Origin of the sequence: Streptosporangium sp. NPDC001559 (assembly GCF_042893955.1) — a bacterium.
Classification (GTDB): domain Bacteria; phylum Actinomycetota; class Actinomycetes; order Streptosporangiales; family Streptosporangiaceae; genus Streptosporangium.
In genome coordinates this window covers 229,248-459,933 of record NZ_JBIAVG010000001.1, presented here as the reverse complement: position 1 = coordinate 459,933, position 230,686 = coordinate 229,248, and the positions used below count along the sequence as shown (strand labels likewise).

Sequence of the window (230,686 nt, the reverse complement as noted above, 5' to 3'; positions counted from 1 at the left end):
AGCGGGTGGATCCGGGGAAGGTCCCCCTCCTTCTTGAAACGCCGCAGCAGCGCCTCGGAGGCGCAGCGGTACTGGGTCGGCTTGAGACCCATCTTGGAGAAGGTCCGCCGCCAGGCCTGGATCTCGGGGAACTCGGCCTCGGGGCCTGCCGCGAGCCGCCGCCCGGCGACGGCGGCGAACTCCGTGACCCGCTCCTCGACGGACGCCTCCGGGGTGATCCCGGTGGCGAGGACCACTCCGGCGGCGAGGCCGGGGTGCTCCGCCCAGATGTCGTCCGCGTGCTGGAAGTACATGAGGCCGCTCCCCGTGGGTTCATGTGTCTAGGAGGACACCGTAACCGGTGTCGATCACCGGTACGGCTCGCGCGAACGGGGCGGGGACGGGTCAGGAGAGACGGGCGGTGAGGGCGGCGGCGTCGGCGGGGCCGAGCCGGACGCCGAAGGTCTCCTCAAGGACCTTCGGCACCTCGCCGGGTTCGAGGTGCCGCTCCTCGGCCGAGCCGTCGGGGCGGTGGGCGGTCAGTGTGGTCCCCAGCAGGCCGTACAGGACCCCGGGGCCGGGCCGCCTGACCACGAGACGGTTGACGAACGGCGAGTTCGGATGAGTTGAGATGTAGTGATTTATCATGACGTAGTCGACAGGGTGGCGCGGGTCGAGAGTGAAGGAGTGCAGGTCGAGCCAGCCGTCCGCGGGGCCGCGCAGGGAGTTCAGCACCCACTCCTGCCCGGCCCGTTCCAGCCGGAAGCGCCGGCCGTCCTGCTCCGACTCGGCGCCCTCGACCAGCTCGATCGGCTCGGTCGGTCCCTCGCCGAAGCCGACGTCGCAGATCCACCTGCTTTCCGGGGACCCGGGCACCTCGACCAGCAGGAGCGCGTGCGTCGCGGCCCGCAGCCTGTCCGAGCCCATCCGCACCCGTGCGGCGAGCCCCGTCACGCCGAACCCCAGCCGTTCGAGCGCCGCGGCGAACAACCGGGTGTGCTCGTAGCAGTAGCCGCCGCGTGCCCCGCGCACCATCTTGTCCTGAAGGGTTTCGAGGTCGAGGAGGACCGGGCGGCCCAGCACGACCTCCAGGTTCTCGAAGGGGATCGCGGCCGCGTGCGCCCGCTGCAGGGCGCGCAGCGTCCGCGCGGTCGGCGCGAGGTCCCCCTCGAAGGAGATCCGCGCCAGATAGGCCGCCAGATCCAGCGCCTCGCCGTCCCAGCCGCGTCCCGCCTGGTTCATGTCCCGCCCCCGTCCGGCTCGACCACTCCACAGGCCCCCGAATCTAGAACCTCAACCCCCCTTGAGGTCAAGAAGGGTTCCCGGGTACGGCATTAGGCTTTCCCGGTGGACATCGACGCCTTCGTCAACGCGCACCGCCCCGTCTGGGACCGCCTTGAGGAGCTGGTACGGCGCCGCAGGTCGCTGGACGGCGCCGAGATCGACGAACTCGTCGAGCTCTACCAGAGGGTCGCGACGCACCTGTCCATCGTGCGCTCAGGCCGGGCGGACCCGTTCCTGGTCGGGCGGCTCTCCGCGCTGGTGGCCAGGGCCCGTTCCGCGGTGACCGGCGCGCACACCCCCGCCTGGCGGGAGTTCGTCCGCTTCTTCACGGTCTCCTTCCCCGTGGTCGCCTACCGCGCCCGCTGGTGGTGGATCGCGACGACCGGGGCGTTCCTGCTGGTCTCGGTGGTCATGGCCGTCTGGGTCGCGCGTGACCCCGCGGTCCAGGCCGCGGTCGGCACGCCGGAGGAGATCCGTCAGCTCGTCGAGCACGACTTCGCCGACTACTACTCGGAGCACCCCGGGGCCTCGTTCGCGGGTCAGGTCTGGGTCAACAACGCCTGGGTCTCGATGCAGGTCATCGTGATGGCCATCCTGCTCGGCCTGCCGATCCCGTACATCCTGTGGCAGAACGCGGCCAACGTGGCCGTCTCCGCCGGGCTGATGGCCTCCCACGACAGGCTGGACGTCTTCTTCGGGCTCATCACCCCGCACGGCCTGCTCGAACTGACCGCCGTCTTCCTGGCCGCCGCCGTCGGCATGCGCCTGGGCTGGACGGTCGTGAGCCCGGGACCGCGCGGGCGGGGCGAGGTCCTCGCGGAGCAGGGCAGAGCCGTGGTGAGCGTGGCGCTCGGCCTGGTCGTCGTCCTGCTGGTCTCCGGGCTCATCGAGGGCCTGGTCACCCCCTCCGGCCTGCCGACCTGGGCACGCGTCGGCATCGGGGTCGTCGCGGAGGCGGCCTTCCTGGCCTACGTGATCTTCTTCGGCCGCCGTGCCGTGGCCGCCGGGGAGACCGGAGACCTGGAACGGGCGCCCGACCTGGCCCCGAGCGCCGGATAGGAGCCCGGGGACCGGATCACAGGCGGCCCGCGGCCTTCAGGGCGAGGTAGGCGTCGGCGAGGGCGGGGGCGATCTGCTCGGGGGCGGCGTCGACGACCTCGACGCCGTGCCGCCTGAGCCGGGCGGTGATCCTGCGCCGCTCGGCGCTGTGCCGTTCGGCCGCCGCGGCGTTGTAGACCAGTTCGGCGGTGCCGCGCCCGGCCTCCATCGCCGTGACCTGGGGGTCGGAGACGGCGGCCAGCAGTACCAGGTGCCGGGAGGAGAGCTGGGGGAGCACGGGCAGCAGCCCCTCCTCGAGCGAGGCCGGGTTCAGGTCGGTGAGCACCACGACCAGGCAGCGCCGCTTCGCCCTGGACAGCACGGCCGAGACCATGTCCGCCGAGTCGGCCTCGATCAGCTCGGCCTCGATCGGGGCCATGGTGTTGACCAGGGTGGACAGCAGGTCGCCACGGCCCGTGCCGGAGACCCAGGCCCGCACCGCGCGGTCGTGGGCCATGAAGTCGACCCGGTCGCCCGCCCGCGAGGCCAGCGCGGCCAGCAGCAGGGCCGCGTCCATCGACCAGTCGAGGCGCGGCCAGCCGGGCGCGACCCCGGTTCCACCAGGGATGTCCCGGTTCCGGGGAAGCTCACCCGCGAGCGGGATCGGGGCGGTGCCGACCCGCCCCGCCGAGGTGCGCCCGGTGTCCAGGACGATCAGCACCCGGCGGTCGCGTTCGGGACGCCAGGTGCGGACCACCACGTCGTGGCGGCGGGCGGTCGCCCGCCAGTCGATCGAACGGACGTCGTCACCGACCACGTACTCGCGCAGCGAGTCGAACTCGGTGCCCTGCCCTCTGATCATCGAGGGGTGCCTGCCCTCAAGTTCCCTGAGCCTGGACAGCTTTGCGGGCAGGTGTTTACGGCTGAGGAACGGCGGCAGCACCCGGACCGACCACGGCACGCTGTGGGAGCCCTGGCGGCCCGCGATGCCCAGCGGGCCCAGCGTCCGCACGGTGACCGTGACCGCCTCCCGGTCCCCCCTGCGGGACGGGGTGAGCGTCGTGACCAGGCGGCGGCGCTCCCCGGGAGGGACGTCGAGGACGAAACGGCGCGGAGCCGCCCCTGCCGACGGGGGCCAGGCGTCCCTGAGCAGCCCCTTAGCCCTGCGGGGGCCGGGGTTCTCCACGATCAGCTCGACCGTCGCGGTCTCGCCGAGCCGTACCAGGCGGTCTCCCGCGCGGCTCAGGCGCAGCGGTCGCACGCCCGCGGCCAGCGCCAGGTCGATCGCGACCAGCGCGACCAGCAGCAGCGCGACGGCGGCGACCGCCAGGCCGGGCCTGGGCGCGAACAGCACGACCAGCGTCCCCAGCAGAGCCAGCAGCGCGGCCCGTCCTGTCAGTGCCATGCCCGCACCGCCTCGCCCTCTCCTTCGCGCGTCCTCGCCACGATGGGTGCCACGGTCAGCGGGGGACGGGGACGGAGGCGAGGATGGCGTCGATCAGGCCGTCCGCGGTCGCGCCCTCTAGCTCGGCCTCGGGGCGCAGCTGGATCCTGTGCCGCAGCGCGGGCCTGGCCAGGGCCTTGACGTCGTCCGGAGTCACGTAGGAACGGCCGGAGAGCCACGCCCAGGCGCGGGCGCCTGCGAGCAGCGCGGTGCCGCCACGTGGTGAGACGCCGAGCTGCAGCGACGGCGACTGGCGGGTCGCCCTGGCGATGTCCACGATGTAGCCGAGCACCTCGGGTCCGGCGTGCACCTGGCTGACGGCCGCCCGTCCGGCGTCCAGGTCCTCGACGGTGGCGACCGCCCTGACGTGGGACAGGTCACGCGGGTCGAAGCCGAGCGCGTGCCGTTCCAGCACCGCGATCTCCTGGTCGCGGGCGGGCAGCGGCACGGTCAGCTTGAGCAGGAACCGGTCGAGCTGTGCCTCGGGGAGCTGGTAGGTGCCCTCGTACTCGACCGGGTTCTGGGTCGCGGCCACGATGAACGGCTCGGGCAGCGCGCGCGCCCTGCCCTCGACGCTGACCTGGCGTTCCTCCATCGCCTCAAGAAGGGCCGCCTGCGTCTTCGGAGGCGTGCGGTTGATCTCGTCGGCGAGCAGCAGGTTGGTGAAGACCGGGCCCTGCCTGAACTCGAACTCCGAGGTCTTCGCGTCGTAGATCAGGGAGCCGGTGACGTCGCCGGGCATCAGGTCCGGGGTGAACTGCACCCGCTTGAAGTCCAGGGAGAGCGCGGCGGACAGCGTCTTGACGAGCAGGGTCTTGGCGACGCCCGGTACGCCTTCGAGCAGCACGTGCCCCCGGCAGAGCAGGGCGATGACCAGCCCGGTCACCACCGCGTCCTGCCCGACCACGGCCTTGGCGACCTCGGCGCGCAGCGCGCTGAGGGCCTCACGTGCCTCACGCGCCCTGTCGGTCCCCGCGACGGGGGGCGCAGGGGGCCCAGGGGGCACAGCGGGCCCGGCGGGCCCGGCGGGGAAGGAGGCGGGCGGTCCGGGAGGCGGGGCGGGGGGCGCCGCGAAGCCGCCCTGGCCGCCGGGGAAGGGCGCCTGGGGCCCCGGGGACGGCGTGCCGCCCTGACCGCCGTTGCCCGGCGGCGTGCCCGCGGGGTCGCCGCCGGTCCCGGGATCGGGGTATCCGGCGCCCGGCTCGCTGCGCTCGCTCACGACTCTCTGACCTGCCTTTCCAACATGTCAAGGTATGCGGCCACGGCTATCAGCCCGGCCTCGTCCGCCGGTGCCCGGCCGTACAGGGCGGAGCCCACGTAGGCGGCGGGCTGACCGGTCCTTTCGGCGATCGCGCCGACCACGGCTTCGGGGCCCGCGGTCGCGGGCAGTCCGAGCCTGGGGGTCACGCGGTCGACGAAGCCCGTCCTGAGGGCCGAGACGGCCCGGTCACGGGCCCGCCTCGCCCGGTAGAGCCTGGCCCGTCCCTCGACGGTCTCCGCCGCCCTGACCACGACCGGAAGGCGTTCGGTCACCACGGGACCGAGCCTGCGGCCCTGCCAGAGCGCGAGCAGGAGGACCACGACGGCCAGTTGCACGACGGCCCAGACAACCGCGGACGGGATGAGGTCGTACAGGGTCGGAGGCGTGGCGCTCACGGTGGGCGGCGTCTCCGGGGCGACGAGCCAGACCAGCGTGGGCCGCGTCCCGGCCAGGTTCATCGCCAGCGCGGCGTTGCCGTCCTCGGTCAGGCGCAGGTTGCTCATGAACTGGCCGTCGCCGACGACCGTGATCGTACGGCCCGCCTCCTCGTAGCTGACCAGGGAGGGGGAGCCGTCCGCCGGGTAGCAGCCGGTCGCCCACGAGGGGGCGGTGAAGGTCGGCCCGCCCAGGTAGGCGCTGCCCGCCCTGGCCGCGGCGGGCAGCGCGCAGCGCGGCTCGCGCGAGCGCGTCCGCGCCTCAGGGCCTGGGGTGACGCCGGGGGCCAGCCTGCCGAGGTACGGCTGGGCGCCGATCACCAGCCGGTCCGCGGGAGTCGCGGCCAGCTGGTCGGCCTCCTCCTCGGTGAGGAAGGAGGTGTCGCCGAGCAGCAGCATGCTGCCGCCGGGGGCCTTCGGGGTTCCGGCGGCCTCGACGGCCTCGGTCACGGAGGTGACCCTGACGACCTGGACGCCCTCGGCCCGCAGCAGCTGCGCCAGGCCCCTCGCCCCGGACAGCGAGGTGCTCTCCGGATCGAGCGGCCTGCCCTCGCCCCGGCCGCCGCCGAGCAGTACCCCGCCGACGGCCACCAGCACGACCAGGAGGGCGATCAGCAGCGCGCCTCTGCCGCCGCGCCACAGGCTCCTCGCGGTCGGCGAGGTCGGCGTCGGCTCCCCGGGGGCGTTCACGGGGGCCAGGCCCGTCTGGGAGCTCACGGGACGGCCACCTTGGAGGTTTGGGAGGTTTCGGGGGCGAACACGGGCCGGGTGGTGCGCAGGCGCTCGTCGAGGTCGCGCATGACCTCGTAGGCGGCGGCGGTCCCCGGCACCTCGCCGTAGGTCACGTCGTCGAAGATCCGCGCGGCGGCGGCCAGGTCGGCGGCCAGGCCGGGCAGCGCGCGCCCCGCCTCGACGGCCAGCTCGTCGGCGGTACGGCCGGGCGCCGGGTCGATGACGACGCGGTCCTCCAGGTCCCTGGCGACGGCCCTGAGCCGTTCGCGGATCGCCTCGGCCCACTGCTCCCGCGCGGCCAGGTGCTCCGCCGCCTGCCGGTGCTCGGCCGCGCTGCGGCGGCCGTCGCCGAAGACGCCCTCCCGCCTGGTGGAGCCACGCCCGGCCGTCCTGCGGGCGACCAGGACGACCGCGGTGAGCGCGGCCAGGACGATCACGCCCAGGACGATCCACGCGATCACGCTGCCCACGGTGCCTGCCGCCTCCTGGTCGAGCAGGTCGCCGAGGAACTGGTTGACGACCCGCATGACGCGGTCGACGACGTTCTCCTTGGCGTACTCGGCCTTGAGCAGCTCGCGGATCGCCTCACCCGCCGCCCGTCCGCGATCGATGTCGACGGGGACCGTGAGCGCCGACGCCGTCAGCGGCCCGGCCACGGGGCTCCCTGGCCCGGCTGCCCGGGGGTGGCGGAGGAGCTCCACAGGTCGTCGGCGGAGGCGTGCACCCACCCCTGGCGCTGCTGTTCGATGGCCGCGGTCTGCAGCACCAGGTCGAAGGCCTCGGCGCGCATCCTGCGGTCGGCGTAGAGCAGGCCGTACACCCCGGCCTGGAACGGGTAGGTGATCATCGCTCCGACGGTCCCGCCGATGGCGAAGAGGACCGCGACGAGGATCTGCACGCCCGCCCCGCTCGCTCCGCCCGTCCCGAGAAGGGCGACGAAGGCCGCGGCGAAGGAGAACGGGACGGAGATCACCAGGCCGACCAGGCCCGCGAGGATGCTCGTGAGCAGCAGGATGCCGAACAGCCGCCAGAAACTGCCCTGGGTCAGCCGCCACGACCTGCTCAGCGAGGCCATGACGCTCGTCTTCTCCAGCACCGCGGCGGGCGCCGCGAGCACGAGCCGGGTGGTGATGAAGGCGGCGTAGACCATGTAGAGGATCATCACCAGCACCATGACCAGCACGAACGCCCCGAGGTCGATGCCGGAGACGGCGGTCGCGTACAGCAGCGCCACGACCGCGGCCAGCGGCAGCAGCAGGATGCCCGCTTCGATGGCGACCAGCCCGAACAGGGTGGGCACCCGTCCCCTGGTCAACCGCCACGCCTCACCGGTGGTGATCTTCCCGCCGAAGACGGCGCGGCCGAGGATGCGGGTCAGCACGCCGCTGAGCAGGGTCACCGCGACGAACTGCACGGCGTAGGAGATGAGGGAACCGCCGTACTGGACGAGGAAGTCGCCCTGCCCCGGGGCCTCCAGCGCCGTGGGGTCGTTGTTCCTGAGGGCGTCGCCCATCCTGCCGAAGGTCAGGGCCTGGCCGATCGCGACCGGGATGGCGCCGAGCGCCGCGGCGATCGCGGACAGGCCGAGCACGGCCTTGGGGTTGGAGCGGATCAGTCTGATCGCGCCGTCGATGACGTCGCCCACGCCGAGGGGGCGCAGCGGGATGATCCCGGGCCGCAGCGCGGGAGGCGGCTGCTGGTAGCCGTACGGAGGCGGGGGGTGGCCCTGCCCCGGATGTGGTTGTCCCGGCGGGTACGGCTGCCCCTGGTACGGCTGCTGCCCGGGATGGTGTCCGGGGTGCTGCTGGTACGGCGGAGGCGGGGAGGAGGGCGGCTGCTGCTGCCCGTGCTGCTGCCCGTACTGTGGCGGGGGCTGGGACGGCGACGGTCCGCCGGGCCCCGATCCGGGCGCGGCCCACGGCGTTCCCTGGGCGTCGCCGTACGGCGGGGGCTGGTTGGACGCCCAGCCGGATGGGGTGTCGGGAGTGGAGCCGTGTCCGTCTGACATATCCCAATCCTGACATGTGGCCCCACTGCTTGGGCTGCTCGGGAGATCACGGCGCGGTTTCACCGCCCGGGGTGGCCGGGTCCGTCCCAGGGATGGCCGAGACGGTGTCGTTTACCTCAGACTGGGACCGTGACCGTCGCCGACCCGGTGCCCGAGGGCGCCGTGGCCGAAGGTGGCCACGTGGGGGGCTTACGCCGCGTGGGGGTGCTACTACGCGCTTTACGTCGTGTGCGCCTAAAATTCGGCATTCGGATGTCTGGTGGTCAGACTGTGTCATCCGGTGGTCCGGCGAGGGTAATCTTCGACAGCCGTGCCGTTTACCCCAAAAACTCCCAAACTGCGTAAAACGAATGAGGGGCCATGAAAGGACGCGTGCTGGTCGTCGACGACGACGCCGCTCTCGCCGAGATGCTCGGCATCGTGCTACGCGGGGAGGGCTTCGAGCCTTCCTTTGTCTCCGATGGGGACAAGGCGCTGGACGCGTTCCGTGACACCCGCCCGGATCTGGTGCTGCTGGATCTGATGCTTCCCGGGGCCGACGGCATCGACGTGTGCCGGCGCATCCGCGCCGAGTCCGGCGTGCCGATCGTCATGCTGACGGCCAAGAGCGACACCATCGATGTCGTCCTCGGTCTGGAGTCCGGCGCCGACGACTACATCGTCAAGCCCTTCAAGCCCAAGGAACTGGTCGCCAGGGTCCGCGCGCGGCTGCGCCGAACGGACGAGCCGACGCCGGAGATCCTGCAGATCGGCGACATCACCATCGACGTCGCCGGGCACTCGGTCAAGCGCGAAGAGGAGACCATCAACCTCACCCCGCTCGAGTTCGACCTGCTCGTCGCCCTGGCCCGCAAGCCGCGCCAGGTCTTCACCAGGGAGGTGCTGCTCGAACAGGTCTGGGGCTACCGTCACGCGGCCGACACCCGCCTGGTCAACGTGCACGTCCAGCGGCTCCGCGCCAAGATCGAGAAGGATCCCGAGCACCCCGAGATCGTGGTGACCGTGCGCGGCGTCGGCTACAAGGCCGGTCCGGCCTAGGCCTGCGGCCTCCCCGGGACTCCCGAGATGCCCACCCAGAAGAGGCGCCGCCGTACCCTCCCGCAGATCGTCAGGGGGGGACGGCGCAGGGCACGGCGCGCGGTGGGCGGCGTGCGCAGGGTCTGGCGGCGCTCGCTGCAACTGCACGTGGTCACCAGCACGATGGTCATCTCCATCGTGGTCGTCGCCGTGCTCGGCGTCTTCCTCATGCAGTCGATCAGCGCGACGATCCTGGGGGCGAGGGACCGCGCGGCGCGCAGCGAGGCGCAGGCCGACCGCAAGGCGGTACTCGTCTACCTGAACCAGCAGGACGGCGACACCTCGAAGCAGTCGACCGACCCCGGCCAGGGGGCGCAGCAGGGCGAGGACAGCCCGCTCGGCCGGGCGCTGGCGGCCCTGGCGGCACGGGCGGGACCCGCGGTGAGATATTCGGTGATCGTCCGCAACGAGAACCGGCCGGGCGAGTTCTACGGCACCACGAACATCGACCCGGCGAGCATCCCTCCCAAGCTGCGCGAGGAGGTGCTCAGGAAGCCCGCGGACGAGGACAGCACCCAGTACTGGAACCTGCGCTACATGGGCAGGCCCGAGCCGGTGCGCGGCCTGGTGATCGGCACCCGGCTCGACACCTACGGCACCGGCCTGGACGACGGCTACGAGATCTACCACCTGATCCCGCTCGAGGAGGAGGAGAAGAACCTCACCTCGGTCAGGCAGATGCTCATCCTGGTCGGCGCCGCCCTGGTCCTGCTGCTCGCGGCCATCGCCTCACTGGTGACCCGCCAGGTCGTCACCCCCGTACGGCTGGCCCGCCAGGCGGCCGAACGGCTGGCGAACGGGCACCTCGACGAGCGCCTGAAGGTCAGGGGAGAGGACGACCTGGCCCGCCTGGCCGCCTCCTTCAACGAGATGGCCACCACGCTGGCGCTGAAGATCCACCAGCTGGAGGAGCTCTCCCACGTCCAGCGGCAGTTCGTCTCCGACGTCTCACACGAGCTGCGCACCCCGCTGACCACCGTGCGGATGGCCGCCGACCTGCTCTACGACGCCCGCGAGGACTTCGACCCCATGGCCGCGCGCTCGGCCGAGCTGATGCAGAACCAGCTGAACCGGTTCGAGTCGATGCTCGCCGACCTGCTGGAGATCAGCCGCTACGACGCGGGCGCCGCCGAACTGGACATCGAGCCGGTGGACATCAGGGACGTGGTGCTGCGCGCGGTCGCCGACTCCGAGGCGCTGGCCGAACGCCACTCGACCCGCTTCGACCTGCGCCTGCCCGGCGATCCCTGCATGGCCGAGATGGACAGCCGCCGAGTCGAGCGCATCCTGCGCAACCTGCTGTTCAACGCGATCGAGCACGGCGAGGGCCGCGACATCGTCGTCTCCGTCGGAGCCGACCGGGACGCGGTCGCGGTGGCCGTACGGGACCACGGGGTCGGCCTGAAACCGGGAGAGGAGAACATGGTCTTCGACCGGTTCTGGCGGGCCGACCCCTCCCGGGCGCGGACCATCGGCGGCACCGGCCTCGGCCTGGCGATCTCCCGCGAGGACGCCATGCTGCACGGCGGCTGGCTGCAGGCGTGGGGAGCGCCGGGGGAGGGCTCGCAGTTCAGGCTCTCGCTGCCCAGAGCCGCCGGGGCGCCGCTGCGGGGCTCGCCGCTGCCGCTGGTGCCGCCGGAGGTGGAGATGCGGCGCACGTGGCGGGGACAGATGACGCCGGTGCTCTCTCCGGCGGTGGCCGACGGGGGACGCGATGCCGACTAGGACTCTCAGGGCCCGCGCGGGGGTGACGGCCCTGGTGGCCACGCTGGCCTGCGGGCTGGCCTCCTGCTCGGTCATCCCCGTCGGGATGCACTCGACCGTGGGGGAGAACGGCCACAAGGGCAACCCGCTCGGCGACCCCTACGCGCGGGTGATCGCGGTGGCGCCGAGCGCCGACTGGTCGGCGGCCGACGTCGTCAACGGGTTCAAGGCCGCCATGGCGAGCGTGGACGACCCCGGGCGTGAGGTGGCGCGCAAATACCTCACCGACTCCTTCGCCAGGACCTGGAACCCGCAGAGCGGGGTGACGGTCTACCGGCAGAGCGAGCCCCCGGTCGTGCAGGTCGGGGAGGGGGAGAAGGACACCCGGGTGACCCTCAAGGGGACCGTCACGGCGCTCATCGACCAGGACGGCCGCTACCGGCCGAGCGGCGGACCGCTGAACGAGCCCTTCGTCCTGGTCAAGGGGGCCAACGGCTGGCGGATCGACAGCGCGCCCCCGGGGCTGCTGCTGTCGGAGGCCGACGCCGAGCGCGCCTACCTCAAGGTCGACCTCTACTTCCTCGACGCCGAGGAGAAGGGCCTGGTGATCGACCAGGTCAGGGTGCCGATCGACCCCGCCTCCAACTTCGCGAAGACGACCGTCGAACGGCTGCTTCAGGGACCGAGCAGCTCCCTCAAGGGCGCGGTGCGCTCGGCGTTCGACGGCACCAGGCTCATCGACGTCACCACCGAGGACAACCGCGTCGTGGTCGACCTGACCAACCGGGTCGCCCCCGACCTCGTCGGGCCGATGACGGCCCAGCTCGCCGGGACGCTCGCCGGGCTGACCAAGGGCGGCTGGGGCTTCGAGGTCAGGGTCAGGGGTGAGCCGTACTACACCGACAACCCGCTCACCGTCGACGCCCAGGAGCAGACGAGGTTCGACCCCTGGATGGCGCCCGGCGAGATCTACCCGTACTACGTGGCCGACGACGCGCTGTGGCTGCTGGGCAAGGACAACACCGGCCAGCCCGTGCTCGGCAAGGCGGGGGAGAAGGACGGCACGAGAACCGACATGGCGATCAGCGCCCACGCCCAGGTGGCGGCCCTCTCCCAGAACGGCACGGCGCTTTCGGTCGCGCCGCTGGCCACCGGTGGCGAGTGGCGGCAGTGGGCGACGGGACGGTCGCTGGCCCCGCCGTGCTGGGACCGCTACCAGACGCTGTGGACGGTCGAGCGCCCCGACGACCACACCTCCAGGGTCATCCGCATCCGCGACGGGCAGCGGTACGCGGTCTCGGCCCCCGACCTGGACACCGTCCACGTCAGCCTGCTCAAGGTCGCGCGGGACGGCGTGCACGTCGCGGTCGTCGTGCGGGACGGCACCGGCGAGCAGGTCAAGGTCGGCACGGTGATCGGCAGGGGTGGCGCGACCCGCATCACGAACCTGCAGGTCGTGGTGCCGGTCGAGGACAAGCAGAAGATCAGGGACATCGCCTGGAAGGACGGCAAGACCCTCTACGTCCTGACCGACAAGTCCGACCTGCTTGAGGTCTCACTCACCGGCGAGTCGAAGTCGCTGCCCTCCAACACGGGGATCCAGAACATCACCGCACTGGACGGCTCCCTGCTGGCCGGAGCGGTCGACGACGACGGCAAGCGGCAGATCCTCTACTGGACCTCCTCCAAGTGGGAGCCCCGGGTCAAGAACGAGAACGGCAGGACGGACTTCGCCGAGCAGGGACCGGCCTTCCCCGCCTACCCGCTGGACTGAACGCCCGTCCCCGTGGTTTGTCGGTGGCTCCTGGCACGGTTGGTTCCGTGCCGACCGCTCTGCTCGACCTGGTCCTGCCCGCGCGCTGTGCCGGATGCGGCGCGGCGGACGCCCTCGTGTGTCCCCGCTGCGCCGCGCTGCTGCACGGCGAGCCCGAGCGCAGGACGCCCGACCCGTCCCCGCCCGGCCTGCCCGAGTGCTGGTCGGCCGCCGACTACTCCGGTGCCGTCCGGCGGGCCCTGCTCGCCTACAAGGAGCACGGCCGTACGGCGCTGGCCGCCCCGCTCGCGGGCGCCCTGGCGCTGGCGGTCGCCGCCGGGGCGGGCGGGCGGCCCGTCGTCCTCGTCCCGGTGCCCAGCGCGCGCTCGGCGGGCAGGCGGCGCGGGCACGATCCGGTGAACCGGCTCGCCACCCTGGCGGCGGCCTACCTCCGCTCGGCGGGGTGGCCCGCGACGGTGGAGAGACCGCTCCTGCAACGTCGCCGTGTCGCCGACCAGGCGGGGCTGAGTTCGCCGCAGAGGGCCGCGAACCTCTCCGGGGCATTCAGGGTTATGGCCGGCCGGAACGGCTCTGTGCCGGGATTCTGGGGTGGCCCAGGGGCGGTTGTGCTGGTCGACGACATCGTCACCACCGGGGCGACCCTGGCGGAGGCCGCCAGGGCGCTGGGCGCGGCCGGGGTCCCGGTGCGTCTGGCCGCGACGGTCGCCGCGACACGCCGATGGGAGCGGCCCCGCGATCGTCACCGAGGGTGAGAGGGCAGGGAGGCCGGCGCGTCACCATGACGTCGGATCTCCCCTGCTCCCGGTGGAAGTTCACCGCTGATGGATGGATATGGGGAGTGCCCATATATGGGGATATCGCCCGATCCTGGCGGCGCTCTCCGGCGGGAGACCTCCCCTGGAGATCACACAACGTGAGGTTCGGGCGGTCTCCCAGGCTGACATTCGGCCCCGATGCGGATAGCGTCTGTGCCATGGCACCCGCTCGGGTCCGTGGTTGCGCCGGACCGACTCCCTCAGGGGGGCCGGCCTGGCTAGCCGATGCCAGCCGCAGGCTAAACGGTCCACGTAAGACGACTTTTCGTCGGTCGATCACGGTGCGGCTTAGAGGTAAGTCCTGCCTTCCCGAGGAGCCAGATGTTCCTCGCCAGAAGAGAAGGGCATGTAGTGGCAAAGAGCTGCGAAACCCTCAGCAGGCGGATGTGGGGACGAAGACCAGGTCGGCCGAGCGGGTGCCGCTGTACCACCGTCGAGGTTCGAAGGGGGGCTGTGCATGGAAATCATCGTCAAGGGTCGGCACACCGGAGTGAGTGACCGATTCCGAGACCACGTGACAACCAAGCTGGCCAAGATCGAGCGTCTGGACCACAAGCTCATCAGCGTTGATGTGGAGGTGACCAGGGAGACCAACGAGCGGATCAACGGATCACGCGAGCGGGTCGAGCTGACCATCCACTCGCGGGGTCCGGCCGTCCGCGCCGAGGCCGCCGCAGACGACCGCTTCGCCGCCCTCGACATCGCCATCGGCAAGCTTGAGGGAAGGCTCAGGCGCCTGGCCGACCGGCGCAAGGTCCACCACGGCAACCACTGCCCTCCCTCCGTCGCCGAGCTGACCGCGACCGCCACCGCGCTCGCGGAGTCCGCCGAGGCCGACGCCGTGCGGGCGGACACCGGTTCCCTCAACGGGACCCGCAGGCGTGGGGACGACGCCGATCACTCCGAGGACAAGGCCATCGTCCCGATCGAGATGGACGGCGACGGCCCGCTGGTGGTGCGGGAGAAGCACCACCAGGCCGAGCCGATGACCGTCGACCAGGCCCTCCTGGAGATGGAGCTGGTCGGACACGACTTCTACCTGTTCCGTGACAAGGAGAGCGGGCAGCCGAGCGTCGTGTACCTCCGGCAAGGTTACAACTACGGCGTGCTGCGGCTCGTCGAATCCTGACGGTCGCGTTCGAAGATCCTCTCCGACCAACCCTAGGACCTGAAACCCGTGTAATCATGGCGGTCCAACGGCTCTGGCCCCCCGAGGAGGAGGCGTGACGGAACCCGACGAAGCGACCCGCCCTGCCAGGCGAGGCGACCCGATCCGCGTGCTGATCGTCGACGATCACGCGCTGATCCGCCGAAGCCTGGAGATGGCGCTGAGCGCGGAGACGGACATCGAGGTGGTGGGTGAGGCGAGCGACGGGCAGGAAGCGATCGAGCTCGCCGACCGTCTCACCCCGGACGTCATGCTCATGGACGTCCGTATGCCGCGCAGGAGCGGTATCGAGGCCGCCCGTGAGATCAAGGCCTCGGTGCCGAGCACGCGGATCATCATGCTCACGGTGAGCGACGAGGAGGAGGACCTCTTCGACGCGATCAAGGCGGGTGCCACCGGCTACCTGCTGAAGAACGTGCAGCTCGACGAGGTCCCCGAGGCCGTGCGCGGCGTTCACGAAGGGCAGTCGCTGATCAATCCGGCCATGGCCGCGAAGCTGATCACCGAGTTCGCCAACATGAGCCGCAAGGAGGCGGAGCGTCCCCCCCAGCTCCCGGTCCCGAGGCTGACGGAGCGGGAGATGGAGGTGCTCCGCCTGGTCGCGAAGGGCATGAACAACCGCGAGATCGCCAAGCAGTTGTTCATCTCGGAGAACACCGTGAAGAACCACGTCCGCAACATCCTGGACAAGCTGCAACTCCACTCCAGGATGGAGGCCGTGGTCTACGCGGTGCGAGAACGGATGCTGGAGATCACCTGACGGCCGGTTCCGGCCGGGTCCCACGGACCCGGCCGGAACCCCGGTCCGAGCGCTCAGCGCATCAGGGCCTCGAACAGCGGCACGGCGAGCCGGGGATCGACACGGTCGACACGCACGTCGTCGCAGCCGACCCAGCTCGCGGCCTCCCACAGGGCCTCGGCCATCCCCTGGGCGGCCTTGCGCGGGCTGACGCCCTCCTCGACGCCGACCTGCCGCGCGACCAGCGTCGTCCCCTGGCGGGCCGGGTCGATCCTGCCGATCAGACGGCCGCCGGAGAGCACCGGCATGGTGAAGTAACCGTGGACGCGCTTGTCCCTGGGGACGTAGGCCTCAAGCCGGTGGCTGAAGCCGAAGACCCTGGCGGTGCGGGCGCGGTCCCAGACGAGGGAGTCGAACGGCGAGAGCGGAGCCGTACGGTGGTGTCCTTTCGGCTCGGTCTCCAGGGCCACGGGGTCGGCCCACGCGTTCACCGAGCGCTCGGGCCAGCCGGGGACGCTCACGGGGGTGAGCCCCGCGGAGCCGTCAAGCAGCGCGGCGTCGAGCAGCGCCGCCTCCGGGGCACGAAGCCGGAGGAAGTCAACCAGGTCGGCGCGGGTCGCCACTCCCAGCGCGCGGCCCGCGACCGTGGCGAGACGGGTGACGCACTCGGCGTCGGAGAGGTCCTCGGCCAGCAGGTGGGCGGGCACCGCCCGCTCGGCCAGCTCATAGACACGCCGCCATCCGGTACGGCGGGTGCACACGACCTCGCCCACGTTGAGCAGCCACTCGATGGCGATCTTGGTGTCCGACCGGTCCCACCAGCCGCCGCCCTTCCTGCTGCCGCCGATGTCGGCGACGGTGACGGGGCCGGCCTCGCGGACCTGGTCGAGCACCTTGTCCATGGTCGCGGGGACGTCGTCCCTGCGGTGCTTCCAGGAGCGCATGTGCCTTCTGCGGAAGGCGTACAGCGGCCAGTCCTCGATCGGCAGGACGCAGGCGGCGTGGCACCAGTACTCGAAGGCGCGGGCGGGCTCGTCCCAGTAGGCCCGCTCGATCTCCGCCCTGCCGACGGCACCGAGACGGGCGTAGGCGATCAGCTCGTGGGAGCGGGCCAGGACGGAGATCGTGTCGAGCTGGACCGCCCCGAGGCGGCGCAGGGTGGCGCCGACGCCCGCGCGCCGGGCGCCGGCCCCCAGGAACCCCTGGGCGTGCAGGATGATCCGGCGGGCCTCGTCCGTGGAGAGGGTGAGCGTCATGGCCGGATGGCGGGGAGAGAACACGTCAGCATGGCCCAGAGGCTAGCGCGCCACACCGACGAAAATGCTACGCCGGTGTCATCGGGGGCGTCGGGGTCCGAGCGCGACGCGCCGTACGGCCTGACTCATCGTCATACATCTCTGCAAAGCGACATACCCTTTAAAGTGAGCACTAGCCTCTATGAATAGGGTGCTGGGAACTCCGTGGACACGAAGAGCGTCTTTCAGGTGGCTGTGTCGGGTGGTGGAACCGCCTACGATGGCAGCGGAGAACTATGACTCGTCCTCATCCGGAGCCGTCCGGCCACGGAAGACCTGCGAGGAGCCTTACCTAAAGTGCCAGCCTTTCTCGATAAGATTCTTCGCGCAGGCGAAGGCAAGCTTCTGCGTAAGCTCAAGCGGATCGCCGACCAGGTCAACTCCATTGAGGACGACTTCATCGGTCTGAGCGATGCGGAGCTGCGCGCCCTCACCGCCGAGTACAAGCAGCGTCACGCCGACGGCGAGTCCCTCGACGACCTGCTGCCCGAGGCCTTCGCCACCGTTCGCGAGGCCTCCAAGCGCGTCCTGGGCAAGCGCCACTTCGACGTGCAGATCATGGGCGGGGCCAACCTGCACATGGGCAACATCTCCGAGATGCGCACCGGTGAGGGCAAGACCCTGACCTGTACGCTCCCGGCGTACCTCAACGCCATCTCGGGCAAGGGCGTCCACGTCATCACGGTCAACGACTACCTGGCCAAGCGTGACGCCGACGAGATGGGGCGCATCCACCGCTTCCTCGGTCTTGAGGTCGGGGTGATCCTGGCGAACATGCCGCCGGATGAGCGCCGCAAGCAGTACAACTGCGACATCACCTACGGGACGAACAACGAGTTCGGCTTCGACTACCTGCGCGACAACATGGCCTGGTCGCTGGAGGAGTGCGTCCAGCGCGGCCACAACTTCGCCATCGTCGACGAGGTCGACTCGATCCTCATCGACGAGGCCAGGACGCCGCTGATCATCTCGGGTCCCGGCGAGCAGTCGGGCAAGTGGTACTCCGAGTTCGCCAAGATCGTGCCCAGGCTCCGCAGGGGCACCGAGGGCAAGGACGGCGAGGAGAACACCGGCGACTACTCCGTCGACGAGAAGAAGCGCACCGTCGGCATCTTCGAGTCCGGTGTGGAGAAGGTCGAGGACTGGCTCGGCATCGACAACCTCTACAAGCCCGAGCACACCCACCTGGTCGGCTTCCTCAACAACGCGTTGAAGGCCAAGGAGCTCTACAAGAAGGACAAGGACTACATCGTCGTCGACGGCGAGGTCCTGATCGTCGACGAGTTCACCGGTCGAGTCCTGCACGGCCGCCGCTACAACGAGGGCATGCACCAGGCCATCGAGGCCAAGGAGGGCGTGAAGATCAAGGACGAGAACCAGACTCTCGCCACGATCACGCTCCAGAACTACTTCCGCCTCTACGCCACGCTGTCCGGCATGACCGGAACGGCGACCACCGAGGCCAACGAGTTCCACCAGACCTACAAGCTCGGCGTCGTCCCGATCCCGACGAACCGGCCGATGATCCGCAAGGACCAGGCCGACGTGGTCTACAAGACCGAGGACGCCAAGTTCCTGGCCTGTGTCGAGGACATCAAGGAGCGCTACGAGCGGGGCCAGCCGGTCCTCGTCGGCACCACCAGCGTCGCCAAGTCCGAGCGCCTGTCCAGGGAGCTCAATCGCAAGGGCGTCAAGCACGAGGTCCTCAACGCCAAGAACCACGCGCGTGAGGCGTCGATCGTCGCGGAGGCGGGCCGCAAGCACGCCGTGACCGTCGCGACCAACATGGCCGGTCGAGGCACCGACATCATGCTCGGCGGCAACCCCGACTTCCGCGCCGACCTGGAGCTGCGCGGCCGGGGCCTGGACCCCGTCGAGACTCCGGAGGAGTACGACAAGGCCTGGGGCGAGGCGCTGGAGAAGGCCAAGGAGGCCGTCCAGGCCGAGCACGAGGAGGTCACCGGACTCGGCGGCCTCTACGTGCTGGGCACCGAGCGCCACGAGTCGCGGCGTATCGACAACCAGCTGCGCGGTCGTTCCGGCCGTCAGGGCGACCCGGGCGAGTCGCGCTTCTACCTCTCGCTTGAGGACGACCTCATGCGCCTGTTCAACTCGGCCAGGGTCGAGATGATCATGACGCGGCTGAACATCCCGGACGACGTCCCGATCGAGTCGGGCATCGTCTCCAAGGCCATCGCCTCCGCCCAGCACCAGGTCGAGCAGCAGAACTTCGAGATCCGCAAGAACGTTCTGAAGTACGACGAGGTCATGAACCGGCAGCGCAAGGTGATCTACGCCGAGCGTCGCCGCGTGCTTGAGGGCGCCGACCTACAGGAGCAGATCCGCACCTTCGTCAACGACGTGATCGAGGAGTACGTCGGCGGCGCGACTGCGGAGGGCTTCGCCGAGGAGTGGGACCTCGACAAGCTGTGGAAGGCGCTCGGCCAGCTCTACCCGATCACCCTCGGCCTGGACGACCTCCTTGAGGAGGTCGGCGGCCGTGAGGAGCTCACCGCCGAGATCCTCGCCGAGAAGGTCAAGGCCGACGCGACGGCGGCCTACGACCGCCGCGAGGAGGAACTCGGCGCCGAGACCATGCGGGAGCTGGAGCGCAGGGTCATCCTGTCGGTCCTCGACCGCAAGTGGCGTGAGCACCTCTACGAGATGGACTATCTCCAGGAGGGCATCGGCCTGCGCGCGATGGCTCAGCGCGACCCGCTGATCGAGTACCAGCGCGAGGGCTTCGAGATGTTCTCCCAGATGCTCGACGGCATCAAGGAGGAGTCGGTCGGCTACCTGTTCAACCTTGAGGTCGAGGTCCAGACCAACCCGATCGTCGAGGAGCAGGAGGAGCACGAGGACGAGGCGATCGCCGAGACCCGCTCCATCATCGCCCGGGGCCTGCGCGGTCCGCAGCGCCCGGCCGAGCTCGAATACTCCGCGCCCGGCGAGAGCGGCGACGTCGAGCACACCAGGGTCAGCACCAAGGCCGAGCGCGACGCCTACGGCAACGTCGAGCGCAACGCCCCCTGCCCCTGCGGCTCCGGCAAGAAGTACAAGCGCTGCCACGGCGACCCCAGGAACGCCGAGGTCTGATCCACCCGTTTCACAGGGCCCGTACGATCCCGTACGGGCCCTGTGGGCTTTTTCCCCTGGAGAAGGCCGTGAGGGCGGCAGAGGAATCTCAGGGGGCCGTCTCGACGTCCGTGCACAGCCATCGGGCGCCCACGCGCTCAAGTCGCAGTGCCAGCACCCGTGACCGGTCGCCGCAGTGCACCAGGACGCACATCTCCACCACCCCGTCACGTGGCTGGGACACGTGGGGGACACCGGTCCGCGGGGGCCGCGCGCACCTCATGACCCTTCCGCTGCGCGCCAGCTCGTCGCCGGCCCTGCCGGTGAGGTGGGAGGCGACGCTGGAGGGCGGCCGCAGGCCCGCCAGGACCTCGGCGACGGCCTGGCACAGGGCCCGCAGCCGCCTCCCCTCGGGGACCGCGGGCGGCGGCCCCGGCGGCCCGGCCGTCCCCGTCTCTTGGTCGAGGGCGAGGGCGAGCGCCCCCTGGACGTACGGCGGCGCGGCGGCGGCCTTCGGGGACGGCCGCTCGTCGTCGTAGAGCGGCTCCACGACGGAGGAGGACGCGACGCGGGGGAGGTGCGAGGGGCGCGGCATGGTGGCTCCGGTTTCTCCTGCGAGGGGCTGACACAGCTAGGAGTTTCCGGTCCTGCCGCCGAATACGCGGCACGCCAGCTTTCCGGCGTCCGGTGGTGTTTCCTCCGTGAAGGGCCAGGAAAGGGGGTGGCGGATCACCCGAAGCTGGAGCGGTGCCGTGCGGTTCCGGCGTGAGGGCCGTCCCTTCCACGGACGACCGGAACGGGTCACGGCGAGGCGGCGGAGGCCTCCTCGGGCTCACGGCCCGGGGTCGCCAGGTTCAGCCTTCTGATCAGCACGGTGAACAGCAGGTAGTAGACGACGAAGTAGAACAGGCCGAAGCCGATGATCAGGGCGAGTTCGTGGGTGTTGGACTTGCCCGCGTTGAGGAGCATGTCGATGGCGCCGCCGGAGAAGGTGAACCCCAGCCTGGCCCCGAACTCGGCCATCAGGGCCATCGAGATCCCGGTGAGCACCGCGTGCACCGCGAACAGCGTGGGCGCGACGAAGATGAAGGCGAATTCGAGCGGTTCGGTGATGCCGGTCACGAACGAGGTGAGGCCGGCCGAGAGCATGATGCCGCCCACGACGCCCCGCTTCTCCTTCGGGGCCGCGCGCCACATCGCGATGGCCGCGCCGAGCAGGCCGAACATCATGACCGGGAAGAAGCCGGTCATGAAGATCCCGGCGCCCTGCTCACCCGCGAAGTAGCAGTTCAGGTCGCCCGCGGCGTTCTTGGTCGCCCCCTGGACCCCGGCGTGGCACTCGGGCAGGGTGAACCAGACGATCGTGTTCAGGAAGTGGTGCAGGCCGATCGGGATGAGCAGCCGGTTGGCCACGCCGTACAGCCCGGCGCCCGCGGTGCCGTGGGCGGCCAGCCAGTCGCCCACGCCGGCGAGCCAGTCGCCCACCGGCCGCCAGAGCAGGCCGAAGACGACGCCGAGGACCAGCGCGGAGACGGCGGTGACGATGGGGACGAACCTGCGCCCGCCGAAGAAGGCGAGCCAGGCGGGCAGTTTGATCCGGTAGTACCGCTCCCAGAGCAGGGCGGCGATGATGCCGATGACGATGCCCCCCAGGACCCCGGTCGGGTTCTGGACGCCGAGGTTGAGCGCGGGCACGGGCCGTCCGTCAGGGCCTACGACGGTCAGCGCCACCTTCTTGTAGACCTGGGAGGCCGGGGCGGAGGTGAAGAACAGCGTCCTGCTGACCCGGTCGAAGACGAGGTAGCCGACGAGCGCGGCGAGCGCGGTCGAGCCGTCGGCCTTGCGGGCGAACCCGATCGCCACGCCGATCGCGAACAGCAGCGGCAGGTTGTCGAACAGTGCGCCACCGGCCGCCGCGAAGACGCCCGCGACCTGGTCGAGGAGGAGGTTGTCCGTCCGCCCGAGCATGTCGTCCTGGCCGAACCTGAACAGCAGTCCGGCGGCGGGCAGCACCGCGATGGGCATCATGAGCGAGCGCCCGACGCGCTGCAGGATCGCCAGAGCCGACGCCCACCCCGAAGGGCCGCGCTCCACGGCCGCCGTGCCCATTGCCGGTCCCCCTGCCTGTCGATGGCGGGGGATGTCTGGTATCTACCACCGGGCGCGGCGGATACACGGCCTCAGAGCCGCTCAGCCTTCCGTTCGGCGGGGTACGGCCTCGGCCGGGGTGCCGGGCCCGGCGGCCTCAGCGGAAGGCTCAGCGGGTTCGGGGAGCTGCTCGGGCGTCGCGGGGGAGTCGGACTCGGTGTCGGCCTCCGGCTCCCGGCCCGGCGTCATGATGTTCAGCTTCCTGATCAGGAAGCTGAACACGACGTAGTAGATCACCGCGTAGACCAGGCCCATCCCGATGATGATCGGGATGCCTTCCGCGTTGGGGGCGGTGCCGTACAGGATGAGGTCGATCAGGCCGGAGGAGAAGCTGAAGGCGAGCTTGGCGCCCAGGGCCGAGGCGACCGCCAGGGAGATGCCGGTCAGGACGATGTGGACCACGAACAGGACCGGGGCGACGAAGACGAAGGCGAACTCGATCGGCTCGGTGATCCCGGTCAGGAAGGCGGTGAGAGCCGCGGAGACCATGATCGAGCCGACCGCGTTGCGGCGGTGCGGCGGCGCGGCCCGCCAGATGGCCAGGGCCGCGGCGGGCAGGCCGAACATCAGCACCGGGTACAGGCCCGCCTCGAAGCCGCCGAAGCCCGGGGCGCCGTTGTTGAAGCAGATCAGGTCCCCGGCGAGCCGTTTACCGTTGACCACGCAGTCGGGGACCTGCGTCCAGACCACGTTGTTGACGATGTGGTGCAGCCCGAGTGGCAGCAGCGCCCGGTTGAACATGCCGTAGATCCCGGCGCCCGCGACGCTGTGGGCGGCGAGCCAGTTGCCGAAGACGCTCATCAGGTTGCCGAGGACCGGCCAGACGAAGCCGAACAGGACACCGATGATCAGTCCGGCGAAGGCGGTGATGATCGGCACCAGGCGGCGCCCGCTGAAGAAGGCCAGCCAGGTCGGCAGTTTGGTCCGGTAGAACCGCTGCCACAGCGTCGCCGAGACCAGGCCCATCACGATGCCGCCGAGAACCCGGGTCGGGTTCTCCGCGCCGAGGTTGAGCACCACGTCGGGGACGCCCGGATGGGCCGGGTTGAAGAGCTTCTTGGAGATCGTGTCCTTCAGGGCGGGGTCGAACAGGTCGAAGAAGATGGTCATGCTGACCGCGTGGAAGACGAGGTAGCCGACGAGCGCGGCGAGCGCGGTCGAGCCGTCGGCCTTGCGGGCGAACCCGATCGCCACGCCGACGGCGAACAGCAGTGCCAGGTTGTCGAAGAGGGTCTGGCCCGCGGTGCCGATCACGTGGGCGACCTCGTCGAGCAGGACGTTGTCCGTGCGGCCGATGAGGTCGTCGTAGCCGAGCCGCTGCAGCAGTCCCGCGGCGGGCAGGATCGCGATCGGCAGCATGAGGGAGCGTCCCAGGCGCTGGAGCACGCTCATCACGGCGGACCCGGCCGAGGTCGGGGCGGGAGGACGGCCCGCGTCCGCTGAGGGGGAACTCATCGGACTTTCCTCCAGGGGGGTGGGGATCGGGAGGAGGTCAGGTACGGCGTGCCGGGGTCTCCAGGACCGTGCGGAGCTGGTAGCGGTCGGCGCGGTAGGTGGAGACCCCGAGCTCGGCGCAGACGTTCCCGGCGAAGGAGCGCCGCTGGAGCAGCAGCACGGCGCCGCCACGTGGCAGTTTCAGCAGGTCGGCGTCTCCGGGATCGGCGATTCCGCCGTCGATGGTCAGCTCACCCGCGTCGAGGATCAGACCGTACCGGCTTTCGAGCAGGGCGTACAGGGACCGGCCCGTCAGGTCGTGGGCGTCGAGGTCGGGGGCGAGGGACACCGGGATGTGGGCCCGCTCGATGCACATGGGCTCGTCGGCCGCGGTGCGCAGCCGCTCGATGAAGTGGACCTCGTCTCCGGGGTGGATGCCGAGTTCCCTGGCCAGGTGCGCGCTGGCCCTGACGATCCTGCGGTCGAGGTCGCGTGATCCCGGTTCCATGCCGCGGGCGCGCATCTCGTCGCTGAAGGAGGTCAGTCTGAGGGCCATCTCGATCTTGGGGCGGGCGACGAAGGTGCCCTTGCCCGCGACGCGCTGCAGTCTGCCCTCGGAGACCAGGTGGTCGACCGCCTGGCGTACGGTCATGCGGGACAGCTCGAAGCGCTGGCAGAGCTCGCGTTCGGACGGGATCGCCGCGCCGATCGGCAGCTCGTTGTTCTCGATGAGGTCAAGCAGGATCTCGCGAAGCTGGAAGTACTTGGGGACGGGGCTGTCCGGATCGATCTGGGCCACGAGATCCTCCCCTCTCGATCTGAGAAGTACGGATGAGTTATGGTTCGTACTGGTCTAGTCCGGACTAGACCACAGGCCGGAAAAGGGTGTCAATGTGCGGACCGGCGACGGATCGATAACGGCCCGATCTCTGTCCGTCCGACCGAAGGATGAGCGCGAGATGACGACCAAGATGCGCAGCGAGATCGCTGAGCAGCCCGCCGCTTTGCGAGCCACGCTGGACGCCCTCCTCCCCAGGGTCGGGGAGGTGGAACGGCTCGCGGGACAGACTCGCCAGCTGCTGTTCATCGCCCGCGGTACCTCCGACAATGCCGCAGTCTACGGCCGTTACCTCGCCGAGGCGCACGCGGGCCGCCTGTCGACCCTCGCCGCGCCGTCGATCGCCACCACCTACCGGCGCAAGCTCGACCTCGACGGGGTGCTCGCGGTCGCCCTCTCCCAGTCCGGCAGGACCGAGGAGATCGTCGAGACCCTCGCCTGGGCCAAGGACTGCGGCGCCAGCACCGTGGCCATCACCAACGGCGGCGAGCAGAGCCCCCTCGCCCAGGCCGCCGACCTGGCCCTGTGCACGCTCGCCGGTGAGGAGAAGGCCGTCCCGGCGACGAAGACCTACACCACCCAGCTCGCCGCGCTGGCCGTGCTCGGCCTCGGTCTCGGCGCCGACGTCGACGCCGCCGACCTGCAGCGGGTCCCGGACGCCGTGGAGAAGCTGATCGCCGAGCCCGGCGACCTGGACGCGATCGTCGAGGGCCTGGCGGACAAGCCCGGCGTCGTGGTCTCCGGCCGGGGCCTGGCCTTCTCCACCGCCCTCGAACTGGCCCTGAAGCTCAAGGAGGCCTGCTACCTGCACGCCATGGGCCTGTCGTACGCCGACCTGCTGCACGGCCCGATCGCCGTGGTCGACGAGGACACCCCCGCCCTCCTGGTCGCCGCGGGCGAGGGCCCCACCCTGGCCGGGACCGTCGCGCTCGCCGAGCGGGTCACCGGGGCGGGCGCCTCCGCGTTCACCGTCGGCGGCGGCACCGCGCTCGCCGCGGCCGGCACCGCCGCGCTCAACGGCCCCGACCTTCCCGAGTGGGTCGCCCCGCTCGGCCTCATCGTCCCCGGCCAGCTGCTGACCGAGGCCCTGGCGCGCAGGCTCGGCATCGACCCCGACGCTCCCAGGGGTCTCAACAAGGTGACCCAGACGGACTGATCGTCTCGGGTCGTTTAGCCTGGTCAGAGACCGATGACGACTGGAGGACGACATGGCGGCTGACGCCCACGCGATCATCGCGGGACTGGGTGGCGCGGAGAACATCATCGAGATCGAGCCGTGCATCACCCGCCTGCGCACCGAGGTGCACGACGCCGCCAAGGTCGACCAGGCGGCTCTGCGGGCGGCGGGCGCGCACGGAGTGATGGCCGCGGGCAACATCGTCCAGGTGGTGGTCGGCCCGGAGGCCGACACCATCGCCAGCGACATCGAGGACATCATCGGCTAGGAGACGCCGGGCCGTCCTCTCACCCTCACCGGTGAGGGGACGGCGGGGGGCGCCAAGGGGGTGTGATGACCACCGTGCTTGCCCCGGTCGCGGGAGCGGCTCTCGCTCTGCGGGCCGTACCCGACCCGGTGTTCTCGCAGGGCCTCGTCGGGCCCGGGCTGGCGATCGAGCCGTTGAGGGAGCCGGGCAGGGCGGTCGCTCCCATCGCCGGTAAGATCGTGAAGCTCCACCCGCACGCCTTCGTCGTCGTCGGCGACGACGGCAGAGGGGTCCTGGTCCATCTGGGTATCGACACCGTCCAGCTCAGAGGTGAGGGGTTCGAGGTGCTCGCGTCGGAGGGTGACAGGGTGGAGGCGGGGCAGCCCGTGGTCGCCTGGAACCCCGCTGAGGTCGAGGCGGGCGGGCGCTGTCCCGTCTGCCCCGTCGTGGCGCTGGACGCCGTCACGGAGGCCGTCACCAGGATCGCCGACGGTCCGGTGCGCACAGGAGACGAGCTCTTCGTGTGGACGTGAGCCCTTCCCCGGGGTGTGAGCCCTTCGCGCGGCAGTGGGGCCCGCGAAGACCACGACGATCTCTAGCGGGGACGACCATGGATGCTGCGTTGTTCGACCTGGACGGCACGCTCATCAACTCCGAGCGGCGGAGCCAGGCCATGTGGGCCATGTTGTTCGACAGGCACGGGGTCGGCCACGACCGCGACGCGTTACGCGGGTTCATCGGGCGGCGGGGGCGTGACGTCCTGGCCGAGCGGACCGATCTCTTCCCCGGTGTGGCGATCGACGACCTGCTCGCCGAGGTCCGCTCCTTCCACGACCACCCGGGACTGCCCGAGGTCACCCAGGTGCCCGGTGCCGCCGACCTGGTGCGCAGGGCCGCCGAGTACGGCGCGCGGATCGCCGTCGTCACCTCGGCCCACCCGGACTGGGCGGACAAGAGGCTCGCCGAGGCCGGGGTGAGCGACCTCGTGCTGACCGTCGTCTCCTCCCGGGACGTGACCGTCGGCAAACCCGACCCCGAGGGGTTCCTGCTGGCCGCGGAGCGGCTGGCCGTCGAACCCGCGCGGTGCGTCGTCTTCGAGGATTCGATCGCGGGGATTGCGGCGGCCAAGGCGGCGGGTATGACATGCGTGGGGATAGCGACGACCCACGAGGGCTCCGAGCTGGCCGAGGCGGACCTTGTGGTCACCGACCTGACGACGGTCGACTGGCCTCCATCCACCATTCGATGATCCGGGCGGTCTAGACCGCCCGGTCGACCCTGCAGGAGGAGCACGTGGCCCAGCGCCAAGTCACCGTTGAGTCCGAGGTCGGCCTGCACGCCCGCCCCGCCGCGACGTTCGTGCAGACCGCGGCCAAGGCGTCCCTTGAGGTGACCGTCGCCAAGAAGGGCGGGGAGCCGGTGAACGCCAAGAGCATTCTCGCGGTCCTCTCCCTCGACGTCCGGCAGGGGGACACCGTGGTGATCGAGGCGGAGGGCGAGGGGGCCGACGAGCTGCTGGACGAGCTCGCACTCATCGCATCGGCTCCATGAACGCGCTCACGGGGGTCGGCGTGAGCCCGGGTGTCGGATCCGGACCCGGATACGTCCTGTCACGCGAGGTCCCCGTGCCGGACGCCGATGCCCGTCACGACGGTGACGCCGAGGCCGAACGAGCCAGGGCCGCCCGAGCCCTCGAACGGGTCGCCGCCGACCTGGAGGAGCGGGGGGCCAGGGCGGGGGGCCAGGCCCAGGAGATTCTCAAGGCCCAGGCGCTGATGGCGCGCGACCCGGGACTGGCCGTCGGGGTCGCCGGGCTGATCGACGCCGGGATGAGCGCGTCGAGGGCCGTCTACGAGGGGTTCGGCGGATACCGCGAGATGATCGTCGGCGCCGGGGGATACCTCGGCGAGCGCGCGGCCGACCTGGACGACGTGCGGGACAGGGTCGTCGCCCTCCTTGAGGGACTGCCCGCCCCGGGGCTGCCCGCGCCCGGTGCCCGGCCGTACGTGCTGCTCGCCCGTGACCTGGCGCCCGCGGACACGGCGGCGCTGTCCAAGGAGGTGGTCGCCGCGTTCGTCACCGAGCAGGGCGGGCCGACCAGCCACACCGCGATCCTCGCCAGGGCCATGGGCGTGCCGGCCGTGGTCGCCTGCCCGGGGGCGGCCTCCGTCGCCGCCGGGACCGAGGTGCTCGTTGACGGCTTCTCCGGCCTCGTACGGCTCGACCCCTCCCAGGAGGAGGTGGAGACCGTGGCGAGGGCCGCGGCGGCGAGGCAGGCCGTGCTCGCGGCGGCCACCGGCCCCGGGGCCACGGCGGACGGTCATCCGGTGCCGCTGCTGGCCAACGTCGGCGGGCCGCGTGACGTGGAGGGGGCGTTGCGGCACGGCGCCGAGGGGGTCGGGCTCTACCGCACCGAGTTCCTCTTCCTCGACAGGACGGCGCCTCCCTCGGAGGAGGAGCAGGTCGCCGCCTATCTCGGAGTGCTCGACGCCTTCCCCGGCGGGCGGGTCGTGGTGCGCACGCTCGACGCGGGGGCGGACAAGCCGCTGGCCTTCCTGCCGCCGCCCGGAAAGGAGCCCAACCCGGCGCTCGGCCAGCGCGGTCTGCGGCTCTTCCAGCGGTACCCGGAGATCATGGAGACCCAGCTCAGGGCGCTGGCCAGGGCGGCTCTGCGGTCTTCGGCCAAGCTCCAGGTGATGGCCCCGATGGTGGCGACCAGGCAGGAGGCCGCCTGGTACGTGGCGGCGTGCAAGGAGGCCGGGCTCGCCTCGGCCGGGGTGATGATCGAGATTCCCTCGGCCGCCCTGCGCTCCGGTGACCTGGCGGCCGAGGTGGACTTCTTCTCGATCGGCACCAACGACCTGGCCCAGTACACGCTGGCCGCGGACCGGGAGGTCGGGGGCCTCGGCATGCTGCACGACCCCTGGCAGCCCGCCCTGCTCGACCTGGTCCTCGCGGCCGTCAACGGCGCCGCCGAGCGCGGCAGGTCCTGCGGGGTCTGCGGGGAGGCCGCCGGGGATCCGGCCCTGGCCTGTGTGCTGGTCGGGATGGGCGTCACCTCGCTGTCGATGGCGCCGACCGCGCTGCCCGCCGTACGGGCGGCTCTGTCGCTGCACACGCGGGAGCGGTGCGTACTGGCCGCGCAGGCCGCGCTGGCGGCCTCCTGCCCGTCGGACGCCAGGGCGGCGGCCCGCGCCCACCTGCCGGAACTGGCCGGACTCGCCCTCTGAGGTCTTTTCCGTAACGGGGAGGCGCGGCGTGTCGGAGTCCGTGACGCGGATAGCGTGGAACCCATGGTTCGGTGTATTCGCACGACTGGTCTCGCAGTGATCGCGACGATGGTGGCCGGATGTGCCGCGACGGGGGCCTCGGCGCCTGTCAGGGCGGAGAGCCAGGCCGGGAGCGCCTCGGCCCAGGCGGCCTCACCCTCGGCGGCGTCACCCTCTGTGGCCTCTCCCTCCGCGGCTTCGCCCGAGCCGTCCACGGCCCCTCCGGCGGGTTCTCCCGCCCAGGTCGAGGCCGTGCTGCGGAAGATGAGCCTGGAGGAGAAGGTCGGCCAGCTCTTCATGCCGGTTCTGTACGGCCCGGCCGCCGACACCTCCTCGCCGGAGAACCGCGCCCGCTACGGGGTGGACACCCCGGCGAAGGTGATCGAGAAGTACCGCCCAGGAGGGGTGATCCTGTTCCCCTGGGCGAACAACGTCAAGGGCGTCCGGCAGGTCGTCGCGCTCACCAACGGGCTGCAGAAGGCATCCCCGAGGATCCCGCTGCTCGTCGGCGCCGACCAGGAGAACGGCCGGGTCTCCCGCCTGGCGCCGCTGGTCACCGACATGCCGGGGGCCTCGGTCATCGGCTCGACCGGTGACCCGTCGCTGGCGCGCAGGGCCGCGAAGGTGACCGGCGCCGAGCTGAAGGCGCTGGGCATCAACCTCGACTTCGCCCCGGTCGCCGACGTGAACATCAACCCGCGCAACCCGGTGATCGGTCCCCGCGCCTACGGCTCCGACCCGAAGAAGGTCTCGCCCATGGTCGCCGCGGCGGTCCAGGGCTTCCACGACGCGGGCGTCGCCTCGACGGCCAAGCACTTCCCCGGGCACGGCGACACCAACGTGGACAGCCACACCGGGCTGCCGGTCATCCAGCACTCCCGGGCCCAGTGGGAGAAGCTGGACGCCCCGCCGTTCGCCGCCGCGATCGGTGCGGACGTCGACGCGATCATGAGCGCCCACGTGGTCATGCCCAAGCTCGACCCGTCGGGCGACCCGGCCACCCTGTCCAAGCCGATCCTGACCGGCCTGCTGCGTGACAAGCTCGGCTTCGACGGTGTCGTCTCGACCGACGCGCTGGACATGGCCGGGGTGCGCAAGAAGTACGGCGACGCCCAGGTGGCGGTGCGGGCCGTACAGGCGGGGGCGGACCTGCTTCTGATGCCGCCCAACTACTCGGCGGCCTACGACGGGGTGCTGACCGCGGTGAAGTCGGGGAAGATCTCCAGGGCGCGGCTCGACCAGTCGGTACGGCGGCTGCTGAAGCTGAAGTTCAACCGGGGCCTGCTGGTGAAGGCGCCGGTCGCCGACCCGGACGAGGCGGAGCGGGTGTTGCGTTCACCCGAGCACCGCAAGGTCGCCCGGCTCATCAACAGCCGGGCCCGCTGAGCGTCCACCGAGGGCCCGGCGTCCACTGAGGGCCCGCTGAGGGCCCACCGTGGACCCGCTGAGAGGCTCACCGGCGGGTCCACTGAGAGGCCCGCCGGCGCCCACTGGCGGGCCCGCTGCCGGGCCCGTGAGGGTCGGGGTCAGGCGGGCAGGAGGCCGCCGCGACGGATCATCGCGAGGGTGAGTGACTGCACGATGCGCATGATGAGGGCTTCGAGCAGGAGAGCCACGGCCTTGGCGACGACCGAGCTCAAGAATCCGGACATGTCTACCTCAAATCACTGAAACGCTACTGCGGGGATAATTGCCGACAAAGCGTCACAAATCAATACTTTGAGGTTTCCTTTTAATGAACAGACGGTGACGGATCGCGGGTCCACCGCTCGAACGCCGTTCCGGCCAGCGTGGCTGTCAGGGCGCTGCCCAGGGCGATGCCCCACCCCACGGGTCCCAGCGGCCGGCAGCCGAAGAACAGGCAGACCACGGGGACGGAGACGCTGGCCGCCAGGACGCCCATCGAGGCGATCACGGCCAGCAGGACCACCCGGTCCCGGCCGCCGCTGGCCAGGGTCTGGAACAGCTGCGTGGAGATCAGGGCGACCAGCGCGATCGTGTTCGCCCGCCCCCTCGTGCCCGTCACCCGCCCGACCAGCCAGGCCACCGACGCCGCCCCGGCCGTCGTCGTGGCGCGCAGGTAGATGTCCCGGGTCAGCGAGGCGCCCAGGGACGCCTCGGGCCCCTCGGCCAGCAGCCGCTCCGGGCTGGTCGCCGCCGGAGGCCTGACCGCGACCGCCATCGCGGGCAGCATGTCGGTCAACAGGTTGACCAGCAGCAACTGGCGGGCGTTCAGCACGCTGCCGCCGGTGAGCAGGTTCGAGCCGACCGCGAAGACGATCTCCCCGACGTTGCCGCCGAGCAGGATGCTCAGGGCGTCGCGGACCGAGCTCCACATGGCCCTGCCCTCGACGAACGCGTCCACGATCGTCTCGATGCGGTCGTCGGTCACCACGACGTCGGCCGCGGCCCTGGCCGCCGGGGTGGCGCGGGAGCCCAGGGCGATCCCGACGTCGGCGGCACGGATGGCCGGGGCGTCGTTCGCCCCGTCTCCGGTCACCGCGACGACCTTTCCCGCCCGGCGCAGGCAGCTGACGATCCTGACCTTGTGCGCGGGGGTCGTCCTGGCGAAGACCGCCACCCCGGGCAGCCGCTCGACCAGGGTCGCGTCGTCCAGCTCGTCCAGCTCGGGGCCGGTCATCACCCGCCCGCCGTTCAGCAGGTCGAGCTCGGCGGCGATCGCCGCCGCGGTGCTCGGATGGTCACCGGTGATCATGACGATCCTGACGCCCGCCCTCGTCAGGCGGCCGACGCTCTCGGCCGCCGTCGGCCTGACCGGGTCGGCCAGGCACAGGAACCCCAGGAAGGTCAGCTCGTCGACCCGGGAGTCGTCCAGGTCGCGGCGGTCGGAGGCGGGCCGTTCGGCCACCGCGAGCACCCGGTAACCCTGCAGGGCGAGCCGGTCGACCTCCTCCTCAAGCCCCTTCCTCGCCGCGGCGGTCATGCGGACCGTACGGCCGTCGCGCAGCAGGTGCGCGCAGCCGGTGAGCACGATCTCGGGGGCGCCCTTGACGCTCAGCACGTGCCCGGAGGGACCGAGGCCGAGCACCGCGTGGTAGCCGCGTCCCGGCTCGAAGGGCAGCTCCTCGACCCGGCTCCAGACGCCCAGCCCCTCCTGCGGCGTCACGTCGAGCCGCCGCGCCCCCTCGACCACCGCGCGGTCCGTCGGGTGGGCGATGGGCCTGCCGTCCTCGTAGCGGGGGCTCGCGCGCAGCCCGGCGGCCACGATCCGCCGCAGTTCCTCGTTCAGCCGCTCCGTCGAGTGCTCGGAGCGCCCGTCGGAGACCACCCGCAGGCTGATGCGCCCCTCGGTCAGGGTCCCCGTCTTGTCGAAGCAGAGCACGTTCACCCGGCCGAGGGCCTCGATCGTCGAGGGGTTGGGCACCAGGGTCTCGCGGCTCGACAGCCGCCTGGCCGCGGCCAGTTCGGCGGCCGAGGCGATGAAGGGCAGCCCCTCGGGCACCGAGGCGACCGCGAGGCTCACCGCCAGGGCGAGCGCCTGCGGCATCGACCGTCCACGCAGCAGGTCCGCGAGCAGCACGACGACACCGGAGCCGATCGCGACCGGCAGGATCCTGCGGCTCAGCATCCGCAGCCGCAGGTGGACCCCGCTCTGCGGACGCTCGTCGGCCGAGAGCCGCGCGGTGCGCGCGGCCTCCGTCTCCTCACCCGCCGCCACGACCACGGCCAGCCCGTGCCCCGCAGCGACCGTCGTGCCCTGGTAGACCATCGAGCTGCGGTCGGCGACCGCGGAGGCGTCCACCGGGGCCGGCGCCTTCGGGACCAGCAAGGACTCGCCGGTCAGTCCCGCCTCGTCGATCTCCAGGCCGATCGACGACAGGATCCGGCAGTCGGCCGGTACGGCGTCGCCCGCCCGCAGTTCGATGACGTCTCCCGGCACGAGCGTGTCCGCCGTCGCCGCCTCGGTCGTGTGCGACGGGCCTCTCTCAGGCTCTTTGGCCTTTTTGCCCTTCTTGGGCTCTTTGGACTCCTTGATGCCTTTGGAGAAGGGGCGGCGCAGCCGTACGTGGTCGGCGACGGACTCGGTCAGGCGGTGCACGGCCCGGTTGGCCGACGTTCGCTGCCCGCCGCCGATGAGCGCGTCCACGATCATGACGCCGCCGATCAGCACGCCGTCCAGGACGGAGCCGACCATCGCGGACAGGCCCGCCCCCGCCGCCAGCACCGGGGTCAGCGGGTTGGCCAGCTCCTCAAGGGAGGCGCGCAGCAGCGAGTCGGTGCCGTCCGGCTCTCCCGGCGGCGGCGGAGGCCTGCGCCGTACGGCCTCGGACTTGGGCAGGCCGTCGAGGGAGGAACCGAGCCTGGACAGCACGGCGTCGACCGGCAGGGCGTGCCAGGGGGTCGGGTCGGCGCGTCCGGCGGGCGCCGCGCTGCCCAGCTCACGGGCCGTCCACTCGCCCACGACGATGGCGGCCAGCGCCGTACCGTCGCTGACCAGACGGGCCCTGTGCACGGAGGCGGTCCTGGGGCCGGTGCCCGCGAGCGCCGCGCCCGCCGCCGCCGTCGCCAGGCTGAGCCGTACGCACCGCTCACCGGCTCTCCTGGCCGGGGCCAGGCAGCTCAGCAGCAGGTGGGCCGTCTCCAGGTCGCCCAGCACGTCCGCCTCCCACGGCACGCCGTCGGGACCACCGAGCACGCCGACGCTCAGATCGGCCTGGGCCATCGCGGACGTCGACCGCCTGGAGACCACCGTGACCCCGTGGCCCTCCGCCTGGAGCGCGCGGATCCGCGTCGTCAGCCGGTGGCCTCCCGGGAGGGTCTTCGGCGGGGTGCCGTCCCCGCCCCCTCCTCCCGCGGTGAGCCGTCTGACCACCTCGCGGGCGCCCTCACCCGCCAGCAGCACCGAGCAGCCCTGGGGGGCGGTGACCAGCGCGTCCGCGATGGACACGAGCTCGGGCGCCAGACCGGCCAGGGCGACCGGCACGCCCCGCCTGGTCACCCGGACCGGCCGCAGCCCCAGGGAACGCCACTCGCGCGCCTCGGCGGCGGGAAGCCTGGCGGGTTCGGCCGCCCAGTGGCCGCGCTCACGGCGCGCGCCGGGATCGGCCGCGTCGAGCAGGCCGGGCAGCAGGGCGTTCAGCTCGGCGAGGTCGATGCCCTCGGCCAGGGGCACGACGCGCTCGACCGTCCACGAGCCGGTCAGGAACAGGGCGGCGTCGAGGACGACCGTGTCGAGGCCGTCCATCCGGCGCAGCGCGTGACTGTCGAGGACGACCGCGCCACGTTTGGCCAGAGTGCGCCCGACCGCGCTGGAGAACGCCTCCCGCCCGGCCTTCGCGGCACTGGGTGTCGCGGCGATCATCATGGCGAGGCCGCGGTCACGGCTGCCGCTGACGACGTGGGTCAGCACCGAGACACCGAGCGCCGCCGGGCTCGCCAGCCGTTCGAACCGCTCGACGGGGCTGTGCTCAAGCGGCGCGGTCCTGGTCCTCCTGCGCCTGCGGACGTGCCGGTAGGCGCCCTCGTCGGAGGCCAGTTCCTGCGCGCGCGAGTCCCAGGCCCGCCGCGCCTCACGGGCCTCCACGTAACGCTCGGCGGCGGACACCGCCTGCACCAGCAGCCCGACGGGCTGGAGCGCCAGTGTGCCCGCGACCACGTTCGCCGTCGTGAACAGGGCGGAGGTGGCCTGGTGACCGAGGTGATGGGTCAGTCTCGTCCGGATCGCCGGGGTGGACTCGGCCAGGTGCAGCAGGGCGGGGACGACCGGGGACAACGGCGGAAGGTGCGCCAGCCGCCCGGCGACCGCGAGCCCCGTTCCGAGGGCGCTCGCGCCCAGCCTGATGCCGGCCCGGGTGCGCTGCTCGACCACCCTGGCCAGGGCCGGTCCGGGGCCCCGGACCGCCGTGCCCTCCGCCTCCCGCGCCTCCTCGTCCTCGTCCTCCTGCTCCCACCCGTCCTCGTCGTCGAGTTCCGCGACGATCGACAGCAGCCTCTTCAGGTCGACCGCTCCGTCGTCGCCGCCCACGAAGACGGTGCCCAGCACCCCGTTGACCTCGGCACGCTCGACCCCGTCGAGCGCGAGCAACAGCGTTTCAAGCCGTCGGGCGAGCCGTTCCGTGCCGGGGCCGCCGATGGCGCGCAGGTCCACATGGAAGCCGCCTGGGGCCGCCCGCACCGCACGGGGACGAGGCAACGCCCTGCGCACGGCGTCGGGCACGGCCTCCCACAGTGTCTCCGCGGAAAGCGTGAACACACGTGACAGCAACATTCGGCTCTCCAGACGGATCACTCGGGCCTGACGGCCATGACGGAGCCGTACGGCCCGCGCGGGCGGGCCGGACGGCGGATTGCTTTCCTGGCGGTCAGGTCACGGGAACACGCCGGAGCAGCCGTGTCACCGCGCGGAGGCTCTGGCCCGCCTTGAGCGGCTCATCCCACGGGCGCGCTGGGCGATCACCGTGCCGACCCCGATGGCCGCGGCGACCGGCCACTCGATCAGGCCCGCGACGGCCAGCGCGCCGAGCCCGCCGTAGTAGACCATGCGCTCGGGCGGCGGCAGGAACGACTTGGCGGCGTCCACGGCCTGGCCCGCCTCCTGGCGGTTGACGTGCGGCAGGCCGACGTGCGGCATGTGGAGGTGCGGGGCGTGGAACTTCACGGTCATCATGGGCAGGTTCACCGTGAGCCCGTGCTTGCCGCCGCCACTGCCGTTCGACCGGTGCGTCGAGGTTCCCGCCGAGCCCTGCGTCGTGGCCTGCTGGGCGGTGTTCCTGCGCTGCGCGGTGGTCCCCGCGGTCGAGGCCCTGGCCGATGTCCTCGTTGAGGCCCTGGTAGAGGTCTTGGCCAGAGACCTGGCCCGGGGCTTGGCGGTCGAGGCCGTCGAGGACTTGGTCGCCGGAGACGTCGACGAAGACGTCGCCGGGGACTTGGTCGAGGCGCTGGCCGAGGTCCTGGTCGGAGCCTTGGCGCCGGCCGACGTCCTGGCCCGGGACTTGGCGGGGGACTTGGCCGGTTTCCTGGTCGCCGTGGTCCCGGCGGTCGGCGTCTTGGCGGTCGAAGCCCTGGTGGTCGAAGCCCTGGCGGTCGAGGGCTTGGTGGTCGAGGCCTTGGTCGCCGGGGACTTGGCCGGGGACTTGGCTGACGACCTGGTCGAGGCTCTGGCCGGTGTCCTGGCCGAGGTGCCGGCCGAGGACCGCTGCGCGGTGCTCGGCCGTGTGGTCGTCTTCGCCGCCGAGGACGTCGCGGTGCTCTTCCTCGCGGCCGGTTTCCGCGTGGCGGATGGGCTTGACTTCGAAGCCGTACGGCTCCGCGTCGTGCCACCTGTCTGACTTACGGTCATGGCCCCTCCCCAAAGGAGTCGAGGGATCGTTCCAACATCGTTCCAACGTGTTGCCCGCGAGCGGCGGCGACACCTCTCACGTGCGGTTATTCGGCGCTGGGGCGTTCTTTTAGCCTTCCTCACCCCAGGTCTCCGAAACGCGGTCGCGTTCCAAGAATCGGACATTAAGGAGGGAAGAGTGGTGATGTCAGGAAAGGTGAGGCTTGAGCTCCCGGCGGGCGACGGCGCGCAGATGCACCTCGTCGGGGCCGCCGAGAATGCGCATCGCGCGGGCGTGGACGTACATCGAGGCCAGCGGGACGTCGTCGGAGACCCCCAGCGCGCCGTGGACCTGGATGGCCCGGTCGATCACCTCACAGGCCACCCTGGGGGCGACGGCCTTGACGGCGGAGATCTCGGCGGAGGCGGCCCTCGCACCCACGGTGTCGATCATCCAGGCGGCCCGCAGTCCCAGCAGCCTGGCCTGGTCGACGGCCAGCCGCGACTCGGCGATCTGCTGCTGCACGACGCCCTGCTGGGCGAGGGTCACGCCGAAGGCCACCCGGTTCGCGGCGCGGGCGCACAGCAGCTCAAGGGCACGCTCGGCCATGCCGATCGCGCGCATGCAGTGGTGGACACGCCCGGGACCGAGACGGGTCCGTGCGATACGCAGGCCGTCGCCCTCCTCGCCGAGGAGGTTCGTCACGGGCACCCGCACGTCGGACAGGACGAGCTCGGAGTAGCCGCGCTGCTCCTGGTAGCCGAACACCGGCAGGTGGCGGACGACCTCGACGCCGGGGGTGTCCATCGGGACCAGCACCGTCGACTGCCTGCGGTGCGCGGGCGCCTCGGGGTCGGTGTTGCCGAGCACGATCACGACCCGGCAGCGCGGGTCGGCGGCGCCGCTGACGAACCACTTGCGGCCGTTGACCACGTAGTCGTCGCCGTCGCGGACGATGGAGGTCGTGAGGTTCGTCGCGTCGCTCGACGCCACGGCGGGCTCGCTCATCGCGAACGCCGAGCGGATGCCGCCCGCGAGCAGCGGGGTGAGCCAGCGGGCCCGCTGCTCGGGCGAACCGAAGGCGTGCAGCAACTCCATGTTGCCCGTGTCGGGGGCGGCGCAGTTCAGCGCCTCGGGGGCCAGGTCGGGGGAGCGGCCGGTGATCTCGGCGAGACTGGCGTGGTCGAGAACGGACATCCCCGACTCCATGGGTAGGAACAGGTTCCACAGGCCACGCGAGCGGGCCTCCGCCTTGAGGTCCTCGACGACCGGAGGCAGACGGTGGTCCCCGTGTCCGGCGGCCTGCCGCCAGGCGTGGTAGACCGGCTCGGCCGGGTAGACATACGACACCATGAAATCGGTCAGGTTGGCGAGGTACTCCTCCGCCTTCGTGCTGAGCGCGAAGTCCATGGCGGCCAGTTTGGCACCCCCCTTCGCCGGTGCTCCGCACAGGGCGGACCTAACCTGGAACGGGTTCCACGAAGGAGGCCGAATGCTCAGAGGCGTACTGATCGACTGGGGCGGCGTGCTCACCACGAACATGACCGAGGCGATCATGGAGTGGATCACCGTGGACCGCATCGACGCGGCCCACTACCACGAGGTGATGCGCGAGCTGGTCGCACGCGCCTACGACGGCGTCCGTGACGACGAGGAGAACCTCGTCCACGCCCTGGAACGCGGTGAGATCTCCGGAGCGGACTTCGAACGGCGCCTGGCCGCCCTGCTCGTCACACTCGACGGTGTCCCACCGGTCGCCGAGGGCCTGCTGACCAGGATGTTCGCCGGGTTCCGCCGGGTCGAGTCCATGTACGGCATGCTGCGTGAGGCCCGTGCCGCGGGAGTGCGCACCTGCCTGCTGTCCAACTCCTGGGCCAACGAGTATCCCCGCGAGGGCTGGGAGGAGACCTTCGACGCGGTGGTGATCTCGGGGGAGGTCGGCATGCGGAAGCCGGAGCCAGGGATCTTCGAGCACGCCCTGGGCACGCTGAACCTGACCGGTCCCGAGTGTGTGTTCGTCGACGACGCCGAGGTCAACGTCGCCGCCGCCCGGGCCCTCGGCATCGTCGGTCTCCACCACAGGGACCCGGAGCCGACCATCGCCGAGCTGGAAAGGCTTCTCGGGACGCCACTGCGCTGACCGGCGGTGCGCCGTACCTCGCGGGCCGGGCGGCGGAGCTGTCACACTCGATGGGTGATCGGCGCCGGACGGCGCCACGTCGGAAGAACAGATCGAGGCATCGATGCGCGTCTACCTGCCGTGCACGCTCCCGGCGCTGGCCCGTGTGGCCACGGTCGGGGAGCTCGGCCCGGCCCCGCTGACCGGTTACGCGGTGACCCCCGCGCTGGTCGAATGGTACGCCTCGGGTGACACCGAGGAACTGGAGTACGTCGCCCTGACCGAGGCGGCCAGGGCCTCCCTGCGGATGATCGCCGAGGACAGGGCCGACGGCGTCAAGGCGCCCGCCCGCCGGGTGGTGATCGCCGCCGAGGTCCCCGACGGTGAGGTCAACGGCGGCGCCGACCTGGAGGAACGTGCCCGGGTACGGCTGTCGACCGCGGTCCCCCTCAGCAGGATCGCCGCGGTCCACGTGGACGAGGAGGCCGCGACGTCCGACGTCGAGGCCGCCGTCTCCGCGCTGCCCGCCGCGGACCTCGGTGACGACGACGCCCGCTTCACCGTGGACGGCGCCGAGGCCAACGAACTGCTGTGGTACGCCACCCAGGAGATTCCCGACCTGATCGGCTGAGTTCTGGGCGGTTATCCTGGAGAACGATATGAGACACATCGTTTGGGACTGGAACGGCACTCTTTTTCACGACATCGACGCCGTTGTCGGCGCCACGAACATCGTGTTCGAGCCGTACGGGATAGCCGCCTACGACGCGGACGGTTTCCGGGCGGTCTACATGCGCCCGATCTGGACGGCCTACGAGCGCATGCTGGGCCGCCCCCTCGACGACGGCGAGTGGGAACGCCTCGACGCGGGCTTCCACGACCACTACCACCGGCTGATGCTGGAGTGCGGCCTGACGGCCGACGCCGTGGGCGCGCTTGAGGCGTGGAGCGCCACGGGCAACCGTCAGTCGCTGTTGTCCATGTGGACGCACGACCGGCTGGGGCCGAAGGTCGCCGAGTTCGGCATCGACCACCACTTCAGCCGGATCGACGGTCTGCGCACCGACTCGGGAGCGCCCCCGGCCATGGGAGGGCACAAGGCCGCCTCGATGGCGGCCCACATCGAGGCGCTCGGCGTCGACCCGGCGAACGTGCTCGTCATCGGTGACAGCGTGGACGACGCCCACGCGGCCCGGCACGTCGGGGCGCGCGCCGTCCTCTACACCGGCGGCATGACCAGCCGCGCCGACCTGCACGCCCTCGGCGTCCCCGTCGTGGACACCCTCACCGACGCCCTCGACCACGCTTGAGCGCCGTTTTCGTGCGTGAGGGCGCCCGGCAGGGTGGTTCGGTGATCGTGAGGCGGGCGACGGCCGTACTCTGGGGCCCGATGGGCGCCCACCCCCACCTCGGAGGCCACGATTAGCCGTCTCGTTCTCTGGAACGTCGACCTCACCCTGGTCGACGTGTCCATCCTCACCCGTGAGGCGTACGCCGACGCCTTCCGCCAGGTCACCGGACGGCCCCTGGTCAAGCTCACCCAGCACAACGGCCGCCCCGACTCCGAGATCATCTTCGAGACGCTGGCCATCAACGACATCGTCGCCGAGGACGCCCACCTGCCCAGGTTCCTCGACGCCCTGGCCGAGGCGTTCGCGGCCCGGCGGGGGCGGCTGGACAGGGAGGGGCGGATGATGCAGGGCGCGGCCGAGACGCTCAAGGCCGTGGGCGGGCTCGGCGGCACGGTCCAGTCGGTGCTCACCGGGACCATCAGGAGCAACGCCGTACACAAGCTGAAGGCCTTCAAGCTGGACAGGTACGTCGACTTCGAGATCGGCGGCTACGGCGAGGAGGTCTACCCCAAGGCCACCCTGCTCCAGGTCGCCCAGGGCAGGGCCAGGCAGAAGTACGGCGCGGCGTTCGACGGGACCAACACGGTGCTGATCGGCGACTCGGCCAGGGACGTCCAGGCCGCCAAGATCGCCGGAGCCTCCATGGTCGCCGTGGCCACCGGCCGATCCCTCCCGGCCGAACTCCGGGAGGCGGGCGCCGACGTCGTTCTTCCCGACCTGTCCGACCCCTCAGAGGTGGTGGCCGCGGTCGAGAGCCTGACGACCCCGGTCCGCAGCGCCTGACCGGAGTTTCGCTCTCATGAGCGGTGTGCCCGGCGGGAGCGGTTCAGGCTGGGAAGGCGAATGATTCCCGTGCTCTTTCCCGCACTCGGATTCCCGCGCCCGACGGCCGCCAGGAGTTTCACAGGTCCCGGTCCGTGTAGGTGTCCAGCAGGACGTAGGCGTTGAGCGAGCTGAGAACGCCTATCAGTCGTTCGGTGAATTGAAGACCGTCCTGGCCGACGCGGGGTGTCCAGGAGATCGACAGGTTGATCTCGTGCTCCCGGGAGAGTTCCGTGAGAGAGGTCAGATTCGCCTCCAGGAAGCCGGTGACGGTCTGAAGCCGCTCGTGGAGCGCCTGGTCGGAGGGGACGTCGAAATCGTGGAGCCAGAAGGGGCTCTCCCGTGACCCGGTGGACCTGATCCCGATCCTCTCCTCGACCGCCTCAAGCGTCGACGGGGATTTCGTCACCCTCAGCGTTGTTCTCGCCCATGAGTCGTCCATCGTTCTCTCCGGAAAGTTGAATTTCGCGGCCTTTCGGGGATTCCCGGTTTCCAGGTCGGTGGGCCGTGTCAGGGTACGGATTTCCGCGGGTGGTGGTCCACGGAATATGTCTCAGCCGTCAGGGCGGCCGGGAGGCGCCTGCCCGAAATCGTGACCGCGCCGTTTTCCACGGCGCGTGTGCCCGGCGGGAGAACGGCGGTTCGATTCATCCCGAGACCGGTCGGCGCCAGGTGGTGCGTTCGGGCCCTCGCCTGGTGGCCACGGACCGCTTTCGTCTCTGATCTGTCGAGGAGGGCCGGGGTTCCGCGGTGGGGTCACCGGTCATCCTTTGGAGATGCCTCAGAGTGACTGATGCGGCGTATGGGGTTATTTGAACAAATGGTGTAGTGGGAACCGCGGTGTTGGAACGTGCGTTGCCCCCTCCTGGAACACAGCACGCATGATCGGGAGCGACGATGAGCCATCCCCCACCCGCTAACCGGCCTCCCGCGGGGGGACAGGGGTCGGGGCCGTACCCGCCGGGCACACCGTGGCCGGCGTATCCCCCGCAGGCGCAGGCGCCGACACCCCAGCCCTACCCTCAGCAACAGCCCCAGCAGCCGTATCCCTACCAGCCGTACCCGCAGCGGGGGCAGGCGCCCCAGACGTATCCGCCCCAGGGGCGGCCGGAAACGCCGTACCAGGGCGTCCAGCCGCCGGGGCAACCGGTACCGCCACCTCAGAACGGGTGGGCACCGCACCAGCCGGGACCACAGGAGCCTCAGACGGCGCCGCGGCGGGGGATCGGGCGGATCGTCGCAGGGACCCTCGTCGCCGGAATCGGGCTGGTGGTGGCGCTGGGCGGCGGCACGATCGTTGCCCGTGCGGTCGCCAACAGCGAGCAGGAGATCATCAGCAAGGAGTACATGCGCAACCTGTGGCGCAACGTGCCCGTCGAGACGGTCTTTCCCGCCTCCATCGGGGTGCGCGACCCCGATGCCACCGTCAGCGTGGAGAAGGGCTGGACCAGGGCCGCGATCTCGCAGGACACCTCCTGCGAGGCGGCGCTCTCCGGGCGGTTCGCGGCGGCGGCGACCAAACACGGCTGTGTGGCGGCGCTGCGGGCCACCTACCTCGACCCCAGCGGCGGGACCGCGGCCACGGCCGTCGTCCTGGCCCTTCCCAACGAGAACGACCGCAGCGATCTCACCGACGTGCTCACCCGGACCCAGGACGACGAGGGCGGGGCCGAGCAGGCGGTGCACGCCCTCGGCGTCCCGGGCGTGCGGTGGAAGGACGGCGCCCGGGCGGGAAGCGGGGGAATCAGTGTCTTCGCCCCCTACGCCACGCTGTTCGTGGTGGTCACCTCGGGCCCGGTCGACGGCCGGGTGGCCGGGCACGTGCCCCAGCCCTGGGGGAAGGGGCGGTTCAAGCAACGGGAGGACCGCGAGCCGTGGCAGATGACGGCGTACGGCCTCGCCCAGACGCTGTCCACGCGTCTGAAGTCCGAGGCGGAGAAGGTGCAACCATGATCGGCAGGGCGTTTACCGCCACCCTGCTCGGCGCCGCCCTGCTCGCGGGTACGGCGGCGCCCGCGCTGGCCGAGGCGCCGCACGGCTGGGAACTCCAGGTCATGAAGGTACGGCAGGCGCAGACCCTGGCCCAGGGCAAGGGGGTCACGGTCGCCGTGCTGGACACCGGGGTGATGGCGAACCATCCGGCCTTCAGGGGACGCGTGACCTCCGGCCCCGACTTCGTCGGCGGCGGTGCCAAGCCCGGTCAGTCGTACTGGGGCGCGCACGGCACCGCCATGGCGTCGAGCGTCCTTGAGGTCGCCCCGCAGGCGCGCGTGCTGTCCGTACGGGTCATCTGGGACCGGGAGGACCCCGCGCGCAAGCGGGCGGAGGAGTCGGCGAGGAGGAGCAAGAAGGTCGGAGAGGAGGAGAGCCGTAAGTGGGCGGGCGCCGTGGCCAAGGGCATCCGCTACGCGGTGGACCACGACGCCAAGGTCATCTCGATGTCCCTCGGCACCGACGAGTGGTCGTGGGTGGGGTACGAGGAGGACACCGCCGCCGCCGTCGACTACGCCTCCAGCAAGGGCGTCGTGGTGGTGGCCAGTTCGGGCAACGGCGGATCGACCGACGCCATGGACCTCGACGCCAACAACAGGGTGTCCTACCCGGCGGCCTTCCCCAGCGTGATCGGGGTCGCCGCGGCGGGCCGCGACGGAGCACGGGCGGAGTTCTCCCAGGTGCACACCTACACCACGATCGCCGCGCCCGGCGTCGACATCCACGCCGCCCGCAACCTGGGCGGCTACGAGTCGGGCAGCGGCACCTCACCGGCGGCGGCGCTGACCTCGGGCACGGTCGCCCTGATGCTCTCGCGCAACCCCAAACTGACCGTCAGGCAGGTCCGCGAGATCCTGACCAGGACCGCGATGAAGCCGCCCGCGGGCTACACCCTGTACCTCGGCCACGGGATCGTCGACGCCGCGGCGGCGGTCCAGGCCGCGGACTCACCGCCCCCGGCGGTGAAGGCCGCCGCCTACACCGGCGAGAAGTATCTCGGCGGTGGCCCGATCGGCTCGCCCGTCGACCATCCGCCCGTCGACTCCGACTACCTCGTCATCGGCGGAACGGGACTCGGCGTCGGACTGCTCTGCCTCGTCGGCGCCTTCTTCCTGTTCCGCAGGCCCCGCCGTCGCCGCGCCGCCCGCTGAGCCGTCTCCGGTACGGCGGGCACGTGGGGACGGGCCACACCGTGTGCCGGGGGAGTGTGTGCCCAGGGGGGATGACATTCCGGTGGGCCGTCGGGAGGATGGGGGCATGGTTGAGGAAGGTACGCTCCTTTGGGACCCCACCCCCCAGACCGTGCGGGACGCCAAGGTCACCCGTTACATGGAGTGGCTCGGCAGATCCGGTGACTACCAGGATCTGTGGCAGTGGTCGGTCGACTCGCCGGCTGAGTTCTGGGCGTCGCTCTGGGACTACTTCGGCGTGGTCGGGGAGCGAGGCGAGGGGCCCGTCCTGTCCGGGACGATGCCCGGGGCCGAGTGGTTCGCCGGATCGACGCTGAACTACGCCGCGAACGCGCTGCGCGGGGCGCAGGCCGATCCCGGGCGGCTCGCGGTGGTCTTCCGCGACGAGTCGGGGTCGCGCCGTACGCTCACGCTGGGCGAGCTGGCCGAGGAGGTCGCGCGGGTCCGCGCCGGGCTGGCCGCGCTGGGCGTCGGGCGGGGGGACCGGGTCGCCGCCTACGCGCCGAACGTGCCCGAGACACTGGTCGCCTTCCTCGCCACCGCCTCCCTCGGGGCCGTGTGGTCCTCGTGCTCCCCGGACTTCGGCGCCTCAAGTGTGATCGACCGCTTCACCCAGATCGAGCCGAAGGTGCTGGTCGCGATCGACGGCTACGCCTACAACGGCAGGTGGTTCGACCGCTCCCAGGTGGTCGAGGACATCGCGGCCAAACTGCCGACCCTGGCCGCCCGGGTGCGGATGCCCCTGTACGGCGCGCCGCCCCGGGAAGCCGGGGAGAGCGGGGCGGCCGGGCACCGTACGGTCGAGTGGTCCGAGCTGCGGGCCGTGGAGGAGCCGCTCGGCTTCGAGCCGGTGCCCTTCGCCCATCCGCTGTGGATCGTCTACTCCTCGGGCACCACGGGGCTGCCGAAGCCGATCGTGCACGGGCACGGCGGCGTGGTGCTCGAACACCTCAAGGCGCTCTCCTTCCACCAGGACCTGGGGGAGGACGACGTCTTCTTCTGGTACACCACGACCGGCTGGATGATGTGGAACTACCTCGTCGGCGGCCTGCTGGCCGGTTCGACGATCGTGCTGTACGACGGCTCGGCCACCCACCCGGGGACGGACGCGCTGTGGCGGCTGGCCGCCGAGGAGGGCGTCACCTACTTCGGCACCGGCGCGCCGTACATCGTGGCGTCCATGAAGGCGAACCTGCGTCCCTCGGGGCTCGGGGCGCTGCGGGGGGTCGGCTCGACCGGCTCGCCGCTGCCGCCGGAGGGCTTCGCCTGGGTGCACGACACGATGCCGGAGGTGCAGCTCGGCTCGTTCTCCGGTGGCACCGACGTGTGCACCGGCTTCGTCGGGGCGGTCCCGCTGCTGCCGGTCAGGGCCGGGGTCATCCCGTGCCGGTGCCTGGGGGCCAGGGTCGAGTCCTTCGACCAGTCGGGTAGCCCGGTGATCGGCGAGGTCGGAGAGCTGGTGCTGACCGCGCCGATGCCGTCGATGCCCGTCATGTTCTGGAACGACCCCGACGGGACGAGATACCGGGAGAGCTACTTCGCCGATTATCCCGGGGTATGGCGGCACGGTGACTGGATCAAGATCCTGCCTGACGGTGGATGCGTGATCTACGGCCGCTCCGACTCCACCCTCAACCGGGGCGGAGTGCGGATGGGGACCAGCGAGTTCTACCGGGTGGTCGAGCGTTTCGAGGAGATCGCCGACAGCCTGGTGATCGACACCGGGCAGCTCGGTCAGGAGGGACGCCTGCTGCTCTACGTCACGGTGGCCGAGGGGGCGAGCCTGTCCGACTCGCTGATCATGCGGCTGCGCCGGGCGATCAAGGAGGAGCTGTCCCCCAGACACGTGCCCAACGAGATCGTCGAGGTCCCCGGCATCCCCCGTACGCTCAGCGGCAAGAAGCTGGAGGTCCCGATCCGCAAGATCCTTCTCGGTGTCCCCCCGGAGAAGGCGGCCAACCTCGACGCCATGGCCAACCCGGAGATCCTGTCCTATTTCGTCCCGGTCACCGATCCGGAGAAGTAGAGGCCGCGCCGAACAGCGGCAGGCAGGGTTCGAGGCCGTGGATCTTGACCCCGAGCCCGCCTGCCCAGTCTTCGCGGGCCAGGCGCAGGCGCAGGGTCGTCACGGGCTCGCCCTGCCTGTTGTGGATCTGGACACCGTCGTCGGCGTAGCCGAACTTGCGGGAGACCGCCAAAGAGGCGTGGTTGTCGGCGAACGCGCCGGAGGTGGCGCAACGGGCGCCGAGACCCTCGAAGGCCAGGTGCAGTACGGCCGCGCGCATCTCGGTGCCGATGCCCCTGCCGTGGAAGCGCCTGCCCAGCCAGGAGCCGCTCGTGACCTCGCGGGTGACGGCGAAATCGGTCGCCGCTATCGCCTGGGTGCCGACGACCTCCCCCTCGAAGACCACGGCGAACGCGCAGGTCCACTCCGCGGGGGTCCAGGCGCCCCACAGGGAGAAGTGGTACTGGATGGTCCTGCGGGCCCGCTCCTGGGGTTCGGCGTCGCTCCAGGGCACGATGAAGGGCATGGTGCCCTGGTCGTGAACCCCCTCGGCGGCGCGGTCGGCGAGCTGGTCGAGGTCGTTGAGGGAGGGCAGGCGGAGTTCGAGGCGTGGGGTGGTCACCCGTAGTCCGGTGAGGGGCCAGTTGCGCATCCCCCGATGCTGCCGCTCCGCCACACGCGGGTCCAGTCGTTTTGGAACCCGAAGCCCCTCCCGGTCTCCCGAGGGCCCGGGATTCCTCCCGGTCACCCGGGACAGAGAGCTCATGTGCCCCGGGACACCCCCCGGATTCGATGGGCAAATGCTGAAAAATCCGGATTCGTTCCGTCGGGTGGTCGCAGGAACCGCCCTCCTCGCCTGGCCCGTCTTCGAATTCCTCGCCTTCCTGACCTCGCCCCCCTCCGCGACCCACGACCCCGCCGTCTTCCGGGAGCATCCCGACCTCGTCCAGACCAGCGGCCTGCTGTTCCTCTGGGCGACGCTGGCCCTCGTCCCGGTCGTCCTCGGCCTGGCCCACCTGCTCCGCCGCCGGGCTCCGATGGCCGGGAACATCGGCGCCGCGCTGGGACTGCTCGGCGCCGGGCACGCGCTCACGCTCTTCACCACCGACTTCTACGACCTGGCCCTGGCCCAGAGCCTGCCGGACGCTCAGGCCGAGGCGGTCACGGCCCGGGTGGGCGAGCTGTGGGGCTTCCTGTACGGCATGCTGCTGCCCGGCTTCCTGGCGCACATCGGGTTGTTCGTCCTGCTCGTCGGTCTGCTCACCGCCAGGATCGTCCCCTGGTGGGTGCCGGTCGCCGCGCTCGTCGGAACCCTCACGCCGTTCCTGACCCAGGATCGGGCACCCGCCGTACAGGCGCTCGGCGCGCTGTTCCACCTGCTCGCCTACGGCTGGGTCGCGCTGCGGGTGCTGCGGGCCTCGGACAGCGCGTGGCGGGCGGGCCTCACAGCCCCGCCCGCCTCGCCCGTGTGATCGCCTCGGCCCGGTCGTTCACCTGGAGCTTGGTGAAGACGGCGGAGACGTGGTTGCGAACCGTCTTGTGGCTCAGCCCGAGCCTGGCCGCGATCTGCGGGTTCGTCAGGCGTTCGGCCATCAGGCCGAGCACCTCCCGTTCCCGCCGGGTCAGCTCGGGCAGCGCGGGTCCCTGCCCGGCGGGCACGCGTTCCCGCTCGGTGAAGTAGCCGACCAGCCTGGCCGCGATGGCGGGGCCGAAGATGGCCTCGCCGTCGGCCGCCGCCTGCACGGCCCTGACCAGTTCCGCCCTGCGCGCGCCCTTGAGCACGTAACCGCGGGCCCCGGCCCGTACGGCGGCGAACACCGAGTCGTCGTCGTCCGACATGCTGAGCACGACCACCCGGATGTGCGGGTGGTCACGGACGAGCCGCCCGGTCGCCGCGACCCCGCCCATGCCGGGCATCGTCAGGTCCATCAGCACCACGTCCGGCTGCAGCCGCCCGACCACCGCCAGCGCCTGCTCCCCGCTGGACACCTCGTCGGCGACCTCGATGCCCTCCGCGGTGGACAGCAGTGTGCGCAGCCCGGCGCGGAACCCGGCGTGGTCGTCAACGAGCAGGACCCGGATCATCGTGATCCCCTCCCTCACGTGCGGGAAGCGTGACCCTGACCAGGGTCCCGCCCCCTGGACGGTCCTCGGCCGCGAACGTGCCGCCGAGTTCGAGCGCCCGCTCACGCATCGACGCCAGCCCCACCCCGTCCGTTCCGGAGGATCCGGAAGGCCCGGAAGGCCCGGCCCGCAGCCCGTCGCCGTCGTCGGACACCTCAAGCATGAGCGTGCCCTCGGACACCTCGACCCGCAGCCACGCCTGGGACGCCCCGGCGTGCCTGCGCACGTTGGCCAGCGCCTCGGCCGCGACGCGGTAGGCGGCCACCTCGGTCGCTGCGGGCAGCGGCCCGAGCCCGTCCGGGGCCCGTACGGTCACCCGCAGGCCGGGCGGCTGCCGTACGGCGTGGGCGCGCAGGGCGCCGAGCAGCCCGAGGGTGTCGAGCGCGGGCGGGCGCAGCCCGTCGACCAGGGTCCGCACGTCGGCGACCGCGGCCTCGGCGTCGGCGACGATCTCGGTGAGCAGCCGCCGGGCGGGACCGTCCTCGACCAGGTCGCACGCGGCCTCGGCCCGCATGGTCAGCGCGGCCAGCGTGGGGCCGAGCCCGTCGTGCAGGTCGCGCCTGAGCCTGCGGCGCTCCTCCTCCCTGGCCATCACGAGCCTCTCCCGCGAGCGCCGCAGGTCGGCGGTCAGCCGGGCGGCGTGCGCCGCGATCGCGACCTGCCTGGCCAGGTCGGTCAGCACCCGCAGGTCACGGGGGCCGAAGCCGCTCTCCCCGGGCCTGGGCGACAGGACGAGGTCGCCCGCCCGCTCGCCGTTGTGGGTCAGCGGCAGCCGTACCCGGGTGCCGGAGGGGGTGCCGAAGGCGTGCCGGGTGCCCGCCGAGGTCTCCACCGCCGCGTACGGCAGCCGCAGCGCCTCGGCCACCGAGCGCGCCACCCCGGGCAGCACGCCGTCCGGCTCCCCGCTGTTCTCCAGGCGTCTGCCCAGGCGGGTGAGGGCCGCGTAGGGGTCGTCCCGCTCGCCGTACATCAGCAGGTTCACCCAGCCCTGCAGCCGTCCGCGCAGCGGCGCGAAGGCGAGGGCGACGAGCCCGGCGGCCAGCACGGAGACGGACAGGTCCCCGCTGGGGAAGATCGCGCCCAGATAACCCGCGACGGCCACGTACCCGGCGCTCACACAGCCGGACAGCAGCGTGTACACCAGGGTCCTGTTGACCACCAGGTCGATGTCGAAGAGCCGGTGACGCAGGATCGCGACGCAGACGGCGGCCGGGAGCAGCGCCGTGGTGGCCGAGCCGAGCTCCCAGAGGGTGTCGGTCGCGGGCCAGATGCGCCCGGGGATCGCGTCGGTCAGCCCGGCGGCCAGGCGGGCGGCGACGACCAGCATCTCGACGCCGACCGCGTAGGCCAGCCACATGATCTGGCGGCGTTCCACCCCGGAGCTGCGCAGCGCCCTGCGGACCAGGTCGACTCCACCGACGACGAAGACCACCGCCATGAGGGCCGTCATCGCGGTCTCCGCCACCGGCGCGGGACCGGCCAGCGCCGCGACCCCGAGCGGGTTGACCACCCCGGTGCCGGTGCCGACCTGGTTGTTCTCACCGGGTCTGAGCGCGCTGAGCAGCATGACCGGTACGGCGGCGGCGAGCGTCAGACGGACCAGGCGCCGCAGGCCGGGGGAGGAGAGCGTCCCGCCCGGGAAGATCATCGGGATCAGGGTGATCGACAGGTTCGCCGGGACCCACAGCCAGGTCTGCGGCCAGGCGGCGGTCCGGGCGAGCGGCGGTTCGGGGCCGGTGACCAGGCCGAGAACGGCGTACTGGCCGCAGGCCTCCATCAGCGCGAAGCACAGGCCGCCGAGCGCGAGCACCCGGCCGACCGGGTGCTCGGGGCGCCGCGAGCCGATCAGGCCGCCCGCGAGAGCGCAGGCGGCCACGAAGACCAGGTGGCCGAGCCCGAGCGGGCCGACCCCGTTACGCGTGGCCAGTACGGCGGCGGCCACGACCAGCAGCGACGTCAGGGCGCAGCAGGCCCACGCGACGCGCACGGTCATCGTGTCTCCCGAAAGCCTTCCGAGCCGGTCGCCACACCGTACCGGTGTTTTGTCCTGGTTCAGGAGGGTCGGTGTCCCGGGACACCCGGGTCAGAGCCCCTGGGGTATCCGGAAGAGACGGCCGGGGTCGTAGGCGGCCTTGACCCGGGCGAGCCTGGTGGCGTTCGCGCCGTAGTAGGCCGAGCGCCAGCCGGCCAGCCCGGGATCGACGTAGTTGACGTAGGCGTGGTCGCCGAAGTGGGGGCGCATGGCGTTTCTGGCGTTCGCGGTCCAGGAGGCCGCGCCCGCGCGGTGGGCGTAGTACTGGACGCTGTAGAGAGCCGCCCGGTGCGGGAAGGCCGTCGCGTCGGGCCGCACCCGCCCCACGGCTCCGCCGAGGGCGTCCAGCAGCACCGTGTGGCTGCCGGACCTGGAGACCTGGGCCACCAGAGTCCTGATCCCGGCCTCGGACAGCGGGGCGTAGGCCATGTGCGACCTGCCGCTGAAGGAGTCGCGCGGCAGCCTTCCGTCGCGGGTCTGCCCGGGAAGCGAGCCCTGCCGGTGGCACTGGGAGACCGTGAGCGTCGAGCAGCCCCCCATGATCATCATGGCGTGACCGTAGGACGTCTGCTTGACGAAGGAGGAGGAGACCGGGCCGATCGCGCTCGTCAGCCGGTCGAGCAGCCGCTCGCACTCCGCCCTGCCGCCCAGGTGGAGGCCGCCGATCTGCACGTCCATCCCGCCGTCGCTGCTCAGGTGCATCGTGGACCACAGCTCGTCGGGTACGGCCCGTGACCACGACTGCCAGGCCTTGAGCGCCTTGGCGGCCCTGGCCCACGGCCAGTGCAGGAAGAACACCGTCACCTCCCGGGTCGGGTGGGTCCTGAAGCCGAAGGAGACCGCGACCCCGAGGTTGCCGCCGCCCCCGCCCCGGCAGGCCCAGTAGAGGTCGGGCTCGTGATCGGCGTCGCACGTTAGCAGCCGCCCGTCGGCCGTGACGACCTGGACGGACTCCATGACGTCGCACGTCAGACCGTACTTCCTGGACACCACGCCGATCCCGCCGCCGAGCGTCAGACCGCTGACGCCGACCGTGGGGCAGCTTCCCGCCGGGATGCTCACCCCGTGCGCGGCGAGTTTGTCGTAGACGTCGACCAGTTTGGCGCCCGCGCCGACGACGGCCCGTCCGGTGGAGTAGGAGACCTTGCTCATCCGGGAGACGTCGAGGACCAGCCCGGGGCCGGTCGACCAGCCCGCGTAGGAGTGCCCGCCCGACCGTACGGCCAGCGGCACCCCCATCCTCCTGGCGAAGGTCACGCACTCGGCCACGTCGGAGGGGTTGGCGCAGTAGGCGACGCCCGCGGGCCGTACCGCGTCGAAGGCGGTGTTGAACAGGCGGCGGGCGGCGTCGTAGGAGGCGTCGCCGGGCCGTACGAGGGTGCCGTCGAGACCCCGGCCGAGGGCGGTCCACTCCGCCGGGGTCGGACGTGGCGAGGAGGAGGGGGAAGCGGCTCCGATGGTGAGCGCGGCCATACCACCGAGCCTAAGGAACGTCCGCCTGTCCGGAGCGGGCTGCATGGTTGTTCTCCCCGTTGGGTGCTAGTCGTCTGTCCGGTGAGACGGCCGCGCCTACGGTCTGGTTGGTTACATTCGCATCACGTCGCGGCTAATGGGGCCTTTGTCGGTGTGTGCGGTGATCGTGGTGGGGGGTCGCGTGGGATGTCGGCGTGGCGAGGGTGCCGGGGATCGCGGAAGCATAATCTTGGGGCGGAAGGCCGAGACGGGGACGCGGCGCGGTCGGCCGTGGGAGACTGGGGAACCAATCGGGTGTGGTCGGTCCGGGTTTGCGCCGCCGGTGAGGTGGCGGAGATCCCGGGCTTTCGAGGGCTTCCGAACCTTCGATCGACCCCGGATGGAGCGCTCCACTTCCCCTGATGTTGGTCGTCCGTCACATTGACGTTTCACGGCTTTTCGGGTGGTATCAGAGCGGCGGCATGCTCAGGTCAACGGAGACCGGGGCGGGTGGCCGCTGGAGGTGTTGTGCCACGGGCCGTGCCCGCTGGACGGGGAGTCGGAGGGGTGGGCGATGGGCGGTCAAGTCCTGTCGCGCACGTCCGGGAACCGGCGCGTCATGAGCCTGCCTCGCGGCGGGCCGTCCACGCGGTGGCCGGGTGACAGATCCACGTAGGACCGGGCAGAGGCGACCTAAAGCGACGCCTCTCTCGGTAGGCGGCATATGCCGCATTACTTCCCTCCTACTCGGGAACTACGACATTGATCGAAGATCCCTCTTCTAATACGAAAAATCCCTCACAAAGGAGTGAGAGCGACATGCCGCTCGACGAGGCGAAGGATGAGCTGCTGAGGAGTGCCGCCGAGACCTGCGGGCACACACCCGGCGGCGACCACGGGAGTGACGAGGAGGCACTCGACTTCCTCAGGCTCTACTACCGGCATGTCGCGCCAGAGGACCTGCTGGACCGCAACCCGGTCGACGTGTACGGCCCCGCGACGGCCCAGCGTCAGCTCGCCGACAAGCGTCCCCAGGGCCGGGCGCTGGTGCGCGCCTACACCCCCAGCCTGGAGGAGCACGGCTGGGACCCCGGCCGCTCGGTCATCGAGGTGGTGACCGACGACATGCCCTTCCTGGTCGACTCCGCGACCATGGAGCTCGACCGGCACGGCGTCACCACCCACCTGGTCGTCCACCCGCAGATGCGGGTGCGCAGGGACGTGACCGGCAAGCTGCTCGGCGGGGACCGCGACCAGGCCGCGGGGCAGGAGATCACCGAGTCCTGGATGCACTTCGAGATCGACCGGCAGAGCGACCCGGCCGTGCTCAAGCAGCTGGAGACCGACCTGCAGCGGGTCCTTGAGGACGTCCGCTACACCGTCGAGGACTTCGCCAAGATGCGGGCGCTGGCCCTGCAGACGGCCGAGGACGTCTCGGTCAACCCGCCCCCGCTCGACCTCGCGGGCGTCGAGGACAGCCTGGAGCTGATGCGCTGGCTGGCCGACGGCCACTTCACCTTCCTCGGCTACCGCGAGTACCGCCTTGAGGAGGGCGAGGAGGGCGACGCGCTGCGCCAGGTCCCGGGGACGGGCCTGGGCATCCTGCGCCACGACAAGGCGGGCTCGGAGAGCTTCGCCGCCCTCTCGCCCGAGCTGCGCGCCAAGGCCCGTGAGAAGCAGCAGATGCTGATCATCACCAAGGCCAACACCAGGGCGACCGTGCACCGCCCCGCCTACCTCGACTACGTGGGCGTCAAGCTGTTCGACGACGCGGGGGAGGTCGTCGGCGAGCGCCGCTTCCTCGGCCTGTTCACCCACGTGGCCTACAGCGAGTCGATCTCCCGCATCCCGGTGCTGCGCCGCAAGCTGGCCGAGGTCCTCGACCTGGCCGGGCTCGCCGCCGACAGCCATGACGGCAAGGACCTCATCGAGATCCTGGAGACCTTCCCCAGGGACGAGCTGTTCCAGACCTCGGTCGAGCAGCTGCTGCCGATCGCGCTCGGCGTGCTCAGGCTGCGCGAGCGCAAGCAGGTCAAGGTCTTCCTGCGTCCCGACGACTACGGCCGCTACATCTCCTTCCTGATCTACCTCCCGCGTGACCGCTACACCACCCAGATCCGCATCAAGATGCAGGACCTCCTGCTCAAGGCGGTCGGCGGCACCTCCTGCGACTACAGCGCGATGATCGGCGAGTCCGCCCTCGCCCGGCTGCACGTGGTCGCGCGCGGCGAGCGCGGCAGGCCGCTGAACGCGCAGGAACTGGACGTCGAGGAGCTTGAGGGCAGACTGGCCGCGGCCACCCGCTCCTGGGACGACGACCTGGCCACCGCCATCACCGAGCTGAGCTCGGAGGAGGAGGCGCCCCGCCTCGTCCGGCGCTACGCCACGGCCTTCCCCGAGGGCTACAAGGCCGACTTCCCGCCCAGGCTGGCCGTCGCCGACCTGCGCCGCCTTGAGGCGCTCGCCGACTCGCCGGACGAGATCGGGATGAACCTCTACGAGCCCTACGACGCCCCCGAGGGGGAGCGCCGCTTCAAGCTCTACCGGATCGGCGCGGCCATCTCCCTGTCGCACGTGCTGCCGCTGCTGCAGCGCCTGGGCGTCGAGGTCGTCGACGAGCGTCCCTACGAGATCGACCGCGACCGGGACCCGGCGACCAAGGACGCCTGGATCTACGACTTCGGGCTGCGCTACGACCTGTCGCCCGAGGTGGACAGGGACGAGTTCAAGCGGCTCTTCCAGGACGCCTTCGACGCCCTGTGGCGGGGCAGGGTCGAGAGCGACGGCTTCAACGCCCTGGTCCTGGCGGCCGGACTGACCTGGGAGCAGGCCGAGATCCTGCGGGTCTACGCCAAGTACCTGCGCCAGGCGGGCACCACCTTCAGCCAGGACTACATCGAGCGGGTCCTGCTGGACAACGTACGGCTCGCCCGCCTGCTGGTGCGGCTGTTCGAGGCCAGGCACGACCCCAGGCGCGAGGAGGAGGTCCGCTCCGACCTGTCCGAGGCGCTGCACGAGGAGATCCTCGGCGCCCTCGACGACGTGGCCTCCCTGGACGAGGACCGCATCCTGCGCGCCTACCTGGAGATGATCGACGCCACGCTGCGGACGAACTACTTCCAGACCGTGGACGGGGCGCGCAAGCCGTACGTCAGCCTGAAGCTCGACTCGCCGTCGATCGGCGTGCTGCCGCTGCCGAGGCCGAAGTTCGAGATCTTCGTCTACTCGCCGCGGGTCGAGGGCGTGCACCTGCGCTTCGGCAAGGTCGCGCGAGGCGGCCTGCGCTGGTCGGACCGCAGGGAGGACTTCCGCACCGAGGTCCTCGGCCTGGTGAAGGCGCAGATGGTGAAGAACACCGTCATCGTCCCCACCGGCTCCAAGGGCGGCTTCGTGGTGAAGAACCCGCCGAAGTCCGGCACGCGTGAGGACCTGCTGGCCGAGGGCGTCGCCTGCTACCGGATGTTCATCTCCGGCCTGCTCGACGTCACCGACAACCTCGTCGACGGCGTGGTCGTCCCGCCCGCCGAGGTGGTCAGGCACGACGGGGACGACACCTACCTCGTGGTCGCCGCGGACAAGGGCACCGCCACGTTCTCCGACATCGCCAACGCGGTGGCCAAGGAGTACGGCTTCTGGCTCGGGGACGCCTTCGCCTCCGGCGGCTCGATCGGCTACGACCACAAGGCCATGGGCATCACCGCCCGCGGCGCCTGGGAGTCCGTCAAGTACCACTTCCGCACCACCGGCGTCGACATCCAGACCACCGACTTCACGGTGGTCGGAATCGGCGACATGTCCGGCGACGTCTTCGGCAACGGCATGCTGCTGTCCCAGCACATCAGGCTGGTCGCGGCCTTCGACCACCGGCACATCTTCATCGACCCCGACCCCGACGCCGCCAGGAGCTACGCCGAGCGGGCCAGGCTCTTCGCGCTGCCGCGCAGCTCCTGGGCCGACTACGACCCCGCCCTCATCGGGCAGGGCGGCGGCGTCTGGCCGCGCACGGCCAAGTCGATCCCGGTCTCCCCGCAGGCGCGCGCCGCGCTCGGCATCGCCGACGGGGTGACCTCGCTGGCACCGAACGACCTGATCAGCGCCATCCTGCGGGCCCCGGTCGACCTGCTGTGGAACGGCGGCATCGGCACCTACGCCAAGGCGTCGAGCGAGTCCAACGCCGACGTGGGCGACAAGGCCAACGACGGCCTGCGGGTCAATGGCTCCGAGCTGCGCTGCAAGGTGGTCGGCGAGGGCGGCAACCTGGGCTTCACCCAGCTCGCCAGGATCGAGTTCGCCCGCGAGGGCGGCCTCGTCAACACCGACTTCATCGACAACTCCGCCGGGGTCGACACCTCCGACCACGAGGTGAACATCAAGATCCTGCTGGACCGCGCGGTCCGGGACGGCGAGCTGACCGACAGGCAGCGCAACGAGCTCTTCCTCGACATGACCGGCGAGGTCGGCGAGCTGGTCCTGCGGGACAACCACGACCAGAACGTGGTGCTGGCCGCCGCCCGCGCCCAGTCGTCGGACATGCTGCACATCCACGCCCGCCAGCTGCGCAGGCTCGAACGGGCCGGGCTGGTCAACCGGGAGCTGGAGTTCCTGCCCTCGGACAAGGCACTCGCCGAGCGGCGCCAGGCCGGGCTCGGGCTGACCGCGCCGGAGTTCTCGGTGCTGCTGGCCTACACCAAGCTGGTCACCGACGCCCAGATCCTCGCCTCCGACCTGCCGGACGACCCCTACCTGGCCTCCTGGCTGGTGTCCTACTTCCCCTCGGCGCTGCGTGAGCGCATGCGGGACCACATGGACACCCACCCGCTGCGCCGGGAGATCATCACGACCGGCGTGGTGAACGACCTGGTCAACTCGGGCGGCACCACCTTCATGTTCCGCCTGGGTGAGGAGAGCGGCGCCTCGGCGCCGGACATCGCCCGCGCCTACCTGGTCACCCGCGAGGTCTTCGACCTGCCGAGCTTCTGGCGTCAGGTCGAGGAGCTGGACAACAAGGTGGACACCTCCACCCAGATCGCCATGCTCCTGGAGTCCCGCAAGCTCGCCGAGCGTGGCACCCGCTGGCTGCTCGGCAACCGGCGCGCGCCGCTCGACCTGGCCTCGACGGTGACCTTCTTCGCCAAGGGGATGAACGGCCTGCTGCCCCACCTGCCCAAGCTGCTCACCGGCTCCGACCTGGCGGCCTTCGAGGAGCGGCGCGACTCCTTCGTCGCCAGGGGAGTGCCGAACGAGCTGGCGGAGCGGGTCGCCTCGATGGTCCCGGCCTACTCCACCTTCGACCTGGTCGAGGTGGCCGTGCAGGCGAACCGTCCGGTCAACGAGGTCGCCGAGGTCTACTTCGACCTGGCCGACCGGCTCCAGCTGGCCAGGCTGCGCGAGCGGGTGATCGGACTGCCGCGCGACAGCCGCTGGAACTCCATGGCGCGGGCCGCCCTCCGCGACGACCTCTACGCCGCCCACGCCTCGCTCACCCGGGACGTCCTGGCCCACAACACGCCCGGACTGACCCCGGAGGAGCGCCTGGCCCGCTGGACGGAGGCCAACTCGGCCGCCGTCTCCAGGGCCCGGCAGACCCTGTCGGAGATCTGGGAGAGCGACAACTTCGACCTGGCGACGCTGTCGGTCGCGCTGCGCGCCATCCGCACGCTGGTCGCCTCGACGAGCCTGCCGCTCGGCGAGGCCTGACGGCGCCGCCGCCCCGTACGGCCGGGCCCGGCCGTACGGGGCGGCGGGGCGGGTGTCAGTTGGCGGAGACCTTGGTGACCCCGCCCAGGTAGCCGATCACCCGGGCCAGGCCCTTGCCCGTCTTGGCGGGCACCGTGCTCACGTACTGCTGCGTCTCGACCGTGCGCAGCTCCTTGCGCGCGCCCGTCGCCGAGGCCAGCCGTTCGGCGTTCGGCGGCACCCTGATGTCGGCGCACGGCTCGATCTTGGCCGTCACGGTCGTGGTCCTGATCAGTGAGTACATGACCATGGAGCCCCCGTCCGCGGTGCGCAGGGCGTGGACCGGGTAGTTGCTCGCGCCGAAGATCGAGTCGTAACCGAGACAGTCGCTCTTGTACTTCGGCCGCTTGCCCGCGATCTCCTCGGCGTAGTCCGTGGTGTGCGGGCCCTTCTCGATCAGGCCCGCGGCGAAGCCCGCGCTGCCCTCCTCGGCCGAGGTCGCGTGCAGCGGCGCCATGAGACGGGGGCTGATCACCGTGGTCGGGTCGTCGTCGTCGAGCTCGGTCGCGTAGCCCCCGGCGTCCTTGGCGATCTCCGGGATCCGCTCCCCGGGGTCGAGCAGCGAGGTCGAACTGAGATACCACTCGCGCCCGCCGTACTTGGTCAGGACCAGGACGGCCGGGCGCCGCTCGCCCGCGCTGTCCTCGCGGTCGACGACCGCGGCGAACCAGAAGGGGGCCTGCTGGACCCTGGGCACCAGCAGCTCGGGCCTGCCCCAGGTGTAGTGCGGCAGCGGACCCGGCGTGCTGTTGAAGGCGGCCATGGTGAGCGCCTCCTGGGAGTCACGGGTCTGCTCCAGGAGGTTCCTGCGGTCGGCCTCCAGGTGCGGTGTCGCGCTTTCGAGCACCGCCTGGGCACCGAGCACGCTCGACAGCGCCCTGCCCGCCTCGGCCAGCGTGACGGGAGGCTCCCGCAACGCGGCCGGGACCGGGCTCGAGGCGGGACCCGCCGTCTGTGCCCCCTGCGCCCCCTGCTCGCGTACGCCGCCGCCCTGGTCCGCACAGGCCGCGGTCGCGGTCATCAGGGCCAGGGTGAACACGAACAGCCCCCGTCCCCCACGTCCCCGCACGTCCGCCTCCTCACGGTCTCCGGCGCCCCATGCTAGCCAGCGCGCGGGCCCGGCCGTACACAACGGGGTGCGTCGGTCGCGTACCCTTTACAGACGTGGCACTCATCGATCCGGTAGAAGAGATCAACGAGCTCATCGGCACGCTGAAGAACATCCAGGACGTGCTCGACCTCGGCGCGATACGTAAGCAGATCGAGGAGCTCGAAGAGCAGGCCGCGGCGCCCGACCTGTGGAACGACCAGGAGCGGGCCCAGAAGGTCACCAGCAAGCTCTCCTACCTGCAGGGTGAGGTCAACAGGATCGAGGGGCTCGAACGGCGCCTCGACGACCTGTCCGTCCTGTACGAGCTGGCCGCGGCCGAGGAGGACGAGGACACCCGCGAGGAGGCCGACCGCGAGCTGGCCGCCCTCAGGAGCGAGGTCGGCGCCCTTGAGGTGCGCACCCTGCTGTCGGGCGAGTACGACGCCCGTGAGGCGGTCGTCACGATCAACTCCCAGGCCGGCGGCGTCGACGCGGCCGACTGGGCGCAGATGCTCCTGCGGATGTACCTGCGCTGGGCCGAGCGCAAGGGCTACCCGACGGAGGTCTACGAGACCTCCTACGCCGAGGAGGCGGGCATCAAGTCGGCCACCTTCACGGTCAAGGCGCCCTACGCGTACGGCACGCTGCGCGGCGAGCACGGCACCCACCGCCTGGTGCGGATCAGCCCGTTCGACAACCAGGGCCGCCGCCAGACCTCCTTCGCCGGGGTCGACGTAGTGCCGGTGGTCGAGACGACCGACCACATCGACATCAACGAGGACGACCTGCGGGTCGACGTGTACCGCTCCTCGGGCCCCGGTGGCCAGGGCGTCAACACCACCGACTCGGCGGTCCGCCTGACCCACCTGCCGACCGGCATCGTGGTCTCCTGCCAGAACGAGCGTTCGCAGCTGCAGAACAAGGCGACCGCGATGGCGGTCCTGCAGTCCAAGCTGCTGGAGCGCAAGCGGCAGGAGGAGGCGGCGGCGCTCAACGAGATCAGGGGCGAGTCGACCACCTCGTGGGGCACGCAGATCCGCAACTACGTGCTGCACCCGTACCAGATCGTCAAGGACCTGCGGACGGGCACGGAGGCGGGCAACCCGAGCTCGGTGCTCGACGGAGACCTGGACGAGTTCATCGAGGCGGAGATCCGCTGGACCCGCCGCCAGGAGTCCGGCGCCGAATAGGGCCGGACTAGGGTCTGCGACCGCTGTGACGGCCCGGATGGCGGGCCGTCACAGGCCCGCCAGGTGCCGCAGGGCCACGGTGAGGAAGAACAGCACGATCAACAGCAGCGCGACCGTGGCGGGCGTCAGCCCGCCGAAGCCGTGGTGCATCCGGTCGCGGTACGCGCGGCACTGGGCGCAGCGGCCCTCCGCCACAGGGTGGGCGCATCGGGCGCAGACGAGGTCTTCACAGCTCATGAGAGCCTCCGTCTCCTAGGTCAGAACTACTTTATGCGGTCGTTACCGGGCGCCGAATCGTTTTGTTTCCGTTATGGACGTTCCATGCCAGTCTTCCCCCTAGACTGGGCTCCGGCCAACCGGAACGTCGATCGATAGTAAAGAGCGGCGCCCCCCGGCCGGCGAGAGGCGGAAGTGAACCTCTGCCACCACCGCGACTGTCCTAACCCCTAGACTGGCATGCCGTGATGCGCCCGTGATCCATTTTGATAATGTCACCAAGGTCTACGCGAACCAGAAGCGGCCCGCGTTGGACCACGTCAGCGTCGATGTCGACAAGGGCGAGTTCGTGTTCCTCGTCGGCCCCTCGGGGTCCGGGAAGTCGACCTTCCTCCGCCTGGTCCTGAAGGAGGAGCGTCCCGACTCCGGGGCGATCCACGTGGCCGGCAAGGACCTCGCCCGACTGTCCAACTTCAAGATCCCCCACCTGCGCCGCCGTATCGGCTGCGTCTTCCAGGACTTCCGGCTGCTGCCGAACAAGAACGTCTACGAGAACGTGGCGTTCGCCCTGGAGGTCATCGGCAAGCCACGCCGGTTCATCCGCAAGGTCGTGCCCGAGGTCGTCGAGCTGGTCGGCCTTGAGGGCAAGGCCCACCGGATGCCCGACGAGCTGTCCGGTGGCGAGCAGCAGCGGGTCGCCATGGCCCGTGCCTTCGTCAACCGTCCTATGATCCTGCTGGCCGACGAGCCGACGGGAAACATCGACCCGGCGACCAGCATCGGCATCATGAAGGTGCTTGACCGGATCAACAGGACCGGTACCACCGTCGTCATGGCCACGCACGACGCCGCCATCGTCGACTCCATGCGCAAGCGCGTAGTGGAACTGGAGGACGGCAAGATCGTCCGTGACCAGTCGCGTGGCGTGTACGGCCAGGCGTACTGACCCAGGACCTCAAGGAAGCGAAGCGACAGGAAGAGCATGCGGGCAAACTTCATCTTCTCCGAGGTCTGGATCGGCCTCCGCCGCAACCTCACGATGACGATCGCGGTCATCGTGACCGTGGCGATCGGCATGGCGTTGCTGGGCGTCGGCTTGATGATCAACTCCCAGATCTCCACCATGAGGGACTTCTGGGTGGGCAAGGTCGAGATCTCCGTCTTCCTGTGCAAGAAGAACGACGCCTTCCCGCAGTGCAAGGGCAGCGGCGGCGTCAATCCTCAGGAACAGGCCGCTCTCAAGGCGCAGATCGAGTCCATGCCCCAGGTCGAGCGGGTGGAGTTCGAGAACGCGGCCAAGGCCTACGCCAACTTCCGCGAGCAGTACAAGGACAACAACGTACTGCTCTCGGTGCTGCAGGTGTCTGACATGCCCGAGTCGTTCAGGGTGAAGCTCAAGAACCCTGCCGACTACCCGGCCGTCATCGAGCAGGTCAAGGGCGCCGGTGGCGTCTCCTACGTGGTCAACCAGCAGGAGATCCTGGACAAGTTCTTCGGGCTGCTGGAGAGGCTGCGCTGGGCCGCCCTGGTCGTGGCCATCGTCCTGGTCTTCGCGGCCACCCTGCTGATCGGCAACACGGTGCGCCTGTCCGCGTACAACCGCAGACGCGAGACCGGCATCATGCGGCTCGTCGGCGCCTCGAACCTCTACATCCAGCTTCCCTTCGTCATGGAGGGGGTCATCGCGGGCCTGATCGGAGGTGTGGTCGCCGCGGTGATGCTGATCGTCAGCAAGGTGTTCCTCTTCGACGGCGTGCAGATCTACCTGGCCAACACCAGCCCGCTCACGTGGGAGACCGTCGCCTCGACGATCAGCCTCACGATGGTCATCGGCGTGCTCATCTGTGTGCTCGCCTCGTTCGTCACGCTCCGCCGCTACCTGCGGGTGTGAGCGCCCGGGAGCGCGCCCGCCGGGCGCGCTCCCGCCTCGGGACGCGGTTGCCCGTCTCGGTCCCCGGTAGGCTCGGGGGCATGCCACGTGAGACCGGGCGGAAGGTCATCGCCCAGAACAAGCGTGCCTGGCACGACTACCACATCGAGGAAACCTACGAGGCTGGTCTCGTGCTCCAGGGCACCGAGGTCAAGTCACTCCGCCTGGGCAGGGCCTCTCTGCTCGACGGATACGCCCTCCTCAAGGACGGCGAGGCTTGGCTGATCAACGTCCACATCCCCGAGTACACCATGGGGACGTGGACCAACCACGCGGCGCGTCGCACCCGTAAGCTTCTGCTCCACCGCAAGGAGATCGACAAGCTGGTCGCGAAGACCAAGGAGAGCGGTCTGACGCTGATACCGCTCGCGATCTACTTCAAGGACGGCAAGGCCAAGATCGAGATCGGCCTGGCCAAGGGTAAGAAGGACTGGGACAAGCGGCAGACCCTCGCGGAGAACCAGGCCAAGCGTGAGATGGCTCGCGCTCTCAGGCACAGGAACAGGTAATTGTGACGGGGAAGGCTCGGCGGACCGTCGCCGCGGCACTGACGCTGGCGGTGACGGTCCCCATGCTGTCGGCCTGCTTCGAGGAGCCTTCGGCCCACGAGGCGGTGCGTGACTTCCTGGTCGGCTGGCAGACGGGCGACTACGTCGCGGCGGCCAGGCGTACCGACGGGGACGAGCGGACGGTCAGCAAGGCCCTGGAGAACGCCAAGGTCCAGCTCGACGCCGCGTCCTTCCGTTTCAAGGTCAAGGGCATGCGCCGTGCGGGGGACGAGACGGAGGCCGACTTCGACGCGGAGGTCGACCTGGGGGAGAACAACCCCCTGTGGCAGTACACCGGAAAGCTCCCTCTGCACCTGGTGGACGGCCGCTGGAAGGTGCGCTGGTCGCCCAGCGTCCTCCATCCCGACCTGCACGAGGGGCAGCGCTTCGCGGTCGACGTCATCCCCGAGGGGCGCAAGCCGATCCTCGACCGCAACGGCGACCCGCTCCAGCAGGAGGCCACGCTGTACGTGGCGAACGTCGTCCCGGCGTCGCTGAAGGACCCGGTCGCGGTCTGCGAGCAGCTGTCGAAGATCACCGGATTCCCCCAGGACCGGCTGCTGAGCCGCATCAGGTCGGCCAGACCCAACGTCCAGGTGCCGCTGGTGACCTTCGGACGCGCCAAGTACGCCCAGCTCAGCGACAAACTGGCGGCCATTCCCGGCATCGTCGTCTCGCCGCAGAAGCAGCCGGTCGCCCCCGACTCGCCGGCCCAGATCGTCGGCACCGTCACCGCGGTGACCCCGGAGACCGAACAGCAGCTCGGCGGTCCGCAGCGGGCGGGCGACACCGTCGGCAGGACCGGGCTGCAGAAGGCCTACCAGGAGCACCTGACCGGTTCGACGGAGACGCGGGTCATCACGGTCGACCTGAAGACGAACCAGCAGGTGGCCGAGCTGCGCAAGTGGCGGCCCAGCCGGTCGACCTCGCCGGTGCGCACCACGCTCGACGGCCCGGCCCAGAAGGCGGCCGACGCCGCGCTCTTCGGCGGCACCCCCGGCATGCTGGTGGCGGTCCAGGCCTCGACCGGTGAGATCCGCGCGGTCGGCAGCACCAAGGAGTACAACCAGGAGAAGGACGCCCTGGCGGGCAAGTTCCCCGCGGGCACCACGTTCTCGATCATGACGGTCGAGGGGCTGCTCAAGGCGGGGATCAGCACCAAGCAGCGGCTCGCCTGCCCCGTGGAGCGCAGTGTCGGCGGCGCCCGTTTCCACCAGGCGGACCCGCCGGGCGGTACGGCGCCGAGCATCCAGGGTGACTTCGCCAGCGGGTGCGTGACCGCGCTGACCGCGCTGGCCCGCAGGATCGACGGCGCCGAGCTGACGGCCAGCGCCGCCAGGTTCGGCATCGAGTCGCCGTGGACACTGCCGCTGAAGTCCTTCAGCGGCTCGGTCGGCCCCCTGCGCACGGACGCGGCCACCGCCAGGGCCATCGCCGGGCAGAACGTGCTGGTCAGCCCGCTGTCCATGGCCCTGGTCGCCGGGGCGGTCGCCTCGGGCACCTGGCGTCCGCCGGTCCTGGTCACCGACCCGCACAGCCCGGACCCCGCGGCGGAGGCGGAGCCGCCGAAACCGCCGAGTCCGATCAAGATCGACGACAAGGCCATCGCCACGCTCCGCACCCTCATGCGGTCGGGAGTGGTCGCGGGCTCCGCCAGGTCCGCCGCGGCGCCGGGTGACCCGGTCCACGGTGTCACGGCCGCCGCCACGCAGAGCCGCAAGCCGCTGGCCTGGTTCGTCGGCTGGCAGGGCGACATCGCGGTGGCCGTGCTGATGGAGAGCGCCGACTCGACCGCGGGGGCGACCGTCGCGGGCCGTTTCTTCCAGAAGTTGCGCACCGAGCCGTGACGGTCTGAGATTTTCTCCTCTCCCTGAGCAACCATCGGGTGCCCGGTCTGCGTCTTCCCAGATGACCGGGCACCGCTTGGGGGGTTGCGGACCCGGTCACCTCGATGGGACCGGGGCCTCGTCTCGGGGGAGACCTCGGTCCCGTCATGACCGGCCGGCCCGCCGGTCGCCGGGAAACGAGCCGTTCACCGGGAATCGAGTTGGCGTTACCGGTGTTGTACCGGGTATCTTCGGATCCTCGGTCCCAGACCGGGTTGACAATTCAACAGGGGGGTGACTGGTTTCGACTTTGGCTTTGCAAGCCAGGAGAAGCGGGTCGAGGACTGCGGACATAACCTCGTTAACACTGTGACCGCAACCAACAAGTGCCAATAAGACGCACTCCGAAGTCAGCCAGGCTCGCCTGGCGCTCGCCGCCTAAGCAGCGAGTGACTTCTGCCGGCCCGGGAGCGCCTCCGGCCCGGATCCGGCATCGCTAGGAGGCTCAACCGATCGACCCGGCCACGGGGAAGATCGGGAAACCAAACAGTGGCTGAGCCCGTCGGCGTCTTGCCTGTGTGATCGCCGGGGCTGAGAAAAGCAAAGCAGGCTGCACCCGGAGAAGCCCTGTCTTGGAGTTGAAGGACGCGGGTTCGATTCCCGCCACCTCCACCCCCGTTCCGTGCCCCGCGCACGGAGCAGATCGTCTGAGGGCGGTCGCACGGACCCGAGTCCGCGCGGCCGCCCTCGGCGTTTTTCCCGCGGCGGCGACTCGAACGGGCCTTCCCCTCCTGGGGGATGATCGAACTGGTTTACTGTTCGCCATGACGACCCTTCGTGAGAGAGCAGAGCTGTTCCACTCGTTGCACCGGGGCGGCGCGCCGCTGGTGCTCGCCAACGTCTGGGACGTCGCCGGCGCGCGTCTTGTGGAGGAGGCCGGGGTCAGGGCGGTCGCGACGACCAGCGCCGGGGTCGCCTGGAGTCTCGGCGCCCCCGACGGTGACCGGCTCGACCGTGACCGCGCGATCGACCTGATCGCCAGGATCGCCGCCGCCGTCGACCTGCCCGTCACCGCCGACATCGAGAGCGGCTTCGCGGACACCCCGGAGGGGGTCGCCGAGACGGTCGGGCGGGTGATCGCGGCCGGTGCCGTCGGCGTCAACATCGAGGACTCCCTGCACGGCGGGGACACGCCGCTGCGTCCCGTCGAGGAGCAGTGCGAGCGGCTCGCCGCCGCCAGGCGGGCGGCCGAGGAGGCGGGGATCCCCCTCTACGTCAACGCGCGGACCGACGTCTACCTGCGTCAGGTCGGCGAGACGCCGAAGGAGCGGTTCGCGGCGGCGGTCGAGCGCGCCGAGGCCTATCTCGCGGCCGGGGCCAGCGGCGTCTTCGTGCCCGGAGTCGTCGATCCGGAGACCGTCGCCGCACTCGCCGGGGCCGTGGCGGCTCCGTTGAACATCCTGGTGGGGTCCGGGGCCCCCACGGTCGCCGAGCTGGCCGCGCTCGGTGTCGCCCGGGTCAGCCTGGGTTCCTCGATCGTTGAAGCCGCCTACGCCGTGGTCTGGAAGGCCACCCGGGAGGTTCTCTCCTCGGGCACCTACACGCCCCTTGAGGGCGCCCTGGAGTACGGCAGGCTCAACGCGATCCTGGGCGGCTGAGGGACCCGGTCAGTCACTCGGCAGCTGGCCCAGCGTGACGGTGACCGTCGCCCTTGACGCGTCGGCGCGCAGGAGCTGAACCTGGGCGCGGTCGCCGGGGTTGAGGCCCGCCATGGCCTCGGCCAGGGCCTGGGTGTCCAGAGTGGGGGCGCCGTTGATCGACAGGATCACGTCGCCACGCCTGATGCCCGCCTTCGCGCCGCTGCCGCCGGGGGCGACCCGTACGACGCCGACACCCGCGGGCCTGCCGTCGGAGCCGATCACCGTCTGCACGGTGATCCCGAGGGCCGCCCGGTGGGTGTTGGTGACCTTGCCGTGCCTGATGATCTGGTTGGCGATGTCGGTCGCGGTGTTCGAGGGGATCGCGAACCCGATGCCGGGGGCCTGACCGCCGCCGAGCTCCGGGTTGACGGCCGTCAGGGTCGGGATGCCGATGACCTCGTTGGAGAGGTTCACCAGGGCGCCGCCGCTGTTGCCGGGGTTGATCGCGGCCGAGGTCTGGACGGCTCCGGTGATCGTCGCCCCGGGGCCGCCCTCCTCCTGCGGTTCGCTGACCGTACGGCCGAGCGCCGAGATGATGCCGTTGGTGACGCTGCCGGACAGGCCCAGGGGGTTGCCCATGGCGAGGACGAGCTGCCCGACCCGGAGCTTGCTCGAATCGCCGAACCTGGCGGGCTTCAGCCCCGTCGGGTCGTCAACCTTGATCACGGCCAGGTCGCCGAGCCCGTACGCCTTGACGAGCCGTGCGGCGCGGGGTTTGCCGCCGCTGGCCAGTGTCACCTCGAAGGTTGTGGAACGTCCGATGACGTGGGCGTTGGTGATGATGTGTCCTTGGGTGTCGTAGATGACACCGGAGCCGAGGCCGCTCTTCGTGGTGATCTGCACAATGGACGGCAGCACCGTGGCGATGACCTGCTCGTACTTGGACTCCAGGGCCTCGGGCCCGACAGGGGAGCCGCCCGGCGGCGGGCCGATGGGGGCACCGGGGGAGGCGCCGTCCGCCGAGGCCCGTGGTGGCGTGGCGACCGTCGTGCCCGGTTGTGAGGGCTCGGGGCCCGCGGCCGGTGGTCTCGCGCTCTGGCCGCATCCCGCGAGCGTCATGACGACGGCGACGGACAGCACGGCCCGTGAACTCCATCCCTGCATGCGGGAGTATCTTCCCAGCTCAGCGCGGAAGATGCTCTTGACGGGGAGCGGCGGGCCGGTCCCCTTCCCCGGTGTCTCGTGGCCGAAGCGTGATGGTACGCGTTTCGCCCATCAGGTGAGGTGGCATAGCCTGGCGCTCATGGCGGATGTTGGCGGCGACTCCTCCGGGCGCCCTCGCGACGGATACATCCCGTCCTACGACGCGCCCACGGCGCCCATCCCCGCCATCCGCGCCGAGGACGGCACGCTGATCAATCCTCGGGTGCCGCGCCGGTTCCCCATCGGCGACGGCGAGGAGACCGTGCTGGTCCCCAGACCCGAGCTGCCTCCTGAGCCGTCCTCTGAGCCGTCCCCGGCGCCGTCTCCGGTGCCGGAGAGCGAGGCGGCCGAGGAGCAGGAGTCCGTCTGGCTCTTCCCCATGGCGGGCTTCCCCGGGCTCGAAACGGATGAGAGGGAGCACGCCCCCGAGGAGCCGGAGACGGCAGAACCGGCCTCCGGCGGCCTGTCCGGGGTCTGGGCCTGGGAGGCCGCGGCCAGGAACACGGCCGCGGACTCTCCCTCGAAGCCCGTCTGGACGCCCGCTCCGGCCGAGGAGCCCGCGGTCAGGCCGGCCCCGTCCCTCGTGCCCGGCCCGCCTCCGGCGCTCTTCGCGCCCCCGGCGAAGCGGCGCAAGGAGGGCCTGCTGACCCGGATCGGGGACATCCCCGTCCGGTTCGTCTACAGCGTCGGCGCCGCGCTCGTCACGGCCCTGGCGGTCTTCCTGGTCTTCGTGCTGTTCTCCGGCGACAGGCCCGACAGGATCGACCAGTCGGGCAGCGGGGCCGGATCGGGGGCCGCCGTCGCCTCGCCCTCGTCGTCACCGTCCGCGGTCACCCTGCCCGACCTGCCCCCGACGACGAAGCTGCGGGCGCTGTCCGGCACGCCGAGTCCGGTGCTCGGCGCGGTCACCGACAGCAGGGCGGCGATCACCTACGCCAAGCTGGGCAAGCCGTGGCAGGTGTCCGACATCCCCTCCTTCTCCGCGGGCCAGCAGGTCGGTACGGCGCGGCAGCCGGGCACGATGGTCGTCTCAGGCCTGCTCCCCGGCGCCTCTCCCCAGGCCGACCTGAAGACCGACGCCGAGTTCCGCAAGGCGGCGGCGGGCGCGGTGAAGTGGACGATCGCCAACCACTATCCGGCGGGTGCCAAGGTGGCCTGGACGGCGTCGCAGAAACCGGCCACGGGCAAGGGATGGACGCTCGGCTACCGGGTGACCTACACGGTGAAGGGCAAGCGGCACACCTCGCAGGCGGCGCTCACGCTGCTGGACATCGGCCGCCGCAAACCGGCCATCCTCTTCGTCACCGTTCCGGACACCCGCAAGGAGCTCTGGGCTGATATCGCGCCATTGGTGGCAAGCGCCCGGGCGCTCTGACGGAAACACATTCTAGAATCTGCTTCTGTCACTGAACCCTGTCTGGAGGCTCTGTCATGGCGATCGGGTTGGGGGAGGAGCACCGGGAGCTTCGCGAGTCGGTGATCGGCTGGGCGGCACGGAACATCCCGCCCGAGGTTCTGCGGGCCGCCGTACAGGCCCCGCAGGAGATCCGTCCTGCGTTCTGGACGAGCCTCGCCGCCCAGGGACTCCTCGGCCTCCATCTTCCCGAGGAGTACGGCGGCAGCGGATACGGCCTGCTGGAGACGGCCGTGGCCGTCGAGGCGCTGGGGGAGCGGGTCGCCCCCGGCCCCCTCCTGCCGACCGTCCTGGCGAGCGCGGTGATCCTGGCCTCGGACGGCAAGGCGCGTGCCGAACTGCTCCCCGGGCTCGCCGACGGCACGCTGACCGGTGCGGTCGCGCTGACCCATCCTCCGGCCGGTTCCCTGACGGGAACCCGTGGCGAGGACGGCACACTGACCGTCGGCGGGGTCGTCGAACCGGTCCTGGGCGGCACCCTCGCCGACGTCCTGGTGCTCCCCGTCGTCACGCGGCGGGAGCGGGTGTGGGTCGTGGTGGACGCCTCAACGGTGACCGTGACACCGATCCAGGCGCTGGACCTCACCCGGGGCGTGGCCAGGATCGAGGCCGAGGCGGTCGAGGTGCCGCCGGGGCGGGTCCTCGACGGCCTGCGCTCGGAGCGTGTCCACGACCTGGCGGCGATCCTGCTCGGGGCCGAGGCCGCGGGCGTGGCCGCCTGGTGTGTGCGCGCAGCCTCCGAGTACGCCAGGGGACGCGTGCAGTTCGGCCGTCCCATCGGGCAGTTCCAGGGGGTCAAGCACAAGGCGGCCCGGATGCTCGTCGCGCTCGAACAGGCCCGTGCGACCGTGTGGGACGCCGTCCGGGCCGCGCGGACCGCCGAGGAGGACGGCGTCACACGGACGACCGGAGGAGACGACGCCGCGCGGGCGGCCGGGGAGGACGCGACCGTACGGACCCCCGGAGAGGACGGTGCCGCGCGGACGGCCGAGGACGGCGCGGCGCGGGCGGCAGGGGGGGACGCCCGGGAGGCGGCCTACGCCGCCGCGGTCGCCGGGGTGGTCGCGCCGGACGCCGCCGTCGGGTGCGCCAGGGACGCGATCCAGATCTTCGGCGGCATCGGCTACACCTACGAGCACGACGTCCACCTCTACTACCGCCGCGCGCTGAGCCTGCGCGCGCTGCTCGGTCCCTCCGCCGGATGGGCCGACAAGGTCGCCGGGCTGGCACTGGACGGTGTGCGCCCGGAGATGGAGATCGACCTGCCCGAGGAGGCCGCCGGGCTCCGTGAACGCGTCCGCGCCGAGGTCGCCGAGGTAGCCAGGCTCGAAGGCCGGCAGCAGCGGCGGGCGCTGGCCGAGGCCGGTTACGTCATGCCGCACCTGCCCAGGCCGTGGGGGCGTGAGGCCACCCCCCTCGAACAGGTGCTCATCCTCCAGGAACTGAGGGCCGCCCGGGTCAGGCCACCCCAGATGATCATCGGCGCGTGGGTCGTGCCGTCGATCGTCGCCTACGGCACCGCCGAGCAGCAGGAACGCTTCCTGCCCCGCACCCTCAGCGGGGAGATGGTCTGGTGCCAGCTGTTCTCGGAGCCGGGCGCGGGCTCCGACCTGGCCTCCCTCCAGACGAGGGCGGAACGGGTGGAGGGAGGCTGGCGGCTCAACGGCCAGAAGGTCTGGACCTCGATCGCGCACATCGCAGAATGGGCCATCTGCCTCGCCCGCACCTCCTCGACCGGCTCCAAGCACGAGGGCATCACCTACTTCCTGGTGGACATGAAGTCCCCGGGCGTCACGGTCAGGCCGCTGACCGAGATGACCGGGGAGAGCATGTTCAACCAGGTCTTCCTCGACGACGTGTTCGTCCCCGACGAGCTGGTCGTCGGTCAGGTCGGCGACGGCTGGCGGGTCGCCCGCAACACCCTGTCCAACGAGCGGGTCCTGCTTTCCTCGGGGACGGGCGGCACCGGTTCCTCGATCCGCGACCTGCTCGGGTTCGTGGGCAGGCTCGGCCGCGAGCTGACCGCCGTCGAACGCCAGGACCTGGCCGGGGTGCTCTGCGAGGGCCACTCCATCGACGCGCTCGGCCTGCGGGTGACGCTGCGGCAGCTGAGCGGCGCGGAGCCCGGCGGCGACGCCTCGGTCCGCAAGCTGCTGTCCACCTCACACGCCCAGCACGTCGCCGAGTGCGCGGTCGGTCTGCTGGGCGCCGCAGCGGTGACCGCCGCCGACCGTACGCTCGGCGACGCGGGCCACTGGAACCGCGCCATCCTGGCCACCCGGGCCATGACGATCTACGGTGGTACCACCGAGGTTCAGCTGAACATCATCGGTGAACGGCTGCTCGGCCTGCCCCGCGACCCGGAACCCGGCAGGTGATTCGCGCCGCCACTGTACGGTTTCGGCCTGGATGACTTTTCCCATCGTCAATGACCTTGTGGACGACGCCACAGGAAGGCAAGAATCAGATCACCATGCCCAAGGTGACAATTCCCCCCACGCCTCCTTCGGGCCCCGTCCCAGTCGTGAAGCGATGAGCGGTTCCAGCCGTGAGGCGATGAGCGAGGAGACGGTGCTCGGACCGTCGCAGGCCGAGCCTGAGCCACCCGTGGACGTCGAGCCCGCGCGGAGGTTCTCGCCGGTCGCCCTCCTGCGCGCCTGTCGGCCTCGCCAGTGGCTCAAGAACGGCCTGATCTTCGCGGCCCCGGCCGCGGCGGGCGTGCTGTTCACCGTGCAGGGGATGCTGGACGCGCTGATCGCCTTCGCCGCCTTCTGTGTCGCGGCCAGCGGGGCCTACCTGCTCAACGACGCCTCCGACGTCGAGGCGGACCGCCGCCACCCGCGCAAACGCCACCGCCCGATCGCCGCGGGCCTGGTCCCGATACGGCTCGCCTGGGCGGTCGGGATCGCGTTCGTGCTGCTGGCCCCCGCGATCGCCGCGCTGTCCGGCGGCTGGCGGCTGCCGCTCGTCGTGGCGGGCTACCTGTCGCTGACCTTCTCCTACACCTACTACCTCAAGCACCAGGAGGTGGTCGACCTCGTCGCGGTCGCGGGATGCCACGTCATCCGGGCCTTCGCCGGGGCGATCGCCGTGCAGGTGCCGGTGACGAGCTGGTTCCTGGTGGTCATCTCGCTCGGCTCGCTGCAGCTCGTCGCGGGCAAGCGCGAGACCGAGCTGCGCGCCGCGATGGGCAACGAGACCGGCAACGCGACCCGGGCCATCCTGGCCGCCTACACACCCGGCTATCTGGCCGGGGTCAGGATGATGGCCTCGGGAGCCATGATCGTGACCTACTGCCTGTGGGCGCTGAACGAGCACTCGGGGCCCTTCTACCCGATCAGCATCGTCCCCTTCGTGCTGATCGTCCTGCGGCACAACCTGCTGGTCGACCGGGGTGTCGGCGAGGAGCCCGAGGAACTCGCCCTGCGTGACCGGCCCACCCAGCTCTTCGTCGCCCTTCTCCTCCTTCCGCTCTTGATCGGGATCTACCTCACATGACCCTGCTGACCGGCTGGGGCCGTACCGCGCCGACCGTCGCGCGAGTGGCCAGGCCTCGTTCGCCGCAGGAGGTCGCCGACCTCGTACGGCGGGCCTCGGACCGGGGCGTCGCCCCCAGAGGGCTCGGCCGGGCCTACGGCGACGCCGCGCAGAACGCCGGAGGACTCGTCCTCGACTGCACCTCGCTGACCTCGTGGTCCCTCGACGAGTCCACCGGGCTGGTCACCGCGGGCGCCGGGCTCAGCCTGCACGACCTGATGACGGCCCTGGTGCCCAAGGGGTGGTTCGTCCCCGTCACACCGGGCACCAGGCACGTCACGGTCGGCGGGGCCGTCGCGGCGGACGTGCACGGCAAGAACCACCACGTGGACTCCTCCTTCGGCGCCCACGTGCGCTCCCTGACGCTGGTCACCGCGGACGGCGGCAGCCGTACGGTGACGCCGGCCGACGAGCTGTTCTGGGCGACGGTCGGCGGGATGGGGCTCACCGGGGTGATCGTCGAGGCGGTCTTCCAGTGTGTGCCGATCGAGACCTCGCGGGTCCGGGTGGACGTCGAACGCACCCGCGACCTGGACCACACCCTTGAGACGATGACCGCGACCGACGACCGCTACCGCTACACGGTCGCCTGGATCGACCTGCTCGCCTCGGGGGCCAGGATGGGCCGCAGCGTGCTCACCCGGGGCGACCACGCGAGCCGCGCCGAGCTGCCCAGGGGGACGGAGCCGCTGGCCTTCGCGCCGAGGACGCGGCTGAAGGCACCGCCGTGGGCGCCGAACGGCATGCTCAACCCGCTGACCGTGCGGGCCTTCAACGAGGCCTGGTACCGGAAGTCGCGTCCGGCGACGGGGCTGATCCAGGAGATCGGGCCGTTCTTCCACCCGCTGGACTTCGTCGAGGGCTGGAACCGGGTCTACGGGTCGAACGGTTTCGTCCAGTACCAGTTCGTGGTGCCCTTCGGTGAGGAGACGACGCTGCGGCGGATCGTCTCCAGGCTCTCGGCCGAGGGCGTGGTGTCCTTCCTGACCGTGCTCAAGCGGTTCGGCCCCGGCACGCCGGGGATGCTGTCGTTCCCCATGCCCGGATGGACCCTCGCCCTGGACATCCCGGCGGGCCGCGCGGGCCTCGCCCGGCTGCTGCGGGAGTTCGACGGGTGGGTCATGGAGGCGGGCGGCCGGCTCTACCTGGCCAAGGACTCCCGCATGTCGGCGCGGTCCCTGACCGCGATGTACCCCAGGCTCGACGAGTGGCGCAAGATCCGCGAGGAGGCCGACCCCGCCGGGGTCTTCCGCTCCGACCTGGCCAGGAGACTCGGGCTGTGAAGACGACAGGTTGTGGGAGGCTCGTCCGATGAAGAACGCCCTGGGCTCGGTGGACACCGTGCTGCTGCTCGGCGGGCGCAGTGAGATCGGCCTGGAGATCGTCCAACGGCTGGTCCGCGACGGCGCCCGCAAGGTCGTGCTGGCCTCACGGGACCCCGGTGAGACGCCTCCGGTGATCGGCACCGCCGAGGTGCACCTGCTTGAGTTCGACGCCTCGGCGCCGGAGACGCACGGGGAGGTGATCGAGGCCGCGGTGAAGCTGGTGGGCGACCTCGACGTGATCATCCCCGCCTTCGGGGTGCTGGGCAGCCAGGAGGTCTACGACGCCGACCCGGTGGCCGCCGCGCGGGCGGTCGCCGTCAACTACGGCGGGCACGTCTCCGCGGGGCTCTTCGCGGCCCGGCGGCTGCGCGAACAGGGCCACGGCACGCTGGTCGTCCTGTCGTCGGTCGCGGGAATCCGGGTGCGCAGGGCCAACTTCGTGTACGGCTCGGCCAAGGCGGGCCTGGACGGCTTCGCCCAGGGGCTGGGTGACGCGCTGCACGGCTCGGGTGCCCGGGTGATGGTCGTACGGCCGGGCTTCGTGGTCGGCAGGATGACCAAGGGCATGTCCCCGGCGCCGCTGTCCTCGACTCCGGGCCAGGTCGCCGACGCGGTGGTCGCCGGGCTGCGCTCCGGCGCCGAGGTGGTGTGGGTGCCCGGCGCGCTGCGCGCGATGTTCGCGGTGATGCGGATTCTGCCCCGCGCCGTGTGGCGGAGGATGCCCCGTTAGTCCTCCTTCAGGAGGGCGCGCATGCCGTCGAGGATGACCCGCAGGCCGTGCTCGAAGCTCGTGTCGCCGTCGCCGTCGAAGAGGTGGTCGAGGGCCCGCAGGGTGAGGGGGAAGCGCTCGGCATCGAGGGAGGCGGCCAGTCGTCCCTCCTGGTAGGGGTTGTCCGCCTCGCCGTACGCCTCGCCGGTGCGGGCCTGCTCCTCGATGGTGAAGCCGATCGTGTAGTGCAGGAGCGTGGGGAGGGAGCGGGCGGCCACGTCGAGGGGGAAGCCCGCGTCCCCCAGGGTCCGCAGGGCCAGCTCGGTGGTCCGGAAGATGACCGGGTCGGTGACATGGGTGCCCGCCATCATCCGCGCTCCGTCGCGGTAGCACAGCATCGTACGGCGTAGCAGCCGGAACCTGTCGGCGAGCCACTCGTCCCAGGATGTGCCGCGTCCGGGCAGCTCAAGCCCCAAGGCACTCTCGGCGAACACGATCCCGGTCATGACGTCGAGCAGTTCCTGCTTGTTCTTGACGTGCCAGTAGAGGGCGGGGGCCTGCACGCCGAGCTCCTTGGCCACCAGACGCATGGTGAGCCCGTCGAGGCCGACCTCGTTGAGGAGCCGCAGTGAGGTCCGTGCGATCTCCTCGGCAGTGATCTTCATCCCGTTTCTCCGTCCTGTGCTCTTGACAGTTTAACATCGTTCAATTAATCCTTAACGCAGTTAAATTTAACGGCGTTAAGGGGGGCGATCATGGAGAAGACGGACGTGGTGGTCGTGGGCGGCGGGCCGACCGGGCTGATGCTCGCGTGCGAGCTGAGGCTGGCGGGCGTCGAGGTCGTCGTGCTCGACCGGCTCGCCGAGCGCGGCCGGGAGTCACGGGCGGGAGGCATCCACGCGCGCACCATGGAGGTCCTCGACCAGCGGGGCCTTCTCGGCGGTTTCCTCGACGTCGGGCGGCGGCTGCAGGCGGGGCACTTCTCGGCGCTGCCACTGGACTTCAGCGGCCTCGCGACCAGGTATCCCTTCCTGCTCATGGTCCTGCAGACGACCATCGAACGGCTGCTTGAGGAGCGCGCCGCCCGGCTCGGCGTGCGGGTGCGCTGGTCGTCCGGGGTGACGAACCTGCGCCAGGACGAGACCGGCGTCGAGGTCGGGACCGAGGGCGGCGGCAGGCTGCGCGCGTCCTACCTGGTCGGCTGCGACGGCGGGCGCAGCACGGTCCGCAAACTCGCCGGGATCGGCTTCCCCGGAACCCCGGCGACGATGACCGCGCTGCTCGGCGACGTGTCGCTCGCCGACCCGCCCGAGGAGGCGATCTTCCAGGAGCGCAGGGAGCACGGCTCCTTCTCGGTGCTGTCCTTCAACCAGGACTGGTACCGGGTGATGACCAACGAGTACGACCACGTGGCCGACCGGGACGCCCCGGTGACCTTCGAGACGCTGCGGGAGACGCTGGTCAGGATCGCCGGGACCGACTACGGCATGTATGAGCCCCGCTGGGTCTCCCGCTACAGTGACGCCGCCCGGCAGGCCGAGCGCTACCGCGAGGGCCGGGTGCTGCTCGCCGGGGACGCGGCGCACATCCACTTCCCCGCGGGCGGCCAGGGGCTGAACACGGGCGTGCAGGACGCGTTCAACCTCGGCTGGAAGCTCGCCCTGGTGGTCAACGGCACCGCGCCGGAGGAACTGCTGGACAGCTACCACGCCGAACGGCACCCGGTCGCCGAGGAGGTGCTGCGCAACACGCGGGCGCAGACCGTGCTGGGGCACCCGGGAGAGCAGATGACCGCGCTGCGCGAGACGTTCGGCCGCCTCATCGAGGTGGACGAGGTGAACCGGCTGCTCAGCGGCGTGATCACCGCGCTGGACGTCCGGTACCCGCTGGGCGGGGACCACCCGCTGCTCGGCCGCCGGGTCCCCGACCTCGACCTGCTGACCCCGGACGGCCCGGTCAGGCTGTACGGCCTGCTGTACGCGGCCAGGCCGGTGCTGCTCGACCTCGGGCCGGCCGGGGAAGCCTGGGAGGCCGGGGAGGCCGGGGAGGCCGGGGAGGCCGGGGAGGCCGGGGAGGCCGGGGAGGCCGGGGAGGCCGGGGAGGCCGGGGAGGCCGGGGAGGCCCTCAAGGGGTGGGACGATCGGGTCGACCTGGTCGAGGCGAGCTGCGCGGACCGGGTGTGGACCGTGCCGGGCGCCGGTGAGGTGCCCGCGCCCCGGGCGCTGCTCGTGCGTCCGGACGGCCATGTCGCCTGGGTCGCCGGGGACTCCTCCGAAGGTGGCGAGACCGCTCTGCGTGCCGCCCTCGCCACCTGGTTCGGCCCGGCCCGCTGAGGCCGCCCTTTGAGCAGCCCGCTGAGCCGCCCGCCGGGGGCGGGGCCGCTTGGCCCGCGGGTCAGCGGGTACCAGCACCACATGCCTGATCTCCTGCCGGAGGAGATCCTCGGGGAGGCCGTCAACCTGCTCGTCCGCCTCGTCGAGGCGGCGGGCGCGATCGTCATCTTCGCCGGGGCGGTCACGGCCTTCGCGCGGTTCCTGCTGGCCGCCGTACGCGGGGACGGCGACGGGTTCGTCACCGTCCGGCTGTTCCTGGGCAGATTCCTCGCGCTGGGGCTGGAGTTCCAGCTGGCCGGTGACGTGCTGCGGACGGCCGTCTCGCCGAGCTTCGCCCAGATCGGGCAACTGGCGGCGATCGCGACGATCAGGACCGCGCTGAACTTCTTCCTGAGCCGGGAGATCGAGCGGGAGAGGAGCATGATCGGCGATGGCTGACCTCCTCGGGACAGCCGCCGTCCTGATCGTCGTCATGGGACTGGCCGCCTCGTTCGCCGTGCTGGCGCGTGGCGGCGGACCCGGGGGCGCGATGGCGGTGCTGCTCGACTTCCTCGTCGCGGCGGGACTGCTGCGCCTGTCGCGGGCCCAGACGTGGACGGCGATCGCCCTGGCGGCGTTCACGGTGGTGGTCCGCAAGGTCGTCGTGGCGGGCTTCCTGACCCGGCCGCGAACGCCTCGGCCGCGAACGCCCGCCGAGACCCGTTGAGGGACCCGCGCTCAGGCCCTGGCGGCCTGGGCGCTCTCGCCGGTGAACGCCGCGACGGCTCCCAGGCCGAGATAGACGACGCCGCTGGTGACGTTCAGGCGGCGCCGGGCACGGGCCGAGCCGCGCAGGCGCCCGGCGAGCGCGGAGGAGAGCAGGGCGAAGGCCCCGTCGCTCGTGAGGCCCAGCACGATCCAGATCAGGCCGAGCACCACGATCTGCGGCGCGATCGGGCCCCGGGCGGGGTCGGTGAAGTGCGGGAGGAAGGCCAGGAAGAAGATCGCGGTCTTCGGGTTCAGCACGTTGACCACGAAGCCCTCCCAGAACAGCCGCGACCTGGAGGCGGTCCCGAGCTCGGCGGGGGCGTCGCCCTCGGTACGGGCCGCCATCAGCTTGCGGACGCCGAGCCAGACCAGGTAGGCCGCGCCCAGGTACTTCACCACGGTGAACGCGGTCGCGGAGGCGGCCAGCAGCGCGCTGATGCCCAGGGCGGCGGCGGCCACGTGGACCACGGAGCCCAGGTGGATGCCCATCACCGACAACATGCCCGCGGTACGGCCCTGGGCGACGCTGCGGGTCACGATGTACAGGACCGCGGGGCCCGGTACGAGCAGCAGGGCGAGGGTCGCCACGGCGAAGAGAGCGAGCGTCGTCAGGTCTGGCATATCCGGATCGTAGAGGGGTGACCTGGCCGTTCGCCTCAGGTTTTTCCACCGTACGGCCCCGGCTCAGGGGACGTCGGTCGCGCGGGCCGCGACGGTCAGGGCGGCCAGCAGGGCGGCCGTCGCCGGGGGAGGGGGCGGCTCGCCGTACGTGGCGGCGTGGATGCGCCGGGTCGAGCCGGGCACCTCGACCGCGTTGACCCCCGGGTTGCGGTGCGCACGCAGGGCCAGACCCGGCAGGAGCGTCACCCCCATCCCGGCGGCCACGAGGGCCTGGGCGGCGACGACGTCGTCGGTGGTGAAGGAGATGTCCGGAGCGAAGCCCGCACGCGCGCACAACCGCAACAGGGGGCCGCGGCACCGGTCGCAACCTCCGATCCACGGGGAGTCCCGGTGCGCGGACAGGTCGCCGGGCACGCCCGAGGTGACCAGGTAGCCGGGGTCGTCCATCAGGTGGGTCAGCCGGACACCCTCGGCCTCGGGGCCGGTGTCGGCGTGGTGGAAGACGACCGCCACGTCCACGTAGCCGGCGCGGAGCATCCGCAGCGCCTCGTGCGGTTCGGTCTCGGTCAGGCGCAGTTCGAGCCCCGGGTGCTCCCTGGCGAGCAGCGAGACCGCCCCGGGCACGAACGTGCCGAGAGCCGAGGGGAAGGCGGCCAGCCTGACCCGGCCCGCGCGCAGGCCGACGTGCGCGGAGAGTTCGGCGGCGGCGGAGTCGATGCGGCCGACGATCTCGGCGGCCCGTTCGGCCAGCAGGCGCCCCGCCTCGGTGAGCCGGATGCCCCGGCCCGCCCGCTGGATCAGTTTGGCCCCGGTCTCGGCTTCGAGCCGGGCGAGATGGTGGCTGACGGAGGGCTGGGAGTAGTGCAGTTCCCTGGCGGCGGCGGTCACCGAGCCGTGCCGTGCGACGGCGGCCAGGACGCGAAGCCGTACGACGTCGAGCATGTATCAAAGTTATCGATGAATCAGCGGAAAGATAGGCACTGGACGTTATGCATTGGTACGGCCATGCCGTGTCCACGACGTCTACGATCCGCCGGTCCGCCGGTCCCCCGGCCCCTCCTCGCGGCCGAGGCCGAGACCACGCCTGATGTCCTCAAGGCGGGCGGCGCCCTCGACGTCGAGGGTGGCGCGCTCGACCTCCAGCATCCTGGCCTCGACGGAACCCGTGGTCAGCTCGGCCTCGCCGAGGGCACGGGCGTAACGTTTGTCGATCTTCTCCCTGACCTCCCCGAGGGTCGGGGTCTCCCCGGCGGGGCCGAGCCCGGACAGCTCGCCCATGGCCCTGTTGAGCTGCTCCTGCATCTCGGCCTGGTCGAGCTGCGACAGCAGGCGCATCCGTTCGGCGAGCGTGCGCTGCAGGGCGGCGGCGTTGGTGTCGACGGCCGCACGTGCCTGGTCGGAGGCCTGCCGCGCGCGTTCGTACATGAGCCGGGTGTCCCGCAGAGAGTCCTCCGCGGCGACGAGCCGGGAGGCGAAGGCGCGGGCCGACTCCTCGTAGGAGCGGGCCTTGACCTCGTCCCCCGCGGCCCTGGACCCCTCGGCCAGCAGGATCGCCTGGCGGGCGTTCTCCTGGAGCCGGTCCGTCTCCTCCGTCGCGCGGGTGAGCCGCAGTTCGAGCTCGTGCTCGTTGCCGATGACCGAGGCCGCCCGCTGGGTCAGCACCCGGTGCCGTTCCCTGGCCTCCTGCACGGCCTGCTCGATCTGGACCCGGGGGTCGGACAGCTCGGAGAGCCTGCCGGACAGGGCGAAGACGAGATAGCGCCAGGCCCGGCGGACGAGTGCGAACATGGGGACTCCTTACCGATTACCGCTCCGGAGGGGGCTGCCGGTCCAGCGCGTCGCGAGTGATCTGTTCGGTTTCACGCAGGCCCATGCGGACCCCTTCGAGCCCGGCGGCCAGTTCGTCGAGCACCCGCGCCGGGTCCAGGACCCCGGTGGCCGACGTCGCCGCCAGCTCGACCACCCGCGCCAGGAGCCCCTCGACGCTGATCGTGCTCGACTCCATCCGGGCGAGCGCCCGGTCCCTGGTCTCCGCGAGCCGGTCGACCACCTCAAGCTGGGCGGCCAGCGAGGCGAGCGCGCGGTCGATGTCCTCGACGACCTCCTTCCTGGCCTGCTCCCTGGCGCCGGTCAGCCGAAGGCGCTCCCGCATGAGCTGGTCGAGGTCGAACCTGTCCAGCGCGGCGCAGGCCAGCGACGCCTGCTGGGCCAGCCGCCGCAGGGCGGCCATCGCGTCGTCCACCTGGGGGCGCATCAGCGCGACCCGCCCGGCCAGCGGGCCGTCCCCCATCGAGGCGCCCAGCTCGCCGAAGCTCCGCGTCGCCGCTTCGGCCCGCCGCAGCCACCGCTCCTCCTGGCTGCCCGAGGTGACGGTCGCCGTACGGCCGCCGCCCCGGCCCTGAAGGACGGCGCTTCCCACCTTGGTCAGCCAGACGGCGGCCCCGACGAACACGGCGGCCGCCGGGGGCACGTTCACGGCCCAGGCGGCGCCCGCCGCGGTCGCGCCGAGCAGCAGCCCCCACGGGTCGCGTAGTTCCTCACCGAGCCGGGACATCAGAAGTTGGACACCACCGCGGTGAACACCTGGTCGATGCTCCCCGGCTCCCTGGAGTCGTAGGCGGCGGCGTTCGTCATCTGGGAGATCTGGCTGAGCACGCCGAGGTCGGCGTCCTGGCCGTAGGCGATCGTGAACATCCGCACCGACTCCCTGGACGGCTCGGTGCGCAGCCCGGCCAGCAGTTTGTCCAGGGAGAGACTGTTGTTGTCCTCGTTCCTGCCGTCGGTGAGGAAGACCACCGCGTTGATCGCGTCACCGCTGTGCCGCCCGCGCACGTGCTGGTAGGCGGCCAGCGCCGTGTCGTACAGGCCGGTCCCGCCGTCCGGGGTCAGCCCGTCGAGCCTGGCCCGCAGCCGCTTGCGCTGGGCGTCGTCGACGGTCGCCATCGGGGCCAGCTCCAGATAGTCCTTGGCGCCGTCCCGCGCGGTCGAGAACATCCACAGGCCGACCTGGTCGTGCGGCCCGAACTGGGGCAGCGCGTTGACGGCCGCCTGCTTGGCGAGTTCGAGCTTGCTCTTGCCGGTGCCGTTCACCTGGGCGCCCATCGAGCCGGAGACGTCGATCACCATGAGCACGTTGGCGGGCTTGCGCAGCTCGGCCCAGCTGGACAGCACCTTGTCGAGCACGTTGGGGGCGGGTGGGCTGAGCGTGTTCCCCGGTTCGGCGGGCAGCAGCCCGTTCGCCTGGGTGATGAGCCCGCCGGGCTTGCCGTCGTGCGACCTGAAGGCGTGGTCGGTGAACTGCTTCTGCTGCGGCGCAGCCTGGAGGTAGGCCAGGAAGTCGGCGGCCACGGCGCGCTTGGCGTCGTCCACCCACGGCGCGGTCAGCACCGCGTACGGGTTGTCCGAGTAGAGGGTGCCCTCCTTGGGGTAGATCGCGACCAGCGGAACCTTGGGCTTGCCGTGCTCGCCGAGCGTCGTGGGGTCGCCGGTCGGGTTGCCCTCGTTGTAGTCCCAGACGGACTTCTCCTCGACGGCCACGGCGGAGATGTAGCTCAGACCGGTCCCGGCGTCGTCGGCCCGCTGCAGGTTCGACAGGAACGTCAGCGTTGTGTCGCCGTAGTGCACGATCGAGTGCTCGACCCCCCGCACGAACTCCCGTGCGGCGGGGTCGGCCACGTTGCGCTCAGACAGGTCGCCCGACAGGCCGGTGGCCGCGAAGTAGGTGCCGATGGTGGCGTTCAGGCCACTGGTCGAGAAGTTGGGGTTGGTCTTGCCCAGCCGGAAGGCGCCCCACTCGGGGTGGCCGTACTTGGCCCACGAGCTCTTCGACAGTTCGAGCAGGTCGGACCAGCCGAGCTTCTTGCCCGGCCAGCCGAGCGCCTCGGCCATCGGCTTGGGCATCGCGACGACCAGCGGCGTCTTGGCGATCGACGGATTGTCGTCGGCGACGGGAGAGGCGGTGTCCGCCGCGGCGGCGCGCTGCCTGAGCAGGGCGATCCAGCTGCTGCTCGCCGGGGACCAGACGTCGGGGCGCGGGCCGTCGCGCCCCTCGTCCCAGCCTCTGGCGAGCGCCTGGATCAGGCCGCCGCTCGACCTGGTCACGGCGATCTCGGCGCACCGGCCGCCGACCTTCCTGCCGCTGTAGCCCGCCGCCATCTTCCGCAGCAACTCGGCCTTCTCAAGGGAGGCGGCCACGGTCAGCCGCACCCCCTCACCGTCGCAGGCCGCCGCGGTCGCGGTGCCCTTCCCGGGTTCGCCGCCTCCGCCGCCCTCGTCGTCCCGGCCTCCGATGAACAGCCGTAGGCCGACGATCAGACTGCCGGCGACGAGGATCGCGATGACGAACGGGGCGACGTTCCTGCGTCGTCGCTGCGGCTGCTGCACCCGGCCTCCCGAGAATGGTGGTGTCTGTCCGACGCGGAGTTCGCCACCGCCCCGGCGGGAACCGTGATCCGCGATCAAGGGCGAAGAGCCGGTGCATCGTCAGACGATCGTAGGAAGAACCGTTTTACTCGGACAAGAGGTGATCGGCTACCCGTCCGTGGACGAGGTCGACGAGGGTGGCGTGCAACTGCTCGACCGGACGGGTGGGATGCAGCGCCCTGCGCTCGATCGAGGTGGTCAGGACCATGCCGAACAGCGCGGTCGCCGCGGTCTCCACGTCCAGGTCAGCGCGGACCACACTCCGGGCGACCGCCTCGCGCAGCGTGTCCGCGTAGACGCCCAGCACCTCCCGCCTGAGCGTGGCGATCGTCTCCTGCCAGGCCGTACGCCACATCTCGGTCAGCAGCACCCGGGCGAAGGCCGCGTACTCCTCGAAGAAGCGCAGCTGCGCCATGATCACCGCGTCCAGCGCCTCCAGCGGGCCCTCCTGGGCCTGGGCCGCCCGGGTCATCGTCTCCGCCAGTTGCCGGATGCCGTGTTCGAGCAGGGCGGTGAAGAGCCCGTCCTTGCTGCCGAAGTTGTAGAAGACCGTGCCCTTGGCCACCCCGGCCCGTTCGGCGATCGCCTCGACGGTCGCCGCCGCGTAGCCGTCCTCGGCGATCACCTCGACCGCCGCGCCGAACAGCCGAAGCCGTGTCGCGGCCCTGCGACCGTCCTCCCCGCCCGAGGCCCGCTGTCTCGTCATGCGCCAACCGTAGTCACAGCGCCAGCTCCGGGTGCAGGCGGCGCATGGTCCAGGTACGGCCCCGGTGCACCGCGTAGACGCTCAGGGCCAGGCCCAGGAGGGTGAACAGGGCCAGCACCCCGCAGGCCTGCCAGGCGACGGTCAGGTCACCGCCGCTGATCAGCCTGCGCAGCGCGCTGACCACCCAGCTCATCGGCAGCCACGGCGAGATCGCCCTGAAGAAGCCCGGTGAGGTCTCGATGGGGTAGGTTCCCGCGGCCGAGGTGAGCTGGAGCATCAGCAGCGCCAGCACCGCGACCCGTCCCGGCGGCCCGAGCAGGGCGTTGACCGCCTGCACGATCGCCAGGAACGCCGCCGTGGTCAGCAGGAGGACGCCCACGACCCCGGCCCAGTGCGCGGCCTCCATGCCGAGCCCGAACCTGATCACGGCCAGCAGCACGCCGATCTGCGCCGCGCCCAGGGCGAGCCCGGGAAGCCAGCCGGCGAGGGCGATCCGCCAGGCGGGAGCCGTACCGGCGAGCAGGCGCGGGTTGAGCGGGCGCAGCACCATGTAGCTCACCATCGCGCCGACCCACAGCGCCAGCGGGACGAAGAAGGGCGCGAAGCCGGTGCCGTAGTTCGGCACCCGGTTGAGGACCTGGCTGGCCAGCCTGACCGGTTCGCTCATCATGTCGGTGCGCCGCGCGCGTTCGTCCCCGTCGTAGTCGGGGATGCGGGCCGCGCCCTCGCCGAGTTTGTCGCTCAGCTCCTTCGACCCGTCGGCCAGTTTGCCGAGGCCGTCGTTCAGTTCTCCGGCGCCCCGGCTCAGCCTGCCGACGCCGCTGTCCACCCTGGCCGCGCCGTCGCTCAGCCTGACGATGCCGCCGTCGAGCCGGGACAGGCCCTGGCTGAGCCGGTCGGCTCCGGTGCCGAGCCTCGTCAGGCCGGAGGTGAGCCGATCGCCGGCCGTACCCGCCTTGCCGAGTCCGGCGCTGACCTTGGCCGAGCCCGCAGCCAGTTCGCCGAGGCCCGCCTCCAGCTGTTTCACGGCCTTCCTGGCCCGTTCGAGGCGGGCACCCGCGGAGGGGGCGATCTCGGCGGCGCGGCCCGCGAGTTCGGAGACACGCCGCGCGTCCCGTCGCAGCCTGGCCGCGGCCTGTCCGTCGTGTGCGGGGCCCGAGGGTTCGCCCGCCTGGGTCGAGGCGGAGAGCCGGTCGGCGATGCCGCGCAGCGCGGAGTCGGCCTCCGGGTTGGCGGCGATCCAGTTCTGCAGCCGCCGTGCCTGCTGCGCGGCTTGACCGGAGACCTGCCTGCCCGATCCGCCCGAGCCGTCCGCGAGCAGAGCCGCGTCCCGCTCGACGGCCTGGGCCAGGGACCGCAGCCGCGCGCCGTTGGCGTTGAGCAGCCTGGTCAGCTCGCCGGCCGCCCTGTCGAGCGCCGCGATCTGGGCGCGGACCTGCCGGTGGACCTTGGCGTTGCCCGCCGCGACCCGTTTCGCGCCGTCGCCGAGCCTGTCCAGGCCCCGGCCGAGTTCGCGCGCGCCGTCTCGCGCCTTGCCCAGCCCGCCCGCCAGTTCGGCCGCCCCTGAGGAGAGCTTGCCGGTCGCCGCGTTCGCGCCGCTCAGGCCGTTGACGAGCTTGCCGGTGCCGTCCTTGGCCTTGTCGAGACCGGTGTCCAGGGCGGAGGCGCCCTCGCCCGCCTTGGCCGCGCCGTCACGCAGCTCGCCCGCGCCGTCGGCGGCCTTGGCCGTCGCCTCGTGCAGCTCACCGAAGGAGACGAAGACCCGGTCCCAGTAGTCCTTCAGCGCCGTACGGCCCGCGGACTCCCTGACCTCGGCGAACACCGCGTCGGAGATCGTGCGCATGACGTAGCTGCGGCCGGTGTCCACCCGCACGCCCAGCTCGGCCGGGGTCGGGGCGCCCTCCCCTGAGGGAGAGGCGAGCCTGGCGCTGAAGTCGGCGGGGATGGTCAGCGACAGGTAGAAACGGCCGTCGTTGACGCCGTCCAGGGCCTGCCGGGCGTCGGTCGTGTGCCAGTCGAAGATCTCACGCTCACGCAGCCTGTCGGCCAGCTCCCGGCCCGCGTCGACCGTCTTCCCGTCCACGGTCGCGGGCCGGTCCTCGACGACCAGCGCGACCGGGATGTCACCGAGGTTGCCCTGCGGGTCCCAGAACGACCACAGGTACAGCCCGGCGTACAGCAGCGGCAGCATCACGACCCCCGCCAGCGCCGCCCTGGTCAGCCGTGACCGGGTGAAGCGCCGCAGCTCCAGGTCGCCCAGCCGAAGTGATCTCATCGTTCCTCCTGGCCCGGCAGGCGCAGCGTCTCGACCGGGCGCGCCTTGGCGTCCCCGGGGGTCGTGGTGGTTTCGAGGGTTCCACCGGCCTGCGGGGGTTCGGGGACCTCGGGGGGTTCCGGGGCCGCCGGAAGCCCATGGGGCTCATGGGGCTCAGGGGGCTCGGTGCACGCGGCGAAGATGGTCAGTCCCAGCGCGGCCAGCTCGGTGAGCGTCGCCCAGAGCGCCGCGCGCCGTCCCGCGTCGAGCCCGGTGTCCACGTTGTCGAGGACGAGCAATCCCGGCTCGTCGAGCAGGGCGAGGGCGAGGCCGAGCCGTACGCGCTGTTCGCGGTCCAGGGCGCGCACCAGGGTCCTGTCGCCGGGGGAACGTTCGAGGCCGGCCAGTTCGAGCGCGGCGCCCGCCCGTGTCTCCTGCCGTCCGCCCCGCCGTGACCCCAGCGGTCCCCGTGCCCGCTCGCGCAGGTGCTCGGCGACCGACAGCGCGGGCTCCAGGTCGTTGACCCCGTCGACCAGGCCGAGCGCGGCCACCCGCCTGATGGTCCTGGGCGTGTGCCTTCCGGCGACCGTGAGCGTGCCCGAGGTGGGTTTCATCCGGCCCGCCAGGGTCAGCAGGAGGCTGGTGCGCCCGCTGCCCGCCTGCCCGGCGACGGCCGTGAGCACGCCGGGGGCGGCCTCGGCGGTGACCTCGCGGTAGACCCAGCCGTGCCCGCCCTTGAGGGAAAGACCGTCGGCGCGCACCGCCACCCCGGTGAACATCTCGCCTCCATTTTTCAAACTGACCAGTCAGTACAAAAAGTAACACAATGAAAAACCCCGCCCGTTCCCGGGCGGGGCCTTTCACATCACCGCAGGTCAGAAGGGTGCGGAGCCGTACTCCTCAAGGAAGAGCGCCTCCGTGGTGATCGTACGGCGCAGCTCCTCGATGACGACACGCTCGTTGGGCGCGTGGATCGAGGCGTCGTCGTCCTCCGCGCCGAAGAGCAGGATCGAGGCCGCGGGGAACTGCCTGACGAGCGTGGAGACCAGCGGGATCGAACCGCCCGCCCCGACGTCGCGCGGCGGCCTGCCGTAGGCGCGCTCCATGGCCCGGTTCAGCGCGGAACGGGCGACGCCGCCGGTGTCGGCGAGGAAGCCGGAGCCGAGCACGTGGTCGCTGAAGCTCACCCTGACCCCCCAGGGGGCGACCTGCCGCAGGAAGGCGAGCACGGCGTCGGTCGTGGCCTTCGGGTCGCCCGCCGGGGGCACCCGTACGGTCACCCGCGCCCTGGCGACGGGCTGGACGGCGTTGATGGCGCCGGAGACGGTCGGCACGTCCAGACCGGTGACCGTGATGGCGTAGGAGGCCCACAGCCGGTCGGCCAGCGAGCCCGAGCCGACCAGGGAGACGTCGTCGAGCACGCCCGCCGTCGCCCTGAAGTCCTCCTCGGAGGGGCCGGCGCCCAGGAAGGTGCCACGGGGCAGGCCGGGGACGCGGATGTCGCCGTGGTCGTCGTGCAGGGAGGCGAGCATCCGGATCAGCGCGGCCAGCGCGTCGGGGGCGGCACCGCCGAACGAGCCGCTGTGCAGCGACTCGCGCAGTGTGCGCACCTCGACGGTGAAGGCGGCCATGCCGCGCAGCGAGGTGGTCACCGCCGGGTCGCCGACGCGGGGGTTGCCGGTGTCGGCGACCACGATCGCGTCCGCGCGGACCAGCTCGGGGTTGTGCTCGATGAAGGACTCAAGGCGCTCCCCGGCGTACTCCTCCTGGCCCTCGACGATCACCTTGACGCCCACCGGGAAACGGCCCCTGAAGGCGCGCAGCGCGGCGACGTGCGTGATGACGCCGGACTTGTCGTCGGCGGCGCCGCGCCCGTGGATGGCGCCGTTGATCTCGGTCGGCTCGAAGGCCGGGGTGCGCCACAGCGCGGGGTCGCCCGCGGGCTGCACGTCGTAGTGCGCGTACAGCAGGACGGTCGGCGCGCCGGGCGGAGCAGGGGCCTCGGCGTAGACGGCGGGGAAGCTCCCTGGGACCGGTATCTGCTGGACGTGCGGCAGCCCCGTACTGCGCAGCAGTTCCTCGGTCACCGCGGCGGCGGCGAACACCGGCTCCTCCGGGTGGCCGGGAAAGGCCACGGAGGGGATGGCGACGAGGCGCTTGAGGTCCTCGACCGCCTGGGGCAGTCCCGCGGCGACGGCGCCCTCGATCTCGTCAGGAGTCACAACGTTCCCTCGCATCTCAACATCTGGTCCGTCCTATTGGATCACAACGAGTGGACGACCCTTCGTCATTGGTGTCCGTTTCCATCGTCCAATGGTTTCGCGTCTCATTCCGTGGGACGGAACCCGGAGGCCGGAGCGGCATGGGTCATGCTCGCGGATTTCGTTGATGTCACGGGAAGTCATTGCGGATTCCGATGTCATTGCAGTCCGTTGCCACGTTTTCACTTGGCAAGGTGATGTTCGGCGTGCAGACTGTGGGGAGCCCAGCTCATCAAGGGAAGATCGCCATGAACCACCCCGAAAACACCGACGTCGCCTCGATCATGAAGGCCGCGCAGGACAACCTGTGGCTGCACTTCACCCGGCACGGCTCCTATCGGGACGCGGAGATGCCGATGATCGTGCGAGGCGAGGGCAGCTACGTCTACGACATCCACGGCAAGCGTTACCTCGACGGCCTGGCCGGGCTGTTCGTGGTCCAGGCGGGCCACGGCCGCAGCGAACTGGCCGAGGCCGCGGCCAAGCAGGCGCAGGAGATGGCCTTCTTCCCGCTGTGGTCCTACGCCCACCCCAAGGCCGCGGAACTGGCGCAGCGGCTGGCCGAGCAGGCCCCGGGCGACCTCAACCGGGTCTTCTTCACCACCGGTGGCGGCGAGGCCGTGGAGACCGCATGGAAACTCGCCAAGCAGTATTTCAAGATCACCGGAAGGCCGCTCAAGCACAAGGTCATCAGCCGTCAGATCGCCTACCACGGCACCCCCCAGGGCGCCCTGTCGATCACCGGCATCCCGGCCTTCAAGCAGATGTTCGAGCCCCTGGTCCCCGGCTCGATCCGGGTGCCGAACACCAACCACTACCGCGCCGACGAGATCACCGGCGTGCCCGGCATGACCCCCGAGCAGTACGGCCACTGGGCCGCGGAACGCGTCGCCAGGGCCATCGAGATGGAGGGCCCCGACACCGTGGCCGCCGTCTTCGTCGAGCCGGTGCAGAACGCGGGCGGCTGCTTCCCGCCCCCGCCCGGATACTTCCAGCGCCTGCGCGAGATCTGCGACGAGTACGACGTCCTGCTCGTCTCCGACGAGGTCATCTGCGCCTTCGGCCGCCTCGGCACCATGTTCGGCGGGCAGAAGTTCGACTACGTCCCCGACATCATCACCTGCGCCAAGGGCATGACCAGCGGCTACTCGCCGATCGGCGCCATGATCGCCTCGGAGCGCCTCTTCGAGCCGTTCAAGGACGGCACCGAGATGTTCGCCCACGGCTACACCTTCGGCGGCCACCCGGTCTCCGCCGCCGTGGCCCTGGCCAACCTCGACCTGTTCGAGCGCGAGGACCTGCTCGGCCACGTGACCCGCAACGAGCCGGTCTTCCGCGCCACCCTGGAACGTCTGCGGGACCTGCCGATCGTCGGCGACGTGCGCGGATCCGGCTACTTCTGGGGCATCGAACTGGTCAAGGACAGGACGACCAAACAGACCTTCGACCTGGAGGAGTCCGAACGCCTCATCCGGGGCTACCTGTCCTCGGCCCTGTACGAGGCCGGGCTGTACTGCCGGGCCGACGACCGGGGCGACCCGGTCATCCAGCTCGCCCCGCCGCTCATCTGCGGACCCAAGGAGTTCGACGAGATCGAGTCGATTCTGCGGTCGGTCCTGACAGAAGCGTGGAATCGGCTCTGACTTCACCCTGGCAGCAGCACAATGGATCTCACCCAATCGTCACGGCATTCGCTGAAACGTCACCACGTTCAGCGGGCCATGCGGTGACATCCTTTGGAAGCTGAAAGGACCGATTATGAAGATCGGCGTGCCTGCCGAGGTCAAGAACCACGAGTACCGCGTCGCCGCTACTCCGGCGGGCGTCCACGAGCTGGTACGACACGGCCACGACGTCTACGTGCAGCGCGGCGCGGGTCTCGGCTCGCACCTGCCCGACGAGGAGTACCTGTTCGCCGGAGCCAAGATCCTCGACACCGCTGACGAGGTGTGGGGCGAGACGGACATGATCCTCAAGGTCAAGGAGCCGATCGCCGAGGAGTATCACCGCATGCGTCAGGGGCAGGTGCTCTTCACCTACCTGCACCTGGCCGCGGGCCCCGAGTGCACCGAGGCCCTGTTAAAGCAGCAGGTCACCGGCATCGCCTACGAGACCGTGCAGGTCGGCGGCACCCTGCCGCTGCTCGCCCCGATGTCGGAGGTCGCGGGCCGCCTGGCCCCGCAGGTCGGCGCCTACAATCTGATGCGCTTCAACGGCGGCAGGGGCGTGCTGCCCGGCGGCGTGCCCGGTGTGGCCCCGGCCAAGGTCGTCGTCATCGGCGGCGGCGTCTCCGGTCTCAACGCCGCGCAGATCGCGGTCGGCATGGGGGCGGACGTCACCGTCCTCGACCTCAACGTCGACCGGCTGCGCTTCATCGACGCGGTCTACCAGGGGCGGCTGAAGACCCTCGTCTCGACCTCCTACGCCATCGAGAAGGAGGTCCTCGAGGCCGACCTGGTCATCGGCGCCGTGCTGATCCCCGGGGCCAAGGCGCCGACCCTCGTCTCCAACGAGCTGGTCTCCAGGATGAAGCCGGGTTCGGTCCTGGTGGACATCGCCATCGACCAGGGTGGTTGCTTCGAGGACTCCAGGCCGACCACCCACGCCGACCCGACCTACCGGGTCCACAACTCGGTCTTCTACTGCGTGGCCAACATGCCCGGCTCGGTGGCCAACACCTCCACCTACGCCCTGACCAACGCGACGCTGCCCTACGCGGTCAAGCTCGCGGGCCTCGGGTGGAAGTCGGCTCTCCAGCAGGACGCGGGTCTGGCGCTGGGCCTCAACACCCACGCCGGCCTGCTCACCAACGACCAGGTCGCCCAGTCCCTCGGCCTGCCGTACACCCCGGTCTCGCAGGTCATCGCCGACTGACCGTTCCACACCGTGACCGTGCCCCGCGCTCCCGGCGCGCGGGACACGGCCCCCCTCTCCGGGTACGGCCCCGCGCTTCGGTTCCACGCAGGAAAGCCGTTTTCGGACGCCAATTCCCCGCATATCGTGCCGAGTTCGAACGGCGGAATGTCACGGCCGGGTTGTTCTCAGGTGCCAGCGCTTCTCAGAGAGCGCCGCTTCTGAGCACCGACATCCGCTCGAAATACTCCTCGGCGCCGAGCTCGCCCCTGGCGTACCGCTCGGCGAGAATCCGCTCGGCCGCCGCCGTCGTGCCCTCCTGGGGCGTCTGGACCTCAGGGCGCCGCCACGGCCCCAGGCCCCGGCGCCGGGCCCGCACCACCAGCGTCGCGACCCCGGCCCACACCAGCACCCAGAACACCGGGAAGACCGGCCACCAGGGCACGTGCCACCCCCACGGCGGAGCCGCCGCGACGACCTCGTGACCCACGGCGAGAACGTTCATCTCCTACCTCCTTCGACGCCTCCACCCTTCCGCGCGGGACGCGACGGGCAATCGCCCCCACGTCCCATCACGGCGTACGGCGCCGGGCGTACCCGGGGCCGGGGTGGATACGACCCGCTCAGGAGCGCACGAAGACCGAGGTGTCCAGCGTGAAGCCGACCGGTTCCGGCAGGTGCACGGGCGAGCCCATCGCGACCCGGGTGGAGGTCAGGTAGGCCCCCTCCTTGGGGTCGCTGAGGACCGTCACGGTCGCCGGGGTGGCCACGGGGTCGATGATGACCATCACCGGGATCTCACCGAGGGCGTAGATGCCGGGCTTCCTGTCACGGTCGTCGGCGACACTGCCGGGCGAGACGATCTCGGCCACCATGATCAGGCCGGACGACAGGAGCTCCCGCTCCCCCCAGCGGGGGCAGTCGGGCGGGGCGAGGACGAAGTCGGGCTCCACGGGGTCGCGAGGCCCGTCGATGCAGACGTCGACATTGCCCGTGTAGGCATGCCAGCCGCGCTCCCTGACCAGAGGATGCAGCTCGTAGGAAAGAAGCGTCGCAGTCCAGCCGTGTTCGGGGGTGCCCACCGGGCTCACTATGAGTCTCCCGTCGATGATCTCGGTGCGAAGCCCGGGAAGCTGGGGGAGGGCCTCGAACAGTTCGCGTGGCGTCCCGGGCAGGGGGTGGGACGCGGTTTCGGGAGTGGGCCTCAGAGTGGCGGGGCGCCGTCGTGACATCATGAGCACGATTGTTTCCCTTCGTGTCCTTGGGAACACGCAGGGTATCGCCGACATGCCGTGCGGGCATGGGTTTTCCCTGAAAACGATCACAGCCAGCCGGGGCGGACCAGGCCGGACTCGTAGGCGATGACGACGAGCTGGGCGCGGTCGCGGGCGTGTAGTTTCATCATGGTCCGGCTGACGTGCGTCTTGGCGGTCGCGGGGCTCATGAAGAGCCGCTGGGCGATCTCGTCGTTGGTCATGCCGGTGCCGACCAGGGTGAGGACCTCCCGTTCGCGGTCGGTGAGCAGGGAGAGGTCCTGGGAGGGGTGCGGCGCCTTGGCCCGGCTGGCGTACTCGGCGATCAGACGGCGGGTCACCCCGGGGGACAGCAGCGCGTCCCCGGCGGCGACGACGCGGACGGCCTGGATGAGCTCGGCCGGCTCGGTGTCCTTGACGAGGAACCCGCTGGCGCCGTTGCGCAGCGCCTCGAAGACGTACTCGTCGAGCTCGAAGGTGGTCAGGATGATGATCCTCGGCCCCGGGGGCATCTCCCTGGTCGCGGTCAGGCCGTCCATGCCCGGCATCCTGATGTCCATCAGCACCACGTCGGGCCGGTGCTCGGCGGCAAGGCGCAGCGCCTGGGCGCCGTCGGAGGCCTCGGCCACGACGGTCATCCCGGGCTGGGCGTCGAGCAGGGCGCGGAACCCGGCCCTGACCAGTGCCTGGTCGTCGGCGAGAACGATCTTGATCATGCGGGTTCCTCCGGGATCGGCAGCCGGGCCTCGACGCGGAAACCCCGTCCGTGCGGACCCGAGGACAGGGTGCCGCCAAGGGCCGTGGCGCGTTCGCGCATGCCGGGGATGCCGTTGCCGCCGCCCAGAGGCTCGGCCGCGCCGACGCCGCCGGTGTCGGTGACCCGGATCAGCAGCTCACGCGGGCCGTACCGCAGGAGCACGGTGACGGTCGAGCCTGGGGCGTGCCGGGCGGCGTTGGTCAGGGTCTCCTGGACGATGCGGTACCCGGCCCGGTCGGTCCCCGGGGGCAGTGCCCTGACCCGGCCCTCGATCTGCCGTTCGATCGTCAGGCCGCCGTGCTCGGCGCGTCCGGTGAGCTCGTCGAGGCGGTCGAGCCCGGCCGTGGGGGAGCGGGGGGCGCCCTCGCGGAGCACGCTGATCACCGAGCGCATCTCGGTCAGCACGTCCTTGGAGGCCTGTTTGATCGTGGTGAGCGCGGTACGGGCCTGCTCGGGGTGGTCGTCGATGAGGTGCAACGCGGTCGAGGCCTGCACGTGGATGAGGGAGATGTTGTGCGCCAGCACGTCGTGCAGCTCCTGGGCCATGGTCAGGCGCTCCTCGCTGGCCTGCCGCCGGGACTCCTCGGCCTCGACCCGCCTCCGTTCGGCGATCCGCTCGCGCCTGGCCCTGGTGTACTCACCGGCCGCCAGCACCACGCCGATGAAGGCCGCCACGGCCAGGTTGTGGTACCAGGAGGGGATCGGCAGGTTGGCGGCCCAGGCCGCGTAGGACAGGAGGAAGGCGTACATCAGCCCGCCGGTCAGCCAGGCGGCCCTGCGGTGCCCGGCGGAGACGGCGCAGTAGAGCGCGATGGCCGGGCTGGCGAAGACGGGACCGTAGGAGTATCCGAGGACGACGTACGCCCAGGTCGCGACCTGGGTCACGGCCAGGCTGACGACGGGGTTGCGGTGCCGTACGGCCAGGGCGAGGGGGCCCGCCAGCAGCAGCGCGTATCCCACGGCGTCCAGCGGGACCCGCATCAGCCCGGCGCTGTGCACCTGGTTCCACTGGGCCCCGGTGCTGCCCGCGACCTGGACGACGGCCACCAGGAACGGCAGCAGCGGGAGGGGAAGGCGGGTGACGCGCACGGTGAGCACTTTACGTCCCGGCCCTGACCTGCGCGTCCGCCCCCCGCGGCAGACGGCACTACACCGCCGGGCGTAGGAGGGGGCTGACATGGGCGGTCAACTGAGTCAAGCTGGGCTGCGGGAGGCCAACATGATCAGTCGAGGCTCAACCGTGCTCGCCGCCGCGATTCTGGCGGGAAGCTCCGTCCTGCTCGTACGGCCCGCCACCGCGGCCCCGCAGCAGGAGAAACAACCCGTCGCCGAGGGGTACGGCGGCGCGGTCGCGACCGTGGACCTGGACGCCAGCAGAGCCGCGCTCGGCGTGCTGCGCAGGGGCGGAAACGCGATCGACGCCGCGGTCGCGGGCGCGGCCACGCTCGGTGTCACCGAGCCCTACTCGGCCGGGCTCGCCGGGGGCGGCTACATCGTCTACTACGACGCCCGCCACGGCAGAGTGCACACCATCGACGGCAGGGAGACGGCGCCGAGGGCGATGCGGTCCTCCTCGCTGGAGGGCGTCCCGTTCGACGACGCGGTGACCAGCGGCCTGTCCGCCGGGGTCCCGGGCAGCGTCGCGCAGTGGGAGCTGGCCCTGAGAAGGTTCGGCACCCTCTCGCTCGGTCAGGCGCTCAGGCCCGCGATCGAGGTCGCCTCACGGGGGTTCACGGTCGACCAGACCTTCCACGATCAGACGGCGTCGAACGCCGCCCGGTTCAAGGACTTCACCTCGACCGCCAGGCTGTACCTCCCCGGGGGTGCGCCGCCCGCGGTCGGCTCGACCTTCCGCAACCCGGAGCTGGCCGAGACCTACCGGCAGCTCGGCAGGCGCGGCGGCTCCTGGCTGTACGGCGGGCGTCTCGGCGCCGAGATCGTGGCCACGGTCAAACGGCCGCCGGTCACCCCCGGCTCGACCAGGACCGTACGGCCCGGCCTGATGGAACTGTCCGACCTGGCCGCCTACCGGGCGGTGGAACGCCGGCCGACCAAGGTCACCTACAAGGACATGGACGTCTACGGCATGGCGCCCTCCTCCTCGGGCGGTTCGACGGTCGGGGAGGCGCTCAACATCCTGGGGGCGGTGCCCAGAGTGGGGGTGCACGAGTACCTGGAGGCCTCCAAGCTGGCCTTCGCCGACCGGGGGAAGTACGTCGGCGACATCCCCGGCGTGCCGCTTGAGCAGCTGCTGTCCGAGGGGTTCGCCAAGGAACGCGCCTGCCTGATCGGGGAGCGGGCGATCCCCGCCCCGGCCGCGCCCGGTGACCCGGACGGCTCCTACGGGGCGTGCCGGGCCGTACCGCAGGAGAGTGCGAAGCCGATTCCCGCAGAGGGGCCGGAGACCACCCACCTGGTGGTGGCCGACCGGTGGGGGAACGTCGTGGCCTACAACATCACCATCGAGTCCACCGGCGGCAACGGCATCGTCGTCCCGGGGCGGGGGTTCCTGCTCAACAACGAGCTGACCGACTTCACCTTCGGCCCGGCCCCCGGCGACCCCAACCTGCCGGGTCCCGGCAAGCGGCCCCGCTCCTCGATGGCCCCGACGATCGTGCTGAAGAACGGTGAGCCGTTGCTGGCGGTCGGTTCGCCCGGCGGTTCGACGATCATCACCACGGTGCTGCAGATCCTGGTCAACCGCTGGGACCTCGGCATGACGCTGCCCCAGGCGCTGGCCGCGCCGCGCGCCACCCAGCGCAACACCGCGCAGACCCAGGCGGAGCAGGGCTTCATCGACCGCTACGGCCCCGAACTGACGGCCAGGGGCCACAGTCTCGTGCTGAACCCGGAGATCGGCGCGGCGACCGGCCTTGAGTTCCTCGGCGGCGGCAGGGTCCAGGCCGTCGCGGAGCCGGTCAGGCGAGGGGGCGGCAGCGCGCTGGTGGTGAGCGGGCGCCGCTGACGACCTCTCGGCCCCGGAGAACGCGAAACGCGCCGATGGCGAATGCCGTCGGCGCTGCGTTCTGTCAGGGTGACTCCGGGGGAGTGGCCCTAGCGGAACAGGAGGAAGGCCAGGACCGCCACGATCAGAACTCCGACCACGATCAGGATCGGGGTGAGCAGCGACCGCCCGGCGGGCGCGGCCTCGGGCTCGTTACGCTGGGCGAACGCCTTGAACTGCTGGGTGTTGCCCGCAGGGTCCATCTGAGGTTCAGACATGGGGCTGACTCTAGCGACATCCATGACCGCGTCACTACCGGTTCGTGTCACTTTCGTAGGCATCCATGGTGCTTGGGTATTCGGTGGGTGATGCTGAAGACAGGACCACCGGGTCGGGCGGATAGCGTGGTGTCATGCTCCGGACCCTGTTCTCTCCTCGCGCGCTGGTGCTCCACCTGCTCGCGATCGGAGCGCTCGTCGTGTGCGGGCTGCTCGGCCGCTGGCAGCTGGGGGTGTTCGAGGACTCGGGCAGGCCCCAGGCGGCGCAGGACCCCGCACCGGTCGCCGTCACGACCCTCACCCAGCCCGGCAGGCACATGACAAGCGAGGCGGTCAGCCGCAGGGTCACCGCCTCGGGGACCTACGACGCCTCCAGGCAGTTGCTGGTCGCCGGACGGGACGGCGGGGCGTGGCTGCTCACCCCCCTCGACCTCGGCGACGGCACCTCCGTCCCGGTCGTGCGCGGCTGGGTGCCCGGGGCCACGGACCCGGCCGCGGGGGCGGGCGCCGTACCGTCGGGGACGGTGACCGTGACCGGGCGCCTGAAGCCCTCGGAGGCGACCGACAGCGTGCGACGCGGGGGTGAGCGGCTGCCCGAGGGACAGGTGCTCACCGTCTCGTCGGCGGAGCTGGTCAACCTGTGGCGCGGGGTGAGACTGCGGGACGGGTTCGTGATCGCCACCGCCCACAGCCCGGCCCCGGCCGTGGCGGTCAAGCCGGTCGCCGTCGCCCCGCCGACCGAGCCCGGCGGCTTCTCCTGGCGCAATCTCGCCTACGCCGCCCAGTGGTGGATCTTCGGTCTCTTCGCGGTCTTCATGTGGTGGCACTTCCTGCGTGACATGGTGCGAAGCCGTACGGCGGAGCGGGAGCAGGAACCCGAGCCCGCCACGGCCTGAGGCCCGTGGAAGCCGACATATCGTTTAGTGTCCCGAACTCCCAGACCGAGGTAGATGACGTGGAATCCGCCCTCAAGCCCTTTCGCATCCTGGCGTACGTCGTCGGCGTGATGCTGCTCGTCCTGGTCACGTGCATCGTGCTCAGGTACGGCTTCGACATCGCGGGGCCGTCGAGGGTCGTCTCCCCGATCCACGGGTTCCTCTACATGCTCTATCTCGTGGCCGCGATGAACCTGGGCATGAAGGCCCGCTGGTCGTGGCCGTACATCGTGGGCGTGATGCTCGCGGGCACCGTCCCGCTGCTGTCGTTCGTCTTCGAGCGCAAGGTCACCCGGCGGGTCGAGGCCGAGCTCGCGGCGGCCTGACCGGCCTCTCACGGCCGGTCCTCATGGCCGGTCTCTCATGGACGGGCGGGGCCGCGGGGGTGCCGCGGCCCGTCCGGTGGTCTACGTCGGTGTCAGCGGCCGAGGCCGCGCTTGCGGGCGCGCTTGAGCCTGGCGCGCTGCGACGGGTCGAGCATCAGGTAGCCCACGATCGGGGCGGCGATGACGCCCAGGACCACGAGCGTGAACAGCAGACCGGGCAGGAACAGCCACGACAGGAACACCACCGCGCCTGCGCCGAGCAGGTACTTCTGGACCGGCGACATCGTCAACATCCTCCGAACGCGGAGCGCGCGCCCCGCCTGTCGTTCATTGTGCGTCTCCTGTCCAACGCGTGGGCGCCCTCCCGGGTTCCATCCGAGATATATCGTGTTGGCCCATCTGAGATCAGTGGCCCCGGGTGAGCGACTCGACCCCCCACCTGGCCGCGGTGAGGGCGTTGCGCATGATCTCCTCATCGGCCGGACCGGCGGAGTTCTGGTACTGGACGAAGAGCAGCAGGTTGTTGACCCGGACGATCACGGTCACCGAGTAACTACCCCCGGAGACCTCGCCCACGACGGCCTCGTTGCCCAGTCCGCCGACGGGCCTCAGGGGAGTCTGCGGGCTTTCGTAGTCGTTCGTTCGCTTCTTGGCGGCCGTGGCCACGCGGTGAGCGAGGGCTTCGGAGGCCTTGGCCGCCGACGGATACAGCTTTCCCTCGGCGGAGAGCAGACGCTCGAGGTTCCCCGGGTCGTTGTCGTTCGCCGTACCCCAGATGGGATGGTCATCCGTGCCGGTCGGCTCGGTCTTCACGCCGAGCTGCCCGAGCTGCTCGGCGGTGAAGAGCCCCTTCGCGGCGGGTTTTCCGGTGAAGGGCCCGGGGTCCACGTACGGCGCCGTCTCGACCACGGGCGCGGAGGAACGGGTCAGGCCCCAGACGACCCCTCCGGCGACCGCGAGCACCACGGCCGCGACGGCCGCGACGACGAGCGGGGACCTGAGCGGCGACCTCGCGGGCTTGGGGGAGACCTGTTCGAGCGCGAGACGGACCGAGGTCGCGTCGGGACGCAGGGCGGGATCGGCCGCGAGCAGGCCCTCGACGATCGGCGCCAGCACGCCCGACCCCGTGGTCACCCCGCCGGTGAGGTCGGAGGGGGCGGCGAGCGGCGAGCCGTCCGCCATCCTGGGGACGGTCATCGACCCGGTGTTCGGCGCCCTGCCCTCCATGGCGGTGAACAGGGTGGTGCCCAGATCCCGCATCTCGTCGGCGCCGGAGGGGTTCAGGATGCCGGTCAGCACGACCCGGCCGTCCGCGGTGAGCACCACCGTGTCGGGGGTCGCGGCCAGGTTGACGCCCCGCTCGTGGGCGGCGTTCAGCGCGTCCAGCACGCGCAGGCCCACCTCGGCCGCCCGCTCGGGGGGAAGGGGGCCCTCGTGCCTGACGATCTGGACCAGGGAACGGCCCGTCACCGCCTCGGCGACCAGCCACATCCGGTCGGGGGCCGAGATCACGTCGTGCAGGGTGGTGACCCCGGGATGCCTGAGGTCGGCCGCCGCGCGGATCTGGGTGAGGAGCCGGTCACGGACGGGGCCGGGAGGCGGCAGCCGTACCTCGGCGATCGTGACCTCCCTGCCGAGCAGCTCGTCGCGGGCCCGCCACGAGGTGCCGGTGTGGTCACGGCGTTCGAGCAGCCGGTAACGCCCGGCCAGCAGACCGGGATCGGGGGACACGTCAGTCACGGCTGTTCAGCTCCTCGGCGGCGAACCTGGCGGCGCGCAGGCCCCGCGTGCGCAGTTCGGGACTCACCCGCTTGGCCTTCTCCGACAGGCTGACCTCGACCAGCAGGTTGCTGATCCGGAAGCGGATCACCATGCTCACCCGGTCGAGGGAGCCCACGTCGTAGGTGAAGGCCTCGGCGCCGACCCGGTTCACATCGCGCAGCGGGCCGACCCAGCCGACAGGGGAGGTCCCCTCGTCGGCCTTGGCCTTGACGCGTTCCGCGGCGAAGAACGCGTGGGCGACCTCCGGCGCCGTTTTCCCGGAGACCGGGGTCTTACGGGTGAACTGCACCCTGAGAGAGGGGCCGTCCGAGGGGTCGGACCAGCTGCAGTACGCCTCCTTGTCCCCCCTGGCCTTGTCGGAGAACGGGGCCGAGGTGGGGCCGAGGGTGCGGACCTGGGCGGCTTCGAGCATGGAGCACGGGTCGGGGTCCGCCGAGAACCGTCCCGCGCCCGCCTCCGCCGTCGTCCCGGACGGGGACGGCGAGGGGGAGGGCGTCGCCGTACCCCCGGTGGCGAGCAGCACGGCGGTCGTCACCCCGGCCGCCACGACCGCGGTCCCACCTCCGACGAGCCACCCGGTCCTGATCCGCCCCGCCCGTCGCGATGCTCCACCGGGTTCGGTGACCGGCTCGGCAGGGGTCAGCGGGCCCGCGGGCAGCCCCTGCGCCACCCGCTGCAACGCCGTACGGAGCATCGCCTCACCGGGCCGCAGCCGGGGATCCTTCTCCAGTACGGCCAGCAGCACCGGAGCCAGGTCCCCCGCGCGGGCGGGGAACGGGGTCGGCTCGGTCAGCACCGCGCCCAGGGTCGCCACCGGGACACCCCGCTGGAACGGCCCCCGCCCCTCGACGGCGGCGTAGAGCGCGGCGCCCAGGGACCACAGGTCGGCGGCGGGGCCGTCGTCGCCGCGCAGCCGTTCGGGGGCGATGTACCCGGGGGAACCGACCAGCGAGTCCGCCGAGGTCAGCTGGGCGTCCCCCTCGACCGTCGCGATGCCGAAGTCGGTCAGCAGCACCCCGCCGTCGTCGGCGAGCATGATGTTGGCCGGTTTCACGTCGCGGTGCATGATGCCCCTGCCGTGCGCCATGGTCAGCGCGTCGAGCACCGCCACCCCGATCGCGGCCACCCGCCGGGGCGGCAGCGGCCCCTCCGCGCGGATCACCCGGTCGAGGGAACGGCCCCGGACGAGGTCCATCACGATCCAGGGGCGCCCCTGCTGGGCGATGACGTCGTGCACCGCCACGATGGACGGGTGGCTCAGCCGGGCCGCCGCCCTGGCCTCGCGGAGGGTGCGTTCGTACGCCTCCACCCGCTCGGCCTCGGTCAGGTTCCGGTTGAGCAGCACCTCCTTGATCGCGACCTCGCGGTGCAGCAGCTCGTCCCTGGCCCGCCAGACCACTCCCATCCCGCCCGCGCCCAGCCGGTCGAGCGCACGGTAACGGCCCGCGAGGACGGGCGGCGTCTGGTCAGCCATTGGTCTTCAGGGAGGCGCTGAGCCAGCGGGCGACCTTCTCCGCGCCCGCCGCGATCTGGCCGTCCGAGTCGTTCTTGACGCCGTACCGGCTGTAGTCGATCTCCGCGACCAGGTTGCTGATCCGGAGGACCACGGTGACCCGGTACGCCCCGCCGTACAGGTTGTACTGGTTGAAGACCCCGGTGCTGAAGGCCTCCTCACCGACCCCCTGGAGGTCCTTCGGCGTCGTGGGCTTGGGGGTGAGCACCTTGATCTTCTCCAGGATGTCCTGCCGCTTGCCGGACAGGTACTGCTTGGCGCGCGCCACCCCGGAGGCGTCCTGCTTCTGGGCGACCAGCCGTACGCTGAGGTCGAACTTCTCGACGCCCGGTTTGTGTAGGTCGAGCGAGGCGAGCCAGTCGCAGGAGGAGAACTCGACCTCGGAGCTACGGAAGCCGGGCACGACCTCGGCGGCCTGCTTGTCGTCCAGCAGGCTGCACGCCCTGGGCGCGGAGGCGAACAGGGCGCCGCCGGGACCGGGGGTGCGGGCCTCGGCCTCGACGGGGGCGCCGATCCGCTGGGAGAGCAGGACACCGATGGTGACCGCCATGGCCAGGAGCAACCCGCCGGTCAGCCCGACGATCGGGCGGGGCACGAGCACCCCGGAGGAACGCCGCGCCGGCGTGGGCGGTCGCGTCGCGCTCTCCTGGATCGGCGCCACCGGAACCGGCTCACGCGGGGCGGGGGCCTGCTGGACCTGCTGGATCTGGGGCTGCTGGATCTGGGGCTGCTGGATCTGGGGCGCAGGGGGCTGTGGTGCCGGGGTCTGCGGCTGGGGGTGCGGGTTCTGGGGCTGGTTCGGGAAGGGCGAGGTGGGGATGGCCCCTTCGAACTCCGGCGGTGACTCCGGCGGTGGCCCGGCCAGCAGTTCGGCCAGCGGCTTCGACGGTGCTCCGGGTACCGCGTCGCGTACCGCTCGGGTCGGCGGTTCGGGCAGCGGCTCAGGCTGGGGCCCGGGTCGTGGTTCGGCCTGACGGCTGTTCTCAGGGCCGTTCTGGGGACCGTTATGGGGGTGTTCTTGGGGGCTGGGCGGTCCTGATTGTCCGGTTGGTTCCGGTGCTCCCTGGGCTCCTGACGTTCCTGGAGATCGCGGCGGTCCCGGCGGCCCTGACGGCCCCGACGGTCCTGACGAGAACGGGTCCGAGCTGAACGGGCCCGAGGTGAAGGGGCCTGAGGTGAACGCCTCGGAGGGCCCTGAGGTGAACGCCTCCGAAGGGCCCGAGGTGAAGGCCCCCGACGGTCCTGAGGTGAACGCCTCCGAAGGGCCCGAGGTGAAGGCCCCCGACGGTCCTGAGGTGAACGCCTCCGAAGGACCCGAGGTGAAGGCCCCCGACGGTCCCGAGGTGAACGCCCTCGAAGGGCCCGAGGTGAAGGATTCCGAGGGTCCTGAGATGAACGCCCCGGAGGAGAGGGGGTCGGAGGAGAACGGGTCCGAGGGATACGAGGAGGCCGGGGGGATCGTCGGGAGATCCACCGGGAAGGGCGTGGAGGCCGCCCAGGGGGACGGCGGCGGCACCGCGTCCGCGCGGACCGGCGGCAACGGGGTGTGGCCGCCGTTGCGGGACAGGTCGAGCAGGGTGTTGCGCAGCACCCCGGGCTCGGGCCGCTGGGCGGGGTCGCCGGAGAGCAGCGCGAACAGCACCGAGCCCAGCATCCCCGCGTTGTCCAGGGACCCGCCGGGCGAGGGAGCGCGTCCTTCGACGGCGGTGTAGAGGGTCGCGCCAAGCGACCACAGGTCGGCCGCGGGCCCCGTCACCCCTTCGGGGGCGGTGAACGCCGGGGAACGCAGGGTGGGCGCGGCGAGAGTGACCTGGTCACGGGGGCCGACCAGCACCGAACCCGGACGCACGTCACCGTGGAGCATCCCCCGGTTGTGCACGGCCACGAGCTGGTCCAGTACGGCCAGGCCGATGGTGGCGGCCTGCTGCGGGGTCAACGGTCCGGCCCGCTCGACCACCTGCTCCAGTGAGGACTGTTCGAGCACCGCGGAACCGGGCGCGTTCACCGCGTGCCTGCCCGAGCGCCTTCCCTGCGAGCCCGGGACGTCTGGACGGTTCATCCTCTCGCTTTCTGCTTGTTCAGTGCCTGCGCGACCCAGGTCGCTGCGGTGTGGGCGCCCGCCTGGATCGCGGGACCGTCCTTGGAACCGTCGACCACCGTGTAGGTGACGTCGAGGACCAGGTTGTCGACGCGGAGGATCACGTGACTCTGTTCGAGCCTGCCGGTCTTCCTGTTGTCGTACAGGTCGTAGCCGAACGCCTCGTCCCCCACGGGCTTGACCGTGAGAGGTCCCGTGGTCCTGGCCGAGTGCATGGCCGCCCCGATCTCGGACCAGCCCCACCCGATCTGTCCGCTGGGCAGTGTGCCGTTGCGCTGGTTGACGAAGAGCTCGTGGGCCTGGCGCGGGCTCTTGCCCCACTGTTTGCCGGGGGGAGCGGGCTGGACGTCAAGGCCGATTCCGCGGCTCATCCACTCGCAGCCTCCCTGGTTGGTCGGCTTACCCGGGGCCTTCACGGCGGGCAGGAGCCTCTTGACGTCGGCCGTGGAGATCAGCCCGCACAGGTCCACCGGGACGGTGAAGGCACCCGGCTTCTCGCTGAGCCTGGGCGGTCCCTGCTGGACCGTACGGCCGAAGGCGAAGTGGGCCACCCCCGTGGTCGCCGCGATGACCGCGACGACCGCCGTGACCTCGACGGCCGCCCACACGAGGGTGCGCCTGCGGTTGCCCGCGAGGACGGGCGCGGCCTCGGGTCCCGCCGCGGGAAGGGGCTCGGGGGCGGAGGAGACGACGGCCACCTCGGTGCCGGGGCGGCCGAGGGCGATCTCCTGCAGGATGCGGGCGGCCTCCTCGAAGGAGGGCCGCTCCTCGGCCTTGGGGGCGAGCATCCGCATGAGCAGCGGGCCGAGATGCCCCGCCCGCTCGGGGGGCCTGGCGGGGTCGGTCAGCACCCGGCCGATCGCCGCCACGGGGCTCTCCGCCGGGTGCGGGGGCGTTCCCTCGACGGCGAAGTAGAGCGTCGCGCCCAGCGACCACAGGTCGGAGGCGGGACCGCCGCGTTCGCCGCGCAGGCGTTCCGGGGCGATGTAGTTGGGGGAGCCGATGAACTGGCCGGTGCGTCCGGCCGTCTCCTCTCCCTCGACGGCCGCGAAGCCGAAGTCGGTCAGTACGGCCCGCCCGGTACGGGTGAGGAAGACGTTGCCCGGCTTGACGTCCCGGTGCACGACCCCGGCGGCGTGCGCGGCGGCCAGCGCGCTGAGGATTCCCACGCCGACCCTGGCGACCTGGTGCACAGGAAGCGGCTGCCGTCTGCTGACGGTCTCCTCAAGGGAGGCGCCGGACAACAGCTCCATGACGAGCCAGGGACGCTCGTGCTCGATCACCACGTCGTGGACGGTCACGATCGAGGGGTGCTTGAGGCGGGCGGCCAGGTTGGCCTCCCTGAGGGCGGAGGCGCACGCCTCCTGCCGCCGGACGGGGTCGAGGCCCGGCGGGAGCCGTACCTCCTTGACCGCCACGTCACGGCGGAGCATCTCGTCAGCGGCGAGCCAGACCGCCCCCGTGTCGCCCTCGGCGAGGGGATTGAGCAGCCGATAGCGGCCCGCTAGCACTTGAGTGTCGATCCCACCCACCCCGTTCGCCGTCCCATCGCGGACAGCAACATAGCCACTTAGCGCCATATGAACCAATGAATGAGGACTTGCTGAAACGAAAGGTGGCCGCGCACGGGGTGCGGAGTTATCCACAGAACGGGATTCGGTGCCGATGGCCGTTCCCGGATCGGGCCATCCTGTCGGTGTGACGTCCACGGTGACGGTTCCGGGGAGGCGGCTGTGCCCCGCTCGGAGGCCGGTTTATTCGGTTGAGCGCGGGTCGCCCGGCCGGTTAACGTCTGCCCGCCGGTCCTCAGGAGGCCGGCCCTCGAAAAGAAAGGAGTGAGGAACAGATGCCCACCGATCTGATCACGCGTCCCCGTCTTGGGTGGCAGACCGCCTGAGATCCGGGAGGCGCACATGCTTTCTGGAGTTCCACATGTCCGATCTGCTGTTCCGTCCGCTCCAGGCGGACGAGTTCCCCCTGTTCCACCACTACGGTCCGGTGCCCGCCTCGGGAGTCGGCCTGCGTCCCCGGCCGTTCGAGGAGCTCGGCTACCGGTCGGGGTGGGTCTGGATCGCGTCGCGTGGCGACAAGGTGGTCGCGCGTGCGGCCTTCTGGGCCCCGGAGGGCTCCGACCGTCCGGCCTTTCTCGACTGGTTCGACCCCGGCCACGGTGACGACCGGGTCGAGACGGGCGCCGCCCTGCTGGAGGCCGCCCTCGCGGTGCTGATGTCCGAAGGGGACACCCGGCCCGAATACCACCTGTTCCTGCCCGTCGGCTGGCAGGAGCAGCCGGACGCGCTGGCGGACGCGACCGACCGGATCGACGCCGCCGAGCGGTTGGGCTGGCGCAGGACCGTCGAACGGCTCAACCTGCGCTGGCTTCCCGAGTACGGCCTGCCACCCAGGTCGGCCCGTCTCACCTTCACCCCGGCCGACGACGACGAGACCGTGCTCGGCCTGCTCGCCAGGGTCGCCGGGGCCAGTCTCGACTCCTGGGACCGGCGCACCAGCGCCGAGAAGGGGGCCGAGGCGACGGCGAGAGAGATCCTCACGGCGCTCGCGGGGTATCCCGGCGGGCGCTCCCGCTGGCGCCTGGCCCACGACGCGTCCGGAGCGCTGGTCGGCGTCGTGATGCCGACCCGTAACGACAGTTCGGCGACGGTCGGCTACGTCGGGGTCGATCCCGCGCACCGTGGCCACGGCTACTCCGGCGATCTGGTCACCGAGGCGCTGCACATCTTCGCCGCGGAGGGTGAGCCCCAGGTCTACGACAACACCGACCTGGGCAACGTCCCCATGGCCGCCTCGTTCGCCCGGCTGGGTTACCGCGTCACCGGCCACCGTATGGTGCTCACGTAGTTCCGGCCACGCCCGCGCCCTCTGGCCGTGATGTCGGAGATGACAGAGATGTCCAAGACGCTCGCGACGCCGGGGGATCGGTCAGAGGCCGGGCGAGGTGCGCGAAACCTTCACAATTCATCACAGGTGATCTGCACGCGGCCCCTTTACGCTGCGAGGCATGACATCCCCCCAACAACGCCGTGTCCTCGTGGTGGAGGACGACGAGACGATCGCGCGGGCCGTGGGGCACCGGCTGACGGCCGAGGGCTTCGACGTCCAGGTCGTGGGTGACGGGGAGGGGGCGCTCACGGCCTACGCCAGGGCCGGGGCCGACGTGGTGGTGCTCGACCGGCTGCTGCCCGGCCTCGACGGTCTGGAGGTCTGCCGCAGGATGCAGGCCGCCAGGCCGGTGCCCGTGCTCATGCTGACCGCACTGGGTGAGGAGACCGACCTGCTCGTCGGTCTCGGGGTCGGCGCGGACGACTACATGGCCAAGCCGTTCAGCATGCGTGAGCTGGTCGCGCGAGTGCACGCGCTGCTGCGCCGGGTGGAGCGGGCCTCCCAGCTCGCCGTCGAGGACACGGTCATCCGGGTCGGTGACGTCGAGATCGACACCGCGGAGCGGCGGGTCTACGTGCGGGGAGCGGAGGCGCAGCTCACCAGGACCGAGTTCGACCTGCTGTGCCGTCTCGCCGAGCGGCCGGGCCAGGTGTACGAACGTGAACGGCTGCTCGCCGACATCTGGGGGTTCTCCGAGGCGGCGGCCACCCGGACGGTCGACAGCCACGTGCGCGCGCTGCGCCGCAAACTCGGCCCCGGTGTGGTCAGGACCGTCCACGGAGTGGGCTACGCCCTCGTCCGTAACTGACCTGTTCCTCTTTCCGTACCGGAAATCCTCCGAACCGCCACCACTCGACCAACGGACGGGCCCCATTGAGACCCCTCGACTTCCTCGGCAGGATCAAGGTCAAGATCGGCATGGTCATGCTGCTGGCCGTCGCCGCGGCGTTCGTCGCCAACGAGGTCGGCATCAACGCCGGATATCCGCGCAACGTTCGTGTCGCGGTCGCCGTCGCGTTCGCCCTGGTCATGATGCAGTTGCTCGCCCGGGGGATGACCAAACCGCTGCGTGAGATGGCCGCCGCCGCGCAGACCATCGCCAAGGGCCGCTACGGTCTGCGCGTCGCCGCCACCTCACGTGACGAGGTCGGCGAACTCGCCCGTGCCTTCAACGCGATGGCGGCCGACCTCGGCGAGGTCGACCGGCAGCGGCGCGAGCTGGTCGCCAACGTCAGCCACGAGCTGCGCACACCGATCACCGCGCTCAGAGCGGTCCTGGAGAACGTGGTCGACGGTGTCTCGACGCCCGATCCCGTCACGCTGGGAACCGCCCTGTCCCAGACGGAACGGCTCGGCAGACTGGTCGCCCAGCTTCTCGACCTGTCCCGTCTCGACTCCGGGGCCAGGCCGATCGAGCTTGAGGAGGTCGAGCTCCGGCCGCTGTGCGAACAGGCGTTGCGTGAAGCCGTACTCGCCAGGGAGGGCGTCACCGCCCGCTGTGAGGTACCCGCGGGCCTGAGCGCCCGCGCCGATCCCGACCTGCTGGCGCAGGTACTGGCCAACCTGCTGGACAACGCGGTACGGCACAGCCCCGCGGGCGGGGTCGTGGTGCTCGGAGCCGCCCCACGGGAGCACGGCGTACGGCTGCGCGTGACCGACCAGGGGCCGGGCATCCCGCAGGAGGACCGGGCCCGGGCGTTCGAGCGCTTCTCCCGGCTGGACGCCGGGCGGGCGGCGGACGTGGGCGGCGCAGGCCTCGGGCTGGCCATCGTCAAGGAGATCGTCGAGCTGCACGGCGGCTCCATCCACGTCGAGGACGGCGGGGGCTGCCGTGTCGTGGTCGACCTTCCGGAAAGGAGCACGATGGACGTTCCTTCGGCCTCGACCCTCACCCGGGCGTCGCGCGGCCCGGCTGACGCCCCCGGCCTTACCGGTGCCACGGGGGGCGCCCGGCTCCCTCAGGGCACGGCGTCCGTCGAGAGATCTGGTCTTCGGAAGATCGAGGAATCCGAAACGCCCGACAACCTCGCCGAGGCGGAAGGGGAGGGTCCACGGCGCTCGGAGACGGCGGAGCCCACCGGGGGCTCGGGGGTTGAGGTGCTCCGGAAACACGGCGAGGCGGGGCAACCGGAGGACGGGAAAGCCGTGCCTTCCGCCGAGGGGACGGGGGCGCCAGGGATCACGGGGTCCGAGAAGTCCGACGGGCCCGCCCACCGGGCCGGGAGAACCGGTGAGAACGCGAAGCTCTCCGATGTCGTCGGGGGTGGTCCGGCCGGACCCGGGGAGAGCGCCGACGCGACCGGTTCCGCGCCGTATGTCGAAGGGGACGGTGAACCTTCCCGGAAGAACGAGCCCGGGGCGGCGGAGTCGTCGGCCCCGGACGGACCGCACCCGCACTCGGCGAACGGGCCGGTGGCGAGTGAGTCCTCAGCGCGCGGGGGGCCGGTGGGCGGGTCGTACTCGTCCTCGGCGCTCAGGCCGGTGGTGAGTGAATCCTCAGCGCGTGAGCAGCCGATGGCAGGCGGGTCACATCTGTCCTCAGAGCGGAGACCCGCGGTGGGCGGGCCGTATCGGTCCGCCGCGTGGGAGCCGGTGCCGGGGATCCCCCGTCGGTCCCGGCCGCCTCGCAACTGGGCGGGGGCGTTCGCCGGACTCATCGGCGGAGGAATCGCCGGACTGGTCTGCGGGGTGATCGCGGGGTTGATCATCGCCTCGATGAGCCCGCTGCTGGGGGCGCTGGCCGGTTTCCTGATCACCCTGGGTGGCGGGTTCGTCGGCACGGTGCTCGGGATCACCGACTCCTACGCCCGGGCCGCGGGAAGCCCGCCGGAGCGTCCCGTCATACCCGGGCCGGCGGGACACGGCGGCAAGCCGTGGGGTGTGCGAGAGACCGGGCCCGCGGGGGCGATCGGCGCGACGCGGGAAACCCCCGGTGGTGAGCGGGGGACGGGCTCCTCGGGAGTCGTCTCCGGAGGTTCCCCGGACAGCGCGCCGAAAGGTCTTCCGGGAGGCATGTCACAAAGTTCTCCCGGAGTTTTCGCGGAGAACGTCTCGGGAAGTCCCTTCGGAGGTCCTTCGGGAAAGGGTTCGGGAGGCTCTCCAGGAGGGGGCTCGGGAGGACTGCCGGGAAGTGCCTCGGGCGGGCCGCCGGGGGGATATGTGGCCCCGCCGTTGTTCCCCAGGCCCGAGCTGCCCGCCACCCCCCGCTGGATGCTCGCCGCCGGCGCCTGCGTCGGTCTCGTCGCGGCGCTGGCCCTGCCGTATAGCCGGGCCGGGCTGGGGTTCGTGCTCGTCGCCGTCGCCATGGGTGTGGCGGTTCTGCCGGTCGCCCGGCACCGGATCACACCGTGGTCGGCCGGGCTGGGGGTGGTCGCGTACGGACTCGTCACGGTCGCGGTGTTCAGGGACTCGGACTGGCTGGTCGCCTCGCTCCTGCTGGCCGGGTTCCTGCTGGCCGCCCTCGCCCTGTCGGGCGCGGGACGCGGCTGGCTCGGGGTGGCCAGGGGTGCAGCCTCGGTGCTGATCGCGCTGCCGCCCGTGCCGTGGTTCCTCGCGGAGCCGGTCAAGGGGGCGTCCCTGCGCAGACGAGTGGTGCCCGCGCTGGTCGGGATCGGGCTGAGTCTGGTGCTGGTGCTGCTGTTCGGCGGGCTGTTCGTCTCGGCGGACGCGGTCTTCGCCGACGCCGTCGAACGCGTTCTGCTGGCGCAGGACTGGGCGGCGTCGATGCCGGTGCGGATCGTGCTGTTCGCGGTCTTCGGAGTACTGGTCGCCGCGGCGGTGCTGGTCGGTCTGCGTCCCGTGGCCGAGCCGGGGGTTCCCACGCTGCGGCTCACCGTCGGCCGGAGCCTGTGGGTGCCTCCGCTGGTCGCTCTCAACCTGCTGTTCGCCGTGTTCGTGGGGATGCAGCTGACCGTGCTGTTCGGCAGCACCCGGTGGGTGGTCTCCGCCGTGGGACTGACCTACGCCGAGTACGCCAGGTCAGGGTTCTTCCAGCTCGTCATCGTCAGCGTGTTCGTGCTGGCCATCGTGGCGGTGGCCTCGGTCCTGGTCGATCTCAGGGGGCGTGAGAGGTGGCTGATGGCCGGGCTGCTCGGCCTGCTCTGCGCGCTGACCATGGTGGTCCTGGTCTCCGCGCTGCACCGCCTCGACCTCTACGTCGACGCCTACGGCTTCTCCCGGCTGCGGGCCTCGGTCGAGGCGGCGATCTGGTGGCTGGGCGCCGTCTTCGTGCTGGTCCTGGCCGCGGGGGCGGTACGGCTCACCCGGCGTGGCCGCGCGGGGTGGCTGCCCAGGGCGATGGTGATGATGACCGGGGTCGCGCTGCTGGCGTTCGCCGTGTGGAACCCCGACCTGCGGGTCGCCGAGACCCAGGTCGCCATCCGGGGCGTCGAACGGCTCGACCAGGCCTATCTTGGCGACCTCGGGGCGGAGGCCGTACCCGCGCTCGACCGGTTGCCCGAGCCGATGCGCAGCTGTGTGCTGCGGGACGTGGTCGCCGCCAACGACCTCGCGACCCCCGACCCGTGGAACGGATGGAACCTCGCCCGCCAGCGGGCCAGGGACCTGCTGGCCGAGCGCCCGGTGCTCTCCGGCCCCGCGTGCGCGACCACCCCTTCCCGGGGGCCGTACGACTGATTTCGGCTGATCTCGGTGGGGGCTCGCCGATCGGCTCCGGGGCCTTGGCGGCTTCCGGCGTCACGGTGAGTCACCCCCGGACGGCTGGAACGCTCGAAGATGCACGGAATCCCTCTTCAATGATTGAATCCGAGCATGTCCTTTGATGTGCTGATCAGAGACGGCTGGGTGTTGGACGGAACCGGTGCCCCGGCCTTTCTGGCGGACGTCGGGATCACCGGGAGCGAGATCACCGCGGTCGGCAGACTGACGGGGGCGGAGGCCGCGACGGTGGTCGACGCCTCGGGGCGCCACGTCATGCCCGGCCTGATCGACTGCCACGTCCACGGTGACGCCCTCGTCTTCGACCCGGAGGTGCAGCTCGCCGCGCTGCGCCAGGGCGTGACGACCTTCGTCCTCGGTCAGGACGGCCTGTCCTTCGCCCCCACCTCGACCCCCGAGGCCTTCGCCTACGCCACCCGCTACTTCGCCGCGGTCAACGGCGCCCACCCTCACGCGGACGGCCCGCTGAGCGTGGCGGAGCTGCTGGCGGGCTACGACGGGGCGAGCGCGCTCAACACCGTCTACCTGCTGCCGCACGGCACGATCCGCTACGACGTGATGGGCGCCGCGGAACGGGCCGCGTCGGCCGACGAGCTCGCCGCCATGCTCGCCCGGGTCGAGCGCGGCCTGTCCGAGGGGGCGGCCGGGCTCTCCACGGGCCTGGAGTACGCCCCGGGACGCTACGCGGACGCCGCCGAGCTGGCCGCGCTCTGCGCGCCCCTCGGTGCCCTGCCGTACGTCACGCACATGCGCGGCTACGGCGCCAAGGCCACGACCGGGATGACCGAGGTGACCGACATCGCCAGGCGTTCGGGCGCCGCCGTGCACGTCTCGCACTACCACGGTCCGGCGGCGACCCTGCTGCCGATGGTCGACCGGGCGCGCGACGAAGGACTCGACGTCACCTTCGACACCTATCCCTACCTGCGGGGCAGCACGATCCTGGCGATGGTCGCGCTGCCGTCGTGGATTCCGGCCGCCGACACGGACAGGGCGCTCAGCCTGCTGGAGTCCGAGCGGATCGAGTGGGACGAGACGATCTGGCCGAGGATCACCCTCTCGCACGTCCCGGGGGCCGAGTGGGCGGAGGGGCTGACGCTGCCCGAGGCGGCGGAGCGGGCCGGTTCGGAACCGGGTGAGTTCTGCCGCGAGATCCTGGTCGCGACCCGCCTTGAGGCGGGGTGCGTGATGGCCCGCCCCGACGAGGGACCGGAAGGGGAGGAGTCGGTCCGCGCGATCCTGCGGCATCCCGCCCACACCGGTGGCTCCGACGGCATCTACGTCGGAGGACACCCGCACCCCAGGGGCTACGGGGCCTTCGCCCGCATGCTCGGCCACCACGTCCGCGACACCGGTGACCTGACCCTGGAGCAGGCCGCCGTCCATCTCGCCTCCCACCCCGCCCGTCGCTTCGGCCTGACCGGCAGGGGCCTGATCCGCGCGGGCCAGGTGGCCGACGTCGTCGTTCTCGACGCCGCCCGCGTCCAGGACCTGGCCACCTACGCCGACCCCCGCGTCCCCGCGGCCGGTGTCGACGACGTCCTCGTCTCCGGAGTCGCGGTGCTCGCCGGAGGAACGCTCACCGGGGCCACCCCCGGAAGGGCGATCAGACCCTGACGGATAGGGTCCAGCAAGGGAAGCGAAGGGGGTAACACGTGAAGGGGATCGTCGATCCCGGTCGGGCGGTCGGGTCCTCACTGTTCGGGGGGGCCTTCAGCTTCCCCGTGATGGTGGCCAACCGTGACGCGCTCGAACACAACATCGCCACACTCGCGGGTTTCGCCGCCGACCACGGGTTGCTCCTCGCCCCGCACGCCAAGACGACCATGTCGCCGGAGCTGGTCAGAGCCCAGCTCGAGGCGGGCGCGTGGGCGCTGACGGTCGCGACCCCGAGCCAGGCGCTGACCCTGCGCGAGTTCGGCGTGTCACGCGTCCTCATCGCCAACCAGGTCTTCGACCCCGCGGGCCTCGACGCGATCGCCGCCCAGCTGGACCAGGACCCGTCGTTCGAGTTCCTCTGCTTCGCCGACTCGGTCGCCGGCGTCGAGACACTCTCCCGGCACGCGGGCGGCAGGCCGTTCCAGGTGCTGGTCGAGCTGGGACACGAGGGCGGCAGGGCGGGCTGCCGTACACTCTCCGACTTCCTTGAGGTCGCCGCGGCGGCCCAGGAGGCGTCCGGCGTCGAACTGGTGGGCGTCGCGGGCTACGAGGGCGGACTGGGGAACGCGCAGGAGGTGCGCGCCTACCTCGGCAGGCTGGTCGAGGCGCTGGAGCACCTGCGGGTACGCGACCCGATCCTGTCGGTCGGCGGCAGCCAGTGGTTCGACGTGATCGGCAGGGAGCTGGCCACCTGCCAGGCCAGGGTCGTACTGCGCAGCGGCGCCTACGTCTCCCACGACGACGGCTACTACCGCGAGCGCACGCCGTACAACCGGATCGAGGGGGAACTGCGGGCGGCGCTTGAGGTGTGGGCGTACGTGCTGAGTGTGCCCGAACCCGGTCTGGCCGTGGTGGGCTTCGGCAAGCGGGACGCCCCCTTCGACGAGGGGCTGCCGGTGCCCAAGGGGGCCGTCGAGGGCGCGACCGTGCTCAAGGTCCAGGACCAGCACGCGATCCTGCGGCTCACGCCGGGCTTGACGGTGAGGCCCGGAGACCTGGTCTCCTTCGGCATCTCCCACCCGTGCACCGCCTTCGACAAGTGGCGGGTCATCCCGGTCGTGGACGACGACCACACGGTCGTCGATCTGATCACGACCTATTTCTGACGTTCTGTCGTTGTCGTAGAGATTCTCCTAAGGAGTTGTGACATGAGTGGCAAGCAGGAACTGCGGACGGACGAGGGCGCCGCGCCGGTCGGGGCGTACTCACAGGGCCTCGTGGTCGGTGACTTCGTCTACACCTCCGGCGCGGGCCCGCTCGACCCCAAGACCGGTGAGGTCGTCGGCACCGACGTGGCCGAGCAGACCCACCAGGTGATGCGCAACCTCGGCGCGATCCTGGCGGCCCACGGTCTCGGGTTCGACGACGTGGTCAAGTCGACCGTCCACCTGCAGCACCTGAAGCGGGACTTCGCCGCCTACAACGAGGTGTACAAGTCGTATTTCACCCAGCCGTACCCGGTCCGTACGACCGTCGGCTCCGACTTGATGGACATCCTCGTCGAGATCGACTTCGTCGCTTACAAGGCACGTTAGAGTCTGACCGACTGCGTGGGAAGGCGGCGGTTTGGACAGCTCGCTATACGTCTACATCGAGGACGTACGGGGTGAGGGCCTTGAGGCGGTCCTCGACCGGGTCACCGGGTACGGCGTGGCGGGCGTGACCGTCGCCGCCGCCTATCACCGCGCTCGCGACGTCACCCCGCACGGCCGCTCCCGGGTGACCGTGCGTGACGACGGCGTCCACTTCCTTCCGCCGGCCGACCTGTTCGACGAGCTCCGCCTCGTCCCGCCAGTGCAGGCGGGTGCCGAGGAGGAGCCCTTGGCCGCGTTGCGTCTGGCCACCGCGGAGCGGGGCCTGAAGCTGCACGGCTGGACCGTCTTCTTGGAGAACACCACACTCGGCCTGGCCAACCCCGACGTCACCGTGCGCAACTGCTTCGGTGACCGGGGTTCGCCCGCCGAGCTGTGCCCCTCCAACCCCGACGTGCGCCGCTACGCGGTGGCGCTCGGCAGGGCCGTGGCCAGGCAGGGGGTGGACAGCGTGGTCGCCGAGGCGCTGCACTTCGGCACCTTCGGCTGCGGTTACCACAACGACCGCTGCTTCGTGCCGCTCGGGCCGATGGACGTCTTCCTTCTGGGCCTGTGCTTCTGCGACTTCTGCATCCGCCGCGCCGCGGACCTCGGTGTCAACGCGGAGGTCGCCAGGGAGGAGTGCGCCAGGATCGTGGGCGGTGTCCTCGACGGAGACCCGCCCGCGCAGGGCGAGGTGACCAGGGCGGCGCTGACCGCCTACGCGGGGCCCGAGGTCGTCTCCTACGCGCGGGCCCGCTCCGAGGTGGTGACCTCGCTGGTCTCCGAGGTCTCCGCCGCGGTCACCGCGGAGGGCACCAGGTTCGTCTTCCTCGACGCGACCGGCGCGGCGAAGGGCTACATGGACGGTCTTCCCCCTTCGGGGCTGTCCGCGCACGACTCCTGGCAGCTCGGCGTGGACCTGGTCGCCCTGGGCGACCTGGTCCCCTCGCTCGGCGTGCTCGCCTACGCCCGTGACGCCGAACGCGTCGCCGACGACGTGGTCGCCTATCGTCGTTCCACGGGCAAGGAGCTGCGGGCGGTGCTCCGGCCCGGAATGCCGGACACCGACTCGGCGGAACGGCTGGCCGCCAAGGTCAGGGCCGCCAAGGTCGCCGGGGCGGACGCGGTCGACTTCTACGCCTACGGGCTCATGCCGTACCCCATTCTCGACCGCATCCCCGCGGCCCTGTCCGGCTGACCGTCAACGGCGCTGTCACGTCGGCCGGTGGCGGGGAATCATCAGGGCGGGCACCAGGGCCACGGCGGTGATCACCAGAGTCCAGGTGAAGCCACCGGAGAAGGCGGCGGTGCCGTACGAACGGGCCAGTGCCTGCAGGACGACCGCGGTCACGGCGGCACCGAGCGCGCTGCCCACCCTGATCACGATCTGCGAGGCGGTCGCGGCGCCCGGAACGGCCGCCCTGGGCAGGGTGCGGTAGGCCGAGGCCATGATCGACGGGGTGACGAGGCCGTGCCCGAGGCCGATCACGAAGAGCGCGACGACCGACGGGCCGATCACGGCGCAGGCGAGGGTCCCGGCGAGCACGATCACGATGCCCGCGACCCCGGGCAGCCGGGCGCCGAGCCGGTCGGTGAGCCGTCCGGCCAGCGGCATGGTGACGATCGCGCCCACGCCCATCGGGGCGATCAGGAGGCCCGCGTCCAGCACGCCCGTTCCCGGGACGCTCTGCGAGTACAGCGGCACCAGCAGCAGCACGCCGAAGACCCCGACGGAGTAGAAGAACAGGGACGCCGCGGAGGTGGTCAGCCCTCTGTCACGGAAGAGACCCACGTCGATCAGGGCGCCGGTGCCCCGGCGCAGTGAGTGGGTGACGAAGGCCGTGACGAGCGCGGCGCCGAGGCCGAGCCCCAGGACCGCCCGCGTGCCGCCCGCCGTCTCACCGAACTGTGACAGCCCGTAGACCAGCGCGGCCAGCCCGGGGGACAGCAGCACCAGGCCGAGCAGGTCCAGCCGCCCGGTGTCGCGCTCCCGGTCACCGGGCAGCAGCCGTACGGCCAGCAGTAGGGCGGCCACGCACACCGGGACGTTGACGTAGAACATCCACCGCCAGCTCAGGTGGTCGACGAGCACCCCGCCGAGCAACGGCCCGAGCACCGGGGCGAGCATCGACGGGATCGAGATCACGGCCATCACCCGGCCCAGCCGTTCGGGGCCCGCGGCCCGGGCGAGCAGGGTCTGCGCGATCGGCATGAGCAGCCCGCCGCCGATCCCCTGGAGTACGCGGAAGGCGATCAGGGCGCCCACGGACCAGGCGGCCCCGCACAGGACCGACCCGGCTCCGAAGATGACGAGCGAGGCGATCCAGGTCGTCTTGGCGCCGAAGCGCCCGATGGCCCATCCGGTCACCGGGATCGTCATGGACAGTGCGAGCACGTAACCGGTGACCGTCCACTGGACGGTGCTGAGCGGGACACGCAGGTCACGGCCGAGAACGTCGATCGCGACGTTGACGATGGTCGCGTCCAGCATGGTCATGATCGTGCCGAGCACCACGGTGATGGAGACGGCGCGCAGGGCGGGGTCGGGTCGGGCTTGGGTGACGGTCATTCGGATCACCATTCCGTACGGCGTATCGGTTTTCCGTACAGCGTATCGCTCGTGCGCTACGCCGTACACTCGTCGGATGGGATCCGAACAGGCGCAGGGACCGGTCTGGGCGCGTGAGACGGCCGGGCGCCGTCCGAAACTGACCCGCGAGGCGATCGTGAGGACCGCGATCGAGGTCGCCGACGCCGAGGGGCTCGACGCCGTCTCCATCCGCAGGATCGCCACCGAACTCGGGGCGCGGGCGATGAGCCTCTACACCCATATCGGGCGCAAGGAGGACCTGCTCGACCTCATGGCCGACGAGACCAACGCGGAGATCCTGGTCGAGGGGGAACTGCCCGCCGACTGGCGCGAGGCGATCTCGGCCGTCGTACGGCGCACGCGGGAGACGATCCGGCGCCATCCCTGGCTGGTCGATCTCGTCGCCAGCCGTCCCCAGGTCGGCCCGAACGGCCTGCGGCACGGGGAGCAGTCGCTGGCCGCTCTCTCCGGGCTGCCGATCCCGCCCGAGCGGAAGTGGCGGATCATCGCCGCGGTCGACGACTACGCGCTGGGGTTCGTGATCAGGGAGACGCTGCGGGGGGAGGGGCGTAGCGGATACACCTGGACACCGCAGGAGCGTGAGGCCCTCATGCGGCCATATCTACGTGAGCTTCTCGAAAGCGGAGAGTTCCCCAATCTCGCGCCCCTGGTGAACGAGATCGCCCCCGGCCCCGTCGACCCCTCCGCGGCGGACGAGGACTTCGAGCGGGGCCTGCGCTGGATGCTGGACGGCATCGCCGGGGAACTCGCCCTTTAGCGCGTTCCGGTGGCTCCGTCAAGGATGACCGACACCGCCTGGGCGGCGAAGTCGTCATCGAGGGGAAGGCCGCGGAAGATCGTCCGAATCCACACCGCGCCCCCGAGCAGGTCCACGATCAGCAGCGGATCGGCCGTCTCCGGCAGCTCGCCGCGTCGCCGGGCACGGTCGAAGACCGCCTCCTCCCTGGTGAACCGGTCGGTGAAGAACCGCCGGACCGCCGTGGCCAGCTCGGGATGGTGCACGGCCGCGCCCAGCGTCGCCACCGCAACGTCCGAGCTGGGGGAGGTGGTCAGGAGCGCGGCCATCCCTCGCACCAGCTCCTCCAGGTCTCCCCTGAGGGTGCCGGTGTCCGGAGGGTCGAACAGGAGCAGGTCCGCCTGGGTGAGCGCGGCGGCGAGCAGGGCCGCCTTGGAGGGCCACCAGCGGTAGATGGTGGTCTTGTTGACGCCGGACCGCTCGGCCACCCCCTCGATGGTCAGTCCCTCGTATCCCCTCACGGTGAGCAGTTCGAGCGTCGCCTGGAAGATCTGCTGCTCCTTGCGCGGTGCCATACGCCGACTATAGCAACGCAACGGTGCGTTGTGTTTCAATGGGGTTGTTCATTCGACATGTCTGGAGATCTCCATGCAGCCGATCGTCTTCCTGCACGGCATCCGGGTCAGCGCGACCATGTGGGACCCCGTCATCGACCACCTCGACCGCCCCGCGAAGGCCGTCGACCTGCCGGGTCACGGCACCCGCGCGGGAGAGCCGTTCTCCATGGACGACGCGGTCTCCACGGTGTCCGCCGCGATCGACGCACTCGGCGGCAGAGCCGTCGTGGCGGGCCTGTCCCTGGGCGGCTACGTCGGAATGGCGACCGCCGAGCGCTTCCCCGACAAGGTCGCGGGCCTGGTGGCCATGGGCTGCACGTCCCGCAGCCGGTCGATGCTCGGGGTCTACCGGTTCGCCGCCGGGCTCGCCGCGAGGAACCCCTCCCGGGCCAACCGGATCAGCGAGTACGGCTTCCGCCGTTTCCTGCCCGGCCCCTCCGCCGCCGCGATGGTCGCCGGGGGGTTGTCGTGCGAGGTGCTGCCCCAGGTGGTCGAGGCCGTCTCCGCGCACGACCAGCTCGCCGCGCTGGCCGCCTACCCCGGCCGTGTGTGGCTGGTGAACGGCTCCCGCGACCCGTTCAGGGCCGACGAGCGCGACTTCCTGCGTGCCTGCCGCAACGGCAGGCTCATCCTGATCCCCGGGCGTGGCCACCTGGGTGTGCTGGCGGCCCCCGGCTCCCTGGCCCGCCTCGTCGACGACCTGTGCTCCCAGATCGAGCCGTGCTCCCCGGTGGGTTCGGGCGGTTAGCCCGAGCCGGGTCGTGCCTCCGGGCCGGGCCTGGTTTCCCGGGCTGAGCCGATCTCTCAGGCCGAGCGTCCGGTTCCTCGGATCAGGCGTCGGGCCTCTCAGATCGAGGTCTGGTCTCTCGGATCGGGCGCCTTGGTTCTTAGACCGAGCGTCCGGCGAGCGCCGTCGCGACCCCAAGACCCAGGTAGACCACTCCGCTGAGGCGGCCGACCGTGTTCGAACGGCCACGCAGCCTGGCGCCGAGCATCCCCGCCCCCAGCGCGTAGACCATGTCCGAGACCATGCCGAGGAGCAGGAGGGTGACACCCAGGACCACGACCTGCAACGGGACCGACCCCGCCTCGGGGTGCACGAACTGCGGAAGGAAGGCCAGGAAGAACAGGATCACCTTGGGATTGAGCAGGTTGACCACCATGCCCTCCAGGAAGATCGCGCGAAGCGGCTGGGGCCGGGCCTCGTAGGAGGTCTCCTCGTGCCTGCGGACCAGCGCCCTGAGCCCGAGATAGGCCAGGTAGGCCACCCCGGCCCACTTGATCACGTTGAAGAGCGTGGCGGACCTGGCGATCACATAGGACAGTCCCGCGGCTGCGGCGGCGATGTGCACCAGTGTGCCCGTCCCGACGCCGAACACGCTCGCGATCCCGCCGGACCTGCCCTGGGCGATGCTCCGGGCGGCGATGTACAGGTGGTTCGGCCCCGGAATCAGGACGAGCGCCGAGGATGCGACCACGAAGACCAGGAACGTGGACATCGAGACCATGCCCCAACCATAAGAGCGTTTCGGTCCCAGGGAGCGGGCCATCAACTTTGTCGACATACGGTGGCATACTCACCAGGTGGGACAGAGAGCTTCGAACGGTGTTCTGGGCGGCGCCTCGGGCACTGCTTCGAGCGGAGTCCTGATCGGACGGTCGTCCGAGTTGGGCAGTCTCGCCGGGCTGCTCCGCGCGGCCTCCGAGGGCCTCGCGGGCGTCGCCCTGGTCGGCGGTGACGCGGGCATCGGCAAGACACGCCTCGTCACGGAGCTCGCCGAGCAGGCCAGACGGGACGGTTTCGCCGTACTGGTCGGGCAGTGCGCCGAACTGGGTGACGCGCTGCCGTACCTCCCGCTGGCCGACGCCCTGCGCGGTGCCCCAGCCGAGCTGCGTGCGGAGATCGACGCCCGTCCCGTCCTGGGGAGGCTGCTGCCGGGAGGGACCGACCCGGGCACCGAGAGCGCCTCCGGCCTCACCCAGCAGCGGTTGTTCGGGTCGATGCTCGGCTTCCTGGCCGTACGGCCCATGCTGCTGGTGCTCGAAGACCTGCACTGGGCCGACCGTTCGACCCGTGACCTGCTGGTCTTCCTCAGCCGGATGCTGCAGACCGAACGGGTGCTGCTCGTCGGCACCTACCGGACCGACGACCTGCATCGACGCCACCCACTGCGCCGGGTCCTCGCCGAGCTCAGACTCCTGCCCTCGGTGGCCTCCGTCGAACTGACCCCGCTCGACCGGGCCGAGATGGCCGACTATCTCGCGGCCCTCGGCGGCACCGACGCCCGGGTCATGGACGAGGTCGCCGAACGAGCCGAGGGCAACCCGTTCTACGGCGCCGAGCTGCTCGAAGCCGTGACCGAGGGCTCCTCGATGACCGACGACCTCGCGGGCCTGTTGCTGTCCAGGGCCGAAGTGCTCTCCGACGAGGCTCAGCGGGTGCTGCGCGGCGCCGCCGTCGCGGGAAGGCGGGTCGACCACGACCTTCTCCAGGAGGCCTCCGGCCTCCCCGACCTGGCCTTCGACGAGGCCATGCGGGAGATCGTCTCGCGTGGGCTGCTCCGCCCCGACGGCGAGTACGGCTACGCCTTCCGGCACGCCCTGCTCCAGGAGGCCGTCTACACCGACCTGCTGCCCGGCGAGCGGATCAGACTGCACTCCGAGTTCGCCCGCCTGCTCACGGCCCGTCAGGGAGCGGCGGCCGAACTCGCCTACCACTACCTCGCAGGCCACGACCTCGCCGAAGGCCTGTCCGCGTCGGTGGAGGCGGGACGCAGGGCCGAACGTCTGGGCGCCCCCGCGGAGGCCCACCGCCACTTCGAGCAGGCACTCGGCCTGTGGGACCGCGTCCCGGACGCCGAACAGCGCGCCGGGACCGATCGCGTACGGCTCACCCTGCGCACCGCCGCCGTCGCGGCCGACATGGGCGACAACCACCGGGCCATAGCCCAGTTGCGTTCTCTCACCCCCTCAGCGGAGATCTACGAGCGGCTCGCCTACTACCTCTACGACTCCGACGACGTCCAGGGCGCGGTCGCCGCCGCCAGGGCGGCCGTCGACACGGCACCCCCGGACAGTCCCGACCTGGCCAGGGCACTGGCCACGCTCTCCCGCACACTCACCTGGCCACCACGACCGGCCGAGGTCAAGGTGCTGGCCGAACGCGCGCTCAAGGTGGCCAGGGCCACCGGGACGAGCGACGCGGAGAAGGGAGCGATCCTCGTTCTCGCCATCTGCGCCGAATACGAGGGCGACATCGAAGGCGCCGAGAAACTGCTCGACTCCGTCGTCCTGCGAGACTCCGGCGACCTGGCCATGGACCTGCGCGCCCTGTTCCATCACGCTCGGACGCGATACGAGCGCGGACTCATGGCAAGCGCGGCCGAGACAGCCGAGCGCGGTGTACGGCTGGCCGAACGAACCGGGCTGTCGTGGAGCACCTACGGCACCGACCTGCGGTTCCTGTGGCTGCTCGTCCACTACTCCTCAGGAGAGTGGACCCGCGCCGCGGAGATGGCCGCCGGGTTCGGCGCCAGGGTCGGCAGGGTCGCCGAAGCCGTGCTGTCCTCCTTCGCGTTGTTCGTGGAGGTCGCCTCGGGGGCGCCTCAGATTGAGCGGCGTCTCGCCTGGCTCAGGCCGTTCTGGTCCGACCCCCTTGTCGCTTACATGTCACGCGGCCTGGCCGCCGAGCACGCCCTCTGGCAGGGCGACCCCGAACTCGCCCTGGAGCACGCCACCGCTGTACTGGACACGATCGACCCCGCCGACCTCGGGGCGATCCGTATCATCGCCGTCGCGCTGTGGGCACTGGCCGACCTTGGCCGCACCGAAGGGGCCGACGAACTGCTCGCCCGCGCCCGTGGCGTGGTCCGGGCAGGGATGGGCACCGAGGGACACGGATGGATGGCACGAGCCGAGGCCGAGTGGCACCGCGCGAACGGCCGTTTCGACGTCGAGGCCTGGCGTCGGGTCGTCGAGATCTTCGACCCCGCCTTCGTCTACGAGACCGCACGTGCGCGGTGGCGGCTGGCCGAGGCGTTGCTTGCCTCAGGAGATCGCGCCGCCGCGCTTGAGGAGTGGCGACTCGCTGTCGAGACCGCCGACTCCCTGGGCGCCAAACCACTGGCCAAGGCCCTGGCCGAACTGGGACAACGCGCCAGATTCGTCACCGCCCAGCAGGGTCTGCTCACCAGCCGCGAACAGGAGGTGCTCGCCCTGGTCGCCGAGGGCCTGCCCAACCGCGAGATCGGCGAACGGCTGTTCATCGCCCAGAAGACCGTGAGCGTGCACGTCTCCAACATTCTCGGCAAACTCGGTGTCTCCTCTCGAACGCATGCCGCCGCTCTCGCGCGTAAGCGGGGCCTTCTCTGAGGCCTGTCCTTGGCTTTCTTGTCGTTGGGTCGTTGGGATATCGCTTTGGTGGGAACAGGACTTCGAGGGTTTTGACGGGCTTCGATGGATGGGCCGGTCCTTGTCGTCAATCTGTCTTTTTGTAAAAACCTGTCTTTGTAAAAAGGGGGCAGGGCTCAGCAGCGACTCGCACTCAACAGGTAGACGGCCGGTGGGGCGGGCTGCCTCACCGCATGACAGGAGTAGGTCCCGGCGTAGGGGCCAGAGGTGATCGTGACCTGGGCCGGGCCGCCGTCTCCCCAGCCTGTGCAGTCGCCGGCCAGGATGCTCCAGCCCAGCGCCGGGGAGATCTCGTATCGGGTTCCGTCGGAGCAGGTGTAGTCGCCGTCCGCGTGCGCGGCGGGAATCGTCATCAATGGTCCTGCGAGAACGGCGATCGCGGTGACGAGAAGAGCACGCCCGAACCAGATGTCGCGGTGAATTCCGGACCTCATGCGCGACTCCTCCGTTTCACCGAGGGGAACGTTCTCGTCCGGGAGGCGTCCCGCCCGGAGAATACGCTCTGGATGGAGCGGGTCAAGAGGGCTCGTGGCGTCTTCGAGTCTTTTCCTGCGGTATTCGCCTGCCTGGAGTCGGCGCCGAGGTTCTGAGGCACGGAGGTTTCAGAGGAGCGGCATCGGGGGTTTATGCGTTCGACGTCGAGGCCGATTCTCGGTCAGAAGATCGGGGCTTCTGAGTGAGCGGCGGGTTCTTGAGGTGTTCTCGGGCAGGCATCGATCTGAAGTCCGGAGGCACGTGATCTTGGCCGACGCGCTGGACGACCACTGTCGGTCGTGCCAGCCGGCTGGGACGGCCGCGACAGGCGGGCTTGTGCGGTTCGGGGAGCGGGCTCAGCCGTCGTGGGCGGCCAGGGCCAGGTCGCGGACGACCTGAATGAGCTCGGACGGGTCGAACGGCTTGGTGAGGTAGGCGTCGACACCGATCCCCAGCCCACGCCGCTTGTCGTCCTCCTGGGCCCGTGCGGTGATCAACACCACCTTGATGTGGCTCGTCTCCTCGTCGCCGCGCAGCCTTGTCGCCGTCATCCAGCCGTCGAGCCTGGGCATCATGACGTCGAGCGTGATGACATCGGGCTGCACGTCCAGCACCCGATCGAGGCAGTCCTGCCCATCGGAGGCCGTCTCGACCTGGAATCCCTCCAGGGTCAGATTGACCGCGATGAGCTGTCGGATGACCTCGTCGTCATCCACCACCAACACTTTTCCCAGAGGCTCGCCCACGGCCGTGAGGCTAACTCCTCGAAGAGGTGTCCCGCGCGGTTTTCGATGGATGTGTACACAGAGCCGTTCATGGGCGACAGGTTCCCGCAGGCGGAGACCGGCCAGGAAGACGTTTTCCGTCAGGTTTCCCACCTCCAGGATGGCTGTCACTATCGCGCGCTCCACGGATGGCGTCGATCATCGGGGCTCTCCCTCGGGGTGGTCGTTCGGGACGCTGCGCCGTACGGGGCGTCGGAGAACATCTTCAACCCGGCGGCGTGCGGAAGCGGTTACCGAACGCGGTTCTGTGGATAACTCAAGTTATCCACAGAACCGCGTTCGGTCGCTTGGCGTCCCCGCTGTTCCTCCGATCCTGGGCTTCGACCGTTCACCGACCCCAGGAGGCCACACATGATCACGACCTTTGTCACCGTCACCGTTCTCGTGGCGGCACTCGTGGTCGCTCCCCGGATATCCGTGTCCCGCCCCTGTCGTGAGGCCGCCGACAGCTGGACGAGGTGGCTCATCATGGGCGGTCCGCCAGGCCTCCTTGAGGACCTGTTCAGGGGCGAGCAAGACGCCTGCCGTGCGGAGACGGCCGAAGCCATGCCTTCACCAGGGGCGGCCGCCTTGACACCGGAGCCCACTACGAGCCGTGACACCTCCCAGGAGGCTTCCGCAGGGCCGGACGGTGGCTCCGACGGCTCCGACGCGTCCATCCGCGGGCAGGCAGCTCACATGGCCCCCGTGAAAGCGAATCCTCTGTCTGTGGACCTCGGCCCTCACTCCTGGAGTCCGGTCGCTTCCCCGCCTGTTCTGCCTTCCTTGAAGGCTTCGGGCGGGCTCGCTGGAGCCGACGGGACGAACGATGCCGCAGAAAAGGGCGGTCAGGCCGGCGACGGAACAGGTCACCATGCCGGGGAGAACGGCATGGCCAGGGGAGACGGTGAGATCGGCGAGACGACGAACCCGGAGCCAGGCGGTCCTGAGCCGCGCGGATCCGGGACGACCACAGGTCGTGGTGAGGCGGCCGGCAGGATCGCCTTGCGATGGTCGAGCCGTTTATCCCCGGTGAGGATGGCTGTCGCGTTGTCCCCTGGCCGGATGGCCGTGACTACGGCCTTACGCCAGATCGGCAGGCCCTACGTCTGGGGCGGCGGGTCGAGCACAGGGCCGACCCGCGGCGGCTTCGACTGCTCGGGGCTCACCTTGCACGCCTGGGCGAGGGCGGGGGTCAGGCTCACCCACTACACCGGCAGTCAGTTCAGGCAGGGCCGTAGGGTGCCGTTCTCCCGCCTCCGCCCCGGTGACCTGGTCTTCTTCGGCGGAGGCGGCGGAGACCCCGCCCATGTGGGGCTCTATGTCGGTGGTGGCCGCATGGTTCATGCTCCGCGACGTGGTGACGTCGTCAAGACGACGAGCTTCGCCACCTCGCCCTACTACCGCGCCCGCTACCGGGGCGCCGTCCGCCCCGCGAGCTGACCCCACCCCAGGGGGATCTTCTCCCCGGCCTGTCCGATCTCCACCTTGACCCCAAGCCGCCCCCCGGGGCTTCTCGCCTGCCTGCCCCCTAGATCACCCGCTTCGGGTTTCGAGTGTCGGTTCCCTCCAGGATGCTGGTAGCCTATTCACTCGTTGGCCCCCTTAGCTCAGGGGATAGAGCACCGGCCTCCGGAGCCGGGAGCGCAAGTTCGAATCTTGCAGGGGGCACCAACTCCTAAGCAGCGGATCTACCCCCTGAACAGGGGAAACGGCACAGGAACGGGCGAGCCTCCAGTCTCATGGGGTCTCGCCCGTTCTCATTGGCGCCCACACTGGCTGTGGACCAGTTCTGGACCGGACCTCACGAGGCGAGTACGGGGTCACCGCTCCAGGAGGACCTTCCTCAAGGACGCGGTGGCCGCGCGACCCGAACTCCCTATGGAGATGAGATGAGATCGCAGTATCCGGTGCGTGCCGTCCTGCTCGACCTGGAAGGGACGCTGTACGCCAACGGGGAGACGATTCCCGGTGCCGTCGCCGCCCTGACCGAGCTACGGGACCAGGGGTTCGCGCTCCGGTTCCTGACCAACACCGACTCCGAGCCCGCCGGGCGGACCCTCGCCCGGTTGGCCGGTTACGGTCTCCCGATCGAGCGGGAGGAGTTGTTCACGCCGGTGGTGGCCGCCGAGTCCCTGGTGGCGGCCACTTCGGACGCCCGAGTGTACGCGGTGGTCTCGCGGGCCCTGCGGGAGTCCTTCCCCTGCCTCGTCGACGAGCCGCCCTTCACCCACGTACTGGTGGGCGACTGCCGGGACACGTTGAGTTACCCCCTGCTGGACGGGGCCTTCCGCGCTCTGCGCTCCGGTGCCGCGCTGCTGGCGCTGCAACGCGGACGCTATTTCAAGCGGGCGGACGGTGACCATCTGGACACCGGGGCGGTCGTGGCGGGGCTGGAGTACGCGGCGGGTGTCCAGGCCCGTGTGCTCGGTAAGCCGTCCACCGACTTCTTCGCCCTCGCCGCCGCGACGCTCGGCGTCGACGTCACCGAGTGTCTGGTCGTCGGTGACGACGCCACCACCGACGTCGCCGGAGGGAACGCCGCAGGGGCGAGGACCGTCCAGGTGCGCACGGGCAAGTACGCCGACCAGCGGGCGGACGGCCTCGTCGGGGGAGCCGACCACACGATCGATTCGATCACCGGGCTTCCCGGGCTCCTCCGGGAGTTCCCCGAGGGATGACCATGACCGTCTACCGGATGACCTGGGACGCCACGGCCCGGTGGGTCGTGGACCGGGAGGGCGCACCCGCCGGGCACGGTGGTTGCGTTCCGCGGCCAGGCTGCTGACCGGAGACCTTGGGCGACGAGGAGGGTGACGAGGAACGCGCAGCGCGCTCGCACACGACGGGTGTGGGGCCCTGAGGCGGAGGAGGACGCACAGCGTGCTCGTACATGACCAGCGTGGGAGCCCCTGGACAGGTGGAGACGCGTAGCGCGCTGGACGCCCAGCGCTTTCTTCGGTCCGACGAGGAGACCGCTGTGGGGAAAGCCGTCCCGGCCCCGAGGTTCGAGACGGCCCACATGGTCGGCGAGATCGGCGGCACATCGGACGCCTGATCCGTCCGTCCCGACCGGAGTGGTCACGAGCACGCTCGACGATCGGGGCGCGGCGGGTTCTCACCCGGAGGCGGGCAGGTGTTTCGCCAGGATGGGGGAGATCTCGGACAGGGCTTCGGGTTTGACGACGGAGGTGTGGTCGCAGGCCACGGTGTGGACGGTCAGGGCGGGCAGGAAGGGGCGCCAGGTGTCCGAGGCGCGGATGTCTTGGAGGGAGGCGTCGAAGCAGAGGGTGGGGCCGGTGAAGGGCGCAGGGGAGTGCGCGGTCATCGCGTGGGTGTTCTCCCCGGTGATCGACACCAGGTCGTCGATCACGGCCTCGTCCAGGGCGGCGAGCGGGCTTCCCGCCTGTCGCAGCGCCTCCCGGCGTGAGCCCGTGGGCGCGGCGACGCCGTCCAGGGCGGTACGGACGACCTCCTCCTCAAGGGTCTCTTCAACAGCCTCGTCAAGGGCCTCACCGGAGGCCTCCGCGAGGGACTCCTCCAGAGCTCCCGCGAGGGGCCCCTCGCGGGGAGCCTCAAAGGTCTGGTCCGGGGTTCCCGTCCCGAATTCGCGGGACGCGCGTCCTCTGACGTCGCCGGGATAGGCGTCCAGCAGGACGAGCAGCGCGACCTCCTCGCCCGTGGCGGTCAGATCGACGGCGATCTGCTGGGCGACCGTACCTCCGAAGGACCAGCCCGCCAGGACGTACGGCCCGGCGGGCTGGATCTCGCGCATCCGCTCCGCGTAGACGGCCGCCAGCTCGGGCACCGACATCGGGCGCACCGGTCCGGCGGTGAGGCGGGGGTCCTGAAGGGCGTGCACCGGATGCCCCCGGGGGATGTGCCTGGGCAGCGCCGAGTAGCACCACCCGAGTCCGTTCGCCGCGGGGATCAGGAAGATCGGGCACAGCTCACCGTGGGGACGGTAGGACAGGACGGCGGGTACGGTGCCGCCCTCCTCGCCGAGGCGTTCCGCGAGTCCCGCGACGGTCGGGTCGGCGAACAGCGCGGAGACGCCGACCTCTGCGCCGAGCACGGAACGGACGCGGCCGACGAGGCGGATGGCGAGCAGGGAGTGGCCGCCCAGGTCGAAGAAGTTGTCGCGCACGCCGACCTCGGGCACCCCGAGCACCTCGGCGAACAGTTCACACAGGACCGCCTCACGTGGGTTGCCCGCGGAGCCGCCCGCCGACGCCCGCCGTACGGGAGCCGGGAGGGCGTGCCGGTCCAGCTTCCCGTTCGCGGTCACCGGGAACGCCTCAAGCGCGACCACCGCGGACGGCACCATGTACTCCGGCAGCAACCCGGCCACGTGCTCACGACACCACTCGGCGTCCGCCATGCCCAGGCCTCCGGTGCGGGTCGTGGCCGCGTTCGGTCGGGGCGGTTGGCCTTCAGGTGCGGTGTCCGGTTGTTCCGGCGCCAGGCCGACGTCGATCGGGGCGGCGTCCGTCGAACCCGGCCGAGGGGTGTCGGGCGGTGCGGTGCCTGTCGAACTCCGGTGCCCGGACAGGGGTTCGGCCGGCACGCCGTCCGGTGCGGCCTCCTGCGGTTCGCAGCCTGGGGGCACAGGGGAGGTCACGACGTAGCCGACCAGGTGTTTCTCGCCGGGGACGTCCTCCCTGACGACCACCACGGCCTGTCTGACGCCGGGAGCGCTCGCCAGCGCGGCCTCGACCTCGCCGGGTTCGACGCGGAAACCACGGATCTTCACCTGGTCGTCGGCACGTCCGAGGAAGAACAGACGCCCCTGCTCGTCCCATCGGACGACGTCGCCGGTGCGGTACATCCGTTCTCCGGCCTCGCCGAACGGGCAGGCGACGAACCGCGCCGAGGTCAGGCCGGGACGCCCGACGTATCCACGGGCCAGCCCGGCCCCGGCGAGGTACAGCTCACCCGGCACGTGGGGCGGCACCGGGCGCAGGGCGTCATCCAGCACGTAGACACGGGTGTTGGCCATCGGGCGTCCGATGGGGACGGTCGTTCCCGGCCCGTCCCCGGCCCGCCAGCGCGACCAGGTGGCGCACAGGGTGATCTCGGTGGGGCCGTACAGCGTCCGCACGGTCGTCTCGGGGCAGGCGTCGAGCACCGAGGCCACGGCCTGGGGAGAGACGACGTCTCCGCCGGTGAGCACCTCGCGGACACCGGTGAGACAGCCGGCGAGGTCCTCGGCGACGACCCGGAACAGTCCCGCGGTGAGGTGCACGTGGGACACGTCGTGCTCACGGATCAGCCGTTCGAGCACCGGGGCGTCGAGGTCGCCGGGCGGCGCGACGACCACGGTGCCCCCGGTGAGCAGCGGCACCCAGATCTCGTAGGTGGAGGCGTCGAAGGCGTGCGGGGCGTGGAACAGCACCCGGTCCTGCGGGCCGACCTCCCACATCGGGTCGAGGGCGAGGTCCACGACGCCCTGGTGGGTGACGCCGATGCCCTTCGGCTCACCGGTAGAGCCGGAGGTGTACATGACGTAGGCGAGGTCCTCAGGCCGCGCCTCGTCAAGGCCGCCCTCCGAGCGCGCCACCGGCGTCCGCACCGAGAGCGGCTTCGAAGGGGAACCCTCCGAGAGGCTCGCGGGGAAAGGAGAGAAGCCGCCGTCCGGGTTCACCGTCAGGGTCCGCAGGCCCGTGGTGAGTTCATGCTCGCCGTACACCTGGTCGGTCAGCAGCACCGGGCTGCCGCTCTCCTCGACGACGGCCCGCATCCTGGCCACCGGATAGGCGGTGTGGACCGGCAGGTAGGCCGCTCCGGCTCTCAGTACGGCCAGCAGCGCGACGACCAGGCCCGCGGAACGCTCCATCAGCAACGGCACCGTCGTGCCGGTGCCGACCCCGGCCGCGATCAGCGCTGCGGCCAGGCGCCCCGCGCGTTCGTCCAGTTCGTCATAGGTGAGCCGGGTACGGCCGGCGACGACGGCGGGCGCGCCGGGGGTCGCGGCGGCGCGTTCGCCGAACACCTCGACGACCGAGGCGGTCCGGCGGGGCGCGGCGGTGTCGTTCCAGCCGGTCAGGATCAGTTCGCGTTCCCGGGAGGACAGCACCTCCAGGGCGCTCAGCCGGGTCTCGGGTTCGGCGACGATCTGACGCAGGACACGGACGAACCGTTCGGCCATCGTGGCGACCGTCGGCTCGTCGAACAGGGCACTCGCGTAGGTGATCGTGAGATCGACGTCCCGGCCCCGTCGCTCGAAGGCGAAGTCCAGGTCGAACTTGGCCCCCTGGGCGACCGCGGTGCCCGGCAGGCAGCGCGCTTCCGGCAGGTCGAGGGTGAGAACGCCGCTCTCGGCCCAGGACAGCGCCACCTGGAACAGCGGGTGACGGGCCGGGGAGCGGTTCGGGTTGAGGGCCTCGACGACGTGGTCGAACGGGACGTCCTGGTCGGCGTAGGCGGCCAGGTCCGCCTCCCTGACCCGGTCGAGCAGTTCGGTGAACGCCGGGTCGCCCGAGGTGCCGACGCGTAGCACCAGGGTGTTGACGAAGAATCCGATCAGATCGTCGAGCGCCTCGTCGCCGCGTCCGGCGACGACCGTGCCCAGCGGGATGTCGGTGCCCGCGCCGAGACGGGTCAGCAGGCCCGCCAGCGCGGCGTGAACCACCATGAAGACCGTGGCGTGACGGCGCCGGGCGAGTTCGTGCAGTCCTCGGTCGAGTTCGGCGTCGATCGGGACGAGCACGCGTCCGCACCGGTGGTCGGCCCGGGGAGGACGGGGCCGGTCGGTGGGCAGCGTCAGTTCCTCCGGCAGGCCGCGCAGCCTCTCCACCCAGGGATGCGCGCCGCCTTCCGCCTGGCGAGAGACGGCCCGGTCAGGTGTTCCGCCTTCCCGGGCCGCGGGGACGGCGGTTCCGGCGGGCGCTCCGCCTGCCGCCCGGTGCCGTGGGTCCTGCTCCACGAGGGAGGCCGCCTCGCCCTCCACCCCGCGACTCGGGCCTTGCCCGGCGAGCGCTTCGTGCTGCCAGAGGGCGTAGTCGGCGTACTGCACCGGTAGCGGTTCCCAGCCGGGCGCCTTCCCGGTCGACCGCGCCGCGTACGCGCGTGACAGGTCGGCCCCCAGCCGGTCGATCGACCAGCCGTCGCCCGCGATGTGGTGCAGTACCAGCACGAGCACGCATTCGCCGGGCTCCGACCTGATCACCTCGGTGTACAGCGGCGAGTCCGTCGTGAGGTCGAACACATGGGCACACGCCCTGGCCACCGCCGCCGCGCGTTCGGCGGGCGGGCACTCGGTGAGCACCACCTCGGTTCTGGGCTCGGGCAGGATCCGCTGTACGGGCTCGCCTCCCTCCTCGGCGAAGACCGTCCGCAGGCTCTCGTGCCTGAGCGCGACATCCCGCAGCGCGGCGGCCAGCGTCGCCGGGTCGAGCGTGCCGCGGACCACGGTGGCGACCGGCATGTTGTAGGTGGGGCTCGGTCCCGCGAACCGGTCGAGGAACCACAGACGCCGCTGTCCCGGTGAGGCGGGCACCGTCGCGGGACGGGGGGAGACCGCCGTGACGGAGGGCCGTTCCCGTCCGCCGAGACGGCCGAGCAACCCTCTCGGTGTCGGCGCCTGGAAGAGGGCGCGCACACCGACCGAGGCGCCGAGCGCCGTACGGACCCGTTTGACCAGACGGGTGGCCAGCAGCGACTGCCCGCCCAGGCTGAAGAAGTTGTCCTCGGGGCCGACGTCCGTCAGCCCCAGCACCTCGGCGAACAGCCCGCACATGATCTCCTCGCGGGGACCGCGGGGACCGCGGGGACCGTGGGAACCACCAGGGCCACGGAAACCCTGTGAATCGCGGGAACCGTCCAGATCATGAGAGTCCTGTGGGCCATGGGAGTCACGCGGGGCGCCGAGGTCGTGGGGCCGCGCCGTACCGGGGGTGTCGTGCATCGGTGCCCTTCTCGTCTCAGGTCGGTCAGCCGGGTACGGCGGCGCGCATCCGGTCGAGCATCTCGTCGAGTACCGCGGGTGAGGTGGCGAAGTTCAGCCGGGCGAACCCCCTGCCCTCCGGGCCGAAGTCCGGGCCTCTGAAGAGCATGACCCTGGCCCGTTCGAGGAAGAACGCCGACGGGTCGTCGCCGAGGTCCAGGGCGCGGCAGTCGAGCCAGGCGAGGTAGGTGGCCTCGGGAAGCCGGTAGACCACGCCCTCGGGCAGCCGCTCCGCGACCCGCTGCCGGTTGCGCGCCAGCAGGTCCCGCACGGTCTTCAACCAGGGGTCCCCGTCGGTCCACGCGGCCCTGAGCGCGTCCACCCCGAGGGCGCTCACCTGGCCGAACAGGATGCCGCGGTGCGCGTCCACGGCGTCGCGGACCTCCTTGGCGCCGATGTGCGCGACGGCGCAGCGGACCCCGGCCAGGTTGAAGGCCTTGCTGCCCGAGGTGATCGTCACCGTGCGCGCCGCGGCCTCCTCGGAGACCGCGGCGAACGGGATGTGCCGGTATCCGTCGTAGGTCAGCTCGGCGTGGGCCTCGTCGGAGATCACCAGCAGGTCGTGTTCGACGGCGAGCGCGGCCAGGGCCTCAAGCTCGTCGCGCCGGAAGACACGCCCGGTCGGGTTGTGCGGGTTCACCAGGAACAGCGCGCGGCACGGGGTCCCGTGACGGCCCCTGACCTCGTCGGAGATCCGGTCGAGGTCGAGGTCCCAGTCGCCGTCGCGCCGGCGGATCGGCACGGGCCTCGGCGGGCGGCCCAGTTTGGTCAGCATCTCGGTGAACGGGGGACAGACCGGGGAGTGCAACGCGACCGGGTCACCGGGTGAGGTGCCGAAGTGCAGCGCGACCTGCATCGCCTGGTTGATGTCGGTGAACAGCCTGACGTGCGCGGGGTCGGCGGCGAAACCGAACCGGCCGAGCATGCGCCCGGCGAACGCCTCTCCCAGTGGCCCGCCGCGCGACTCGTCGTACCACGCGGGGTAGCCGAGGTCGGTGTCGATCCGCTCGACCAGGGCGCGCCGTACGGCGGGCGAGATGGGGAAGTCCATGTCCGCGACCCATGCGGGCAGCACCCCGTCAGGGGCGGACGCCCATTTCTCCCCGTCACGTAGGGAGAGAGTGGCGAGGTCGAGGGCGTCCAGGGTCATCGATGTGTCACCTAGCCTGTCGGGGGTCCTGTTCGAGCGGCACCGGCGCGCTGTCGTTACGGATGGCTCCCCAGCGTCTTTCCGTCTCGTTGTGGATGTACCAGAGGTCGTCCTCCGTCAGTGTGACGGACACGACGCCGGGAAAGGCCTCCTCGAAGTAGATGTACGGCTTGCGGTTGTCGACCCACGGAGAGTGGTAGTCGAGCTTGTCGACCATGCCGTGGATGCGGGTGATCGGGGTGGCCGGGTGGTAGGTCAGGATGTTCGGGCTGGCGAGGTCGATGATCCTTTCGTCGATCAGCTCGCTCACCCCCGTGATCGTCTCGTCGATGCTGGCTCGGGTCTCCCCGTCGAGGCCGAACAGGACGGACGTGCCGACCCGCAGGCCGCGTGACTTCACCAGTGATGTCGCCTCGCGCACCTTCTGCGCCCAGTCGCGTCCCTCGACGCGGCGGAGGTTCTTGTGGATGCGGTCCATCACCTGCGTGGACATGCTCTCGATGCCGATGTAGACGTAGGTGCATCCCGCCTCGCGCATCAGGTCGAGGATCGTCGCGCTCTCCTCGGGCCTGTGCAGGCCGACCAGCACGTCCACGGTCAGCTGCGCGCCCCACTGCAGGCCGCGCAGGCGGGCCAGGCCGTCGGCGCCGCCGAGCAACCGCAGCAGGCCCTCGTCCAGCTCCCCGGCGGCGGCGCGGCGGACGCCGCCGAGCTCGGCGCAGAACTCGGCGATGTCCCGGAAGGTGCCGCTCCAGAAGACCGAGTCGTCGAAGAACAGAGCCTCGGCGCCGTATCCCACATATTCGCACACACGTTCGACTCCGGCGTGTGTCTGGCTGAACTTCTTCAGGCCGCCCGCGAGCTTGGCCGTCTCCGAGCAGAAGTTGCACTGGTAGGGGCAGGCGTTGGACACCATCACGTGCGCGGTCCGCTGGATCTCGCCGGTCGCACCGTCGGTGAAGATCGGGAACCGGGACCGGATCGCGAACGCCTCGTACGGCGAGGGCAGCGTGGTCAGGTCGAGCCTGGGCCCTTCCTGGGGGTAGGCGTGTACGGCGTCCTGGCCGGTCAGCGTGATCAGGGAGCGCCCCGGGGCCGGGCCGTCCCGTCGCAGCAGGTCCTCAAGGCGGGGGCGGACGGCCGAAGGCGCGACCCACCCGGTGTCCAGGTCGACGGAGAGCGCGACGGCGCGCATCAGCAGGTCGAGCGAGTGGTAGGCCTCGCCGGAGACGGTCGCGTCGACCACGTGCGGCGCCCTGCCGTCGTCCATGACCGCGAGCGTGCTGCTCGGTGCGATCATGAGCGTGTCGGCGCCGGGGACGCAGGTGGTCGTCTCGTCGACGTGCCGCCCGCCCAGGATCACGTAGGCGCCGGGTATCTCGGCCTTGGCCAGGCCCGCGATGTCCAGGGCGTAGCGGTGGGCCGGTGAGACGCTGCTGATCAGCACGACCCTCGGCCGGGTCTCGCGCAGCAGGCCTATCCAGCGTTCCCGTGCCGCCCGGTCCCAGACACGCGGGTCGAAGACGGTCTCGTCGGTGTTCGGCGAGTCGGTGTACGGCCGGTAGCCGTCCTCGCCGACCGACATGCGGTAGGAGGGGTCGGGAAACCGGGTCCACCCCGGAGCCAGGTCGTTGTAGTGTCCGGCGTCCCGTACGGCGTTGCGCACCGCGACCGAGAGCGCCGCGTACAGGCACATCGGGTCGCCGGGGTAGGTGATCTCGCCCTCCGCCTGCGTCATGACGGGAGCGAGCACGGCCAGCACCGGGAAGTTCCGGTGCGGAAGACGCCCGAGCGCGAGGTCCTCGGAGAGGCGCTTTCTGCGCGCGGAAAGAAGTTCCTCGAACCCGGAGGAAACGGTTCCCCCGGGGAATCGGTGAACGTGAATTTCATTCAGCAATGCAGTTCCTTTTCCCTTTGTGTTCGCGGCCGGTATGCGTACGCCGAGGGATGGATAAATCACTCCCCGTGTGATCCTGCATAGCTTTTGTATGAGTTATCTGCCACGTTACTTTCGACCGATTGAACCAGATCGCCGGTGGACGTCAAGCGAGTGCCTCCGGTGAGGGCCGATGTCCCGCCGGCGGGACATCACGGCGGCGCGCGGACCCGCTCCGGCGGCGCGTTGACATGGACGCGCGGCATCGTGTTTCAATGGCGGGCGTGTGAGAGAAGGGGGATTCTCCGGTGTCTGGCGAGTCGCGCACCATAGTCGGCGCTTTCGCCGAACAAGTCCAGGAGAACAGCGACAGGCCCGCTGTCAAGCAGGGTGGGACCGTTCTCTCATATCGCAGACTGGATGAGATCTCCGACATTTTCGTTGATTTTCTGGAACGCTGTGATATTCGTTCCGAGCAGCGGATCGGCATCCTCATGGAACGCGGGCCCGACGTGGTCGCGGCGATCGTCGGGACGGTGAAGTCGGGCGCCGCCTACGTCCCGCTCGACACCCGCTCACCGGCCGCCCGGCTTCGGATGATCCTCACCGAGTGCGGCATCCGCGTCGTGATCACCGACTCGGCGGAACGCGCGGCCTTCGTCCGGGGCTTCTGCGAGCCGGGCACCCGGGTGGCCGTCGTCGGTGAGGATCTCGACCTGTCGGGACCCGGCCCGCGAACGGCTCGGAAACAGGTCGTCCCCGGGCAGCTCGCCTACGTCATCTACACCTCGGGTTCGACGGGGACGCCGAAGGGCGTGGCGATCTGCCACCGCGACCTGGTCGCCTTCGCCGCCGACCCCTGCTGGACGGGCCTTGAGGGACGGGTCCTGCTGCACTCCCCGCTTGAGTTCGACGCCTCGGTGTTCCAGATGTGGGTCCCCCTCCTGCGCGGCGGCACGGTCGTGCTCGCCCCGCCCGGCCCCGTCGAGGCCCGCGCGCTGGCGCGGACGATCGCGGAGGAGGCCGTCACCTGCACCTTCATGACCACCTCCTTCTTCAACGTGCTCACCGAACAGCACCCCGACGCCTTCGCCGGGGGCTGCCAGGTGTGGATGGGCGGCGAGGCCGCCTCCCCGGTGGCGGTCGAGCGCACCCTGCGCGCCTCGGGGCCGGGCTCCGTCGTCAACGTCTACGGCCCGACCGAGGCGACGGTCTTCGCCACCTACCACCCCGTCGGGGAACCCGTGCCGAGCCCGGTGCCGATCGGCTCGGCCCTGCGGGACGTCACCGTCCACGTGCTCGACGAACATCTGCGCCCGGTCCCCGACGGAGTCGAGGGCGAGCTGTGCCTCGGCGGACGGGGCGTCGCCCGGGGCTACTGGGCGAGACCGGGTCTCACCGCCCAGAAGTTCGTCGCCGACCCCTTCGCGGGTGACGGCGCCCGGATGTACCGGACCGGCGACATCGTACGGCGCCGCCCCGACGGCCTGCTGGAGTTCGTCGGCAGGCACGACGGCCAGGTCAAGGTCCGTGGCTTCAGGATCGAGCTCGGCGAGATCGAGAACCAGCTCTCGCGCAGGGAGGACGTGTCCCGGGCGGCCGTCGTCGCCACCGCCGACCGGCACGGCGACACGACCCTGACCGCCTACGTCGTCCCCGCCGGAGACGCCGGGGAGGCCGGAGACGCCGGAGACGCCGGGGAGGCCGAGGACGCCTGGACGGACGTCCTGCTGGACCACCTGCGTGAGCGGCTGCCGCCGTACATGGTGCCGTCGGCGCTGGTCGTGCTCGGGGAACTGCCGCTGAACAACAACGGCAAGCTCGACATACGGGCGCTGCCCGCTCCGGCGCGTGCCGCTGGTGGCGCGGAGCCGGAGTCGGAGACGGAGAAGCTGCTGTGCCACCTGTTCGCCGACGTGCTCGGCGTCGAACGGGTCGGGGTGAACGACGGCTTCTTCGACCTGGGCGGACACTCGCTGGCGGCGACCCGGCTGGCGGCCAGGGCCGAGGCCGCCCTCGGCCTCCGGGTCGAGGCGGGGGAGGTCTTCGAAGCGCCGACGGTCGCCGAGCTGGCCGTACGCCTCCTCACCTCACCGGCCCGCGCCGCGGGCCTCTGCCTTCCGCCCGTTCCGAAGCCGCGCCCGGAGCGGATCGCGCTGTCCCACGCCCAGCGCAGGCTGTGGTTCGTCGACCAGCTCCAGGAGGAGGGCGACCCCGGCTACCACATCCCGCTGGTCTTCCGCCTGCCGTACGAGGTGGACGCCGACGCGCTGCGCCTGGCCATGGCCGACGTCGTCACCAGGCACGAGAGCCTGCGCACGGTCTTCCCCGACGACTACGACGACGACGAGGGCCCCTGGCAGCGCATCCTGGACCCCGGGGAGCGCGAACCCGAGCTGACGGTCACCGTCTGCGCCGAGGCGGAGGTGGAGGAGCTGCTCGCGGCCGAGGTCCGCAGGCCCTTCGACATCACCGAGGACCTGCCGCTGCGCGGCGCGCTGCTACGTCCGTCCCAGGGGCGGGGGACGACACTGCTGCTGGTGCTGCACCACATCGCGGCCGACGGCTGGTCGCTGACGTCGCTCTGCCGCGACCTGTCCCTGGCCTACCGGGCCAGGCTGGCGGGTACGGCCCCGGAGTTCGCCCCGCTGCCGCTGCAGTACGCCGACTACGCCGCCTGGCACCGTGAGCTGCTCGGCGACGCCAAGGACCCGGGCAGCACGCTGTCGACCCAGCTCCGCTACTGGGAACGGCGGCTCGCGGGCCTGCCCGACGAGGTCTCGCCGCCGCCGGACCGGCCCCGGCCGCCGATCTCGGGCAACCGGGGGGACGCCGTCGCCTTCACCGTCCCCGCCGAGCTGCGCCGGGGGCTTGAGGACCTCGCGCGCTCCTGCCGGGCCACGCTGTTCATGACGCTGCACGCCGCGCTGGCGGACCTGCTCACCGACCTGGGCTGCGGGCACGACATCGTGGTGGGCAGCCCGACCGCGGGCCGTACGGCAGAGGCGCTCGACGAGCTGGTCGGCTTCTTCGTCAACATGGTCGCGCTGCGGACCGACACCTCGGGCGAACCGACCTTCCGTGAGCTGCTCGGCCGGGTGCGCGACGGCTGGCTGCCCGCCTCGGCCAACCAGGACGTCCCCTTCGAGCTGGTGGTCGAACGGGTCAACCCGGCACGCGGGCTGTCCCGCCACCCGGTCTTCCAGGTCACGCTCGGCCTGCTCGACGCTCCGGACCTCGCCCTCGACCTCACGCCGGAGACCCCCGAAACTCCGGAGACCGCCGGACCGCCGGAACGCGGTGAGTGGACGCTGGCCAGGACCGGGGCGGCCAGGTTCGACCTGACCTTCGACCTGATCGCCCGGCGGGAGGCGGACGGCACGCCCGGCGCGCTCGACGGCTTCGCCGAGTTCGCCACCGACCTGTTCGACCGGGAGAGCGCGCTGCGGCTGGTCGAGGGGTTCGTCACGCGGCTGCGCCAGGCCGTCGCCGACCCGGACCGCCGGAGCGGCCCCCAGCGCCGGAGCGGCCTTCAGCGCGGGAACACGGACGGGAACGAAGACGGGAACACCGAGAGAAACACGGACGGAAGCACGGACGGGCTCCGCGCGCTCGGTGGCTCCGCGCGATGACCGCGACGACCACCTCGCTCACCCGGCGGATCATGGGCCTGCCCAGGGAGGCCTGGATCATCTGCGCGGGCATGTTCGTCAACAAGTTCGGCGCCTTCCTCAACGTCTTCCTGGTCCTGTACCTCACCCACCGGGGGTACTCCGCCTTCCTGGCCGGGCTCGCGCTCGGCGCGGTCGGCTTCGGCGGCTTCCTCGGCAACGCGGTCGGCGGAAGCATCGCGGACCTGATCGGCAGACGGTGGACGATCGTCGCCTCGATGTTCGGCACCGCGGTCTTCACCCTGCTCGTCCCGCTGGCCGACACCATCGGCGTCATCGTCGCGCTGTCGCTGGCCGTCGGATTCCTCGCGCAGCTCTACCGTCCGGCGGCGGGCGCGATCCTCGTCGACACCGTGCCCGCCCGCGACCTGATCGCCGCGGTCTCCCTGCTGCGCCTGGCCATGAACCTCGGGATGGCCATCGGCGGCGTGGTCGGCGGTCTGCTCAGCGTGCTGTCCTACACCTACCTGTTCGTCGGCAACGCGGTGACATGCCTGCTGTTCGGGCTGCTGGTGCTGACGCTGCTGCCGGAGACCAGGCCCGCCCCGCCCGAGCACGAGGGCGCCGGGGCAGGCGGCGGCTACCGGACCGTGTTCCGCGACCGGGCGATGGTGCTGTACCTGCTGTCGATGACCGCCGCCACCTACGTCTACACGCAGACGATCGCGACGCTCCCGCTGCACGTCAGGAACCAGGGGCTCGGCACCGAGTTCTACGGCCTGCTGCTCGGGGTGAACGCGCTGCTGATCGTGCTGTTCGAGCTGCCGCTCGTCCGGTTCACCGAACGCCGCCAACCCCGGTACGTGATCGCGGCCGGGGTGGTCCTGCTGGGCGCCGGGGTCGCGCTGACCGGGGTCGCGGACGAGCGGGCCGCGCTCGTGGCGACCGTGGCGCTGTGGACGCTCGGCGAGATGGTCTACACGCCGGTGGCGACGGCCTATCCGGGCCTGCTGGCGCCCGGCCACCTCAGGGGGCGCTACCAGGGCGCGGAGGGCGTCGCGGTGACCGTCGCCCAGACGGCGGGCCCCGCCGCGGGCGGCTTCCTGTACGGGCACACCGTCGCAGGCCACTGGGCGCTGTGCGGGGTGGTCGCCGTACTCGGCGCGGGGTTCATGCTCGCCGCGCGACCCACCGGTACGGCCACATGACGACGGACTCTCCGCGAAGGGCGGGGAGAGAAAGCGGAGGCTGAGATGCCCGGACCGTTCGACGAGGAGACGGGGCTGTTCAAGGTCCTGGTCAACGACGAGGGCCAGTACTCACTGTGGCCCGCGGGCACCGCCGTACCCGGCGGGTGGCTGGTGCGGCTCGACGACGCGCACCGGGACGACTGCGTCGCCTACGTGGAGGAGCACTGGACCGACATGCGGCCCCGCAGCCTGGCGGACTCCCATGACGCGTGACACCGGTCTCGCCGACACGGTCGCCCTGGACCTCCTCGGCCTGCACGGCTCGCTCGGCTCTCCCGTCATCGAGTCGATGAACTTCCTCAACGAGGTCTCCAGCCGCTTCCCCGACGCGGTCTCCTTCGCTGCGGGGCGGCCCTACGAGGGCTTCTTCGACATCGAGGAGGTCCACCGCTACCTGCGCGTCTACCGCGACCACCTGATGGAGCGCCTGGGGGACGAGGTCCTGGTCAGGCGCACCATGCTCCAGTACGGCCGCACCAAGGGGGTCATCCACGACCTCGTCGCCAGGAACCTCCTGCTGGACGAGGGCATCGACGTCGACCCCGAGTCGATCGTCGTCACGGTCGGCTGCCAGGAGGCCCTCTACCTCACGTTGCGGGCGCTGCGCCGCGACGGGCGGGACGCCCTGCTGAGCGTCTTCCCGTGCTACGTCGGGGTGGCGGGCGCCGCGGCGCTGGCCGACATGCCGTTGCTGCCCGTCGCCGACTCCCCGGAGGGGATCGACCTGGACGACCTCGTCGCGGCCGTCCGTCGGGCCAGGGCCGACGGGATGCGGCCGCGCGCGCTGTACGTGGTCGCCGACTTCGCCAACCCCTCCGGCGTCAGCCTCGGCCGCGCCACCCGTGAACGCCTGCTCGCCCTGGCCGGGGAGCTCGACCTGCTGATCCTTGAGGACAATCCGTACGGCCTCTTCCACGGGGACGAGGAGCGGGCGCCGACGCTCAAGGCCCTCGACCCCGGCGGGCGCGTCGTCTACCTCGGCTCGTTCGCCAAGACCGGCATCCCCGGCGCCAGGGTCGGCTACGTCGTGGCCGACCAGCGCGCCGGGACCGGGCTGCTCGCCGACCAGCTGGCGAAGATCAAGAGCATGCTGACGGTCAACACCTCGCCCATCGCCCAGGCCGTCATCGGCGGCAAACTGCTCGCCAACGGGTGCAGCCTGCGCGCGGCGAACGCCAGGGAGACCCGGGTCTACCAGGGCAATCTCCGGCACATGCTCGACGGGCTGCGCGAGCGCTTCCCACCGGAGAGCCGCGTCAGCTGGAACACCCCTGAGGGCGGCTTCTTCATCGTCCTCGACGTCCCGTTCCCCGCCGACGACGAACTGCTCGAACACTCGGCCCGCGAGCACCGCGTCCTGTGGACGCCCATGCACCACTTCTACGGCGACGGCCTGCCACGACCGCAGATCCGACTGTCGTTCAGCCATCTGACGCCCAACGAGATCACCATCGGCCTCGACCGGCTGGCGCGCTTCGTCGCCCGGCGTTGTGAGGCCCCATAGGGAGGTAAGAGATGACAGTTTTCGAGGAGCTGTCCGTCGACCACGTCGGATTCTCCGTCGCCGATCTGGCGGAGACGACCAGACTCTTCGTCGACCGCTACGGCTTCACCGTCTACGCACGATCCGAGGCGGCCCCCGAGACCGGGGAAGCCCTCACCGTCGCCCTCGGCTGCCAGGACATCAGGCTGGTGCTGACCCAGGCGGGCGACGCCGACCACCCGGCCGCCGCCTACGTGGAACGGCACGGCGACGGGGTCTCCGACATCGCGCTGCGCACCTACGACGCCGAGGCCGCCTACACCGAGGCCGTACGGCGCGGCGCCCGGCCCGTGACACCGCCGGCCGTACGGGACGGGGTGGTCACCGCCTCGATCGTCGGCTTCGCGGACGTCCTGCACACCTTCGTCCAGCGCCCGCCCACGACCGACCCGCGGGTCCTGCCCGGACTGTCCCCGGTCACCGGGGAACGGCACCCGGCGGGACACGCCGGGCTCGGCACGGTCGACCACTTCGCCGTCTGCCTGGAGGCCGGGCAGCTCGACCCCACGGTCGAGTTCTACGAGACGGCCCTCGACTTCGAGATGGTGTTCACCCAGCGCATCGTCGTCGGACGCCAGGCCATGGACTCGAAGGTGGTGCAGAGCCGTTCCGGCGCGGTGACGCTCACCCTGATCGAACCAGACGTGTCACGCGACCCCGGCCAGATCGACCAGTTCGTCAAGGACCACGGTGGGGCGGGCATCCAGCACATCGCCTTCACCACCGGCGACATCGTCAGGGCGGTGGGCACGCTGCGGGAGAACGGCATCGAGTTCCTGGGCACCCCCGGCGCCTACTACGACCTGGTGCCGGAGCGACTGCGGCTGGCCAGGCACTCCATCGGGGAACTGCGCGAGCTGAGCATCCTCGTCGACCAGGACCAGGACGGCCAGCTGCTGCAGATCTTCTCCAGGAGCGTCCACCCGCGCGGCACCCTCTTCTTCGAGGTGATCGAACGGGCCGGGGCGCGCACCTTCGGCAGCGGCAACATCAACGCCCTCTACACCGCGGTGGAGATCCAGCGGAACAGGCAGGGCCGGTGAACGCCGGGGACGCGGCGGTGTGCGTCGCGGACGTCGAACGGCTCGCCGGGGACCTCCTGCCGCCGGACATCCGGGACTTCGTCGCCGGGGGAGGCGGCGACGAGTCCGCCCAGGCGGCCAACCGCGCCTGCCTCGACCGGGTGCGCCTGGTGCCCAGGGTGCTGACCTCGGCGGACGGGGCCGACACGGCGGGACGGCTGCTGCACGGCACGGCGGCGATGCCGGTCGCCGTCGCCCCCATGGCCTACCAGCGGCTGTGCCACCCTGACGGCGAACTCGCCATGGCCCGCGCAGCCGGGAAGGCGGGCGTCCCGTTCACGGCCGCCACACTGAGCAGCGTCCCGATCGAGGAGATCGCGGCGGCCGCCGGACCACTGTGGTTCCAGCTCTACTGGCTGCGTGACCGGGGGCTCGTGCTCGACCTGCTGGCCAGGGCGGAACGGGCGGGCTGCACGGCGCTGATGCTGACCGTGGACGTGCCGGTGCCCGCGCGGCGACCGCGCGACATGCGCAACGGGTTCACGCTGCCCGCCTCGGTCGTCGCCGCCAACCTCCCCGAGGGGACGGGATCGGCCGCGCACCTCCCCATGCCGCACGAGTCGGCCGTCGCCTCCCACACCGGGATCATGTTCGAGAACACGCTCGGCTGGGACGACCTGGCCTGGCTGCGCGAGCACACCGGCCTGCCCGTCGTGCTCAAGGGGGTTCTCGACCCGGGCGACGCCGTACGGGCCGTGGAGGCCGGGGTGAGCGCCGTGGTCGTCTCCAACCACGGCGGTCGTCAGCTGGCCGGGGCCGTACCGTCCATCGTGGCGCTGCCGAGGGTCGTCGAGGCGGTCGCCGGGCGGTGCGAGGTGCTGTTCGACAGCGGGGTCAGGAGCGGCACCGACGTGCTGCGCGCGCTGGCGTACGGCGCGGCCGGCGTGCTGCTCGGCCGTCCCCTGCTGTGGGGGCTGGCGATGGACGGCGAGGCGGGGGCCGGGCTGGTGCTCGACCTGCTGCGCGCCGAGCTGCGCGAGGCCATGCTGCTGACGGGCTGCGCGGACCTCGCCGCCGCCCGCGCCCTGGGCACCGTCCTGCTCTGACCGCTCACACCCCGGGCGGGTCCCCGGCGAACGGCGCCATGAACGCGGGCAGCCTCGCCCAGACGTCCGGGGTGTAGAAGTGGCCGCCTGGCAGCCTGTCGTGCCGGAAGGCGCCCTCGGCCAGTTCCCGCCACCTCTCGGTCGCCTCGGGCTCGATGACGTCGTCGGCGGCGCCGGTGAGCACCTGCAGGGGCACCCGGGCGCGTGTCCCGGCCCGGTGACGGAAGGAGTCGCGGACCTTGATGTCGGCGCGCATCAGCTCGACCGCCATCTCGCTCAGGTCAGGGTCGTCGAGCACGTGCGCGGGCAGCAGGCCGTTGACGCTCATCCAGTGCAGCAACCGCTCGTCGGTCTCCTCCTGGGCGGGGAACATGTCCCTGGGGCGCAGGCCGCCGCTCGGCGCGTTCGTCGAGGAGATGACGAGCGCCTCGGGAGGCCTGCCGCCGTGCCGTTCGAGCCGGGAGGCGACGTCGAAGGCCATCCAGCCGCCCATGCTGTGCCCGAACAGGACGTACGGCCGGTCGGCGGCGGCGAGCACGGCGGCGGTCGCGTCCTCGGCCAGTTCGTCCCAGTCGGTGGCGAACGCCTCGGTGAAACGGCCCTCCCTGCCGGGGTAGCAGATCGCGGCCAGGGACACGTCCTGCGGGACGACGTCGGCCCACCCCAGGTAGGGGCCCGCGCCGCCGCCGCAGAAGCCCAGGCAGACGAGCGCCCGCGCCGCCTCGGGCCGGTGCCGGGGGCGCACCACGATGGTGTCCACGCTTCTCCCTCTCTCGTGGTCCTCAGTCGTTGCGGTGCAGCGACTCGACGTAGCGGGCCAGGTCGCGCAGGCGTGGATGCCGGTACACCTGCCGGGTCGGCACGGCGACGCCGAGGTTCCTGCGCAGCCGCGCGACCACCCGGATGGCCATCAGGGAGTGGCCGCCGAGGGCGAAGAAGTCGTCGTCGGGGCCGATCCCGTCCCGGCCGAGGACCTCCGACCACACGCCCGCGATCAGCTCCTCGAACTCGCCCCGCGGCGCTTCCCCGGGTCCCGCGGCCCACACGGGCTCGGGGAGGGCGGCCACGTCGAGCTTGCCGTTCGGGGTGAGCGGGACGCGTTCGACGAGCGTGAAGGCGGAGGGCACCATGAACTCCGGCAGCCCGGCGGCCAGGTGCTCCCGCAGCCGTTCGGCCGCGGGTTCGCGGCCTTCCACGGGCACCACGTGGGCCACCAGCCGGTCACCGCGGAGCGTGACGACGGCGCGTGCCACGTCAGGGTGGGCGCCGAGGGCGTGCTCGATCTCGCCGGGCTCGATCCGGAAGCCACGGACCTTCACCTGGCCGTCGGCCCGCCCTGCGAACCGCAGCGTGCCGTCCTCGGAGCGGGACGCCAGGTCGCCGGTGCGGTACATCCGGGCTCCGGGCGCGGAGAACGGGTCGGCGACGAACCGTTCCGCGGTGAGGGCGGGCCTGCCAACGTAGCCGAGGGCCAGGCGGGGGCCCGCGACGTACACCTCCCCGGTCACGCCGGGCGGCACCGGGCGCAGGGCGTCGTCGAGCACGTGGACGTGGCAGCCGGACAACGGCCGTCCGATGTGCGGCCCGGCGCCGGTGATCCAGGCGGTGGTGACGTTGACCGTGCACTCCGTGGGGCCGTAGAGGTTCAGCCCCTCCACGTGCCCCGAGCCGGCGATCTCCCGCCAGGTCCGTTCGGGTACGGCCTCGCCGCCGAGGAACAGGCGCAGTACGCGCCCGTCGGGGCGGGGGGCGAGCAGTTCCTCGCGCAGGGTCTCCCAGTGCGAGGGGGTCAGGTCGAGGTCGGTCACCGCGTGCTCGTCGAGCAGGGCGCGCAGCCGGGCCGGGTCGGTGCGGTCCTGCTCGCCGAGCACGACCAGGGTGTCTCCCCGGCACACCCTGACCCACTGCTGAACGGAGGCGTCGAAGGAGACGCTGGCGTTCCAGGCGACCACCCGGGGACGGTCGGCGTAGGCGCCGAAGCGTTCGAGCGCGGTGACCATGGAGGCCACGGAGCTCCGGGACACCTCGACCCCCTTCGGCCTGCCGGTCGAGCCCGAGGTGTAGATGACGTACGCCGGGGCCGAGGCGGGTGGGAGGTCAGGAGCCCCGCCGTTCCCCGGGGTCGCGTCCGGGGTGAGGGAACGCGCTCCACCCGCCCACGAGGGACGTTCACCGGTGTGGAGCAGAATCCGCGTCCCCGCGTCCTCGGCCATGAACGCGAGCCGGTCGGCGGGGTAGACGGGGTCGAGCGGGACGTAGGCCGCGCCCGCCCGCCACACCGCCAGCAGCGCCACGACCAGGTCGGCGCCCCTGGGCAGGCTCACCCCGACCCGGTGGCCGGGTCCGGCGCCCAGGTCGCGCAGCGCCGCCGCGAGCCGGGCCGTACGGGCGTCGAGTTCGGCGAAGTCGAGCACGGTCTCCCCGTGACGCACCGCGGGCCGGTCGGGCGCGTGCCGGACCGCGGCGGAGAAACGGCTCAGCAGGTCCTGGTCCTCCCCGCTCACAGCTGACCGGCCGCGGGCTGGACGGTCGGCGCGCAGTCGAGGAGGTCGACAGGCTCGCCCATCGCCACCACGATCCTGCGGTCGCCGCGGAAGGGGTCCCTGCCGTGCGCCGTCAGGACGTTGTCGACGATGAGCAGGTCACCGGGGCGCCACCGTTCGCGTACGGTCGCCGCCTCGTAGGCGGCCCGCAGGTCCTCCAGGTCGTCCCTCGTCAGGGGTTCGCCGTCGCCGAAGGCGGTGTTGAACGGCAGGCCGTCCCGCCCGAACTCCTCCACGAGGACCTCCCTGAGCTCCTCGTCCAGGGACCACTCGTTCCAGAAGGCCAGGTGGTTGAACCAGACCTCCTCCCCGCTGCGCGGGTGCCTGATGACGCCGGGGCGCAGCTGGCTGGTGCGCAGGTTCCCGTCGTCCTGCCACCGGTGGCCGATGAGGTTGTCGGCGCAGTAGCGCTCGACGTCGCCCCTGTCCTGCGCGGAGAAGGCGGTGCGCCAGTCGGTCGAGATGTGCTCGGAGTAGCCGCGTCTCAGCAGCCAGCCGGAGGCCCGGACCTTCTCGGCCAGGGGCGCCGGGACGTTCCGCAGAACCTTCCTGCAGTCGGCGACCGGCGTGGCCCCGCCCTCCTCCGGCGCGGTCAGGCAGGCGAACAGCAGCAGCCCGGGGAAGGTCAGGGTGTAGCTGTTCTCGTTGTGCATCATGATCGGCTGCGAGGGGGGAAGGTCGGTCGAGGAGAAGACCCCGCTGCCGAGGTCGCTGCGCGGCGTCGCCTTCTCCCGGTACGGCGTGTGCCTGGGGATGAGCACGTCCCGCACCCTCGCGAAGTCATCGACGCCCTTCAGCGGCAGGCCCCGGAGGTGGACGGCGCCGTGTTCGGCCAGGGCCGCGCGCAACTCGGGCAGGAGGGCGGCCAGCCGGTCACAGGTCCCGGCGATGTCGTCGGGGCCGGTGAGCCACGCGGACACCGGTTTCCCCTCGGAGACCTCCCAGTCGAGTTCGCCGGTCGTTCCTTCCGGCGTTGATCTCATTTCCGATGTCCTTTCCCGCTCGGTCGGGCCTGGAGAGACCGTGGACATGACGGGAGCTCCGGGCCGGAGAACAAGAGGGGAAGGCCGTTCGCCCCCTGTTGAGATTTACGGACGGCGTCGTCCGCCCGGGTGACCCGTTCAGCCGAGAAACGCGGCGGCCGCGGTGTCGAGTTGTTCGACGATCCAGGATTCGAGGCTGGTCTGCGACTGGCCCGCGACCTCCTGGTAACGGGCGATGCGGTCGGCGCCCAGTCTGAGTTCGAGTGAGACCCGCTTTCCCTCGGCCTCTGGTTTCTCCTGGCGGAGGGCGGCGAGGTTCCGCCTCAACCGGTTACGTGTCCATCCGTTCCGCTGCGCCTGGTCGAGCCAGTGGTCCTGCTCCTCGGGAGGCAGCGACGCCACCTCCGCGTGGTGCTGGAAGCTCAGCCCGTCGCGTCTGCGGGAGAGATCGACCCTCCTGGAGACCCAGGCGTAGTTGCGAAGTGTCTGGTAGTCGAGGCCGATGGCCTCGATGGCTTTTCGGTATCTGTCGGTGTAGCGGGACCGGCCGTAGACGAGCCAGTCGCCGAGACACCATGTGGAAGAGTTGGCGACCGCGGAAATCCGGAAACCGGCCTTCTCCCAGAGTTCGTAGGGCAACTCGGCTGGGATGCGAAGACCGACGGGGGTCACCTGGACGCCTCCGTAGGCGTCGTCGGAACCCCTGTGATGATTCTTTTCTCCGATGGAATTCCTTTTCGGTTGGATCCGGGTCGCGCCTTTCGTTGCACCTGGGCGCCCAGCCAACACGTCCTCCCTGATATGAACAGGCGGAACAATATTTTAACTACTACCAGATTGTCACTCATGTTGTAAAGCTCGGTCAATATCACCGTGAACCACGCTTTTGAGTGCGCATGCAATGTGGATTGTGGAATGGTCTTATTGGATGCCGACTCAACAGGTAAGCAATCTGGATAATGCTGGATAAGGGTGCAAAAACATTCCGCCCGGCCGTGTGGCCGGGCGGAACGTGTCACAGAGGGTGCGCTTCCCGGATCACCGGAGGGATCACCGGGACCGCCGGAATCACCGTGGGTTGTCGACGGCCATCCGGTAGGACTTCCCGCCGAACGTCACGACGAAGTTGGACGGCGTCGCGATGGGAAGGTCGTATCTGAGCTGGACCTCCTTCGACTGCCCCGGGGCGATGCTCTCCCAGGTCGGAACGGTCAGCCGTATCCGATGGAAGTCGCCCTTGAGGCCGCCGACGTTCGGCCCGGTGTGCCCGGTCGAGACCACCGAGAGCGTCCAGCCCGTCTGCTGGGTCATGGTCGCCGGGGCGGAGGTGCCGTAGTCGAACTCGATCGTGGCTCCGCCGGGGATCGTGGTCGTCGAGTTGTTGGTGAACTTGAACTTGGGAGAGATCGGGTAGTTGGCGTCGCCGACCGCGAAGCCGTACAGATCGGCCTGGACGTTGAGGGTCTCGGTCGGCATCGTCTTGGTACCGGCCTTCAGGTTCCCGTACGGCGCGGCCGTCTTGAAGGTGTTGTAGATCTTGGTGGTGAGGGTGTCGCCGATGAAGTACTCGCCCTTGCCGCCGTCACGCTCGGGGTAGTACTTGTAGTCGCCGGCCAGCTCCCAGATCATGATGCCGCCCATGCCCTTGTTGGCCACGTAGTCGGCCTTGGCCTGGATGGACTGGTCGTCCTCGGTGGACAGGTAGACCTTCTTGTCGTTGTTCCACAGCCAGGGGGCGACCATGGAGGAGGAGTACTTGCGGACGTAGGTGCCCGAGATGCGGTCGGTCGGGTCGGTGTCCGGGGTGAGGCCGTACTGGGTGATGTAGCTGCCCTGCTTGCCTTCCTGCAGGTTCTTGAAGTGCCAGACCGGGTTGACGCCGGCCGGGACCTCCTTGCCGGCCTTGTCCAGGTCGTGCCAGAGGTTGTCGATGCCGATGGCGCCGTCACCACACGGCACCTTGGAACCGATCTTGCCGCCGGTGCCCTCGGGGCAGTTGTTCTGGTCCGGCAGGTCGGAGGTGCCCCAGAGGCCGTCCGTGCCTCCGGTGACGCGCTGCCATCCCCGGCTGTAGTAGCCGACGCCCAGGTTGATCCGGCCCGCCTGCATCGCGCCTCGCAGGTGGTGGAAGGCCCAGTCGCCGTTCATGTAGCCGATGCCGCTGTAGGTGCCGTAGACGTTCCAGTACTTCATCTCGGCGTCGCTGCCGTCGTCGTAGAGGGCCTGCAGCGGGCCGACGAAGTGGTTCCACGCCCCGTGCAGGTCGTAGGTCATCATGTTGGCGTAGTCGAGGTACTGGGTGACCTGGTAGGTCTCGCTGCCGCGCAGGATCCAGCCGGAGGCGGTGGTCGCCGCGGTGAGCAGGTAGTACTTGCCGTCGGCCGCCGCGGCGGCGTCCAGCTTCTGCCGCAGGGTCTTCATCAGGTTGACGTAGCCCGCCATCAGCGTCGCCCGGCGCGGGTTGGAGAAGCTGAAGTCGTCGGGGTTACCGGCGTTGGGGGCGGAGGTCGCGTACTCGTAGTCGATGTCCACACCGTCGAAGCCGTAGTCCTTGATGAACTTCACGGCCGAGTCGGCGAAGGTGTTGATGCTCGCCTGCGAGCTGGCCATCGTGTAGAAGCCGCCGGAGGCCTGCCGGGTGCCGTTGTCGTCGATGTAGCCACCGGTCTCGGCCCAGCCGCCGATCGACAGCATGGTCTTGACGTTGGGGTGCTGCTTCTTGAACTTGCTGAGCTGGTTGAAGTGGCCCTTGTAGGAGTAGGCCGGGTCCATCTCGGCCCCGGCGACGCCCGGCCACTCCATGCCGATGGAGGGGTTGTTCGGCCCGGGGGAGCCCACGGAGACCTTGCCCTGCCCGTCGATGTGGGCGAAGGCGTAGTTGATGTGGGTGATCTTGTCCCAGGGGATGTCCTTGGCGAGGTAGGACGGGGAACCGTCCTTGCCGGTGCGCCAGCTGGTGAAGTAGCCCACCACGCGGCGCGGGTGGTCGGCGCCCATCTTCTCGCGCCCGTTGTTGTCGTAGACCGTGCAGTACGGCACGCCGGTCACGCCGGGCGACTGGTAGAGGCCGTCGGGCCGGCAGGCCGACTGGTCGGTGGGCAGCTTGTCGGTGCGGCCGGTGACGGTTCCGGAGAAGTCGGACTGGTTGCCGACGGCGTCCTTCGCGCGGACCTTGAAGGTGTACTCGGTGTCCTCGGTCAGGCCGCTGACGGTCGCGGTCGTACCCGGCGGGGTCCCGGTCACGACGGTCGCGGAGGAGTTGCCGTTGTAGACCTCGTAGGAGACGACGCCCTTGTTGTCGGTCGAAGCGCCCCACTGCAGGGTGATGCTGGTGTTCGTCTTGCCGGTCACGGTCGGCGTGCCGGGGGTGGTCGGCGCCTCGGTGTCCGGCTTGTCGGTGCGGGCGGTGACGGTCCCGGAGAAGCCGGACTGGTTGCCCGCTCCGTCCTTGGCGCGGACCTTGAAGGTGTACTCGGTGTCGGCGCTCAGCCCGTTGATCGTGGTGGTCGTGTTCGGCGGCGTCCCCGTCACAGTGGAGGCCGACGAGTCACCGTTGTAGATCTCGTAGGCGGTGACGCCCCTGTTGTCGGTCGAGGCACCCCACTGCAGGGTGATGCTGGTGGTCGTCCTGCCGCTCACGGTCGGCGTGCCGGGGGTGGTCGGCGCCTCGGTGTCGGGGGTGTCGTCCTTGAGGGTGCGGACGGTGGTCGAGGGGGAGGAGACCGACTCCTGGCCCGCGGTGTCCTTCGCCTTGACGGAGAAGGTGTACTCGGTGTCGGGCGTGAGGCCGTTCACCGTCGCGGAGGTGGTCGCCACCGAGGTGACCTTGGAGGTTCCCTGGTAGACGTCGTAGCCCGCGACGCCCTTGTCGTCGGTCGAGGCGGCCCAGGTCAGGGCGACGCTGTTGGTCGTCGGCGTCGCGACGGGCTTGCCCGGCGCGGTCGGCGGGGTGTCCGGCGGCGGGCCGCCCTCACACGGGTTGCCGTTGATCTTGCAGTTGGTCGGCGGGGTGGTCGGCCCCATGCCGACGAAGCCGAAGCTGTTGCCGCCCGTGCTTCCGCCCGCGGGAACGTTGGCGTTGCCGCTGCCCGGCTTCACGGTCACGTGGCTGCCGTTGATGGTCGGCGTGCCGTTCCACCAGTTGCCGATGGACTGGCCGGAGTTGAGGTCGAATTCGAGGGTCCAGGTGGTCGCCGCCGAGTCGCCGGCGTTCTTCACCTCGTACGTGCCTTGCCACCAGGTACCGCGGTCGGAGGCGGAGAACTTGGCGGTCAGCGATGCCGCGGCGTGCGCGGCGGGCGCACCGACCGCGGCCATTCCCGCCGTTGCGGCCGCGTACATGACCGCAACGGCGACTGCTCTCCATGAACGGAGACGGGACATCGTGCTTCCTCTCTGGCGAAGCAGCTAAAAAGGTGTCCCCCGAGATAGTTCGCGCGCGCGTGTGACCTTCCCGGCGGGCGGGTGAATCCGCTCGTCAGGGAAGCAACAAACAAGAAACCTTCTTATTTAATTCGGGAAGCTACTCGCGCTGACATACACCGTCAACCCTCGGTTTTTCTATATGTCCGGACATATCCATCCAGACGCCGGGGGGATTACGGAGCACGAAGATCCTGTACGGCGCGTGACCGCGGAGGACGGTCCAGAGAGAGCGCGCCGGAGAAGGTCAGAGCAGGCCGTGCCGGGGCGGCAGGGTGCCGTTGAGCAGGTAGCGCCCGATGTGCTGCACCTTCCACCTGGCCGGGTCGTGCAGGGTGTGGGTCCTGGCGTCCCGCCAGAAACGGTGCAGGTTGAGGCCGTCCAGCGCGGAGCGGGTTCCGGCCAGCTCGAACAGGGCACCGCCGATGTCGACCGCGGCGCTCGCGGCGAAGGCCTTGGCGGCGGCCACCGCGATGGACGCTTCGGCCGCGCCTCCTTCGGTGAGCCCGGCCCCCGGTGTGCCCGCGGCGTCCACGGTCCTGGCGGCCGTCGCCAGCAGCGCCTCGGCCGCGCGCAGCTGAACGCCCAGCTCACCGAAACGCTGGATGAGCAGCGGGTCCTCGGTCGCGCTCTCGTGACCGCTCTCGAACCAGGGCCTGCTCCTGGTGCGGACGAACTCGGCGGCCTCGGCCAGGGCCGCGGCGGCGATCCCCACGTCGATGGCGGTGTGCAGCAGCTGGGCGACCGCGCCGTGCAGCTGCGGCCCCCGGAAGGTCAGGTGGTGCGGCACCACCCGGTCCGCGGGCACCTCGACCCGGTCGAGCTTGACGGTCCCGCTCGCCGTGGTGCGCTGGCCCATGCCGTCCCAGTCGTCGACGACGGTCAGCCCCCGCGCCTCGCGCGGCACGTAGGCGACGTGGAGCGTGTCGTCCTCGGCGCGGGCGAGCACCGGGATCCAGTGCGCGAACAGCGCCCCGGTCGAGTAGTGCTTGACGCCGCTGAGCAGGAACGAGCCATCCGGTTCCGGGACGAGCCTGGTACGGATGTCCTGGACGTGCCTGGTGCCCGCCTCCGACTGGGCGTTGCCGAACCTGCGTCCCGCCAGCACCTCGGCGAAGAAGAACTCCCGCTGGGCCGGGGTGCCCTGACGGCGCAGGACGTTGACGTAGACGAAGTGGCTCTGCGGGATCTGCGCCAGGCTCGGATCGCCGGAGGCCAGCGACCGGAAGACCTCGGCCAGTGTCTCGTGGCGGATGTCGGCGCCACCGTGGTCGGCGGGAACGGTGACGCCGAGCAGCCCGCTCGCCGAGAGCCGCTCCACCTCGGCGTGCGGGAGCTTCCTAGCCGAGTCCCGCTCGGAGGCGCCCGCGCGGAACTCGGCGGCCAGCCTCCCTGCCGTCTCCAGCGCCTCGGCGTCGTCGGCGATCACATGAGCGGTCACGGCGGGGTCTCCAGGGGGTTCGGTACGGGAGAACCGGGGCGGGCCCGGTCGTGGCCGTCCGTGTCGGCCACGACCGGACACGCGGTCACCGGTGTGGAGGGGTCAGGAGTACCAGGTCGGCTCGGGAATCTCGCCCGTCAGGACGAAACGCCCGACCTCCCGGCGCTTGTAGGCGACCGGGTCGTGCAGGGTGTGGGTGCGGACGTTGCGCCAGAACCGGTCCAGGCCCTCGGCGCTCGTGGTCGCCCGCGCGCCGGTGACCTCGAAGATCCGGCCGGTCACCTCAAGGGAGACCTCGGTCGCCACGGCCTTGGCCGCCGCGGTCCGCACCTCGAACTCCCCGCGCGCGGCCTCGGTCACCGCGTCCGGGTCGCCGTGCAGCCTCTCGCCCTCCTCGGCGATCCGGTCGGCCAGCGCCTCGGCCGCCCAGAGCCTGGAGGTCAGCTCGCCGTAGGCGTCGATGACGTACGGCTCGTCCACCGCGTTGTCGTGTCCGCCGTGCAGCCAGGAACGGGACCTGGTCCTGGTGTAGGTCGCGGCCGTCTCCAGGGCGCCCGCCGCTATGCCGAGGTAGAGGTTGACGAAGACGAGCTGGATGGTCGGGACGTTGAGGGTGTTGTAGACGCGGGGCTGGAACACCCGGTCCACGAAACCGGCCGCCGAGGACCATGGGGTTCGGACGCCGTCGAGGGTGACGCTGCCACTCTCGGTGAGCCGCTGGCCGATGTTGTCCCAGTCGTCGTGGAAGGTCAGCCCCGGGCTGTCGGAGGGCACGATCGCGAAGATGTGCGTCTGCGTCCCGTCGAGCACCCCTTCGAGGACGGTCACGTCGGAGACCTTGCTGCCCGTCGAGAAGGACTTGCGCCCGGTGAAGACCAGGTCGTCGCCGTCCTCGGTGACGACGACATCGTTGTCGCGCGGGTTGACCGCGCCGCCGAAGAACCACCGGTTGCGCGCGGCCTCCGCCTCGACGTGCTCCCACTGCTCACGGGTGCCGACCAGTCTGGCCGCCCAGTTCCACAGGTAGTGGTAGCCGAGCAGCTGGCCGACGGAGCCGTCCGCCTTGGAGATCTCACGGACGACGCGGTAGGCGGTCGGCCAGTTCTGGCCCCCGCCTCCGTGCTCGGCGGGCCCGAGCAGGGTGACGAGCCCGGAGTCCTTCAGCAACCGGACTTCGGCGTACGGCGTCGCCGCGGCCTTGTCACGGGCGGCGGCGTCGGTCGAGAGCACGGCGGCCACCTCGGCGGCCCGGTCGATCCAGCCTTGCGGGCTGTCGGGGAAGGGCTCTGTCTGCCAGGCGGAAGGAGTGACGGCGGTCATGACGGACCTCTCGTTCGGGCTGACGGTCGTGGGTTCGTTGTTCCGGGGGGCCGGTGGTGCGGTCAGGAGCCGAGCGTGGCGGGCTCGCTCTCCTTCCCGGGCAGCCGGGACTCCAGCTCGCGCACGAGCGGCAGCACCCGCCTGCCGAAGTACTCGACCTCCTCGTGGTAGTGCAGGAAGCCGAGCAACAGGAGGTCGACGCCGAGCCGCCGGTAGGCGACGATCCGCTCGGCGACCTGCTCGGGGGTGCCGATCAGGCCGGTGCGGAACCCGTCGTTGTACTGGACCAGGTCCTCGAAGGTCGAGTCCTGCCACATCCCCCTGCCGTCGGCGGTCGAACGGCCCGCCTGCCTGACGGCGTCGCCGAAGCCGCGCACGGCCTCGGTGTCGGCCTTGGCGACGATCTCCCTGAGGGTCTCGCGGGCCTCGGCCTCGGTGTCGCGGGCGATGAGGAAGCCGTTGAGACCGAAGCGGGGCGGGCGGCGTCCCACGCCCTCGGCGGCGACGCGCACGTCCGTGAGCTGCTCGGCGACGCCGTCGAAGTCCCTGCCGTTGCTGAAGTACCAGTCGGAGACCCGGCCCGCCATGGCGCGGGCGGCGGTGGAGTTGCCGCCCTGGAAGATCTCCGGGTGCGGACGGCCCGCGGAACTCAGCGGCTTCGGCTTGAGGGAGAAGTCGCGGATCCGGTAGAAGTCCCCGGCCAGTTCGGCGTGGTCCTCGGTCCAGATGGCGCGCAGGGCGCGGATGAACTCCTCGGAGCGGCGGTAACGCTCGTCGTGTTCGAGCCACGGCTCGCCGAGGGCGGTGAACTCGCCCTTGAACCAGCCGCTGACGACGTTCACCGCGAACCGGCCGCCGGAGAGGTGGTCGGCGGTCGCGCCGAACTTGGCCAGCACCCCCGGATGCCACAGGCCGGGGTGGATCGCGGCGATGACCTTCAGCCGCCGGGTGGCCAGCAGCAGGGCCAGGCTGAAGCCGGTCGACTCGTGCTGGTACTCGGCGCCGTAGCTGGCCATGTAGCGGACCTGGCTCAGGGCGTAGTCGAAGCCGTTCTCCTCGGCGAGGACGGCCAGGTCACGGTTGTACTCGTAGCTCCAGTCGGTGCGTTGTTCGATCCGGCTGGTGACCAGGCCGCCGCTGACGTTTGGCACCCAATAGGCGAATCGCACAGGTTCTGTGGAGGGTGGTGCGGACATCCAAAGGCTCCCGGCACATGGAGGGAGGGCATGACGGAGAAAACCGGGTGGCCGTCGTTCACGGCATGGGGAAATACCGTTGGCGACGGACGGAAAAAGGGGATCGGAAAATCGGCATGACGAATTCACATGCGATGCCGTACCGCTTGGAAGGGGAATTCCGGAGACGGTTGGGAAGAGGGGCGACGCCGTGAACGCCAGGCGGAGAAAGGGGGAAATGCCTGGTGGGAGGGGGTGAGAGGGGGAAGAACTCTCAGGACTGGGGACGACAGATGGCGCTGGAGACGCGGGCGAGATCGACGTGCCGCCGCCGCGTCAGGGCCTGTCGCTTCGTCATGCGAGTAAGAGTAGCCGAGTCGTCACCGGCAGTCGAGAAGCTGTTTGTTTTTTCTCTCCTGCGTTTTTTGTTAATTTCGGCGAAACACGCGTGACGGCCCGGCTCCGGGCGGGACCGGAGAAGAAGTTGGCGAGGCCGTGTTTGGTCGTACGGGCATCGGGTACCGGGGACGGCTGTGGCTGAAGTGGCCGATGTGACAGCCGAAGGAAAGTTTCGTAAACATTCAAGACATGCACGATTTGTGGTCTAGGCTCCAACGCCTGTGTGGGCAAGGAGCGGGCACGGAGTGAGCGCAGAGCGGGCACAGACCTCCTCCGGCGGCTCCCGCCGGAGGCAGGACCGGCGCGTGCCCATGTCACAGATCGCGTCGCGGACCACGGGTCCGCGACGGATGGGAGCGATGTCGAGTTGATGGACCAGTACACGCCGCACGGCGGCCTGGACGACGGGGACCACCTCCCCGGTTCGAGGGGGGAACACGTGCTCCAGCTCCTGTTCGCCACCCGCGACAGGGCGAAGAGGTTCTACGAACGCCAGGTCACCGACCGGCTGACGCCGCGGATGAGGGAGTTCGTCGCCCGCCAGGAGATGGTCTTCGTGGGTACCGCCGACGCGTCGGGAAACTGCGACACGACCTTCCGCGCCGGGCCTCCCGGTTTCGTCAGGGTCCTCGACGAGACCACGCTCGCCTACCCGGAGTTCCGCGGCAACGGCGTGCTCGCCAGTCTCGGCAACATCATGGAGAATCCGCACCTCAGCCTGCTGTTCGTCGACTTCTTCGAGGAACTCGTCGGGCTGCACGTCAACGGCTCGGCGACCATCGTCACCGCCTACGACGCGGCCCGTCGCCACGGTCTGGCCGACGAGGACATGACGGCCCCGGGACGCAGGGCCGAGCGCTGGGTCAGGATCGAGGTCGAGGAGGCCTACATCCACTGCTCGAAGCACATCCCGCTGCTGGCCAGGCAGGAACGCGGAGGCCGGCACGGAGCGCGGCGCAGACCGGCGGGGGAGGACCACTTCGGCGTCGGCCGTGGTGGAGAGCGGCCCGTCGAAAGAGGGCTGCCCGCCGAGAGGGAGTGGCCCGTCGAGAGGGAAAGGGAAAAGGCGGGGAAGCCGGCCGGGTGACGACATGATGATCGACATCGGGCTGATCCGCCACAGCTGGCTGCTCGTCGCCCCCGTGGCCGAGAAGGTCACCATGCACTTCTACGGCAGGCTCTTCTCTGAGTACCCGCAGATCAGAGAGCTGTTCCCGCCCGCGATGGACGTGCAGCGCGACCGTCTGCTCAAGGCGCTGACCCAGGTGGTGCTCAGCCTGGAGAACGGCGAGCCGCTCGGCGACTACCTCGGCCAGCTCGCCAGGGACCACCGCAAGTACGGCGTGCGCCCCGAGCACTACCCCGCGCTGGGCCACTGTCTGGTGGCCGCGATGCGGGCCAACGCCCACGGCGCCTGGCTGCCCGCCTACGACGAGGCGTGGATGAGCGCCTACCGCTACATCTCCGAGGTGATGATCCAGGCCGCGGAACAGGACGCCGTCCACGCGCCGCCCTCCTGGATCGGCACGGTCGTCTCACACGAGATGCGCACCCACGACATCGCCGTGATCAACGTCGAGCCCGACCAGCCCTACCCCTTCAGGGCGGGTCAGTACGCCACCCTGCAGACCGGGCAGTGGCCCAAGGTGTGGCGGCCGTACTCGATCGCCAACGCGCCCAGGCACGACAACCGCCTGTCCTTCCACGTGCGGGCCGTGCCGGGCGGGTGGGTCAGCACGGCGCTGGTCCGGCACACCCAGCCCGGCGACATCGTCCTGATCGGCCCGCCGCGGGGGATGTTCTCGCTGAACGACGCGCGCACCCCGCACCTGGTGTTCCTGGCGGGCGGCACCGGCCTCGCCCCGCTCAAGGCGCTCGTCGAGGAGTCGGCGTGGTCACCGGAGCGTCCCTCCATCGACCTCTTCCACGGCGTACGGCACAGTTCAGAGGCCTACGACATGCACGACCTGCGGCGCCTGCGGGCGCAGCACAAGCGTCTGCGGATCATCCAGGCCGTCTCCGACGAACCCGAGCACTGGCCGAGGCACACCGCGGTCGACGCCCTCGAATACCACCGGGTCATCCCCGACGGGGACGTCTACGTGTGCGGCTCGCCGGAGATGGTGCGCCACACGACCGCGCGGCTGCTGGCCATGGGGGTGCGCGGTGAGCGCGTGCACAGCGAGTTCAGCGGGGAGGCCCCCAGCTTCGTGCCCTCATGACACACGGTCCAGGGCGGTGAGGGTCGTCTCGCGCGGATAGGGCGACAGCCGTACGGCGTGCTCCCGGTCCAGCTCGCCCGAGGCGACCCGGCGGCAGAGGTCGGCGACGGCGGCGATCTCCGCGCGCTGGGCGACGACGAACCCGCGCCCGACCGGGTCGCCGTGGCCGGGTACGACCGTCGTCGCCGCCGTGGTCCCGGGCAGCCCGAGCAGCCCGTCGAGGGCGGCGGGCCACGCCAGGGGGGCGGCGTCCTCGTAGTCGGGCGGCGCGCCGTTCTCCACCAGGTCACCGGCGAAGACCACGTCCGCGTCCGGCACGTGGACCACGAGGTCGTTGCCGGAGTGACCGGGGCCGAAGTGGGCCAGCACGACCCTCCTGCCCCCGGCGACGAGTTCGGCCCCCGAGCTCACCAGGCGGTCGGGCAGCGCGATCTCCGTGCCCGCGATGTCGTCGGCGACGTCGTCCCGCCCCTGGTCGCGGTACCACCGCGCCCAGGTGTCCCTGGCCGTGGACCCGTTCGCCACCAGGTCGGTACGGCAGGCCTCGTGCGCCCAGACGGGGCAGTCGAGGAAGGCGCCCGTGCCGAAGCTGTGGTCGAAGTGCGAGTGGGTGATCACCACCGTCCACGGGTCCGGGGTGACCCTCCGTACCTCGGCGGCCAGTTCGGCGCCCTGCCGGGCGTCGCCCCGCGTGTCGACCACCAGGCAGCCGCCGTCGCCGAGGACCAGCCCGACGGACAGGTCGAGCTCACTGTGCCGCCGCACCAGCACCCGGTCGGCGACCTCGATCCAATGTCCCTCCACGGACGGCATTCTCCCGCACGGCCCGCGCGGCCGGGCCGTACGAGAGGACTCACTTGTGAAGCATCACCCAGATGCCGAGGGCGACACCGGTCACGACGACCAGGAAACCGGCCACCGCGACGACCCAGCCGAGGGGACGTCCGCCGCCTCCGGCCGAGGTGGGCCGGGCGGCGGCCAGGCCGGCCAGGGCGACGGAGAAGACCGCGACGAGCCCCGCGCCACCGGCCAGGGCGGCGACCAGGACCCGCCACAGGGCGTCGAAGTCGAGGTAGGCGTTCACCGCACGGCCTCCTTCACCGGGGCGGGGGTCCGTCCGGTCCACTCGTCGTTGACGTTGGCGGCGTTCACCGTGCTGCGGCGGGAGGCGAGGTAGAGGCCGAGGCCGCCGAGCAGCGCGAGCAGGAAGACGACGGTCACCCCGCCCGCCCCGCCGATGAGGTCGGCGCCCTTCCACGCGACGGCGCCGACCAGGGCGGCGGCGGGCAGCGTCAGCAGCCACGCGGTGGCCATCTGACCGGCCACGTTCCAGCGCACCTCGGCCAGCCGCTTGCCGAGGCCGGAGCCGATCACCGATCCGGCGCACACGTGCGTCGTGGACAGCGGGAAGCCGAAATGGGAGGAGGCGAAGATGACCGCCGCCGAGGACCCCTCCGCGGCGAAGCCCTGCGGCGTCTCGATCTCGGTGAGCCCCTTGCCGAGGGTACGGATGATCCGCCAGCCGCCGAGGTAGGTGCCGAGGGCGATGGCGCTCGCACTGCAGACGATCACCCACAGCGGCGGTCCCGCGTCCTTGCCGAGGGTGCCGTTGGCGATCAGCGCGAGGGTGATGATGCCCATGGTCTTCTGGGCGTCGTTGGTGCCGTGGGCGAGCGAGACGAGTGAGGCCGACCCGATCTGGCCGATCCTGAACCCTCTGCCGCGGATGTCGTCGGGAACGTTCCTGGTGATGACGTAGACCAGGAAGGTGCCGATGGTCGCGACCAGGACGGCGGCCAGCGGCGCCAGGACGGCGGGGATCAGCACCTTGGAGACGATGCCGACCGCCTTCACGGCCGAGGGACCGGCGGCGATCAGCGTCGCCCCGACGACTCCGCCGATCAGCGCGTGGGAGGAGCTGGAGGGGATGCCGAAGTACCAGGTGAGGAGGTTCCAGGCCAGACCGCCCACGAGTCCGGCGAAGACCACGGTGAGGGTGATGGCTCCGGCTTCGACGATGCCGGTCGCGATGGTCGCCGCGACGGCCAGGGAGAGGAAGGCTCCGAGGAAGTTGAGGATCGCCGAGAGCGCGACGGCGATCTTGGGGCGCAGGGCGCCGGTGGCGATGGAGGTCGCCATCGCGTTGGCCGTGTCGTGGAATCCGTTCGTGAAGTCGAAGGCCAGGGCGGTGGCCACCACGACTCCCAGCAGTACGGTGTTGGAGTCCATAACAGCTGTATTGACCCTTTAGGCGGCAATGACCCTTAAAGTCCGGACTTAATTGGAAAATTCATTCTTTATATGCCTGTTTGTCCACAGGGTGCCCGGGTTAACCGCGCAGGTAGGTCACCACGGCCAGGACCCTGCGGTGGTCGTCCTCGGCGGGCGGCAGGTCGAGCTTGGTCAGGATGCTCCCGATGTGTTTGCCGACGGCGGCCTCGGAGATCACCAACCCCCTGGCGATGGCCGCGTTGGAACGGCCCTCCGCCATCAGGGCCAGCACCTCCCGCTCACGCGGGGAGAGCCTGCCGAGTGGGTCACGGCGGCGGCGCAGCAGCTGCCTGACCACCTCGGGGTCGACGACCGTGCCGCCGGAGGCGACACCGTGCAGCGCGTCCACGAACTCCTCGACGTCGCCGACCCGGTCCTTGAGGAGATAGCCGACCCCGGTCCCGTCGCCGGAGTCGAGCAGCTCGCTCGCGTAGGTCTGCTCGACGTACTGGCTCAGCACCAGGACGGGCAGGCGGGGGTCGGCGGCGCGCAGCGCGACCGCGGCCCGCAGCCCTTCGTCGGTGAAGCCGGGCGGCATCCGCACGTCGGTGACCACGACGTCAGGGGTGTGCGCCCGCACCGCCTCGACGAGGCCGCCGGCGTCGCCGACCGAGGCGACCACCCGGTGCCCGAAGCGGGTCAGCAGCCCGGCGAGCCCCTCACGCAGCAGGACGCCGTCCTCGGCGAGGACTATGTCGAGGGATCGGTCGGTACGCAAGGGATCTCCACACGTAGCAGGGTAGGGCCCCCCACGGGGCTGGAGAGCATGAGCCTGCCGTCGACGACGGAGACGCGGTCGGCCAGACCGGCCAGGCCGCTGCCCCTGGCGGGGTCGGCGCCCCCTGTGCCGTCGTCGCCGACCTCGACCACCAGGAGGTCGCCGTCGAGGCGGCCCTCGACCCGGGCGTGGGCGGCGCCGCTGTGCCTGGCCACGTTGGCCAGCGCCTCGGAGACCACGAAGTAGGCGACCGACTCGACGGCCTCGGGCAGGCGCGGCAGCGTGACCGAGACGTCGACGGGTATCGGCGACCGGTCCGCCACGTCGGCGACGGCGGCGGGCAGGCCCCGGTCGGTGAGGATCTGCGGATGGATGCCCCTGATCAGGTCGCGGATCTCGGCCAGGGCCAGTTTCGCCTGACCGTGGGCCCGCGCGACCAGTTCGGCGGTCTCCTCGCCCTCCGTCAGCCTGGCCATGCCGAGCGTCATGGTCAGCGCGACCAGCCGTTGCTGCGCGCCGTCGTGCAGGTCGCGTTCGATCCGGCGCCGCTCCGACTCGAAGGCCGCGACCAGCCGGGTCCTCGACCGGGTGATCTCGGCGAGCCGCCGTCCCGCGTCGATCTCCTTCGGCGACAGCATCGCCCTGGCCAGCGCGCCGTGGGCCAGGGCGAGCAACGTCAGCGGGTACAGGGCCAGCAGGAGCCAGAGCGACCCGATGGCGAGCGCGGCCATCGCCGACAGGTCGTTGTCGACCAGCCAGAACCTCAGCACCCTGACGTCTCCCGTCTGCGAGCGCAGGGCGGGGGTCAGGACCATCGTGGCGGGCATCCCCAGCCCGAAGGTCACCGCCAGCAACTCGATCGGCCACAGCACCGTGACCATCAGGACCAGGTAGCCGAGCTCCCGCCAGGTGGCCTGTTCCCGCAGCCGCAGCCGCAGCCACGCGACGACCCCCGAGGACTCCGCGGCGCGGTGCGGGGTCGGGGCCGGGTCCGGATCGATGATCCGCAGCCTGCGGCGTTCGAGCGCGGCCACGGGTATGCCGCCGAGGGCGAGCACGAGCAGCAGCGGCACGCCGATCAGCACCGCGGCCAGGACGGTTCCGGTGAACAGGCCCAGCAGGAAGACCACCAGGACGACCTCGCCGACGAGCACGCCGGTGACCAGGTAGGCGAGCGAGCGCCACGGCCATGAGGTCAGCACCAGGTCCCACCGGGTGATGGCCCGCCACGCCGCCGATGACTGCATCCGACGACACTACGTCCCCGGGAACGGAGGCCCCCAGGAGAGCAGCTCCACTTATAGGGGTATAGCCAGATATACCCGGAAAACTAGGCTTTGGCGTCCTGTGGCCACCACCCCGGCGACGGTGTCATGGGGGCCATGAACCAGACAGCCGTACGCCCGGACCTGCGGGCCTTCATGTCGGCCGCGCTGCGCAGACAGCACGTCGTCGGCGCGATCGCGCCGAGTTCCCCCGTCCTGGGCAGGGCGCTCAGCGCGGTGGTCCCCACGGGGAACGCGTCGGTCGTGGTGGAGCTCGGCCCCGGCACCGGCCCGATCAGCGAGGTCATTCACGCGCGGCTGGCCCCCGGCTCCCGCCACCTGGCCGTCGAGATCGACCCCGACCTCGCCGCGCACCTGCGCAGGACCAGGCCGTGGATGGAGACCCTGTACGGCGACGCCGCCGACCTGGGCGCCCTGCTGGCCAAGGCGGGGGTCGAGCGGGTGGACGCGGTCGTCAGCACGCTGCCCTGGTCGTTCTTCCCCGGCGACGTGCAGGAGCGCATCCTCGGCCAGATCAGCGGGGCGCTCGCCCCGGGCGGGGCGTTCACGACCGTGACCTACCTGCACGCGCTGCCGCTCGCCGGGGCGAGGGCGCTGCGCCGGCGGCTGCGCGCGGTCTTCGACGAGGTGCTGATCACCGGGCCCGTCTGGCGGAACATCCCGCCGGGGATCGCGTACGTGTGCCGCAGGCCGGTCGACGCGGCCCCCTGAACGTCAGGCCAGCACGCGGCCGACCATCCTGGCGTACATCCGCCCCGGGCTGGGCATCGAGGGCGGGTTGAGGAAGCCGGGCAGCATCGGCGGGTTCACGGCGAAGGGCTGCAGCCGCTCGTAGAGGACGTCGGCCCCGGAGGGACGCCGTTCGGGGTCCTTCTCCAGCAGGTCCTGGATCAGCCGGTTCAGCTCGGCGGGGACGCCGCCGACGGGGGGCGGGCGCTCCTTCACCTGGCGCTCGAACACGGCGTACTCCGTCGGGCCGGTGAACAGCTGCTCGCCCGTCAGCATCTCGTGGATCACACAGCCCAGGGCGTACAGGTCGCTGCGGGGCCCGACGATCCCGCTCTGGATCTGCTCGGGGGCCATGTAGGCGGGTGTCCCGAGGATCTGCCCCACCCGGGTGAACTGGGCCGAACCGGTCTCACGGAGCACGGCCAGCCCGAAGTCCAGCACCTTGACGCTTCCGTCGGGGCAGAGCATCAGATTGGTCGGCTTGAGGTCGCGGTGGTAGATGCTCAGCGCGTGGGCCGCGACCAGCACCGCGCAGGCCTGCGCGGCTATCGTGGCGGCCCAGGGAACCGGCAGCGGGCCGTGCTCGCTGAGCAGGTCGGCCACGGTGACGCCCGCGATGAACTGCATCACCTGGAACAACCGGTGGTCGAAGGTGCCGAAGTCGTACAGGACGGGCGCGCCCGGATGCTCCAGCCTGGCCAGGATGCGCGCCTCACGCAGGAAGCGCCGCTTCATCTCCTCGTCGGGACCCGTGACGAGCCGCAGGAACTTCACGGCGACCCTGCGGTCGAGATGCCTGTCGTGCCCCGCGTAGACGGCGCTCATGCCGCCCTGGCCGAGCGGGAGGTCGTCGAGCACGTACCGGTCGCCGATGACCATCCGGTCCTCCAAGCCCGCGGAACATCACACTCCTTGGTCGCACGGCCGCAGATGACCGTCGACCAGTCCGTCAAAGCCTAACCGGATCAAGGTTTCCCCCAGCGCCGCCGTCTCGCGCAATCTGTCCTCAAGGGCGAACAGCTCACGGAAGGCGACGCCGTAACGGCGCTGCTCGGCCAGGGGGAGCATCGGCACCCTGGCCCGCCGTACGTCGAGGCGACTTGAGCTGGGGTGGATTCGCGCCGCGTCCGCCGAACGGAGGAAACCGGCGAGGAAGTCCGCGTCGAGCCGCCCGGGATCGACCCGGTAGAGCGTGAGCTGCGGGCCGAGCGCGGCCCCGCCGCGCGTGATCACCCGCACCGCGCCCATGACGGTCGTCACGACGTCTCCCGGCGTGACCATGACCGGCGCGGGGTCAGGGACCGTCCTGCCGGAGGGGGCGGTGCCCAGGGCGGCGTCCTCCGCGGTCAGTACCGGCAGCGGGCCCTTCTCGACGGACATCTTCGGCGGGGCCTGCAGGATCGTGATCAGGCCCGCCTTGACCAGCTCGCCCACGGTGGTCGTCGGCAGGTCCTGCCGTTCGGTGAGCGGTTCGAGGGCGAAGGGCGCGCCGGAGAGCCTCGCCGAGGTGCCCCTGAAGCGGTCGAGCGCCCCGGTGAAGTCACGCAGGAAGTCGGGGCCGCCCTGCTGGGGGCGGACGCGCGCCAGGCTGAGGTCCACCTCGTCGTCGAGCAGGTCGATGATCCGCACCGTACGGCTCTCGCCGGTCATCTCGGCCTCTGGGTCGTCGCAGTAGGCCCGCCAGGCGGGTTCGACGACCGACAGGTTCTCGCTGGCGTCGACCACCAGGAGCTGGGAGGGGGGCCGCTCCCCGTCGGGACGGCGCAGCAGCCACAGGTCGGGCCCGCCCGCGCCCAGCGTGACCACCGCCCGCAGCGCCCCGGCGCGCAGCAGGTTGCCCCTGATCCGCTTGCCGGGACGGCGGCTCGCCGCGGCGGCGGGCATCAGGATCGCCACCAGGCCGCCGGGCCGTACGCGGGCGAGGCAGTGCTGCACCCAGGCCAGTTCGGACTCCCCGCGCGGCGGCAGGCCGTACTCCCAGCGGGGGTCGCCGGTGAGCTCCTCGTAACCCCAGGCGCGCTCGTTGAACGGCGGGTCGCAGACCACGGCGTCGGCGGGCTCGTCCGACAGGCCGTCCTCGCGGAGCGAGTCACCCGCGACGATCCGCGCCTTCGTCCCCCGCAGCAACAGCCTGACCGCGGTGAGCAGCGCGTTCGTCTCGTTGATCTCCTGGCCGAGGGCGCTCTCCGCGTGCAGCAGAAGGGTCCCGACCCCGCAGGCCGGGTCCAGCACCGTTCCGCCGTCCTGTACGGCCAGCCTGTGCATGAGCGCGGCGACGTCGTCCCTGGTGACCGCGAGCCTGCGGGAATGGGCCTCGACGTAGCGCTCGCAGAGGAACTCGAAGGCGGGCAGCGGCCCGAGCTCGGCGGCCAGTTCGGCGACCAGGCGCAGCAGCGCGGGGTCGTCGACGCGTGCCGGGGTGCCGGGCAGGTCGGCGGTCACCTCGGAGATCCGGGACAGGGCGCGTCTGCCCTGCTCACGCCAGGCCCGGGGCTCGCGGTGCAGGAACAGCAGGAAGGCCCCGGCGCCGCCGACCAGGTCGCCGAGGCGTAGGTCGTCGGCCGAGGTGCGCAGCCGCTGCCAGACCAGGTCACCGAGGGAGACCTCGAAGGTCTTGCCGTTACGGCGCAACCACGCGGCGATCTCGGGCAGGGAGTAGAGCGGGCTGGAGGTGGTTCCGCCGACCGGCTGGGGGAAGTCGTCGTGGCGGCGGCGCCAGTTGCTGACCGCGGCACGGCCGACGGAGGCGAGCCGGGCGATGTCGCCCGCGTTCACCGTGATCTCCTGGCTCTCCTCCATACTGGGCCAGAGTAGTTCACTGTGCCGCAGCGGTCTACAACAGCTTTGCTTGTGAAGTGCTTCAACCAATGATTTACTGCCTTCATGGCACTGAACGAAGCACCGGCACTGCGCTATGCCGCCCGCTCGGATGTCGGCGTCCGCCGCGAGGCGAACGAGGACTCGGGCTACGCGAGCGCGCGCCTGCTGGCCATAGCGGACGGCATGGGCGGTCACGCCGGCGGGGAGGTCGCCAGCTCCCTGGCCGTCACGGCCCTGGCGGCACTGGACGACAGTCTCCCGCAGAGTGGCGTCGATCTGGTGACCACCATCAAGAACACCGCGCGGGACGTCAACCACGCGCTGAGGGAGAGGAGCGAGCAGGATCCCACCCTGCGGGGGATGGGAACCACATTCACCGCCATGCTCTGGGACGGCGCCTCCTTCGCGCTGGCCCACGTCGGCGACTCCCGCGCCTACATGCTGCGTGAGGGCGCCCTCTACCAGATCACCCACGACCACACACTGGTCCAGTCGCTGGTCGACGACGGGCGGATCACTCCGGAGCAGGCGGCCGAGCACCCACGCCGCTCCATGGTGCTACGGGTCCTCGAGGGCACCGGGGACGGCGAGCTCGACCTGTCGTTGCGCGAGGCCAAGGTCGGCGACCGCTACCTGCTGTGCTCGGACGGCCTGACCGCCGTGGTCGGCCCGGAGACCCTGTTCAACACGCTGACCGACATCGGCGACCCCGACGAGGCGGCCAGATGGCTCATCGACCTGGCCAACCGGGGTGGCGGGCCCGACAACATCACCTGTGTCGTGGCCGACTTCGGCGCCCACCCCGTCTCCGCGAACCGGTTCGTCGTCGGCGCCGCGGCGGAGCGAAGACTGTCCCTGTGATCGGTACGGCGGGCGGATCGGAGGCCGGCCCGCCGTACCGGACCTGGAACTACCAGGTCCTGCCGGTGATGCGCTCGTAGGCCTCGATGTAGCGGGCCCTGGTGATCTCGACGACCTCCTCGGGCACCTCGGGGGCGGGCCCCTTCTTGTCCCAGCCGCTGTTCGCCGCCCAGTCGCGGACGAACTGCTTGTCATAGGAGAACTGCGGGCGTCCCGGCTCCCACTGGTCGGCGGGCCAGAACCGCGAGGAGTCCGAGGTGAGCACCTCGTCGCCGAGCACCAGCGTGCCCTCGGCGTCCCGGCCGAGCTCGATCTTCGTGTCCGCGATGATCACACCGCGCTCGCGCGCCAGCTCCGCGCCGCGCCGGTAGATCTCAAGGGTGATCCGGCGCAGCTCCCGCGCGGTCTCCGCGCCCTCCCGGGCCACCACCTCGTCGAAGGTGATGAACTCGTCGTGCTGCCCGAGCGGCGCCTTCGTGGTCGGCGTGAAGATCGGCTCGGGGAGTCTGGAGCCCTCGACCAGGCCGGGCGGCAGCTCGACCCCGGAGATCGCGCCGGTCGCCTGGTACTCCTTCAGGCCCGAGCCGGTGAGGTAACCCCTGGCGATGCACTCGACCTGCACCATCTCCAGCCGCCTGCACCGTACGGCCCGGCCCTCGAACTCGTCGGGCACCTCGGTGGCGGAGATGACGTGGTTGGGCACGACGTCGGCGAGCTGCTCGAACCACCACAGCGAGAGCTGGGTGAGGATCCTTCCCTTGTCGGGGATGGGCGTGGGCAGGATCACGTCGTAGACCGAGACCCGGTCGGAGGCGACCAGGACGATGTCACCCCGGTCCTCGTAGACGTCGCGGACCTTCCCTGAGTGGAGGAGCTTCACTGTTCCCTAATCCCCTGAGATCGCTCGGCACGATGGCCGCGATGGCGGCACCGTCCGCTGGTTGACACGTGTCCGCCCGGCCCGGTGGGAGGCTGATCGGCACCAACAGCGTAGTCGCAGGGGTGAGAACCGGGGCGGCGGGCCTTGCGCGCCCCGGCCTCGGGGTCTCAGGCGGGCCGCGTGATCATGATGGCCAGCCCGACGAGGATCACGACGGGGATGAGCCACACGATCGCCTCGATGGCGAACTCCTTGTACACGACGGACATCCCTTCGGGGTGACGATCGTTGCGGGAACGCTGAGCACCGACGATAGCGCCTGCCCCGCGCCGCGACCAGAACCCTCGGAAGGCCGTCAGGAGGGGATCGCCGAGCCGACGACGACCGGTTCGTCGGAGCCGGGTCCCTCGACGACCTCGGCCACCACACAGGTGATGTTGTCCGGGCCGCCCGCCTCGCAGGCCAGGTCGATGAGCTGCCGCGTCACCTCGGAGAGGTCGTCGACCTCGGCCAGCACGTGGCGCAGCCGTTCGGCCTCGACGACCCCGGACAGGCCGTCAGAGCACAGCAGGTAGCGGTCGCCGACCTCGGCGTCCCGCAGCGACAGGTCGGGGTCGGCGTTTTCGCCGCCGTCGAGGACCTGCAGCAGGATCGACCGGTGCGGGTGCCTGGCGGCCTCCTCCGGGGTGATCCGGCCGTCGTCGAGCAGCGTCTGCACCAGGGTGTGGTCGTAGGTGATCTGGTAGAGGTCGCCGTTGCGCAGCAGGTAGGCCCGGGAGTCGCCGATGTGGGCCAGAGCCACCCGGGGGCCGTCCCAGAGCATCATCGTCAGCGTCGTGCCCATCCCGGTGAGGGACGGGTCCTGCTCGACGAGCTCCCGCAGGCGCTGGTTGGCCCTGCGTATCCCGGCCTCGGCCGCGGCCGCCAGGTCGGCGGAACACTCGTGGTCCAGGTAGGCGACCGCGGCGATCGCCGCCGAACTGGCGACCTCCCCGCCCACGTGGCCGCCCATGCCGTCGGCGACGGCGAGCAGCCGGGCGCCGGCGTACCCGGCGTCCTCGTTGCCCTGGCGGACCCGGCCGACGTCGGAACCGGCTGTGTAGCGGAGCGTGATCATCTGCACACCACTGGAAGGTCGAGTTGCACGAGCGGGTCGCTTTCGGGCGGTGGAATCGGCACGGTCGAACCGAGATGTTCCACAATCCACTTAACACCATGGTGGCGCAAGCGGCCTGTGGAAGTGTCGTCACTTCCTTTGGGGGTCACCGCGGCGCGTAAGCTGTTTCGGCTCCCCGCACACGTTGCCGGGAGCCCCACCACCCCGGACGGCGAGGAGCTGAGGAAATGACCGCGGTCACGCAGGAGGCGGGGCGGCGCCGTACGTTCGCGGTGATCAGCCACCCCGACGCGGGAAAGTCCACGATGACGGAGGCGCTCGCGCTGCACGCCTCGGCGATCAGTGAGGCCGGTGCCGTGCACGGCAAGGCCGGCAGGCGTGGCGTCACCTCCGACTGGATGGACATGGAGAAGGCCAGGGGCATCTCCATCACCTCGGCGGCCCTGCGGTTCGAGTACCGCGGCCACATGTTCAACCTGGTCGACACCCCGGGCCACGCCGACTTCTCCGAGGACACCTACCGGGTGCTGGCCGCCGTCGACTGCGCGGTCATGCTGCTCGACGCGGCCAAGGGCATGGAGCCGCAGACCCTGAAGCTGTTCGAGGTCTGCCGCCACCGGCGCATCCCGGTCATCACGTTCGTCAACAAGTGGGACCGTCCCGGCCGGGAGGCCCTTGAGCTGCTCGACGAGATCCAGGAGAAGACCGGCCTGCGGCCGACTCCCATCACCTGGCCGATCGGCACCGGCGGCTTCTTCCACGGGGTGATCGACCGCGTCGCCGAGCAGGCGGTCCGCTACACCCGGACCCCCGGTGGGGCGACCAAGGCCATCGAGACCCTGCTGACCCCCGAGCTGGCGACGGCCGAGCTCGGTGAGGACTGGGAGCGGGCCAGGGACGAGGCCGACCTGCTGTCGGCGATCGGCTCCGACCACGACCAGAAGGCCTTCGAGGCCCACGAGTCGACCCCGGTCCTGTTCGGTGCCGCGCTGAACAACTTCGGCGTCGGCCGCCTGCTCGACGCCATGGTGGACATCGCCCCGGCCCCGGCGCCCCGCCCTGACGTCAAGGACGACCCCCGCCCGCTCGACAAGCCGTTCTCCGGCCTGGTCTTCAAGGTGCAGGCCAACATGGACCCCTCGCACCGCGACCGGATCGCCTTCGTCCGGGTCTGCTCAGGGCGCTTCGAGCGCGGCATGGTGCTGACCCACGCGGCGACGGGCCGTCCCTTCGCGACCAAATACGCCCAGTCGGTGTTCGGCCAGGAGCGCGCCACCATCGACGAGGCCTTCCCCGGCGACGTGGTCGGCCTGGTGAACGCCACCGCCCTGCGCCCGGGGGACACGCTCTACGACGGCGTCCCCGTGGAGTTCCCCAAGATCCCCAGCTTCGCGCCCGAGCACTTCTGGACCGCCCGTTGCCGTGATTCGAGCAGGGCCAAGCAGTTCCGCAAGGGCATCGACCAGATGGAGGCCGAGGGCGTCGTCCAGGTCCTGCGCTCCGACATCAGAGGCGACCAGTCGCCGGTGCTCGCCGCGGTCGGCCCGATGCAGTTCGACGTGGTCAAGCACCGCCTGGCCGGGGAGTTCAACACCGAGATCGTCATGGACCGGCTCGATTACAGCCTGGCCCGGATCACCGACGCCGAGTCGGCGCCCATCCTGGCCCGTCAGCGGGGTGTCGAGGTCTTCACCCGGGCGATCGACGGAGAGCTGCTCGCGCTGTTCAGCGACGAGTGGCGGATGCGCGGCGTGCTGCGCGACCACCCGAACCTCGTGCTCAAGGCCCTGCTCGCCGACACCCGGGGCTGAGTCGCCCTACGAGCCGCCGGAACGGCCCCGGGTCTCGATGGATCACATCGGGCGCGCCGGGGCCGCTGAAGGCTGCTGGAGGCGGGTGTAGGGGCCTTCTGTCGCGCCGCCGGGCGGGGGAATGGGTGACCATGTCCGCGCCTGGTGCGATATATCCCCACAAGACGGCCAAATGGGGCATCCTTATCGCCGGAGCGCCTGTCCACCGGGGGGGTAGGGCGGTGGCTCGCGTGCCGTGCGACGGCGGCCGTGTGACAGAGGGAAGCAGATGTTCGGAATCGTCCGTCCGTGCCGCCACGGGATGTGCAACGGGTTGTTCAAGGAGTGGATGGCGCACCTGTGCGGGCTCTGCCTGGCCCTGCGTGACGAGCACGGCCACCTCTCCCGGCTGGTCACCAACTACGACGGCCTGCTCGTCTCGGTGCTCACCGAGGCCCAGGCCGTCTCCTCCTCCCCGCACCGCAGGGCCGCGGCGTGCGCGCTGCGCGGCTTCAAGGGCGCCGACGTCGTCGAGGCCCAGGAGGGGGTACGGCTCGCGGCGGCGGTCTCGCTGATCCTGGCCGCGGGCAAGATCGGGGATCACGTCGCGGACGGGGACGGCGCCTACGCGCGCAGGCCGGTCGCGGCCGTCGCGGGCCGGGTCGCCACCCGCTGGTCCGCGGCGGGCTCGGGTACGGCCGTCGCGGTCGGCTTCGACCCCGAGGTCCTGGTCAGGGCGGTGGCGGAGCAGACCAGGCTGGAGGGTGTGCCGGGGTTGCGGCTGCTCGAACTGACCGCCCCGACCGAGGAGGCCGTCGCCGCCGCCTTCGGGCACACCGCCCTGCTCACCGAAAAGCCGCACAACCAGGAGGCGCTGCGGGAGGCGGGACGCCACTTCGGCCGTCTAGCCCACCTGCTCGACGCGGTCGAGGACCTGGCCGAGGACCGTGCCCGGGGTGCCTACAACCCGCTGGTCGCCTCGGGGACCGGCCTGGCCGAGGCCCGGCGTCACTGCGACGACGCGTTGCTCGGGCTGCGCCTCGCGGTCGCCGAACTCGACCTGGAACGGCGGACCCTGGTCAGGGCGCTGCTGGTCAAGGAGACCGCCCGCTCCGTCGAACGGACCTTCGCCCTGGCCGGGCAGCGGGGGAGACCGGGTCACAAGGACCCGAAGACCCCGCACCACGACCGGCCCGGCGACCCGAGGCTCAAGCCCGACCCCGGCGGCCTGCTGTCGATGATGTGCGCGGCGATGGCCTGCTGCACCTGTGGCCTGTACCGGCCCCCGTGGGACGAGGACCGGTACAAGTCGTGCGGTGAGCGGTGCGACGCCAGCGGCTGCGACTGCTGCGGGAACTGCGGCGACTGCGGAAGCTGCTGTGACTGCTGCGGCGGCGACGGCTGCTGCGGGGACGGCTGCAGTTGTGACTGCGGCTGCTGACGGAGTGCTCAGGACTCCCCGGTCAGTCTGGCCGACCCCAGCGACGCGTTGGCGATGACCCTGGCCGCGGTCGTCGTCGAGGAGCTCGTGGTCAGCTCGGTCAGGCTCGCCCTGTTGAGCGCGTAGATCACGAACTCGTAGGTGTTGACGGTCCTGGGTGAGCAGGGGCCCTGATAGCCGTACAGGCTGGCGCTGCCGCGGTAGTAGACCTGCCTGGCCCCCGAGGGGACCGCGGGCCGGTAGACGTGGTCGACGTTCTGCGGGAGCGAGGTCACGCTCACCGGGATGTCGTAGATGACCCAGTGGATGAGGTTGTTGTTGTCGAGGTCGCGCATGACGAGCGCGTAGCTGCGCGCGGCGGTGGGCGCGCCCGCCCATGTCAGCGGCGGGGACTCGTTGTGCTGGCGCGGGTCGTTGCCGCCGCTGGTGCACTCGTGGACCTTCGGGATCGTCCCGCCCTCGGTGAAGGCGGCGCTGGTCAGGGCGAACGCGGCGTGGCCGGCCGTGTCCGCGCTCGACGGGGCGGTTGTGGCGACCGAGGAGGTGACGGTCAGCGCGGCGAGCAGGGCGTACGAGGCGGCTCGTTTGATGGTCACGGGGGGCTCCTGGAAGGTTGGGTCGTGGTGCTCCCGCCGGTGTCTTCTCGGATTCTCCGAGGTTTACCGATATTACTGACACAGCTTACAAATCACTGTTTTTCCTCGCCATCACCGCATTGTCGCCTTTTTCCGCCTGACGTCGTCTATTTCGTGAAAAGGCTGGTGGGGGCGGTGAACGATGAGCCAACGGCCGGTTTTCCGGCGCCCCCCGCATCCCCGGGGCGGCCCGTGCACAGCCCTCTCCCCGTACGGCCCCGCCCGACCGCTAGACCCGGCGCCAGTCGTGACGTTCCAGGAAGGAACGGCCCCCCTCGGCGTACTCGACGAAGGCCTCCCGCACCGCGCCGATCTCCGGGACGTGGGTGCGGACCATCACGTCCCGCACGCTGTCCTTGTACTCCAGCTCGTATCCGGTGATCTCCGGCGACGACTGGACGAAGTGCTCACCGAAGACGACCAGCGCCGTGAACGGGTTCCGCGGCGACATCGTGGCGACCGCGTCCCCGACGAGTCGCAAGTCGGGATCGACGACGATCATGCCGTCCCCGGTGCGCAGCTGCATGCCGGGGTAGGCGCCCAGCGGGGCCAGGTTGTGCACCAGTCCGCGCTGCGGGTCGTAACAGACCAGCCCGCACTCACGGGCCAGGGCGAATGCCTCGCCCGCGACCTCGTCGGAGCGTTCGAGGTCCACGGTGAGCAGGGCGTACGCCTGGGAGTCTTCGGGGATCACGACCTCGGGGAACGCGGTGGCGAACGCGACGGTGAACTCGGCCACGCCGGGATGAGGCCGTACGGCCTGGGCGTCGCCCTCGCGCAGCGCCCGCAGGACCTCGGCCGCGCGTTCGGCGGTGATCGGCTCGGGTTCGTGCCAGACGGCCAGTTCGAAACTCATGACCCCATCGTCTCGCGGACGACGGGGGACGGCGCTCAGGAGGCGGCCGTGGCCCCGGAGTCCTCCAGCACCGCGGTGCAGAAGGCGCAGCGCCTGGCGGCGACGGGGATGTCGCTGAGGCACTCGGGGCACTTCTTCTCCGTCGACTCCTTGTTCCTGTCGAAGTAGGCGATCACCCTGCTCATCGGCAGCACGACCAGCCAGTAGACGACCGAGGCGATGATCAGGAAGCTCAGCAGCTGGTTGACGAAGTCGCCGTACATGAACTTGGCGCCGTTGACCGTGAAGACGTAGTCGGAGAAGTCCGGCTCGTTACCGCCGGTGACCGCCGCGATCAGCGGGGTGATGAGGTCCTTGACCAGGGCCTGGACCAGGCCGCTGAACGTCGCGCCGATGACCACGGCCACGGCGAGCTCGACGAGGTTGCCCCTCATCAGGAACTTCTTGAATCCGGTCATCCCGCGCGTCCTCCACTCGTGTGGACGCAGAGCCTACCGTGAAGCTCCTCCTGGGGAGGCCCGAGTGATGACGTTCGCGCGACCACGACTTTACGGTCCGCGTCCATCGTGGGTTACCATCTGCCGAATTCGTGAGCGAGGTGCCTGATGGACTTTCGTGTGCTGGGACCGGTCAGCGTGATCACCGGTGACGGGACGCCGCTGGACATCGGTCCCCACCAGCAGCGTGCCGTCCTGGCGCTGTGCATGCTGGCCGCGCCCAGGCCCGTCGGGGCGGCCGCGATGATGGAGGAGCTTTGGGAGGGCGAGCCGCCGCCCAGGGCGCTCAACACCCTCCAGGCCTACATCTCCAAGCTCCGCCGGGTCCTCGAACCCGGCAGGATCCGTGCCACGCGGCCCACGGTCCTGGTCAGCAGGCCGGGCGGCTACGCCCTCGACATCCCGGCGCGGGACCTCGACCTGACCAGGGTACGAGGGCACGCGGCCGAGGGCAGGCGCCTGGCCGCCGCGGGCGAGCACGAGGCCGCGGCGGGGAGGCTGCGGCTGGCGCTGGCCGAGTGGCGCGGGGAGCCGCTGGCCGACTTCGCCGAGGCCTCGTGGGCCACCCGGGAGGCCGCCCACCTGGGCGAGCAGAGACTGACCCTGCAGGAGGACCTCGCCGAGTGCGAACTCGCGCTCGGCCTGGGGGCGGAGCTGACGGGCACCCTGACACGCCTGGTCGCCGCCAACCCGTTCAGGGAACGCCTGCACGTGCTCGGCGCGCACGCCCTCTACCAGGCGGGACGGCAGGCCGACGCGCTCGCCGTGCTGGCCAGGGGACGCGACATGCTCGCCGACGAGCTCGGCCTCGACCCCGATCCCCGCTCAAGGGAGATGGAACGGCGCATCCTCGCCCAGGACCCGTCCCTGACCCCCCGCGTCCAGGTCGCACCGGCTCCGCCCCGGCCCGCTGAGGACTCCCGGGAGACCCGGCTCATCGGCAGGGACGCCGAGGCGGAGGTGCTCGACGCCGCGGTCACGGGCGGGCCGTACCGGGTGGTGCTGCTGGCCGGGGAGCCGGGCATCGGCAAGACGAGCCTGGCCGAACAGGCGGCGCGGACCGCGCGGGCCGAGGGGAACCGGGTGGTGTGGGGCCGTTGCTGGGACGGCACCGGAGCGCCGCCCTTCTGGCCCTGGACGCAGGCCGCGCAGGAGCTGACCGGCGGGCAGGGCGGCAAGGCCGGTCCCTCGGGAGGCGACCGCTTCGAGCTCTACGAGGCCTTCGCCGAGTTGTTCAACGAGCACGGCAGGGTCCTGGTCGTCCTCGACGACCTCCAGTGGGCCGACGCCTCCTCGCTGCGGCTGCTCGAATTCCTCGCCTCGACGCGGCTGTGCCCCAAGCTGACCGTGGTCGCCACCTACCGCGACACCGAGGTACGGCCCGGCGGCGCGCTCGAACACGCCCTGGCCGCCCTGGCGCGGCTGCCGTACGTGCGCAGGCTCCCGCTGCGGGGGCTCGGCGAGGCGGAGATCGGCGAGTACCTCGGCCGGGCCGGCGCCGACCCCGGCCTGGCCGGGGAGATGGGCAGGCTGACCGCGGGCAACCCGTTCTTCCTGGGGGAGGTCCTGCGGCTCGGGGAGACCCCGGCGGCGCTCTCCGACGTCGTGCGCGGCCGGATGACGGGCCTGCCCCCGGAGACGGAGGAGGTGCTGACCACCGCGGCGCTGCTCGGCGACCAGGTGGTCGCCGACGTCCTGACCCAGGTGACCGGCCTGTCCGTCGAGCGGGTGCTCGACATCGTGGACGCCGCCGTCGGCGCGGGGCTGCTGACCGAGGGGCGGGGGCCCGCCTGCCGTTTCGTCCACGACATCGTCCGCGACGTGCTGCGCGAGGCGCTGCCCCCGCTGCGCCGCAGACGCCTGCACGCCCGGATCGCCGAGGTGCTGGAGGCCCGTGGCGGGGCGCGTCTGACGGAGATCGCCCACCACTACCGGCAGAGTCTGCTCACCGCCGCCACGACCGGCAAGGCGATCGGCTACACCCGGCGCGCCGCGGCGCAGGCCACGGCGCAGTTCGCCCACGAGGACGCGGTGGAGAACCTGGAGCAGGCGATCGCGCTGGTCGGCGCCCTGCCCAGGTCCGACGACGCGCTCCGCTGCGACCTGCTGCTCGACCTGGCCGAGGCGCAGGGCGCCGCCGGGATGAGCGTGGCGGCCCACGCCTCCCTTGAGGCGGCGGCGGAGATCGCCGAGGGGCTCGGCGACGACAGCAGGCTGGCCAGGGCGGTGCTGGGGTTCACCGACCCGATCTCCCTGGCCATGTACGAGGAGACGACCGGCATCGACCGGCTCGCCGAACGGATCGAGCGGGTCCTGGCCTCCGGGCTGGCCGCCGACTCACCCTGGCGGGCCCAGCTCCTGGCCGCCGCCGCGCTGACCGGTGCGACGACCAGGCCCGTCGAGGAGAGCACGCGGACCGCGCTGCAGGCCGTACGGCTGGCCCGCAGGCTCGGCGACGACAGGACGCTGGCCAGGACGCTGATCGTCCAGGAACTGCTGTCCAGGACCGACCACGACCACGACCGCAGGCAGGCGGTCATCGACGAGATCACCGAGATCGGCCACCGCATCGGCGACCTGGCCGTCGAGTGGGTCGGCAGGGAGACCGCCTACGTCGAGCTGCTCACCCAGGGCAGGACCGAACGGGCCCCCGAACTGCTGGCCTGGCTCACCGAGACGGCCGAACGCCTCAGGCTCCCCTCGACGGTGAGCCTGGCCGCCTGGCAGCGGGCCGTGTACGCCTGGCTGTGCGGGCGCGCGGAGGCGGCCCTCACCGCGGCCGAGGAGTCCGCCGCCGCCTACCCGGAGGGGGCGCTGGGCAGGGACGACGCCGGGCTGCGGCGCGGGGTGTTCCGCTTCCTGGCGCTGCGGGCGCAAGGGGACGCGGGCGGGGCGCTCGCCGTCGCCGACGAGATGCTCGCCCTGCGCCCGGGGCAGCGGCCCTGGCTTACCCTGCGCTGCCTGGCCCTGATCGACCTGGGTGAGACCGAACGGGCACGCGCCGTCTTCGCGGTCCTCGCCGACGACGGCTTCGCGGCCGCCGGCCCCGACCTGGCCTACCGGTTCGTTCCCGACGCCCTCAGCGAGGCCTGCGCCGCGCTGGGCGAGCGGGCGGCGGGACGTGTCCTGTACGGCCTGCTCGCCCCCAACGCGGGCAGACTGCTCGGCTGGTCGGTGACGGACCTGTGCCTGGGGCGGCTGGCCCTGCTCGACGGAGACGTCCGGGGCGCCCACGACCACCTGGGGGCGGCGCGGGACCTGGTCACCCGTGCCCGGCTGACCCGTTACGAGCCCGCGCTGCGCGACCTGGAGGCCAGGCTGGCCGAGCCGGTGGGGGAGGCGAGGACGGGCGGGTAGGCGGGCGAGCCCTCCGACGGGCCGCGAATCGCCGGGCGCGGTCCTGTCCTCCCGCCTGAGGGCCAGGAATACTCCCATGTCATGCCGGTTTCGCCGCGCCAAGGCTCACGCCGGGGCACCGCCACGCATGACAGGGGAAACATGGGGCATGTCTTCCCACCGCTGAAGGGCGGTGTGATGATCGAGATCTGGCCCGGTGACCCCTATCCCCTCGGGGCCACCTACGACGGCGCGGGGACAAACTTCGCGCTCTTCACCGAGGTCGCCGAGCGGGTCGAACTGTGCCTGTTCGACGAGGAGGACAACGAGACACGGGTCCCCTTCACCGAGTGCGAGGGCTACGTCTGGCACGGCTACCTGCCGGGCATCGGCCCGGGGCAACGGTACGGCTACCGCGTGCACGGCCCCTACGACCCCGCGAGGGGCGTGCGCTGTAACCCCGCCAAGCTGCTGCTCGACCCCTACGCCAAGGCCATCGAAGGGGAGATGCGCTGGGACGAGGCCGTGTACGGCTACCGCTTCGGGGACCCTGACCTGCGCAACGACGCGGACTCGGCCCCGTTCGTCCCCCGGTCCGTCGTGATCAACCCGTTCTTCGGGTGGGGGCACGACCGGCCGCCCGCGACGCCGTACCACGACACGGTCATCTACGAGGCGCACGTCAAGGGCCTGACCGTGAACCACCCGAAGATCCCCGAGCGGATCCGGGGCACCTACGCGGCCATCGGCCATCCGGAGATCATCGACCATCTGACCTCCCTCGGGGTCACGGCGATCGAGCTGATGCCGGTCCACCAGTTCGTCACCGACCACGTCCTGGCCGAGCGCGGCCTGACGAACTACTGGGGTTACAACAGCATCGGGTTCTTCGCCCCGCACAACGCCTATTCGAGCACCGGGCAGCGCGGCGGGCAGGTGCTGGAGTTCAAGGCCATGGTCAAGGCGCTGCACGAGGCGAACATCGAGGTCATCCTCGACGTGGTCTACAACCACACCGCCGAGGGCAACCACCTGGGGCCGACGCTGAGCATGCGGGGGATCGACAACCCCGGCTACTACCGGCTGGTGGACGACGACAGGCGCTACTACATGGACACGACGGGGACCGGCAACAGCCTGTTCATGCGTTCCCCGCACGTCCTCCAGTTGATCATGGACTCGCTGCGGTACTGGGTCATCGAGATGCACGTGGACGGCTTCAGGTTCGACCTGGCGGCCACCCTGGCCAGGGAACTGCACGAGGTCGACCGGCTGAGCGCCTTCTTCGACCTCGTCCAGCAGGACCCGGTGCTCTCGCAGGTCAAGCTGATCGCCGAACCCTGGGACGTCGGGCCGGGCGGCTACCAGGTGGGCAACTTCCCCGCCAGGTGGACCGAGTGGAACGGCATGTACCGCGACACGATCCGCGACCTGTGGCGCGGTGAGCCCGCCTCCCTGCCCGAGTTCGCCTCCCGGCTGACCGGCTCCAGCGACCTCTACCAGGACGACAGCCGCAGGCCCGCCGCCTCGATCAACTTCGTCACCTGCCACGACGGCTTCACCATGCAGGACCTCGTCTCCTACGACCGCAAGCACAACGAGGCCAACGGCGAGGACAACCGGGACGGCACCGACGACAACCGCTCGTGGAACTGCGGCACGGAGGGGCCCGCTTCGCTGGCGATCGAGTCGCTGCGCGAGCAGCAGAAACGCAACTTCCTGACGACGCTGTTCCTGTCCCAGGGCGTGCCGATGATCTCCCACGGCGACGAGCTCGGCCGTACCCAGCTGGGCAACAACAACGTCTACTGCCAGGACAACGAGCTGAGCTGGGTCGACTGGTCCGACGTCAGGGAGAACTGGCTGCTGCTGGAGTTCACCCGGCGCCTGGCCAGGCTCCGCGCCGGGCACCCCGTCTTCCGCAGGCGCCGCTTCTTCTACGGCCGCCCGGTACGGGGCTCCGGCGACAATCTCAGCGACATCGCCTGGTTCACCCCGAGAGGGGAGCGGATGACCGACGCCGACTGGAACGTGGGCTACGCCAAGTCGCTGGCGGTCTTCCTGAACGGCGACGCGATCACCGAGCCGGACCGGAGGGGACGGCGGATCGTCGACGACTCGTTCCTGCTGCTGTTCAACGCCCACCACGACGTCATCGAGTTCACGATCCCCAAGGACCACGGCGACATGTGGGTGACGGAGATCGACACGGCGATGCCCATCATCGTCGACACCAGGGTCTGCAGAGCGGGTGAGGAGGTGCCGGTGACCGGCAGGTCGGTACGGGTGTTGCGGCGTGTCTGACGGGCGAAGGGAGAACGCGGGGCGGGACTTCGGCCCGCCGCTGTCCACCTACCGGCTCCAGCTCACCCCGGACTTCGGCTTCGCCGAGGTCGCGGAGCTGGCCCCCTACCTGCGCGACCTGGGGGTGAGCCACGTCTACCTCTCCCCGATCCTGCAGGCGACCTCGCGCTCCCGTCACGGCTACGACGTGACCGACCACTCCCGGATCAGGGAGGAGTTCGGCGGCCTTGAGGGGCTGCGGGCGCTGTCGGAGCGGCTGACCGCGCACGGCCTGGGCGTCGTGGTCGACATCGTGCCCAACCACATGACGGTCCCGGTCCCCGAGTCGGGCAACCGGCAGCTGTGGTCGGTGCTCAGGGACGGCCCGGCCTCGCCGTACGCGCGGTGGTTCGACATCGACTGGGCGGGCGGCGGCGGCCGGGTGGACATGCCGGTCCTCGGCGACGAGGTCGAGCCGCACGCCGACGGCTCCGTGCTGCGCTACCACGACCACGAGTTCCCGCTGCCCGACACCCACTACCGGCTGGTCGACTGGCGTCGCGGCCCCGGCTACCGGCGTTTCTTCGACGTCTCCTCGCTGATCGGGCTGCGCGTGGAGGACCAGGAGGTCTTCGACGCCACCCACGAGGTGATCGTGGGGCTGGTCCGCGACGGGATCGTCCACGGTCTGCGGGTCGACCATCCGGACGGCCTGGCCGACCCGCGCGGCTACCTCGCCAGGCTCCGCGAGGCCTGCGGGGTGTGGACGGTCGCCGAGAAGATCCTGGTGGGGGAGGAACGGCTGCCCGCCGACTGGGACTGCGACGGCACGACCGGTTACGAGGTGCTCAACCGGATCACCGGCCTGTTCGTCGACCCGGCCGGGCAGGAGCCGCTGACCGACCTGTTCGTCGAGCGCACCGGCATGCCCCGCGAGTACGCCGCCGTGGTCGGCCGTGCGAAACGGGAGGTCATCGACCTGTTCCTCGGCGCCGAACTCGACCGGCTGCACGCGGTCGTCGGCTCCGACCGTACGGCGCTGGCCGAACTGCTCGTCGCGATGCCGGTCTACCGGGCCTACGCCGTACCGGGTGAGCCTGTCCCCGAGCGGTCGGTGGCGATCGTCGAGGCGGCGGGGCGGGCCGCCGCCGCCAGGCTGCCCGAGGGCGCCCCGGTCGCCGAGGTCGTGAACAGGGTCCTGTACGGCCCCGCCGACGCCGTCGTCCGCTTCCAGCAGACCTGCGGCCCCGTGATGGCCAAGGGCGTCGAGGACACCGCGCTCTACCGGTGGTACCCGCTGGCCTGCCTGAACGAGGTCGGCGGCGAGCCCGACCGGTTCGGCGGAGACGTCGGGGACTTCCACGCCTTCTGCGGGGAGATGTCCCCCGGAACCATGACGACGTTGTCCACCCACGACACCAAACGCTCGGAGGACGTGCGGGCGCGGCTGGCCGTACTCTCCGAGATGCCGCAGGAGTGGGCGCGGGCGGTGGGGGAGTGGTCGGCGAAGGTCTCCTTCGACCCGGCGCTCGACTATCTCGCCTGGCAGAACCTGATGGCCGCCTGGCCGATCGAGCCGGGCAGGTTCTTCGACTACCTGTTCAAGGCGGCCCGCGAGGCCAAGACGGCGATCTCGTGGGCGGCCCCGGATCCCGCCTACGAGCGGGGCATCCGTGACTTCGTCATGCGGGCCGTCGGCGAGTGCGGCCCCTCGGTCGCCGAGTTCACCGCCATGATCGAGCCGTACGCCAGGTCCAACTCCCTCGGCCAGAAACTCGTGCAGCTCATGCTGCCCGGCGTGCCCGACCTCTACTGGGGCAACGAGATCACCGACTTCTCGCTGGTCGATCCGGACAACCGTCGCCCGGTCGACTTCGCCCGCCGTCGCGCGCTGCTGGCCGTGACCGGAAGCGGGCCCATGAGCGGTTCGTGGGACGAGGACAAGCTGCTGGTCACCACCCAGGCGCTGCGGCTGCGCAAACGCCTCGACCCGGCGCTGCCGTACCTGCCGGTCGAGGCGGGGGAGCACGCCGTCGCCTTCGCGCGGGGGGACAGGGCGGTGGCGGTCGCGACCCGGCTGCCGGTCGGCCTGGCCGCGCGCGGCGGCTGGGGCGGTGAGACGATCACCCTGCCGCACGGCAGATGGCTCGACCTGCTGTCCGGCGCCCGCCACACCGGGCGTGTCCCGCTGGCCCACCTGCTTTCCGTCTTCCCGGTCGCGCTTCTTGAGAGGGAGTAGCCCGTGTTCGAGGTCTGGGCGCCGCAGGCGTCCTCGGTGGACGTGGAGATCGACGGAGTGCGCCACCCGATGGCCCTGGGCACGGGCGGCTGGTGGTCGGCCCGGGTGCCGGGCGCGGGCCACGGCACCGACTACCGCTTCAGCCTCGACGGCGGTCCCGGACTGCCCGACCCGAGGTCACGCAGGCAGCCGGAGGGGATCTTCGGGCCGAGCCGGGTCTACGAGCACGACAGGTTCGAGTGGGGCGACGACCTGTGGCGCGGGCGCGCCCTGCCCGGTTCGGTGATCTACGAGCTGCACGTCGGGGCCTTCACCCCCGAGGGGACCTTCGACGCGGCGATCGACAGGCTCCCGCACCTGGCCGAACTCGGCGTCGACTTCGTCGAGGTCATGCCGGTCCCCCCGGTGCCCGGTACGCGCAACTGGGGCTACGACGGGGTCGACCTGTGGGCCGTGACCGAGAACTACGGCGGACCCGACGGGTTCAAGCGCTTCGTCGACGCCTGCCACCGGCGGGGGCTCGGGGTGATCCTGGACGTCGTTCACAACCACTTGGGGCCCTCGGGCAACTTCCTGGCGCCCTTCGGCCCCTACTTCAACCCCTCGGCCGCCTCCTTCTGGGGGCAGGCGGTCAACCTGGACGGCCCCGGCTCCGACGAGGTGCGCCGCTACTTCGTGGGCAACGCCCTGCAGTGGCTGCGCGACTACCACGTGGACGGCCTGCGCCTGGACGCCGTGCACGCCCTGCACGACTCCCGGGCCGTGCACCTGCTTGAGGAGATGGCCGTCGAGGTCGAGGCCCTCTCCACGGCCGTCGGCAGGCCGTTGACGCTGATCGCCGAGTCCGACCTCAACGACCCCCGGCTGATGACCCCCCGCGAGGCCGGAGGGTACGGCCTGGCCGCGGCCTGGAACGACGACGTCCACCACGCGCTGCACGTGGCGGTGACCGGAGAACGGCACGGCTACTACGCCGACTTCGCCGGTGCCGTCACGGCGACCCTGGCCAAGGTGCTGACCTCGGGGTACTACCACGACGGCACCTACTCCTCCTTCAGGGGCCGTTCCCACGGCCGCCCGGCCGGGCACCTGTCCGCCCACCGCTTCGTCTGCAGCGCGCAGAACCACGACCAGATCGGCAACCGCGCGACGGGCGACCGGATGCCGCCGGAGGCCCTGCGGCTGGCCGCCGGGCTGCTGCTGACCTCCCCGTTCACCCCGATGCTGTTCATGGGCGAGGAGTGGGGGGCCCGCACCCCGTTCCTGTTCTTCACCGACCACGTCGAGCCTCAGCTGCGCGAGGGCGAGGGGGAACGGCGGCGCCGGGAGTTCGTCGGCCACGGCTACGACGACTGGGCGGACAAGGCCCCCGACCCCGGCGAGGAGCTGACGTTCCTGCGCTCCAAACTCGACTGGAGCGAACTCGACGACGACGCCCACCGGGCCCATCTCGACTGGTACCGGGCCCTGATCGCGCTGCGCCGTGCCCACCCCGAGCTGACCGACCCCCGGCTCGACCGGACCGCCGTCTCCCACGGCGACGACTGGCTCCTCGTACGGCGCGGCGCCCTGCGGATCGCGGCCAACCTCGGCCCCGTCCCCCTCACCCTGCCGACCGGCCCCGGCCACATCCTCCTGGCCCTCGACCCGACCACCACCCTGACCGGCCCCGACCTCCTTCTCCCCGCCAGATCGCTGGCCGTACTCCAGTCGTCCGGGGTTGAGTGACCCTGCGGCCGACATCTGACATCAACGGCTCTCACCTGGAAGGTGCGTCATCACCGTCATCGCGCACGACGATCCGATCGGCCGTGACCTCAGCGACTACCTGATCCACGCGGACCTTTCCGAGCGCGTGGACGGCTGGCGCGAACAGCTGTGGACCCGCCGAGTGGCCCCTGACCGGTTCGAGATCACGTGTCTGCCGTTCTTCACCTACGGCATCTGCCATCGCGACGTCGTGACCATCGACGACCGGCACCTGGTGTCGGCCGTGGTCGAGAAGTCGGGGCACAGCACCCTGCGGGTCGCTCTGGTCCGGGAGCACCCTCACCGTGACCGGTTCCACGAGCTTCTTCATGGCGAAGTCGCGGCCACTGGGCTGGCTCACGAGTGGTTGCAGGGCACCTATCTCTCGGTCGATCTCCCGCCAGGTGCCGACGCCCAGAATCCCCTGGTGAAGATCCTTACCGGCCTGGAGGAGGAGGGTGCGCTCCTCTGGGAGATCGACTCCTAGGGTCGGGCACGGTGGTGTCCGGTGGCCACGGGAGGCAGAGTGGGGCCATGACCGGGTACGAGACGATGGCGTTCCATCTGGAGACCGAGCGGTTGACGATGCGGCCGTGGGCCGAGTCGGATGCCGACGAGCTTCGGGACCTGCACACCGAACGCGGCAAGGGGACGCCCACGGTCGAACACGTCCGGGCGATCATCGCGAAGCAGCTCACCGCGACGGCGACGACGGGGATCGCGCTGCTGCCCATCCGGCGCCGGGTGGAGGGCGACTTCATCGGCTACTGCGGGCTGATCGTCGGTCGTTGCACCGTCGAGGAGCCCGAGATCGCGTATGAGCTGTTCCAGCGTGTGCACGGGCGCGGGTACGCGACCGAGGCGGCCAGGGCGGTGCTCGACGCGGCGGTGGCGACCGGGCGGAAACGGCTCTGGTCGACCGTCGGCTCGTGGAACACGCCCTCGCTCCGCGTCCTGGAGAAGCTCGGGTTCGAGCGGGATCACCTTTCCACGGAGGAAAACGGTGAGGTGGTGTGGCTCACCCGCTCACTGCCGTGACATCGGGTGCGCTCAGGCGTCGACTCCGTGAGCTGGAAGGGCCGTTCTCCATGCCCTTGACGAAGGATTCCGGCCGGTGGCGGTGAACTCCTGCGGCGCCTTCCACGCCCCCACTCAAGGCCGTCGCCCCGGACGCCGCTGACAGGCTCCTCGCCTCGGCACGGCGGTCCGGATCTTCGGCGTCAAGACCGTCGACCGCTGGGCGCTTACCGGCCGCGTCCCCTCGGGGCGAACCCCCAGCAGGTGGCGTCGCTACCGCGAGAGCGGCATCAGCGCTCTTCTCAACGCTGGCTGCACCAAAGAGGACCGCCGATAAAAGTGATCATTCGGTGAGCACTTTGCCTGGCAGGATTGATCTCACAAGCCACCGAGCGGAAGGCAGCAGGACATGCTTCGCGGACTCACCACCATCAGCTTCTACGCCCACGACGTCGCCGCCGCCCGTGACTGGTACGCCGAGCTCCTCGGGACGGAGGCCTACTTCCAGCGGCCGGAGCAGGGCGAGCCGGTCTACGTGGAGTTCCGGGTGGGCGACTACCAGCACGAGCTGGGCGTCATCGACGCGCGTTTCGCCCCGCAGGGCTGGAGCGCCGAGAGCGGCGGGGCGATCGTCTACTGGGCCGTGGACGACCTGGAGGCGACCTGGGAGCGGCTGCTGGAGATGGGGGCCGTCCCGTTCGACAAGCCGACCGAGCGCGGCCCCGGGTTCGTCACCGCCTCGGTGCGCGACCCGTTCGGCAACATCCTCGGCATCATGATCAACAACCACTACATGAACGTCCTCGAGAGCCGGAAGGGCTGACCGCGATGACCGAGAACGCCCTGATCCTGGACGACGCCGCAGCCTGGAAGGCCTGGCTCACCGAGCACCACGACAGCGCCCGCGACGTCTGGCTGATGATCGCCAAGAAGAGCGGCAACGCCACCACCGTCACCCTGGACGAGGCCCTGGACGAGGCGTTGTGCCACGGCTGGATCGACAGCCACCGCAGGGCGTTCGACGGCGACTACTACCTGCAGCGTTACTCGCCGCGTGCCCGCCGCAGCCCCTGGTCGGAGATCAACGTCGCCAAGGCCGAGGCGCTGACGGTCGCGGGCCGGATGCGCCCGGCGGGTCACGCCGCGATCGAGGCCGCCAAGGCGACCGGCCGCTGGCCCGCCGCCCGATGACGGTCACGCCGCCGCGGGGGTGAGCAGGGCCGAAAGGCGGCGCAGGCCGCGAGCCGTACGGGCCTTGACGGTGCCGAGCGGAACGCTCAGCCGTTCGGCGATCTCCCGCTGGGTGAGGTCGCCGTAGTAGGCCAGCTCGATGGCCTGGCGCTGCGGGGCGGGCAGTTCGGCCAGCGCCCGCCGTACCTCGTCGCGCTCGGCCAGGGCCTCCCCGTGAGCCCTGCCGTCCTGGCCCGCGGGGTCGGCGACCGCGTCGAGCGGGACCGTCCGCAGCGTGCGCACCCGCAGGTGGTCGACCGCCCGGTTGTGCGCGATGCCGAGCAGCCAGGCGGGAAGGCTGCGGGCCGGGTCGAAGCGGTGCCGTGACCGCCAGACCTCGGTGAACACGACCTGCTGGAGGTCCTCGACGTCCTGGAAGGCGACGAAGCGCCGCAGGTAGGAGCGCACGAGTGAGCCGTGCGTGTGAAGGCACTCGGCCAGGGCCGCGTCGTCACCCTCGGCGAACCGGACGTTCAGGGTGTCTGTCATGGTGCCCCCCTTGCCGAAAAAAGCTACTCAAAACTTATTCATACTCTCCGGCGTGAATGAAGGCAAGCGGTTCGCGCAGGTCAGCGCAGCGCGGCGTGAACGCGGGTGAGCGCCTCGGTGAAGGAGGAGACCCGCAGAACCGAGGCGGGCAGCCCCTCCCGCCAGCCCTCGCCGCCCACGATGAGGCGGCTCGTCGGGCGCAGCGGAGGCAGCGAGGCGAGCGGCGCGGGATCCCCGGTCTCGGGGATCTGGGACCAGACGAAGACCACCGCAGGGCCGAGACGGCGCATCGCGTCACCCAGCGCCGGGTACGGCGTCCGCGCACCGAGCACCCGCGTCTGGACGCCGTCCAGGGACAGCGCGGCGGCCAGCGCGTGGACCGGCATGCTGTGCAGCTCGTTCTCCGCGCAGGCCAGCAGCACGGGACGGTCGTTGACCGGCCGGGCGGGGGGACAGCCGATCCGGGTCAGCGCGCCGAGCAGCCGTTCTGAGAACAGGTGCTCGATCTCGATGCCCGCTCCGGTCTCCGCCTGCCGCCTGCAGATGGCCTCGAAGACCGGCAGCACCAGGGTGTGCCAGGTCCACTCGACGCCGTGCCTGGCCAGCGCCGCGTCGATCCAGTCGGAGACACCCCCGCTGTCCAACGCGGTCGCGGCCCGCACCAGCATCGCCACCGTCGGGATCACGACCTCCCCTTCCGAACCCGAACCCGAACCCGAACCCGGGACCGAGCCAGGGACCGAGGCAGGGACAGGGACCGGCGCGGGCTCCGGCGTCTGGCGGGGCAGGGCGCCGGGGCGCAGGACCCGCCTGGCGGCGTCGGCCGCCGGAACCCCCTGCCTGATCAGCCGGTTCATCTCCTCAAGGCGGCGCAGATCGGCGGAGTCGTAGCGGCGGTGCCCACCGGGGCTGCGGCGGCTCGGGCCGAGGCCGTAGCGCAGGTTCCAGGTGCGCAGGGTCGGGGCGGGCACCCCGAGCCTGCGGGCGACGGCCCCGATGCCATATCCCGGCTCCTGCTCGTCCGTCACCGTCTCACCCCATCCACGGGCCTCTCCCGTACCGGTCTACAGCCTGCCAGTCTCGTCCCCCTGACGATCCCTTCGGACACCCGGCCCCGGCCGGATGCAACCACGCGGGGCGCGGTGACGAAGGTCCCCATGTGATCGAGACCGTCATCGTCCTCTTCACCCGTGACCTGCGGGTACGTGACCATCCGGCGCTGGCGGAGGCGTGCGCCGCAGCGAGCCGGGTGGTGCCGCTGTTCGTGCTCGACCCCGCCGTACGGCAGGGCGGCAGAGCGGCCTTCCTCGCCGAGAGCCTGGCCGACCTGCGCCGATCCCTGCGCGAACGAGGGGGTGACCTGGTGGTCCGGCGGGGCGACACCGTCACCGAGACGATGCGTCTGGCGCGTCAGGTCGGTGCCGGGGCCGTACACGTCAGCGAGGACGTCAGCGCCCTGGCCTCGCGCAGGCAGCGGAGGCTCGCCGAGGAGTGCGAGCGCGCGCGGACGGCCTTCCTGACCTTCCCCGGTGTCACGATCGTGTCTCCCGGCGCCCTGCGGCCCTCCGGCGGCGGTGACCACTACCGGGTGTTCACGCCCTACTGGCGGGTCTGGGCGGAGCACGGCCGCAGGCGGCTGCTGGACGCCCCGCGCGAGGTCGTTCTCCCCGAGGGACTCGATGCCGGGACCCTGCCCGAATCCGGCTCAGGAGGGCCTTTCCCCGGTGGGGAGCGGGCCGCCAGGGAGCGGATGAACACCTGGCTCAGGTACGACGCGGAGAACTACACCGACAGGCGCGACGACCTCGCGGGCGACCGTACCTCACGGCTCAGCCCCTACCTGCGTTTCGGCTGCCTGTCGCCCCTTGAGCTCGAATCGCGGCGGCCCGGTGACGACCTCGTCAGGCAGCTCTGCTGGCGCGACTTCTTCCACCAGGTCACGCGGGCCTTCCCGGGCATCACGCGGGACGACTACCGGCCGCGCGGGCACCGCCGGCGCCACGACGAGGAGGCGGCGAGGGCCTGGCGGGAGGGCAGGACCGGCGTGCCGATCGTGGACGCGGGCATGCGGCAGCTGCTCGCCGAAGGCTGGATGCACGGCCGCGCCCGGATGGTCACCGCGTCGTTCCTGGTCAGGAGGCTGGGTGTGGACTGGAGAGTGGGCGCGGAGCACTTCTTCTCGCTGCTGCTCGACGGGGACGTACCCGACAACTACGGCAACTGGCAGTGGGTCGCGGGGACGGGCAACGACACCAGGCCCAACCGGGTCGTCAACCCGCTCAGGCAGGCGAGACGGTTCGACCCGACGGGGGAGTACGTCCGCCGTCACGTGCCCGAGTTGCGGGCCGTACCGGACGGGGCGGTTCACCGGCCCTGGTGTCTGCCCGGCGGGGTCAAGGGCTACCCGCCACCCCTGGTGGCCGTGGAGTGAGGTCGCGGGCCGTGTTTCGGCCCTGACCGCAAGTGTTGATATGTCGGGAGCGGAACAATTCGTCCGTGCCGTACGTCGCACTGATGTGATGATCTTCGACGGCATCGACGACGACCTGCGCGCGGCCCGCGAGCGGGTACGGCGTCTTGAGCGGCTGACGGCCCAGCGTCAGGGACTGGCCCTGCAACTCGACGAGGTCGGGCGGCTGCTCGCGGAACTTGAGGAACGGCTCGCCGAGGAGGAGGAGGACGTCTCCCGGCTGGAGGCGGGCGGCTTCACGGCGTTCCTGGCGGGGCTCGCCGGTTCGAAGGAGGAGCGGCTCGCCAAGGAGCGGGCCGAGGCGCAGGCCGTACGGCAGCGCCTTGACGGGCAGCGCGGCCGCCTGGGGTGGCTGGAGACGGACATGGCGGCCGTGGAGAGCGGTCTCGCCGAGGTGGGCACGGCGCGCGAGGAGTACGCGGCGCTGCTCGAACGCAAGGAGCGCATGCTGGTCGAGTCGGGCGACCCGAAGGGCAGGGAGCTCACCGACATCTCCCGGCGGCTCGCCGACACCGACGCCGGGCTGCGCGAGCACGAGGAGGCGCGCCAGGCGGGGGGCGGCGCGATCCAGGCCGTGGGTCAGGTCCTGCACAGTCTCGGCAGCGCCCGGGGCGCCTCCCGCTGGGACATGCTGAGTGGCGGCGGAGGCTTCGCCGACATGGTGGAGAACGGCCACCTGCGCAACGCCGATGAGGCGGCCTGGCACGCGCAGCGGGCGCTGGACGTCTTCTCCAGGGAGCTGGCCGACGTCGGGGTGCACGTCAACCCCCAGATGCCCGAGGTGGACACCCGCTGGTTCGCCGACATGTTCTTCGACAACATCATCGTGGACGCGATCAAGCACCAGAAGATCTCCCGTACCGGCGAGGCGGTCGCCGAGATCGCCCAATGGGTGCAGGAGACGGTCGCGACCCTGACCACCAACCACGCCGAGCTGGCGCGTCAGCGCGACCTGCTCATCGCCCGCAGGGAGGAGCTCCTCGCGGGCTGAGAACCCTCATGGGCGCGGGGCCCTGAGAATCGGAGGCCGGGGCGGAAGGTGTGGCGGACATGCTGACGCGACCGGCCAACGGTGACAAGCTCTGGGCTTAAGACATCGCATCGTCTCGGTGGAGGGCAGCATGTCGAACCCCAGTGTGGTTCCGTTCCTTCGTTACCAGGACGCCCCGGGCGCCATCGAATGGCTGGGCAAGGTCTTCGGCTTCCGGCCGTCGGTCACGGTGCCCGGCTCTCACGGGGGCGTGGGATACGCCCGGCTCACTCTGGGGGACGCGGTGATCGTGCTCGCCTCGGTACGGCCCGGCGAGCCCTACCTGCGCAGTGCCCTCGACCTGCCCGCGGTCAGCCAGGGCGTGTTCGTCGTCGTCGAGGATCTTGAGGCCCATTACGAGCAGGCCGTGGCGCGGGGCGCCGAGATCGTGGTCGAGCCCGAGACCACCCCCGAGGGCACCAGGATCTACATGGCCTTCGATCTGGAGGGCCAGCTCTGGGCCTTCGGGGACGGCTTCGAGGTCGACGACTGATCTCAGTGGTCGTGGCCGTGGCCGTGGTGGTCGTGGTCGTCTTCTTCGTCCGAGGGGCCGTCTGAGGGTTCGACCCCCAGCACGGCCTCGCGGGGCTCGACCTGCTCCACGTGCTCGATCAGGCCCAGAACGTGGTCCGGCTCGATGAGCCACTGCAGGGCCGTGGCCCCCGTCTCGTCGGCGGAGACCATCTCCGCCTGTTCCCTGCGCTCGTCGTCGTCCAGGTCGGCGTCGGGGTGGTTGATCTCCTTCAGCGCGGCTTCCTGGAGCCCGGCGAGGTCCTGCACCTCAACGGTCAGCTCGATCGTCAGACGCAGATAGCGTTCGGTGCCCGATTCATCACTCATGGTGGAATCCTAGTGCCCCGACAAGGGACGATCAGACTACGGCAGCTTCCATTCGACCGGTGCCGCGCCCTGCTGCTGCAGCAGGTCGTTGGCGCGGCTGAAGGGGCGGGAGCCGAAGAAGCCGCTGCGAGCCGACAGCGGGCTCGGGTGGGCCGACTCGATGGCCGGGGTCGAGCCGAGCATCGGGCGCAGGGAGCGGGCGTCGCGGCCCCACAGGATCGAGACCAGGGGCTGATCGCGGGCGACGAGGGCCTTGATGGCCTGTTCGGTGACCTCCTCCCAGCCCTTGCCGCGGTGCGAGGCGGGCTTGCCGGGCATGACGGTGAGGACCCTGTTGAGCAGCAGGACGCCCTGGTCGGTCCAGGGGGTCAGGTCACCGTTGCTCGGCATCGGCAGGCCGAGGTCCTCGGTCAGCTCCTTGTAGATGTTGCGGAGGCTGCCGGGGATCGGGCGCACGTCGGCGGCGACCGAGAAGCTCAGGCCGATGGGGTGTCCCGGGGTCGGGTAGGGGTCCTGCCCGACGATCAGCACCTTCACCTGGTCGAAGGGCTGCTGGAAGGCACGGAGCACGTTGGCTCCCGCGGGGAGGTACTGCCTGCCTTCCGCGACCTCCTGGCGGAGGAAGTCACCCAGCTCGGCGATCTTGTCAGCGACGGGTTCCAGGGCCTGCGCCCACCCGGCTTCCACGACTTCGTTCAAAGGACGTGCGGCCATGCCGAAAACCCTATCGAGTTTTGAGACCAGGTACGGCTCGCGTGACGAATCACGCGAGCCGTACCTGACCTGCCCCTGTCGTTATTTCACGGAGCCCGCCATCATGCCCTGCACGAAATACCGTTGGAATGCGAAGAACAGGATTAACGGGATTATCAGCGACAAAAAGGCGCCGGGGGCAAGGATGTCGATATTGGTGCCGAACTGCCGCATCTGAGATTGAAGGGCCTTGGTCATCGGCTGGTTGCCGGTGTCGGCGAAGACCAGGGCGACGAGCAGGTCGTTCCACACCCAGAGGAACTGGAAGATTCCCAGCGAGGCCACCGCGGGTTTGGCCAGCGGGAACACCACGGTCGAGAAGATCTTCCACTCGCCCGCGCCGTCCATCCGCGCCGCTTCGAGCAGCGAGCGCGGGATGCCCGCGAAGAAGTTGCGCAGCAGGAAGATCGCGAACGGCAGGCCGAAGGCCGTGTGGAAGAGCACGACCCCGGCGATGGAGCCGAAGATGCCGAGCGTGCCGTACAGCTTCGCGATCGGGATCAGCGCGATCTGGACCGGCACGACCAGCAGACCGACCACCACCAGGAACAGGGTGTCCCTGCCCCGGAACTCCATCCAGGCGAAGGCGTAGGCCGCCATGGCGGCGATGCCGATCACCAGGACGGTCGTCGGGACGGTGATGAGGACGGTGTTCCAGAACGAGGAGGTGAAGCCGGTCGCCAGCAGGTCCGAGTAGTTCCTGAGGGTCAGCTCGGCCGGCCTGGTCAGGGCCGTCCACCAGCCGGTCGAGTTGTTGGCGGTCTCGTTCCTGATCGAGACCACGAACAGGCCGAGTGTGGGAACCAGCCAGAACAGGCCGATCACCACCATCAGGGCCTGGAGCAGGCCGCCGCCGATCCGGTCGACGGCCCTGCCGAGGGGGCCGCGACTCGGCGCGCCCAGCGCGGGGGTCGTCACTGGTTGTCCCTTCTGAACCGGCGGATGTTGATGATCATGAACGGCAGGACCAGGATCAGCAGGAAGATGGCCAGCGCGCTGCCCAGTCCCTGGTTGCCTCCGCCGCCGAACGAGACCCGCCACATCTCAAGCGCGATCACGTTCGCCTGCGGCTGCACGGAGCCCGGGGCGATCACGAAGACCAGGTCGAAGACCTTGAGCGTATTGATGATCATGGTGACGAACACGACCAGCAGCACGGGGGAGAGCAGCGGAACGGTGATCTTGCGGAACACCTGCCACTCGGTCGCCCCGTCGATGCGGGCCGCCTCAAGCGCGTCACGCGGGATGGACGCGAGCCCGGCCGCGATCAGCACCATGGCGAACCCGGCCCACACCCAGATGAACGCCCCGATGATGGCCGGCGTGATCAGGGTCGGCCCGAGCCAGGAGATGCCGTTGAAGGGCTCCTGGAAGTTCGACGGCGGCAGCCGCAGGAGATAGTCGCCCTGGGGCAGGCCGGCGAATCGGAAGGTCCCGTCGGCCTCGGTGGTCGCCGTCGCCGCGACCGCGTCGCCGCGCACCGCCTCGACCGTCACCCCGGCCAGCGCCTTCTCCGTGCCGTCGACCTGGTTGAGCGTGCCGCCGCCGCCCTGGGTGAAGTCGACCCACACGGTGCCGGTCAGCTCGCCGGGCACCGGCCGCGCCGCCTTGGCCGCCGAGGCGGAGGCGAGCGTCGCGGGCTTGACGCCCACCAGCGGCATCTGTACGGCCTGACCCGGCTTGACGGTCTGCCTGGTCACGACCGCGCCGTCGCGCGGGACGACCGGCGCCGCGTCGTTCTCCCTCGGCCTGGCGTCGGGATAGCCGTGGGAGGGGCCGAAGACTCCCTGGACCGAGGTGATCACGGCGTTGGCCACGCCCCGGTCGGGGTCCTGCTCGTAGACGAGCCTGAAGATGACGCCGGAGGCCATCAGGGAGACGGCCATCGGCATGAAGACGACCAGCTTGAACGCGGTGGCCCAGCGGATCCGCTCGGTCAGCACCGCGAAGATCAGGCCGATCGCGGTGACCATGGCGGGGGCGAACACGACCCAGATCAGGTTGTTCCTGATCGTGGTCAGCGTCGAGGAGTCACTGAAGATCGTGGCGTAGTTCCCGGCGCCGACGAAGGTGTCCCCGGTGGCGTCGAAGAGGCTGCGGAAGATCGAGTAGACGATCGGATAGATCACCAGCGCGCCGAGGACGACCGCGGCGGGAAGCAGGAACACCAGCGCCAGCGTCGGGGAGGGGCCGAGCCTTCCCCGGCGGGCCGGGGGATTCGTGGGATTCGAGGGATTCGGGGAGTTCGGGGGAGGAGCGGGAGCCGCAGACCCCCGGGCCGCGGCTCCCGCCGTCGTGGCCCCCGCTGCCGCCCCGGCCGTCTCCGGCGCGGTGGCGGACGGCGGGGGATCGTCCGCTTGGCCCTGCGGGGTCGCGGGGCCGGGCCCGGGCCCGGGGGAGGCGCCCTCGCCCTCCCGCGGGCCCTGCGGGCCGTCCAACCGGTTGGTCACGGCCGGTCCCCCTACTTCCAGGCCTTCTTGGCCTCGTCCTCAAGCTTGGTCTGGGTCCCCTTGATGTCGGAGGGGTCGCGGACGAAGTCCTGCAGGAGCTTCCACTCGCCCTTGCCCTCGGTGCCGCCGAACGCGCTCGGCGCGAGGTCGGACATGTCGTAACGGACCGCCTCACCGGCGGAGATGATCGTCTGGGCGAGCTTCTTGGTCAGCTCGGCGGGGTAGTTGTCCGGCGAGACGTTGCGGTTGGGTGACAGGTAGCCCGGCAGCTTGGCCCAGATCTCGCCGCCCTCCTTCGAGGCGAGGAACTCAAGCAGGGCCATGCCCCCCTTGGAGTCCTTCAGCGCCACGGCGATGTCGCCGCCGAGCACGACCGGCTCGGTGTCACCGGCCTTGGGGAAGGGGAAGTACTTGGCCTCCTCGCCCAGCTTGGCGCCCGACTGCTCGGCGGAGGTGGCCACGAAGTCGGCCTCGATGACCATCGCCGCCTTGTCCTGGCCGTACACCTGGGTCGCGCAGGTCGGGAAGTCGGTCTGCAGGGCGCCGGAGGGCCCGCCGAGCAGGAACTCCTTCTTGCCGACGATCTGCGCGATCTTCTCAAGCGCGGTGGTCACGGTGGCGTCGGTCCACGGGATCTCGTGCTTGGAGAGCTTGGTGTAGTTGTCCGGCCCGGCGGTCGAGAGGTAGACGTTCTCGAACAGGTCGGTCAGCGTCCAGCCGGAGGCGCCGCAGAGGGCGAACGGGGCGGTGCCGGAGTCGGCGACGGTCTGGGCCGTCTTGACGAGGTCGTCCCAGGTGGCGGGGGGCTGGGCGCCCGCGTCCTGGAACGCCTGGTCGCGGTACCAGACGAGCGACTTGTGCGCGGCCTTGACCAGCACGCCGTAGACCTGGCCGTCGGCGGAGCCGAGTTCCTTCCAGTACGGGGTGTAGTTGTCGTCGATCTGCTTCTGGACCTCGGCGGTGAGCGGCTTGAGGGCCTTCTCCTTGGCGTACTGCTGGACGAGGCCGGGCTGGGGCAGGATCGCGATGTCCGGCGGGCTGCCGCCCTGGATGCGCGGGCCGAGGTAGGCGCCGGTGTCCTCACCGGTCGAGGCGTAGGTGACCTTGGCGCCGGTCTTGGCCTCGAACGCCTTGAGCACCTGCTGGAAGTTCTCCTGCTCCTGGCCCGTCCACTTGGCGGCGACCTCGATGGTCACGCCGTCCAGGGTCTTGGCTCCCGCTGCGGCCGAGGAGGCCGGGGCGCTGTCGCCCGGGGCGGGCGTCGAGGACGCGTTGTCCTGGCTGCCGCACGCGGCGAGCGCGAGCGCCAGGCCCGTCAACGTCACCGTGGCGATGGTCTTACGCATTCTGGCGAACCTCCTGTGCTGACGGAACGGAGATGGGGGGACAGGCGATCGGTGCGGGGGGACCGCCTGTCCCCGGTCCTGGGGTGGTGAGGTGAGGCGTGAGGTACGGCGGACGCCGCGCGGTGGGGATGCCCACGAGCGTCCGCCGAGAACGGAGAGAGACGGAAAGAGACAGAAACAAGGGGGAAGGAAAGGGATGACGACTCGCGGAACGGAGGGGTGACCCCCGTCATCGAGCCCGGATGATCTCGTCGAGCTGACCCTTCATCGAGGTGACGACGTCGCCGCTGTCCTCGTCGAAGGGCGGGGTGAGCGCGTTGGAGACCGCACTGGCGATCACCAGGCTCAGCTGGTTGTAGTTGGCGCTCGTCGGCCTGGGCCGCGCGGACAGCAGGCTGTCCTTGAGCACCGGCAGGTAGGGGAAGCGCTTGATCAGAGCGGGGTCGTCGTAGAGCTCGGCCCAGACGGGGGGGAAGGACCCGTCGGCGAGCACCCGGCGTTCGTTCTCAAGTCCGGTGAAGTAGCGGATGAACTCCAGGGCGGACTTCTGCCGCTTGGAGTAGGCGCTGATGGCGAGGTTGATCCCGCCAAGCGAGCTGGAGCCGGGCCCGTTGAGGCCGGGCAGCCGGGTCACCCCGAACCTGCGGCCGATCGGCGAGGTCGTCGCCGGGCCGTAGGCGTGGGGCCAGTTGCGGGAGAAGGCCAGGCGGCCCTCCTGGAAGGCCAGCCGTGACTCCTCCTCCTTGTAGGAGAGGGACTCGCGGGGGATCCAGCCCTCACGAAGGCCGTCGACCAGGAAGTCGAGCCCGGTCGTGGCCTTGGCGGTGTCCATCGTGACCTGGGTGCCGTCGCGGTTGAGGATCTGCCCACCCGCCGACTGCACGGCCTCGGCGAAGTTGACGGTCAGCCCCTCGTAGGCGAGGAACTGCCCGGCGTAGCCGCCGATGCCGTACCTGTCGTGCAGCGCGCGGGCCTGCCTGCGCAGCTCCGCCCAGGTCGTGGGCGGAGTGAAGCCCTCCTTGGCCAGCAGGTCCTTGCGGTAGTAGAGCAGCCCGGCGTTGCTGGTGTACGGCACGGCCCAGAGCTTGCCCCGGTAAACGGCGGTGTCCGTGACGGACGGCAGGAACCTGTCCAGCGGGAACATGCCGCGTTCGAGCGGCACGATCCACCCGGCGTCGGCGAACTCCGCCGTCCAGACCACGTCCAGACCGAGCACGTCGTAGCGGTCGCTCTTGGCCTGCAGGTTGGCGACCATCTGCGCGCGTTGCTCGTCGGCGGCCTCGGGAAGCTCCAGGAGCGTCGCCTGCTCCGCCGGGTGCGTCTGGTTCCACCGGTCGATCAGCGGTCGCAGATAACCGGTGGTGTCACGGCCCGTCACGAAGGTGAACGGGCCGCTGCCACCGGAACGGTCGGCGTCCTGCGCGACCGCTCCCGAACACCCCGTCACCAGAACGACGACGAGAGTGACGAGAAGGAGGTGGCGCACGATTGCCTCCCTGTTTCCTGGCGGCTACATACATGTTAGGTAGATGCATGCATGTTATGCACAGCGTTAATGTGGACGTCAACGGATAGTCCCGTAACGCTCAGGTAACGAGCATGTCGAGGAGGTGGGGGGTGAGACAGTCGCTGCTGGCGCTCCTCGCGAAGGAACCTGCCCACGGATACGAGCTGAAACAGGCGCTTGAGCAGATCTTCGGCCGGGCTTACCCGTCGCCGAACATCGGGCAGATCTACGTCACGCTCGGCCGCCTTGAGAAGGACGGCCTGATCCGCGCCGTGGACGTCGAGCAGTCGAACCGGCCGAACAAGAAGGTGTACTATCTGACCGCCGCGGGCCGGGACGCCCTGGACGCGTGGGTCGAGGAGCCGACCGAGGGCCCCAGGGTCCGCGACGAGTTCTTCATGAAGCTCGTCCTGGCCCCCATGACCGGCATCGCCGACCGGATGGCGTTGATCAACCGTCAGCGACGCCACTATCTCGGGCTCATGCGCGACCTCAACGAACTCGCCGACCGGACAGACCGGGAGGACTACGTCGCACTCCTGCTGATCGAGGGGGCCATGCTGCACCTGCAGGCCGACCTCGACTGGCTCGAACGATGTCAGGAGGACCTTTCGTGAGCCACCCCCCGGTCGTCCGTACGGTCAATCTGGTCAAGATCTACCAGAACGGCGCCGTGCCGGTGCCCGCGGTGCGCGGGGTCGACCTGGTGGTCGAGCCGGGACAGTTCGTCGCGATCACCGGTCCCTCCGGCTCGGGCAAGTCGACCCTGGTGCACATGCTCGGCGGCCTCGACCCTCGCACCAGCGGGGAGATCTGGCTGGACGGCAAGCGGGCGGACACCATGAGCGAGAGCGCGTGGGCGTTGCTCAGACGCCGGAAGATCGGCTTCGTCTTCCAGTTCTTCAACCTGGTCGCCAACATGACCGTGGCCGACAACGTCGAGCTGCCCGCGCTCCTGGCCGGGGCCTCGGCCCGCGACGCCAGGGAGCGCAGGGAACACCTGCTCGGCGAGCTCGGACTGACCGACCGCGCCGACGCCTCACCCGCCCAGCTCGCCGGCGGTGAGCAGCAGCGGGTCGCGCTGGCCCGCGCGCTGGCCAACAAGCCGAGCCTGCTGCTGGCCGACGAGCCGACCGGCAACCTCGACAGCCGCAACACCCGCGACGTCCTGCGCCTGCTCGGCCAGGTCCACCGCGACGGGCAGAGCATCGTCCTGGTCACCCACGACGCCCGGGTCGCCAGCCTGGCCGATCGGGTGATCACCCTGCTCGACGGCGAGATCGTCGACGACGGAGCCCTGGGAACCGCCCGCCGCCGCCCGAGGGGTACGGCGGGCGACGTCGTCGAGCTGCGGGGATAGCCCGCGTTGTTCCCGAACACACCCCCGAGCGGAGCGGCCACGTGAGCACCCTGCGGGCCTCGGCCAGATGGGTCAGGGCCGATCTGAGGGCACGACGGGGGCAGGCGCTGCTGACCGTGCTCGCCGTCGCCGGGATCGTCACCGCCCTGATCACCGCGGCGACCCTCCTTGAGGACGGGACCAACCCCTGGCGGGGCCTGTTCACCGAGTCCAAGGGCGCCCACGTGTGGATCCACACCAGGGACGCCCCCCAGGTGGCGGAGCTGGCACGCCTCCAGGGGGTGGCCAGGGTCGCCGGGCCGTACCGGGCGGCGCCGGTGATGCTCACCATGAACGGCAGGCGGACGCCGGTCACGCTGCGCGGGATGGAGGCCAGGCCGCCGGACGTGGCCGTGCCGCTGGTCCGCGCGGGACGATGGCTGCGCCAGGGGGACGACGACGGGGTGGTCGTCGAACGGTCCTTCGCCGAGGCTCTCGGCCTGCGGGTCGGCTCCTCGTTCACCGTGACGGCCCTCAACGGGGCGCTGCACCCGCTGAACGTGGTCGGCCTGGCGGACACGGCCGACCAGGGCTTCTACCCGGAGACGACGCCCGGCCTCGCCTGGACCCTCGGCACGACCCTCGTCAAGATCGAGCCCGCGCCCGGCCGCAGCGAGATGGTCACCGGGCTCAGGCTCGCCGACGGCGAGGACACCCTGCCGGTCGTGCACGGCGCGGTCACCCTGCTGGGCGGGCAGATCCAGCGCATGTCCACCTGGCGTGAGGTGCGCGCCTCGATGGAGCTGGACAACCGGCTGCTCGGCCTGCTGCTGGCGCTGTTCGGCGGCGTCGGCATGGTCGCCGCCGCCCTGGCCATCGCGAACGCCGCCGGCGGCCGGGTGCTCGGCCAGATCCGCGACCTGGCCACCCTCAAGTCCCTCGGCTACACCAGGGGCCAGATCTTCGGCCTGCTCATGGCCGAGCACGGCGCCCTCGGCATGATCGGCATCGCCGCCGGACTTGTCTGCGGGCAGCTCGCCTCCTCCTTCGCGCTGCGGGGCGTGCCGATCCTGCCGCTCTCCCCGATGCCCCTGCTGGCCATCACCGCGGGCACCGCCGTGGTCGTCCTCGTCGCGGTGGCTCTGCCCGCCTGGCGCGGCGGCCGTACCGCGCCCATCCCCGCCGCCCCGGCCGCGCCGCTGCGGGGCCGCCTGTCGCGCATGGCCAGGCTCGCCCTCCTCGTACGGCTGCCGCCCGCCCTGGTGCTCGGCACCCGGGACGCCTTCAGCAGGCGGGCACCCGCGTTCCTGAGCATCTTCGGCCTCGCGGTCCCGATGATGATGATCGTGGTCGGGCTCGGCTGCTGGGCCACCCTGGACGACTTCCTGAGCCACCCGGAACGGGTCGGCCAGGCCGCGGCCCTCACCGTCCGCTCGGACCGGCTGCCGGCCGAGGACGTCGCCAGGCTGGCCAGGGCCGACCCGGACGTCGCGGCCGTCTATCCGGGCAGCGAGGTCTCCGCCCTCGAACCCGAGCAGACCAGGAGCGTGCTCGTGCGCGCCGTCGGCACCTCGGCGGATCCGTACCCCTTCTCCGTGGTCGAGGGGCGGATGTTCGCCGCCAGGGGAGAGGCCGTGGCCGGGCAGGGGCTGCTCGACCTGATGGGGGTGCGCATCGGCGACCGCGTCAGGATGACCGTCGGCGGCACACCGCTGATCGTGCACATCGTCGGCCGGGTGATCGAACCCGAGCAGGACGGCGAGGTGCTCTCCCTGGGGCTGGACAGCCTGGCGGCCAAGGACGCCGTGCCGCCGCAGCTCCACAGCCTGGTGCTGAGGAAAGGGGCCGACCCGGCGACGGTCAGGGCACGGCTGCTGGCGGCCTCGGGTGAGGCGCTGGAGGCACGACGGGTGGTCAACCCCGCCGAGCGGCTCTCGGTCATCCGCGGGGTGATCGTGGCGCTGATCGCCGTGCTCGCGCTGCTCGGCCTGGCCAATCTGCTGACCGCCAGCGCCCTGGGACTGCGCGACCACGCGCTCGACCTGGCGGTCCTCAAGGCGATGGGCCTGACCCCGAGGCAGGTCGCCGCGACCCTGGTCACCGGGACCGGCCTGCTCGTCGTGCTGGGCGTCGTCGCGGGAACCGCCGCCGGGGTCTCGGTCGTCGGCGGCCTGATCGACCTTCAGGGGCACAGCAGCGGCGTCGGGGCGGGTATCGGCCGTACGCCCTCCGCGTTCACCCTGGTCCTGGCGGTGCTGGCCGCGATCGGGGCGGCGCTGCTCGTCGCGCTGATCCCCGCGAGAAAAGCGGCCCGCGCCCGGGTGCCCGTCACGGCCCGCTGAAATGCCGACGCCCGCCGCCCGGGATCACCGGACGGCGGGCACGGGACGCGCCTCACAGCGCCTCACAGGGGCGGGGTCACCCCTGCAGGGAGAACCAGTAGAACCCGTGGCCCGGCAGGGTCAGCAGGTAGGGGAGCTCCCCGACGACAGGGAACGGCACGCCGCCCCTGGCCTCGACCGGCGTCATGCCCTCGAAACGACGCAGATCAAGCTCGACGGGCTGGGGGTACTTCGACAGGTTGTTGACGCACAACATGACGTCGTCGCCGTCCTCGCGAATGTAGGACAGCACCGCGGGGTTGCTCGACCACAGCTCGTTGTAGACGCCGGTGCCGAAGACCGGGTGGTTGCGGCGGATCTCCAGCATCCGCTTGGTGAAGTGCAGCAGGGAGGCGGGGTTGTTCTGCTGCGCCTCGACGTTGACCGCCTGGTAGCCGTAGATCGGGTCCATGACGGCGGGCAGGTAGAGCCGTCCCGGGTCGGCGGTCGAGAAGCCCGCGTTGCGGTCGGGGCTCCACTGCATCGGGGTGCGGACCGCGTCACGGTCCTCAAGCCAGATGTTGTCGCCCATGCCGATCTCGTCGCCGTAGTACATGACGGGGGAGCCGGGCAGCGACAGCAGCAGCGCGGTGAACAGCTCGATCTGGTCCCTGTGGTTCTCCAGGAGCGGGGCCAGGCGGCGCCGGATGCCGAGGTAGGCCCGCATCCGCGGGTCCTTGGCGTACTCGGCGTGCATGTAGTCGCGCTCCTCCTCGGTGACCGTCTCCAGGGTGAGCTCGTCGTGGTTGCGCAGGAAGATGCCCCACTGCGCGGTGTCGGGGAGCTTCGGGGTCCTGGACATGATCTCGGAGATCGGCTCGCGGCTGCCGCGCCGTACGGCCATGAAGATGCGCGGCATGAGCGGGAAGTGGAAGGCCATGTGGCACTCGTCGCCGCCGACAGAGGGGTCGCCGAAGTACTCGACGACGTCCTCCGGCCAGCCGTTGGCCTCGGCCAGCAGCACCCGGTCGGGGAAGAGCCGGTCGACCTCGGCGCGGACCTTCTTCAGGTAGGCGTGGGTTTCCGGCAGCCCGGAACAGGCGGTGCCCTCACGCTCGAACAGGTACGGCACCGCGTCCAGCCGGAAGCCGTCGATGCCCAGGTCGAGCCAGAAGCGCAGCACCTCCAGCATGGCCTCCTGAACCGCGGGGTTGTCGTAGTTCAGGTCGGGCTGGTGGTGGAAGAACCGGTGCCAGTAGTACTGCTTGCGGACCGGGTCGTAGGTCCAGTTGGACTCCTCGGCGCCGATGAAGATGATCGGGGCGTCGGGGTAGCCGGTCGGCTCGTCGGCCCAGACGTAGAAGTCCCCGTAGGGGCCCTCCGGGTCGTGGCGTGAGGCCTGGAACCAGGGGTGCTTGTCACTGGTGTGGTTCATCACCAGGTCGGTGATGATGCGCAGCCCGCGCCGGTGCGCCTCCTCGATGAGCTGGATGAAGTCTCCGAGGTCCCCGAAGTCCGGAAGGATCTTCATGTAGTCGGAGATGTCATAGCCCCCGTCGCGCAACGGCGACTCGTAGAGAGGCAGCAGCCACAAACAGTCCACGCCGAGCCACTGGAGGTAGTCCAGTTTCTCGATCAAACCACGCAGGTCCCCGGTGCCGTCGCCGTTGGAGTCCTTGAACCCACGGACGAGCACCTCGTAGAAGACCGCTCGCTTGTACCACTGCGGATCGGCCGAGACGAAATCCTCGGGCACGGAATCCGGGCAGGGGGATGCATTCATCGTGTTCTCGCTCACAGTGAGAAAGGGCAGGACGAAGTCACCGGAGTGTCCGGCTCATGATGTTTGATGACTGCGCTGGGAGGAGCCGTCATCCCCACGTGCTCCATGCCCCGGCGGACCGAATTCGTGGTTCGGTGCCATCCGTTGTGGCGCTTTCTGGGCCGAAGACTACCAGCCGTGTGAGTGCTGCGAAGCCCTCCCAAAGAGGTACCTCTCCCCGGGGGGACGCGGAATCCCGTCAACTTAGCGTCGCCGGCGCGTAATCGTCCGCTCACCCAGTGTTCCCCGGTGTGAAGAACGCGATGATCAGGGCCTGACCTCGGTGGACGACTCGCGCCCTGTACGGTTCCGCCGGAGGTGCCACATGCCCTTGCACACCGGGTTTTCGAGGAAGAAAACCGGCTTCCGACCCCTCCCGCGCCCCGCTCCGGTGGTGGATTCGGACGCTCACCGAGAGTCATGTAAAGGTCGGACGATCCCCTCGCCTGGATATGCCATCAAAAGGCATGAATTTTTACCTTAAAAACACAAGGGGCCGTAAAATCTACATAAAGGGGATCAAGACCAGGGTGGCGTGAGTTCGGTCAGCCGGTTCTCGTAGTCGCCCAGCCACGCTCCGAACAGCACCAGGCTCCGCACCCAGAACCGGTCGTTCCACCCGTTGAACCGAGCCAGGGCGTCCGGTCCCTCGGCGACCACGGCGTGCAGCTGCTCCGAAAGCAGTGTGGGCACCAGCTCCGCGACCCGGCTCAGCATGCGGTGGCCGTACTCCCTGGCGGGGGCGGCGGCCGAACGCAGCGGCACCCGGCGCAGCGGCTGCTTGACCACGTTGGTCGAGGGCAGGGCGGCGACCCGGGGGTTGGCCGCGTGCAGCAGCTCCCGGTAGAAGGCGCCCCGGGCCTTGCGGGCCACGCCGACCGAGAGCGCGGCGTCGAAGAAGGCCGGGTGCATGAACGGAGCCACGAAGGAGACCTCGGGGCCGACCAGGTTGACCGGGGAACGGGCGATGCCCCGCGCCGTCCTGGTGTGCAGGACGGACAGCGGCAGCTCCGCCCGGTGGCCGTTCAGCATCGAGGTCGCCTGGGTGAACGCGGCCCCGACCGAGGAGGCGATCCAGTCCGCGGCCTCCTCGGCCAGGAACGGCACCGACGGGGTGCCGAGCGCCAGCGAACCGAGCAGCGCGGCCTTGCGCTCGGCCTGCGAGGAGGCCTCCAGGGCGGCCCCGCTGACCATGAAGTTCTTCAGCAGCGGGCCTCCGGCGAGCCCGTCGACCAGGGTGCGCCCCGCCCGGTGCACCTCCCTGGCGAAGGGGGAGTACCAGGCGTGGTGCGGGGTGAGGAACTCAAGGCGCCGCGCGACCGCCAGCGCGTCCCCGGGGTAGGCGGCCGGGTCCTGCTCGATCACCCGGTGCGGCACGCCCAGCTCACGGGTGATCGCCTGGGCGAAGGGGATGTCGGTGTCGGTGCCGTCGTCCGGGCTGGTCGTCCACGACTCGACGTCGGCGCCCCTGGTCACCGCCACCGAGCACAGCAGCCGCGAGTCGTAGCCGCCGCTGACCGGCACCAGCAGGGGCCGCCCGTCGAACTCCTTGTAGACGTCGTGCAGGATCTCCAGGATCTCCCCGGCCGTGTGCCCGGCGTCCAGCGGCTCCTCCCGCAGCCACCTGGGGAGCTCCCTGCGGGTCGAGACCCGCCCTGTGGCCCTCTCGAAGACCAGCGCGCCGGCCCCCGCCAGCCGCTTGACCTCGGCGTAGGGAGTGTCGTCCCGCAGCGGGAAGGTCAGCTTGATGATCGAGGCCCAGGCGTCCCAGTTCACCTCGTACGGCGTGCGCGCCAGCGACAGCAGCGGTTCGAGCAGCGAGGAGAAGTAGACCGTGTCCCCGCGCATGACGTAGTAGACGTCGACCAGCCCGAGCCCGCCCGCGTGCAGGACGATCCGCTCGCCGTCGTCCATCAGCCCGGGCGTCTCGAACTCCTCGGCCACGGAGATCCACGACCCCGCCCCGACCGGCCTGCGCTCGCCCCAGGCGAAGGCCCACGTCCGCTCGTCCCGCCGGTACGGCGGCAGCGGCGCGGAGCTGAACAGCGCGGCCTCCGGCGTCCGCAGAGCGGGCCTGACCCGCGGTCCCGCGCTCCGCAGCGTCTCAAGGGCGGCCTCGTCGAGGTGACCGATGCCGCCGCAGACGTACGGCCTCACATTGAACGTCGGCCACTGCACCGTGCTGACTCCTCTGTGTCGCGATTGAGCAAAGGGTATCCTTTGCCCGGCTCAGAAAACGGAGGACGGCGTGGCGGACGAGCAATTGGAAAGCACCCGGCTGGCGTTGCGGGAGGCCATGGCCCAAGGAGAGCGGGCCGCTGAGCTGGCCAGGCTGCTCGCCGCGGCGGAGGCCAGGCTGGCCGAGGCACAGGACGCGACGGCCGAGGTACGAGGTCTCCAGGAGCGGCTGGACGAGGCCGAGGAACGGCTTCAGAAGGTCCAGGCGGCAGAGGAGAAGCTCCGCAAGGACCTGGCCGAGCAGCGCTACCAGGCCGAGGTGGCCAAGTGGAAGCTGTCCTCGGTGCAGGTGGCCCGCTGGTCCAGGCTCGGCGATGCGATCAGGACCGGCAAGAGCAACCCGGTACGGCTGGCCCGCGGGCTGCGCGGAGCAGCCAAGCCCGCCAAGCGCCCCGCGGCGCCCAAACGGCAGCCGATCCCGCAGCGGGCCACCGGCAAGCCGGTCCCCGGCGCCTCCTTCCAGGCGACCACCTCGACCAGGACGGTCGGCGGCGCCTCGGTCAAGCTCAAGCCCTTCCGCGTGCCGACGGGCCCGAACACCCGCCCGCACCTGACCGTCGCCGTCGTGGCCGAGCCGCACGCGGAGGCGCTGCTGCGCTACGAGTGGCGCCAGAGCACCGGCTTCACCCCGCGCGACTTCGCCAGGGTGCTGGCCGCCGAGGTGCCGCACCTGCTGCTGGTCGAGTCGGTCACCACCGGCCCCTGGGCCGAGGAGCTCGCCGGGGCCGGTGAGGGGCTGCGCGCGCTGCTGGCCTGGTGCGCCGAGCGGGGCATCCGCACCGTCTTCTGGCACACCGGGGGCGAGGTGGCCGCCTTCTCCGCCGCGGCCTCGCTGTTCGAGCACATCGTCACCGCACTGCCCAGAAGCGTGGGCGAATGGGGGGCGGCCCTGGCCTCCTGTGAGCCGGAACCGGGCCGTCGCACCCCCTCGCTCGGCCTGCTGCCCTTCGCCGTGCAGCCCCGCGTGCACAACCCGCTGCCGCTGGCCGGAGACCGCTTCGACCGGGTGCTGACCCTGGAGGAGCTGCTCCCGGCGCACCTGTCCTATCCCGACGTGCTCACCTCCTACCGTTGGCCGAAGGCCGTCGACTGCCCGCCGGGCACCGACCCGTGGCGGATGGCCGAGCTGGCCGCCTGCGGCACGCCGATCGCCGCCTCGCCCTTGGCGGCGCCCGCGCAGCCCGCCGAGCCCCTCCCGCTCGGCGCCACACCCGACACCGGCGCCGAGGCCCGCAGGGCGCACGCGGCACTGCGCCAGGCCTACGCCTCGGGCACGATGAGCCAGAAGGTGGACGACCTGCTCGGTGTCGTCGGCCTGCCCAGTGCCCGCGCCACCCTGAACATCTCGGTGATCATGATCGACAGGGGCGACCTCGACCACACCCTCGCCCAGGTCGTGCCGCAGAAGGGCGTCATCCAGCTCGTCCTGCTCTCCGACGCCGAGGACGCCCTGAAGCGGGCCCGCGACGCCATGCCAACCGGGGTCGAGGTCGTGGTCCGTCCCGGCGACCCCGAGCTGACCACGGGCACCATGCTGAACCGGGCCCTCGACCTGTGCCAGGGCGACCTGGTCGCGGTCATGGACGCCCAGGACGTGTACGGCGAGCACTACCTGACCGACCTGGCCCGCGCCTTCCTGTTCACCACCGCCGACATCGTCGGCAAGGCCGCCTACTACGCCCACCTGCGTGACGTCGCCGCGACGGTGCTGCGCCAGCCGTCCGCCGAGTACTCCTACCTGCCCGAGGTCGCGGGAGCCACCCTGCTGGCCCGCCGGGCCGTACTGCGCGGGATCGGGTTCGCCGACGTCTCGGAGGGGTGGGACGAGGTGCTGATGCGGCAGTGCCGTACGGACGGGGTGAAGGTCTTCTCCGCCGACCGCTTCGGCTACGTCCGCATGCGCGACCGTGATCGCTGGCTCCTCGGCTCCGCCCAGCTCGTCGACTACGGCCCCCCGGAACCCCACGCCCTGGCCTGAACCGTACGGCCTGGCGTCGTCCGAGAGGGGATCGTGGCCATTCGAATACTCTGAGTTGCCAAACACGCACTTGGGGCGACATAAGAAATCTATTATGCTGGGGTGCATTGGCAGATAGTCATCGTCTCTGAGGTGCGGGACTGGCTTCATGAGTTGCGGAAGACGGACAGGCGGACGTTGTTGCTGATCGCCGCCGCTTTGGACAGGGTCGCCGAAGAGGGGCCCGGGTTGGGGCGTCCCCTGGTGGACACGCTCCAAGGATCGGCCCTTCGCAACCTCAAAGAGCTGAGGCCCGGCTCCAGGGGGCGGAGTGAGGTGCGGATCCTGTTCGTCTTCGACCCCTGGCGCCAGGCCGTTTTTCTCGTGGCCGGAGACAAGGCCGGCGACTGGAACAGCTGGTACGACACGGCGATCAAGGCGGCGGAGGACCGCTTCGCTCGATACCTTGAGGAGGAGAAACGGTGAGTGATCGGACAACGTGGGAGGAACTGCGTGCCGAGCTCGTCCGCCCTGAGGATGAGCAGGAGGTCGCCCGGTTCCGCGACGAACTTGTGGTCCGCCAACGCGCCTACCAGCTGGCTGAGGCGAGACATAAGTTCGGACTGCGGCAGGAGGACGTCGCCCGGGCGATGGGAGTGTCCCAGGCTCGCGTCTCACAGATCGAGAGCGGTGTGATCAGCGAGGTGGCCACGCTGGCCGCCTACGTGATGGCACTCGGCGGCCAGCTCAAGATCGTTGCAGACTTCGGCGACTCGTCCATGGTGCTCGACATGCCCCGTGGTCGCCGTACAGGTTGACGACGACAGGGCTTCGGCGGCGACACGTCGTTGAGCGCCCGATGGGTTTTCGCGGGGATGGAACCGGTGTGCTCGGGTATCGTGCCTTTCATGTCGAGCCCTGAGGCATCCAGGACGGGGGCTTTCGGTCACCCGTCAGCCCCCTGAACCACTCAAGACCCTGTCCCGCCGTGCGGCGGTGGTGACAGGAGCGGCCGGGCCGCTGACCGCGGTGACGAGACGTCCCATCCGATCTCTCATCACCCCGGGGTTCCTCGATGCCTCTGCCCGTCTACCTGCTCTCCATGGCGATCTTCGCCATGGGCACGTCCGAATTCATGCTCGCCGGTCTGCTGCCGGACATCGCCGCCGACCTCGGCGTCCCGGTCGCGACGGCGGGACTGCTCACCCCGGCCTTCGCCGCCGGGATGGTGGTGGGCGCCCCGCTCATGGCGGGACTCGCGCGCCGGTGGCCACGGCGGGCCGGCCTGCTGTGCCTCCTCGGCCTGTTCCTGGTCACGCACGTCGCCGGTGCCCTCACCGGTGATTTCGCGGTCCTGTTCGTCACCCGGTTCCTCGCGGCGCTCGCCGACGCGGGCTTCCTGGCGATCGCGCTCACCACGGCCACCGGGATGGTGCCCGCCGACCGGAGGGGCCGGGCCCTGGCCGTCCTGTTGGGCGGCATCACGATCGCGACCGTTGCCGGGGTCCCGGGAGGAGCTCTGCTGGGGACGCTGCTCGGCTGGCGTGCCACCTTCTGGGTGGTTGCGGCGCTGTGCGTACCCTCGGCGCTCGGTGTGGCCTTCGGCGTCCCCTCGGGTACGGCGCGGCCTGACGGGCCGGTTCCCGACCTGCGCCGAGAGCTCGCCGAACTACGACGCCCCAGGCTGGTGCTGGTCCTGTCGCTGGGCGCGCTGGTCAACGCCGCGACCTTCGGCACCTTCACCTTCCTGGCCCCGATCGTCACCGGTGTCGCCGGGCTCGGCCCGCTTTGGGTCTCCGTCGTGCTGGTGCTGTTCGGCCTGGGTTCCTTCGTCGGCGTCACCGTCGCCGGGCGGCTGTCCGACCGGCGGCCCGGCCTGGTCGTCGCGGCCGCCGGGTCGTCGCTGCTCGTCGGCTGGGTCGTCCTCGGGCTCACCGCCGCCGACCCGACCGCCCTGCTGGTCCTGGCCTTCGTCCAGGGGGCGCTCTCCTTCGGCCTCGGGAGCACGTTGATCGCGCGGGTGATCCACGAGGCCCCCGGGGCGCCCACCATGGCGGGGTCCTACGCCACCGCCGCCCTCAACCTCGGAGCCGTCGCCGGTCCTGCCCTCGCCGCGGCCACTCTGACCACCGGCTCCGTGGGAACGGGCCCCGTCTGGGCCAGCGGCGCCCTGGTCGCGACCGCGCTCCTGCTGGCCCTGCCGTTCCGCCGGGCTGTCGTCCAGCCCTGAGCCGTTCGGGGCCTTAGGCTGCCGGGCGTGACGGTTGGTCAGCTCGGTGAGGTGCTCGGGGCGCCGCCCGTACCCCGGGGGACGTGGGAGAAGGAGGCGCTGTACGTCTCCGCGGCGGCGCTTCGGGGGCGGGAGGAGCCCGAGGCGCTGGCGGCGCGGGTGCGGGCCCTGCCGGGGGTCGCCGAGGTCCGGGTACGGCCCGGCGGCTTCCTGGAGATCGTGGTCACGGTCCCCGGGGAACTGCTGACCGAGATCGGGGCCGCCGGGGCGGTGGCTCCCTCCCCGGGAACGGGGTCGCCGTGGCCCGACTTCCCCAGGACGTGGCGGAACCCGGGGTTCACGGTCAGATACGCCTGCGTCAGGGCGGCGGCCGTACAGCGTTGGGCGGGTGAGCTGGGGGTCGGGGGTCCGTTCCTGCCCGAGCTGCTGGACGGGCGGCAGGACAGGGCGGTGCTCAGGCTGCTCGCCGAGCTGTACGGCAGGCGCGGCAGCCGTGATCCCGGCTGGGCCGCCTACGCCGAGCAGCTCGCCCTGGCCTACCACGACGCCTTCGAGCACGCCCCGGCGCTGCCCGTCGGGGACGAGGAGCCCACGGCGCTGCACGCGGCCCGGGTACGGCTGGCGCAGGTCGTACGAGAGGTGCTGACCGAGGCGTTGGCCGCAGTCGGCGAGACAGTTCCCGACAGATTGTGATAAATCCGGTAGTTCAGGAAGACCATAAGGGGGACGGGTGGGAACCGGATCACGGCGTCGGGGCATCGTCGGGTGGGTGCCGGTGGTCCTCATCGTCCTGGTGATCGTCGCCGGTGCCGTCTACATCATTACCAACCTGGAAAGACCAGACGAGACCGCACGGGCGGCGGCCGTGGTCACGAAACCCACGGCGACACCCACGGCGACGCCGACCCGGCCCGCGTGGCTGAGGGTCTCCCACAAGTCCTACCGGGGACTCGGCCCCGTGGACGCCCGGTGCGACCTGCCGGAGTCCCTGAGAACCGGTGCCGAGCCCGAACCGGCGTTGCGGGCACTGGCGCTCTGCCTTGACCGCATGTGGACGGACACATTGGCGAAGGTCGGGGTCGACTACGTCAAACCCGAGATACGCCTGATCCGCACCCCGGAGGAGGCGGCCTGCGCGTCGCTCGCCTTCGAGTGGGGCGGGCTCTACTGCTACGGGAAGAACGTGGTCAACGTGATGATCACGGACGGGGAGCCGACGCCCTGGTTCGTGTTCGCGCACGAGTACGCCCACCACGCGCAGTTCACCGGCGCGATCACCGACAGGTGGATGACGCGGCCTATCGACGACGACATTCTTCGCCGCCTCGAACTGCAGGCCGGCTGCCTGGCCGCGGTGACGCTGCGCACCGTGCTGCCGGAGGAGCTGGAATCCGCGCGGAAGACGTACACGTCCTACATCGGACTGGAGGCGGAGCCAGGGAGGGCCGAGGAACTGGCGGCGATTCTGCGCACGCACGGCTCATGGGCCCACTCCGTCGCATGGATGAAGCGAGGGGAGCGCAAGGGAACGGCGGCCTCCTGTGACACCTGGGTCGCCCCCGCCAGACAGGTGTCCTGACGGCGGAACCGTCCACGAGCACAAAAATATCCTCCTATACCCCTAGAAACCGTGAAAAATACGCGGTTTTTAGGATGATCACGTCTCGATACGTGGGCACGCGTCCCATGGGGATCACCGGGTCCGATAGCCTCGATAGGGTGAGTCGATTCGCCCATCCCGCCGGTGACCGGCACGCCGAAGTGCTGCCCGAGGACCGCCCTCCCCACGTACCCGCCGACCTGAACACGCTCGACCCCACGATCTGGCCGCGAACGGCCGGCCGCGTCGACGGTTCGGTGACGATCGGCGGCGCGGACGTCAGGGATCTGGTGGCACGGCACGGCAGCCCGCTCTACGTGGTGGACGAGGAGGACTTCCGCTCCCGCTGCCGCGACTACCGGGAGGCGTTCGCCGGAGGCGAGGTCCACTACGCGGGCAAGGCGTTCCTGTGCCGCGAGGTCGCCCGCTGGATCATGCAGGAGGGCCTCGGCCTCGACGTGTGCAGCGCCGGTGAGCTGGCCGTCGCGCTGAGCGTCGGCTTCCCGCCCGAGCGGATCACGATGCACGGCAACAACAAGTCCCTGGCCGAGCTGGAGAAGGCCGTCGAGGTCGGCGTCGGGCACATCGTGGCCGACTCCTTCGAGGAGATCGCCCGCCTCGGCTTCCTCGCCGACAAGCACGGCAGGCGTCCCCAGGTCATGATCAGGGTGACCGTCGGCGTCGAGGCGCACACCCACGAGTTCATCGCCACCGCGCACGACGACCAGAAGTTCGGCTTCTCGCTGAGCAGCGGAGCCGCGGCCGAGGCGGCCAGGCGCATCCTCGCCCTGCCCCAGCTCGAACTGGTCGGCCTGCACTCCCACATCGGGTCCCAGATCACCGACACCGCAGGGTTCGAGGTGGCCGCGCGCCGCCTGGCCACACTCCTGGTGCAGATCAAGGAGGAGCACGGCGTCGTCCTGCCCGAGCTCGACCTCGGCGGCGGCTACGGCATCCCCTACGTCGAGGGCGACGTCGCCCCCGACGTCAAGGAGATCGCCGACGGCCTGCGGGAGATCGTGACCAAGGTCGCCCATGCCGCGGGGCTGCCCGTCCCCAAGCTGACCGTCGAGCCCGGCCGCGCCATCGCGGGCCGGGCGGGCGTGACCCTCTACGAGGTCGGCACGATCAAGGACGTCGAGGGGCTGCGGACCTACGTCAGCGTCGACGGCGGCATGAGCGACAACATCCGCACCGCGCTCTACGGGGCGGAGTACACCGCGCGGCTCGCCTCGCGCGAGAGCACGGCCGAGCCGATGCTCTCCCGCCTGGTCGGCAAGCACTGCGAGAGCGGTGACATGGTCGTGCGTGACCTGTGGCTGCCGGGAGACCTGGCCACCGGAGACCTGATCGCCGTCGCGGGCACCGGCGCCTACTGCCGCTCGCTCGCCAACAACTACAACTACCTCCCCAAGCCCGCCGTCGCCGCGGTCAGGGCCGGGGAGTCCCGCGTGATCGTCCGCCGCGAGACCGAGGACGACCTCCTGAGGGGACAAGCGTGAAACGATCCGGAAACGAGAAGAGGAGTGCGGCCGCATGGCTCTGAAAGTTGCCCTCCTCGGATGCGGCGTCGTCGGTTCCCAGGTGATCCGGCTGATGCACGAGCAGGCCGACGACCTGGCGGCACGTATCGGGGCACCGCTTGAGGTGGCGGGCGTCGCCGTACGGCGCATGGGCCGCAGGCGGGACACCGACGTGGACCCCGCGCTGTTCACCACCGACGCCGAGGCCCTGGTCACCCGTGACGACGTGGACATCGTGGTCGAGGTGATCGGCGGCATCGAACCGGCCAGATCGCTCATCCTGGCCGCGATGAACAGCGGCAAGTCGGTCGTCTCGGCGAACAAGGCCCTGCTGGCCGAGGACGGCGCGACCATCCACGCCGCGGCCAAGGCCAACAACGCCGACCTGTACTACGAGGCGGCCGTCGCGGGCGCGATCCCGCTGCTCAGGCCGCTGCGCGAGTCGCTCGCCGGTGACCACGTGCACCGGGTGCTGGGCATCGTCAACGGCACGACGAACTACATCCTCGACAAGATGGACTCCTCGGGCGCCTCCTTCTCCGACGCGCTTGAGGAGGCCCAGGCGCTCGGTTACGCCGAGGCCGACCCCACGGCCGACGTGGAGGGCTTCGACGCCGCGGCCAAGGCCGCCATCCTGGCCGGGATCGCCTTCCACAGCCGGGTGACGGCCGCCGACGTGCACCGCGAGGGCATCACCGAGATCACCGCGGCCGACGTGGCCAGCGCCAAGGCCATGGGCTACGTCATCAAGCTGCTGGCGATCTGCTCCCGTTCCGACGACGGGCGTTCCTTCGGCGTCCGGGTGCACCCGGCCATGATCCCCAGGACGCACCCGCTGGCCGGGGTGCGCGAGGCCTACAACGCGGTCTTCGTCGAGGCGCGCTCGGCGGGGCAGCTGATGTTCTACGGCGCGGGCGCCGGTGGGGCCCCCACCGCGAGCGCGGTGCTCGGCGACCTCGTGGCCGTCGGGCGCAACCGCCTGGCCGGGACCAGGGGCCCGGAGGAGTCCACCTACGCCGACCTGGGCGCGCACGCGATGGGCGAGACCGTCACGCGCTACCACGTCTCCCTGGACGTCGCCGACAAGCCGGGTGTCCTCGCCCGGGTCGCCGACATGTTCGCCAAGCAGGACGTCTCCATCCAGACCGTTCGGCAGGAGGGGCACGGCGACGACGCCCAGCTCGTCCTGGTCACCCACCGGGCCAGTGACGCGGCCCTCTCGGCGACCATCGAGGGCCTGCGGGAGATGGACATCGTCCGTGACGTGGTGAGCGTCATGCGTGTCGAGGGTGAGGACGCCTCCTGACGAGGCAGAAGAGCGCCCTTCCCGGTGGTGGGGAGGGCGTCTCCGTCATAGGGGAGGGCGGCCTGTCGTGAGGATCGCGTACCGGCTGGGCGCGTCGGCGGTCGCGCTGGCCGTACTGGCCGGGGCGCTTCCCGCCAGGGCCGAGACCGCCGAGACCGCCGGGAAGGTCAGGACCGTCGTCTCGCTGACCTTCGACGACGGGGACGCCACCCACGTGGCGGCGGCGCGCCTGCTGGAGCGCAGAGGGATGCGGGGAACGTTCTACGTCAACTCCGCGACCGCCGGCCGCGCGGGCAAGCTGACCCGTAAGCAGGTCGTCGCGCTGGCCGAGGCGGGGCACGAGGTCGGCGGCCACACCCTGACCCACGTCCGGCTGGACGAGCTGACCCGTGCCGAGCAGCGCAGGCAGATCTGCGACGACCGCAGGAGACTGCTCGCCTGGGGGCTGCGTCCCGTCACCCTCGCCTACCCCTTCGGCGCGGTCGACGCCCAGGCCAAGAAGGTCGCGCGGGGATGCGGCTACGACGCCGCCCGCACGGTCGGCGGCCTGAGACAGTGGGGCTGCCCCGGCTGCCCGGAGACCGAACCCCGGCGCCCCCGGGACCGGTACGGCATCCGCACCCCGGGCTCCGTCCGTGAGGACACCTCGCTGCGGCAGCTGAGACAGCTGGTCCTCAACGCGGAACGGGCCGGTGGCGGCGTTCTTCCGCTGGTGTTCCACCGGGTCTGCGACGACTGCGGCGTCTACTCGGTGTCGTCGAAGGTTCTGGACGGCTTCCTGGCGTGGCTGGCGGCCCGCGAACGCCGTGGCACGGTCGTCATGACGCTGCGGGACGCGGTCGGCGCCCGCGGCTGACCTTACGGCGGGCCCGTCAGCCCGTCACGGGACGGGTGAGTGTGAGGAAGACGTCGTCGGGGTCGGGGGCGTGGACCGAGAGCCCGTCCACGGCGAGCAACTGGTGGTCGATCCTGTCGAGCAGGGCACGCAGGGAGCCGACACTGCCGTCGTTCGGGACCCGCAGGGTGAACGCCTCGTCGTCGCCGGGCACGCCGCCCAGGACGCGCACGGCCCATTCGAGCTCCTCGGCGTCGGCGAAGCGCAGGTGGGCGTGGCCGCAGGAGGCCAGGTGCCCCAGCTCCCGTGGGGTTCCCTCGGCGACGATCCTGCCCTGGGACAGGACCGCGACCCGGTCGGCCAGCTCGCCCGCGTCCCGTGGGTGCCGCGTCGTCAGGAAGACCGTGACGCCCTCCGCGGCGAGATCACGCAGAACCCGCCGTACGGCACGGCGGCCACTCGGGTCGAGCCCGCCGGTCGGCTCGTCGAGGAGGACCACCTCGGGGGAGCCGACCAGGGCCGTCGCGATGCCGAGCCGGTGCCGCATGCCGCCGGAGTAGGCGGCGACCGGTATTCCTGAGGTCATTCCTGAGACCTCTGTGAGACCGAGGCGGCCGAGCAGGTCGGCGGCGCACCGCGCGGCCTCGGCGTGGTCGAGCCCGCGCCGTCGTGCGACCGTGAGCAGGTTGTCCTCACCGGTGAGCGAGTCGTCCAGGGGGGAGCGGCGGCCCACGTGCTCCCCTGCGATCCGCACCAGGCCTTCGTCGGCCCCGGTCACCCCGGACAGGATCCGGATCACCGTGGTCTTGCCCGAGCCCTCGGCGCCGAGCAGCGCGAAGACCGTCCCCGAGGGGACCTCAAGGTCGACGCCGTCCAGGACGGTCCTGTCGCCGAACGACACGCGCAGCCCGGACGCCGAGATCGCGAAATTATGCATTCTGTCCCTCGTTTCGCCTTTCAGGACTTTCAGGACTTTCAGGACTTTCAGGACTTTCAGGACTTTCAGGAGCGGTGGATCACGACGTCGCCGTAGTGGGTGCGGGCACGCACCTCGACGGTCTCGTCAGAGGGGGCGGGGCCGTCCACGGCCTCCAGGGTGTTGCGCACGCTGCCGTAGGGCGTGCTCAGGTCGAGCCAGGCGGCGGTTCCCTCCCGGATGCCGACCTTCAGCTTGCCGTAGGAGGTCTCCAGGACCACCGACCCGCGTACGGCCTCACCGATGCGGATGTCTCCGGAGACCGTCCTGGCGTCGACGCCGCCCAGCGCGCGGCCCACGGTGATGTCGCCGTAGGCCGTGTTCAGCCGCAGGTCGCCGGTGACCTCGCCGATGGTGATGCCGCCGTTGGCGGTCCTGACCATCGCGGGGCCGTCGATCTCGCCGATCCTGATCTCACCGTTGGAGGTGGTGACCTCGGTGCGCCCGACGGAGCGGATCACCGTGATGTCGCCGTCGGCGGTGTTCAGCCGCAGCTCGCCGGTCTGGCCGAGCCAGATGTCGCCGGAGACCGTGCGCAGCGTGGACTCGCCGAGCCGCCCCTCGCAGTGGAGGTCGGCCATGGCGTTGACGTCGACGCGGGAGCCCTCTGGCAGGTCGATGACGACCCTGACCGAGCCGTCCCACCCGAGCAGCGAGCCGATCCTGGTCTTGGGGGCCTTGACCAGGAGCCTGCCCTGGTCGTACTCGACCCGGGTCTGCTCGGCGGCCCTGATGTCGGCGCCGCCGTGCTCGTCGGCGGGCCGCACGTCGACGACCGTGTCCGCGCGTTCGGCGGCGTTGAGCCGGATGTGGCCCGCCCCGATGTCGATGACGACGAAGATCGGTTCCGGGGTGTCGAAGGTGGGCATGGCGCTCTCTTCCTGACGGTCGGCTACCGCACCCAGCCGGTGTAGCGCCGTTCGCCCCGCTGGGAGACCCGGGGAGGCGGCGAGGGGCGGGCCCCGGCCTCCAGGGCGGCGGAGACGGCGCGGACCAGCCAGGCGTTGACCGACAGCCCCTCCTTGCCCGCCGCCTCCTCGATGCGCGGCTTGAGGTGCTCGGGGACCCGCAGGGAAAGGCGTGTCGTGCCGCCGTCCTCCGCCTCGGGCGAGGTCTGGGCGGGACCCTGGGCGGTGGGCGCCCCGGCCTCGAAGCCCTCCTCCTCGAACGGCCTGGCCACCGGGGGAGGTGTCACCACGAAGTCGGGGTCGCGCCTGCGCAGCCGTACCTCGACGGAGCCGGGGGCGAGGTCGCGGCTGATCTCGTCGGCGGCGGTGGACAGCGCCTCAAGCAGGACGAGCCTGGTGGTCGACTCAAGGGCGGAGGTGAGCTGCCTGGCGGCGGCGCGCACCTCCTCGCCACCTGTCTCCGCGACGACCGTGAGCTCGCGGCGCAGGTGATCGACGTAGGGCGTCAGGTCCATGACGCCACTATGACGCCATGATGGCGTCATGGCAAGTCCGTGGTGGTGTCACCATGGCGCCGTTTCGGGCATGCCAAGGGGAAAGCCAGGCGTGTCAAGGGGAAAGCAGGGGAAGGCGCGAGGTCAGCGCCCGCCCTCGGCGAGACCCCGCAGCCTGCGGGCCGCACGGCGCAGCAGGGAGCGGTCCCGTTCCCTGCGCAGGGCCACGGCTTCGAGGCGGCGCTGCTCGGCCTTCTCCTTCCATCGGGCGGTGGCGCGGTCGCCCTTGGCCGCCTGGGCGCGCAGCGCGCGTAGCTCGGTCTTGAGCGCGGCGACCTGCTGTTTGGCGCGCTCGGCCTCCCGCCCGTGTCTCTCCGCCTCCGCGCGCCAGCGCACGGCCTCCCTGTTACGGGCCGAGGCCCAGGCCGGATAGGCGCGTGAGGCGGGCCGGAACCGCCAGGTCTCGGCGTCCAGCCAGGTCGCGCCGTACAGGTCGGCGATCACGTCGTCCGGGGACTCGCCCTCGGCCGCGACGCGCAGCGCCCTGGCGACGGCCGAGGTCCGTTCGAGACGCGCGGTGACGACACCGGTCTCGTTCTCGTCGAGCGCGACGAGCAGCAGTCCCTCGTCGTCCTTGTCGGCCTGCTCGACCAGCATGGCCAGGCTCTCGGCCCCCGGTACCCACCCCGGGGGGCAGGTGAGCCTGAAGGGAGCGGGAAAGGAGGTCGCGGGGACGCGCTCGGCCAGGCGCACCCGGCCGTCGCCCGCGTACTGCCCGCGCACCAGCCGCAGGTCGAGCAGCGGGTCGTCCAGCGGCGCCCGGCCCTCCTCGCCGGGCGGACGCGCGTCGAGCAGGGCCCACGGGCCGGTCAGCACGACGCTCACGTCGGACAGGGTGCTCGCCAGCGCGCCGTCCACACTCGCCCTGACGTCCTCGAAGGGGGCGTTCGCCACGTCCACGACCACCTCGACGTACGGCACCAGCCACTGGCGGCCCGGGTCGGAGCGCAGATTGCGCCGGTACGGCACACGGTCGGCGATGAACGGCTCGTTGTGCCGTCTGACCTCGGCGGGCCTGCGCATCGCCGTCGTGGTGCCCAGGTGCCAGCACACGGCCTCGGCGTCGGGGACGAAGACCGCGCCGGTCTGGGTGAGCCGGTAGCCCAGCTCGGTGTCCTCGCCGAGCACCAGGGAGGTGTCCAGCCCGCCGGCCTCCTTCAGCAGGGCGGCGGGCAACGAGACCGTCGCCCCCACGTGGACGCGGTGCAGCAGGGGGCTCGGCGCGTCGCGGAGGCCGCGGTGGGCCGCGACGAGCTCGTCGATCCAGTCGTGCCCGTGCTCGGGGTCCTCCACGAAGAGGCCGTGGGCGCCGCCGTCCGCGACGGCTCCGCTGACCTGGGACGGAGCCGGGAGGGGGCCCGTCGCGGCGGTGAAGCGCAGCCTCCCGAGGACCACCAGGTAGTCGGCCAGGTGGTGCCAGCGCATGTGCGCCTCGACGTGTTCGCGGTAGGGGACGATGTCGGCGTCCATCCTGTGGACCACCTCGCCGTCGGCGACGGCCGCACCGGTCTCCATGGCGCCCGCGATGCCCCGCCTGCCCTGGGGGGAGCGGACGATCCTGGTGCGTTCCGGGGCGATCCCGGGGACACGGAGCGGGGGAACGCTTCCGTCGTCCACGACGACCACCTCAAGCAGGTGGGCGGGGTAGGTCTGGGCGGCCAGGGCGGCCAGCGTGAGGTCGAGCCTGTCCTGTCCGCCCCTGGCGGGGATCACCACGCTCACCGCCATGCGCGGCCGCCACGCGCCGGGCGCGGGCGGCTCCAGCACCCCGTAGTCGTTGCCGGGGATCCGCGTGGTCATCCCGCCTCCACGGGCAGTTCCATCAGCGCGCTCGGCCGGAAGCCGCGCCACTGGCGTTTGTTCCTGCGCAGGAACGTGCCGATGGGCTCCCGCCAGGTGTGTCCCGCGGCGTTGCCGCGCCGCAGCACGTATCCCAGCCCCTGGGTGCGGTAGATCTGCCCGCCCGCGCCCTGTACGGCGTGCTGGAACTGGGCGTCGATCGTGCCGGGAAGCGGGCGGAAGCCCCCCACCGCGTGGAAGGCCGAACGCTCGGTGAGGATGGTCCCTCCCGCGATGAAGTTGGTGATCTGCTCGGTGACCTGTTCCCGGTGGACGGTCACCCCGATCGAGGCGAGGTAGACGAACTCGGGCACCATGCCGACCACCTCGGCCCCCGAGTAGGAGTAGGCCAGCAGCAGGTCGGAGACGAAGTCGGGGCCGTACCAGTCGTCGTCGTCCATCTTCAGCAGGAACGCCCCCGACGCCCTGGCCGCGGCCTCGTTGAGCACCGTGCCGAACACGCTCGCCCGGTCCGCCTCGAACACGGTGAGCGGCCTGGCGAAGGACGCCGCCGCCTCCACCACGTCCGGATGTCCGGAGGGGATGCCGTGCAGGGCGAGGATCACCTCGAACTCGGCTCCGCGCTGCCTGGACAGCTGCTCGAACGCGAAACGCACCATCTCGGGACGCCGGGTCGCCAGCAGCACCGAGACCGGCGGGACGGGGGAGGCGGGGGCGCCGAGCTGCTCCCAGCGGGCCCGTACGCCGTGGACGCGCAGCGCCCGCCTGCGCAGCCGTACGCTGTGCTCCTCACGCGTCAGGTCGTCGGCGAGCGCGGTCTCGTCGGCGGAGGTGATCAGCTCGGCGAGGTCCCGGCCGAGCGCGCCCGCCCACGGGGGCACGGTCTCGCAGACCAGCGGAACCCCGGCGGCGGCGAGCCCGGTGACGACCCGCAGCGCGGCGACCGGCCCGCTGTGGCCCCGCCGCCAGTCCACGCGCACCCCTCTGACCCGCCTGATCCTGGTGACGTCCACGTCGGTCACGCAGCCGGACGCGCCGAGGACGGTGAGCGTGCGGCCCTCACAGGTGATCGCCCAGCGGCCCGACTCGACGGACAGGTCGGCCATGCTGAGCGACGGCACGGTGACGAAGCCCATCGGGTTGACCGAACGGTCGTCGACCGGCGGGATGGTCCTGGGCTCCGACAGGTCTCCCAGGCCGCTGCGCAGGATGCCCGCCCCTCCCGGGCGGCCGAGCCGTTCCCAGCTCATCAGCGCGGCGGCCGGGCGGTCGATCGGGGTTCCCGCGCCCTCCCAGGAGGGCGGCTCCTCATCGGTGACGCGCAGGACCAGGTCGGCTCCCGCGGCGCCGAACCGCTCGGGGACCGGGCCCGTCACCTCGGCGGGGGCGGCGTTGGGATCGCCGGGACGCCAGTGGGCGGCTCCGGGGCCCGCCAGCCCGGCGACCGGGGCCGCGACCGCGACCATCCCGTGCCCGCCGAACGCCCTGGCGGTCGCGGCGAGCGTACGGCCTGCGGGCGTGGGCTTGGCGAACCTCGCCTCGACCGCCCAGGCGTCCTTCGCGGGACGGTGCACCCGCAGTTCGGTCAGCGACCGCCAGCGGTGCGCGGGGACGGGGGAGATCACCGGCGCGGTGTACCAGTACGGGGCCTCCTCGACGGCGACCGTGACCCGTGAGGCCGAGGGGAGCAGGGACTGCAGCGCCGCGGCCCTGCGGACGTCGGTCGGCGTCCTGGCGACGATGAGGACCTCTGTCACGCTGTCCTGGGCTCCGGGCAGCCCGCCGAGGTCGCCGTCGAGGTCCGTCACCCGGTACGGCTCCAGGTTTTCGAGGGTGTCGAACCCGGCGTGGCAGACCAGCAGGCCCCGCGCGTCCCGGCCGCCGAGCAGGTCGGTCAGGAACGACATCAGCCCGCCCTCCTGTGCCGGACGGTCGCGATGATCTCGCCGATCGGGCCGCGCCGCCGTTCGCTCCCGGCCTGTTCGGCCCGCTCGCGCGCCTCCTGCGCCTCCCGGCGCAGGCTCCGCACCTCGCTCTCAAGGCGTTCGGCCTCGCGCTGCCACCTGGCCGCCTCCGCCCGCCATCTGGCGGTGTCCCCGGCGACGGGCCGGGGCCGGTCGGCGGGGGTGAAGCCGAACTCCTCCCCGCCAACCCAGAGGGAGCCGAACATCTCGTGCACCAGGTCGTCCGGGTCGTCCCCGGCGACGAGCGCCGCCCTGGCGAAGGCCGAGGTGCGTTCGAGCCTGGCCGCCGTGACCCCGTTCTCCCGCTCGTCGAGCACCACGCTCAGCAGGCCGTACCCCTCGCTCTCCGCGTGTTCGACCAGTCTGGCGAGGGTGTCGGGGCCGAGGGCCCATCCGGCGGGGCAGGTGAGGCGAAAGGGGACGGGGGCCGCCTCGGGGACGGTCTCGGCGAAGGAGACGCGCGGCTCGCCGCCGTACAGGTTGCGCACCAGGCGAAGGTCGAGCAGCGGCTCGTCGAGGGAGGAACGACGTCCCCGGGGCAGGGCCGACCACGGCCCGGTCACGGTGACGGCGACGTCGGCGAGGGTGCCCGCGAGCGCGGCGTCCACGCTCGTCCTGACCTCCTCGTAGGTGGCCCCGGCCGCGTCCACGACGACGCGCACGTACGGCACCAGCCAGGTCCTGCGCGGGTGGGCGCGCAGCCAGCGCAGGTCGGGGATGAGGTCGGGCAGCACCGACCAGTTGTGCCGGTGCACATCCTTCTCCCTGGTCATGACCGTCGAGGGACCGAGGTGCCAGGCCGTGGCGCGCGGGTCGGGGATGAAGACCGCCCCCGCCTGCGCCAGCCGGAAGCCCAGGTCGGTGTCCTCACCCATGTTCAGCGCGGTGTTCACCCCTCCGGCGGCGCGCAGCAGCGCCAGCGGGAGCGAGGTCGCGGCCCCCGAGTGGAGCAGGTGGGCCCGTGAACCGGCCTCCCGCAACCGCCGGGTCTCGGCGAACCGCTCGGCCCGCCAGGCGTGCGGGGCGGAGACGGGGAAGAGGTCCTCGGCCCGTCCCCGCCGTACGGCCGCGAGGACCTCCTTGGGCCCCGGCGCGTCCCCGGACGGCTCGGGGGTGAAGCGGATGTCGCCGAGCACGACCGTGTACGGGGCCAGGTGGTGCCAGCGCATGTGCGCCTCCACGTGCTCCCGGTCGAGGACCACGTCGGCGTCCACCCAGAGCAGGACGTCCCCGGTCGCCGACGCGGCACCGGTCTGGCGCGCCCAGCCGCGTCCCCAGCGGCCCTCGGGCACCCGGACGATCCGGGTGCGGGCCGGGGCGGGGCCGTCGATCCGCAACGGCGGTTCGCTGCCGTCGTCGGCGACGACCACCTCCGTGAGATGGGCCGGGTAGCTCTGGGCGGCGAGGGAGGCGAGCGTGCGGTCGAGGGACTCCTGGCAGTCGTAGGCGGCGATCACCACGCTCACCCCGAGCCGGGGTTCCCAGTGGCCGGGTTCCGGCGGGGTCAGCGAGCCGTAGTCGTTGTGCCTGACCCTCGGAACCCCTCCGGTGTTCCGGGCGGGGGGAACGGCGACCTGTCCCGTGCCGTCCTCCCCGCCCGTCCTGAGCGCGCCGTCCTCTCCGTCCAGGGACGGGCCGGCCGTACCGGAACCCGCCTCCCGGCGCTCTCGGGCCTCACTCACGCCGCGCCCTCTGGCCTGGCCCGCCAGGGCCCGGCCTCGGCCGCGGCGAGCTTGGGGAGCAGTTCGCTGACCAGCTCCTCCATCTCCCTGCGCCGGGGAACGGCCGTCAGCCGGTCCTCGCCCAGGGAGACCAGGATCGCCCGCAGGTCCTCCTCGTGCCTGCCGCTCTCCTGCCTGAGCAGGGAGACGATCTCGTCGAGCCGTCCGTCCAGCCGTTCGACGGCCGTCCTGACCTTGGCCAGCTCCGCCTCCTGCCGCTTGACCCGGTTGTCGACGCGCTGGGCCTTCCCATCGGTCCTGCGCAGGGTGATGAGGGTCAGCGCCTGGGCGGCCAGCACCGCCACGGCCGCGGCGAGCCCGAGGGCGCCCACGACCGGGACCGCGCCGAGGACCGTGAGCAGGGTCAGCGCGATCACGACCAGCGGGACCGCGATCGTCGTCAGTAGCGTCAATTTTCGGGGCGTGGACATCCGCGCTTACCTTCCGTGCCGCTCTGTCGTTCGTTGCCTGTTCTGTCGGGGGGAGTGTTCGAGGCTATCCACTCCACATGGGTGGATATAGCGATAAACGGTAAACCTCAAGGTTTTTGTGACCTGGGTGAATGCTGTGAGTGACTGTCGGTGAGTGCCCGTGTCAACCTTGGAACGCGCTAGGAAGTGATCTCCCGGCCTCGATATCCTTCGTCGGTGCCCTCCCCCGCCCTTTCCACGTCCCTGCCCGCATCAGGGCCCGTTCCGGTCCTCTCCGCGACCCCGGCGGGCTTCCTGCGGACGGCGAAGGAGGGGATGGCCGAGCTGACGTGGTCCGGCTCCGGATGGCTCGCGGCGGGTGAGCCCGTCGGGGAGCGCCCGGAGGCCGCCGAGATCGACAGGCTCAGGCCGCTGCTCGGCCTGAACGTCGGCTGGCCCGCTCAGGAGGTCCCCACGGACGCGCTCGTCGCGCTCGCCGCCGCCGGGGTCCCGCTGCGCGCCGCCGCCTCGCCCGGGTGGGCCGAGCCCGGCCTGGCCCGCCTGCTGGCGGCCTGGACCCCGGGAGAGCCGGAGGAGAACCCGGCGCCGCACTCGGTGACCGCCCTGCGCAGGGAGGAGCACAGCGTACGGCTGCGCCGCCACGGCCTGTCCCTGCTGGGCGTCCCCTCCCGGGGCACCCCGTCCGTCAGCGTCGTGATGTCCACCATGCGCCCGCACCTGCTCGGCGGGGCGCTCGCCCAGATCGCCGCCCAGCGCCGGGTCGAGACCGAGGTCCTGCTCGGCCTGCACGGCGTCCCGGCCGACCACCCCGAGGTACGGCGCGCGATCGAGGACAGCGGCCTGCCGGTCAGGGTGACCGAGGCGCCCGCGGCCGTGCCCTTCGGCGAGGTGCTCAACCTGACGGCGGCCGGAGCGTCGGGAGAGTACGTCGCCAAGTGGGACGACGACGACTGGTACGGTCCCGAGCACCTGGCCGACCTTCTGCTGGCCAGGGCGTACTCGGGCGCCGACATCGTGGGCACCGCCGCCGAGTTCTTCCACCTGGAGCCCCTGGGCGTCACGGTCCGCCGCACCGACTACACCAGCGAGATCTGGTCCGACCACGTCGCGGGCGGCACGATCCTGAGCGGCAGAGACCTGTTCATACGGACCGGGGGCTTCCCGGCCCTGCCGCGCGGGGTCGACGCGGCCTTCCTGAAGGCCGCGCACGCCGAGGGGGCACGGATCTACCGCACCCACGGCCTCGGCTACGTGCTGCGACGCTCGGTGAGCGCCGAGCACACTTGGCGGCTGCCGCTGGCCCACTTCCTGCGTGTCGCGTCGTACCAGTGGCGCGGCTTCAGGCCGAGCCTGATCCTGGAGGCCTCGTGATCGCGCGGGTCGTGGGCAACGACTACCGGAGCCTCACCCCGCCGGAGCTGGGGGCCTGGACCCCGTCGCTGCGGGTCAGCGTGGTCGTGCCGGCCTACGGCGGCCAGGACAAGCTCGACCTGGTGCTCGCCGGTCTCGCGGGCCAGACCTACCCCTCGGACCTGACCGAGGTCCTCGTGGTCGACAACGGCAGCGACCCGCCGCTGCGCCTGCCCGAGCTGAGGCCCGCGGGCACCCGGCTGATCGCCTGCCCGGTCCCGGGCAGGGCGCACGCGCGAAACGCCGGACTGCGGGCCGCGACCGGCGACGTGGTCCACTGGCTCGACTCCGACGTGGTCCTGGACCGGCGGGCCGTCGAGGCGCACATGCGCTGGCACCACGCGGCGCCGTACCTCGTGGTGACGGGGCGGCTGCGTTTCACGCCCGTGTCGCTGCCCACGGCGCGGGAGGTGGCCGAGGCGCCGGACCTGGCCGAGCTGTTCGAGCCCGCCGAGCCGCACGCCTGGCTGGTCGACCTCGTCGAACGCACCTCGGGCCTGACCGACGGCCGCAGCCGGGCCTTCAGCCTGCACGTCGGTGGCGCGACCTCGGTCAACGCCGCGTTGCTGGCCGAGGCGGGCCCCATGGACACCGATCTCGTCCTCGGCCAGGACACCGAGATGGGCTACCGGCTCGCCCAGGCGGGCGCGGTCTTCGTGCCCGAGCCGCTGGCCCGCGCCTTTCATCTGGGGCCGACCATGCGGATGCGTGACAAGGCGCCGATCGACCGGGTCAGTCACGCCTTCGTCGCCGACCGGATTCCGGCCTACCGCTGGCTGCGCTCCCACCCGGCGCGGCAGTGGAAGGTGCCCTACCTGGAGGTGGTCGTCGAGAGTGACGGCGACCCCGGCTACGACGAGGTCAGGGCGAGTGTGGACGCCGTGCTGGCGGGCACCGTGCCCGACGTCGCGGTCACCGTCCCCGGCCCCTGGGAGCACGCGGGCGTCGAGGGCCGTGCCCCGCTGCGCGACCCCCACCTCGATCTGACGCTGATCCTCGGCCACTACGCGCACGAGGGCCGGGTACGGTTCACCTCGTCGTCCCCGGGACGGCCGGGACGGCCGGAGGAGTCGTCGTGGGGGGCGGTGCCATACCGGCTGCGGCTGCCCGCCGGGTGGACACCGGGGGAGGACACCCTCGCCAGGCTGCTCGACCTGGCGACGGACGGGGGATACGGCCTGGTCAGCGTGCTCCTGGCGGAAGACGCGGAGCGGGGGCTCACCGTCGCCAGGCTGGAGCGGACCGCGGCCTTCGCCCGCGCGGCCATCGTGGTCGCCGACGGCGAGCCGCTCGACGACGCGGTCCAGGACACCTTCGGCACCTTCTGGGCGGACGGGGAGACCTACGGCTTCCTGCGGGAGGCCAGGACCCCGGCCGGGCGCAGGGGGGTCTACCGGGCCAGGTCGGAGGCGCAGGCCGAGATCGCCCGCCTCACCAAGGAGGCCGAGCGGTTGCGCGCCCAGGTGACCCGGTGGCGCGAGGAGGCGGGCCGCTGGCGAAGGAGCGCCGTCGAGCTGCGGCGCGAGGTCGGCACCCTGCGCAAGGAACTGGCCGCGGCCAGGAAGGTCGTCCAGTACGGCCTGCTGTCCTCGGTGAAGCGGGCGATCACCCGTCGCCGTTGACCACCCCGACCCCGCCCAGGAAGTAGGACCCGATCCCCTTGTACGGCACGGTGTCCCCGGGGGCGGGGCGCCACTCGGGCAGGTTGACGATGCCGGGCTCGACCACGTCGAAGCCCTCGAACAGCCGGACGATCTCCTTGCTGGTCCTGGCCACGAACGGTGAGGAGGCCCGGTCGTAGACCTTGGTGACCCCGTCGGCCGCCGCGGGCCTGGCGTCGATGGCGACGTGTGACATGACCAGGTGGCTGCCGGGGGCCATGGCCTCGCGGAACGTCGCGAGGACCCCGCAGGGGTCGTCCTCGTCGGGCACGAAGTGCATGATCGCCAGGAGCAGGACACCGACCGGCCTGTCGAAGTCGATCGCCGCGCGGACGTCCGGGTGCTCCAGGATCTCGCGGGGGCGGCGCACGTCCCCCTCGACGATGGTCACGTTCTCGTTCTTGCCGAGGATCGCCCTGCCGTGGACCAGCACGGTCGGGTCGTTGTCGACGTAGACGACCTTGGCGCCGGGGGCGACCTGGTGGACGTTGTTCTGGGTGGGCAGCCCGGCTCCGAGGTCGAGGAACTGGTCGATGCCCGTCCTGGCGACGAAGTCGACCGTGCGGCGCAGGAAGGCACGGTTCGACCTGGCGCTGTACCTGATCTCGGGGACGACCGTCAGGGCCCGTTCCGCCGCCTCCCGGTCAGCGGGAAAGTTGTCCTTACCGCCCAGATAGTAGTCGTACATGCGTGCAACGTTAGGTATCTGGGTGTTGATGCCTTTTAGTGCCTGATCGGTCACGTGCTGCTCCCCGGTGGAAATATTTCCGGAATTGTCGTGATCATATCGAGTGGTAATGCTGGAGAAGTGATCAGGCGGCTGGCAAGATCGCCGCATGGCCGCCCTCCCCCCGCGCCGTTTCGCCGGGCTTCACCTGTCCGACGGCATCAGCCCAGGCAACCTGGTGGCGTCCATGGTCATGGCGTTCGCCGCGACCATGATCATCACATTCCTGCCCGCCGCCCAGCCGCTCCTGCTGCTCGGTGTGCTCGACGGCCAGGGAGCCGACCAGGGCAGGGTGGTCGCCCTGCTGGCCGCCGCCGCCGAGATCGCGATGATCCTCAGCCTCCCCTGGTACGGCGCGCTCGCCGACCGCTTCGGCAGACGGCCCGTCGTGGTGACCGGGTTCGCGCTGTGCGGCCTGTCCAGCCTGCTGTTCCCCTACGCGGGCAACGTGACCGTGCTCGTCGTGCTCAGGGTCGTCTTCGCCCTGGGCGTGGCGGCCCTCAACGGGATGCTCGCCACGGTCGCCATCGACTACGTCCGCGACCGCTCACGCGGCAAGTCCTACGGGCTGATCGGCCTGTTCAGCGGGCTGGGCGCCATGGTGGCCGTCCTCGGCCTGGTCCGCCTGCCCGCGATCATCGAGAGGAACCTCGGCGGGGACGGAGGCAGGGAGGCCACGGTCGACGCGGCCCGCTACTCGTTCCTGATCGTCGCCGTGATCGTTCTGGCCGTCGCCGCGCTGATGTGGACCACCGTCTCCAGGATCAGGGTGGACGCCACCTCGGCGCGCATCCCACTGGTCCGCCTGGTCAGGGAGGGGTTCACGCTCGCCCGCGACCCCGGGGTGGCGCTGTCGTACGCGGCCTCCTTCGTGGCCCGCGCCGACCTGTCCGTCGTCGCGGCGTTCCTGCCGCTGTGGGTCGTCGTCCACGGCGTCAGAGAGGGCGACATGTCCACCGCTGAGGCCCTGGCCAGGGGCGGGGCCGTGGTCGGCGTCGCGCAGACGGTCGCCACCCTCGGGGCTCCGCTGTTCGGCTGGCTCGGCGACCGGCTGCGCCGCCAGGACGCCGTCCTGGTCGCCCAGGCCCTGGCCGCCGTCGCCTACCTGTCCACACTGCTGGTCGACGACCCGCTCGGCCCGGGCATGATGGCCGTGGCCGCGCTCATCGGCCTCGGCGAGATCGCCGCCATCGTCAGCGCGGGCCCGCTGCTGGCCCAGCAGGTCCCCCCGGCGGTGCGCGCCTCCGCCTACGGCGTGCAGACGCTCTGCGGTGCCGTGGGCATCCTCGTCATCTCCACGGTCGGCGGGATGCTCTTCGGCTCCTGGCGGCCCGCGGCGCCGTTCGCGGTCGCGGGTGTCGCGGGCCTGCTCGTCGTCGCCTTCGGCCTGGCCGTACGGCGGCGCGTCGTCCCTCGCCCGCAGGAGGGGCAGGACGAGACCTCCGCCGTCAGGCCCGCAGTTCCCTGAAGGCCGCTCCCAGCCTGGAACGCAGGGACCGGGTGGCCCTGGAGGCGGAGGACTGGTTCGCGCAGGGCTTGGTGGTCTTGGCCGGGGACGGCCTGGGCGCCTGACGCCGGGGAGCGGGCCAGAACTCCGCCTTCGTGCCGTGCCGTACGCCGTGGGTGGCCTTGATCGAGGTGACGACGTCGTCCGCGCCGAGCAGCCTGGCCCTGCCCAGCGCCTCCGCCCGTTCCAGCGTCGCCGACCCGTCCTCACCGAGATCGACGACGAGCATGCCCGACCGGTCCTCCTGGACCGCGGCGATCATCCGCTCCAGCGTCTCCCTGCCGAGCGGGACCGAGACCGGCCCCGTGTAGCGGAACGGCGTCGGCCCCGGAGTCGGGACGACCTCGTCGGCCAGCCTGATCCGCTCGTCGTGGGCGAAGTGCTCCCGCATCACGCGCAGCTCGAACGACGGGTCGCCGAGCACCGAGTGCCGTCCGGGCGACAGACGCGACCAGGGCGCGACCAGGGTGACCTGGACGTCGGAGACCGAACCTTCGAGCGCGGCGCTCACCGCGGCCCGCACCCGCCTCTCGTCCCCGTCGACGTGGAGGACCACCTCCACGTACGGCACCAGCCACCGTCTGCCCCCGTCCTTGCGCAGGTCACGGCGGAGCGGAACCCGGTGGGCCAGGTAGGGGGCGACGGCCCTGACCGTCCGGTCCCGGTCGACCCGCTGCGCGGGAAGCCCCAGGTGCGCGGCCCTGGCCGCCATGTCCGGGACGAAGACCACCCCGTGGGTGGCCAGCCGGTAGGCGAACTCGGTGTCCTCACCCCTGAGCACGCCGGGATCGACCCCGCCCACGGCGTGGAAGGTCTCCCGCCGCATCGAGACCGTCGGCCCCGTGCACACGTGGTAGGGGTTGCGGCTGCTGCGCAGGCCGTCGGTCCGGGAGATCGTCTGCTCCGTCGAACTGGCCAGCGCGTTCGACAGGTCGAGGACCTCGCCGAGGGAGCCCGCGCGCGCGTGCTCGTAGAGCCCCTCGGGGGAGAGGTCCGGGGGCGGCTCCTCGACGAACCTCTTGGCGCCGATGGTGACCAGGTAGTCGCTCAGGTGGTGCCAGCGGGCCAGCGCCTCGATGTGCTCGGGCCAGACGACCATGTCGGCGTCGAGCCGCTGGATGATCCGCCCCTCGGCCACGGCGGCGCCGGTGTTGAGCGCGTGCGCGATGCCCCAGCCGTCCGAGGCGGAGGAGACGATCCTGGCGCCCTCGGGGGCGATGTCCGGCAGGCGCAGCGGTGGATCGCTGCCGTCGTCGACCACGATCACCTCCATGAGGTGACCGGGGTAGGTCTGCGCGGCCAGGGAGGCGAGGGTGAGGTCGAGCGCGTGCTGCCCGCCGTACGCGGGGACGACCACGCTGACCGACAGGGAGGGAGCCCAGTCGCCCAGTGGCGGCGGATCGAGGGGGGAGTAGTCGTTGTGTCGGATCGGGGGCCGTCCGGTCGCCACTCCGCCCGCCATGTTCCGCCGCTCCTTGTCTGCGTTCCCGCTTCTCAGGACCCGATGACACTACCCACGCTTCCTGAGCGTTTCCTGGGGAGACGCTTGAGGTGTCCAGTTGGTGGACGGCAGATCCCGGTTCAGATCCCATTACCCGTAGACTTGCTGCCTAACACCGCAGGTAGAACGCGCGTGCTGGGAACGCGCGGGAGGAGCAATGATGAGCAGGGCGTGGCGTGGCCTCATCGAGGAGTACCGTGACCGACTTCCGGTCAGCACGGCGACGCCCGTCGTCACGCTGCTGGAGGGCGGCACGCCGCTCGTTCCGGCGCACCGGGTCTCGGCGCTGACCGGCTGCGACGTCTACCTCAAGGTCGAGGGTGCCAACCCGACCGGCAGCTTCAAGGACCGTGGCATGACCATGGCCATCAGCAAGGCCGTCGAGGAGGGCGCGAAGGCCGTCATCTGCGCCTCGACGGGCAACACCAGCGCCTCGGCCGCCGCCTACGCCGTCCGCGCGGGCCTGACCTGCGCCGTGCTCGTGCCCCGCGGCAAGATCGCGATGGGCAAGCTGGCGCAGGCGCTCGTCCACGGGGCCAAGCTGATCCAGGTCGAGGGCTCCTTCGACGACTGTCTCGACATGACCAGGAAGCTCTCCGAGAGCTACCCGATCGCGCTGGTCAACTCGGTCAACCCGTTCCGGCTCCAGGGCCAGAAGACCGCCGCCTTCGAGATCGTGGACGCCCTCGGCGACGCCCCGGACATCCACTGCATCCCGGTCGGCAACGCGGGCAACATCTCGGCCTACTGGATGGGCTACACCGAATACGCCAAGGACGGCGTCGCGACCAGGAGCCCGCGCATGTTCGGCTTCCAGGCCAGCGGCTCCGCGCCGATCGTCAACGGCGCCCCGGTGCTCCACCCGCACACGATCGCCACCGCGATCCGCATCGGCAACCCCGCCTCCTGGCAGCTCGCCGAGGCGGCCCGTGACGACTCGGGCGGCGTCATCCAGGCCGTGACCGACCGTCAGATCGCCGCCGCCTACAAGCTGCTGGCCCAGGAGGAGGGCGTCTTCGTCGAGCTGGCCTCCGCCGCCAGCGTCGCGGGTCTGCTGCAGGCCCACTCTCAGGGCCTGGTCGACCCCGGCCAGCGGATCGTCTGCACGGTCACCGGCAACGGCCTCAAGGACCCCGACTGGGCGATCTCCGGGGCGCCGACCCCGCTGACGATCTCGGTCGACGCCCACGCCGCGGCCCAGGCGCTGGAACTCGCCTGAACCGTCCGTCCGCAGGGCACCTCTCCGACCCGCGTGCCGCGGCGGCCCCGCCGCCGCGGCTCTTCGCGCGCACTCCCGAAGCATCAGGCAGACCGTCCCGCGTCAGGCGGACAGCAGGCAGATAGGAGGAGGGGCCTTCCACGCCCATGGCCACGCCAGGGGCTCGCGCCCCAGATTCTCGATGACCGAACGCACCAAGGTCACCGTCCGGGTCCCGGCGACATCGGCCAACCTCGGGCCGGGGTTCGACACCCTGGGACTCGCCCTCGGCCTCTACGACGAGGTCGAGGCGAGTCTGTTCACCCCGGACGGTTCCCGTACCGGGACGGTGGAGATCGCCGTCTCGGGAGAGGGAGCCGGTGAGCTGGACCAGGGTGAGGGGCACCTCATCGTCAGGACGATGCGCACGACCTTCGAGCGGATGGGCCTGCCGCAGCCGCACGGCATCCGGCTGAACTGTCTCAACCGCATTCCGCACGCCCGGGGCCTGGGCTCCTCCTCCGCGGCGATCTGCGCGGGCGTCCTGGCCGCCAGGGCGCTCGCGGGCACGTCCCCTCTCAGCGACGACGACGTCTTCGCCCTGGCCACCGAGATCGAGGGGCACCCCGACAACGTGGCCCCCTGCCTGGCGGGCGGCCTGACCGTCGCCTGGACGGACCGGTCGAACACGCCGCATATGCTGAAACTGGTTCCGCACGCCGACATCCGGCCCGTGGCCATCGTTCCCCGGCAACGCCTCTCGACGGAGGTCGCGAGGGGACTCCTTCCCGAGAGCGTGCCGCACGCGGACGCGTCCGCGAACGCGGGGCGGGCCGCGCTTCTCGTGGCGGCGCTGACCGTCAGGCCCGAGCGGGAGCTGCTGCTCGCCGCGACCGAGGACCGGCTGCACCAGGACTACCGCGCGCCTGCGATGCCGCGCACGGCGGATCTGGTACAACGTCTGCGCGGCATCGGGGTCCCCGCCGTGGTCTCGGGAGCGGGTCCCACAATTCTTGCGTTTTCCACGGTGGATACGCAGGATTTGATCGCACCGGAAGTGGGTACGGATTGGCTCATCCAGCCACTGGATGTCGAAACCCGCGGTGCCCGTGTTGTCTCTCCCGAGACACGCTGATACCTCTTCGACCTTCAGGGAATAGCTGTGTGCGCTGGTGATGTTAGGCTGGTAGCCGCACCAGGTGCCCCCTTGTTGGGTGCGTGCTTGTCAGCCACACATCGCTGTCTCATTTCCCACACCGTGGGGCATGAGGGCCGCAGTGGCCTCCCCGAATCCGTCGCCTCCGAATGCTCCACATTCGGTTGGGGCAACGAGAGGCGGCGTTTGAGGGGACATGCGCGTTCGAACTACCTCGACATCTGGTTGCCGGTAGCAATCCGGGGGGTGTCCTCCAAGCCCCACCGTCGGCGAATCTCGATGGTGACGGCATGGATGTGCCCTTCCCCGACAGTGGCGGCGGTCCCCAAGGGCCGTCGAGGATCGCGACGTGCAACCCGACCCGGTCTGTCCCACCGGGTCGATCGCACCACCGGGACGATTGGCTGATCATGGCCACGCCCGACCCCTGGGAAGGACCCATTAGTGAGCGACACCACCGAACTCCTCTCCGACGCCGCCGGTGCATCGCCGGCGGCCGGCGACACCCCCACCCGCGCCGCGGCCAAGCCGCGCCGTCGCTCCGGCACCGGCCTGTCCGCCATGGTGCTGCCTGAGCTGCAGGCCATCGCGTCCGGCCTCGGCATCAGCGGGACCGGGCGGATGCGCAAGAGCCAACTCATCGCGGCGATCCAGGAGAAGCAGGGCGTAGCCACAGAGAGCGCCCCGGCTCCCGTCGCGGCCAAGGAGGCCTCTGCGGCTCCCGCTCCCGCCGCCGCTTCGGCCCCCGTGGCCGAGCCGGTCGCCGAGCGTCCGGCCCGCAGCCGGAGGGAACGTTCCCGCGCCGCCGCCCCGGTGGCCGCGGAGCCGGTCGTCGAGCAGGCGCAGCCCGCTCCCGTCGTCCAGCAGGCCCCCGCTCCCGTCGCCGCCGAGCCCGCCGCCGCGGCTCCCGTCGTTGAGCAGCAGGCCGAGCCGGTTCAGGCGGAGACTCGCCCCGAGCGCGGCGAGAGCCGCCGTGAGCGCGGCGACCGTCGGCGCAACGGCGACCGCGGTGAGCGCGGTGAGCGCGGCAACGACAGGCGTGAGCGCGGCGAGGGCCGTCCCGACCAGCGCGCCGCCGACGCGGGTCAGAACCGCGGGGAGCGGTCGAACGACCGCGGTGACCGCAACGACCGCGGCGAGCGGTCGAATGACCGCGGTAACGACCGGGGTGAGCG

General features: G+C 71.1%; 190 protein-coding genes, 1 tRNA gene and 1 other RNA gene (2 of these 192 only partly in view). 100 read left to right on the top strand and 92 right to left on the bottom strand.

The genetic code is table 11. The features are described 5' to 3' along the window. Window positions 1–293, bottom strand: the beginning of a protein-coding gene (locus tag ACFYY8_RS02030) for a B3/4 domain-containing protein (protein WP_390036201.1). Its footprint begins 400 nt before the window's first position; only the first 293 of its 693 coding nucleotides appear in the window; it begins with the start codon at window positions 291–293; the stop codon falls past the left edge of the window. A gap of 91 nt (window positions 294–384) precedes the next feature. Beyond that, a complete protein-coding gene (locus ACFYY8_RS02025) occupies window positions 385–1,221 on the bottom strand; it encodes an arylamine N-acetyltransferase (protein WP_390036199.1) in 837 nt (278 codons plus the stop codon). A 105-nt stretch (window positions 1,222–1,326) separates the two neighbouring features. Between ACFYY8_RS02025 and ACFYY8_RS02020 the strand changes: the two genes are divergently transcribed. Further along, on the top strand, window positions 1,327–2,322 hold the full coding sequence (locus tag ACFYY8_RS02020; RefSeq protein ID WP_390036197.1) for a stage II sporulation protein M: 996 nt from the start codon (window positions 1,327–1,329) through the stop codon (window positions 2,320–2,322). 16 nt (window positions 2,323–2,338) lie between these two features. Here ACFYY8_RS02020 and ACFYY8_RS02015 read toward each other — a convergent pair whose 3' ends face one another. The 5 genes from ACFYY8_RS02015 to ACFYY8_RS01995 all read right to left on the bottom strand — a co-directional run bounded on the left by ACFYY8_RS02015 (window position 2,339) and on the right by ACFYY8_RS01995 (window position 8,180). After that, window positions 2,339–3,706, bottom strand: coding sequence for a DUF58 domain-containing protein (locus ACFYY8_RS02015; protein ID WP_390036195.1), 1,368 nt, complete (start codon window positions 3,704–3,706; stop codon window positions 2,339–2,341). A 55-nt stretch (window positions 3,707–3,761) separates the two neighbouring features. After that, entirely contained in the window at window positions 3,762–4,751 is a 990-nt protein-coding gene (locus ACFYY8_RS02010; protein ID WP_390036921.1) for an AAA family ATPase, read from the bottom strand. Between the two features lie 209 nt (window positions 4,752–4,960). Then, on the bottom strand, window positions 4,961–6,157 hold the full coding sequence (locus ACFYY8_RS02005) for a DUF4350 domain-containing protein (protein WP_390036193.1): 1,197 nt from the start codon (window positions 6,155–6,157) through the stop codon (window positions 4,961–4,963). After that, on the bottom strand, window positions 6,154–6,828 hold the full coding sequence (locus ACFYY8_RS02000) for a DUF4129 domain-containing protein (protein ID WP_390036191.1): 675 nt from the start codon (window positions 6,826–6,828) through the stop codon (window positions 6,154–6,156). Before ACFYY8_RS02000 ends, ACFYY8_RS02005 begins: the two co-directional genes overlap by 4 nt. Beyond that, complete coding sequence (locus ACFYY8_RS01995; protein ID WP_390036189.1) at window positions 6,813–8,180, bottom strand: glycerophosphoryl diester phosphodiesterase membrane domain-containing protein; 1,368 nt, start codon at window positions 8,178–8,180, stop codon at window positions 6,813–6,815. Before ACFYY8_RS01995 ends, ACFYY8_RS02000 begins: the two co-directional genes overlap by 16 nt. Window positions 8,181–8,540: 360 nt before the next feature. Between ACFYY8_RS01995 and mtrA the strand changes: the two genes are divergently transcribed. From mtrA to ACFYY8_RS01965, 6 genes are all read left to right on the top strand, one after another. Then, window positions 8,541–9,218: an MtrAB system response regulator MtrA gene (mtrA, locus tag ACFYY8_RS01990; RefSeq protein ID WP_030907316.1), complete on the top strand. Its 678-nt coding sequence runs from the start codon at window positions 8,541–8,543 to the stop codon at window positions 9,216–9,218. A gap of 27 nt (window positions 9,219–9,245) precedes the next feature. Next, window positions 9,246–10,982 (top strand): MtrAB system histidine kinase MtrB, encoded by a 1,737-nt coding sequence (gene mtrB, locus ACFYY8_RS01985; RefSeq protein WP_390036187.1) that lies wholly within the window; start codon window positions 9,246–9,248, stop codon window positions 10,980–10,982. After that, the gene (locus ACFYY8_RS01980; protein ID WP_390036185.1) at window positions 10,972–12,735 is read left to right on the top strand and encodes an LpqB family beta-propeller domain-containing protein; all 1,764 of its coding nucleotides are present in this window, start codon (window positions 10,972–10,974) and stop codon (window positions 12,733–12,735) included. The genes mtrB and ACFYY8_RS01980 overlap by 11 nt, the downstream gene beginning before the upstream one ends. Window positions 12,736–12,782: 47 nt before the next feature. After that, window positions 12,783–13,487, top strand: a complete 705-nt coding sequence (locus ACFYY8_RS01975) for a ComF family protein (protein ID WP_390036183.1) — start codon at window positions 12,783–12,785, stop codon at window positions 13,485–13,487. 520 nt (window positions 13,488–14,007) lie between these two features. Continuing rightward, window positions 14,008–14,679, top strand: a complete 672-nt coding sequence (gene hpf, locus ACFYY8_RS01970) for a ribosome hibernation-promoting factor, HPF/YfiA family (RefSeq protein WP_390036181.1) — start codon at window positions 14,008–14,010, stop codon at window positions 14,677–14,679. A gap of 94 nt (window positions 14,680–14,773) precedes the next feature. Further along, window positions 14,774–15,478, top strand: coding sequence for a response regulator (locus ACFYY8_RS01965; RefSeq protein WP_390036179.1), 705 nt, complete (start codon window positions 14,774–14,776; stop codon window positions 15,476–15,478). A 53-nt stretch (window positions 15,479–15,531) separates the two neighbouring features. On the opposite strand, the gene ACFYY8_RS01960 is transcribed toward ACFYY8_RS01965, so the two are convergent. After that, window positions 15,532–16,713 carry a winged helix-turn-helix domain-containing protein gene (locus ACFYY8_RS01960; RefSeq protein WP_390036177.1) on the bottom strand — a complete coding sequence of 394 codons (1,182 nt, stop codon included), beginning with the start codon at window positions 16,711–16,713 and terminating at the stop codon, window positions 15,532–15,534. 336 nt (window positions 16,714–17,049) lie between these two features. Between ACFYY8_RS01960 and secA the strand changes: the two genes are divergently transcribed. Further along, entirely contained in the window at window positions 17,050–19,848 is a 2,799-nt protein-coding gene (gene secA, locus ACFYY8_RS01955; protein ID WP_390036175.1) for a preprotein translocase subunit SecA, read from the top strand. 88 nt (window positions 19,849–19,936) lie between these two features. Here secA and ACFYY8_RS01950 read toward each other — a convergent pair whose 3' ends face one another. The 4 genes from ACFYY8_RS01950 to ACFYY8_RS01935 all read right to left on the bottom strand — a co-directional run bounded on the left by ACFYY8_RS01950 (window position 19,937) and on the right by ACFYY8_RS01935 (window position 24,208). Further along, the gene (locus ACFYY8_RS01950; protein WP_390036173.1) at window positions 19,937–20,422 is read right to left on the bottom strand and encodes an Rv3235 family protein; all 486 of its coding nucleotides are present in this window, start codon (window positions 20,420–20,422) and stop codon (window positions 19,937–19,939) included. Between the two features lie 206 nt (window positions 20,423–20,628). Continuing rightward, window positions 20,629–21,936 carry a PTS transporter subunit EIIC gene (locus tag ACFYY8_RS01945; protein ID WP_390036171.1) on the bottom strand — a complete coding sequence of 436 codons (1,308 nt, stop codon included), beginning with the start codon at window positions 21,934–21,936 and terminating at the stop codon, window positions 20,629–20,631. Between the two features lie 81 nt (window positions 21,937–22,017). After that, window positions 22,018–23,430, bottom strand: a complete 1,413-nt coding sequence (locus ACFYY8_RS01940; protein WP_390036169.1) for a PTS transporter subunit EIIC — start codon at window positions 23,428–23,430, stop codon at window positions 22,018–22,020. A 37-nt stretch (window positions 23,431–23,467) separates the two neighbouring features. After that, entirely contained in the window at window positions 23,468–24,208 is a 741-nt protein-coding gene (locus ACFYY8_RS01935; protein ID WP_352009841.1) for a GntR family transcriptional regulator, read from the bottom strand. A gap of 160 nt (window positions 24,209–24,368) precedes the next feature. Between ACFYY8_RS01935 and ACFYY8_RS01930 the strand changes: the two genes are divergently transcribed. The 7 genes from ACFYY8_RS01930 to ACFYY8_RS01900 all read left to right on the top strand — a co-directional run bounded on the left by ACFYY8_RS01930 (window position 24,369) and on the right by ACFYY8_RS01900 (window position 30,326). Beyond that, a complete protein-coding gene (locus ACFYY8_RS01930; protein ID WP_390036166.1) occupies window positions 24,369–25,403 on the top strand; it encodes an SIS domain-containing protein in 1,035 nt (344 codons plus the stop codon). A gap of 52 nt (window positions 25,404–25,455) precedes the next feature. Next, window positions 25,456–25,692 (top strand): PTS glucose/sucrose transporter subunit IIB, encoded by a 237-nt coding sequence (locus ACFYY8_RS01925; RefSeq protein ID WP_352009839.1) that lies wholly within the window; start codon window positions 25,456–25,458, stop codon window positions 25,690–25,692. Between the two features lie 65 nt (window positions 25,693–25,757). Further along, window positions 25,758–26,204 (top strand): PTS glucose transporter subunit IIA, encoded by a 447-nt coding sequence (locus ACFYY8_RS01920; RefSeq protein WP_352009838.1) that lies wholly within the window; start codon window positions 25,758–25,760, stop codon window positions 26,202–26,204. 77 nt (window positions 26,205–26,281) lie between these two features. Further along, a complete protein-coding gene (locus tag ACFYY8_RS01915; protein WP_390036163.1) occupies window positions 26,282–26,920 on the top strand; it encodes an HAD family hydrolase in 639 nt (212 codons plus the stop codon). A 44-nt stretch (window positions 26,921–26,964) separates the two neighbouring features. Further along, window positions 26,965–27,222 (top strand): HPr family phosphocarrier protein, encoded by a 258-nt coding sequence (locus tag ACFYY8_RS01910; protein ID WP_352009836.1) that lies wholly within the window; start codon window positions 26,965–26,967, stop codon window positions 27,220–27,222. Next, window positions 27,219–28,901 (top strand): phosphoenolpyruvate--protein phosphotransferase, encoded by a 1,683-nt coding sequence (gene ptsP, locus ACFYY8_RS01905; RefSeq protein ID WP_390036160.1) that lies wholly within the window; start codon window positions 27,219–27,221, stop codon window positions 28,899–28,901. The genes ACFYY8_RS01910 and ptsP overlap by 4 nt, the downstream gene beginning before the upstream one ends. A gap of 96 nt (window positions 28,902–28,997) precedes the next feature. Further along, the gene (locus ACFYY8_RS01900; RefSeq protein WP_390036158.1) at window positions 28,998–30,326 is read left to right on the top strand and encodes a glycoside hydrolase family 3 protein; all 1,329 of its coding nucleotides are present in this window, start codon (window positions 28,998–29,000) and stop codon (window positions 30,324–30,326) included. 140 nt (window positions 30,327–30,466) lie between these two features. On the opposite strand, the gene ACFYY8_RS01895 is transcribed toward ACFYY8_RS01900, so the two are convergent. The 3 genes from ACFYY8_RS01895 to ACFYY8_RS01885 form a co-directional block, all read right to left on the bottom strand. Beyond that, window positions 30,467–30,592 (bottom strand): hypothetical protein, encoded by a 126-nt coding sequence (locus tag ACFYY8_RS01895; protein ID WP_362910078.1) that lies wholly within the window; start codon window positions 30,590–30,592, stop codon window positions 30,467–30,469. A gap of 80 nt (window positions 30,593–30,672) precedes the next feature. Then, on the bottom strand, window positions 30,673–35,169 hold the full coding sequence (locus ACFYY8_RS01890) for an HAD-IC family P-type ATPase (RefSeq protein WP_390036156.1): 4,497 nt from the start codon (window positions 35,167–35,169) through the stop codon (window positions 30,673–30,675). Between the two features lie 126 nt (window positions 35,170–35,295). Beyond that, window positions 35,296–35,568: a hypothetical protein gene (locus ACFYY8_RS01885; RefSeq protein WP_390036153.1), complete on the bottom strand. Its 273-nt coding sequence runs from the start codon at window positions 35,566–35,568 to the stop codon at window positions 35,296–35,298. On the opposite strand from ACFYY8_RS01885, the gene ACFYY8_RS01880 reads away from it, so the two are divergent. Then, window positions 35,567–36,229 (top strand): hypothetical protein, encoded by a 663-nt coding sequence (locus tag ACFYY8_RS01880; RefSeq protein WP_390036152.1) that lies wholly within the window; start codon window positions 35,567–35,569, stop codon window positions 36,227–36,229. The genes ACFYY8_RS01885 and ACFYY8_RS01880 overlap by 2 nt on opposite strands. A gap of 198 nt (window positions 36,230–36,427) precedes the next feature. Here ACFYY8_RS01880 and ACFYY8_RS01875 read toward each other — a convergent pair whose 3' ends face one another. Further along, window positions 36,428–37,630 carry an acyl-CoA dehydrogenase family protein gene (locus ACFYY8_RS01875; RefSeq protein ID WP_390036150.1) on the bottom strand — a complete coding sequence of 401 codons (1,203 nt, stop codon included), beginning with the start codon at window positions 37,628–37,630 and terminating at the stop codon, window positions 36,428–36,430. Between the two features lie 82 nt (window positions 37,631–37,712). On the opposite strand from ACFYY8_RS01875, the gene ACFYY8_RS01870 reads away from it, so the two are divergent. From ACFYY8_RS01870 to ACFYY8_RS01855, 4 genes are all read left to right on the top strand, one after another. Further along, the gene (locus ACFYY8_RS01870; protein ID WP_390036148.1) at window positions 37,713–38,360 is read left to right on the top strand and encodes an HAD family hydrolase; all 648 of its coding nucleotides are present in this window, start codon (window positions 37,713–37,715) and stop codon (window positions 38,358–38,360) included. 103 nt (window positions 38,361–38,463) lie between these two features. Continuing rightward, entirely contained in the window at window positions 38,464–38,970 is a 507-nt protein-coding gene (locus ACFYY8_RS01865; protein WP_390036146.1) for a DUF6912 family protein, read from the top strand. A 28-nt stretch (window positions 38,971–38,998) separates the two neighbouring features. Beyond that, on the top strand, window positions 38,999–39,649 hold the full coding sequence (locus ACFYY8_RS01860; RefSeq protein WP_390036144.1) for an HAD family hydrolase: 651 nt from the start codon (window positions 38,999–39,001) through the stop codon (window positions 39,647–39,649). A 111-nt stretch (window positions 39,650–39,760) separates the two neighbouring features. Then, window positions 39,761–40,474, top strand: a complete 714-nt coding sequence (locus ACFYY8_RS01855) for an HAD family hydrolase (RefSeq protein ID WP_390036919.1) — start codon at window positions 39,761–39,763, stop codon at window positions 40,472–40,474. 118 nt (window positions 40,475–40,592) lie between these two features. On the opposite strand, the gene ACFYY8_RS01850 is transcribed toward ACFYY8_RS01855, so the two are convergent. Further along, window positions 40,593–40,922, bottom strand: a complete 330-nt coding sequence (locus ACFYY8_RS01850; RefSeq protein ID WP_390036142.1) for a hypothetical protein — start codon at window positions 40,920–40,922, stop codon at window positions 40,593–40,595. Between the two features lie 488 nt (window positions 40,923–41,410). Between ACFYY8_RS01850 and ACFYY8_RS01845 the strand changes: the two genes are divergently transcribed. The 3 genes from ACFYY8_RS01845 (at window position 41,411) to ACFYY8_RS01835 (ending at window position 45,721) form a co-directional block, all read left to right on the top strand. Further along, on the top strand, window positions 41,411–42,466 hold the full coding sequence (locus ACFYY8_RS01845; RefSeq protein ID WP_390036140.1) for a hypothetical protein: 1,056 nt from the start codon (window positions 41,411–41,413) through the stop codon (window positions 42,464–42,466). Then, window positions 42,463–43,656, top strand: a complete 1,194-nt coding sequence (locus ACFYY8_RS01840; protein ID WP_390036138.1) for a S8 family serine peptidase — start codon at window positions 42,463–42,465, stop codon at window positions 43,654–43,656. The genes ACFYY8_RS01845 and ACFYY8_RS01840 overlap by 4 nt, the downstream gene beginning before the upstream one ends. A gap of 106 nt (window positions 43,657–43,762) precedes the next feature. After that, window positions 43,763–45,721 (top strand): acetoacetate--CoA ligase, encoded by a 1,959-nt coding sequence (locus tag ACFYY8_RS01835; protein WP_390036136.1) that lies wholly within the window; start codon window positions 43,763–43,765, stop codon window positions 45,719–45,721. Here the strand turns inward: ACFYY8_RS01835 and ACFYY8_RS01830 are convergent. Continuing rightward, window positions 45,702–46,352 (bottom strand): GNAT family N-acetyltransferase, encoded by a 651-nt coding sequence (locus ACFYY8_RS01830; RefSeq protein WP_390036134.1) that lies wholly within the window; start codon window positions 46,350–46,352, stop codon window positions 45,702–45,704. The two genes, ACFYY8_RS01835 and ACFYY8_RS01830, sit on opposite strands and share 20 nt — an antisense overlap. Window positions 46,353–46,530: 178 nt before the next feature. Between ACFYY8_RS01830 and ACFYY8_RS01825 the strand changes: the two genes are divergently transcribed. Then, a complete protein-coding gene (locus tag ACFYY8_RS01825; protein WP_390036132.1) occupies window positions 46,531–47,172 on the top strand; it encodes a hypothetical protein in 642 nt (213 codons plus the stop codon). On the opposite strand, the gene ACFYY8_RS01820 is transcribed toward ACFYY8_RS01825, so the two are convergent. The 3 genes from ACFYY8_RS01820 to ACFYY8_RS01810 form a co-directional block, all read right to left on the bottom strand. Beyond that, the gene (locus ACFYY8_RS01820) at window positions 47,144–47,785 is read right to left on the bottom strand and encodes a response regulator (protein WP_390036130.1); all 642 of its coding nucleotides are present in this window, start codon (window positions 47,783–47,785) and stop codon (window positions 47,144–47,146) included. The genes ACFYY8_RS01825 and ACFYY8_RS01820 overlap by 29 nt on opposite strands. Further along, window positions 47,763–49,817, bottom strand: a complete 2,055-nt coding sequence (locus ACFYY8_RS01815) for a sensor histidine kinase (protein ID WP_390036128.1) — start codon at window positions 49,815–49,817, stop codon at window positions 47,763–47,765. The genes ACFYY8_RS01820 and ACFYY8_RS01815 overlap by 23 nt, the downstream gene beginning before the upstream one ends. 90 nt (window positions 49,818–49,907) lie before the next feature. Further along, window positions 49,908–51,329: an FAD-binding oxidoreductase gene (locus tag ACFYY8_RS01810; RefSeq protein WP_390036126.1), complete on the bottom strand. Its 1,422-nt coding sequence runs from the start codon at window positions 51,327–51,329 to the stop codon at window positions 49,908–49,910. Window positions 51,330–52,127: 798 nt separating this feature from the next. On the opposite strand from ACFYY8_RS01810, the gene ACFYY8_RS01805 reads away from it, so the two are divergent. After that, on the top strand, window positions 52,128–57,005 hold the full coding sequence (locus tag ACFYY8_RS01805; protein WP_390036124.1) for an NAD-glutamate dehydrogenase: 4,878 nt from the start codon (window positions 52,128–52,130) through the stop codon (window positions 57,003–57,005). 55 nt (window positions 57,006–57,060) lie between these two features. Here the strand turns inward: ACFYY8_RS01805 and ACFYY8_RS01800 are convergent, their stop codons facing one another. Then, entirely contained in the window at window positions 57,061–58,113 is a 1,053-nt protein-coding gene (locus tag ACFYY8_RS01800) for a hypothetical protein (RefSeq protein ID WP_390036122.1), read from the bottom strand. A 95-nt stretch (window positions 58,114–58,208) separates the two neighbouring features. Between ACFYY8_RS01800 and prfB the strand changes: the two genes are divergently transcribed. Beyond that, window positions 58,209–59,324 carry a peptide chain release factor 2 gene (gene prfB, locus ACFYY8_RS01795; protein ID WP_390036120.1) on the top strand — a complete coding sequence of 372 codons (1,116 nt, stop codon included), beginning with the start codon at window positions 58,209–58,211 and terminating at the stop codon, window positions 59,322–59,324. Between the two features lie 48 nt (window positions 59,325–59,372). Here prfB and ACFYY8_RS01790 read toward each other — a convergent pair whose 3' ends face one another. Beyond that, window positions 59,373–59,561, bottom strand: a complete 189-nt coding sequence (locus ACFYY8_RS01790; protein ID WP_352009814.1) for a hypothetical protein — start codon at window positions 59,559–59,561, stop codon at window positions 59,373–59,375. 235 nt (window positions 59,562–59,796) lie between these two features. On the opposite strand from ACFYY8_RS01790, the gene ftsE reads away from it, so the two are divergent. The 6 genes from ftsE (at window position 59,797) to ACFYY8_RS01760 (ending at window position 65,502) form a co-directional block, all read left to right on the top strand. Next, window positions 59,797–60,486: a cell division ATP-binding protein FtsE gene (gene ftsE / locus ACFYY8_RS01785; protein ID WP_184713049.1), complete on the top strand. Its 690-nt coding sequence runs from the start codon at window positions 59,797–59,799 to the stop codon at window positions 60,484–60,486. 36 nt (window positions 60,487–60,522) lie between these two features. After that, window positions 60,523–61,431 (top strand): permease-like cell division protein FtsX, encoded by a 909-nt coding sequence (gene ftsX, locus ACFYY8_RS01780; RefSeq protein ID WP_390036117.1) that lies wholly within the window; start codon window positions 60,523–60,525, stop codon window positions 61,429–61,431. Between the two features lie 80 nt (window positions 61,432–61,511). Beyond that, window positions 61,512–61,979, top strand: coding sequence for an SsrA-binding protein SmpB (gene smpB, locus ACFYY8_RS01775; protein ID WP_390036115.1), 468 nt, complete (start codon window positions 61,512–61,514; stop codon window positions 61,977–61,979). A gap of 2 nt (window positions 61,980–61,981) precedes the next feature. Then, window positions 61,982–63,865, top strand: coding sequence for a penicillin-binding transpeptidase domain-containing protein (locus ACFYY8_RS01770; RefSeq protein ID WP_390036113.1), 1,884 nt, complete (start codon window positions 61,982–61,984; stop codon window positions 63,863–63,865). 269 nt (window positions 63,866–64,134) lie between these two features. Continuing rightward, window positions 64,135–64,519, top strand: a transfer-messenger RNA (tmRNA) gene (gene ssrA / locus ACFYY8_RS01765). A 149-nt stretch (window positions 64,520–64,668) separates the two neighbouring features. Further along, window positions 64,669–65,502: an isocitrate lyase/phosphoenolpyruvate mutase family protein gene (locus ACFYY8_RS01760; RefSeq protein WP_390036112.1), complete on the top strand. Its 834-nt coding sequence runs from the start codon at window positions 64,669–64,671 to the stop codon at window positions 65,500–65,502. Between the two features lie 9 nt (window positions 65,503–65,511). On the opposite strand, the gene ACFYY8_RS01755 is transcribed toward ACFYY8_RS01760, so the two are convergent. Then, a complete protein-coding gene (locus ACFYY8_RS01755) occupies window positions 65,512–66,648 on the bottom strand; it encodes a S1C family serine protease (protein WP_390036110.1) in 1,137 nt (378 codons plus the stop codon). 139 nt (window positions 66,649–66,787) lie between these two features. On the opposite strand from ACFYY8_RS01755, the gene ACFYY8_RS01750 reads away from it, so the two are divergent. From ACFYY8_RS01750 to ACFYY8_RS01730, 5 genes are all read left to right on the top strand, one after another. Continuing rightward, entirely contained in the window at window positions 66,788–68,062 is a 1,275-nt protein-coding gene (locus ACFYY8_RS01750) for a hypothetical protein (protein WP_390036108.1), read from the top strand. Between the two features lie 56 nt (window positions 68,063–68,118). After that, on the top strand, window positions 68,119–70,479 hold the full coding sequence (locus ACFYY8_RS01745; RefSeq protein ID WP_390036106.1) for an acyl-CoA dehydrogenase: 2,361 nt from the start codon (window positions 68,119–68,121) through the stop codon (window positions 70,477–70,479). A gap of 154 nt (window positions 70,480–70,633) precedes the next feature. After that, entirely contained in the window at window positions 70,634–71,599 is a 966-nt protein-coding gene (locus ACFYY8_RS01740) for a decaprenyl-phosphate phosphoribosyltransferase (RefSeq protein WP_390036104.1), read from the top strand. Then, window positions 71,596–72,921 carry an FAD-binding protein gene (locus ACFYY8_RS01735; protein ID WP_390036102.1) on the top strand — a complete coding sequence of 442 codons (1,326 nt, stop codon included), beginning with the start codon at window positions 71,596–71,598 and terminating at the stop codon, window positions 72,919–72,921. The genes ACFYY8_RS01740 and ACFYY8_RS01735 overlap by 4 nt, the downstream gene beginning before the upstream one ends. Window positions 72,922–72,949: 28 nt before the next feature. Then, window positions 72,950–73,693 carry an SDR family NAD(P)-dependent oxidoreductase gene (locus ACFYY8_RS01730; RefSeq protein WP_390036100.1) on the top strand — a complete coding sequence of 248 codons (744 nt, stop codon included), beginning with the start codon at window positions 72,950–72,952 and terminating at the stop codon, window positions 73,691–73,693. Here ACFYY8_RS01730 and ACFYY8_RS01725 read toward each other — a convergent pair. After that, the gene (locus ACFYY8_RS01725) at window positions 73,690–74,337 is read right to left on the bottom strand and encodes a TetR/AcrR family transcriptional regulator C-terminal domain-containing protein (RefSeq protein WP_390036098.1); all 648 of its coding nucleotides are present in this window, start codon (window positions 74,335–74,337) and stop codon (window positions 73,690–73,692) included. The two genes, ACFYY8_RS01730 and ACFYY8_RS01725, sit on opposite strands and share 4 nt — an antisense overlap. Window positions 74,338–74,427: 90 nt before the next feature. Between ACFYY8_RS01725 and ACFYY8_RS01720 the strand changes: the two genes are divergently transcribed. From ACFYY8_RS01720 to ACFYY8_RS01710, 3 genes are all read left to right on the top strand, one after another. After that, window positions 74,428–76,005, top strand: coding sequence for an FAD-dependent monooxygenase (locus tag ACFYY8_RS01720; protein WP_390036096.1), 1,578 nt, complete (start codon window positions 74,428–74,430; stop codon window positions 76,003–76,005). 81 nt (window positions 76,006–76,086) lie between these two features. Continuing rightward, entirely contained in the window at window positions 76,087–76,443 is a 357-nt protein-coding gene (locus ACFYY8_RS01715) for a DUF1622 domain-containing protein (protein ID WP_390036094.1), read from the top strand. Next, complete coding sequence (locus ACFYY8_RS01710) at window positions 76,436–76,711, top strand: hypothetical protein (RefSeq protein ID WP_390036092.1); 276 nt, start codon at window positions 76,436–76,438, stop codon at window positions 76,709–76,711. Before ACFYY8_RS01715 ends, ACFYY8_RS01710 begins: the two co-directional genes overlap by 8 nt. Window positions 76,712–76,722: 11 nt before the next feature. Here ACFYY8_RS01710 and ACFYY8_RS01705 read toward each other — a convergent pair whose 3' ends face one another. The 9 genes from ACFYY8_RS01705 to ACFYY8_RS01665 form a co-directional block, all read right to left on the bottom strand. Continuing rightward, on the bottom strand, window positions 76,723–77,373 hold the full coding sequence (locus ACFYY8_RS01705) for a LysE family translocator (RefSeq protein WP_390036090.1): 651 nt from the start codon (window positions 77,371–77,373) through the stop codon (window positions 76,723–76,725). A gap of 63 nt (window positions 77,374–77,436) precedes the next feature. After that, window positions 77,437–78,315, bottom strand: a complete 879-nt coding sequence (locus tag ACFYY8_RS01700; protein ID WP_390036088.1) for a LysR family transcriptional regulator — start codon at window positions 78,313–78,315, stop codon at window positions 77,437–77,439. Between the two features lie 81 nt (window positions 78,316–78,396). Further along, window positions 78,397–79,161: a PspA/IM30 family protein gene (locus ACFYY8_RS01695; RefSeq protein WP_390036086.1), complete on the bottom strand. Its 765-nt coding sequence runs from the start codon at window positions 79,159–79,161 to the stop codon at window positions 78,397–78,399. 16 nt (window positions 79,162–79,177) lie between these two features. Next, the gene (locus ACFYY8_RS01690; protein ID WP_390036084.1) at window positions 79,178–79,927 is read right to left on the bottom strand and encodes a hypothetical protein; all 750 of its coding nucleotides are present in this window, start codon (window positions 79,925–79,927) and stop codon (window positions 79,178–79,180) included. Then, window positions 79,927–81,756 carry an extracellular solute-binding protein gene (locus tag ACFYY8_RS01685; protein ID WP_390036082.1) on the bottom strand — a complete coding sequence of 610 codons (1,830 nt, stop codon included), beginning with the start codon at window positions 81,754–81,756 and terminating at the stop codon, window positions 79,927–79,929. The genes ACFYY8_RS01690 and ACFYY8_RS01685 overlap by 1 nt, the downstream gene beginning before the upstream one ends. Before the next feature lie 124 nt (window positions 81,757–81,880). Next, the gene (locus ACFYY8_RS01680) at window positions 81,881–82,501 is read right to left on the bottom strand and encodes a TetR/AcrR family transcriptional regulator (RefSeq protein ID WP_390036080.1); all 621 of its coding nucleotides are present in this window, start codon (window positions 82,499–82,501) and stop codon (window positions 81,881–81,883) included. A gap of 13 nt (window positions 82,502–82,514) precedes the next feature. Further along, entirely contained in the window at window positions 82,515–84,776 is a 2,262-nt protein-coding gene (locus ACFYY8_RS01675; protein WP_390036078.1) for a YhgE/Pip domain-containing protein, read from the bottom strand. Further along, window positions 84,773–85,534, bottom strand: a complete 762-nt coding sequence (locus ACFYY8_RS01670; RefSeq protein WP_390036076.1) for an ATP-binding cassette domain-containing protein — start codon at window positions 85,532–85,534, stop codon at window positions 84,773–84,775. The genes ACFYY8_RS01675 and ACFYY8_RS01670 overlap by 4 nt, the downstream gene beginning before the upstream one ends. Before the next feature lie 96 nt (window positions 85,535–85,630). Then, a complete protein-coding gene (locus ACFYY8_RS01665; RefSeq protein WP_390036074.1) occupies window positions 85,631–86,977 on the bottom strand; it encodes a M20/M25/M40 family metallo-hydrolase in 1,347 nt (448 codons plus the stop codon). A 287-nt stretch (window positions 86,978–87,264) separates the two neighbouring features. Between ACFYY8_RS01665 and ACFYY8_RS01660 the strand changes: the two genes are divergently transcribed. Next, on the top strand, window positions 87,265–88,659 hold the full coding sequence (locus tag ACFYY8_RS01660; RefSeq protein ID WP_390036072.1) for an aspartate aminotransferase family protein: 1,395 nt from the start codon (window positions 87,265–87,267) through the stop codon (window positions 88,657–88,659). A 115-nt stretch (window positions 88,660–88,774) separates the two neighbouring features. Next, the gene (gene ald, locus ACFYY8_RS01655) at window positions 88,775–89,890 is read left to right on the top strand and encodes an alanine dehydrogenase (protein WP_390036070.1); all 1,116 of its coding nucleotides are present in this window, start codon (window positions 88,775–88,777) and stop codon (window positions 89,888–89,890) included. A gap of 184 nt (window positions 89,891–90,074) precedes the next feature. Here the strand turns inward: ald and ACFYY8_RS01650 are convergent, their stop codons facing one another. From ACFYY8_RS01650 to ACFYY8_RS01635, 4 genes are all read right to left on the bottom strand, one after another. Beyond that, window positions 90,075–90,374 (bottom strand): hypothetical protein, encoded by a 300-nt coding sequence (locus ACFYY8_RS01650; RefSeq protein WP_352009788.1) that lies wholly within the window; start codon window positions 90,372–90,374, stop codon window positions 90,075–90,077. Window positions 90,375–90,492: 118 nt separating this feature from the next. Further along, complete coding sequence (locus ACFYY8_RS01645) at window positions 90,493–91,104, bottom strand: Uma2 family endonuclease (protein WP_390036068.1); 612 nt, start codon at window positions 91,102–91,104, stop codon at window positions 90,493–90,495. A gap of 86 nt (window positions 91,105–91,190) precedes the next feature. Next, window positions 91,191–91,838 (bottom strand): response regulator transcription factor, encoded by a 648-nt coding sequence (locus tag ACFYY8_RS01640; RefSeq protein ID WP_352009786.1) that lies wholly within the window; start codon window positions 91,836–91,838, stop codon window positions 91,191–91,193. Further along, a complete protein-coding gene (locus ACFYY8_RS01635; RefSeq protein WP_390036065.1) occupies window positions 91,835–92,968 on the bottom strand; it encodes a sensor histidine kinase in 1,134 nt (377 codons plus the stop codon). Before ACFYY8_RS01635 ends, ACFYY8_RS01640 begins: the two co-directional genes overlap by 4 nt. Before the next feature lie 130 nt (window positions 92,969–93,098). On the opposite strand from ACFYY8_RS01635, the gene ACFYY8_RS01630 reads away from it, so the two are divergent. Then, window positions 93,099–94,844 carry a gamma-glutamyltransferase family protein gene (locus ACFYY8_RS01630; RefSeq protein ID WP_390036063.1) on the top strand — a complete coding sequence of 582 codons (1,746 nt, stop codon included), beginning with the start codon at window positions 93,099–93,101 and terminating at the stop codon, window positions 94,842–94,844. Window positions 94,845–94,933: 89 nt separating this feature from the next. Here ACFYY8_RS01630 and ACFYY8_RS01625 read toward each other — a convergent pair whose 3' ends face one another. Next, window positions 94,934–95,101: a hypothetical protein gene (locus tag ACFYY8_RS01625; protein ID WP_352009783.1), complete on the bottom strand. Its 168-nt coding sequence runs from the start codon at window positions 95,099–95,101 to the stop codon at window positions 94,934–94,936. 134 nt (window positions 95,102–95,235) lie between these two features. Between ACFYY8_RS01625 and ACFYY8_RS01620 the strand changes: the two genes are divergently transcribed. Both ACFYY8_RS01620 and ACFYY8_RS01615 read left to right on the top strand, forming a co-directional pair. Then, complete coding sequence (locus ACFYY8_RS01620; protein ID WP_390036061.1) at window positions 95,236–95,997, top strand: SURF1 family protein; 762 nt, start codon at window positions 95,236–95,238, stop codon at window positions 95,995–95,997. Window positions 95,998–96,056: 59 nt separating this feature from the next. Continuing rightward, window positions 96,057–96,362, top strand: a complete 306-nt coding sequence (locus ACFYY8_RS01615) for a DUF3817 domain-containing protein (protein ID WP_352009781.1) — start codon at window positions 96,057–96,059, stop codon at window positions 96,360–96,362. 92 nt (window positions 96,363–96,454) lie between these two features. Here ACFYY8_RS01615 and ACFYY8_RS01610 read toward each other — a convergent pair whose 3' ends face one another. From ACFYY8_RS01610 to ACFYY8_RS01590, 5 genes are all read right to left on the bottom strand, one after another. After that, window positions 96,455–96,646: a hypothetical protein gene (locus tag ACFYY8_RS01610; protein ID WP_352009780.1), complete on the bottom strand. Its 192-nt coding sequence runs from the start codon at window positions 96,644–96,646 to the stop codon at window positions 96,455–96,457. A gap of 121 nt (window positions 96,647–96,767) precedes the next feature. After that, the gene (locus ACFYY8_RS01605; protein ID WP_390036058.1) at window positions 96,768–98,102 is read right to left on the bottom strand and encodes a hypothetical protein; all 1,335 of its coding nucleotides are present in this window, start codon (window positions 98,100–98,102) and stop codon (window positions 96,768–96,770) included. Further along, window positions 98,095–99,618, bottom strand: coding sequence for a serine/threonine-protein kinase (locus ACFYY8_RS01600; protein WP_390036056.1), 1,524 nt, complete (start codon window positions 99,616–99,618; stop codon window positions 98,095–98,097). Before ACFYY8_RS01600 ends, ACFYY8_RS01605 begins: the two co-directional genes overlap by 8 nt. Continuing rightward, window positions 99,611–101,716: a hypothetical protein gene (locus tag ACFYY8_RS01595; protein ID WP_390036055.1), complete on the bottom strand. Its 2,106-nt coding sequence runs from the start codon at window positions 101,714–101,716 to the stop codon at window positions 99,611–99,613. Before ACFYY8_RS01595 ends, ACFYY8_RS01600 begins: the two co-directional genes overlap by 8 nt. Further along, window positions 101,713–103,266: a serine/threonine-protein kinase gene (locus ACFYY8_RS01590; protein ID WP_390036053.1), complete on the bottom strand. Its 1,554-nt coding sequence runs from the start codon at window positions 103,264–103,266 to the stop codon at window positions 101,713–101,715. Before ACFYY8_RS01590 ends, ACFYY8_RS01595 begins: the two co-directional genes overlap by 4 nt. 421 nt (window positions 103,267–103,687) lie before the next feature. On the opposite strand from ACFYY8_RS01590, the gene ACFYY8_RS01585 reads away from it, so the two are divergent. From ACFYY8_RS01585 to ACFYY8_RS01555, 7 genes are all read left to right on the top strand, one after another. Continuing rightward, window positions 103,688–104,614, top strand: coding sequence for a GNAT family N-acetyltransferase (locus ACFYY8_RS01585; protein ID WP_390036051.1), 927 nt, complete (start codon window positions 103,688–103,690; stop codon window positions 104,612–104,614). A gap of 160 nt (window positions 104,615–104,774) precedes the next feature. Continuing rightward, window positions 104,775–105,464 (top strand): response regulator transcription factor, encoded by a 690-nt coding sequence (locus tag ACFYY8_RS01580; RefSeq protein ID WP_352009774.1) that lies wholly within the window; start codon window positions 104,775–104,777, stop codon window positions 105,462–105,464. Between the two features lie 65 nt (window positions 105,465–105,529). Continuing rightward, window positions 105,530–109,291, top strand: a complete 3,762-nt coding sequence (locus ACFYY8_RS01575) for a DUF4153 domain-containing protein (RefSeq protein ID WP_390036049.1) — start codon at window positions 105,530–105,532, stop codon at window positions 109,289–109,291. Between the two features lie 135 nt (window positions 109,292–109,426). Further along, window positions 109,427–110,950, top strand: coding sequence for an amidohydrolase family protein (locus ACFYY8_RS01570; RefSeq protein ID WP_390036047.1), 1,524 nt, complete (start codon window positions 109,427–109,429; stop codon window positions 110,948–110,950). Between the two features lie 38 nt (window positions 110,951–110,988). Next, on the top strand, window positions 110,989–112,098 hold the full coding sequence (locus tag ACFYY8_RS01565; protein WP_390036045.1) for an alanine racemase: 1,110 nt from the start codon (window positions 110,989–110,991) through the stop codon (window positions 112,096–112,098). A gap of 42 nt (window positions 112,099–112,140) precedes the next feature. Next, on the top strand, window positions 112,141–112,527 hold the full coding sequence (locus ACFYY8_RS01560; protein ID WP_352009770.1) for a Rid family detoxifying hydrolase: 387 nt from the start codon (window positions 112,141–112,143) through the stop codon (window positions 112,525–112,527). Between the two features lie 31 nt (window positions 112,528–112,558). Beyond that, window positions 112,559–113,764, top strand: a complete 1,206-nt coding sequence (locus ACFYY8_RS01555; protein WP_390036042.1) for a hypothetical protein — start codon at window positions 112,559–112,561, stop codon at window positions 113,762–113,764. A 15-nt stretch (window positions 113,765–113,779) separates the two neighbouring features. Here ACFYY8_RS01555 and ACFYY8_RS01550 read toward each other — a convergent pair whose 3' ends face one another. After that, window positions 113,780–115,135, bottom strand: a complete 1,356-nt coding sequence (locus ACFYY8_RS01550) for a DHA2 family efflux MFS transporter permease subunit (protein ID WP_390036040.1) — start codon at window positions 115,133–115,135, stop codon at window positions 113,780–113,782. 76 nt (window positions 115,136–115,211) lie between these two features. On the opposite strand from ACFYY8_RS01550, the gene ACFYY8_RS01545 reads away from it, so the two are divergent. After that, window positions 115,212–115,934: a TetR/AcrR family transcriptional regulator C-terminal domain-containing protein gene (locus ACFYY8_RS01545; RefSeq protein WP_390036038.1), complete on the top strand. Its 723-nt coding sequence runs from the start codon at window positions 115,212–115,214 to the stop codon at window positions 115,932–115,934. Here ACFYY8_RS01545 and ACFYY8_RS01540 read toward each other — a convergent pair. Then, complete coding sequence (locus tag ACFYY8_RS01540; RefSeq protein WP_390036036.1) at window positions 115,931–116,488, bottom strand: TetR/AcrR family transcriptional regulator; 558 nt, start codon at window positions 116,486–116,488, stop codon at window positions 115,931–115,933. The genes ACFYY8_RS01545 and ACFYY8_RS01540 overlap by 4 nt on opposite strands. Before the next feature lie 73 nt (window positions 116,489–116,561). Here ACFYY8_RS01540 and ACFYY8_RS01535 point away from each other — a divergent pair, with 73 nt between their 5' ends. Beyond that, window positions 116,562–117,278 carry an alpha/beta fold hydrolase gene (locus ACFYY8_RS01535; protein ID WP_390036034.1) on the top strand — a complete coding sequence of 239 codons (717 nt, stop codon included), beginning with the start codon at window positions 116,562–116,564 and terminating at the stop codon, window positions 117,276–117,278. Window positions 117,279–117,417: 139 nt separating this feature from the next. On the opposite strand, the gene ACFYY8_RS01530 is transcribed toward ACFYY8_RS01535, so the two are convergent. Then, window positions 117,418–118,038, bottom strand: coding sequence for a LysE family translocator (locus ACFYY8_RS01530; protein WP_390036032.1), 621 nt, complete (start codon window positions 118,036–118,038; stop codon window positions 117,418–117,420). Between the two features lie 76 nt (window positions 118,039–118,114). Here ACFYY8_RS01530 and ACFYY8_RS01525 point away from each other — a divergent pair, with 76 nt between their 5' ends. After that, window positions 118,115–120,901: an AAA family ATPase gene (locus ACFYY8_RS01525; RefSeq protein WP_390036030.1), complete on the top strand. Its 2,787-nt coding sequence runs from the start codon at window positions 118,115–118,117 to the stop codon at window positions 120,899–120,901. A gap of 155 nt (window positions 120,902–121,056) precedes the next feature. Here ACFYY8_RS01525 and ACFYY8_RS01520 read toward each other — a convergent pair whose 3' ends face one another. Both ACFYY8_RS01520 and ACFYY8_RS01515 read right to left on the bottom strand, forming a co-directional pair. Continuing rightward, window positions 121,057–121,374, bottom strand: coding sequence for a hypothetical protein (locus tag ACFYY8_RS01520; RefSeq protein WP_390036028.1), 318 nt, complete (start codon window positions 121,372–121,374; stop codon window positions 121,057–121,059). A 396-nt stretch (window positions 121,375–121,770) separates the two neighbouring features. Beyond that, a complete protein-coding gene (locus ACFYY8_RS01515) occupies window positions 121,771–122,139 on the bottom strand; it encodes a response regulator transcription factor (RefSeq protein WP_390036917.1) in 369 nt (122 codons plus the stop codon). Window positions 122,140–123,243: 1,104 nt separating this feature from the next. Between ACFYY8_RS01515 and ACFYY8_RS01510 the strand changes: the two genes are divergently transcribed. The 4 genes from ACFYY8_RS01510 (at window position 123,244) to ACFYY8_RS01495 (ending at window position 125,236) form a co-directional block, all read left to right on the top strand. Then, a complete protein-coding gene (locus tag ACFYY8_RS01510) occupies window positions 123,244–123,621 on the top strand; it encodes a C40 family peptidase (RefSeq protein ID WP_390036026.1) in 378 nt (125 codons plus the stop codon). Window positions 123,622–123,777: 156 nt separating this feature from the next. Continuing rightward, a tRNA-Arg gene (locus tag ACFYY8_RS01505) sits at window positions 123,778–123,852 on the top strand. 218 nt (window positions 123,853–124,070) lie between these two features. Next, the gene (locus tag ACFYY8_RS01500) at window positions 124,071–124,859 is read left to right on the top strand and encodes an HAD-IIA family hydrolase (protein WP_390036024.1); all 789 of its coding nucleotides are present in this window, start codon (window positions 124,071–124,073) and stop codon (window positions 124,857–124,859) included. A gap of 212 nt (window positions 124,860–125,071) precedes the next feature. Then, complete coding sequence (locus ACFYY8_RS01495) at window positions 125,072–125,236, top strand: hypothetical protein (RefSeq protein WP_390036022.1); 165 nt, start codon at window positions 125,072–125,074, stop codon at window positions 125,234–125,236. Window positions 125,237–125,296: 60 nt separating this feature from the next. Here ACFYY8_RS01495 and ACFYY8_RS01490 read toward each other — a convergent pair whose 3' ends face one another. From ACFYY8_RS01490 to ACFYY8_RS01480, 3 genes are all read right to left on the bottom strand, one after another. After that, window positions 125,297–129,916: an amino acid adenylation domain-containing protein gene (locus tag ACFYY8_RS01490; protein ID WP_390036020.1), complete on the bottom strand. Its 4,620-nt coding sequence runs from the start codon at window positions 129,914–129,916 to the stop codon at window positions 125,297–125,299. Window positions 129,917–130,109: 193 nt separating this feature from the next. Further along, window positions 130,110–131,273 carry a MalY/PatB family protein gene (locus ACFYY8_RS01485; RefSeq protein WP_390036018.1) on the bottom strand — a complete coding sequence of 388 codons (1,164 nt, stop codon included), beginning with the start codon at window positions 131,271–131,273 and terminating at the stop codon, window positions 130,110–130,112. A 7-nt stretch (window positions 131,274–131,280) separates the two neighbouring features. Next, on the bottom strand, window positions 131,281–133,170 hold the full coding sequence (locus tag ACFYY8_RS01480; RefSeq protein WP_390036016.1) for a B12-binding domain-containing radical SAM protein: 1,890 nt from the start codon (window positions 133,168–133,170) through the stop codon (window positions 131,281–131,283). 287 nt (window positions 133,171–133,457) lie between these two features. Here ACFYY8_RS01480 and ACFYY8_RS01475 point away from each other — a divergent pair, with 287 nt between their 5' ends. Genes ACFYY8_RS01475 through ACFYY8_RS01450 form a run of 6 tightly spaced genes read left to right on the top strand, consistent with a single transcriptional unit; the run spans window position 133,458 to window position 141,681 of the window. Beyond that, on the top strand, window positions 133,458–136,781 hold the full coding sequence (locus tag ACFYY8_RS01475) for an amino acid adenylation domain-containing protein (protein WP_390036014.1): 3,324 nt from the start codon (window positions 133,458–133,460) through the stop codon (window positions 136,779–136,781). Further along, window positions 136,778–137,968, top strand: coding sequence for an MDR family MFS transporter (locus ACFYY8_RS01470; protein ID WP_390036012.1), 1,191 nt, complete (start codon window positions 136,778–136,780; stop codon window positions 137,966–137,968). Before ACFYY8_RS01475 ends, ACFYY8_RS01470 begins: the two co-directional genes overlap by 4 nt. Window positions 137,969–138,013: 45 nt before the next feature. Then, window positions 138,014–138,223, top strand: coding sequence for an MbtH family protein (locus ACFYY8_RS01465; RefSeq protein ID WP_390036010.1), 210 nt, complete (start codon window positions 138,014–138,016; stop codon window positions 138,221–138,223). Next, on the top strand, window positions 138,213–139,514 hold the full coding sequence (locus ACFYY8_RS01460) for a PLP-dependent aminotransferase family protein (protein WP_390036008.1): 1,302 nt from the start codon (window positions 138,213–138,215) through the stop codon (window positions 139,512–139,514). Before ACFYY8_RS01465 ends, ACFYY8_RS01460 begins: the two co-directional genes overlap by 11 nt. An 11-nt stretch (window positions 139,515–139,525) precedes the next feature. Then, on the top strand, window positions 139,526–140,596 hold the full coding sequence (gene hppD / locus ACFYY8_RS01455; protein ID WP_390036006.1) for a 4-hydroxyphenylpyruvate dioxygenase: 1,071 nt from the start codon (window positions 139,526–139,528) through the stop codon (window positions 140,594–140,596). Then, window positions 140,593–141,681, top strand: a complete 1,089-nt coding sequence (locus ACFYY8_RS01450) for an alpha-hydroxy acid oxidase (protein ID WP_390036004.1) — start codon at window positions 140,593–140,595, stop codon at window positions 141,679–141,681. Before hppD ends, ACFYY8_RS01450 begins: the two co-directional genes overlap by 4 nt. 4 nt (window positions 141,682–141,685) lie before the next feature. On the opposite strand, the gene ACFYY8_RS01445 is transcribed toward ACFYY8_RS01450, so the two are convergent. The 9 genes from ACFYY8_RS01445 to ACFYY8_RS01405 form a co-directional block, all read right to left on the bottom strand. Then, on the bottom strand, window positions 141,686–142,441 hold the full coding sequence (locus ACFYY8_RS01445; protein WP_390036002.1) for a thioesterase II family protein: 756 nt from the start codon (window positions 142,439–142,441) through the stop codon (window positions 141,686–141,688). Window positions 142,442–142,463: 22 nt separating this feature from the next. Further along, the gene (locus ACFYY8_RS01440; RefSeq protein WP_390036000.1) at window positions 142,464–144,185 is read right to left on the bottom strand and encodes an amino acid adenylation domain-containing protein; all 1,722 of its coding nucleotides are present in this window, start codon (window positions 144,183–144,185) and stop codon (window positions 142,464–142,466) included. Beyond that, window positions 144,182–145,207 (bottom strand): TauD/TfdA family dioxygenase, encoded by a 1,026-nt coding sequence (locus tag ACFYY8_RS01435; protein ID WP_390035998.1) that lies wholly within the window; start codon window positions 145,205–145,207, stop codon window positions 144,182–144,184. The genes ACFYY8_RS01440 and ACFYY8_RS01435 overlap by 4 nt, the downstream gene beginning before the upstream one ends. Before the next feature lie 138 nt (window positions 145,208–145,345). Continuing rightward, window positions 145,346–145,879 carry an LmbU family transcriptional regulator gene (locus tag ACFYY8_RS01430; RefSeq protein WP_390035996.1) on the bottom strand — a complete coding sequence of 178 codons (534 nt, stop codon included), beginning with the start codon at window positions 145,877–145,879 and terminating at the stop codon, window positions 145,346–145,348. A gap of 396 nt (window positions 145,880–146,275) precedes the next feature. Then, window positions 146,276–149,548, bottom strand: coding sequence for a chitinase C-terminal domain-containing protein (locus ACFYY8_RS01425; RefSeq protein WP_390035994.1), 3,273 nt, complete (start codon window positions 149,546–149,548; stop codon window positions 146,276–146,278). Between the two features lie 328 nt (window positions 149,549–149,876). Further along, complete coding sequence (locus ACFYY8_RS01420; RefSeq protein ID WP_390035992.1) at window positions 149,877–151,070, bottom strand: SfnB family sulfur acquisition oxidoreductase; 1,194 nt, start codon at window positions 151,068–151,070, stop codon at window positions 149,877–149,879. 102 nt (window positions 151,071–151,172) lie between these two features. Further along, entirely contained in the window at window positions 151,173–152,390 is a 1,218-nt protein-coding gene (locus tag ACFYY8_RS01415; RefSeq protein WP_390035990.1) for an acyl-CoA dehydrogenase family protein, read from the bottom strand. Window positions 152,391–152,452: 62 nt separating this feature from the next. Then, window positions 152,453–153,586, bottom strand: coding sequence for a dimethylsulfone monooxygenase SfnG (gene sfnG / locus ACFYY8_RS01410; protein ID WP_390035988.1), 1,134 nt, complete (start codon window positions 153,584–153,586; stop codon window positions 152,453–152,455). 253 nt (window positions 153,587–153,839) lie between these two features. After that, complete coding sequence (locus ACFYY8_RS01405; RefSeq protein ID WP_352001415.1) at window positions 153,840–153,923, bottom strand: putative leader peptide; 84 nt, start codon at window positions 153,921–153,923, stop codon at window positions 153,840–153,842. Window positions 153,924–154,334: 411 nt separating this feature from the next. Between ACFYY8_RS01405 and ACFYY8_RS01400 the strand changes: the two genes are divergently transcribed. Then, on the top strand, window positions 154,335–155,051 hold the full coding sequence (locus ACFYY8_RS01400) for a pyridoxamine 5'-phosphate oxidase family protein (RefSeq protein ID WP_390035986.1): 717 nt from the start codon (window positions 154,335–154,337) through the stop codon (window positions 155,049–155,051). Between the two features lie 4 nt (window positions 155,052–155,055). Continuing rightward, window positions 155,056–156,186 carry a globin domain-containing protein gene (locus tag ACFYY8_RS01395; protein WP_390035984.1) on the top strand — a complete coding sequence of 377 codons (1,131 nt, stop codon included), beginning with the start codon at window positions 155,056–155,058 and terminating at the stop codon, window positions 156,184–156,186. On the opposite strand, the gene ACFYY8_RS01390 is transcribed toward ACFYY8_RS01395, so the two are convergent. From ACFYY8_RS01390 to ACFYY8_RS01370, 5 genes are all read right to left on the bottom strand, one after another. Further along, a complete protein-coding gene (locus ACFYY8_RS01390) occupies window positions 156,181–156,999 on the bottom strand; it encodes an MBL fold metallo-hydrolase (RefSeq protein WP_390035982.1) in 819 nt (272 codons plus the stop codon). The two genes, ACFYY8_RS01395 and ACFYY8_RS01390, sit on opposite strands and share 6 nt — an antisense overlap. 40 nt (window positions 157,000–157,039) lie before the next feature. Further along, window positions 157,040–157,270 carry a hypothetical protein gene (locus ACFYY8_RS01385; protein ID WP_390035980.1) on the bottom strand — a complete coding sequence of 77 codons (231 nt, stop codon included), beginning with the start codon at window positions 157,268–157,270 and terminating at the stop codon, window positions 157,040–157,042. Next, entirely contained in the window at window positions 157,267–158,415 is a 1,149-nt protein-coding gene (locus ACFYY8_RS01380; RefSeq protein WP_390035978.1) for an anion permease, read from the bottom strand. Before ACFYY8_RS01380 ends, ACFYY8_RS01385 begins: the two co-directional genes overlap by 4 nt. Before the next feature lie 100 nt (window positions 158,416–158,515). Then, window positions 158,516–159,175, bottom strand: a complete 660-nt coding sequence (locus ACFYY8_RS01375) for a response regulator (RefSeq protein WP_390035976.1) — start codon at window positions 159,173–159,175, stop codon at window positions 158,516–158,518. Continuing rightward, window positions 159,148–160,422, bottom strand: coding sequence for a sensor histidine kinase (locus tag ACFYY8_RS01370; protein WP_390035974.1), 1,275 nt, complete (start codon window positions 160,420–160,422; stop codon window positions 159,148–159,150). The genes ACFYY8_RS01375 and ACFYY8_RS01370 overlap by 28 nt, the downstream gene beginning before the upstream one ends. A gap of 135 nt (window positions 160,423–160,557) precedes the next feature. Here ACFYY8_RS01370 and ACFYY8_RS01365 point away from each other — a divergent pair, with 135 nt between their 5' ends. After that, a complete protein-coding gene (locus tag ACFYY8_RS01365; protein ID WP_390035972.1) occupies window positions 160,558–161,172 on the top strand; it encodes a class I SAM-dependent methyltransferase in 615 nt (204 codons plus the stop codon). A gap of 3 nt (window positions 161,173–161,175) precedes the next feature. Here ACFYY8_RS01365 and ACFYY8_RS01360 read toward each other — a convergent pair whose 3' ends face one another. Both ACFYY8_RS01360 and ACFYY8_RS01355 read right to left on the bottom strand, forming a co-directional pair. Beyond that, window positions 161,176–162,069, bottom strand: a complete 894-nt coding sequence (locus tag ACFYY8_RS01360; RefSeq protein ID WP_390035970.1) for a serine/threonine-protein kinase — start codon at window positions 162,067–162,069, stop codon at window positions 161,176–161,178. Window positions 162,070–162,093: 24 nt separating this feature from the next. After that, a complete protein-coding gene (locus ACFYY8_RS01355) occupies window positions 162,094–163,989 on the bottom strand; it encodes an N-6 DNA methylase (RefSeq protein ID WP_390035968.1) in 1,896 nt (631 codons plus the stop codon). Window positions 163,990–164,073: 84 nt separating this feature from the next. On the opposite strand from ACFYY8_RS01355, the gene ACFYY8_RS01350 reads away from it, so the two are divergent. Then, window positions 164,074–164,871, top strand: coding sequence for a PP2C family protein-serine/threonine phosphatase (locus tag ACFYY8_RS01350; RefSeq protein WP_390035965.1), 798 nt, complete (start codon window positions 164,074–164,076; stop codon window positions 164,869–164,871). Window positions 164,872–164,920: 49 nt separating this feature from the next. On the opposite strand, the gene ACFYY8_RS01345 is transcribed toward ACFYY8_RS01350, so the two are convergent. Both ACFYY8_RS01345 and ACFYY8_RS01340 read right to left on the bottom strand, forming a co-directional pair. Next, on the bottom strand, window positions 164,921–165,751 hold the full coding sequence (locus ACFYY8_RS01345; RefSeq protein WP_390035963.1) for a phosphoribosylaminoimidazolesuccinocarboxamide synthase: 831 nt from the start codon (window positions 165,749–165,751) through the stop codon (window positions 164,921–164,923). 355 nt (window positions 165,752–166,106) lie between these two features. Then, window positions 166,107–166,868: a PP2C family protein-serine/threonine phosphatase gene (locus ACFYY8_RS01340; protein WP_390035961.1), complete on the bottom strand. Its 762-nt coding sequence runs from the start codon at window positions 166,866–166,868 to the stop codon at window positions 166,107–166,109. Between the two features lie 227 nt (window positions 166,869–167,095). Here ACFYY8_RS01340 and ACFYY8_RS01335 point away from each other — a divergent pair, with 227 nt between their 5' ends. Next, the gene (locus ACFYY8_RS01335; protein ID WP_390035959.1) at window positions 167,096–168,679 is read left to right on the top strand and encodes a peptide chain release factor 3; all 1,584 of its coding nucleotides are present in this window, start codon (window positions 167,096–167,098) and stop codon (window positions 168,677–168,679) included. A 268-nt stretch (window positions 168,680–168,947) separates the two neighbouring features. Further along, window positions 168,948–170,099: a DUF5685 family protein gene (locus ACFYY8_RS01330; protein WP_390035957.1), complete on the top strand. Its 1,152-nt coding sequence runs from the start codon at window positions 168,948–168,950 to the stop codon at window positions 170,097–170,099. An 8-nt stretch (window positions 170,100–170,107) separates the two neighbouring features. On the opposite strand, the gene ACFYY8_RS01325 is transcribed toward ACFYY8_RS01330, so the two are convergent. From ACFYY8_RS01325 to mscL, 3 genes are all read right to left on the bottom strand, one after another. Further along, complete coding sequence (locus ACFYY8_RS01325) at window positions 170,108–170,695, bottom strand: YbhB/YbcL family Raf kinase inhibitor-like protein (RefSeq protein ID WP_390035955.1); 588 nt, start codon at window positions 170,693–170,695, stop codon at window positions 170,108–170,110. 268 nt (window positions 170,696–170,963) lie between these two features. Next, complete coding sequence (locus ACFYY8_RS01320; RefSeq protein WP_390035953.1) at window positions 170,964–171,590, bottom strand: hypothetical protein; 627 nt, start codon at window positions 171,588–171,590, stop codon at window positions 170,964–170,966. A gap of 35 nt (window positions 171,591–171,625) precedes the next feature. Beyond that, the gene (mscL, locus tag ACFYY8_RS01315) at window positions 171,626–172,048 is read right to left on the bottom strand and encodes a large conductance mechanosensitive channel protein MscL (protein WP_390035951.1); all 423 of its coding nucleotides are present in this window, start codon (window positions 172,046–172,048) and stop codon (window positions 171,626–171,628) included. Window positions 172,049–172,195: 147 nt separating this feature from the next. Between mscL and ACFYY8_RS01310 the strand changes: the two genes are divergently transcribed. From ACFYY8_RS01310 to ACFYY8_RS01275, 8 genes are all read left to right on the top strand, one after another. Next, the gene (locus tag ACFYY8_RS01310) at window positions 172,196–175,444 is read left to right on the top strand and encodes a BTAD domain-containing putative transcriptional regulator (RefSeq protein ID WP_390035949.1); all 3,249 of its coding nucleotides are present in this window, start codon (window positions 172,196–172,198) and stop codon (window positions 175,442–175,444) included. A gap of 177 nt (window positions 175,445–175,621) precedes the next feature. Next, window positions 175,622–177,727: a glycogen debranching protein GlgX gene (glgX, locus tag ACFYY8_RS01305; protein WP_390035947.1), complete on the top strand. Its 2,106-nt coding sequence runs from the start codon at window positions 175,622–175,624 to the stop codon at window positions 177,725–177,727. Further along, window positions 177,720–179,945 carry a malto-oligosyltrehalose synthase gene (gene treY / locus ACFYY8_RS01300; protein ID WP_390035945.1) on the top strand — a complete coding sequence of 742 codons (2,226 nt, stop codon included), beginning with the start codon at window positions 177,720–177,722 and terminating at the stop codon, window positions 179,943–179,945. Before glgX ends, treY begins: the two co-directional genes overlap by 8 nt. Before the next feature lie 3 nt (window positions 179,946–179,948). Then, window positions 179,949–181,673 carry a malto-oligosyltrehalose trehalohydrolase gene (gene treZ, locus ACFYY8_RS01295; RefSeq protein WP_390035943.1) on the top strand — a complete coding sequence of 575 codons (1,725 nt, stop codon included), beginning with the start codon at window positions 179,949–179,951 and terminating at the stop codon, window positions 181,671–181,673. 127 nt (window positions 181,674–181,800) lie between these two features. Then, window positions 181,801–182,181, top strand: a complete 381-nt coding sequence (locus tag ACFYY8_RS01290; protein WP_390035941.1) for a DUF4265 domain-containing protein — start codon at window positions 181,801–181,803, stop codon at window positions 182,179–182,181. Window positions 182,182–182,228: 47 nt separating this feature from the next. Beyond that, window positions 182,229–182,732 (top strand): GNAT family N-acetyltransferase, encoded by a 504-nt coding sequence (locus tag ACFYY8_RS01285; protein WP_390035939.1) that lies wholly within the window; start codon window positions 182,229–182,231, stop codon window positions 182,730–182,732. Between the two features lie 388 nt (window positions 182,733–183,120). Next, the gene (locus ACFYY8_RS01280) at window positions 183,121–183,534 is read left to right on the top strand and encodes a VOC family protein (RefSeq protein ID WP_390035937.1); all 414 of its coding nucleotides are present in this window, start codon (window positions 183,121–183,123) and stop codon (window positions 183,532–183,534) included. A gap of 5 nt (window positions 183,535–183,539) precedes the next feature. Next, entirely contained in the window at window positions 183,540–183,902 is a 363-nt protein-coding gene (locus ACFYY8_RS01275; protein ID WP_390035935.1) for a YdeI family protein, read from the top strand. A gap of 3 nt (window positions 183,903–183,905) precedes the next feature. On the opposite strand, the gene ACFYY8_RS01270 is transcribed toward ACFYY8_RS01275, so the two are convergent. Together ACFYY8_RS01270 and ACFYY8_RS01265 are read right to left on the bottom strand one after the other, a co-directional pair. Further along, the gene (locus tag ACFYY8_RS01270; protein ID WP_390035933.1) at window positions 183,906–184,430 is read right to left on the bottom strand and encodes an RNA polymerase sigma factor; all 525 of its coding nucleotides are present in this window, start codon (window positions 184,428–184,430) and stop codon (window positions 183,906–183,908) included. Window positions 184,431–184,510: 80 nt separating this feature from the next. Next, window positions 184,511–185,458 carry a MerR family transcriptional regulator gene (locus ACFYY8_RS01265; protein WP_390035931.1) on the bottom strand — a complete coding sequence of 316 codons (948 nt, stop codon included), beginning with the start codon at window positions 185,456–185,458 and terminating at the stop codon, window positions 184,511–184,513. A gap of 131 nt (window positions 185,459–185,589) precedes the next feature. Here ACFYY8_RS01265 and ACFYY8_RS01260 point away from each other — a divergent pair, with 131 nt between their 5' ends. The 3 genes from ACFYY8_RS01260 (at window position 185,590) to ACFYY8_RS01250 (ending at window position 188,423) form a co-directional block, all read left to right on the top strand. Next, a complete protein-coding gene (locus ACFYY8_RS01260) occupies window positions 185,590–186,861 on the top strand; it encodes a cryptochrome/photolyase family protein (protein ID WP_390035929.1) in 1,272 nt (423 codons plus the stop codon). An 88-nt stretch (window positions 186,862–186,949) separates the two neighbouring features. After that, window positions 186,950–187,891 (top strand): hypothetical protein, encoded by a 942-nt coding sequence (locus tag ACFYY8_RS01255; RefSeq protein ID WP_390035927.1) that lies wholly within the window; start codon window positions 186,950–186,952, stop codon window positions 187,889–187,891. Between the two features lie 130 nt (window positions 187,892–188,021). Next, window positions 188,022–188,423 (top strand): VOC family protein, encoded by a 402-nt coding sequence (locus ACFYY8_RS01250; protein ID WP_390035925.1) that lies wholly within the window; start codon window positions 188,022–188,024, stop codon window positions 188,421–188,423. Between the two features lie 2 nt (window positions 188,424–188,425). Here ACFYY8_RS01250 and ACFYY8_RS01245 read toward each other — a convergent pair whose 3' ends face one another. The 6 genes from ACFYY8_RS01245 to ACFYY8_RS01220 all read right to left on the bottom strand — a co-directional run bounded on the left by ACFYY8_RS01245 (window position 188,426) and on the right by ACFYY8_RS01220 (window position 194,805). After that, a complete protein-coding gene (locus ACFYY8_RS01245) occupies window positions 188,426–188,770 on the bottom strand; it encodes a hypothetical protein (protein ID WP_390035923.1) in 345 nt (114 codons plus the stop codon). A 36-nt stretch (window positions 188,771–188,806) separates the two neighbouring features. Next, window positions 188,807–189,484, bottom strand: a complete 678-nt coding sequence (locus ACFYY8_RS01240) for a uracil-DNA glycosylase (protein WP_352009699.1) — start codon at window positions 189,482–189,484, stop codon at window positions 188,807–188,809. 81 nt (window positions 189,485–189,565) lie between these two features. Further along, the gene (locus tag ACFYY8_RS01235; protein ID WP_352009698.1) at window positions 189,566–190,441 is read right to left on the bottom strand and encodes a carbohydrate ABC transporter permease; all 876 of its coding nucleotides are present in this window, start codon (window positions 190,439–190,441) and stop codon (window positions 189,566–189,568) included. Continuing rightward, complete coding sequence (locus ACFYY8_RS01230; RefSeq protein ID WP_390035920.1) at window positions 190,438–191,973, bottom strand: carbohydrate ABC transporter permease; 1,536 nt, start codon at window positions 191,971–191,973, stop codon at window positions 190,438–190,440. Before ACFYY8_RS01230 ends, ACFYY8_RS01235 begins: the two co-directional genes overlap by 4 nt. 11 nt (window positions 191,974–191,984) lie before the next feature. After that, window positions 191,985–193,319 carry an ABC transporter substrate-binding protein gene (locus ACFYY8_RS01225; protein WP_390035918.1) on the bottom strand — a complete coding sequence of 445 codons (1,335 nt, stop codon included), beginning with the start codon at window positions 193,317–193,319 and terminating at the stop codon, window positions 191,985–191,987. 229 nt (window positions 193,320–193,548) lie between these two features. After that, entirely contained in the window at window positions 193,549–194,805 is a 1,257-nt protein-coding gene (locus tag ACFYY8_RS01220) for an ABC transporter substrate-binding protein (RefSeq protein ID WP_390035916.1), read from the bottom strand. A gap of 131 nt (window positions 194,806–194,936) precedes the next feature. Between ACFYY8_RS01220 and ACFYY8_RS01215 the strand changes: the two genes are divergently transcribed. From ACFYY8_RS01215 to ACFYY8_RS01205, 3 genes are read left to right on the top strand one after another with little or no spacing between them, the layout of a single operon-like run. Beyond that, on the top strand, window positions 194,937–195,443 hold the full coding sequence (locus tag ACFYY8_RS01215) for a PadR family transcriptional regulator (RefSeq protein ID WP_352009694.1): 507 nt from the start codon (window positions 194,937–194,939) through the stop codon (window positions 195,441–195,443). Continuing rightward, window positions 195,422–196,186, top strand: a complete 765-nt coding sequence (locus tag ACFYY8_RS01210; protein WP_390035913.1) for an ABC transporter ATP-binding protein — start codon at window positions 195,422–195,424, stop codon at window positions 196,184–196,186. Before ACFYY8_RS01215 ends, ACFYY8_RS01210 begins: the two co-directional genes overlap by 22 nt. Before the next feature lie 41 nt (window positions 196,187–196,227). After that, window positions 196,228–198,507, top strand: coding sequence for an FtsX-like permease family protein (locus tag ACFYY8_RS01205; RefSeq protein ID WP_390035911.1), 2,280 nt, complete (start codon window positions 196,228–196,230; stop codon window positions 198,505–198,507). A 76-nt stretch (window positions 198,508–198,583) separates the two neighbouring features. On the opposite strand, the gene treS is transcribed toward ACFYY8_RS01205, so the two are convergent. Continuing rightward, a complete protein-coding gene (gene treS / locus ACFYY8_RS01200) occupies window positions 198,584–200,269 on the bottom strand; it encodes a maltose alpha-D-glucosyltransferase (protein WP_390035909.1) in 1,686 nt (561 codons plus the stop codon). Window positions 200,270–200,827: 558 nt separating this feature from the next. Continuing rightward, a complete protein-coding gene (locus ACFYY8_RS01195) occupies window positions 200,828–202,486 on the bottom strand; it encodes an asparagine synthetase B family protein (RefSeq protein ID WP_390035907.1) in 1,659 nt (552 codons plus the stop codon). A 70-nt stretch (window positions 202,487–202,556) separates the two neighbouring features. Here ACFYY8_RS01195 and ACFYY8_RS01190 point away from each other — a divergent pair, with 70 nt between their 5' ends. From ACFYY8_RS01190 to ACFYY8_RS01150, 9 genes are all read left to right on the top strand, one after another. Beyond that, window positions 202,557–204,524: a glycosyltransferase gene (locus ACFYY8_RS01190; RefSeq protein ID WP_390035905.1), complete on the top strand. Its 1,968-nt coding sequence runs from the start codon at window positions 202,557–202,559 to the stop codon at window positions 204,522–204,524. A gap of 102 nt (window positions 204,525–204,626) precedes the next feature. Continuing rightward, entirely contained in the window at window positions 204,627–204,989 is a 363-nt protein-coding gene (locus tag ACFYY8_RS01185; RefSeq protein ID WP_390035903.1) for a type II toxin-antitoxin system RelE/ParE family toxin, read from the top strand. Then, window positions 204,986–205,321, top strand: a complete 336-nt coding sequence (locus ACFYY8_RS01180) for a helix-turn-helix domain-containing protein (protein ID WP_390035901.1) — start codon at window positions 204,986–204,988, stop codon at window positions 205,319–205,321. The genes ACFYY8_RS01185 and ACFYY8_RS01180 overlap by 4 nt, the downstream gene beginning before the upstream one ends. Window positions 205,322–205,578: 257 nt before the next feature. Continuing rightward, on the top strand, window positions 205,579–206,733 hold the full coding sequence (locus ACFYY8_RS01175) for a Cmx/CmrA family chloramphenicol efflux MFS transporter (RefSeq protein ID WP_390035899.1): 1,155 nt from the start codon (window positions 205,579–205,581) through the stop codon (window positions 206,731–206,733). A 27-nt stretch (window positions 206,734–206,760) separates the two neighbouring features. Next, window positions 206,761–207,426 (top strand): DALR anticodon-binding domain-containing protein, encoded by a 666-nt coding sequence (locus ACFYY8_RS01170; RefSeq protein WP_390035897.1) that lies wholly within the window; start codon window positions 206,761–206,763, stop codon window positions 207,424–207,426. A gap of 76 nt (window positions 207,427–207,502) precedes the next feature. Continuing rightward, complete coding sequence (locus ACFYY8_RS01165) at window positions 207,503–208,312, top strand: neutral zinc metallopeptidase (RefSeq protein WP_390035895.1); 810 nt, start codon at window positions 207,503–207,505, stop codon at window positions 208,310–208,312. A 140-nt stretch (window positions 208,313–208,452) separates the two neighbouring features. Then, window positions 208,453–209,835, top strand: a complete 1,383-nt coding sequence (lysA, locus tag ACFYY8_RS01160) for a diaminopimelate decarboxylase (protein WP_390035893.1) — start codon at window positions 208,453–208,455, stop codon at window positions 209,833–209,835. 34 nt (window positions 209,836–209,869) lie between these two features. Further along, entirely contained in the window at window positions 209,870–211,162 is a 1,293-nt protein-coding gene (locus ACFYY8_RS01155) for a homoserine dehydrogenase (protein WP_352009683.1), read from the top strand. 67 nt (window positions 211,163–211,229) lie between these two features. After that, the gene (locus ACFYY8_RS01150) at window positions 211,230–212,018 is read left to right on the top strand and encodes a polysaccharide deacetylase family protein (RefSeq protein ID WP_390035891.1); all 789 of its coding nucleotides are present in this window, start codon (window positions 211,230–211,232) and stop codon (window positions 212,016–212,018) included. Window positions 212,019–212,034: 16 nt separating this feature from the next. Here ACFYY8_RS01150 and ACFYY8_RS01145 read toward each other — a convergent pair whose 3' ends face one another. The 7 genes from ACFYY8_RS01145 to ACFYY8_RS01115 all read right to left on the bottom strand — a co-directional run bounded on the left by ACFYY8_RS01145 (window position 212,035) and on the right by ACFYY8_RS01115 (window position 220,351). Further along, the gene (locus ACFYY8_RS01145) at window positions 212,035–212,934 is read right to left on the bottom strand and encodes an ABC transporter ATP-binding protein (protein ID WP_390035889.1); all 900 of its coding nucleotides are present in this window, start codon (window positions 212,932–212,934) and stop codon (window positions 212,035–212,037) included. A 65-nt stretch (window positions 212,935–212,999) separates the two neighbouring features. Beyond that, window positions 213,000–213,842 carry a DUF4097 domain-containing protein gene (locus ACFYY8_RS01140; RefSeq protein WP_390035887.1) on the bottom strand — a complete coding sequence of 281 codons (843 nt, stop codon included), beginning with the start codon at window positions 213,840–213,842 and terminating at the stop codon, window positions 213,000–213,002. A gap of 23 nt (window positions 213,843–213,865) precedes the next feature. Beyond that, complete coding sequence (locus tag ACFYY8_RS01135) at window positions 213,866–214,396, bottom strand: hypothetical protein (RefSeq protein ID WP_390035885.1); 531 nt, start codon at window positions 214,394–214,396, stop codon at window positions 213,866–213,868. Window positions 214,397–214,519: 123 nt separating this feature from the next. Further along, window positions 214,520–216,235 carry a glycosyltransferase gene (locus ACFYY8_RS01130; protein WP_390035883.1) on the bottom strand — a complete coding sequence of 572 codons (1,716 nt, stop codon included), beginning with the start codon at window positions 216,233–216,235 and terminating at the stop codon, window positions 214,520–214,522. After that, window positions 216,232–218,142 (bottom strand): glycosyltransferase, encoded by a 1,911-nt coding sequence (locus ACFYY8_RS01125; protein ID WP_390035881.1) that lies wholly within the window; start codon window positions 218,140–218,142, stop codon window positions 216,232–216,234. The genes ACFYY8_RS01130 and ACFYY8_RS01125 overlap by 4 nt, the downstream gene beginning before the upstream one ends. Then, a complete protein-coding gene (locus ACFYY8_RS01120) occupies window positions 218,142–219,881 on the bottom strand; it encodes a glycosyltransferase (protein WP_390035879.1) in 1,740 nt (579 codons plus the stop codon). The genes ACFYY8_RS01125 and ACFYY8_RS01120 overlap by 1 nt, the downstream gene beginning before the upstream one ends. Next, entirely contained in the window at window positions 219,878–220,351 is a 474-nt protein-coding gene (locus ACFYY8_RS01115; protein ID WP_390035877.1) for a hypothetical protein, read from the bottom strand. The genes ACFYY8_RS01120 and ACFYY8_RS01115 overlap by 4 nt, the downstream gene beginning before the upstream one ends. Before the next feature lie 216 nt (window positions 220,352–220,567). On the opposite strand from ACFYY8_RS01115, the gene ACFYY8_RS01110 reads away from it, so the two are divergent. Then, the gene (locus ACFYY8_RS01110; RefSeq protein ID WP_390035875.1) at window positions 220,568–221,722 is read left to right on the top strand and encodes a family 2 glycosyl transferase; all 1,155 of its coding nucleotides are present in this window, start codon (window positions 220,568–220,570) and stop codon (window positions 221,720–221,722) included. Continuing rightward, a complete protein-coding gene (locus ACFYY8_RS01105; RefSeq protein ID WP_390035873.1) occupies window positions 221,719–223,383 on the top strand; it encodes a glycosyltransferase in 1,665 nt (554 codons plus the stop codon). Before ACFYY8_RS01110 ends, ACFYY8_RS01105 begins: the two co-directional genes overlap by 4 nt. On the opposite strand, the gene ACFYY8_RS01100 is transcribed toward ACFYY8_RS01105, so the two are convergent. Then, complete coding sequence (locus tag ACFYY8_RS01100) at window positions 223,367–224,164, bottom strand: SAM-dependent methyltransferase (protein WP_390035871.1); 798 nt, start codon at window positions 224,162–224,164, stop codon at window positions 223,367–223,369. The genes ACFYY8_RS01105 and ACFYY8_RS01100 overlap by 17 nt on opposite strands. Before the next feature lie 94 nt (window positions 224,165–224,258). Here ACFYY8_RS01100 and ACFYY8_RS01095 point away from each other — a divergent pair, with 94 nt between their 5' ends. After that, window positions 224,259–225,617 carry an MFS transporter gene (locus ACFYY8_RS01095; RefSeq protein WP_390035869.1) on the top strand — a complete coding sequence of 453 codons (1,359 nt, stop codon included), beginning with the start codon at window positions 224,259–224,261 and terminating at the stop codon, window positions 225,615–225,617. Here ACFYY8_RS01095 and ACFYY8_RS01090 read toward each other — a convergent pair. Then, on the bottom strand, window positions 225,598–227,118 hold the full coding sequence (locus ACFYY8_RS01090) for a glycosyltransferase (protein WP_390035867.1): 1,521 nt from the start codon (window positions 227,116–227,118) through the stop codon (window positions 225,598–225,600). The genes ACFYY8_RS01095 and ACFYY8_RS01090 overlap by 20 nt on opposite strands. A 199-nt stretch (window positions 227,119–227,317) precedes the next feature. Between ACFYY8_RS01090 and thrC the strand changes: the two genes are divergently transcribed. From thrC to rho, 3 genes are all read left to right on the top strand, one after another. After that, window positions 227,318–228,376: a threonine synthase gene (gene thrC / locus ACFYY8_RS01085; RefSeq protein ID WP_390036915.1), complete on the top strand. Its 1,059-nt coding sequence runs from the start codon at window positions 227,318–227,320 to the stop codon at window positions 228,374–228,376. 181 nt (window positions 228,377–228,557) lie between these two features. After that, the gene (gene thrB / locus ACFYY8_RS01080; protein WP_390035865.1) at window positions 228,558–229,490 is read left to right on the top strand and encodes a homoserine kinase; all 933 of its coding nucleotides are present in this window, start codon (window positions 228,558–228,560) and stop codon (window positions 229,488–229,490) included. Window positions 229,491–229,955: 465 nt separating this feature from the next. Beyond that, window positions 229,956–230,686, top strand: partial view of a transcription termination factor Rho gene (rho, locus tag ACFYY8_RS01075; protein ID WP_390035863.1) — the start only. It continues 1,318 nt past the right edge of the window; the window shows 731 of its 2,049 coding nt (coding positions 1–731); it begins with the start codon at window positions 229,956–229,958; the stop codon falls past the right edge of the window.

Excerpts from the sequence above, each read along its gene's own strand:
- ACFYY8_RS01125 (WP_390035881.1), bottom strand. The coding sequence starts at position 218,142 with ATGTCGTTCCTGACCGACCTGCTCGGCGGCCGGGACGCGCGGGGCCTG.
- ACFYY8_RS01405 (WP_352001415.1), bottom strand. The coding sequence starts at position 153,923 with ATGACGAAGCGACAGGCCCTGACGCGGCGGCGGCACGTCGATCTCGCC.
- ACFYY8_RS01790 (WP_352009814.1), bottom strand. The coding sequence starts at position 59,561 with ATGAGCTGTGAAGACCTCGTCTGCGCCCGATGCGCCCACCCTGTGGCG.
- ACFYY8_RS01950 (WP_390036173.1), bottom strand. The coding sequence starts at position 20,422 with ATGCCGCGCCCCTCGCACCTCCCCCGCGTCGCGTCCTCCTCCGTCGTG.
- ACFYY8_RS01845 (WP_390036140.1), top strand. The coding sequence starts at position 41,411 with ATGAGCCATCCCCCACCCGCTAACCGGCCTCCCGCGGGGGGACAGGGG.
- ACFYY8_RS01820 (WP_390036130.1), bottom strand. The coding sequence starts at position 47,785 with ATGATCCGGGTCCTGCTCGTTGACGACCACGCCGGGTTCCGCGCCGGG.
- ACFYY8_RS01940 (WP_390036169.1), bottom strand. The coding sequence starts at position 23,430 with ATGAGTTCCCCCTCAGCGGACGCGGGCCGTCCTCCCGCCCCGACCTCG.
- ACFYY8_RS01860 (WP_390036144.1), top strand. The coding sequence starts at position 38,999 with ATGAGACACATCGTTTGGGACTGGAACGGCACTCTTTTTCACGACATC.
- ACFYY8_RS01380 (WP_390035978.1), bottom strand. The coding sequence starts at position 158,415 with ATGGACTCCAACACCGTACTGCTGGGAGTCGTGGTGGCCACCGCCCTG.
- ACFYY8_RS01535 (WP_390036034.1), top strand. The coding sequence starts at position 116,562 with ATGCAGCCGATCGTCTTCCTGCACGGCATCCGGGTCAGCGCGACCATG.
- ACFYY8_RS01840 (WP_390036138.1), top strand. The coding sequence starts at position 42,463 with ATGATCGGCAGGGCGTTTACCGCCACCCTGCTCGGCGCCGCCCTGCTC.
- ACFYY8_RS01870 (WP_390036148.1), top strand. The coding sequence starts at position 37,713 with ATGCTCAGAGGCGTACTGATCGACTGGGGCGGCGTGCTCACCACGAAC.
- ACFYY8_RS01225 (WP_390035918.1), bottom strand. The coding sequence starts at position 193,319 with ATGCGTAAGACCATCGCCACGGTGACGTTGACGGGCCTGGCGCTCGCG.
- ACFYY8_RS01750 (WP_390036108.1), top strand. The coding sequence starts at position 66,788 with ATGGCGGATGTTGGCGGCGACTCCTCCGGGCGCCCTCGCGACGGATAC.
- ACFYY8_RS01715 (WP_390036094.1), top strand. The coding sequence starts at position 76,087 with ATGCCTGATCTCCTGCCGGAGGAGATCCTCGGGGAGGCCGTCAACCTG.
- ACFYY8_RS01865 (WP_390036146.1), top strand. The coding sequence starts at position 38,464 with ATGCGCGTCTACCTGCCGTGCACGCTCCCGGCGCTGGCCCGTGTGGCC.
- ACFYY8_RS01680 (WP_390036080.1), bottom strand. The coding sequence starts at position 82,501 with ATGACGAGACAGCGGGCCTCGGGCGGGGAGGACGGTCGCAGGGCCGCG.
- ACFYY8_RS01145 (WP_390035889.1), bottom strand. The coding sequence starts at position 212,934 with ATGCATAATTTCGCGATCTCGGCGTCCGGGCTGCGCGTGTCGTTCGGC.
- ACFYY8_RS01395 (WP_390035984.1), top strand. The coding sequence starts at position 155,056 with ATGATGATCGACATCGGGCTGATCCGCCACAGCTGGCTGCTCGTCGCC.
- ACFYY8_RS01675 (WP_390036078.1), bottom strand. The coding sequence starts at position 84,776 with ATGAGATCACTTCGGCTGGGCGACCTGGAGCTGCGGCGCTTCACCCGG.
- hppD (WP_390036006.1), top strand. The coding sequence starts at position 139,526 with ATGACAGTTTTCGAGGAGCTGTCCGTCGACCACGTCGGATTCTCCGTC.
- ACFYY8_RS01270 (WP_390035933.1), bottom strand. The coding sequence starts at position 184,430 with ATGACAGACACCCTGAACGTCCGGTTCGCCGAGGGTGACGACGCGGCC.
- ACFYY8_RS01355 (WP_390035968.1), bottom strand. The coding sequence starts at position 163,989 with ATGGAGGAGAGCCAGGAGATCACGGTGAACGCGGGCGACATCGCCCGG.
- ACFYY8_RS01645 (WP_390036068.1), bottom strand. The coding sequence starts at position 91,104 with ATGATGTCACGACGGCGCCCCGCCACTCTGAGGCCCACTCCCGAAACC.
- ACFYY8_RS01835 (WP_390036136.1), top strand. The coding sequence starts at position 43,763 with ATGGTTGAGGAAGGTACGCTCCTTTGGGACCCCACCCCCCAGACCGTG.
- hpf (WP_390036181.1), top strand. The coding sequence starts at position 14,008 with ATGGAAATCATCGTCAAGGGTCGGCACACCGGAGTGAGTGACCGATTC.
- smpB (WP_390036115.1), top strand. The coding sequence starts at position 61,512 with ATGCCACGTGAGACCGGGCGGAAGGTCATCGCCCAGAACAAGCGTGCC.
- ACFYY8_RS01330 (WP_390035957.1), top strand. The coding sequence starts at position 168,948 with ATGTTCGGAATCGTCCGTCCGTGCCGCCACGGGATGTGCAACGGGTTG.
- ACFYY8_RS01335 (WP_390035959.1), top strand. The coding sequence starts at position 167,096 with ATGACCGCGGTCACGCAGGAGGCGGGGCGGCGCCGTACGTTCGCGGTG.
- ACFYY8_RS01490 (WP_390036020.1), bottom strand. The coding sequence starts at position 129,916 with ATGTGCGGGCTGTTCGCCGAGGTGCTGGGGCTGACGGACGTCGGCCCC.
- ACFYY8_RS01810 (WP_390036126.1), bottom strand. The coding sequence starts at position 51,329 with ATGGCCGCGCTCACCATCGGAGCCGCTTCCCCCTCCTCCTCGCCACGT.
- ald (WP_390036070.1), top strand. The coding sequence starts at position 88,775 with ATGAAGATCGGCGTGCCTGCCGAGGTCAAGAACCACGAGTACCGCGTC.
- ACFYY8_RS01630 (WP_390036063.1), top strand. The coding sequence starts at position 93,099 with ATGATCAGTCGAGGCTCAACCGTGCTCGCCGCCGCGATTCTGGCGGGA.
- ACFYY8_RS01495 (WP_390036022.1), top strand. The coding sequence starts at position 125,072 with ATGACCAGCGTGGGAGCCCCTGGACAGGTGGAGACGCGTAGCGCGCTG.
- mtrB (WP_390036187.1), top strand. The coding sequence starts at position 9,246 with ATGCCCACCCAGAAGAGGCGCCGCCGTACCCTCCCGCAGATCGTCAGG.
- ACFYY8_RS01115 (WP_390035877.1), bottom strand. The coding sequence starts at position 220,351 with ATGTCCACGCCCCGAAAATTGACGCTACTGACGACGATCGCGGTCCCG.
- treS (WP_390035909.1), bottom strand. The coding sequence starts at position 200,269 with ATGAATGCATCCCCCTGCCCGGATTCCGTGCCCGAGGATTTCGTCTCG.
- ACFYY8_RS01530 (WP_390036032.1), bottom strand. The coding sequence starts at position 118,038 with ATGGTCTCGATGTCCACGTTCCTGGTCTTCGTGGTCGCATCCTCGGCG.
- ACFYY8_RS01320 (WP_390035953.1), bottom strand. The coding sequence starts at position 171,590 with ATGAGTTTCGAACTGGCCGTCTGGCACGAACCCGAGCCGATCACCGCC.
- ACFYY8_RS01580 (WP_352009774.1), top strand. The coding sequence starts at position 104,775 with ATGACATCCCCCCAACAACGCCGTGTCCTCGTGGTGGAGGACGACGAG.
- ACFYY8_RS01650 (WP_352009788.1), bottom strand. The coding sequence starts at position 90,374 with ATGAACGTTCTCGCCGTGGGTCACGAGGTCGTCGCGGCGGCTCCGCCG.
- ACFYY8_RS01760 (WP_390036112.1), top strand. The coding sequence starts at position 64,669 with ATGACGACCCTTCGTGAGAGAGCAGAGCTGTTCCACTCGTTGCACCGG.
- thrB (WP_390035865.1), top strand. The coding sequence starts at position 228,558 with ATGACCGAACGCACCAAGGTCACCGTCCGGGTCCCGGCGACATCGGCC.
- ACFYY8_RS01465 (WP_390036010.1), top strand. The coding sequence starts at position 138,014 with ATGCCCGGACCGTTCGACGAGGAGACGGGGCTGTTCAAGGTCCTGGTC.
- ACFYY8_RS01805 (WP_390036124.1), top strand. The coding sequence starts at position 52,128 with ATGCCGCTCGACGAGGCGAAGGATGAGCTGCTGAGGAGTGCCGCCGAG.
- ACFYY8_RS01175 (WP_390035899.1), top strand. The coding sequence starts at position 205,579 with ATGCCTCTGCCCGTCTACCTGCTCTCCATGGCGATCTTCGCCATGGGC.
- ACFYY8_RS01210 (WP_390035913.1), top strand. The coding sequence starts at position 195,422 with ATGTCAGGAGGACCTTTCGTGAGCCACCCCCCGGTCGTCCGTACGGTC.
- ACFYY8_RS01885 (WP_390036153.1), bottom strand. The coding sequence starts at position 35,568 with ATGATGACCGTGAAGTTCCACGCCCCGCACCTCCACATGCCGCACGTC.
- ACFYY8_RS01370 (WP_390035974.1), bottom strand. The coding sequence starts at position 160,422 with ATGCAGTCATCGGCGGCGTGGCGGGCCATCACCCGGTGGGACCTGGTG.
- ACFYY8_RS01240 (WP_352009699.1), bottom strand. The coding sequence starts at position 189,484 with ATGGCCGCACGTCCTTTGAACGAAGTCGTGGAAGCCGGGTGGGCGCAG.
- ACFYY8_RS01510 (WP_390036026.1), top strand. The coding sequence starts at position 123,244 with ATGGCCGTGACTACGGCCTTACGCCAGATCGGCAGGCCCTACGTCTGG.
- ACFYY8_RS01585 (WP_390036051.1), top strand. The coding sequence starts at position 103,688 with ATGTCCGATCTGCTGTTCCGTCCGCTCCAGGCGGACGAGTTCCCCCTG.
- ACFYY8_RS01400 (WP_390035986.1), top strand. The coding sequence starts at position 154,335 with ATGGACCAGTACACGCCGCACGGCGGCCTGGACGACGGGGACCACCTC.
- ACFYY8_RS01690 (WP_390036084.1), bottom strand. The coding sequence starts at position 79,927 with ATGTCCCGGCTCGGTGAGGAACTACGCGACCCGTGGGGGCTGCTGCTC.
- ACFYY8_RS01570 (WP_390036047.1), top strand. The coding sequence starts at position 109,427 with ATGTCCTTTGATGTGCTGATCAGAGACGGCTGGGTGTTGGACGGAACC.
- ACFYY8_RS01520 (WP_390036028.1), bottom strand. The coding sequence starts at position 121,374 with ATGAGGTCCGGAATTCACCGCGACATCTGGTTCGGGCGTGCTCTTCTC.
- ACFYY8_RS01920 (WP_352009838.1), top strand. The coding sequence starts at position 25,758 with ATGACCACCGTGCTTGCCCCGGTCGCGGGAGCGGCTCTCGCTCTGCGG.
- ACFYY8_RS01425 (WP_390035994.1), bottom strand. The coding sequence starts at position 149,548 with ATGTACGCGGCCGCAACGGCGGGAATGGCCGCGGTCGGTGCGCCCGCC.
- sfnG (WP_390035988.1), bottom strand. The coding sequence starts at position 153,586 with ATGTCCGCACCACCCTCCACAGAACCTGTGCGATTCGCCTATTGGGTG.
- ACFYY8_RS01695 (WP_390036086.1), bottom strand. The coding sequence starts at position 79,161 with ATGTTCGCACTCGTCCGCCGGGCCTGGCGCTATCTCGTCTTCGCCCTG.
- ACFYY8_RS01755 (WP_390036110.1), bottom strand. The coding sequence starts at position 66,648 with ATGCAGGGATGGAGTTCACGGGCCGTGCTGTCCGTCGCCGTCGTCATG.
- ACFYY8_RS01895 (WP_362910078.1), bottom strand. The coding sequence starts at position 30,592 with ATGTCCGGATTCTTGAGCTCGGTCGTCGCCAAGGCCGTGGCTCTCCTG.
- ACFYY8_RS01365 (WP_390035972.1), top strand. The coding sequence starts at position 160,558 with ATGAACCAGACAGCCGTACGCCCGGACCTGCGGGCCTTCATGTCGGCC.
- ACFYY8_RS01545 (WP_390036038.1), top strand. The coding sequence starts at position 115,212 with ATGGGATCCGAACAGGCGCAGGGACCGGTCTGGGCGCGTGAGACGGCC.
- ACFYY8_RS01740 (WP_390036104.1), top strand. The coding sequence starts at position 70,634 with ATGAGCGGTTCCAGCCGTGAGGCGATGAGCGAGGAGACGGTGCTCGGA.
- ACFYY8_RS01250 (WP_390035925.1), top strand. The coding sequence starts at position 188,022 with ATGTCGAACCCCAGTGTGGTTCCGTTCCTTCGTTACCAGGACGCCCCG.
- ACFYY8_RS01915 (WP_390036163.1), top strand. The coding sequence starts at position 26,282 with ATGGATGCTGCGTTGTTCGACCTGGACGGCACGCTCATCAACTCCGAG.
- ACFYY8_RS01735 (WP_390036102.1), top strand. The coding sequence starts at position 71,596 with ATGACCCTGCTGACCGGCTGGGGCCGTACCGCGCCGACCGTCGCGCGA.
- ACFYY8_RS01560 (WP_352009770.1), top strand. The coding sequence starts at position 112,141 with ATGAGTGGCAAGCAGGAACTGCGGACGGACGAGGGCGCCGCGCCGGTC.
- ACFYY8_RS01470 (WP_390036012.1), top strand. The coding sequence starts at position 136,778 with ATGACCGCGACGACCACCTCGCTCACCCGGCGGATCATGGGCCTGCCC.
- ACFYY8_RS01310 (WP_390035949.1), top strand. The coding sequence starts at position 172,196 with ATGGACTTTCGTGTGCTGGGACCGGTCAGCGTGATCACCGGTGACGGG.
- ACFYY8_RS01350 (WP_390035965.1), top strand. The coding sequence starts at position 164,074 with ATGGCACTGAACGAAGCACCGGCACTGCGCTATGCCGCCCGCTCGGAT.
- ACFYY8_RS02015 (WP_390036195.1), bottom strand. The coding sequence starts at position 3,706 with ATGGCACTGACAGGACGGGCCGCGCTGCTGGCTCTGCTGGGGACGCTG.
- ACFYY8_RS01550 (WP_390036040.1), bottom strand. The coding sequence starts at position 115,135 with ATGACCGTCACCCAAGCCCGACCCGACCCCGCCCTGCGCGCCGTCTCC.
- ACFYY8_RS01945 (WP_390036171.1), bottom strand. The coding sequence starts at position 21,936 with ATGGGCACGGCGGCCGTGGAGCGCGGCCCTTCGGGGTGGGCGTCGGCT.
- ACFYY8_RS01700 (WP_390036088.1), bottom strand. The coding sequence starts at position 78,315 with ATGCTCGACGTCGTACGGCTTCGCGTCCTGGCCGCCGTCGCACGGCAC.
- ACFYY8_RS01500 (WP_390036024.1), top strand. The coding sequence starts at position 124,071 with ATGAGATCGCAGTATCCGGTGCGTGCCGTCCTGCTCGACCTGGAAGGG.
- ACFYY8_RS01095 (WP_390035869.1), top strand. The coding sequence starts at position 224,259 with ATGGCCGCCCTCCCCCCGCGCCGTTTCGCCGGGCTTCACCTGTCCGAC.
- ACFYY8_RS01925 (WP_352009839.1), top strand. The coding sequence starts at position 25,456 with ATGGCGGCTGACGCCCACGCGATCATCGCGGGACTGGGTGGCGCGGAG.
- ACFYY8_RS01725 (WP_390036098.1), bottom strand. The coding sequence starts at position 74,337 with ATGAAGATCACTGCCGAGGAGATCGCACGGACCTCACTGCGGCTCCTC.
- ACFYY8_RS01340 (WP_390035961.1), bottom strand. The coding sequence starts at position 166,868 with ATGATCACGCTCCGCTACACAGCCGGTTCCGACGTCGGCCGGGTCCGC.
- ACFYY8_RS01875 (WP_390036150.1), bottom strand. The coding sequence starts at position 37,630 with ATGGACTTCGCGCTCAGCACGAAGGCGGAGGAGTACCTCGCCAACCTG.
- ACFYY8_RS01595 (WP_390036055.1), bottom strand. The coding sequence starts at position 101,716 with ATGAACCGTCCAGACGTCCCGGGCTCGCAGGGAAGGCGCTCGGGCAGG.
- ACFYY8_RS01540 (WP_390036036.1), bottom strand. The coding sequence starts at position 116,488 with ATGGCACCGCGCAAGGAGCAGCAGATCTTCCAGGCGACGCTCGAACTG.
- ACFYY8_RS01815 (WP_390036128.1), bottom strand. The coding sequence starts at position 49,817 with ATGACCGTGCGCGTCGCGTGGGCCTGCTGCGCCCTGACGTCGCTGCTG.
- ACFYY8_RS01280 (WP_390035937.1), top strand. The coding sequence starts at position 183,121 with ATGCTTCGCGGACTCACCACCATCAGCTTCTACGCCCACGACGTCGCC.
- ACFYY8_RS01620 (WP_390036061.1), top strand. The coding sequence starts at position 95,236 with ATGCTCCGGACCCTGTTCTCTCCTCGCGCGCTGGTGCTCCACCTGCTC.
- ACFYY8_RS01255 (WP_390035927.1), top strand. The coding sequence starts at position 186,950 with ATGATCTTCGACGGCATCGACGACGACCTGCGCGCGGCCCGCGAGCGG.
- ACFYY8_RS01890 (WP_390036156.1), bottom strand. The coding sequence starts at position 35,169 with ATGTTGCTGTCACGTGTGTTCACGCTTTCCGCGGAGACACTGTGGGAG.
- thrC (WP_390036915.1), top strand. The coding sequence starts at position 227,318 with ATGAGCAGGGCGTGGCGTGGCCTCATCGAGGAGTACCGTGACCGACTT.
- ACFYY8_RS01710 (WP_390036092.1), top strand. The coding sequence starts at position 76,436 with ATGGCTGACCTCCTCGGGACAGCCGCCGTCCTGATCGTCGTCATGGGA.
- ACFYY8_RS01460 (WP_390036008.1), top strand. The coding sequence starts at position 138,213 with ATGACGCGTGACACCGGTCTCGCCGACACGGTCGCCCTGGACCTCCTC.
- ACFYY8_RS01130 (WP_390035883.1), bottom strand. The coding sequence starts at position 216,235 with ATGACCACGCGGATCCCCGGCAACGACTACGGGGTGCTGGAGCCGCCC.
- ACFYY8_RS01730 (WP_390036100.1), top strand. The coding sequence starts at position 72,950 with ATGAAGAACGCCCTGGGCTCGGTGGACACCGTGCTGCTGCTCGGCGGG.
- ftsX (WP_390036117.1), top strand. The coding sequence starts at position 60,523 with ATGCGGGCAAACTTCATCTTCTCCGAGGTCTGGATCGGCCTCCGCCGC.
- ACFYY8_RS01135 (WP_390035885.1), bottom strand. The coding sequence starts at position 214,396 with ATGGACCTGACGCCCTACGTCGATCACCTGCGCCGCGAGCTCACGGTC.
- ACFYY8_RS01245 (WP_390035923.1), bottom strand. The coding sequence starts at position 188,770 with ATGAGTGATGAATCGGGCACCGAACGCTATCTGCGTCTGACGATCGAG.
- ACFYY8_RS01720 (WP_390036096.1), top strand. The coding sequence starts at position 74,428 with ATGGAGAAGACGGACGTGGTGGTCGTGGGCGGCGGGCCGACCGGGCTG.
- ACFYY8_RS01275 (WP_390035935.1), top strand. The coding sequence starts at position 183,540 with ATGACCGAGAACGCCCTGATCCTGGACGACGCCGCAGCCTGGAAGGCC.
- ACFYY8_RS01090 (WP_390035867.1), bottom strand. The coding sequence starts at position 227,118 with ATGGCGGGCGGAGTGGCGACCGGACGGCCCCCGATCCGACACAACGAC.
- ACFYY8_RS01600 (WP_390036056.1), bottom strand. The coding sequence starts at position 99,618 with ATGGCTGACCAGACGCCGCCCGTCCTCGCGGGCCGTTACCGTGCGCTC.
- mscL (WP_390035951.1), bottom strand. The coding sequence starts at position 172,048 with ATGACCGGATTCAAGAAGTTCCTGATGAGGGGCAACCTCGTCGAGCTC.
- ACFYY8_RS01610 (WP_352009780.1), bottom strand. The coding sequence starts at position 96,646 with ATGTCGCCGGTCCAGAAGTACCTGCTCGGCGCAGGCGCGGTGGTGTTC.
- ACFYY8_RS01745 (WP_390036106.1), top strand. The coding sequence starts at position 68,119 with ATGGCGATCGGGTTGGGGGAGGAGCACCGGGAGCTTCGCGAGTCGGTG.
- ACFYY8_RS01155 (WP_352009683.1), top strand. The coding sequence starts at position 209,870 with ATGGCTCTGAAAGTTGCCCTCCTCGGATGCGGCGTCGTCGGTTCCCAG.
- glgX (WP_390035947.1), top strand. The coding sequence starts at position 175,622 with ATGATCGAGATCTGGCCCGGTGACCCCTATCCCCTCGGGGCCACCTAC.
- ACFYY8_RS01360 (WP_390035970.1), bottom strand. The coding sequence starts at position 162,069 with ATGGTCATCGGCGACCGGTACGTGCTCGACGACCTCCCGCTCGGCCAG.
- ACFYY8_RS01435 (WP_390035998.1), bottom strand. The coding sequence starts at position 145,207 with ATGAGATCAACGCCGGAAGGAACGACCGGCGAACTCGACTGGGAGGTC.
- ACFYY8_RS01140 (WP_390035887.1), bottom strand. The coding sequence starts at position 213,842 with ATGCCCACCTTCGACACCCCGGAACCGATCTTCGTCGTCATCGACATC.
- ACFYY8_RS01995 (WP_390036189.1), bottom strand. The coding sequence starts at position 8,180 with ATGTCAGACGGACACGGCTCCACTCCCGACACCCCATCCGGCTGGGCG.
- ptsP (WP_390036160.1), top strand. The coding sequence starts at position 27,219 with ATGAACGCGCTCACGGGGGTCGGCGTGAGCCCGGGTGTCGGATCCGGA.
- ACFYY8_RS01960 (WP_390036177.1), bottom strand. The coding sequence starts at position 16,713 with ATGACGCTCACCCTCTCCACGGACGAGGCCCGCCGGATCATCCTGCAC.
- mtrA (WP_030907316.1), top strand. The coding sequence starts at position 8,541 with ATGAAAGGACGCGTGCTGGTCGTCGACGACGACGCCGCTCTCGCCGAG.
- ACFYY8_RS01640 (WP_352009786.1), bottom strand. The coding sequence starts at position 91,838 with ATGATCAAGATCGTTCTCGCCGACGACCAGGCACTGGTCAGGGCCGGG.
- ACFYY8_RS01390 (WP_390035982.1), bottom strand. The coding sequence starts at position 156,999 with ATGCCGTCCGTGGAGGGACATTGGATCGAGGTCGCCGACCGGGTGCTG.
- ACFYY8_RS01705 (WP_390036090.1), bottom strand. The coding sequence starts at position 77,373 with ATGCCAGACCTGACGACGCTCGCTCTCTTCGCCGTGGCGACCCTCGCC.
- ACFYY8_RS01880 (WP_390036152.1), top strand. The coding sequence starts at position 35,567 with ATGGGCAGGTTCACCGTGAGCCCGTGCTTGCCGCCGCCACTGCCGTTC.
- ACFYY8_RS01930 (WP_390036166.1), top strand. The coding sequence starts at position 24,369 with ATGACGACCAAGATGCGCAGCGAGATCGCTGAGCAGCCCGCCGCTTTG.
- ACFYY8_RS01415 (WP_390035990.1), bottom strand. The coding sequence starts at position 152,390 with ATGACCGCCGTCACTCCTTCCGCCTGGCAGACAGAGCCCTTCCCCGAC.
- ACFYY8_RS01980 (WP_390036185.1), top strand. The coding sequence starts at position 10,972 with ATGCCGACTAGGACTCTCAGGGCCCGCGCGGGGGTGACGGCCCTGGTG.
- ACFYY8_RS01285 (WP_390035939.1), top strand. The coding sequence starts at position 182,229 with ATGACCGGGTACGAGACGATGGCGTTCCATCTGGAGACCGAGCGGTTG.
- ACFYY8_RS01485 (WP_390036018.1), bottom strand. The coding sequence starts at position 131,273 with ATGACCCTGGACGCCCTCGACCTCGCCACTCTCTCCCTACGTGACGGG.
- ACFYY8_RS01625 (WP_352009783.1), bottom strand. The coding sequence starts at position 95,101 with ATGTCTGAACCTCAGATGGACCCTGCGGGCAACACCCAGCAGTTCAAG.
- ACFYY8_RS01670 (WP_390036076.1), bottom strand. The coding sequence starts at position 85,534 with ATGTTCACCGGGGTGGCGGTGCGCGCCGACGGTCTTTCCCTCAAGGGC.
- ACFYY8_RS02025 (WP_390036199.1), bottom strand. The coding sequence starts at position 1,221 with ATGAACCAGGCGGGACGCGGCTGGGACGGCGAGGCGCTGGATCTGGCG.
- ACFYY8_RS01830 (WP_390036134.1), bottom strand. The coding sequence starts at position 46,352 with ATGCGCAACTGGCCCCTCACCGGACTACGGGTGACCACCCCACGCCTC.
- ACFYY8_RS01660 (WP_390036072.1), top strand. The coding sequence starts at position 87,265 with ATGAACCACCCCGAAAACACCGACGTCGCCTCGATCATGAAGGCCGCG.